This is a genomic window from Acinetobacter calcoaceticus ANC 3811, assembly GCF_000399665.1.
In the GTDB taxonomy this organism is placed as follows: Bacteria; Pseudomonadota; Gammaproteobacteria; order Pseudomonadales; family Moraxellaceae; genus Acinetobacter; species Acinetobacter calcoaceticus_B.
On sequence record NZ_KB976986.1, the window covers coordinates 1 to 230,686 of the forward strand.

A 230,686-nucleotide genomic window follows, 5' to 3' on the forward strand; every position below is an offset into this window, starting at 1 on the left:
TATACTGACCTTGCAGGTAACTTGGGAACTGGCGCTAACCTTGCTGGCTTGACTTCAGATGTGGTAGCACCGACGCTTGCGATCAGTGCAACTGACCTGAATCTAGGTCTGGGTGAAAGCACCACAGTCACCTTCACGTTCAGTGAAGCAGTGACTGGCTTTGATGCAACAGATGTGACTTTGGCAGGCGGTACTTTAGCGGGCTTGAGCACAGCAGATGGTGGATTAACCTGGACAGCGACTTTCACTCAAGATGGCAGTGCGACAGCACCAAGCATCAGTGTGGCGGATAACACCTATACTGACCTTGCAGGTAACCTGGGTACTGGTGCGGCATTGGCTGGTTTAGTGGCAGATATTGTTGCACCGACGCTTGCGATCAGTGCAACTGACCTTAACCTGTCTGTAGGTGAAAGCACCACAGTGACCTTCACGTTCAGTGAAGCAGTGACTGGCTTTGATGCAACAGATGTGACCTTGGCAGGTGGTACGCTTACTGGCTTGGCTACAGCAGATGGTGGTGTGACCTGGACAGCGACCTTCACTCAAGATGGCAGTGCAACAGCACCGAGCTTGAGTGTTGCAAATAACACCTATACTGACCTTGCAGGTAACCTGGGTACTGGCGCTAACCTTGCTGGTCTTGTTCTTGTGCCAACAATTACTGCACATGACAATGTAGATAGTGTGGCAATTGATATTGTTCCATTAACTACAACGGGTATTAATGCTGGTTCTGCAACCTATCTAGCATTGATAGGCGTAACTGAGGGTCTTAACGTATCGCTTCTAGGTACCCCGAGTGTGAGCTTCAGTATTGCTGCTGGACATACTTCAGATGCAACGATTAGCTATGGCGCTTTACTAAGTTTGTCTTTGCTTAACGACTATAAAATAGTGTTACAAAAACAAGCACCAGATGGTTCATGGCAGAATGTTGCAGGTGATGCTAGTACCGGATTAATTAACGTCGGAATACTCGGTGGTAATGGATTCGGTGCGACTATCACAGACTTGGCAAGTGGTTCTTATAGAGCGTTTATGGTCTATACCGGTGTGGGTGTAGGATTGTTAGGTACAATGAGTGTGGTTCGCGATGATTATAATCACACAGTAGTTCCTACATATAGTGCAGCAACAGTAAGCGGCAATGTGCTCACAGATGATGATTCGACTATATATGGTTCTTCATATGTGCCAGATACAATCACTGGAACTACAGTGGTGTCTGCGGTGATTGGTGAACAAGTAGGTGCGATATCAACACCTATCGGTTCTTCAACCCCAGTCATTGGAGCTTATGGAACACTTACTATCTCTGCAAATGGTTCATATAGCTATACACCAACTGCTAATGCTGCAAACATTGGTAAAGTAGATAGCTTTACTTACACCATTACTGATCCTGTGTCAGGTGGAACTAGCACAGCAGTCTTGCACATACAGATTGGATCACCTGATGTCAGCATTACTTGGAATACTGCTAGTCCTGGAACGGATGGTACGACTCAAATCGTTGCCAATGCTGACCAAGCAGTTGCAACGGTTGACTTTAGTAACTCAACTGATACACCTGTAGATGTTGCAAGTCCGAACATAACAATTAACTTGATTGGTTCGACTTCTGTACTTTCTAATAGCTTTGTGGTTGCAGCAGGAACGCTAGTAGATGTTCAGGTGGCAGCTACTTACGCTAACCAGCCATTATTAAGTGCCTTACCAACAGTGAGCTATGTTGTTCAACAATTTGTAGGTGGAGTATGGGTTGATACTACTTACACTGGTTCGGCGACAGCGCTTGCGAGTGTGGGTGGTATTAGTCTCGGAACAGTAGCTTTCCAAGATTCTGTTCTACACTTGGAAGCAGGTACATACCGTGTTCAATATACGTTGTCAGCAATAACACTTGGTGTAACCACATTGGATACCCAAGTAACGACCACTACAACGCACTTGAACAATTATTCATCTGACTGGATTCATGGAAACATTGTCCATGGTGACACAATAGGTGGAGTTGCAGACAGTGGTATCTTTACTGCTGATGGTGTCAAACTCTATGTTGAAACGAGCCCTGGTGTATATGTTGAGGCTACTGGACAATCTATCACTACTGCGAATGGTACATTTGTGATCAATTCAAATGGTGACTATGATTACCGTGCCAATACTTCATCTTTAACATTAGCGAATCCAACCGATACCATTAACTATAAGTTAGTGGCAGCGAATGGCGCCGAGTCTTTATCATCATTGACGGTTAACCTGACTACTTCTGATTACAATACTCATGTAATTAGTACATCAGGAAATGACACGTTCAATACGGATACTGGCACGATTGGGGCTGGTTCAGATACTCTCATTTACCATGTATTAAACAATGTTGCTATAGGCAATGGTGGTAATACCGGTGGCAATGGCGTAGATACTTGGACTAACTTCCATGTGGGTAATGTCGCTACAGACCAGCAAGCCGATCTGATTGATATCAGAGGGTTACTCGATGGAGCCCAAACAGATGCTACTATTGGGCAATATCTAAATGTCACTGTAAGTGGTGGTAATACAACAATTCAGATTGACCGTGATGGGTTAACTGGGGTGATTTTACCTTCAAATAACTTTACGAATCTGTTGGTTTTACAAGGTGTTTCTACTACTGAGGCAGAGTTACTTGCCAATGGTCAAATTATCTATTAATAGATAATTAACCAAATAAAAAAAGAGCCTTCGGGCTCTTTTTTTATTTTTAAACAATACGTTAATCTAGCTTTTAGCTTGTCCGTGCTATGATGTATTGAAAATTTTATAGAACAACAAATAACGAATAGGGACTGAATTCGAGTGACGGCATTTTTAAACTTCCAAAGACAACTGAACCTTTGGTTAGAGCAAGTTGTTCAGCATGTTCCGAGTCTTAAACAGGATATTATTTTATTTTTATCTTATGGCCCCAAAGACCAAAGATGTAACGTATGGCACAGTGAGAAAACAAATTTAGAGCAGGCTAAAAAACAATTATTAGATTTTATTGATGACCAATTTGCACAAGAACAATTGGCTGATTATATAAAAATAGATATCGCATATAATTTAATGCAACAGATGTGGAAAGAAGTAGAACAACAGGTCCACCATCAATTTCACAATAACCATTACCGTAAAGGCATTGGCTTTGATGAACAATGTTCAGTGGCTTTTCTCGAACAAGAGATTTATGGAAAAGCATTTATTCGGGGGTTAAGTTATGACAAACCGAACTTCTTTGATGAAACCAATCTGAATTATGCAATTAAGCAAAAATATAACGCTACAAAACCACAGATTAAACTACAAGAGCTACAAGAAATTTGGACTTTTGATACCTACGCAGCATTTTATGAAAATGGGCAATTCATTAATTTAGCGAGTCGCAATGACGTAAATGGTATTAGAGGAATTTCAAACAATAAGAAACAGCATTTTAAGCTGTTAATTGAACAAAACTCGGCATTTTTGCATGACCAGATTCAAGGAAATGGCAAATTTATTTATGGTTATTTTTCTGCCTATGATCGAGACATTCGTAACTACAATACGGTACGCCACTGTACCTCGGTGTATGCCTTACTAGAAACATTTGAGGTGCAAAATAAGCCGGAATATTGGCCTAAAATTCATGCCGCGATTCACTATGCACTGACTAACTTTTATAAAGAAAAAGATTCATCAACCGCCTTTATGATTGATGGAAAAGAAGGGGAATTAGAAATTAAACTAGGTGCCAATGCGGCAGCTATTTTAATGCTGACAAAATATCAAGAAATTACCCAAAAAACTGATTATCAAAAATATGCAGAGAAACTCGCAAATGGTATTTTAAAGCTAGTAGATTCAAATGGATCAACGACTCATGTATTAAATTATCCAGATTATGATTTAAAAGAAAAATTCAGAATTATTTATTATGACGGTGAAGCTGCTTTAGCTTTATTACGTTTATACCAATTTAACCAAGATTCTAAATTATTAGAAACGGTTAAGTTAATGTTTGAATATTTTATTAAAAATAGATATGAGAAATATCATGATCATTGGTTAAGTTATTGTACCAATGAACTCACTAAAATATGTCCTGAAGAAAAATATTTTATTTTTGGTTTAAATAATTATTTAAAACATTTTATTTTTATTCGAAATCGAAAAACGACATATGCAACTTTGTTAGAGATGTTAATGGCTGCTTATAAAATGGTGAGCCGTTTAAAAGAGCAGGGGCGTACAGCGCTTTTTGAGCAAGCTTATATGTCTGAGCTTCAAAAGCTAATTGAGTTTAGAGCTGATTTTCAAACCACAGGATTTTTTTATCCAGAAATGGCTATGTATATGGCGCGACCAGATAAAATCTTGCATGCGTTTTATATTCGACATGACCGTTTTCGCGTACGGATTGATGACCAAGAACATAACTTATCGGGTTACATCGCCTACGTTAAAGATTACAAGGGTGATGAGCCATGAAGTATCAGCCTGTTGAAATCAAATTATTAGCACATGTCGATACTACAAGTTTTGATGAACCTTTATGGCAATTCGAATTTGACGATGATGTTTCAACGCTACTGCTAATCGACTATGCACTAGAACAATTTCAGCAAAAAAACATACAGGCTCAAGATGTCTATGTCATGCCTGAACAGCTATCTGAGCAACTAGGTCAGCAAAATCTAGGTTTAAAGCCTTCTGAAAATTACACCTTTACCGAGCTATTACAGTTTTTAATTTTTACCCAAGCAGCAGATGTAAAAGCTGCGTTAAGCAATATGCTTTTTGGTACAAATGAGCAAGTATCTTTAATTTTATCCGAAAAAGCTGCTACCTATAACTTAACCATAAAAAATGAAGGTATCCAAAATCAGTTAAAACATTTGTTTTTATTAGTCAAAAATATTTATACCTATCCAACTGAAATCAGAAAAGTTTTCTTTATTAAAGAACTTATTTTTAAGGGAAAGCCTTATCTTCCCCAGACGCCATTAATGGCTCAGTCAGTCGTAACGGTCTTATACCTATCTAATTCATTGAGAACAATTTATCTGACGTTCTTTGAAGAAAACCAGACCATCGGTTTCTTTTCATTTTTAGATGATATTCATCGAATTGAACATTTGATTCCTTATTATCACTGTTTTCAATCGCAAGATGTTAAACCTAAAGTTTGCTCCACTCAAAGTGGCATGATCAACATTCTGGGAGATACTTATTTTGGGGAGATCTATACAGAAAAGCGCAAGTCTAAGGGGCAAAAAGATGCTCTACAACAATATGGATACAGCTATTCATTCGAAAAAATAAAAGCTTTTTTAGGCGAAAATGACTTAAATATCGCTAACTTTGAAGCAGTATTTTCTTTAGAAGATCAATCACCATTAGCGCATAAAAAGTCGTTTATTCTTAAAGCTGAGGCTGAAAAAACATTAGCAGAATTTAATAATATTCACCTTAACCATGTTGTGCTGGCTAATAATCATCTAAAAGATTATGGGAATCGCGGATTAGCTTATACATTACAACAATTTGATCAGGCCAATATTTCTTATATCGGTGCAGGATTAAACCAAAAAGATGCCCATAGTTACTTTGAAATTGCATTTAATAACAAGCATTACGCTATTTTTAATGGCTATTGGCACAGAGATACAGCGTATCTAGATTATGATTTTTACGCTTTAGGGCACAAGAATGGAATCGCGTGTTTAAATGGAGTCTTAATTGAACAAATAAGCCGTTATAAGTTGGCTCATTCTCACCATAAAGTCATCGTTATTTGTCATTGGGGCATCGATTTTAAGCCTATTACCAAGGAACAGACCAAGCTTGCTGATATTTTAACTCAAGCTGGCGCTGACCTTATCATTGGTCATGGCGCGCACACTGTTCAGCCTGTTCAATTCATTCATCAAAAGCCTGTGGTATTTGGTATTGGCAATTCTGTTTTTAATAGTAACGGTGAATATGCTGAGCACAACGCTTTACCGTATGGATGTATAGCACGACTAGATTTGTCAAAAGATCGACTGCGTTTATATCCAATCTATACCAATAATTTGAAAACATTTTGGCAGCCGTATCCAGTCAATGAGCAAGATTTCTCAAAGGTCAGCAATTATATGACTTCATTACTGACCCAAGAAAATTATAGTTTGGCTCAAGATAAATTAGGTTTTTATGTAGAGCTTGGTTTCTAAAATATTTTAAGGATAACTTTGATAATTCGATAAAATTGTTTGAAGTTGCACAGGTGTAAAACCTAAATTCCTAAGTCCACCGCTACCGCGTTTACATTCAGCACTTGCCATAATATTTGTTGGCGTACGTTTTGTAGCATTCGGTGCACAAACATGCTTTAGTCCAAACACATGTCCCATTTCGTGTACGCTGCCAGCCTGAATATTATAATTTAGGCGGTTCCAGTCTAACAAAACAAAGGGTTCACCATTGTTGCGAAAAGCTCTACTCGTTACATCTGCAAATTTCCATTTGGTCGAATACGCATCATAAATGAAAACGATGACTTCCTTACTAGCAGTCCGTTTAGGAAAACAGGTATTTACACTTGCAGGAATTGTTTCGAGGGAAATAGGATAGGGCTGATTAATTTGCTGCTTAAGGTCACATCGTAACTGAATGAACTGTTCATATGGGATATAACGGTTTAATTTGAACTTAAAGATTTTATTGTTTTTATCATCTACATAATATTTATTTAATATTTTAATTTCTTTCCGCATTTGTTGATAATTATCAAACTTTGTAGCTTCTGGAGAATTAGTGGTAAAAACGAAAGTGACAGGAACGATAGGACGACCATCTGTAGATACTTTAGATACCTCTCCTGAAGGAATAGGGAGGCGAGTAGTACAAGAAACGCACAGTAATGACCCAGTAATCACCAATAATATTTTTTTCATGCAGATTTCCCTCAAGCCCACCTTGGATTGCATTTAGTTTTAGTCAAAATTTTTTATATGATATGAATTATGTCAATTTTTATGGAGTCCATTTTGACAACTCAGTATGAACTACATCGGCAGATTTTAGAAGTCATTGCTTTGATTCCTTACGGAAAAGTTGCAACTTATGGACAAGTCGCTCGTATGGCAGGTTTACCTAAACATGCGAGATTAGTTGGCTATGTCCTTAAGCATCTTGAAGCAGATCATCAAGTTCCTTGGTATCGGGTTATTAATTCTCAAGGCAAAATTAGCCTAAGTAAATTTAATGAAAAGGGTGAAAATGTTCAACAATTAAAGCTAGAAGCTGAAGGAGTTTACTTATTAAATAGTAAAGTCAATTTAAAGCAATTTGCTTGGCAGCCTTAAATTGACTTAAAGGTTGTTGATTAAAAATAATTGCCTAATCATTATGATTAACAAGATAAGTAATATGGAAGTTATCGAACAATTAAAACAGGAATATGGCTTTCGCCTAACACTTTTTGTGCAACGCTACCCAGTACAAGTTTTCGGACTCCTGTACGGCCATGAGAACCCATAACAATCAGATCTGCCTTTAAGTCTTGAGCAGCTTGAATAATTTCTTCATGTACGACAAAACCTTCAAGTAGTTTAGTTTCGACAGTAATGCCTTCATTGGCAAATTTTTGTTTTGCCTGCTCTAATACATCCAGTAAATAAGTTCTTGTGCGTTCAATTAATTCGTTAGTTTGCCCAGTTTTTACGTAGGCATCGGCAATATATGGGTCAAGAGCCATAACTTGCACTACGGTAATTTTGCTATTTAGAGCTTTTGCGAGTTTAATCGCTTCATCCATCGCGACCACAGAAGTTTCAGAACCGTCAATTGGTACAAGAATATGTTGATATAACATGAGTCTTTTCCTTATTGTAATGATGCTTATTTATTCAATACTTTATACTTATTTTTTGACGATTTAAATTCAAGCACGTAATCATTTGTGTTTTATAACATTCAATTTTATAGCCCTATTTTTATAAAGTCCGCAAATTTTCTATATGGCTAGATAAAGCATCTATATCATCAGTTTGTAAATATTCACGTATTTTCAGAATTTGCTTCTCATCTAAATCATAAAGTTTTAAAGCAAGCAGTTTGTCTATTTGTTCTTGAGGAAAGCGATATTTAATAATTTTCGCAGGCACGCCACCTACAATTGCATAGGGCGGAACATCTTTAGTTACTACAGCTCCAGTTGCAATGACTGCACCTTCACCAAGTTTGACACCTTGCATAATCATTGCGCGACTGCCAATCCAACACCCATCGGCAATTACAGTATCACCAGCAGCTAAGAAGCTACGCGTATCAAAAGGGAAAGTCGAAATCCAGTCTGGTCTGTGAAGTTGGTTACCACCCATCATAATGACGCATTCAGCGCCAAAACAAACAAAATTACCAATATGAAGTTGATCAATCGGTTTGTCAGGTGTCGAGGCTTTATCATGTAAATAACGTACGACACAACGTTCAAAACCTTGATCCCAATAGGCGGAGTAATATGAGTAATTACCTTTAATATGGATATTCGGGTTTTTAACAGTTTTATGGATAAATTCAAATTCACACCAATGACGAACTGGAGTGTTAATTAAAGCGTTATCCATGTGTGACTTCCCAAAAATATATCAATGGTATTGAATAAAAACCCCTCATAAAGAGGGGCTAGTTGTGCATTATCTTAGAGATATTCTACACTTACGACTTCATATTCGACTTCGCCCTGTGGAGTCACGATTTTCACTTCATCGCCTTCACTCTTACTTAAAAGACCACGTGCGATTGGTGAGTTCACCGAGATTTTATTAATTTTAAAATCTGCTTCGTCATCGCCAACAATCTTATAAGTTTTGCGTTCTTCAGTATCCAGATTTTCAATCGTTACTGTCACACCAAAAACAACACGGCCATTTTGCTCAAGTGTTTTAACATCAATTTCTTGAGCAGCGCCTAATTTACCTTCGATATCCTGAATACGACCTTCACAGAAACCTTGCTGTTCACGCGCAGCATGATATTCAGCATTTTCCTTTAAGTCACCATGTTCACGTGCTTCTGCAATGGCTTGAATAATACGTGGACGTTCAACAGATTTTAAATGTTGTAATTCTTTCTCTAAGGCAATTTTACCTTCAGGGGTCATTGGATAGCGTTGCATTTTGGTCCCTCTTAATTTGAGAAAACACAGTTAAAAAAAATGAAAAAATCCCGCCACCGATAAGGTGACGGGACTTATCGGTAACAAATTAACCTACAGTTAAATCTTGCAAGCGGTATACATCCATTGGCAATTTCACATCAAAAGCTTGGCAAACAGCTTCTGCACCATTGATAGTCGTTGTGTAATACACTTTGCCTTGTAGGGCAGCACGACGGATCATTGCAGAGTCATATTGAGCCTGTTTACCTTCAGTTGTATTGACAATAAGGTGTATTTCACCATTTTTCAAGCGGTCAACAATATGTGGACGACCTTCAGTTACTTTATTCACAGATTCACACTCTAAACCTGCTTCTTTAAGAACTTTGTATGTACCACCTGTTGCAAGAAGCTTGAAGCCATATGCAGCTAATTTCTTAGCGATATCAGCAATATATTTCTTGTCAGATTCACGTACTGATAAGAAAGCATTTTTGACTTCGCCTTCGGTTGGTAAACCAGGTAAGCGATCATTTGAGCCTAAAACAGCTTTATAGAATGCTTCACCAAATGTTTTACCAACGCCCATTACTTCACCTGTAGATTTCATCTCAGGTCCAAGCATTGGATCTACGCCTTGGAATTTAGCGAATGGGAAAACAGCTTCTTTCACAGCAAAGTGTTTTGGAATGATTTCTTTAGTAAATCCTTGAGATTCAAGTGATTGACCAGCCATACAACGTGCAGCTACTTTTGCTAAAGAATCACCAATACATTTCGATACGAATGGAACTGTACGTGAAGCACGTGGGTTAACTTCAAGAACGTAAACATCTTCGCCTTTAACTGCGAACTGAACGTTCATCAAACCAACCACACCAAGTTCTTTTGCCATCGCAACAGTTTGACGACGCATTTCATCCTGAATTTCTTTAGATAAAGAATAAGGAGGAATTGAACATGCAGAGTCACCTGAGTGAATACCTGCTTGTTCGATGTGCTGCATGATACCGCCGATCACAACGTCTTTACCGTCAGATACACAGTCAACATCAACTTCAGTTGCATCATCAAGGAAGCGGTCAAGAAGAACAGGGGCTTCGTTAGATGCCTGAACTGCTTCACGAAGGTAACGTTTAAGTTCTTCTTCGTTATACACGATTTCCATTGCGCGACCACCTAATACATAAGATGGACGAACAACTAACGGATAACCTACTTTCGCAGCTTCAGAGATACCTTCTTCAGCAGATTTTACAATGCTGTTGTTTGGTTGACGAAGCTGTAAACGTTGGATCATTTGCTGGAAACGTTCACGGTCTTCTGCACGGTCAATTGCATCTGGTGATGTACCAATAATTGGTGTACCAGCTTCTTCTAAAGCACGTGCCAATTTAAGAGGTGTTTGACCACCGTACTGTACGATCACGCCTTTTGGCTTCTCAGTACGTACAATTTCAAGCACATCTTCAAGTGTTACAGGTTCGAAATACAAACGATCTGATGTATCGTAGTCAGTAGAAACAGTTTCAGGGTTACAGTTAACCATGATTGTTTCATAACCGTCTTCACGCATTGCTAATGCAGCGTGTACACAGCAGTAGTCAAATTCAATACCTTGACCAATACGGTTTGGACCACCACCAATAACCATGATCTTGTCACGATTTGATGGATTTGCTTCACACTCTTCATCGTAAGTTGAATACATGTATGCAGTACCAGATTCAAACTCGGCAGCACATGTATCAACACGTTTGTAAACTGGGTAAACACCCAAATTCCAACGTTGTTTACGGAATTGCTTTTGTGAAATACCCATGAGGTCAGCAATACGTAGGTCAGATAAACCTTTGCGTTTGAAAGCACGGATATTGTCAGCGTTTAAGTCACCAAAACCTAAAGATTTTACTTCAGCTTCAGTTTTAACGATGTCTTGAATTTGAATAAGGAACCAACGGTCAATTTTGGTTGCTTCAAACACTTCATCTAAAGAGAAACCATGACGGAAAGCATCGGCTACATACCAGATACGCTCAGGGCCTGGAACTTTAAGCTCTTTTAAAATGGTTTCTTTTGCATTTGTTGCACCAGCTTCGATTTTTTCATCAAAACCGCTTACACCAACTTCAAGGCCACGTAATGCTTTTTGTACAGATTCCTGGAAGTTACGGCCAATAGCCATGACTTCACCAACAGATTTCATCTGAGTGGTTAATACAGGTTCTGCTTGTGGGAATTTCTCGAAGTTAAAACGAGGAATCTTCGTTACAACATAGTCAATCGATGGTTCAAAGCTTGCAGGAGTCACGCCACCAGTGATGTCATTTTTCAATTCATCAAGAGTATAACCAACAGCAAGTTTTGCTGCGATTTTTGCGATTGGGAAACCTGTTGCTTTAGAAGCAAGAGCAGATGAACGTGATACACGAGGGTTCATCTCAATAACAACCATACGTCCATCTTTCGGGTTAATACCGAACTGAACGTTAGAACCACCTGTTTCAACACCAATTTCACGAAGAACTGCAACCGAAGCATTACGCATCAATTGATATTCTTTGTCTGTTAATGTCTGAGCAGGAGCAACAGTAATTGAGTCACCGGTGTGAACGCCCATTGGATCGAAGTTTTCGATCGCACATACGATAATACAGTTGTCGTTTTTGTCACGAACAACTTCCATTTCGTATTCTTTCCAGCCAATTAAAGATTCATCAATCAATAACTGGTGAGTAGGAGAGAGGTCAAAACCACGTTCACAAATCTCAAGGAATTCTTCGCGGTTGTATGCAATACCACCGCCAGAACCCCCCATTGTAAATGATGGACGGATAATTACTGGAAAACCAAAGCCTGACTGGATTGTTAAAGCTTCTTCCATTGTTTCAGCAATGGCAGCTTTTGGACATTCCAAGCCAATTTTACGCATAGCGATATCGAAGAGTTTACGATCTTCGGCTTTCTCAATCGCTTCTTTGCTCGCGCCAATAAGTTCAACATTATATTTAGCAAGAACACCGTGCTCATCAAGTGCGAGGGCACAGTTCAATGCAGTTTGACCACCCATAGTTGGCAATACTGCATCTGGACGTTCTTTTTCAATAATCTGTGCAACTGTTTGCCAAGTAATCGGCTCAATATAAGTTGCATCAGCCATTGAAGGATCTGTCATGATAGTTGCTGGATTAGAGTTAACCAAAATAACACGATAGCCTTCTTCACGAAGTGCTTTACACGCTTGAGCACCTGAGTAGTCAAACTCACATGCCTGTCCAATCACAATCGGGCCAGCACCAATAATTAAGATGCTTTTAATATCCGTACGTTTAGGCATTATTCGCTCCGTAATTACTGTTTAGATGCTTCGATAAGTTCGATGAAATGATCGAACAAAGGTGCACAATCATGTGGACCAGGGCTTGCTTCAGGGTGACCTTGGAAGCTGAAAGCTGGTTTGTCTGTACGGTGAATACCTTGTAAGGTGCCATCGAACAATGATTTATGCGTTGCTTTTAAGTTAGCCGGTAAAGTTTCTGCATCTACAGCAAAACCATGGTTCTGTGAAGTAATCATCACTGTACCATCTTCAAGATCTTGTACAGGATGGTTAGCGCCGTGGTGACCATGGTTCATTTTTACAGTTTTTGCACCAGAAGCGAGTGCCAGAATTTGGTGACCTAAGCAGATACCAAATACAGGTAATGTTGTGGTTTCAACAATAGTTTTTACAGCTTCGATCGCATAATCACAAGCAGCTGGATCGCCAGGACCATTTGAAAGGAATACGCCATCCGGATTAAGTGCCAATACTTTTTCAGCCGGAGTTTCTGCAGGAACAACGGTTAGTTTACAACCGCGGTCTGCAAGCATACGCAAGATGTTGGTTTTGACACCGTAATCGTATGCAACTACATGGTATTTTAATTCAGGTTTAGAGAAGCCTTGGCCTAAGGTCCATGAACCTTCAGACCATTCAAAACCTGTTGGATCACAACATTCTTTTGCCAGGTCTAAACCGTTTAAGCCACCAAAAGCACGTGCTTTTGCAATAGCTTCTTCTTCCGTAATATTTTCGCCAGCAAGGATACATCCGTTTTGAGCGCCAGTCTGACGTAAAATACGAGTCAGTTTACGAGTATCGATATCTGCAATAGCAACAACATTATGCGCTTGCAAATATTCACTCAACGACTGCTCAGCACGGAAATTACTGTGTAGTAGGGGAAGGTCACGAATAATTAAACCATTTGCCCATACTTTATGGATACGACCAGATTCAACGTCTTCCGCGTTGCAACCAGTGTTACCAATATGAGGGTAAGTTAATGTCACAATTTGTTGTGCATAACTTGGGTCAGTCAAAATTTCTTGATAGCCTGTCATGGCTGTGTTAAAAACGACTTCTCCAGTCGTACTTCCCGATGCGCCGATTGACGTTCCTTTAAAGATCGTTCCATCTGCGAGGGCTAAAATGGCGGGGATGCTCAAACCAAAGCTCCTGAATTTCGGCTGTAAAAAAGCGAGTAGACCCAAAAAAGATCGGCGATGTTTGGATAAAACATGCCCTCCCTATCGGTCTGCCCGCTTGTAACTTAACAGCGCATTATACGCATGGAACCCCTCAAAGTCTATTTCTTTTCTGCTAAAAAATATAATTCATTGCTTGCTTTTTATAAAAAAATTATCCACTCATCTGAATCCGATACTTTTGATAAATTGTCTGACAATTTGCAAGGCGAATTCTTGAAACTGGATTTATTGTATTGCTAGTTAAAAAATAAACAATATGAGGAAATAGTATGAGCAATAATGAAGTTTCAAAAGAGGTGAGTGAAAAAACTCAAGCAGTAGTTGAATCAGTAAAAGCTGAGGTTAATGAAGTGAAAGAAACCCTAGCTGCGACTACAACTAAGGCTAAAAAAACAGTAACCGCTAAAACTGCACAGGTAAAAGAAACTGTTGCTGAAAAAACTGAGCAAGTTAAAGAAGTTGCTACGGAAGCAAAAGCTCAGGTAAAAGAAGCTATTACTGAAACTCAAGAGCAAGTCAAAGAAGTTTTAAGCGAGACTCAAGAGAAAATTGAAGCTGAAACTCACGAATTAAATAAGAATATTCAAAATCAAATTGGTCAAATTAAACAAGATATTTTACAACGTCTTGATGTAATTAAAGCTCAGTTTAGCACTTCACAAGAAGGGTTGTCTGACCTTAAAAATGCTTTGAAAGCAGAAATTAATGCCCTTATTGAAGATTTAACAAAAGTGAGCAAAGAGCTTAAGGGTGATATTAGCCAGATTTCTTTGAAGCACAAAGATTCTTTAAGTGAAAGTATTAAGCGCACTAAAAATAATGCAGTCGAAGCTTGGAATAAAGCAAGAGATAATTAATGATCTCTGCTTTGGTCCAGCTATAAAAAAGCGAGAATTAATTTCTCGCTTTTTTATTTTTAGAACTGATGTAACCAGTCACGTTTATTATGGAAATCTGCACTTTTTCCACTATGCTGCATTGCATAGTACTGCATACCATCTTTAGTCTTTAAAACTGTAGTTAAACCTAAATAAAGGTTTGACCATTTCAAGCGATGCTGTTGCATAAATTGCCCTAAATCGAGACTAACATTTAAGCCATAGTGAGTGCGCTTGAGGTGGTTCAGTTCAATATCGTAAGCAGCAAGGGGAGGTATGCTTTCCGGATAGCGATATTCTTCAAACTGATATGACTGCCATGCTTGAGAAGGGGAAAGATTAATTTCCCGATAATAATCTTCATCATGCACGCCAACAAAAATCTCGAAACAAGTTTCTTCCCACAAAAAATCTTGACGTGGATGACCCACGACTTCTTGAGGCCAGATAATAAGTTGATTTGGATCACGAATCCAAAAACCGATATTTAAGGAGGATGCTTGCTGTTCAATTGCGCCAACAACAGAAACAGCATAAAAACGATCAAAAGCTGAAAGTTCGTAACTTGCCATAGTTTGTCAAATTAAATTAGTTTGCTAGGTGAGCGTGACGAACAAGATTAGACAAATGTTGGTTTTGTTTAGCTGCCTTTTTGTAAAGCAAAACAATTTTACCAATTTTTTGCACAGCTTGAGCACCTGTTGCTTCAACAATTGCGTCAATTGTTGCGGTACGCGCTTCACGGTCTTCACCAGCAATCTTAACTTTAATAAGTTCGTGGTCATTTAAAGCACGAAGCGTTTCTTCGATTACCGCGTCTGTTAAGCCTTGTCCACCAATCATGACAACTGGATTAAGCACATGACCAATTTGACGTAAACGTTTACGTTCATGGATAGATAAAGCGGCCATTAAAAATACCTGATTTTAAAAACGGCTTAGTATAGCAAAAAACTTAAATCCAGATGTACGAAAAACTGTATAAATAATCGATCAACATTATTGGAAAAAAACTGTAAAACTTAGTGAGTTTACGCTACATCCGTACTGTAATGAGAGTAATTTTCACGTACAATGAACGATCAGAAGTTTTTTTGATATTTAGTGAGTTATGGCAACACGCATTACAAACCAGAAACTGTCGAAAAGTAGTCGTGTATGGATGAGGGAACATCTGGACGATCCTTTTGTAAAAAAAGCACAAAAGGAAGGATATCGCGCTCGAGCAGCTTATAAACTTCTTGAAATTCAAGAAAAATATAAGTTGATTAAGCCAGGCATGACTGTAGTAGATTTAGGCGCGGCTCCTGGTAGTTGGTCTCAAATCGCTGGGAAACTTGTTGGTAGCAAAGGTTTAGTCATTGCTTCCGATATTTTACCTATGGATGCTTTGCCTGATGTCACTTTCTTACAAGGAGACTTTAGAGAAGAAGATGTATTTGAAAATTTGTTAAATATTTTAAATGGGCGACAAGTAGACATTGTAATTTCTGATATGGCCCCCAATACATCTGGTAATAGGGCTGTTGATCAACCTAGACAGATTTACTTATGTGAACTGGCTTTAGATTTTGCTCAAAAGGTTCTTGGTCCTAATGGACAACTTGTGGTTAAAGTGTTCCAAGGCACAGGATTTGATGAGTTTCGTAAACAAGTAGTTGATAGTTTTGATGTGTTAAAAACAGTAAAACCAGCAGCTTCTCGTGCACGATCTAAAGAAGTTTTTTTGGTTGGACAAGGGCGTAAGAAAGCATTGCGATAAAGTTTACTTGCCAAGCTCCTAAAAATTGTGCATTTTGTACTTTTAGGTTATCCGCAAGCAATACAGTTGCTGCTTTTATGACGATCGGCCAAGTTTGGGCATGATCAAATTAGATCGATATGGGAATAAAGCTTTGAGCGATTACTTCAAGAATGCCGTATTGTGGCTAATAATACTTGGTGTTCTGATTTTAATTTTCAGTAATATCAGTGACCGCAACAAGCCTACTGCGATGAAATATTCAGATTTCGTTGCAGCGGTGAATAGTGGCCAAATTAAGCAAGTCACAATTGACGGTTTAAATATTAATGGTGAAAAAACTAACGGATCACAGTTTGAAACTGTTCGTCCGCAAGTTGAAGACACTGAGCTTATGCCAAGCTTAAATAAACAAAATGTTGTTGTTGAGGGAACAGCTCCACAACGTCAAGGCATTTTGATGCAACTTCTCATTGCTAGTTTCCCTGTACTGTTAATCATTTTGTTATTCATGTTCTTTATGCGTAACATGGGTGGTGGTGCAGGCGGAAAGAATGGACCGATGAGTTTTGGTAAGTCGAAGGCGAAAATGCTTTCTGAAGACCAGATCAAAGTCAATTTTTCTGACGTCGCCGGCTGTGATGAAGCAAAACAAGAAGTTGTTGAAATTGTAGATTTCTTAAAAGACCCTGCAAAATTCAAACGTTTGGGCGCTACTATTCCTCGTGGCGTACTTATGGTTGGTCCTCCGGGTACTGGTAAAACGTTATTAGCTAAAGCAATTGCTGGTGAAGCGAAAGTTCCTTTCTTCAGCATTTCAGGTTCTGACTTTGTAGAAATGTTCGTGGGTGTGGGTGCGTCCCGTGTCCGTGATATGTTTGAGCAAGCGAAGCGTCACGCGCCATGTATCATCTTTATTGATGAGATTGATGCAGTTGGTCGTCACCGTGGTTCAGGTACAGGCGGTGGTCATGATGAGCGTGAACAAACCTTAAACCAGATGCTTGTGGAAATGGATGGTTTTGAAGGCAATGAAGGCGTAATCGTTATTGCTGCAACTAACCGTTCTGATGTGCTTGATAAAGCATTATTACGTCCAGGTCGTTTTGACCGTCAAGTAATGGTTGGTTTACCGGATATTCGTGGTCGTGAACAAATTCTGAATGTACATTTGAAAAAGTTACCTTCAGTTACAGGTGTTGACATGAAAGTGTTAGCACGTGGTACACCAGGTTTCTCTGGCGCACAATTGGCAAACCTTGTTAACGAAGCTGCATTATTTGCTGCACGTCGTAATAAGAATACTGTCGACATGCATGACTTTGAAGATGCGAAAGACAAAATCTACATGGGTCCAGAGCGTAAGTCGATGGTTCTACGTGAAGAAGAGCGTCGTGCAACTGCTTATCATGAAGCTGGTCATGCAATTGTTGCAGAAATTTTGCCAGGTACAGATCCTGTTCATAAAGTAACGATCATGCCACGTGGTTGGGCTTTGGGCGTAACTTGGCAGTTACCTGAGCAAGACCAGATTAGCCATTATAAAGACAAGATGCTAAATGAAATTGCGATTTTGTTTGGTGGTCGTATTGCTGAGGAAGTATTTATTCAACAGCAATCTACTGGTGCTTCAAATGACTTTGAGCGAGCTACTAAAATGGCGCGTGCAATGGTTACTAAGTACGGTATGTCTGACAAAATGGGTGTAATGGTTTACGAAGACGAAAACCAAAATGGCTTCTTTGGAAATGTAGGTAGCCGTACGATTTCTGAAGCAACTCAACAGTTAGTTGACGAAGAAGTACGCCGTATTCTTGATGAGCAATATAAAGTTGCGCGTAATATCTTGGAAGGTAATAAAGATATTGCACATGCAATGGTAAAAGCTTTGATGGAGTGGGAAACCGTTGATCGTGATCAAATTCGTGACATTATGGAAGGTCGTGAACCCCAACCACCTAAAGTCTATGTTGCTGAAAATCCAGTGGCTGCATTTGAACCACCAAAAGATGGTCCATCTACACCACCACCATTACCAGCAATGAACTAAATTAGTTAAGCAAAAGAGCCACAGTCATGTGGCTCTTTTTTTTGTGCATGTATTTCAGACAAAGCTAAAAAGAAATCAGCAGTATATCGAGCACAGACTTGTTAAAATGTTGTCGAATATTAAATTGGAGCTTGTCATGCAGCTAATGCCTTTACCTCAGCAAATTCTACAATGTGGACAGCTTCAGTTAGATTTATCACAGCCTCACGTTATGGGCATTTTAAATGTCACACCAGATTCTTTTAGTGATGGTGGAAAGCATAATCAAGTGGATCAAGCTATTGCGCATGCGCTAATCATGATAGAGCAGGGTGCTACCGTTATCGATATTGGTGGGGAATCTACGCGTCCAGGGGCATCTGAAGTAAGTGTAGAAGAAGAAATCGGAAGAGTTGTACCTGTGGTTGAGGCTTTAGCTAAACATAATGTGGTTCTTTCGATTGATACAAGTCAGCCTGATGTTATCCGTGCAGCGAAAGAAGCAGGTGCGCATATTTGGAATGACGTGCGTGCGCTTACTCGACCAAACGCTTTAAAAACTGCGGTAGAGTTAGATATCCCTGTAGTGATCATGCATATGCGTGGTGAGCCCACAACAATGAATCAGCTAGACCAATATGCGGATGTAACGTTAGATGTAATACAAGAGCTTCAGCAGCGCGTGGAAGAGGCTTTAACTGCAGGTGTAAAAAAACAGAATATTATTATTGATCCGGGGTTTGGTTTTGCAAAAAATGCACAGCAAAATTTAAAATTATTAAATGAATTTTGGAAGCTCCATGAAATGGGTTATCCAATTTTATCTGGTCTTTCTCGTAAACGTTTTATTGGCGAAGCTTTAAAGGGTGTAGCAGCAGAACAGCGTGCGGTGGGGAGTGTTACGGGTCATTTGCTCAGTATTCAGCAAGGGGCATCCATTGTTCGTGCACATGATGTAAAAGCAATGACTGATGCAATTCTTGTTTGGAAAGCGATGGAAAAAGCTTGAAAAATAGGCTTTTATAATCTGATTGTGATTAATTGATTTCATAGATTAGATGGTTAAGTCAGGTAAAATTGTCGTTATTATTTTGAAAATATGTTATAAGCGGCAGGTTTCTGCTGCTGTGTAAACTTTTGTATGTTCGAAGACTTACTTCTCCCAATGTTTGATGATGAGTATTATCCAGATATTTTAGTCGCTGAACTCAAGCAGTTAATTGAACAATTTGCCAAAAAAGTTCAAAAGTCTGCTTTAGCTGATCAGGATATCTATCGCTATGCTCATCAAACTGTTATTGAAATTAATGAAATGAAACCACAGTTTGAAGATCTGGATTCTTCGCTAGATGATAGTGCTGCTGACTATATTGCTGAAGCAATGATGATGGTGGCACAAGGTGCGGGATATTTAGATCTTGAGATGGAAGAGCTGGTGATGAATCGAGAGTGGTGATTACTCTCGATTCTCAATACCTTCAAATGCATCTAACAAATGACAAGATGCCTTTAAATGAATTTCATCTATTTCTTTAGTTTTTAACACTAAAACACCATTCTCTTGGTGTTCGGCATCTGCTAATAAACTGATCCAATAAATTTCTCGTTTTTGTTCTAATGCTTTGAATTTATCTATTATCTGTTTAGGTGCTTTAATTAAATAATCATCTTTGGTGATAGAGCAGCGAGAAAAGTGCCAGTTGTCATCTTTAAAAGAAATAGTGCCAGAAAAAAGATCTGTAGCGTAAACCCTGGATATAGAAAGGATGCTACACAGAAGTAATAATATTCTTATCATAAAATTCATTTTTAATTAGGCATAAAAAAACCAGCTTACGCTGGATTCTTTGTAACACCAAATTCAATATTTGAAAATGGTGCCCGGGGCCGGACTCGAACCGGCACGCTTTGTGGGCGGGGGATTTTAAATCCCCTGTGTCTACCTATTTCACCACCCGGGCATGTGCGCAATAATAGATGACAAGAAGCAGATTGGCAAGAGAAAATCAGATAGTTTGCTTTATTTTCAATCAGTTCGTACATCTATTTAAAGATAAGATCTATTTAAGTCATAATTTCTTCATCAAATTGATATCAGTTGTTCATCTTCTGTACCTAAGTTTAAAGCACTCATTGCTTAAAACTTAGGTAGTTGTATGTCAGAGAAAATTTCACGCCGAGAATTAATTCAAAAAAGTCTATTCGGTTTTGGGGCGCTGTCTTTGCCTGTAGCTTTTACAGGTTGTAATGATGGTTCAGACGATGAAAATACAGAGGCACAAGCAGATTTTTTACATGGAGTTGCGAGTGGCGACCCTTTACAAGATAAAGTGATTTTATGGACAAGATTAACACCACTAGACCTTAGTGCGCGTCTTAAAGTAACTTGGGAAATTGCTACTGATAATCAGTTTAAACAGAATTTGAAGACGGGAGTGGTTGAAACGACCAAGACTGACGATTTCACCGTAAAGGTAGATGCATCAGGACTACAGGCAAATACTGTTTATTATTATCGTTTCCGTTTTGGTAATAAAGTTTCCGCTGTTGGTCAAACTAAAACACTACCAATAAGCACTAATAAAGTTAGTTTTGCAGTATGTTCTTGTTCTAACTATCCTGCGGGTTACTTTTATATTTACCGTGAGATGGCAAAGCAAAATATCGATGTAGTTATTCATTTGGGTGATTATATTTATGAATATGGGGCAGATGGCTATGCGACGGAAGATGCCGCAAAACTTGGTCGAACCTTACCATCCGATAATAATAAAGAAATTATTAAACTAGAAGATTATCGCAAACGTTATGCGCTATATCGTCAGGATAAAGACTTGCAGGCAGCTCACCAGCGTCATCCTTTTATTGTGATTTGGGATGATCATGAGTTAGCAAATGATGCTTGGCAAGATGGGGCAGAAAATCATCAAGATAATGAAGGGTCTTTTTCTGATCGTAAGTTAGCTGCTCTACAAGCTTATTTCGAATGGATGCCTATTCGACCCGTTTCTAGTGCAGATCATCTAAATATTTACCGACAGTTTAATTTTGGCTCACTTGTACAGCTAACAATGCTAGATACACGCATTATTGCGCGAGATAAACAGCTTGAATATGCTGATTACATGACAGCTGCTGGTTTGAATGCTCAAAAGTTTCAGACTGACTTAATGAGTGTAAAGCGTACTTTAATGGGTTATACACAAAGGGATTGGTTGGTTGATAAATTAAAGCAATCTACAGCAACATGGAATGTGATTGGTCAGCAAGTCTTAATGAGTAAGATGTGGATTCCTGCTGAATTGTTGGTCTCTCTGGGACAAATTACTTCAGGTGGAGCTTCTGATGAAACCTTGGCTAAAATGAATGCTCAAGTTGCAGAATTAGTCACTTTGAAATTACGTTTAGAGCAAGGTGATCCAACTTTAACCGCTCAAGAAAAGGCGAGAGTCACAACAGTGGTGCCATATAACCTTGATGCTTGGGATGGTTATTATGCGGAACGTGAAAACGTGTATGAAAACTTAGTAAATTTAAATAAGAAAGTTATTGTTCTGGCTGGCGATACTCATAATGCATGGGCATCTTATTTGCATAGCCAAAAAGGTCAGTATGTTGGGGTTGAACTGGCGACAAGTTCAGTTTCTTCACCGGGTCTTGAAAAGTATTTGAGTATTCCAATTGCTCAATTACAACAATTTGAATTTGCCTTTACTACGCTTATTGATGAATTGGCTTATTGTAATTTAAATCAGCGAGGTTATTTGGTGGTTACTCTAGATGATAAGCAGGTGCAGTCAGACTGGATTTTTGTAGATTCAATTAAAAGTGCAGAATATAAAGTAGATTCAAGTCGAAGCTTTCAATTGGTGTTGGATAAGAATTTAACACCTGAAAAAGATAAGCAAAAAACTGCTTAAATAGATCGAGTGGAGAAGGGTGCTAATAGGCATCCTTTTTTATAGGCATAAAAAAACCAGCTTACGCTGGATTTTTTATTGCACCATTTTCTATACTAGAAAATGGTGCCCGGGGCCGGACTCGAACCGGCACGCTTTGTGGGCGGGGGATTTTAAATCCCCTGTGTCTACCTATTTCACCACCCGGGCTTTACCAAATTTGGAGGCGGAGGTCGGAATCGAACCGGCGTCCACGGAGTTGCAGTCCGCTGCATGACCACTCTGCCACCCCGCCTACATTTGGTGATGCACATATTAGCAACCTTTAGAAAAAAAACAATACTGTTTTTAGTGAAGATGAACATAAAAGCAACATCTAGAATAAAATTGTCCAAATAATCATGTATTATTGGCATATTAAATTCATGTCTACCTTGGAGATGTGCTGTGGCATTGGTTTTAGACGGTCGTGCATTAGCAAAGCAAATTGAAGAAAATTTGTCGGTACGTGTTGAGGCTTTAAAAGCTAAAACAGGTCGTACCCCAATTTTGGCGACTATTTTAGTTGGGGATGATGGCGCATCTGCAACTTATGTACGCATGAAAGGAAATGCTTGCCGTCGAGTAGGTATGGACTCTTTAAAAATTGAATTATCAGAAGAAACTACAACAGAACAATTATTAGCAGAAATCGAAAAGCTTAATGCCAATCCAGATGTTCACGGTATTCTTTTACAACATCCAGTACCTGCACAGATTGATGAGCGTGCATGTTTTGATGCGATATCGTTAGCTAAAGATGTCGATGGCGTAACTTGTCTTGGTTTTGGCCGTATGGCAATGGGTGAAGCTGCATATGGTTCAGCAACACCTGCTGGCATTATGACCATTTTAAAAGAAAACAATATCGAAATTGCGGGCAAACATGCAGTTGTTGTTGGCCGTTCTGCAATTTTAGGTAAACCAATGGCAATGATGTTGTTGCAAGCCAATGCAACAGTAACGATTTGCCATTCACGTACTCAAAATTTAGCTGAACTCGTTAAACAGGCTGATATTATTGTTGGTGCTGTAGGTAAAGCCGAACTCATCCAAAAAGATTGGATTAAACAAGGTGCAGTGGTGGTCGATGCTGGTTTTCATCCACGCGATGGCGGTGGTGTAGGCGATATTCAGCTACAAGGTATTGAAGAAATTGCTTCTGCTTACACACCAGTACCGGGTGGTGTTGGTCCAATGACAATTACAACTTTGATTCGTCAAACTGTAGAAGCAGCTGAAAAAGCTTTAGGTTAATTTAATTTATTCACGACGGCGTCCTACCGTTTAACGCAAATGTTAGGAGCTCGTATGTTACTTTTCTTTCGGGATGAGTAGCGAAGCTACGCAAGACCAAAACGGTTGCTGTAATTAAAGCAGTGGAATTGAAGTAACTAGCCACTATCATGCTTTAAGCTACTGTTTTAGTCTTGCTCGCGATGCAGATGATCAAATAGTAATTATAAATTGTTGAGCTTATTTATGAGCTGCACCTTTCAACTTACCAAAGCCCCTGAACATTTACTTCAAGCCTTGCATGAAGTCATTCCTCATTGTGAGTTGATGGTACAACAGTTACCAGAAACACCTATTTCTTTATGGTTGATTCCACCCCTTTTCCCAACTGATCGCTTAGATGATGAGGTTATTCGCCGCATCTGGAATGACACGCCATATTGGATTTTTTGCTGGGCATCTGGTTTAGCAATGGCGCAGTGGCTACTTGCAGAACCACATCATGTTAAAGATAAAGTTGTTCTCGATTTTGGTGCAGGTTCGGGTGTTGTTGCCATTGCAGCTAAAATGGCGGGTGCTAAAAGAGTAATTTGTTGTGATATTGATCGAGTTAGTCTTGCGGCCTGCCGTGAAAATGCTGTGTTAAATGATGTTGAGCTGGAATATCTAGATGATTTATATAAAGCAGAGCAAGTTGATGTTTTATTGGCTGCTGATGTGTTGTATGACCAGTGCAACCGTTTCTTTTTAGATGAATTTTTGAAATTTGCGCCCGAAGTTTGGGTCGCAGATAGCCGCGTTAAAAACTTTAGTCATCCAAAATATCAAAAAATTGATGAAAGAAGTGCATCAACATGGCCAGATCTTGATGAAGCTAAAGAATTTAGAAATGTAAGTTTTTATAAGACGCTGTAAAAGAACAGCGTCTTAATTTAAATTATGAGCAAGTATAACGAACTACTTTTAACGTACTTGGACGTGCTTCAAGTGCTTGGCGAGTCGCATAGTCTTCGCCATTGTTTAAGCTAGGCGTATTCGATAAACCAAATGAGGCACGAGTTTCGCCCAATTGAACGCCATAATGTTCTTGTTGAGCTGGGTTTGAAATCTCATTAATGCTTAGAACTGATAATTTATAAACTTTTTGAGCACCTAATACATTTTGACAAGCGCGTTGCAATTTACGTTCGTCTAACTGCTGATTAGTACGGCTAGCCAATGTATAAGCTAAAGTTGCCGAAGTTTTTGTTTGGTTTTCAATTTGATAGCCAGTTGAGCCATTATATTGTCGAGGGGTGGTCTGACAAGCAGTTAAAATAAACATACTGCTTAATGCCAAACATAAAATACTTCTATTCATCAGTATCATCCTTATATTCTTATCTCTAGTATCTCATAAAACACAACGATTGTTGGGGCTTAATCGCACGATTTAAGCTAACATCAGCTGGCGATATTAACTCTTATTGGTAAAATATTAATGTTCTTTAATTTTTGAATGATGCTTAGTATCTTTCATAAAAATATAAATAATAAGTGAAATGAAGATCATAATACTTACATAAATAAAGTACCAAGATTCATGTCCAGCTTCTTTAAAACTTAAAGCAAAGAACTCGGCCGTACCGCCAAACAATGTATTGGCAATCGCGTAGGGTAAAGCTACCCCTAAAGCCCGAATATGCGCAGGAAAGAGTTCTGCTTTAACCACGGCATTAATTGAAGTGTAGCCAGTTACCATGACTAGGCCTGCCAAGCACAACCAAAAAGCAGTCCAATAATTCTGTGTGGTTGCAAGGGCATTAAATAAAATATAAGTAAATAAAACCCCAGTTACACCAAAGGCAATCATAAGTGGTTTACGCCCGATTCGGTCTGACAAAGCACCGGCTACAGGTTGTAAGCACATGAAAATAAATAGCGCTAAAGTGGTAATTTGAGTGGCTTCGGGTTTTGTAAATCCGGAAGTATTCACTAAATATTTTTGTAGGTACGTGGTGTAGGTATAAAAAGCTAAAGTTCCGCCAGCTGTTAAAAATAATACTGTAAAAGCTTCTTTAGGGTAGTGCTTGAATAAAGCAAACATGCCTGATTCTGGTTGGTCTTTTTCAGCTTGAGCATTTTTAAAAGATTGTGTTTCTAATAAACCACGACGAATACGGAACACAACAATTGCAAGTAAAGCGCCAATAAAGAATGGAATGCGCCATCCCCAATCATGCAACTGTTGTTCGGTTAATACCACTTGTAAGATTAAAAGAACACATAGGGCTGTCAGCTGACCTGCAATTAAAGTTACATATTGGAAGCTTGAGAAAAAACCACGCCGATTTTTTTCAGCCATTTCACTTAAATAAGTGGCACTGGCACCATATTCACCGCCTACGCTTAAGCCTTGAATTAAACGAGCGACGACTAATAAGAGAGGGGCAAATCACCAATACTTTCATAACTTGGCGTCACAGCAATAAGAAGTGAGCCTACACACATTAAAGTAACGGAAAGTGTGAGACCTGCTTTACGTCCTTTGCGGTCTGAATAGATTCCCATAATCCATGCACCGATCGGGCGCATTAAAAAACCTACAGCAAAAATTGCAGCAGCTTGAAGAAGTTGAGCTGTTTGACTTCCTTTTGGGAAAAATGCATGAGCAAAATAGAGTGTAAATGCGGCATATACGTACCAGTCGTACCATTCGACAAGGTTGCCCGCAGAACCACCTAAAATTGATTTTAGGCGAGTTTTTGTATCTAAATTAGAGTGTGGAGTTGTTGCTGTAGAAGGTTGATCAACCATGGGTCGCTCCATGTTTCGCTTGGGTTTAATGCTAAAAAAAGAGAGAAATTATTCTGTTTTTACATATTATCTAGAGGAGTATTTCACTTTATTTTTTTTATGTCTGTAAAACAATGTTTGTTATTTTGAGCAAAGGAATAAGTTAAATCTTTATGTGATTTCAAATTAGTTAATCAGCATATTTTCATAATCTAACTCTAAAATTTCGTATATTATTTTTTCCAAGTAGTCAGAAATTGATAAAGAATGAGCAATGTTTAGGTGATGAAGTCCTGTATATCTTTAAAATAATGATATATTCCAAAGAAAATTTTTGAATAAATACAGTTAGACATGATGTTTTGGCATTGTGAACTAGATGTGTGTGGATAATGAAAGGGACATTCAGATGTCAAATTGCCCAAAAAAATATATTGTTGCTTTTGATCAGGGAACAACAAGCTCAAGAGCAATTGTTTTAGATCATGATGCTAACGTTGTAAGTATTGCTCAAAAAGAATTTACTCAGATTTATCCGCAGCCAGGTTGGGTTGAGCATGATCCTATGGAAATTTGGGCGACGCAAAGTGCTGTTTGGGTAGAAGCTCTAGCTCAAGCTGGTATCAAGAGCGAACAAGTTGCAGCAATTGGGATTACAAATCAGCGGGAAACCACAATTGTATGGGATAAGAAAACAGGAAAGCCTATTTACAATGCAATTGTTTGGCAAAGCCGTCAAACCACAGAAATATGCAATCAATTACAAAAGGCAGGGTGGCAAGAATATATTCGTAAAACAACAGGCTTAGTCATTGATCCTTATTTTTCTGCCACCAAAATAAAATGGATTTTGGACCATGTAGAAGGAAGCCGTGAACGTGCCGAACGAGGGGAGCTGTTGTTTGGTACGGTCGACACGTGGTTAATCTGGAAGTTAACTAATGGCGCAGCCCATGTCACCGATTTTACCAATGCTTCGCGAACAATGCTTTTTGATATTGAAAAGCTCGCATGGGATGAAAAACTTTTACAAGCTTTAGATATTCCCAAAGCAATGCTACCCGAAGTTCGTAGTTCATCTGAGGTGTATGGTTATACCCATACCATTAGTGGACAAGAAGTGGGGATTCCGATTGCAGGTATAGCTGGGGATCAACAAGCTGCACTTTTCGGGCAAATGTGTGTAGAACCCGGACAAGCAAAAAATACCTATGGCACAGGCTGTTTTCTACTCATGAACACAGGTAAAAAGATTGTTCGTTCAGAGCATGGTTTACTAACAACAATTGCGTGTGGTGCAAATGGTGAAGTGAACTATGCCTTAGAGGGCGCCGTGTTTAATGGCGGCTCTTGCGTACAGTGGCTGCGTGATGAGCTAAAAGTAATTAAGAATGCTAAAGACTCTGAGCTTTATGCGACACGTGTAAAAGACAGCAATGGGGTATATGTTGTACCTGCCTTTACAGGTTTAGGTGCTCCCTATTGGGACCCGACAGCGCGCGGGGCGATTTTTGGACTCACTCGTGGAGCGAGCATAGAACATATTATTCGTGCAACTTTAGAGTCAATTGCTTACCAGACAAGAGACGTGCTTGATGCGATGCAGCAAGACGCAGAAGAAGAGCTTCGCACACTTCGAGTGGATGGTGGGGTAACTGCTAATAATTTCTTAATGCAATTTCAGGCTGATATTTTAGCCACTCCAGTTGAAAGACCAACTATGAAAGAAACAACAGCCCTAGGCGCTGCTTTCCTTGCTGGTTTGGCAACAGATTTCTGGCAAGATTTGAATGAATTAAGAAATAAGTCTGCAATAGAAAAAGTTTTCGAACCACGTACTAGCCTTGAAGAAACTGAAGTCATGTATAAGGGGTGGTTGAAGGCAGTTCAGCGTAGTCAAAATTGGGCTGAGGATTGATTTTTTCTTAAATTAATTAAATTGCAGAGTAATCAATGTAGAGTTAATCCAATAGGTATTTAAAATTGATTATTCTGCTTTTTTGATTGTTGTTTTATCAATTTGATGTTTTAATTTTTATAAGATCAACAATAAAAAGAAAATGAGAAATGACAGTACAAACTAATGATTATTCAAAAATATATGATATTGCCGTGGTTGGTGGTGGTATTAATGGCGTGGGTATTGCTAATGATGCAGCAGGCCGAGGATTATCGGTATTTTTATGTGAAAAAGACGATTTGGCTAGTCATACCTCATCTGCAAGCAGTAAATTAATTCATGGTGGTTTACGCTATTTAGAACATAAAGAATTTCGGTTGGTTAGAGAAGCTTTAGCAGAGCGTGAAGTCTTGTTGGCTAAAGCCCCCCATATTATTAAACCAATGCGGTTTATCATGCCTCATCGACCACATTTGCGTCCTGCGTGGTTAATTCGTGCTGGTTTGTTTTTTTATGATCATTTAGGAAAGCGAGAAAAATTATTAGGATCAAATCTTATTTATTTCAAAGAAGATAGCCCCCTAAAACCTGCTATAACGCGTGGCTTTGAATATTCTGACTGTACTGTAGATGATGCACGTCTTGTTGTGTTAAATGCACTACAAGCCAAAGAGAATGGTGCCCAAGTTGTAACACGGACAAGATGTGTTAAGGCTTATAGACAACAAGAACTATGGCATTTGGAACTACAAAGCGGGGCTGAGTTTTATCAAATACGTGCAAAAGCCTTAGTGAATGCAGCAGGCCCTTGGGTTGAAGAAATTATTAGTGAAAACCTACAATTAAAATCGCCATATCAAATTCGCCTGATTCAAGGAAGTCATATTGTTGTGCCTAAACTCTATGATTGCCATAAAGCTTTTATCATGCAAAATGAAGACCGACGTATTGTGTTCGCGATTCCTTATTTAGAACAATACACATTAATAGGTACGACAGATCAGGAATATTTAGATGATCCACAAAAGGTAGAGATTACAGAAGTAGAAATTGATTACCTTTTAACAGTGACAAATTCACATTTTAAAAAGCAGCTTAGTCGAGCCGATATCGTTAGTCAGTTTTCTGGAGTCCGAGCGTTATGTGATGATGAGTCAGATAATCCTTCGGCAGTTACACGTGACTATACTGTGGCACTGCAAGTGGAAGACAAAACAACTCCCTTACTGTCCGTATTTGGTGGAAAAATTACAACCTATCGGAAATTAGCGGAATCTGCCCTAGAGGAACTTAGTCCGTTTTTTCCAGATATGGGGGAGGAGTGGACTGCAAATGAAGTATTACCTGGAGCTGAGAATTGGACCACACTTGAAGATTTAGTTCTAAAGATTCAAAACCAAGTGGAAGGAGTAACCGAGCAACTTGCTACGCGCTGGGCAAATGCCTATGGCTCTAGAATTTGGAATATTTTGCATGAACGAAAAGCTCTTGAGCCGTTAGGACAAGATTTTGGTCATGGTTTATTTGAATCTGAAGTTCAGTATTTATGTGAGAATGAATGGGCAAGTACGGCAGAAGATATATTGTGGCGTAGAACTAAGTTAGGTTTGGCATTTGATGAAAAACAAGTAAAAAATTTGGAAAGCTATTTGGCTGGACGCCGACAAAAAGATGATGCTGCATAATAAAAAAGGCCGCACATGGCGACCTTTTTTATATTTAGCAATTAGAAGCCAGTTTTTACAGCTTCGAGTAAAGCTGTTTGACGTTCTTTTAATGCTTTTGGTAAGCGTTCACCAAGTTTGTTGAATAACTCAGTGTGGCTTTCAATTTCAGTAACCCACTGATCTTTATTTTGAGCTGTGATAAGGTCAAATTCTTCTTTAGAGAAATCAGTACCTTCCCAGTTCAAGTCATCGTAAGTTGGAACTAGACCAATTGGTGTTTCAACAGCATTTGCACGACTTTCACAACGGTCAATGATCCACTCAAGAACACGCATGTTTTGACCGAAACCAGGCCATACGAAGTTACCTTCAGCATCACGGCGGAACCAGTTTACATTGAAGATTTTTGGTAATTTATTACCAGCAGCTTCAGCTTTTGTACTTACTTCTTCACCAAGGCTTAACCAGTGATCGAAGTAGTCAGCCATGTTGTAGCCAGCAAATGGAAGCATTGCAAATGGGTCACGACGAACGATACCTTGTTGACCAACAGCAGCAGCAGTAGTTTCAGAACCCATAGTTGCAGCTTTGTAAACGCCATCAACCCAATCAAAAGCTTCAGAAACTAAAGGAACCGTATCTGCACGGCGACCACCGAAGATAAATGCAGAAATTGGAACACCTGCTGGATTTTCCCAGTCAGCATCGATAGAAGGGCATTGACCAGCAGCAACAGTGAAGCGCGCATTTGGATGAGCAGCTTTTTCACCATTTACATGAGGTTGACCTTTCCAGTTAGTTAAGTCAGTTGGAATTTCTTTAGAAAGACCTTCCCACCATACTTGACCGTCGTTAGTTACCGCAACGTTTGTATAGATAACATCTTTGTGAAGAGTTGCCATACAGTTAGGGTTAGTTTTGGTATTTGTACCAGGTGCAACACCAAAGAAGCCAGCTTCTGGATTGATTGCGTATAGACGACCATCTTCACCTGGTTTGATCCAAGCAATATCGTCACCTACAGTCTCAATTTTCCAGCCTTCATAGCCTGCTGGTGGAATTAACATTGCAAAGTTTGTTTTACCACATGCAGACGGGAATGCTGCAGCGATATAGTGTTTTTCACCTTGTGGGTTAGTCACACCAAGAATAAGCATATGTTCAGCTAACCAACCTTGTTCGCGTCCCATAACAGAAGCGATACGAAGTGCTAAACATTTTTTACCAAGTAATGCGTTACCGCCATAACCAGAACCGTAAGACCAGATTTCACGAGTTTCTGGGTAATGAACGATGTATTTTTCAGGGTTACAAGGCCATGCAACGTCTTTTTGCCCTTCAGCAAGTGGAGCACCTACGGTATGAATACAAGGAATAAATTCGCCGTCTGTACCTAACACGTCATAAACTGCTTTACCCATACGTGCCATTTTGCGCATGCTAACAGCAACGTAAGGAGAGTCAGTTAATTCAATACCGATATGAGCAATATGGCTTCCAAGTGGACCCATAGAGAAAGGTACAACGTACATTGTACGACCTTCCATTGATCCCTCGAACAAACCATTTAACTTTTCACGCATAACAGCTGGTTCTTCCCAGTTGTTTGTCGCACCAGCATCTTCTTTCTTTTGAGAGCAAATGTAAGTACGATCTTCAACACGCGCAACATCAGATGGATCAGAATTTGCAAGATAAGAACCAGGATGTTTTTCTTGGTTTAATTTCTGCATGGTGCCGTTAGCGATCATCAAGTCGATTAGACGTTGATACTCTTCTTCGCTTCCGTCACACCATTCGATTTTTGCTGGTTTGGTTAAGTTTGCAATTTCTTCAACCCATGCGATAAGCTTAGGATGACGAACGAATTCTGGTGCGTTCACTGTGGTCATGGTGAGGCCTATTCAAAATATGTACAACGTACAAGTCATTCATTGAGGTACAATGAAAGATCAAATAAAAAAGTGGCTGTATTAAAGCACAAAATCATAAAAAAAATAAGACTAAAGAATAAGAAATAGATATTTTGGTTTTTAATTTTTTTTGATTCAAATCATATATTTATTGTTTTTTGGTGTATTTTATTCCTTACATTTTTATGTTGTATGTGTGTTATTTATATTATTTATTTTTTTTAAAATCAATAACTTGATGTTTAAATTTTTCTTGAGAATTATTATTGATTAAACAAATGATCATCATTCGAAATTTACATAAAGAGACTTTTATTAGGCGATTTTCTATACAAAATACAAGGTAAATCCTCTTTAAGATAATAAAAATGCGGACTTTAAAACCTCTCTCTATCATCTATAACCAGAAATCGGGTTTTCATGCTTCGAAGCATGAAGATATGTATGAACAATTAATGACTGTACTCACCGATTTTGGTTTTGAAATACAAGTTTTTGAATTATCAGAGGATGTCACCTTTGATGAGTTGATGAACAAAGTCATCCATCGGCATAGTCAAAGTGCAAATTTAGGTGTTGTTGTGGCAGCTGGTGGGGATGGAACGTTAAATGCAGTCGCTTCAAAACTTCGACATACCAATATTCCTATGGGAATTTTACCTTTGGGGACTTTTAACTACGTCGCTAAAGTTTTAGATATTCCTTTAGATTTGTTAGAGGCGGCTGAAGTCATTGCTACAGGTACACCGCGTTCTGTACATATTGCGACTATTAACGATCATATTTATTTGAATAATGCGAGCCTAGGCCTTTATCCTTTATTTATAAAAAAACGTGAGCTCTACAATAAATACTTAGGACGTTTGCCTTTACATGCCTATACCTCGGCTTTGGATGTTTTATTAAGAGAAAATAAATCAATGAAGCTCTCCGTCACGGTTGATGGAAAAAAATATCCAGTTAAAACCCCACTAATTTTCTTTGGTAATAATCAACTGCAACTATGTGATATGAAATTAAGAATTGCTGATTGTGCTGCACAGGGGAGAGTTGCTGGAGTGGTCATTACAAAAAGTGATAGGCTTAGTTTATTACATATGCTTTGGCAATGGATTCAGGGAAAGGTTGAAGAGACAAAAGATGTCTATAGTTTCTGTGCTGATCATGTCATCGTTGAATGTGCCAAAAAATCAAAACTTACTGTAGCTTTAGATGGTGAAATATTAGAAATGAAAACACCATTAAATTTCACTGTAGAAAAGAATGCTCTAAATATTATGGTGCCAAATGTTATTACATCTGTCTGATTTGCATTTTGGAACAGAAATCGAGGCCTGTTTAGATGCGATTCGGCTTTTTTGTAGCCAACATAAACCTGAAGTTATTGTAGTGAGTGGAGATATCACTCAGCGAGCCCGATATAAACAGTTTTATAATTGTCGTCAATTTTTAGATAGTCTTAATATTCCCTATCTTATTGTACCGGGGAATCACGATATTCCTTTGTATCATGTCTGGAATCGTTTTTTTTCTCCATTTACTCGCTATCAATATTTCTTTGGTCAACTTGAGCCTACATTAGAAACTGAGCATTTTTATATCGTTGGCGTAAATAGTATACGCCGCCGTTATCATACTCGTGGACATATTTCGATTGAGCAAATTCAAACGACATATGAGCGATTACAGCAAGGGCCAGCGAATAAAATCAAATTAGTGGTTTTTCATCAGCCTTTTTATACTCCGCCTGATGATGAGCATGGTATTAAAGATTGTCCTGTATTGGGAAAAATGGCTCTTGAGAAATGGAGTAGGACAGGGCTATTTGGTATGTTACATGGGCATTTACATAAAACGGCTGTATATGATTTAACGCAGATTTATCAATTAGCAATAGATCATCCTATTTATGATATTCATGCAGGCACAGCGACATCTAGCCGTTTGCATTATCATGTTCCAAATAGTTTTAATGTCATTTCTAATGAAGGGAAAATTAATCATTATTGGTTTAATTACGATTTAAAGATTTTTCAATTAATTTAACTTATAAAAATTATATAAGACATTTAACTTAAGAGTAGATTGATAAAATTTTATCCATTACAATGCCTAAGCTTTAAATTCTATATATAGGGAATAGGAAAACATTCTAAATGTTTTATCATTTTAAAAATAATATTAATGGATACATAAAAATTTTAACTATATAAAAAGCCGCAATTTTCAAGCAGCTATAATAATGGTTTTAGTATTTTATGGAATTTAATAATATTTTATAAAATGAGTATCTATTTGACTTAATATTTTAGAAGAACTTAATAATTATTTAAAACTTCATGGTGGAAAAATGGTACAAGTATCATTAATGGCAAATAATGCTTCAAAAAATAATATAGTTGATATTGATGTAGGCCAGACAAAAAATATTGTAATAGATCCTAAAACAATCGCAAAACTTGATATAAATCCAGACAAAATTGCTTCAATAACAAGAGATGGAAATAATGCAATTATTCATCTAAAAGATGGAACTGAAATTGTTTTAGAAAACTTTTTTATTAGCGAAAACCCGCAAATTCTTTTAAATGAAGGGCAGAGTTATTGGACTGCCAATTTGGGTGAAGATGCCACCGGACAGACCACCGTTAATTATTTAGAATTAAAAGATGCACCAAAGTTTATAGATTCTTCCTCTTCTGTACCTATCTGGTCTGGAGTAGTCAGTGCGTTAGCGGGCGCAGGAACGATTGCTTTATTGTCACGGGAAGATCCTAAAGATACGACACCCCCTGAGCCAGGTAATTTAATTCTCAAAAATCTTTTAGATTCAGGGGCATCAACAACGGATCAGATTACGCAAGATAAAAACTTCAATTTAAAGCTTGAAGGTCAGGAAAGTGGCAGCCGAGTAACGTATTTGATCTCTACCGATGATGGTAAGACGTGGCAAGAAACAACAGTAGCTCAAAAAGATTTAGTTGACGGAAGTTATCTTTACAAAGCTGTAGTAACAGACCGGGCTGGAAATGCATCGGAAACCACTATACAAAAAATCGTTGTGGATGCCACCGCGCCAAAAGCAGGTGAACTAACTTTATCTGATTTGAGCGATACAGGTGTTTCAGCAACAGATCAGATTACGCAAGATAATAATTTTACTTTGAAGCTAGCTCAACCGGTTGTGATCGGAGAACAAGCTGCGTTACTAGACCATTATGAAATTTCTAAAGATGAAGGAAAAACTTGGCAGGAAACAACAGCTGAACAAAAAGATTTAGCTGATGGTGTTTATCAATATAAAGCTGTGGTGACAGATGTTGCAGGTAATACATCAGAAACTAATGTAAAAAAAGTCGTTGTAGATAATTCTTTAAATATTGAATCAACTACAGTAATTGTAAAGCCGATTACCGAAGACAATACAATAAGCCTAGTTGAAAAAGATCAAGTTATTCCTATAAGACTTGAAGTCGATAATCTACCAACAGATTTAAATAGCTCACTGACTTCAGTAAATACGACATTAAACGATGTTGTTTATAACTTTCATTTCGATGAAGTGACCCAAGAATGGGTTGCTGAAATTCCAGCAGAGTTTCTGTGGTCAGAAGAGTCGCAAACCAATATATCAATTGATATCAGTCTTACTGATCAAGCTGGTAATACAGCGATTATTAAACAGACCCAAACTTATAATGTAGATCATACTCCGAATTCACCAATCCTAGATTCACTAACTGTTAACAATATAGATGGAGCTATCATTTCAGGTAGTGCATATAAAGGAAGCAAGGTCGATATCTACAATAAAAATGGTGATTGGCTTGCAAGTACAATAACTAATGATGAGGGTAAATTTACCTTACAAAACCTTTCAATTAGCTCAAATGATGAGGTTTATGCAGTTGCTACGCATAATGGATACAGCAGTGAAAATTCATCAATTGGACTAGTTGCTGAAGTTCCAGCTCTTAGTATTTTACGAATTAGTCCAGAAGGTGTAATCAGCGGCTATGCTACTGAAGGTAGTCATTTTATTGTAAAAGATCAGAATGGAAATATTCTACAAGAGTTTAACTCTATTGTATTTGATGAGTCAGGTATTACGCCTTTTAGTGTAATGGCATTAGGTGAAGTTAGACCATTTACTTTGTCCCTTGATCAGCCTTTAGAGGAAGGGACTCAAATTATTATCTCTACAGATAAAGATAATGTTTCAGGCCATCCACAATATATTACCGCAGACTATACACCCGCAGTATTTTTAGAAAATCCACAATTTGATATCAGTGGCGAAACTTTATCAGTACATGTCAATGAGCCGAACAGCTTTATTCGTGCATTTTCTGGAGACGGCAATTTAATTGCTACAGGGGTTACAGATGAGCAAGGTTTTGCAAGTTTACCTGTGTTCCAGTTTTTAAAAGAAGGTGAATCGGTTACCGTACAAGTAGTAGATAAAAATCAAAATACGAGTGAAGCCCTAATCGAAGTTCCAAACTTTGCTTATATTCCATATGTTGAACGTATTACACAAGAAGGCTTAATTTCTGGATTTGCTGAAAATAATAGTACAGTAATCGTGCGTGATGCTGACGGTAATGAATTAGGAAAAGTTACAATAGGTGATGACAATAGTTGGAATGAATTTAGTCATTTTAGCTTGAGTGTAAACCGTCCTTTAATTGATGGAGAGCAGATTTCTGTTCAAATTATTGATAATAAAGGTTTGATGAGCCCTGAGCAGAATATTGTTGTAGATCTGACTCCTCCACCTGTTCCAACAGATTTAAATTTCAATGATGCTGGTGATTTAGTTTATGGTCATGCAGAACCTTTCTCTGAAATTTTGGTTAAAGATGGACAAGGAAACATTCTTAATAAATGGTTTTGGAATAACTGGACCGACGAGAGTGGAAGTTTCTCGATAGAACTAGGTATGTTTTTAACTAATGCTGAGACAATTTATGTTACGGCTACAGATGTAAATGGAAATATAAGTTTAGCTGCTCAGATACAGGCGCCTAACTATGCTTTTGCCCCATATGTAGATAGCTTTACTTCGGACGGAGTGATAAGTGGGCAAGCTGAAAATAATAGTACTCTCGTTGTTAAAGATGCCAAAGGTGAAGTCGTAGCTGAAATTAAAGTCGGTGAAGATAACGGCTGGAATGGATCAAGTTATTTTAAACTCCAGCTTGATCGTCCTCTTGTTGATGGTGAGCAGTTGTTCTTATCAATTAAGGATGCCCGTGGACAAGTAAGCACCGATACTGTAATTACCGCTGATACAGTTGCTCCTACACCAGCCAGTAATTTAGTTTTCTCAGAAGATGGTTCATATCTTACGGGTGTAGCAGAACTGAATACTACGATTCAGGTTTTTGATCATAATGGTCAGCCATTGAATATATGGAATAATACCGTCAACTCGGACGGTACATTTACTGTTTTCTTAGGTAGCAATAATTTACATGGAGAGGCATTCACAGTCACTGTTAAAGACCAAGCAGGAAATGTGAGTGAAGCTGTTTCAATTAAAGCTCCACTTGATGATATTGCGCCAAATCCAATTAAAAATATGTTACTTGATGCAAACGGTCAAAACTTTACAGCGCAAGCAGAAGCAAATAGTCAGATTGAAGTTTTTGATTCATTGGGTAATCAGACGGGTTGGGGCTCTACAGATAGTGCTGGTAATGTCTCAGGCTCTTTCAATCAAACCTATTTACATGGTGAAGAACTCACTTTTATTGTTATAGATCGAGTGGGTAACCGCAGTGTCGAATTTAAGCAAAATGCTTTAATTGATACCATTGCACCAAATGCGATTGAAAATATCATCTTTAACGAAAATGGCCAAAGCTTTACAGCTCAGGCAGAAGCTGGAAGCTCTATTGATGTATTAGATCAGGCTGGAAATAAGATTGGTTTTGGCTATACCGATAGCTCAGGTAATGTATCTGGTTATTTTCAGCAAGTTTACTTACATGGTGAGGAACTTACTTTTGTCGTGATTGATCGAGCTGGTAACCGTAGTGCAGAGATCAAGCAGAATGCTTTGAATGACGATGCCGCGCCAAATCCCATTGAAAATATTGTATTAGATATCAATGGTCAGAACTTTACAGCTCAGGCTGAAGCAAATAGCCAGATTGAAATTAAAAATGCCAATGGTGATGTCATCGGCTATGGTTCCGCAGATAGCTCCGGCAATGTTTCTGGTTACTTGTATCAGGTCTATTTACATGGCGAAGAGCTCACTTTTGTTGTCGTTGACCGAGCAGGTAACCGTAGTGCAGAGGTCAAGCAGAATGCTTTGATTGATGATATTGCACCAAATGCGATTGAAAATATTGTACTCGACTCAAATGGACAGAACTTTACGGCACAAGCAGAAGCAAACACTCAAGTTGAAGTTAGAAATGCTGCGGGTGAGGTCATCGGTTCTGGTTATGTAGATGGTGCTGGTAATGTCTCAGGTTATTTGAATCAGATTTATTTAAAAGGTGAGGAACTCACTTTTATTGTAATTGACCGAGCGGGTAATCGTAGTGCTGAAGTCAAGCAAAATGCTTTAACAGATGATGTTGTACCAAATCCGATTGAAAATATTGTATTTGATATCAATGGACACAACTTTACAGCTCAGGCAGAAGCAAACACTCAGATTGAAATCAAAAATTCTGTTGGTGAAGTCATAGGATATGGTTCAACCGATAGCATGGGTAATGTTTCAGGTTACTTATATCAGGTTCATTTACATGGAGAAGAGCTCACTTTTGTTGTAGTTGACCGAGCTGGTAACCGAAGTGCAGAGGTCAAACAAAATGCCTTGATTGATGATATTGCACCAAATGCGATTGAAAACATCATCTTCAATGAAAACGGTCAAAACTTTACAGCGCAAGCTGAAGCAAATACTCAAGTTGAAGTTAAAAATGCTGTGGGTGAGGTTGTAGGTTTAGGTTATGTAGATAGTGCTGGTAATGTCTCAGGATACTTGAATCAAATTTACTTAAAAGGTGAGGAACTTACTTTTGTTGTGATTGATCAAGCCGGTAATCGCAGCGTTGAAGTAAAACAAACAGCCTTTCTTGATAATACTGCACCGGAAAATGCAACTAATTTAATATTTAGTGAAGATGGTTCATTTCTAACTGGTATGGCTGAGCCAAATGCTACGATTCAGATATTTGATCAGAATGGTCAATTAGTAAATCTTTGGAATAATAATGTTAATTGGGATGGAACATTTAGCGTCTCATTAGATACTAATTACTTGCATGGCGAAGAATTTAAGGTAGTTGTAGTAGATCGGGCTGGTAATTTGAGTAGCGCGGTTACTGTAAAAGCGCCACTTGATGATATTGCTCCCATGGCTGCAAGTAATCTCACGTTCAGTGAAGATGGTTCCTCTCTTTCTGGTGTAGCTGAGTTAAATACCTTTATCCAGATTTTTGATCAGAATGATCAACAGGTGAATACGTGGAGTCAGAGTGTAAATGCTGATGGTACATTCAACATTTCTCTAGGTAACTACAATTTACATGGTGAAGAATTTACAGTCATTGTTAAAGACCGAGCTGGAAATATGAGTGAAGCTGTTTCAGTTAAGGCTCCACTTGATGATGTTGCACCAAACCAAATTAAAAATATTGTATTTGATACGAATGGTCAAAATTTTACAGCACAGGCAGAAGCCAATACTCAGGTCGAAGTTAAAAATGCTGCAGGTGAGATTATCGGTTCTGGTTATGTGGATGATGCTGGTAATGTGACAGGTTACTTGTATCAAGTCTATTTACATGGAGAAGAATTAACTTTCGTTGTCATAGATAGAGTGGGTAACCGTAGTGATGAAGTGAAGTTAAATGCTTTGATGGATACCATTGGACCAAATCCGATTGAAAATATTACCTTTAATGAAAATGGTCAAAGCTTTACGGCACAAGCAGAAGCAAATAGTTTTATTGGGGTCAAAAATGCTGCGGGTGAGTTTGTCGGTTATGGTTATGTCGATAGCACTGGTAATGTGATAGGTCACTTTAGCCAAGTTTATTTAAAAGGTGAGGAACTCACTTTTATCGTTATAGATAAAGCAGGCAATCAAAGTATTGAATTTAAGCAAAGTGCTTTGATTGATAATGTTGCACCAAATCCGATTGAAAACATCGTCTTGAATGAAAATGGTCAAAACTTTACAGCGCAAGCGGAAGCAGATAGTCGAATCGAAGTTAAAAATGCTGTTGGTGAGGTGGTGGGATCTGGTTCAACCGATAGCATGGGTAATGTTTCTGGTTACTTGTATCAGGTCTATTTACATGGCGAAGAGCTCACTTTTGTTGTCGTTGACCGAGCGGGGAACCTTAGTACAGAGGTCAAGCAGAATGCTTTGATTGATGATACCGCACCAAATCAGATTGAGAATATTGTGCTCGACTCTCACGGTCAAAACTTTACGGCGCAAGCAGAAGTAAATACTCGGATTGAAGTCAAAAATGCTGCGGGTGAGGTGATAGGTTCTGGTTATGTAGATGGTGCGGGTAATGTGTCAGGTTATTTTAATCAAGTCTATTTACATGGAGAGGAATTAACTTTCATCGTTGTAGATATAGCAGGTAACCGAAGTATTGAGGTTAAACAAAATGCTTTAATTGATGATGTCGCACCGCCAGCTGCTGCAAATATTACATTAGCCTCAGACGGATTGCTTTTTGGTGAGGCTGAACCAAATACAACTGTTGAAATTATTGATCAATATGGTGCAGTTATCACAACAATGTATGTTGGATATGATGGAAAATTTTATCAATGGATCAATCTGAGTCAATATCAGACACAAAATTTGAGTATTGTTGTCAAAGATATTGCTGGCAACCGAAGTGAAGTTGTTCATCAGTTAGTACCTGTATTTACGAACTCACCAATTGCTGCAACAGAGCTAAAATTGGATGTTGATGGCCATATTCTTACAGGTAAGGCGACAGTAGGAATGACGATTGTTGTTACATCCGCGGATGGTCAAAGCATTAATTGGGGGTGGAACAGTGTCGTGAACGAAGATGGTAGTTTTGCTATTGAGTTAAATGACTATTATCTAAAGGGACAGATATTACAAGTTCGAGTTTATGACCAAAATACCAATCAATATAGCCCAATCTCTGAAATTATTGCGCCTTTAGACAATATTGCTCCAGTGATTGACGATGTGGTGATTAACAATGATGGTCAGGGAATTTCAGGCCACACTGATTCAAAAGCAATCATTCAGGTAATGGATGCGGATGGGAATTTACGAGCAGAATCTCAATCGGATGAATTAGGATATTTCAATGCTAATATTTATCCACCTATATTACGTGGAGAGCAATTATTTATCACGGTAATAGATTTAGCCAAAAATATAAGTACACCATTGAATATTACTTTTAATGCAGATACTAATGCACCTCCATCAGCAGAGCATATTGTTGTTTCTGAAAATGGTTTGTTTATTGAGGGGACTGCTTTAGCAAGTAGTTATGTATATATTTTTGATGTGTATACTAATCATATTGGTGGTGGTTCTGTAGATGAAACAGGACACTTTAATATCCAGTTGTACTCACCTCAGGTGAGTGGACAGACCTTACGCATTGTTGTGGAACAAAATGGCTATCTAAGCACTTACACCGAAATTACCGCACCTATAGATATCGTCGCACCAAATGCAGCAACTCAGCTTGTCTTAGAAGATGGAAATGTACTTTCAGGACAAGCGGAAGCATATTCAACTGTTAATATTTTTGATGATAATAATTTAGTTGGTCAAACTACTGTCAGAAATGATGGAAGTTTCACAACATACTTATGGTCACAATATTGGCATGGTGAAACATTGACGGTAAAAGTAGTTGATGCCAATCAAAATGAGAGTGAGGGTACAACGGTTGTTGCTATAAATGATACAACAGCACCGAATGTAGCCACACAGCTTGCTATGAAGGGATGGGATGAGCTCACGGGGCATGCAGAAAGTAAGGCTACTCTTGAAGTTACATATCATTTTGCTGATCAAGAACCTTTTGTAACAAATACTATGGTCATGGCAGATGGAACTTTCTCTACTTATATGTATGAGAATGCGACATCATTTGATATTACTGTTATTGATCGTGCAGGAAATCGTAGTGAAACTATCAGCAAAGCGATTAATGATTTACCTAAGATCACGGTTGATCAGTTTATAGGTGATGCTACAGATAATACTTATATCATTGATACTATAGGTGATTTTGTTCAAGAATATATTGTTGAGCCGTATGCAACATATAAAGATGTTTGGATTGATGATAGCTATACATATCCAGAATGGGTCACTGAAGGTCATTATGAACAGATATGGTTTGTTGATGGTTATTATGATTCACAATGGGTCACAAGCGGTTATTCAACTGTACAAAAAATATATATAAATCAGGATAATATAACTTATATAGATAATGGAACATCAGAGAGCGACTATAGTCGATATGAACAACAATATTATGATTTTGCGAATGGACAATGGCAAGAAGGTTATGAATTGACCTATATACGTTCAGACGAAGGCTGGGTTGATACTAGTCATTATGAAGACGTTTATGTTGATCTGAGTCGTTATGAAGATGTTTGGGTAGATACTAGCCACTATCAAGATGTTTTCGTAGAAAGCGGTTATTGGCAGAGTCAACTTGTTGAATCTGGCTACAGAGATGTTGATTTTGGTGGACACGATAAAATAATTAGCTCTGTTAGTTATAGTTTGGTTGGATATTCTGATTGGTCGACAGGTCTAGAAAGCGGGCGTTATGTAGAAGACTTGGAGTTGGTTGGTTCTGCTCATCTGAATGCAACAGGTAATGCTTTAGATAATCTTTTAACAGGTAACTCTGGTAATAACGTTTTGAATGGGCGTGAAGGTAACGATACCTATATGACTAATGACGGTGCTGATACCATTTTGTTCCAATTGCTAAATAGCCAAGATGCGACTGGCGGGAATGGACACGACACGGTGTTAGATTTTACTTTAGGTGATGTAAGAACTGACCTCCAAGCTGACAAAATTAATTTAAGTGAACTATTAATTGACTATTCTAGAGATCCGAGCACATTAGCTAAATTTATTACTGTAGAACAAGATGCTGGAAATACGACTATTAGTCTTGACCGAGATGGTGAGGGTACAATATTTAGTAGTATTTCATTGATTACTTTAAATCATGTAAATACAACCTTGGATGAACTGTTGAATAATCAGCAAATCATTGTTTAATATTATTATTTTTATTAATAAAAGAGGCTATGAAAATAGCCTCTTTTATTTTGTGCTTTAATTTTAATAAAAACTCTTCACAACTTGTTAAAAAATGACCAAAAAAGATAAGTTTTTTTTCATTTTCCCCTTGAAGCCTTTTTTTTCATCCCCACAAAAGTGACATCTAAATATTTTGTTATTGCTCTGGATTAAGGCAATAGCAATTAATCAAAAAGACTAAGTCTGGTGGAGTTAATTATGAGCAACATTCGTCCATTACATGATCGCGTTGTAATTCGTCGCGTAGAAGAAGAAACCAAAACTGCTGGTGGTATTTTACTTCCAGGTTCTGCTGCTGAAAAACCATCTCAAGGTGAAGTAATTGCAGTAGGTAATGGTCAAATCACTGAGAATGGCGTACGTGCTTTGGATGTTAAAGTTGGTGACAAAGTATTGTTTGGTACTTATGCAGGTACAACAGTGAAAGTAAGTGGTGAAGAACTCTTAATCATGAAAGAGTCAGATATTTTAGCTGTGTTGGAAGGCTAATCAATCCATAACTCAATCCATTATCAGATTCAGTATTTAAAAAGATTCGGAGTTTAATATGTCAGCTAAAGACGTAAAATTTGGTGATTCAGCTCGCTCAAAAATGATTGCAGGCGTAAATGTACTTGCAGATGCTGTTAAAGTGACTTTAGGCCCTAAAGGTCGTAACGTTGTTATTGACCGTTCTTTCGGCGCTCCGCACATCACTAAAGATGGTGTAACTGTTGCTAAAGAAATTTCATTAAAAGACAAGTTTGAAAACATGGGTGCTCAACTTGTTCGTGAAGTTTCTAGCAAAACTAACGACATCGCTGGTGACGGTACAACAACGGCAACTGTACTTGCTCAAGCAATTTTAAATGAAGGGATCAAATCTGTAACTGCAGGTATGAACCCAATGGATTTAAAACGTGGTATCGATATCGCAGTAAGAACTGTAGTTGAAAATATCCGTTCAAATGCAAAACCTGCTGATGATTTTAAAGCGATCGAACAAGTTGGTTCTATCTCTGCTAACTCTGATACTACTGTTGGTAAACTTATCGCTCAAGCGATGGAAAAAGTAGGTAAAGAAGGCGTAATCACTGTAGAAGAAGGTTCTGGCTTCGAAGACGCATTAGACGTTGTAGAAGGTATGCAGTTTGACCGTGGTTATATCTCTCCGTATTTTGCAAACAAGCAAGATACTTTAACTGCTGAGCTTGAAAACCCGTTCATCCTTCTTGTTGACAAGAAAATCGGTAACATTCGTGAATTGATTTCTGTTTTAGAAGCAGTTGCGAAAACTGGTAAACCACTTCTTATTATTGCTGAAGATGTTGAAGGCGAAGCGCTTGCTACGCTTGTTGTAAACAACATGCGCGGTATTATCAAAGTATGTGCTGTTAAAGCTCCTGGCTTTGGTGACCGTCGTAAAGCAATGCTTCAAGACATCGCGATCTTGACTGGCGCAACTGTTATTTCTGAAGAAGTTGGTATGTCTTTAGAGCAAGCGACTCTTCAAGATTTAGGTACTGCACACAAGATCACTGTTTCTAAAGAAAACACTGTGATTGTTGATGGTGCTGGCGATGCAGCTGCTATTGCTGAACGTGTTCAACAAATCCGTGCTCAAATTGAAGAATCTTCTTCAGAATATGACCGTGAAAAATTACAAGAACGTGTTGCTAAATTAGCAGGCGGTGTTGCTGTAATTAAAATCGGTGCGGCAACTGAAGTTGAAATGAAAGAGAAGAAAGACCGCGTAGACGACGCACTTCATGCAACTCGTGCAGCAGTTGAAGAAGGTGTGGTTGCTGGTGGTGGTGTTGCGCTAGTACGTGCTGTAAATGTATTAGACAACCTAAAAGGCGCTAACGAAGATCAAACTGCGGGTATCAATATTTTACGCCGTGCGATCGAAGCTCCACTTCGTCAAATCGTTTCAAATGCTGGTGATGAGCCATCTGTAGTGATTAATGCAGTTAAAGCTGGTGAAGGTAACTTCGGTTATAACGCTGCAACTGGCGAATATGGCGATATGTTAGAAATGGGTATTCTTGACCCTGCTAAAGTAACTCGTTCTGCACTTGAACACGCTGCTTCTGTAGCTGGTTTAATGTTAACTACAGAATGTATGATTACTGACCTTCCAGAAGATAAAGCAGCTGTTCCAGATATGGGCGGTATGGGTGGTATGGGCGGCATGATGTAATAACGCATCAACCCCTTAACCAAAAAAATCCCTGTTTTATACAGGGATTTTTTATTTTTACGTGATTTTAAGAAATAGTTAAGTTCAATCACTTATATTAAAAAACAGGAACAGCAGCTAGAAGTTCCTCTTTGTTACAACCATGCTTATTTACTTATAAGCATGGTTTTTTTTATCCTAATAAAATGAACAACCATGTAATGGCAATGATAGAAAGTGCGACAAATTGAGCAGCGCTTCCCATATCTTTTGCATTTTTAGAAAGCTGATGTTTTTCAAGAGAAACTCGATCAACGACTGCTTCAATAGCTGAATTGAACAGTTCAACGATCATTGCAAATAAACATACAATAATGAGTAATACGTGTTCACTGCGGGTTACATCAAGAAAAAAACTGACTGGAATTAAAATAAGATTAATTAAAACAATTTGTCGGAAAGCGGCTTCATTTTTATAAGCTGCTTTAAATCCGGAAATCGAGTAGCCCGTTGCATTTAATATACGCTTAAGGCCTGTTTTGCCCTTATAAGGAGAATAGCTATTCATTTACTTATATTTCTGACACATTTCATGCATTATACAATTTGGGTCTTAAAAAATTATTAAATCTTTTTTAAAGATTTTGACTTTATAACTGAATAGAGAAGAAGAGATGAAAAAATTATGTGTAGCTTTGGGTCTTGCATTTTGTAGCATGCATGCTGCGTATGCCGAGCAAGCGCCTACTCAACAAGTACCTGGATATTATAAGCATCAATTCGGCAAATACCGTGTGACTTCTTTACTTGATGGTACGATTTATCTAAATCCTGACTTGTTTAAAAATTTAAATCAGACTCAGAAAACTAAAATATTAACTAAATATGCTGCTGTGAATGAGAAGGGTATTCAAACTTCGGTCAATGCATTTTTAGTTGATGATGGCAAAAGTTTGACGCTTGTCGACAGTGGTGCAGCAAGTTGCTTTGGTCCACAACTTGGTTCGATTGCAAAAAATATTGAATTGGCAGGGTATCAACTGGCAAATGTAAAAACAGTGTTGCTCACACATTTACATCCAGACCATGTGTGCGGAATTGCTCAAAATGGGAAAGCTGTTTTTCCAAATGCAACCGTTTATGCACATGAACGCGAGGCTGATTATTGGTTAAATCCAGCTTCTGAAAAAACAGTGCCAGCGAATCAAAAAGCAAATTATTTAGGTACTGTTAAAAATGTAAAAGCAGCACTTGCTCCATATCAAGCAACAAAAGCATTCAAGACATTTAAAGATGGTGATGTCATTCAAGGCTTTGAAGTGATCGATACGCGTGGTCATACACCTGGTCATCATAGCTTTCGCTTAAAGAGTAATGATCAACAAATCATTTTTGTCGGAGACATCGTTCACTCACATTCTTTGCAGTTTGATGCTCCAAAAACAGGTGTGGATTTTGATGTGAATTCTGAGCAGGCGATTAATACCCGTTTAAAAATGTTCGCTGAAATTTCAAATAAACAGCAGTGGGTCGCAGCACCACATTTACCATTCCCAGGCATTGGCCATGTTTATAAAGTAAACGCTGAGCAATATCAGTGGATTCCTCTCTATTTTGATAATGTTGTAGAGAAATAAAAAAACAGGGCATTTATTGCCCTGTTTTTTCATTAAAAACTTTAATTATTTTGCGGCTTTTTCATAATTAATAACAGCTTCACGGCCAAGTGCTGGGTCATCTGTAAAGACCCCATCAACACCCGCTTTGAAATAGGCTTCAAACTCTTTTAAAGCACCAGTTGGGCAGCGCTCAGCTGGTTTATCTTGACTGCATTTTAAAGGCTTTGGTAAGAAATTATTTTCTGGACGGAAAGTATAAGGATGTACTTTTAAACCAGCTGCATGCGCATCAGAAATAAACGAAGTCGTTTGAACTGAGCCATTGTCATTAAAGTTCAGAATATAGCCTTTACTTGGACCTACCCCGTTTGCATATTTAGCTACGTCTTTTAAGCTTTGTGCTGTGGCTAAATCAGCATAAGTTCTAGTTTCACCAGATTCAACGAAGTCGGCTGGTTGAGAAGTTTTAGCGTCATATAATTGAATAATTTGTGCATGTTTAATGGTTTTATGAAGGTCGAGCTGATCTTTCAAATATTTTAAATTACTCACTTCAAAAGACTGTAAATAGACAGGTGCAATATCACGTGTATATTTATATTTGGCTAATGTTTTTAGAAGGGTATCTTCCATTGCCAGATTATGATTTTTAAAGTAACTCGGATGTTTGGTTTCAATATATAAACCAATAATTTTTCCCGTTTTTTTATAATTTGCTTCAGCCAGCTCAATCACTTGTTCTAGAGTCGGGACAGGGTAAAGGTCATTATAGGCTGTGTTTGCAGGTCGGAACTCTGGAATACGTTCACGTGCTTTAAGTTGCTGTAATTCACTTAAAGTGAAGTCCTCTGTAAACCAACCCGTTAAGTCTTTGCCGTCAATATTTTTTGTTTTTTTACGGTCTGCAAACTGAGTTAAAGTACTTACGTTGGTTGTTCCACCAATCTCATTTTCATGACGAGTAACTAACACGCCGTCTTGTGTAGAGACTAAATCTGGTTCAATAAAATCTGCACCATCATCAATGGCTTTTTGATACGAAGCTAAAGTGTGTTCAGGGCGTAAAGCACTAGCGCCACGGTGCCCAATTACTAAAATCTTAGGTAGTTGATACTCTGGTGTAGTTGGTGTGTTTTCAGTTTTATCATCGTCATTACAGCCAACCAAGCTAATTAAACTTAAGCATAAAATTGCTCTTTTAAACATAATTTTACTCATATTGTTTTAATTGAAACGGCTCTAGTTTGCTCATTGAACTTGACGTGATCATGAAGAATTCATGAATTTTCAGTGACACTTGTTAAAACCTTCTTTATGGCTTTGTAGGAAATGCCTATTCCTGCTTTGTTTTTGTCCTAATTGCATTTATTGTGTTAATTCTACTTGTCTTTTATATATCGCTCGTTGATGATCATGATGCCGAATTCGGTATTGCCACCTGTTAATTGACGACTTAATTTTGAGCAGCCATGCTATCTAAATTTTTTATTCAGCGCCCTATTTTTGCCAGCGTACTCGCAATTATTGTTATGGCATTTGGTATTTTCTCGGTTATGAATTTGCCAGTAGAACGCTATCCCGATATTGCACCACCAAAAATTACAGTATCGGCAAGTTATAGTGGGGCAGATGCACAGACGGTTGAGCAAAGTGTTACTCAGATTTTAGAACAGCAAATACAAGGTATTGATCACTTACTTTATTTCAGCTCTACAAGTGATTCGTCGGGACGTAGCCGAATTACGATTAGTTTTGATAATGGAACAAATCCAGATACGGCACAGGTGCAAGTACAAAATAGCATTAGTGGCGTGATAAGACGTTTACCAGATGAAGTACAACGCCAAGGGGTGACGGTAAGTAAGTCTCTGGGCGATACTTTTATGGTGGTAGGTTTATATGACTCGACTGGTAAAGCGGGGAATATTGAGCTATCAGACTATTTAACGACGCATGTGGTAGATAACCTGAACCGTATTGAAGGGGTGGGTGAGTCCGATGTTTTTGGTTCGCAATATGCAATGCGAATCTGGTTAAATCCTGATAAATTAAAACAATATAATTTAATGCCAAGTGATGTTGCCAGTGCAATTACCGCTCAAAATACCCAAGTGGCTGCGGGTGCAATTGGCGATTTACCTGTTATTGATGGGCAATATTTAAATACTAAAGTTACAGCTGGTTCTCGACTAAAAACAGTCGAAGATTTTAAAAATATTGTAGTAAAATCAAATCAAACAGCGAGTTATGTCTATTTAAAAGATATTGCTAGAGTTGAGTTAGGTGCAGAAAACTATCAGTCATTTAACACCATTAATGGTTATCCTGCCGCAGGTTTAGGTATTTCACTGTCTTCGGGTGCAAATGCCATTCAGACCTCTAAACTCATCCATCAAACTCTAGATCAGCTTACAACTAAATTACCTGCGGGTTATAAAATTGTTTATCCACGTGATAACACGCCGTTTGTTCAAGAGTCGATTAAGGAAGTTGTAAAGACCCTTATTGAAGCGATTATTTTAGTTATTTTAGTGATGTTCCTGTTTTTGCAAAGCTGGCGCGCGACACTCATTCCGAGTATTACCGTTCCGGTTGTTATTTTAGGAACTTTTGCTGTCTTATATGTGCTTGGTTTTAGTATTAACACCTTAACGTTATTTGCGCTGGTACTCGCTATTGGTTTGTTAGTCGATGATGCAATTGTCGTGGTGGAAAACGTTGAACGGCTCATGCATGAACAGCACTTAACACCGAAAGAGGCAGCCATTGAGTCAATGGGCGAAATTAGTGGTGCTTTAATTGGGATTACATTGGTATTAACTGCTGTTTTTATTCCAATGTCTTTTTTAGGTGGCTCAATTGGGGTAATTTACCGCCAGTTTTCCATTACCTTAGTTGCGGCTATGGCTTTATCGCTTGTTGTTGCATTAGTCCTAACACCAGCATTGTGTGCCTTAATTTTAAAGCCTAATCCTCAGCCTATGCGTTGGGCAGTTTGGTTTAATCAAAAGATTGATCAACTGAAAAATCAATATATCAAGATTGTTCAAACAAGCATTCGTTATAGTAAATCGGTTGTCGTGATTTTTGTGGCTTTGATTGCTGTTTTTATGCTGTTCTATAGCGGTTTAAAAAGTGGATTTATTCCTAAAGAAGATCAAGGGATTTTAAGCGTTCAAATTAAGCTTGTTGATAGTGCTCCAATTTCTCAAAGTCAGAAAATTGGTGAACAAGTTCGTCAATATTTCTTGACTCAAGAAGATAAAAATGTCGATTTAGTTTTAATCCGCTATGGTCGAAACAATTCGGGTACAGGGCAGAACTTGGCGCAAGGGTTCATTGCTTTAAAACCGTGGGATGTGCGTACTGGAAAAGAAAACTCAGCGGATGCTATACAAAAGCGGGCAATGAAATATTTTAGTCAATTAAATAATGCTCAAATTAATGTGACTTTACCCCCTTCGGTAAATGGTTTAGGTCAAACCGATGGTATGGATTTATGGATTCAAGATTTAAATGGGCAGGGACAAGATTTTCTAGATAGCACTTTCCGTCAGTTGCAAACTCAAAGTAAAAATTATTCAACTTTTGAAAACTTTGATAAGCAATCAACCAATAGTAAAGCAAATCTCAATATCAAAATTGATCAGAAACAAGCGTTAGCAAATGGTTTAGAACTTCCTGCAATTAACAACACTTTGTCGAGTGCGTGGGGCGGAACATATGTAAATGACTTTATTGACCGTGGTCGTATTAAGCGTGTCATGATTCAAGGGGATGCCGAGTTCAGATCAAAACCTGAAGATTTATATAACTGGTCTGTGCGTAACAACCAAAATGAAATGGTGCCTTTTAGTTCATTTGCTAACTTTAGCTGGGGCGGTGCTCCTGAAATCGTAAAACGTTATATGGGTTATAGTGCCTTGCAGTTACAGGCGGATGTTGCGAGTGGCAGCAGTTCAGGTCAGGCAATGAAAGATGTTGAGCAACTTGTAAATCAGCAAAAAGATGTTGGTTTAGCTTGGACAGGTTTATCTTTTGAAGAACAGAAGTCGACAAATCAGGCTGTCTGGTTATATTTAATTTCGGCCGGCTTTATTTTCTTATGTTTAGCCGCTCTATATGAAAGCTTGAGCATTCCAGCCGCTGTGATGACCTCTATTCCGCTAGGTGTCGGAGGAAGTGTCATATTCTCATATATTTTCGGACTACCAAATGATGTGTATTTCCAGATTGCACTGTTAACCACAATTGGTCTGTCATGTAAAAACGCAATTTTAATTGTTGAGTTTGCAGCGTTGGCTCAAGAAAAGGGTAGGAATGCCATTCAGGCGGCTTTAGAGGGCGCTAGCTTGCGTCTAAGACCGATTTTAATGACATCTTTAGCTTTTGGTGCAGGTGTGATTCCTCTCGTTTTTGCTCAAGGTGCTGGGGCTGTGAGCCGTCAAGAAATCGGTATTAGTATTTTAGGTGGAGTGATGTTTGGTACGGTGCTGGTTTTATTCTTTATTCCAGTTATGTATGTGTTATTGCGTTCATTATTTAGATCGAAAGCGTCTAGTTAAAAGTAAACAATTTAAAAAGAGGCATCAAATCAAGTATATTAAGTTTAACTTCTCTTCATATATTTGATTTAGATGCCTCAAGAAAAAAAATTAACAGAGCAACAGGTCATCGCATTAGAACGAGACCTAGCCAAGTTTGCCACCATGATGGATAGCGCAGTACGCATTCCTTTTACAAAGCAGGGCATTGGGGCCGATGCTGCACTGAGCACGATTCCAATTGCCGGTGATGTCGCTGGTTTTGTGCTGACGTGTTATGCGATTTATAAAGCTAAACAGATTGGTGTACCACAACACAAGTTAACTCCAGTCATAAAACTCGCTGTCGTAGATGCTGTAGTAGGTTTTGTTCCTGTTGCTGGGACTATTTTCGATATATTTATACGGCCTAGTAGAAAAGCCTTAGATGTGGTTCATACCCACATACGCGAAGAATATGCGATTCAAAGTGATATTCATGTTGTTCATCCATATTTGCATGAAAAGCTCGAAAAGAAGCAGCAGCACTCAGCCTTCTGGCGTAATCCTGTGGTGAGTTGGTTATGGTTGCATATACCCGATTTATTAGGCGCGTTTGTACTGTTTTTAATTGGCTTCGCTGTTTGGTGGGGTGCAAGTTATCTTTGGGGTCTCTATCAAACCATGTAATAAAAATAAAGCCTCCAGTTGGAGGCTTTATTTCTTCACGTTAAACGTTTTATGGGCAATCTAATTGATGTAAAGCTGCCACACGTTGTTCAATTGTTGGGTGGGTTTGGAACAAAGCAGCTAAGCTAAAGCCTTGTTCTTTACCTTCCGCAATCGCGAAAGCTTTCATTTCTTTTGGCATTTGATCTGGCAATTCTGTCTCAGCTTGGAGACGTAATAATGCAGAAATCATTGCTTGTTTACCGGCTAAACGTGCACCTGCTTCATCAGCACGGTATTCACGATAACGAGAGAACCACATCACAATGGCAGAAGCGAGAATACCAAAGACGATATCTAATACCATGGTAATGAGGAAATAACCCATACCTGGGGCTTGATCATCTTGACGACCAAAAACATTACGGTCGATAAAATCACCGACTACACGAGCAAAGAACATAACAAAGGCGTTCACGACACCTTGGATGAGTGCTAGGGTAACCATGTCACCATTCGCAACGTGACCAATTTCGTGCGCAAGCACAGCACGTAGCTCATCCTTGTTCATACGCTCAAGGAGACCAGATGAAACGGCAACTAAGGCATCATTCTTATTCCAGCCTGTTGCAAAGGCATTGGATTGATATGATGGAAAAATACCAACCTCTGGCATGTTAATACCAGAACGTTGAGAAAGTTCAGCGACTGTTTGCAATAACCAGCTTTCAGCTTGGTTACGAGGAGCATTCGGGTCGATCAGTTCTGTACCGGTCGTTTTCTTAGCCATCCATTTTGACATGAATAACGAGATTAAAGATCCCACCATACCAAACACAAAACAGATCACTAAAAGGTTGCCTAGATTTAAGCCACCCGCGCCATGGTAACTACCGACACCGAAGAGTGACAAAATAATGCCAGCTACAACCAGTACCGCGAGGTTGGTAAGCAAAAACAAACCAATCCGCATCATTGAGAAAATCCTCTTATAAATAAAATGTTATCTGATTTACAAATTCTAAATCATGCAGCTAATATGCGGGGCTTAGGGGAAAAATTCAAGAAAAAAATAAGGAATTGATACATTCTTTCATTTAGCAGAATGTACCTAAATTTAAAGAATAATTGGCTAAAATCGCCTAAATGGTAAGGATCAGGTAATAGATCATTACAATTTAAAGCACAGAAACTTGACGGAATAAACCGTCAGTAAACGTTCTTATTCTATTCGAATATGTGCAGTTGCCGTGGCGTTGTTTGTGACATAAGTACCGGTAGGCGCATCAGTAAATGTGCCATTTGATAAAGTCACAATTTGACGAGAGGAAGAATATTTAGGAGCTGGTGGTGCTATTTGAGCTGTTGTGTTTTCCACTAAATTAGAAGGTTGAGAGGGGACTTGTGCTGAAGTATTAGAACTATTGGAAAAAGATGAAAAACCTGAACCAGATGAATATAAGTTTTGATATCGGCTCGTTACACGGCGCACGTAATCTTGGGTTTCACGAAAAGGTGGAATGCCGCCGTATTTATCAACGTTTCCTTCACCAGCATTGTAAGCAGCAAGTGCCATTTGCGTATTGCCACGAAAACGCTTGAGCAACCAGCTTAAATATTTTGCACCTGCAAAGATATTTTGCTGAGCATCAAAGGCATTGGTCACGTTAAATCGACGTGCAGTCGCCGGCATAAGTTGCATAAGACCTTGCGCTCCCACAGGAGAACGGGCATTTGCATTAAATCCTGACTCGGTATGCATGACAGCCTTAATTAAGCCTTCAGATACACCATGCTGTAGAGCAGCTTGTTTAATAATATGGTCAAAAGCATTTTTATTTTTATTGTAGCTTGGCAGAACAGAAGCTTCTGATGCTCCCCAATTTGTATAACTATGAATATTACTGTCAGGGTAATACGTCATTTTTACTTTTTTAAGTGACTGATCATAACTTTTTCGGTTAGTCAGCAATGTACTACCATTTTTATCTTGGTAGACATACATTTGACCTGCTGAGCTCGACGTTATGCCGACCGAAAAAGTAGTCATCCCCAGTAAACAAGAAAAAAGAAATTGAACCGGTTTTTTCATTTTATGTTATTCACAATTTTAAGATATTCAAAACTTGTCGAAGAGTTTATCAAAAAATATTACAGAAAGAACTTTTGTGTAATTTTTTTTATTTCGACTCTTTCAAAAAATCAAGCTGTTTTGTTCGAATGCTCATCAAAAAAAATTAAAAATTATTTTTAAAATGATTCTATTGACTTGAATAACATGTTGATATTCAATGATAAAAAACATTGGCTAAAAAATGATCAATTTAAATAAAACCCTTAACAGAAGGTCTAAACAGTTTGTCAAGTACGAAGAAATCCACAATTTTATCCACAGGTTTTGTGGAAAACTGTGGAAAAGTCCAAAAAGTAAGCACTTTGCACAATTTTTGAACGCTTCAGTCAAAATAGAGCACGACTTTTGCATCATGCATGAGCAATGTGACGACTTCAAGAATTGAAACTATTCTTTTGGTGCGATTCTCTTCCGAATCATATAAAATTGCGCGGTATTTTTATTTATGGGTATATCTCGTCTATGTACGCGCCAGTTGAGTCCAATCAGGGATTTAATTTTAAGCCTGAACTTCCAACAAGCTCGGCCTATTACCGTTTGCTCAAGAAGCTTCGCCGTCAAGTTGGACATGCTATTCGTGACTTCAATATGCTTGAAGAGGGCGATAAGGTCATGGTGTGTGTGTCTGGTGGTAAAGACAGTTATACCTTGCTCGATATCATGTTGCAGTTTAAACGTATTGCACCAATCAATTTTGATGTTGTTGCGGTTAACCTTGACCAAAAGCAACCCGGCTTTCCTGAAGATGTCTTACCTCGTTATATGGAAGAAAATAACATTCCATATTACATTTTAGAAAAAGACACCTACACCATTACCAAACGTTTAACGCCAGAAGGTAAAACCTACTGTGCAGTATGTTCGCGTTTACGCCGTGGTTCTTTATATGGCTTTGCACAAGAAATTGGAGCGACTAAAGTTGCTTTAGGACATCACCGCGATGACATCCTTGCAACGTTCTTCTTAAATCTGTTTCATGGTGGTAGCTTAAAGGCGATGCCTCCAAAGCTTTTATCATCAGATAAGAAGAATATTCTGATTCGTCCATTGGCATATGTTGAAGAAAAAGACATCATCAAATATGCCGAGTTACGTCAGTTCCCAATCATTCCATGTAACCTTTGTGGTTCGCAGGAAAACTTACAGCGTGCCATGCTTAATGAAATGCTACGTGACTGGGATAAACAATATCCGAAACGCTTACACAGTATTTTCGGTGCGTTACAAAACGTATCACCGTCTCAGTTAGCAGACCGTGAATTGTTCGATTTCGAAGCTTTAGATTCTCAGCGCGAGCTAGATTTTAAAGATCCGGAAGAGCTCAAAAACCGTTTAGATGTCGTGAACTTAAGCTTTGCTGCTGAATAAACGCTAGACATAGACAATGTTAAAGGCACTTTATAAACAAGTGCCTTTAATGTATCAAAATACTAAAAAATGAATGTTGCGTACAAAAAGTCATAGCCCTAAATTTAAATTACATGCTATAACAACGCTCAAGCAGAATTGCTTCACATGATGTTGTCTGGATAGACAACTAGAGAAATTGAACAAATAAATTTGAGGAAGAATCATGCCTGCATTTTTAACTGAAGATTGGTTTGCTACTGTCGAAAAATTAACTGCTGAAGCAGGGGATCTTAATTTGCCACCTGCTCTTGCGAATTTGGCAATTAATTTAGTAGTTACAGATGCTTCTGGAAATACCGAATTAGCTTTAGATGGGGGTAAAATCCAAAAAGGTTTGTCTTCAAATGCCAAAACAACTTTAAATATGGATGCTGAAACTTTACGTAAAGTATTCTTAGAGTTTGATATGGCTGCTGCTATGCAGGCATTCATGACTGGTAAAATTAAAGTTCAAGGCGATATGTCTCAATTAATGGCTTTACAAACAGCTAAGCCAAGCCAAGAACAAAAAGATTTATTTAAGAAAGTATTAGAGCATACAGCTTAAATCTAAAAGAATTCATATAAAAAGCTTACCCCAAGAGGTAAGCTTTTTATTCACACAAACAAAGAATTTATCAACTTTTAAACAATAAAAATTAGATATTGATTCGTGTTTGCGCTGTTTTGATATGTTCAAGATAAGCACGAATACGAGTGACATATTGAACCGCTTGCTTATATCGACCATTACGCGTTTTATTACTTTGCAAATAATCGTAGAGATTAACCCATTGGTTCGGATCTTTCCCTTGTGCTTGCAAGCGCTTCTGAATCTGGTTTACCGCACCTGGTCCCATATTATAGGCCACCAGCGCATACCAGTTCCGATCAGGGAAAGGAATATCATCATATTCACTTAACATCTGGTCGTAATACTTCGCGCCACCTTGAATGCTTTGAGCTGGATCACTACGATTGCTTACACCCATTGCTCGAGCAGTGCTATTGGTCAGCATCATTAAGCCACGAACACCTGTGGGAGAAACAGATTCTGGCTTTAAATATGATTCTTGATAACCAATTGCGGCAAGTAAATGCCAGTCGAGATCGTATTTAGCTGCACTTTGTTTAAAGCTCGCTTTATAAATCGGTAAACGCGTCGTTAAGTCACGTTGGATGGTTGACCAAGACTCTGGTTTCACCACATTGCGGTTATAGAAAGAAGCGAGTTGCTGAGTCACACCATTTTGCTTACTTTGGCATACATAGCCACTAGCGGTCTGGGTGAGCGGGTCATCAGCTTGTTTAAACACCCAGCTTAACTCAGGATTTAAACCATTTTTTTGCAAATCGACTGTGTCACCACAACTTGCAGAAAAAGATATTAAACCTTTGTTCTCGATGGTACTTAAACCAGCGGTCGTCATCGCAAAGTTTGCTTTACCTTGCTGAACCCATCTAAGTGCAGTGGCATTGTCTGCCACGATTTTAAAGTCCAGCTTTACATTAAGAGTTTGTGCATAGTTACGGGCTAAGTCGTAACCAAAACCATGTAAAAACTGATCTTCTTTGAAAACGGTTGTCGGGCTTTCTACCGCAACAACAGTTAGAGTGTTTGTGTTTACTACAGTATTGTACTGTAGGGTTTTTCCTGCATTAATACTAAATGGAAAAAGCATAGTACTGAGTGCAAGTGCTTTTAACGGGAGAGAAGAAAATAAAGAGTTAAGGCAAAGCCTCGACCCTGAATTTGAATTACTGTGCATGTTGTCTCCGCTACAGATAATTTATGCCCAAAAAGTCAGACAATAAGCTGCCATAACTTCTAAAAGTTGATAAATTCAATAAGGGGTGGGCAGTCATGACGTCATTCAAAATGACATGAAATGAAAAAAACAAACTGTGTAGAAAATCTACATAGTTGTCTAAAAGGTTAAAAAATGCTCAACATTTAATCTGCGCGCATCATAGTATTGAAAAAAAGTATTGTCAAATTTCGTACAATTAAATATTCGATATATCATCATAAACACATGAATTTCTTAAGGAAGAAAATTTATACACTTCTGATATGAGAAAATAGGGTATAAAATGCTACATCTTGTAAGCGATATGTTGTTGAACAGTGGTTTTTAATCATGAAATCTAACTTAATTACTCGGTCAGGGCATGACAAATTAGTTGCTGAATTAAAACAACTTTGGCATGAAGAACGACCGGAAATCACTAAGAAAGTGAATTGGGCTGCAAGCTTAGGTGACCGCAGTGAAAATGCCGATTATCAATACAATAAGCAGCTCCTTAGAAAAATTGATCGACGAGTACGCTATTTAGGAAAACGTTTAGAAGAATTAAAAATTATTGATTACGCACCTGAGCAAGACGGAAAGGTTTACTTCGGAGCTTGGGTAGAGATTGAAAACGAAGAAGGCGAGCAAAAAACTTTACGTATTGTGGGAATCGATGAAATTTATGATCATCACCCGCAACATATCTCAATTGAATCGCCGATGGCTCGCGCACTGCTTGGCAAAGAAGTAGATGATGAGATTGAAGTACACACACCATCTGGAAAAAAGCTTTGGTATATCAATACAATTCGTTATGAAAAGAACGGAAACCCAGAAAACTAAATTAATTTGTATTTATTTTGAGCGTTTGAATTAAAAGTTAAATAAAAGGTTTGCCAACTTGAGTTTTTATTTATATTATAGCGCTCGTTGGAAGCGTGGCAGAGCGGTTTAATGCACCGGTCTTGAAAACCGACGAGGGTGTGAGTCCTCCGTGAGTTCGAATCTCACCGCTTCCGCCAAATTCTTAAAAAGCCCTTGTTAATGACGAGGGCTTTTTTTTATGCCTGTTTTTTTATTTTCTCTGCTTATATCAATTTTGAATAACGCTATTTAATTTTTATAAAAATATGTGCCTATATTTTTCCTTATTGTCATCTTAGTTTGATTTATAAGTAATAAAAATCGATTGTTCTTCTCATTTAATAACTCACAATCCACTCTTAAAATAAAAACTTTAATCTTCATTTAAGTTCAACTCTTTAATTTATTACATAGCAATTGATTTCTTTAATAGGTCAGAAAAACTCAAACATGACTTTATTTTAGCTAAATCAAAAAATTAAAGTGAGTTATAAAAAATGAACCAATTCGTAACAAGTTCGAAGAATATTATTCGTGGTAAATTTCACCCCGAATTTTTGCAAGATGAAGTACTCGCCGATATTTTTATTCAAACTGCTCAAAATCTCTCAGATAAAACAGCTTTAATTGAAGCAAATAAAACGTTGACGTATGGGGAGTTATATCAGCAAGCCTTAATTATGGCTCAACATTTGACAATAAGAGGGGTAAAACCAGGTCATATTGTTGGGTTATGGGTACCTCGTGGCATCGAGCTTTTAAAAGCCCAATTGGCGATTTGTTTGAGTGGCGCAGCGTGGCTTCCTTTTGATATGGATACGCCAGCCGACCGTATTGCGGTTTGTCTTGAAGATGCCGAAGCTGTCGGGATGATCACTACCGATGAATGGTATGAACACTTAGCTGAAGTGCCACAAACAAAATGGACAAATACTGAACTTCAAAAGCCACTCAGTGAAAATATTCCTTTAGCTAGAACGACCTCCGATCAACCTGCGTATATTATTTATACGTCAGGCTCAACGGGTAAGCCGAAAGGGATTGTAATTACTCAAAAAAATATTTGTCACTTTCTGCGTAGTGAAAATAATATTTTAGATATTCAAGAGCAAGATAAAGTCTATCAAGGCTTTTCTGTCGCTTTTGATATGTCGTTTGAAGAAATTTGGCTTTCTTATTTGGTTGGTGCAACTTTGTGGATTGCACCTAAGTCGCTTGTCAGTGACCCTGAACGTTTATGCCAAACATTAAAGCAGGAACAAATTACAGTATTACATGCTGTTCCAACATTACTGGCTTTATTCCCTGAAGATGTACCTAACTTAAGAATTATTAACTTAGGTGGGGAAATGTGCCCAGACTCACTTGTTGACCGTTGGGCATTACCTCACCATCAAATGTTTAACACTTATGGTCCAACTGAGACTACGGTTACCGCAAGCCTTGAGTCGTTAGAACGTGGTAAACCCGTCACAATTGGGAAACCATTACCAAACTACGGTATGTTGGTGATTAACGCAGAACGAGAATTATTGGCTCAAGGTGAAACAGGTGAGCTCTGTATTTTCGGTCCGAGTGTAGCACCGGGCTATTTAGGCAGACCTGACTTAACGGCTGATAAGTTTATTGAAAACCCTTGGGCAATGAGTGCGGATGAAGAGTTGCTTTACCGTACTGGTGATTTGGCAAAAATTGATGAATTTGGTCAAGTACATTGCTTAGGTCGTGCTGATGATCAGGTAAAAATTCGTGGTTTCCGTGTTGAACTCGGGGAAATTGAAGCAGCACTTTGTGATATTGATGGTATTGGAACCGCAGCAGTAATTCTACGTCAAGAAGACGGAATTGATCAGCTCATTGCCTTTATTGCAGCTGAGCTTGATGCAAAACAGCCCATAGAAATTAAGCAGCTTCGTCATACTCTAGCTCAACGTTTACCACCTTATATGGTGCCGAATCGTTTTGAGATTATTGAAGAAGTCCCGCGTTTATTATCTGGAAAAATTGACCGTAAGGCTTTAAAAGCAAGACCGCTTACGAGTGTGATTGACCGCAGTGAATCTGACCAGCCACAAAATCCAGCCGAAGAAATTTTATTTGAAATTTTGAATCGCCTGTTTCCTAACATGCCGATTAAACTAGATTCAGATTTCTTTGATGATTTAGGTGGGCATTCGCTTTTAGCCGCTGTTTTAGTTTCAAATTTGCGTGAACATCCTCAATATAGCCATCTTACAATTCAAAGCTTATATCAAGCGAGAAGAGTGGGGGCAATTGCAGCTTTAATGTTGGAGCAACCAGAGCCAACATTATTTGATAGCCAAATTGGGCAAGATAACCCGCGTAATCAAACTTATAAATGGTTATGTGGTATTGCACAGCTTGCAACCATTCCAGTTTTAATTTCGATTAATATTTTGCAGTGGTTAGCGCCATTCTTTACCTATCACTATTTTACAGGTGGAACCCGAGACAGTATTCCATATGCAATCGCGTTGTCTCTATTGGTTTATATTAGCGTTATTATTACCAGTTTCGTCGTTTCAATTGCCGTCAAACGATTATTAATGTTAGGCGTTGGTGCAGGGCGTTATCCACTTTGGGGAATGACGTATTTCCGTTGGTGGTTAGCAGACCGTATTAGCAATATTTCACCAGTTTATTTATTGTCAGGTTCAACTTTACTTAACCTCTATTTAAAAGCACTGGGCGCAAAAATTGGACATGATGTCACCATTAGTTCAGTTCATATTCGCATGCCATCTTTATTAACTGTTGAAGATGGCGTGAGTATTGGCTCTCAAGTGAATTTAGAAAATGCCAAAGTCGAACATGGTCATTTGGTGTTGGGTTCAATTCATCTTAAAGAAGATAGTTATGTAGGGTCGTATGCTGTATTAGAAGAAAATACAGTGTTAGAAAAACAAGCTCATGTAAATGCCTTAACTTCAATTGAATATGACACGGTTGTGCCAGCCGGAGAAATTTGGGATGGTACGCCAGCTAAAAAAATAGGGCATGTAGATGAACACGCTAAAATGCCAGAACGACCTAAATTATCGTTCATTCGTAAGATTGCTGAATATGGATATTATGGTGTTAGCGCGTTAATTATTGCTTGTCTGTTCTTTATTCCAATTTTCCCAAGTTTCCTTTTGGTCGATTGGTTAGATGTAAACGTATTTAATATTAATCCGAATAACCACCTGCAAATCGCACTTTATTATTTTGCTTTAGCGATTCCAGCTAGTGCCATGATGATGATGATTACTGCTGTCATTTCTTCAGCAATACGCAAAATTGCATTGCCTCGTCTTGAGACTGGAACGTACGCTGTTCATGGCAGCACCTATTATCGTAAATGGTTTGCATCTCAAATTTTAGAAACAAGCTTACAAACATTGCACGGCCTGTTTGCTACGATTTATGCGCCTACATGGTTCCGTATGTTAGGGGCGAAAGTAGGTAAAAATACTGAAATTTCTACCGCAAATGGTGTTATTCCTGAAATGCTGACTTTGGGTGAAGAAAGCTTTATTGCCGATGCGGTAATGTTGGGCGATGAAGAAATCAAAGGCGGTTGGATGACATTAAAATCGACCAAAATCGGTAATCGTAGCTTTGTCGGAAATAGTGCTTATATTGCTGATGGAACTGTTTTACCAGATAACGTTTTAATTGGCGTACAGTCAAAAACACCAGATAACCTTGAAATGTATGATGGTCAAACTTGGTTTGGTTCGCCGCCATTATTATTGCCTGCACGTGAAGCTGCCGAAAAATATCCTGACCACTTAACGTTTAAACCAAGCTTCAAGCGCCGTTTCATGCGTGGTTTTATTGAAGGCCTTCGTGTTGTATTACCAGCCGCACTCGCAATTGGTGTCGGTTATATGATCGTGCTTGAGATTATTGATGTTATTAATAAATATAACATCCTAACTGGTTTGTTGGCTTTAACGCTTGCTGGTTTGCTGTATGGTGTTGGCTGTTTCATTATTGTTGCATTGATGAAGTGGACTTTAATTGGTCGTTATCAACCGCGTTCTGCTCCAATGTGGACAATGTTTGTATGGTTGAGCGAAGGGATTACCAGCTTATATGAATCAGTTGCGATTCCAAACTTCTTAAATTACTTAAGAGGAACGCCAATGTTGCCATTCTTCTTGCGTATTTTGGGTGTTCAAATTGGTAAAGATGTTTACATGGATACGGCCGATATCACTGAGTTTGACTGTGTAACTATTGGTGACCGTGCTGAGTTTAATAGCTTCTCAGGCCCACAAACCCACTTGTTTGAAGATCGTATTATGAAAATTGGACAAGTAAATATTGGAAATGATGTGGTTGTAAATTCACGTAGTATTATTTTATATAACGCCAACGTTAGCCACCATGCAGTGTTAGGGCCATTAACGTTGGTTATGAAAGGTGAAAATATTCCTGCCAAATCTGCGTGGATTGGTTCACCAGCCGTGCCTTGGGTTCATAAGTAATTAAAACTGAGTTTAACTAACTAATTTAAAAGCCTTTGTGAAAACAGGGGCTTTTTTTATACATAGGACATAAATTACAGTCATAGTTAGCTTAAATATTGCTAACAAATCCTGAAAATTTCATATAAATCAAATAAGTACATATTTTAATCAAAACTGTTTTATTTATATAATATGTTTTTTATTATCAGTGCCTTACCAAGAGCACGTCTATATATCAGAATTGAACAAGTTATTTGTAGAATATTCACTTATTGATATATGATGATCCAATATTTAGAAACTGATTCAAAACATAATTCTGTTGTTCAGCGAGCAAGATCAAGGAAGAAATAAGGCTGAATTCAGGCTTCTAAACCCTTATATATCTGGAAATTACTTCCAGCCAAATATTGCATTTCGACCCAATGGTTGGGAATGCCACGCTCTTTTGTAGAGTAGGCGTTTCCTATTTTAGGATGTATCTATGAAAAAATTATTTAGTGTCCTGTTCAGCGCATCTGTACTCACACTGACTGCATGTAATAAACAACCTGCACAAACTGAAAATACAGCACCCGCTAAAGACAAAACTGAGTCAGTACGCACAATTAAACTTGTTTCAACAGGTTCAGACACTGACGTATGGAAATATGTTGCAACGCTTCCTGAAACTAAAGAAGCAGGCATTAAACTCGAAGTGACTAACTTGACTGACTACGTTGTGTTGAACACATCTGTAGCAAGTGGCGAACAAGACGTAAATGCGTTCCAGTCATTTAACTATTTAGCAGCTTACAACGCTTCTAATACAGCTAAAGTTGCTGCTGTTGCGACAACTTACTTGGAACCAATGGGTCTTTATGCAAATAAAGTTAAAACTGTTGATGAGTTCCCACAAGGCGCTACAATCGCGATTCCAAACGATACTGCTAACGAAGCGCGTGCATTAACATTATTACAGTCTGCTAAACTTATTAAGCTTAAACCAGACTTTGACCCTGTAAAAGGGACAACCAATGACATCGCTGAAAACCCTAAAGGTTTAAAATTAAAACCAATTCAAATGACAACAGCAGTCCGTGTTAAAAACGACGTTGATGCAATTGTATTGGGTAATACATTGGCACTTGAAGGCGGTTTAAACGTACTGAAAGATTCTATCTTCCGTGAACCTGTTGACCAGTCTACAAAGCTTTATGTGAACTTATTAGGTGTGGCTGAAGCGAATAAAAATGACCCGATCTATACGAAGTTAGGTGAACTTTACCACTTACCTAAAGTACAAAAGTTTGTGAGCGAAAAATTTGCAGGTACAAAAGTTGAAGTTAACAAACCTGTTTCTGAGTTTACAGACATCAAATAAGTAATTTTTTTTAATTAAAATTATTTTTCAAAGCTAAGCCTCGGTAATCGGGGCTTAGCTTTTTTTTATATTTCATATAACGCTCATTATTTTAAATTGAGAAAAACTATGAGTTTTACTACTTTAATGCGTAAGTGTAAACGCAGTCATTTCCCGTGCTTTTAGTTTCTCTAAAGCGATATTGCGGATACATTCGTTTTCATCATTCAGATAGTATTGTGCCATTTCAGGATGCTCAACCAAAATCTTCATTCGCACATCATTATCAGCATCATCTTTGAGCAGCTCTACCAAAGCCGTGTCTTTATGAAAGCATAATTTCCTGATTGTAGGCGAAGGATCATAAATAAAGCATTTCGCGAGGTGTGGGTGACGACAGATAGAATGCCACCTCACTGCCTCACATGTATCTTCGACATAATTTTTTGCACACGCTTCCCACTTGGTACAGTATTCTCGTACAAGATCATCAGTATCATGCATTAACGCCAAGCCTAGAGATTCGCTTTGCAAAGCGCAGGCTGCACGGACAAAACGGTGTTCATCATGCATGAGCTCATTAGCAATATTAGTTGATCGACTAACACAAGCTGCTCGAACATTAGGGTTACTGTCATGTTTAAGCTGATGGGCAATCAATTTACTTGCATCAACTGCTCTGATCCGTACAGGATAATACTCACTCATTGCCATCAGTGTGATACAGCTTTGCCATTTCATACAGCCTTCATCAAAAAATTGCCAATAATCTTCATTTTCTTCTAGGAATTGAATAAATGCTGCATGGGTATTGGTGATAATGACAAACTTCTTGGCGATGTCTTCATCCTCACGTAGAGCCTGATACAAGCGTTCTTGTGGTGGTTCCTCAGAACATGGATCAAACTCGGCACCTTCAGCCATGAAATTAACATAGTGACCAACTTCATCTAATTCCATATTCAATCCTTTAAATTATAAGGTAAATTTTTAAATTTCCTAAAATCAACGTAATATGCTTTAAGTGATTTAAAAAATGGGAGCAATTAGCTCCCATTTTTTATTTTTGTTTATGTTCTTTGTAATACTGGTGTGATCTCTTAGAATTATGCTTCCAACTTTTAACAACTTTGTGGAAATATGTTGGAAGATCATCCCATGCATCAACTAAACTGGGACCACGTGCTACACGAAGCTTAAGAGGGTAATCTTTATATTCAAAAAATGCATTGAATAAAAGCTTTTCTCTTGCTTAGTACTGAATTTTTTATAATACACACTTCTCATATTAGGAAAGTGGTTCAGAAAAAACTCATTAGAATGTGGTATTTTTACAGATTGTTGATACTGATATTTCAGTTTTTTCATTGCTCCTCCTAGGTAACATTACCTAGAAGGGGTCCTCTGCAAAGTAGTACATTTTCTTTAATCCTACATATTGAATATTTTGTCATATACGAACTGTATTGTTGATTTTAAAAGCTAAACTACGATTATCCTGCTTAGCTTAAATCTATTTAAAACAGTATGCTTAAATTCACATATATTGTACGTGAGTCAATTTTATATAATTTTCATGTGCTAAGTACATTGTAAAATATCAAAATTAAAAGGTATAGGAAGAATTTTAGGAATGTATTTAGTTCATATTTGGACCATTAACTCTATCGATGAAGGTGAGTCTCTTTTCGCCTATCAAATTCAAAAAGAATTTGCAGATATTTTAGTTTCAATTTTTGATGAGAAGTCACTTCCACTTATTTCAGATCTTTCATATGTGGATTATGATTTATATAGTGATAAACAGCTTAATCAATTAATTAGCGAATTTAAAAAACTCATTGAAATTTATACGGCTTTTATAGATGAAATTTCTAAAATAATAAGCTTTTTAGAAAAAGCTATTGAGCGTAATGAAAAAATTCTTTTTGACCCCTTTAGGGAATCAATCTTGGGCTTAAATATTTAAATTTTTCCTAAAACACTAAATACAGTTTATATGAAATAAATTAAGTATCTATAGAATTGAGTGGATATAAAATATATGAAGTTAAAGATTTAAAAATTATGATACCCATACAGCCATTCTCCTTTTTTGCAATTTTTCTATTGTTTATTGTCCCATTGATTGGTGTTGTACTAACACTAGGTTTATTGGTGAAAGTACTATTCTTTTGGCGAAAGAAGGCTCAAAAGCCTGTAATGTTCTTTTCTCAAAAGACATTATTCATTCTGCTATTGGCTTTGATATGTGACCTGTGGGCAGGTTATTTATTTTATATGATGGCATCGGTAAAGTATGAGTTCGCACTTGAGCAGCATTACAAGGAAAGTCGCCGTCATTTCGTTTTATCTCAAGATGCACAATATGGCGAACTATTGATTCCCAAAGGGAGCTTAATTAGTCGCTATGATGCTTTTGACAATGGTGAGCCACAATTACCCTTAAGTTTACGGGGATTACAGGCTGTACGTTTCCCTCATCCTGTAAAAGTCGCAGGGATGTGGGTAACTGCGATGGAGCCTCCTCGAATGGAGTTGGCGTGGGATCAGCAAATAGGTTCAGTTATGCGCTTTGATCCTAATGAGGAAAATGGTTATGGTAAATGGGTTGACGACACAAAGCATCCTACAATCGCTTGTTCTCGTGGAGACATCGTACTACTTGAAATTCCATTAATTGATCATGATATTCAAAAAGAATTTGGTAAACCTGAACCCGATGGATCTAATGCGCGTTTTCGCCCTAGTGAGTGGGGTGTTCAAGAATGCGAAAAAGATCAAGGGCCAATTAAAGTTAGCCCTGCATATATTGGAAATAAGCCAAAAAAGCCTTGGTTTCAACTATCAGACTGACAATATCTCATGTTAAAAACATCTTTATTTAGCCTAATCATTTCAGCTGTAGTATTACTGTCAATTTTATTTTTAGAATTTAAAAGAGTTAATGGTTGTTCAAATTTTGGTCGTTAAAGGTGAAAATATTCCGGCTAAATCCGCTTGGATTGGTTCATCGGCTGTGCCTTGGGTTCATAAATAATTAAGTGTTGAATTGAAAAAAGCCTCTGTAGAAACAAGGGGGGTAAAAGATAGATATCTTGATATTTAAATCTTAAATAAAATCAAAACTTTTAATGTATTTTGATACATGATCTCAACTCTTAATTATCATATAAGTTAAAATTTTCATGCCTTTTATATAAATCTCTTCCTTAAAATTGATATAAATACAGTTTAATAGGTAAATTTTTTATTTGACGAATACTAAAATTAAATAGTTAGAAAAATGATTAGCTTCTAATGCGGATGCTTATAAATCTATCTAAATTTTCAAATTGGTATTCTTTATTAACTTGCAGATAATTTAGCTCAGTATCACTGTTTAACATTTGAAGATGAAATAAAGGCTGTAAAGTAGATAGATACCAGTACCATTGAGTGGTAAATTCACTAGAATTTTTATACCAGTTATTATCCATATCAGAGAGTTCTTCAATTTTTTGTTCAATCAGAATGTTAATTTCTTTATCAGAAAATGTATTTTTATAATATTTTATAATTGCGAAATCTAATAAGCTAAATTTTATATCAAATAAATAACCATCTTGGGGGATGTTAAATGCCCATTCTGACCAAAATCGAAACGCGGTTTTATATAATCCGATTTTAAGCTCATCAGCTGCTAATTTCTCAAACTCTTCAAGACATAATTGTATATGCTCCCTACCTTTATCATTAGAAGGAATTGGGGTTAAGGATAGGGAATTGATATAAAGGTTAATATATGTCTCATCATTTGAGTCACCTAAGGCTTTACCTAATGAACGTTGTAATGTTGGATAACGTATAGGATAAGTATTAAATATCTTAAGAATTTCCATTAAAAAACTTTTTTCATATTCTGGTTTATATAAAAGTGAAGCTATTAATTGCTCCTCGCTATCTGTTAGCGAGATGGAATTTAAATGTTCAAATGGGAATAAAGCAGATAATACACAGAATATTACATGATGATCATGAGAGTCATATGTAAGATCTAAAACTAATGAGGGAGGGAGATTTGCGAAGAAACCCCATAAATAAGGTATATCACGAACTCCTAGGATTAGTTTATATAATTGTGACTTATCCTTTAATTGTGTAAGCATGTAAAAAGCATGAATAGAAGAAAAATTTATATAATATTTAAGTTCTGTATGGGCTAAATGAAGTGAGGAATAAACTTTTTCCCAAGCACCCATCTCAATGAAATTATTGATATTTTTTAAATTGTTTTGCAATCTAAAAGTATATTGTCTGTCTGTCATTGAATTTTTAAATATATCCTCAATAAGAGTAATATTTTGTGGGTGTATTTTAAAATGATAGGGTTCTAGTTTTTTTAGGATATCTTCTTGCTTTATTTTGTAAAATATATTTAAAACTTTTTTTATTTTATCTTCATTAACTGGACTAATAAGTGTTGATATAATCCAAGAGATTAATAAAGAATCAACTTTTTTATTAGGTAGTTTAAGATTTAGTTCGTGAATAATATTATCTAGAGATTCGTGACCACAAAAATCTTCCAATATTCTTATCTCATCTTCTGAAATATTATATTGAAGAACATCTTCTATAAATTCATTATTAATTTTCATCTTCATTACGCCATATTAGATATTCTTCATTTTGAAGTGATTGCCAAAATTCATCAAAAGCATCAGCAATCATTTGTCCATCGGTTACTTTTTGTAAAATATGATGGCTTTTACCAAAACCGTTTACTGATGTGCCTAAAGACCAAGCTAAAGTCCCTTCTTGCGTATGAGGAAAAATTATAAATCGATCGTGAAATTTACCATTATTTGCATTTCTTGTAGTACGAAACTCTAAATTTATAGAGGCCTTAAATACTGTATCATATTGATTAAAATTTTCTTTAATTTGACTTAAATCTTCTGCGTATTCTATAGAAAATTGCCTTTTACATTCAGTACATAAAATCTCATAACATTCATTACATATTGATTTTGATGGACTATATAACGCTGTAATTGCTCTCATTTGACTATTTAAATAAGGATTTCGGAATAGAGTTTCTTTTAAGTCTTCATGTGATAGGTATGGATCCCATAACCAGACAGCTAGTTGACCATATTTCTTTATTAGCCAGTGAATATCTGTCAGAGCTTTTTTATGAGCTTCATTTTTACTAATTGTAGGTAAGGTCTTATATTGAACGAACTCTCTGTTAACCTTGGATCTTTCAATGTCATTTTTATAAATCCTTTCCTCAGTCCAGTCCAAAATTGGTGTTTCATATTCAGATGATTGTAAAAATATTTCTATTTCTGAGCCATCTGGTTCAATATATTTTCTGATATGAGTAGAGTTATAATTTTTTACATGAGTATTAAAGTGTATGGTATTAATAAAACTAGTTGGCTTTGTACTACTTAGAATTAGATTTTCATTATAATCAATAATACTTGCAATAAGTGGAAGATCAGAATGAAATGGAATTATGAAATCATTTAAATCTGAGGATGTTAAAATTACATTTTTTTGTTCTAATAGTTCATCATCCTGAGGATTTTCACAAATAATTGCTAATGGGCGTGGAGTAGTGCTAGGATGCCATGCTATTTCACAATGTAATTCTCTAGTACTCTTATCTCTATAGAATTTACTACTAAAAATATTAATAGGAATTTGGAAAATATAGTTTCCAATTTTATCTGAAAGTTCAGATATTTGTATAGGAAGATTATTCTGTTGAATTTTACTCGATAAATCTTGAAGAACAGAAGGGTTTTCTAGTAAAAATTTTAATTCATCTTTTGTAGTATTAATCCATTCATAAATATAAGAGCCATTAAAAAAATTATTTTTAAGTAAACTATTAATAGGTACTTCATTAAAATTATTTGGAGCAACAAACTTTTTATTTTTAAATTTTAAATTGGATAGAGTGGAGTGGTTTTTTTCATCATTAGACATCGTCCATATGTTTTTATCAGTTAAATTTCTAATGTTTAGTAGAAATGATCCAATACTTTTATAGTATTTTTTAATGCCAAACTTATAGTTTTTATAGTTGATTTTAACTAGTCCAGCAGTAAGATATTGATCAGTGTCCAGTTTTACATTTTTTTTGTCAGCGGCAATAGCAATTGTTAAAACATTTACAATGGATTTATCTATTAATAATCCTATTTCAATAATTTCTATACAATTAAAAAAACCTAAAATATGAGGTTGTAGTAGATGTTCCATATCTTTGTAATAAAGATCAAACTTATCCTTTTCAGATAGCTGGGGTTCTACACTTATTGACGATTTCATTGTAAGCAAAATATTATATTAATTAAATAATTTTAACCTAAATTTAGAGTTTTGTATTATAACTTTCGTCTAAATAATAAAAAATCAGTTCCCATTTTTAATTTTTGTTTGTGTGCTTTGATGTGCCCTCCTAGGATTATGTTTCCAAGTTTTAGTAACTTTGTGAAAATATATTGGAAGATCATCCCATGCATCAACTAAACTAAGACGGGCTACATAAAGCTTAAAAGGATAATCTTTATATTCAATAAAATGCATTGAATAAAAGCTCTTATCTTGCTTAGTATTGAATTCTTATAATACACTTTTTTCATATTAGGAATGTACTTCAGAAAAGACATTAGAATGTGGTATTTTTATAAATTTTTGATACTGATATTTCAGTTTTTCCATTGTTCCTCCTAGGTAACATTACCTAGAAGGGATCCTCTGTAAAGTAGTACATTTTCTTGAATCCTAACTATTGAATATTTTTTCAATACGGGCTACTTTATTTATTTTTCAAAGCTAAGTCATGATGATCGGGCTTAACTTTTTTATATTTAATATAATGCCCATTATATTAAATATACTCAAAATTAGATAATTTTACATACCGACTTTTATAAAATTATATTTAGGATGAAGTTTTGAAATTAGGTATATTTCTAATGAGTTGGCTATATAAGCATGTTCTGGTTCAAAACCAATAGTCATAATTGCGTCAGCTTCTTTTAACCTTTCATCCACTGGACCATAGGTATTTTTGTCGATGTATCGACAATATTTCATTACTCTTGCACTCAGCCCATTACCTTTATAACGGCCAGATCCTCGAGATGTTCCAACTCCGATGTAAGTAACCTCATCTCCTTTTATGAAAGCATAAACACCTTGCTTATCATAGCTCGGAATAGATTTACTGAAATCGGTATGAAGTTCTGACCATTGAGGCGCATCACCTAGTAAGTCCTTACTCCAATGTAATAAAAAGAAATTATTAGTTTGATTTTTTAAATTTCCAATAAATGATTGATACATATTTTTACTTTATTAATTAAGAATTTCTAAAATCAACATATTATCTTATTAAGTTCTCAAAACAGCCTCCTAAGATTATTTTTCTCTCATTTATAAACCCCACTTTAACAATAACTCACTCATTATTTATCCTTACTTTTTAATGATCTAATTTAAAACAAATGTCATTTTGTGTGCTTGACTGAAAAAGGGTAGAGCACTATCCTTTGCCTGCTGGCCTACATTGCCAGTCGGTTTTAGCAGACCGTACTCAAGAGCATTGAAAAAACTCGTTTTTTTAATGTGAACTCGTTCGTCTCCCTTTTGTTGCGGTAGGACGGAAGGGGGACACCTTCGGGTGTGCTGGGTCTTGAGCCAGTCTGCTAACCCCCTTTCGTTCTGCCACCATAATTCTATAAATGTCTGGCAGAACTCCCAATAAAAAGGAGTTGGCTTTGCACATTCTTAATTTCTTGGCAGCCTTTGCCAAAGTCTATATCGACACGACTTAAACTTTTAAAGCAGTTTGATGGCAATTGCGCTTTTCAAGCTTTAAATCATTACGACCAAAAAACTTAATCAACAATAAAACTTGAGATGTGCCACGCACAGTCTTTACGGCTTTGCTATGCCTTTTTTCTCCTAAAAAAGTATCTCGCTTATCTACAACAAGAATTTTATAACGGTAAAACTATGCCACATTTAGATCTGCCATTTCGTGCTTTAAGCGTACTGCATACTTCTCGCTATCTTTTTAATAAATATGGCTTTCATAATGTTGGAGTAGACCGCATTATTGAGTCGGCGAAAATCCCAAAAGCGACTTTTTATAATTACTTTCACTCAAAAGAAAGACTAATTGAAATGAGTTTAACCTTTCAAAATGATGGACTTAAACAAGAGGTAATTTCCATCATCTATGTTCAAAAAGAATTAACCTTAGTTGAAAAACTGCGCAAAATTTACTTTTTACATGCCGACTTAGACGGACTCTACCATTTACCTTTCAAAGCTATTTTTGAGATTTCGAAAACACATCCAAAGGCATATCAAGTAGTTGTTGAATATCGAAACTGGTTCATTAATGAAATCCACAATTTGTTTTTAACAACCAATCAAGATGCTTCAAAACAAGATGCACACATGTTCTTATTTGTGATTGATGGGGCGATGGTTCAACTTTTAGACCCCAATAAGGCAGGGGAAAGGGAGAGATTACTAGATTATTTTCTGATCCAGTTTAAACATGGCTCAAAATCAGATTTATGATGAATACAAAATTAAAGGCTTCCAACGATTCATATTAAAAAATAACATCGTAGGGAAGCCTAAAATTTTAAAAACTTAGAATGTATTTTGAATAATCACATCATCGTAAGGAAGTTTGCCCACACGTGGGTAAGGCTGAGATGCCGACTTACCAACAGCAATCATTAAGCACACCACATGATCTTCAGGTAAGTTAATGAGCTTCGCCATCGCATCAAAGTCAAAACCATCCATTGGGCAACTGTCTAAACCATGCTCTTGAGCCAGAAGCATCAAGGTTTGAGCAAAAATACCCGCACTACGCATAACTTCATCACGTTGGGTTTGTGGGCGGTCACGGTAATATTGGTCAATTGCACCTACCATAATATTTTGCACTTCTGGAGTCGCGCCATCCCACACGCGTTTAGCATCGGCTTCCCACGAGCTTACTTTTGCGCATAACACAATCAGTAAAGAAGCCTCAGTCACTTGTGGTTGATCCCAAGCAATGGTGCGAATCTTTTGTCTAAGTTCAGCGTCTTCAATTACAACAGGGCGCCAGTGCTGTAAATTAAATGCACTTGGCGCATTTGCTAAAACTTCTTGTAATAACTGTTGTTTATTTTCTTCAGAGATTTGAAATGAAGGATCGAAGCGTTTAATAGCGCGACGTTGCTGAATGGCATCAATAACGTTCATAAGATATTCCTATTTGTTGGTTTAACCGTTTTAAAAATAATAAAGTAATGTTTAGTGGTGGTTCTGATTAAACTTAATTAATCTAGCAATATCAATGGTTCTATCGAAAATGAGTTCTGCTGCATGTTCGCAGGCTTGTTCTAATGTGATGGGACCATTAGTCAGCGAAAATGCAGCTGTAACGCCGTGCTCATAAAGCGCTTGATAGCCTTCGCCTAAAGTTCCTGCAATTACAATAACAGGTATATTTTGCATTTTCGCGACTCGGCTCACCCCAAAAACTGTTTTGCCATTTAAAGTTTGTCGGTCAAATTTACCTTCACCTGTAATCACCCAGTCAGCGTTAGTGATTTTACTGGCAAGCTGATTGAGTTCAGCCACAACTTCAACTCCAGCTTTAAAGTCTGCGTTTAAATAACTTTTGGCTGCAAAACCTAAACCTCCCGCAGCGCCAGAACCAGCTTCATCTCGTTTGTCGCAACCTAAAAGCTCCGCAGAGACATCGGCAAAATGGGCAAGTGCTTGGTCAAGTAACTCTACTTGAACAGGGGAAGCACCTTTTTGTGGACCAAAAATATGAGATGCCCCGTTTGGGCCACAGAGTGGATTGGTGACATCGGCAGCCAATAAAAACCGTGTTTGCTGAATACGTGGGTCAAAATGCGTTAAATCAATTTTTGATAGGTTTTTGAGCGCGAGTCCACCGAGGTGTAAAACCTGTTGGTTCGTGTCGAGCAAAACCGCGCCCAAAGCACTGAGTAATCCTGTACCGCCATCATTGGTTGCACTACCACCCACAGTTAAAATAATGTCTTTTGCACCAGCGTCTAAAGCATCCAAAATGAGTTGGCCTGTTCCAAAAGTTGTGCTATGGCAGGCATCACGCTCAGACGTTGGAACTAACTGTATGCCACTCGCTTGAGCCATTTCAATGATGGCGATTTTTTGTTTTTCTAACCATCCCCATCTTGCTTGAACAGAATGACCTAATGGCCCTAATACGGTTTTTTCACGCCATTCACCTTCACAGACTTCCAACACAGCTGCTATGGTTCCTTCACCACCGTCTGCCATTGGACATAACAGCGTTTCAGCATCTGGAAAAACCTCTTGCCATCCTTGAGCAATGGCTTGAGCGACACCCAAAGCCGATAGGCTGTCTTTAAAAGAGTCTGGCGCAATCACAACCTTCATAAGTTCTCTGAATCTGTTTTTTCAATTAATTTATACTGCTTAAACCAATAAAAACCTACTTAAAATGACGTAAATCTCAGCTCATCACATCATTTCTATTTTTTTTAAATATAAAGTGAATTATGTTTTTATCTGTAAAAAATAAGTCTTTATATTTTTAAGATATTGTTATTTTTGAATTTAAATGAAGTTTTGGTTTTGGCTGAATGATTGTAATTATAAAAAATATGGCACATATTATAACGAGCGTTGAGGCTGCCTCTAAATATCATGAGTAAGATAAAAGTGGACTTTTACTTATTAAGATAAACAGCAAATAGCGTAGATATAACCATAATTAACTTGTGAATTTATTGCACCTATAGAATGTGTAAAAAGTAATAAGAGGATGACAAAGTGGATAATTCAGAAGAACAAAAGCATATTCAGGAAAATAACGGCTTTGCACGAATTGAACCCTATACTCATCCTGCGGGCGGATGGGGAGCACTACTCAGTGTCGCTCGAAACTTAAAGCGGCAAGATATTTTAAAAAAAGGTTCGATTACCTTACTCAATATTAACCAGCCTACCGGGTTCGACTGTCCCGGTTGTGCATGGCCAGAAAAGAAAAATGCTCACGCCTTTAACTTCTGTGAAAACGGTGCAAAAGCAGTTGCATTTGAAGCAACCAGTAAAACAGTGACTCCCGAATATTTTGCAGGCCATACCGTCAGTTGGTTATCAGAACAAAGTGATTTCTTTCTAGAAGACTTAGGTCGTTTAACTGACCCAGTTCGCTACGATGCTGCAACCGATAAATATGTCGCAATTTCATGGGATGAAGCATTTCAGATTATTGCTAAGCATTTACACGCGTTAGACAACCCAGACCAAGCTGCGTTTTATACCTCTGGCCGTGCAAGTAATGAAGCAGCATTTTTATATCAATTGTTTGTGCGAAGCTTTGGAACAAATAACTTCCCAGACTGTTCGAACATGTGCCATGAAACCACAAGCGTTGGGTTACTTGATTCGATTGGTTTAGGAAAGGGCACAGTCACCCTAGAAGACTTTGATTTAGCCGATGCAATTTTTAGTTTTGGGCATAACCCCGGAACCAATCACCCGCGTATGTTAGGAACTTTGCGTGAAGTGTCTAAACGTGGCGGTAACATTATTGCGATTAACCCGATTAAAGAGCGAGGCTTAGAGCGTTTCCAAGACCCACAAGCACCACTTGAAATGATGACTAACGGCAGTACCCCAATTAGTCGTTATTATTTCCAACCTAAAATTGGTGGTGACTATGCACTGATGCTAGGGATTTTAAAGCACCTAAATGAGTGGGATAAAAAGGCGCTCGCTTCAGGTAAACCAAGCATTTTTGACCGAAATTTTATTGCGGTGAATACAATCGGTTTCGACGAGATGATTGCTGAGGTGGAGCGAACTGAGTGGGAAGATATTTATAAACACTCGGGATTATCACCAGAACATTTAGAAAAGTTAGCCAAGCTCTTTTTAGAGTCTGAGCGTTCAATTTTCTGTTGGGGGATGGGCATTACTCAACATCGCCACGGAACAGCCAATGTACACATGTTAGCGAATTTATTATTGGCTCGTGGGCAAATTGGTCGTCCGGGTGCAGGGCTCTGTCCAGTTCGTGGGCACAGTAATGTGCAAGGCGACCGAACCATGGGCATTAATGAGTTACCTAGCCCGAAATTACTCGACAACATTGACCGCGTGTTCGGGATTAAATCTCCAAGAAAAAATGGGCATGGTGTCGTTGAAACGATTAAAGCGATGGCTGAAGGTGAGGTCAAAGTCTTTATTGGTTTAGGTGGCAACTTTGCAGTTGCGACGCCAGATACGCCGTATACCCAAGAAGCGCTTAGAAAATGTAATTTAACCGTTCATGTTGCAACCAAGTTAAACCGTAGCCATTTGGTGTGTGGTAAAGAGGCGCTGATTTTACCTTGTTTGGGTCGTACCGAAATTGATGAGCAGCTTCATGGCCCGCAGGCCATTTCAGTCGAAGATTCGATGAGTAATATTCATTTGTCGGCTGGGCGTAATATCCCAATTTCTGAAAATATTTTATCTGAACCAGACATCGTGGCAAGAATGGCTGAAGCGGTGCTGCCAGACAGCAAGATTAAATGGAAATGGTACATTGAAAGTTATGACCGTATTCGTGACTCAATTGCTGAGGTTTTTGATGAGTTCCATGATTTTAATTTGCGAGTCTATAACCCGGGTGGATTCCATCTAGAGCATCCAGCTAATCAGCACATCTGGAACACAAAAAGTGGTAAAGCGCAGTTTATGATTACACCACTCAATGAAGTTTATGGCGATAAAGAAAATCAATATGCTGCCGCCTATACCGAGAGCAAAGTTTATACCTTAATGACCACTCGCTCTCATGACCAATACAACACGACGCTATATGGTCTCGACGACCGTTACCGTGGGGTCTTTGGGCAGCGCCGTGTTTTGTTTATGAATCAAGCAGATATTGATGAAGCGGGCTTTGAAGCAAATCAGTGGGTTGATATTGAAAGTGTTTTCTCAGATGGTGTTAAACGTATTGTGCATAGTTTCCGCATTGTGCCGTACAACATTCCGCGGGGCAGCTTAGCTGCGTACTATCCAGAGACCAATCCTTTGGTGGCGTTAAGCAGTCATGATAAATACGCCAAGATTCCAGCTTCAAAAAGTGTTCCGGTGATATTGCATGCTGGTGATTCACCTGCACACTTTAATTTGGCAACGGCAGTTGACCCTGAAGATGCAGATAAGAAAGTAAGCAACCTTTAATCAAAAGCGATATTAAAAATGTAATTCAAACAAATGGCGCTCTAAACAAGCGCCATTTCAAGATAAAGGAAATTATTTTGACACCACATTCTTATGGGGTTGAAACATTACAAGTAAAGCGGTTTAAGAAAACCGAATCTGAAAGTGTTTTAGATAATATTGTTCAAGAGCATCCGATTGCTTTGGTATATAACGGCATTTCTCATGCAGTGATGATGGCAACGCCTACCGATGTGAGTGTGTTCGCTAAAGGCTTTAGTCTGTCCGAAGGAATTTTAACGAGCTTAAAAGAGTTATATGCCATTGAGGTTCATGAAAGTGAATTGGGAATTGAAGTGAATATGACCATTTCATCCAGAGCATTTGCTGCATTAAAAGAAAGACGGCGTATGTTGGTGGGTCGTACAGGCTGTGGTTTATGTGGCATTGAAAGTTTGGAGCAGCTTCAGCTCGATATTCCTAAAATTACCATCGAACCTTCCAAAGAGTGGCTTGAACAAATTCCAATCGCGATTTCTCATTTAAAAGATCAACAAAAAATTACTGCCTTAACGGGTGGCGCTCATGCCGCTGCTTGGGTGGTTCAAGGCAAAATCATGGCTTTGTTTGAAGATGTTGGCCGTCACAATGCCTTAGATAAATTGTTAGGTTATTTAGCTCAAGAAAACTACGACACCAGTTTGGGTTTTGTTGTTATGACCAGTCGTGCAAGCTACGAATTAATTCGTAAATGTGCGCAGCTTAATATTGGTTTATTGGCCTCAATTTCTGCTCCAACCAGTATGGCTATTCGGCTCGCAAAAATATCTGGCCTAACTTTAGCCAGCTTTTGTCGTGGAGATGATTTCGTTTTATATACATAAAGGTCATGCATCGAAATATTGAACAGAGCAGCTTAAATAAAAAGAATGATTCAACATAAGGGAAATATACATTTCTATTTTGCCTAATTTTAAGTTAAGTACGAGCTTTATACTTTATGATCAGACTTATATCGTTCAGAGTGTGTCCGAGTGGCTTGGTTACAGTCCTTAAAAGATTGGGCAAAACGTCTAAAAAAACAAATTATTATGCTTTGGTTTGCATCAAAGCATCCTCAAATGCCGATATTGCCTAAAATTTTGGCCGTAATTGCTGTTGCCTATGCTTTTAGTCCCATCGATTTAATTCCAGATTTTATTCCTATTTTAGGTTTTGTTGATGATGCTTTAATTTTGCCACTTCTTATTTGGTTAGCTGTTCGCTTTACGCCTAAGCAAGTCATTTTAGATGCAGAACAACAAGCTGATGAATGGCTAGAACAGCAGGAGCGACGACCTCAAAATTATTTGGTAGCTGTGTTAATTATTTTAGTTTGGGTAACGCTAGCGGTAATGGCCTATTTCTATTTTGGCGGCGGTTTGTAAGCACTTAAAAGTGCAAGATAGAGAATCGTGAATTTAAAGGCATTAACATTGTGCTTTGCTACAACTCAAAGGATAATAAAGTTTTTATAAGCTTTGAGTTGCAGATAATGAAAATCGTCGCAGATGAAAATTTGGCATTTACCGACTACTTTTTTTCAGAGTTTGGCGATATTCAACACCATGCGGGACGCACCTTAACTCATGCAGATGTAAAAGATGCAGAAGCATTATTGGTTCGCTCAGTGACTGCGGTGAATGCAAGCTTAATTGAAAATACAGCATTAAAATATGTGGGTAGTGCCACAATCGGGACCGATCATTTAGATATTCCTGCTTTAGAAAAACAAGGCATTACATGGGCAAATGCAGCAGGTTGTAATGCGCAGGCCGTTGCTGAATATGTCATTACTGCTTTACTTCATTTAGATGCGAACCTTTTAGAACAACAAGAAAAATTTACCCTAGGAATAGTGGGGCTTGGAAACGTCGGTAAGCGTTTGGCATATATGGCCCAGTTGCTTGGTTGGAACGTAATTGGCTTTGATCCATTTGTGCAGTTAGATTCAATTAAAAATGTGAATTTAGAAACGCTTTTGCAACAAGCCAATGCAATTTCAATTCACGTGCCTTTAACCAAAAATGGTGAACATGCGACGTATCATCTGTTTGATGAGCAAGCGTTTGCAGCACTTCAACCTGACACAATTTTAATTAATAGTGCGCGTGGTCCAGTCGTTAAAGAAGCTGCTCTAATCGAAGATATTCAGCGTACCCAGCGTAAAGTTGTGCTCGATGTATTTGAGCATGAACCCGTCATATCTGAAGAACTTATCGATATGTTGGCTTTAGCAACACCGCATATTGCTGGTTATAGCTTGGAAGGTAAGGCACGCGGTACCCAAATGATTTATGAAGCATTCTGCCAAAAGTTCGGTTTTGATGTAAATAAACGTTTTGAAACACAGTTGCCTGCATGTGACGACTATTTTTCAGGAAATGATTTAAAAGCGGTGTTAAAGCAAAAATTAGCTCAGATTTATGATATTGCTCAAGATGATGCCAACATCCGTGCCTGTATTAAAGAGGGCAAAGTTGAGCAAAAAGCATTTGATTTATTACGTAAGAATTACCCGCTGCGCCGTGAATGGGCAGCACATGGAGGACCGCAGGCATGAGCTTAAGTTATCAACCTACTTGTTCAATTGATGCCTTAAAAGCACGTGCCAAGCTCTATAACCAGATTCGTCAGTTTTTTGCTGAACGTGATGTCATGGAAGTGGAAACACCGATTGTTTCGCAAGCAGGTGTCACCGATGTTCATTTAGCTTCTGTTCAGGCTTTGCGTCACATTAATGGCAAATTACAGACTCAATATTTACAGACTTCGCCTGAGTTTGCCATGAAACGATTATTGGCAAGCGGTAGTGGACCGATTTATCAAATCTGTAAGGTTTTCCGAGACGATGAACACGGACGTAAACACAATAGTGAATTTACCATGCTCGAATGGTACCGTCCGGGTCTAGACTTAAAAGCTTTAATGCATGAAACCGCCGATTTATTGCAGACTTGTTTGCAGCATCGCTTTGGTGAAGTTCGTCCGTTTATTTTAAGTTATAAACATGCTTTTCAAGATCGTCTCGATATCAACCCTTTACAAGCAACATTGAAGCAACTCAAAGATACGGCAAATCGTGTGGGATTAAATCTTGATTTAGGCGATGACCGTTTAGCTTATATCGATTTGTTATTTTCGCATTTTGTTGAACCAAGTTTAGGGTTTGATGCGCCTGTCTTTTTAACTGACTTTCCACCAGAAATGGCGTCTTTGGCAAAAGTGAAAGTAGATGAAGATGGGGAAGAGGTTGCTGCACGTTTTGAGGTTTATATTGAAGGTTTAGAGCTTGCCAATGCTTACGATGAATTGCTCGATGCAGCCGTGTTACGCTCACGCTTTGAAGCAGATAATGCAGAGCGGGCTAAGCAAGGTCTTCATGTTATGCCTTTAGATGAACATTTGTTAGCAGCTTTACCTCATATGCCAGAATGCTCAGGAATTGCTTTAGGTGTAGATCGTTTACTTATGGTTGCCATGGATCAGGTTAAAATTGAAAAAGTCATTACCTTTCCAGCAGAAATTGCTTAAAAACTGACAAATAAAAAAGCCACAATATTGTGGCTTTTTTATTTAGGGTTTATTCAGCTTAGGCTTGTTGAATACCTGCAACAACCCAGTCTTGCTGAGAGCCAGCAGGCTTAACAAAGTGCCAGATTTCAGTAAATGGTTGTGGCAAGCTGTTTAAATCTTCACTCACGGTACCTGTGAAGCGTACGCTTACAACGTATTGACCATTTTCAGTCGCACTGTCTACAACCATCGCATTCAGATTGCTAAATTCAGCAACGTCTTGATCTTGGTTTTCCATGATGTCGTTATACATAGAACTATAAAGTTCTGGTGTTAAGTAACGGCGAATTTCTTCAATGTTACTTGCAGTATTCATCGACTGGATATGATTAAAACGTTGACGTGCAATACGTAAGAAAGCAGCAGGTTCACTACCATCTGGAAGTTGATTGCCATTGCTCGTTGTTGCACTACCAAAAGGAGCTTGGGTTGCTGCACCGCCACCAACAGATTGACCAAAGATATTTGTATTATCTCCAGCATTACGTGGTGTCGCTTGTGGTGCAGCAGAACGGCCAAATGGGTTTTGACCATCATTATTTGGTGCGTAAGGATTATTACCCGCTAATTTTTTTTTTGCGCCCAATTTGCGGAAAACAAAAAAGGCTAAAGCTGCTGCAAGTAATACCCAAAGCCAGCTAGGAATTCCACCTTTTTTCTCTTCTTGTTGCGCTTGAGCAGCTTGTTCTGTTCCAGCTTGAGTTGCTTGATGTTCAGTTGATGTTGGTTTGTCATCAGCTAAAGCATTTGCTGCAACAGCACCTACGGCAGCACCAGCCACACCAGCTGCAACCATTGAACCAACACCCGGACCTGATCGTTGAGGTGCAGTAGTAGGTTGTTGAGCAGGAGTCACTTGACGAGGTTGTTGATAAGACTGGCTTGAAGTAGTAGAGCGTGCCATACCGTGGCTTTTACCACCACCTGCACGTTTAGCTTCAGCAAGAGGCGAAATTGCTAAAGCAGCCATTAAAATACCGGTAATCAAGCCACGCTGGTGTACTTCCATAGGAAATTCCTGTCTAAAATTAAATTGTAATAGTATTTATGAAGGTATTTACGCTAAATTTCAACCATAAAAGTATGTTTTTTTATGTCAATTCATCACTCAGTTGCATTGCTTCAGTCAATGCTTCATGCAGACGGGCAACAGCAATCACTTGTACGCCTGGAATTGCTTTTTGCGGCGCATTACCTCTTGGCAAAATCACATACTTAAAGCCATGTTTTGCAGCTTCTTTTAAACGCTCTTGACCATTTGGTACAGGACGAATTTCGCCAGAAAGGCCAACTTCTCCAAAAACTGCAAGTTGTTGAGGTAAAGCTTTAGTCCGTAAACTTGAAGCACATGCTAACAAAACTGCTAAGTCTGAACCTGTTTCGGTAATCTTTAAGCCACCTACAATGTTCACATAGACGTCTTGACCTGTGGTTTGGACACCGCCATGACGATGCATTACAGCAAGCAGCATGTTTAAACGGTTTTGGTCAAGACCTAATGCTACGCGACGTGGTTGTCCTTGAGCATCATCAACTAAGGCTTGGACTTCGACCAAAAGAGGACGAGTTCCTTCACGGCTAATCATGACAATTGAACCGGGAATCGCTTCATCATAACGACTCAAGAAAATGGCAGAAGGGTTAGCAACTTCACGTAAGCCCTTATCTGTCATGGCAAATACACCCAGTTCATTCACCGCACCAAAACGGTTTTTAACTGCACGAATCATTCGATAGCGCGAATCTGACTGACCTTCAAAGTAAAGTACACAATCCACCATGTGTTCTAAAACACGTGGACCTGCCAGTGCACCTTCTTTGGTCACATGACCAACAAGAAATAGCGCTGTGCCACTATTTTTTGCATAACGCGTCAGTAAAGCAGCAGATTCACGAATTTGTGAAACACCGCCCGGTGCCGATTGGAGCGTTTCCGTATAAAGCGTTTGGATCGAATCTAAGATAGCCACGACAGGTTTTTCTTGTTCTAAGACTTCGCAAATTCGTTCTACGCAGGTTTCGGCCATGACTTTTAACTGGTCGGTAGGCAAGTCAAGTCGTTGAGCACGAAGTGCAACCTGAGATAAAGACTCTTCGCCAGTAATATAAAGTGCAGAGCTTTTTGCACTTGCCATATGGGTTGCTGTTTGCAAAAGAATGGTCGATTTACCAATACCGGGGTCACCACCAATCAAGACAACAGAACCTGTAACTAAGCCTCCGCCAAGTACGCGGTCAAATTCGCTGATGCCAGTCTGTAAGCGGGTTTCATGCGAAAAAGTGACTTTATTTAACGTTGTAATATTTGCAGCTTGGCCTGCATAGCCGCCATTTTTTGGTCGTGCTCGGTGAGCAGTGGTAGGCTCAAGTTTGACTTCAGTCAAAGAATTCCATTCACCACACTCTGAACATTGACCTGCCCATTTAAGGTGGTCAGCACCACATTGTTCGCAACGGTAAACAGTTTTGACTTTGCTCATATTCGACTTCAGTTAAAAACTTCTAAATTAATAGTAGAAACAGAGTATATCAAAACCAAAATAGAGAATCAGTTTTGAAGTGGAATACATTTTGCTTAATTTAAAACAACGAAAATATTAGGTCATTGTCATGTGTTAGATAATTTAAAAGATTAAGGTCGAGAAGGGGTATTTTTTAATAAACAGATGAAGGACTGAAATTGAACATTAGAAAACGGGCAATCGAGTCGTCTTTTTAATTTAAAAATCAGACAAGTTCAAGTCATGTTTGTAGACCGTAAAGTGCGTTGTATTGCTATGGGCTTGTGCGTATTATCGGATTTAATTGTATGTAGCTTGAAATCATCAGCAATACAGATAAAAATCAGTTAGCTGAAAAATTGTCAAAAAATATACATTTAAAAGATACCTGCAAATGGTGCGATATCGTCTTTTTGATTTTAGCTAACGGACTAAAAAAAATTACTGGAGTGTATTGATAAGATGTCGAATCAAAATCTGAGTGAGTCTCATGAACAAGGTGAGCTCCATCGTAGCCTCTCAAATCGGCATTTACAGCTGATCGCGATTGGCGGTGCAATTGGTACAGGATTGTTTATGGGATCAGGCAAAACGATTAGTCTTGCAGGGCCCTCAATCTTATTTATTTACCTGATCATTGGTGTGATGGTGTTTTTTGTCATGCGTGCGCTTGGCGAATTACTTCTTTCAAATCTTGCCTATAAATCATTTATTGATTTCACAACAGATTTAATTGGCCCATGGGCAGGTTATTTTGTCGGTTGGACCTATTGGCTGTGTTGGATCACCATTGGTATTGCTGATCTTTCTGCAATTATCTATTACTTACAATTCTTCAATAATGGTCTACCTTTCTCACCTGTCGAAGGTGCCATGATCAGTGTTGCAGCCATCGTATTCATTATGGGTTTGAACTTGTTAACAGTTCGCCTGTTTGGTGAATTAGAGTTTTGGTTTGCGCTTATCAAAATCCTAGCAATCATTATTTTAATTGCTGTGGGTTTATGGATGATCTTTACGGGCTTTACTTCGACTACAGGTGAAGTTGCTTCATTTACTCATTTGTGGGCAAATGGCGGGTTCTTCCCGACGGGTGTACATGGCTTCTTGGCAGGTTTCCAGATTGCGATTTTTGCTTTCGTTGGTGTAGAACTTGTCGGAACAACGGCTGCGGAAACTAAAGATCCTGAACGTAATTTGCCTAAAGCAATTAACTCAATTCCAATTCGTATCATTATTTTCTATGTGCTCGCATTAGTTATTGTAATGTCTGTAACACCATGGAATCGAATTGATCCAGCGATCAGCCCATTTGTAAACTTGTTTAGTCAAGCAGGTGTTGCAGCAGCAGCAATCTTAATGAATTTGGTTGTGTTGTCATCTGTAATGTCATCAATGAACAGTGGTGTGTTTTCAACAAGCCGTATGTTGTTTGGTCTATCTCGTGAAGATCAGGGACCAAAAGCTTTTGGTAAATTGAACAGACGTGCAGTACCTGCAAATGCATTGTATTTCTCTGCTGCGTGTTTATTGTTAGGTGCAGCATTACAATATTTTGTACCAAATACCGTTGAGGCATTTACGCTTGCAACAACACTTTCAACGATTCTGTTCATTTGCGTGTGGTTACTCATTATCTGGAGTTATATCCGTTATTACACTACGCGTCCTGAGCTGCATGCAAAATCAACATTTAAATTACCGGGCGGCCTATTTACATGTTGGATCACGATTATTTTCTTTATTGGTATGATTTACGTGTTGTCTTTAGAGCCTGATACATTTAAAGCGCTTAAAGTCAGCCCAATTTGGTTTGTTATCTTGATCATTGGTTATTTCTTCTTCTATAAACCGCGTCATAAAAAATAATTAAATTTATTTAGTTATGATGAAACGCCAGCTTTAAAGCTGGCGTTTTTTATGCATATTGTTTTTCTCTTTAAGTTTACTCTTTAGCCGCTTGCATGATCACGGTATACTGCATCGAATTGTTTAAATCAGGTGCTCAGATGCGTCGTGTCATTTGCCTCATCAGTTTATTAAGCAGCAGTGTTTTGCTTAGTGCTTGTGGTCAGTCAGGAGTATTACAACTACCTTCTGATCCAAATTATGACAAACGTGCAAAATACTTGCTCTATCGTAATAAAGAACCAAAACAAGCTGTGCAACAGGATGAACAAGCTGATCAGTCAGTTGAATCATCATCAGTTCCAACCCAAACAACATCACCTTAAGCTTTGAAATAAGGACACATTCATGAGTTTCACTCGCATTAATGGAGTATTGCATGCAGAGCAATGTTCTCTGGAGCAGCTTGCGCAGCAATTTGGCACACCGTTGTATGTTTATTCAAAAGCAGCTTTTGAAAAACATTACTTAGATATGGATCGTGCTTTTGACTTTATTGATCATCAAATCTGTTTTGCGGTGAAATCTAACTCAAATTTAGCTGTTCTTAATGTATTGGCAAAACTTGGTGCTGGTTTTGATATCGTATCAGGTGGTGAGCTTGCACGTGTTTTAAAAGCGGGTGGAGATGCATCTAAAGTCGTTTTTTCGGGTTTAGGTAAAACCGAAGTCGATATCGAAACATCTTTAAATGTAGGCATTGCTTGCTTTAACGTAGAGTCTTATGCAGAACTAGATCGACTTCAAAAAGTTGCAGCTCGTCTAGGCAAAAAAGCGCCGATTTCTTTACGTGTCAATCCAGACGTAGATGCAAAAACACATCCTTATATTTCAACAGGCCTTAAAGAAAATAAATTTGGTATTCCAAGTGATACCGTTTATGAAACCTATCAATATGCTGCATCTTTACCAAACCTTGAGATTATTGGAATCGACTGCCACATTGGTTCGCAATTAACCGAGACTAAACCATTCGTTGATGCTTTAGATCGTGTCATGTTGATGATCGAAGAATTAAAAAAACTTGGTATCAATCTTAAACACATTGATATCGGTGGTGGTTTAGGTGTTTGTTATAAAGATGAAACGCCGCCAAGTGTTGAAGAATATGCGAACTCAATGAAACCTGCTTTAGAAAAGTTAGGTCTTAAAGTGTATATGGAACCGGGCCGTAGCATTAGTGCAAATGCAGGTGTGCTTTTAACCAAAGTTGATTTGCTCAAGCCAACGACTCACCGCAACTTTGCTATTATTGATGCTGCAATGAATGATTTGATCCGCCCTGCATTATATGAAGCGTGGATGGATATCCAACCTGTGGTACCAAGTTCAGATACTGAAGAAAAAACTTGGGATCTTGTTGGCGCAATCTGTGAGACAGGTGACTTCATTGGTAAAGATCGTTCATTAGCGTTAAAAGAAAATGACTTGTTAGCTGTTCTCGGTGCTGGTGCTTATGGTTTTGTAATGAGTTCAAATTACAATACACGTGGACGTGCTGCAGAAGTGATGGTGTCTGGCGATAAAGCACATTTGATTCGTGAGCGTGAAACAGTTGAATCCCTTTGGGAAAAAGAAAGTTTATTGCCTGAGGAGTAAATGTAATGTTGTTAGAATTTACTAAAATGCATGGCCTAGGCAATGACTTTATGGTGGTTGATCTGATCAGCCAACGTGCCTATTTAGATACAGAAACAATTCAACGCTTAGCCGATCGCCATTTTGGCATCGGTTTTGATCAGCTTTTAATTGTTGAACCACCAGATTTACCAGAAGCAGATTTTAAATATCGTATTTTTAATGCTGATGGTTCTGAAGTTGAACAATGTGGTAACGGTGTACGCTGTTTTGCTCGCTTTGTACATGAGCGTCATTTAACAACAAAAACAAGTATTACTGTTCAAACCAAAGCAGGAATTGTCAAACCTGAACTAGGGCAAAACGGTTGGGTCCGCGTGAATATGGGTTACCCGAAATTTTTGCCAAATGAAATTCCATTCATTGCTGAACAACCAGAAGCTTTATATACACTTGAGTTAGCCAATGACCAAAACATTAGTATTGATGTGGTCAATATGGGCAATCCTCACGCTGTCACTATTGTTCCTGATGTACTCACAGCAGATGTTGCTGGTATTGGTCCGCAAGTTGAATCACATAAACGTTTCCCTGAACGTGTTAACGCTGGATTTATGCAAGTGATTGATGAAAACCATGTGCGCCTTCGTGTATTTGAACGTGGAGTAGGTGAAACACTTGCATGCGGTACAGGGGCTTGTGCTGCTGCGGTAAGTGGCATGCGCCGTGGCTTACTGGGTAATTCAGTGGAAGTTGAATTGGCTGGCGGTAAGCTACAAATCGAATGGCAAGAAGGTGATGTGGTCTGGATGACAGGTCCAACAACTCATGTTTATGATGGGCGTTTGGATTTACGTTATTTCCAAGGCTAAATTAGATTTGTCTTAGGGAAAAGGCCAAATAAGGCCTTTTCCCTTTATTATTTTTACAAGAATAAATATTGAGAGAAAAATGCAAAATAGAATTAGAGGAGCAATTTATGGGTTGCTGATTGGTGATGCAGTCGGTGTGCCATATGAATTTAATTCAGCTTTGCAGCTTCCACTTTACTCACATATTGATATGATTCCACCTAAAGATTTTAGGCGAACTTATCCTGATATTCCAATTGGAACATGGTCAGATGATGGAGCTCAAGCTCTATGTTTATTAGCATCACTATTGCATTGTCAGAAACTCGATAGTATCGATTTTGCTAACCGTCTTCGCAATTGGTACCGTTATGGTTATATGGCGGTTGATTATCAAGTGTTTGATATTGGAGTGCAAACTGCTCAGGCGTTACAACGTTATGAAGCTGGAGTATCTGTAGAAGAGATGGCTAATACAGATGAACATTCGAATGGTAATGGAGCGTTGATGCGTACATTACCTGTGGCATTATGGCATAGGGGATCTGATCAGCAATTAGTTGAGTTAGCCTATCAGCAGTCTCATTTGACGCATGCTCATCTTCGATCAAAAATTTGCTGTGCTTTATATTGCCTATGGGCAAAATATTTATTGAAAGGACAATCAGTTAATGATGCTTGGAAATCTAGTATTTCCATACTGATGCAACTTTATAAAAATAGTGTTAATGAACAACAAGAACTTAATCATATTATTGATTCAACACATGAGAAAGAAATATCGGGCAGTGGTTACGTAGTGGATTGTTTACATTCAGCTCGTTTCGCTCTGCAACAAGATAATTATGAAGATGTGATTAAAACAGCTATTGCCTTAGGAAAAGATACTGATACAACCGCTTGTGTTGCAGGAGGATTGGCAGGAATTGTGTTTGGATATGAAGGGATTCCACAAATATGGTTACAGCAGTTAAGAGGGAAAGAATTGCTAGAGCCGCTATTAACACGATTAGAAGAAGTATGACATGAATTTAATTTTCTTACCCGGTGCATCAGGCAGTACGACATTTTGGCATCCCTTAATTGAAAAATTACCTCAGCATTACCACACAAAAATTATTGGTTACCCCGGTTTCGGAGATACACCTGAATCCTTTGAGGTCAAAAGTTTTGAAGACCTAACAAGTTATGTGGTCAATCAAATTAATGAAGAATCTGTAATTATTGCGCAATCTATGGGTGGCATTTTTGCTGTTGCGGCAGCGTTGCAAAAACCTCAAATGGTGAAAGGGCTGGTTTTGATTGCAACTTCTGGTGGAATCAACCTTGAAAGATTTAATGTACAAGACTGGCGTGAAGCATACCGCCAAGCATTTTTAAAATATCCAGATTGGTTTGTTACCACTAATGCCAACTATGAAGAGTTTTTGTCAGATATAAACGTTGAAACTTTATTAATCTGGGGCGATAACGATCCAGTGAGCCCCGTTCAGGTGGGTCAATATTTAAATCAAAAATTTGAAAAGTCGACGTTATATATTGTGAAAAATGGAGACCATCAATTAGCAGAAAAACATGCCGATGAAGTTTCAGTTCAAATAAAAACCTACTTAGAAGAACTAAAGTAAGTTTTTAAGTCTTATTTAGCGTGCTATCTATCAGCACGCTTTTTAAAATTTATCTTTTACTCAAAGCCAATTTCAAAGCAAACAACACAAAAATACTGCCAGTAATTCGGTCCATATATTTCACAAATTTGGGTTGCTTAAGATAACGTGACAGTGGCTGCATAGCCAAAATTAATAAAATTGACCATAAGGTTCCAATCACCACATGAATCATTACAAGGCCCATAATCCAAGTGACAGCCGATGCTTGTGGTGGAATAAATTGTGGAAGAAATGAAATATAAAAAATACCGACTTTGGGATTAAGTAAGTTACCCCAAAAACCTTTAATAAACCAATTCTGTGAACAAGGGACATTTGAGTTGTTTTCTTGCATGTCTGCAAGTTGGCTACGTGGTTTTAAAATCATATTTAAACCCAGCCAGGCAAGGTAAGCAGCTCCCATCCATTTCAAAATATTAAAGGCTAGATCAGAAGCCATGAGCAAAGCCCCTAGACCACAAGCAACCACAATTCCCCATGCAATACAGCCTAGGCTAATACCTACCGCTGCTTGAAATGCTTTCGATTTACCTTCAAGAGTAGCGGTACGAATAATTAAAGTCGTATCCAGACCCGGTGTAAGCGTAAGTAAAGTAATGGCAATTAAATAAGGAATGAGTATGTTAGTCATGACAGCAGGGTTCCGACGAATACTTAAAATGAAGTGTAATATATAAGGTAGTGAGTTGTTGCGCTGTACGATCTTAAATTTCCTGAACAACTACTTTTTGATACACTGAAAAAATAAAATGAGCAAATAAATGGAGAGCAATTTGGATTTTGCATTACAGCTGCTCTCAATGTGGTTAAAAGAAAGAAAAATTCAGAACCAGTCTGAGCACACGATTACGGCTTATGAAAGAGATGTTAAAAGCTTTCTTGAGTTCTGTGAACACAAACAACTAGATTTAAGAAATATTGAAGCTTCAGATTTACGTGAATATTTGGCTCAGCGTGTTGAGCAAGACCAGTTAAGCTCAAGCAGTATGCAGCGTCATCTCACTTCAATTCGCCAGTTTATGAAATGGGCTGAACAAGGGAAATATTTAGAAATTAACCCTACTGATGATTTTAAGCTCAAACGTCAGCCTAGACCTTTGCCGGGTATGATCGACATAGAAACGGTTAATCAAATTTTAGATCAGCCTATACCTGAAAAACCAATTGATCAGCAATTGTGGTTAAGAGATAAAGCCATGCTCGAGTTACTTTACTCAAGTGGTTTGCGTCTGGCTGAACTGCAAGGCTTAACGATTAAAGATATCGATTTTAACCGACAACTGGTACGTATTACGGGTAAAGGAAACAAAACCCGTATTGTACCATTTGGGAAAAAGGCGAAAGAAAGCCTATTGAATTGGCTAAAAATTTATAAAATCTGGAAAGGCCATTTTGATCAAAATGCTTTTGTTTTTATTTCTCAAAGAGGTGGCGTGTTAACCCCGCGGCAAATCGAAAAGCGTGTAAAGCTTCAAGCGCAAAGAGCAGGTGTGAATGTAGATTTGCATCCTCATTTATTACGACATTGTTTTGCTAGCCATATGTTATCAAGTAGTGGTGATTTGCGATCAGTACAAGAAATGTTAGGCCACAGTAATTTGTCTACGACACAAATTTATACGCATATCGATTTTGATCATTTGGCACAAGTCTATGATCGAGCTCATCCGAGAGCACAAAAGAATGAACACTAAACAAGGTTTGATTTTATCACTTGATCAAGATGCATTTAGGCAATGTAGTATCTTGATTGAGACAATTTTACAGGAATATCAAACTACGATTGAGACTGATTATCAAGGATACTTAAATCACTGTAAACGTGTGGCAGCATGCTGTTTAATATTAAACCAAGAGAGTAGTGAAGAAACTATACATAAAATAGCGATTGCAGTTGCCTTTCATGATATTGGGATATGGACAAGTAAAACAATTGATTATTTAGAGCCATCTGTCAAAGTGATGTTAAGTTATTTGACTTTGCATCGATTATTAGATTGGCAAATAGAAATAACATTGATGATTACAGAACATCATAAATTAACAACGACAAAGTGTTCAGAATATCCATTGGTTGAATATTTTAGACAAGCTGACTATGCAGATTTTTCTTTAGGCTTATTACGTTCAAATATTCCAAAAAGTGAATTTAAAAAGCTAACGCATCAATATCCAAATGCTGGATTCCATAAAATGCTATTTTATTTAGGGTTGAATCGCTTTTTACAAAAGCCTTGGAGTCCTTTGCCTATGTTTAAATGGTAACTTAATATTTTGTTTTTAATAGAAATATATGCTGAGAAATTAAGTGATTAGCAGTAAATGGCTTTTTATTTTGTTCAACATTTATTTCATGGATGTTCTTACCTAATTGCCAGTTTTTCAGAGTACCTTGAGTACTTTCATTGGGTGAAGAAATGATGTTTTTGTTGTTTTTTTATTCACTAAAATTGAAGGGTTTTAATCTATCGTATTTGTTAAAATATCAAGAAATTCAAGGTTTAAAATTTGTTTGGCTTATTTGCTAAATTCATTGAGCGAATAAGCAATTTGAATTAGTGAACTGGGCATTTCATCTTTTTTATAGCAGTAGCGAAAATTGTGACTTGACCGAAATGCCAAACACATTGCAAGATAGGGTACCTAAAAAATTTTAATTGAAGAGTTAATATACTTTTCTCAACATTTACTTTTGCTAGAACAGCCGAGGATTACATGAAGGCTCTTGTTGCTGTAAAACGCGTGGTTGATGCCAACGTCAAAGTTCGTGTTAAGCCGGACAATAGTGGGGTTGACTTAACTAACGTTAAAATGTCAATTAACCCATTTTGTGAAATCGCAGTGGAAGAAGCGGTTCGCTTAAAAGAAAAAGGAACAGTATCAGAAATCGTTGTTGTTTCTGTTGGTCCTAAAGAAGCTCAAGAACAAATCCGTTCTGCAATGGCTTTGGGTGCAGACCGCGGTATTTTAGTTGAAACTACTGATGAAATTGGCGCTTTAGAAGTTGCTAAAATTTTAAAAGGTATTGTTGATGCTGAAAAACCAGAACTTATCCTTCTTGGTAAACAAGCAATTGATGATGACTCTAACCAAGTAGGTCAAATGCTTGGCGCATTATTAGGTGCGGGCCAAGGTACATTCGCTTCTGAAGTGAAAGTTGATGGCGGCAAAGTACAAGTAACTCGTGAAGTTGACGGTGGTTTACAAACTGTTGAACTGGCACTTCCAGCAATCATTACAACTGACTTGCGTTTGAATGAGCCACGTTATGCAGCATTGCCTAACATCATGAAAGCTCGTAAGAAGCCACTTGATACTAAATCTCCTGCTGATTATGGCGTTACAGCTGGTACTAAGCTTAAAACTGTTAAAGTTGAAGCTCCAGCAGAACGTAAAGCTGGCGTACAAGTGAAATCTGTAGATGAGCTTGTTGAAAAATTGAAAAATGAAGCGAAAGTGATCTAATACGGAAGGATAAAATCATGAGTATTTTAGTTATCGCTGATCACAACAACCAAGTACTTAACGGTGCTACGTTAAACGTTGTTGCTGCAGCACAAAAAATCGGTGGTGATATTACTGTATTAGTTGCTGGTTCTGGTGCTCAGGCAGTTGCTGATGCTGCTGCTAAAGTTGCTGGTGTAAGCAAGGTTTTACTTGCTGACAATGCTGCTTATGCAAACCAATTAGCTGAAAACGTTGCTGCTTTAGTTGCTGATTTGGCTAAAGGTTACAAATACGTATTAGCTGCTTCTACAACGACTGGTAAGAACATTCTTCCACGTGTTGCCGCTCTTCTTGATGTAAGCATGATCACAGACATTATTTCTGTTGAATCAGCTAACACATTCAAGCGTCCGATCTACGCAGGTAACGCGATTGCGACTGTTCAATCTGACGAAGCAATCATTGTTGGTACAGTTCGTGGTACAGCATTTGATCCAGTAGCTGCTGAAGGTGGTTCTGCTGCGGTTGAAGCAGTAAGTGAAGCGAAAGATGCAGGTATTTCTAATTTTGTATCTGAAGAAATCGTGAAACTTGACCGTCCAGAATTAACTGCGGCTCGCATCGTAGTTTCTGGTGGTCGTGGTGTAGGTTCTGGTGAGAACTACCATAAAGTACTTGATCCATTAGCTGACAAGCTTGGTGCAGCACAAGGTGCTTCACGTGCAGCAGTTGATGCGGGCTTCGTACCTAACGATTTCCAAGTTGGTCAAACTGGTAAGATCGTTGCACCTGACCTTTATGTTGCTGTAGGTATTTCTGGTGCGATCCAGCATTTAGCTGGTATGAAAGATTCTAAAGTTATTGTTGCAATCAACAAAGACGAAGAAGCGCCAATCAACAGTGTTGCTGACTACTGGTTAGTTGGTGATTTGAACACTGTAGTACCAGAGTTAGTATCTAAACTTTAATCTTCATTGATTAAAGTCGAAGAACCCTTAGTTTTTACTAAGGGTTTTTTTATTGTATGAATGAATAAGTTAAAGGCTAAATTAGATTTGTTATCTCATTTTGGGTTTGATTTTTATAGAATAAAAATCACATAGTTTTAATATGGTGAACCTATGCTCATTACAGCGATATGATAAGAATAATATGCAATTAAATTATACAAATATCACCAGATAGACCCTGTAGATTCCATACATTCCAAAGCACTTTTGTGCTATACTATACAGCTATATTTTTTTCGATTTTAGTTCAGTTTTCGGAACTAAATTTTTTGCAAGATCAAGACATATAAGCAGATGGAAATTTCTATCTGTAAGAAGGAGTATGCATGAGCGTATCGGAAATCCGACCGATTGCCATTGAGGATGAACTCAAGCATTCATATTTAGATTACGCGATGAGTGTAATCGTATCTCGTGCATTGCCGGATGTGAGAGACGGTCTGAAACCTGTTCACCGTCGTGTGCTATTTGCCATGCACGAATTGGGCAATGACTATAACAAAGCCTACAAGAAATCTGCACGTGTTGTTGGGGACGTAATCGGTAAATATCACCCTCATGGTGACTCAGCTGTTTATGAAACCATTGTACGTATGGCTCAGGACTTTAGCTTACGTTATTTATTGGTAGATGGTCAGGGTAACTTCGGTTCGATTGATGGTGATAGCGCAGCTGCAATGCGTTATACCGAAGTCCGTATGACTAAGTTAGCGCACGAACTTCTTGCAGATCTAGAAAAAGACACTGTTGACTGGGAAGATAACTACGACGGATCTGAGCGTATTCCTCAGGTGGTTCCGACACGTGTTCCAAACTTGTTAATTAATGGTGCTGCTGGTATTGCTGTTGGTATGGCAACCAACATGGCACCACACAACATGACAGAAGTTGTGAACGCATGTTTAGCCTATGCCGACAATCCGAATATCTCGATTGAAGGATTGATGGAATATATTACTGGTCCTGATTTCCCTACAGGCGGTATTATTTATGGTAAATCAGGTATTGTTGACGCTTACCGTACAGGTAAAGGCCGACTACACATTCGTGGTAAATACCATTTCGAAGAAGATGAAAAGACAGGTCGTATAACCATCGTCTTTACTGAAATTCCATATCAAGTTAACAAAGCAAGAGTTATTGAACGTATTGCCGAGTTAGTTAAAGAGAAAAAACTTGAAGGTATTTCAGAGCTTCGTGATGAGTCTGACAAAGACGGTATGCGCATTGCGATTGACTTGAAACGTGGTGAAAACGCAGAAGTCATTGTAAATAATTTATTCTTAAATACACAGCTTGAAAACTCTTTCAGCATCAACATGGTTTGTCTTGATAACGGACAACCAAAATTGATGAATTTGAAAGATATTATTGCGGCATTTATTCGTCACCGCCAAGAAGTGGTAACACGCCGTACCATGTTCGAATTGCGTAAAGCACGTGAACGTGGTCATATCTTGGAAGGCTTAACTGTAGCCTTAGCCAATATTGATGAAATTATCGAAACAATTAAAACTTCTGCTAACCCAGCTGAAGCTCGCGAGCGTTTACTTGCAGGTGAGTGGGCTGGCGGAGGTGTTGTTTCTTTACTTGAAAATGCTGGTGCTATTTCTGTTCGTCCAGATGAGATCGAAGGTGAAAACCCAGATCGTCCATTTGGTTTAACTGAATCAATTTACCGTTTATCACCAACGCAAGTGGGTGCAATTTTAGAATTGCGTTTACATCGTTTAACGGGTCTTGAGCAAGACAAATTACATGCAGAATATACTGAAATTTTAGGTCAAATTGCTGAACTTACAGCAATTCTTAATGATTTCAATTTGTTGATGGCTGTAATTCGTGAAGAGTTAGCACAAGTACTGCAACAGTATGGTGATGGACGTCGTACAGAAATTATTGAATCGCGTATTGATTTCAGTCGTGAAGATCTAATTCCTGAAGAGCAAGTCGTATTAACAGTTTCGCAAACAGGTTATGCAAAAACTCAACCACTTTCTGACTATCAGGCTCAGCGCCGTGGTGGACGTGGTAAGTCTGCAACTTCAATGAAGAGTGATGACTTTATTCAACATCTCATTGTAGCTTCAAACCATGCGACTGTGCTGTGCTTTACTAATGTAGGTAAAGTCTATCGTCTTCGCGTATTTGAAGTGCCTCAAGCATCACGTGGTGCAAAAGGCCGCCCGATTATTAACTTGTTACCTTTAGATGCGAACGAAACTGTAACTGCTATCTTGCCGTTAACCGAGTTCCCAGAAAACCATTACGTATTTATGGCGACAGCTTCTGGTACGGTTAAACGTGTTGATTTAGAGCAGTTCGCCAACATTCGTTCAAATGGCTTACGTGCAATTGAACTGAATGAAGAAGATACCTTAATTGGTGTTGCGATTACTGATGGTAATCAGCAAATCATGTTGTTCTCAAATGAAGGTAAAGCAATTCGTTTTGCAGAAACCGACGTGCGTTCAATGGGCCGTACTGCTAAAGGCGTCCGTGGTATGCGCGTTAGCATTGCAAGCAGCATTTTAAGCGAAGAAGATGCAGAAGTTGAAAATGATGAATCTGATGATAACGACGATTCAGCGGATTTAGCTGTAGTAAGTCGCATCGTATCGCTTGTTGTTGTGCCTGAAACGGGTGAAGTGTTGTGTGCGAGTGCCAATGGTTACGGTAAACGTACTCCTGTAAATGACTTCCCAACCAAAAAACGTGGTGGTAAGGGCGTTATTGCGATTAAGACAAGTGAACGTAATGGTGAGCTTGTAGGTGCAGTATCTATTGATGAAAGCAAAGAACTGTTGCTTATTTCTGACGGTGGTACATTAGTTCGTACTCGTGCCGCAGAAGTTGCAATGACTGGTCGTAATGCACAAGGTGTTCGTCTGATTCGTTTAAGCGAAGAAGAAACTCTAGTGGGCGTTGTGTCTATTGACGCTGTTGAAGATGAAGAAGAATTTCTCGAAGGAGAAGTGGATACTTCAGAAGTAGATGGTGAAGATGCAGTTTCTACGAATGACGATGTGTCAGAAGAGTAAGTTTTAATTAAATAAAAAAGGAAGCGTAAGCTTCCTTTTTTATTGGCAATTTATTTTGATTTATGAAAGATAAACACGTCATAATTTCGATAATGTAGTGTTTTAACAGATGGATCTTTAGTCGCAAAATTATGAGGTTGACTGACGACAATCAAATCTTGCTTTTGCGTTAAAGCATCTTGAAGCTGTTGCTCACTCCATAAGTATTGTTTGCGTTGTGGTTCAAACAACAAACCATCTTTAATTTCTAAAGATGCACTATCAGAATGTACGGTATCCCATTGATTAACAATATATATGGGCTGTTTTAACTGTAAAAGAAATGGAACATCATAGAAATAGTAATTGTAGAAAACTATTTTTGTTGATGGTGTCATATATTCAGAAAAATTCGTTTGTCCCATATTATTTTTGGTATCTAAAATACGAACGGCAAAAGGAACTGAACTACACAGAACAATTAAACTGATAAAAATATAGTTCAAATAGTTTAATTTTTGATTTTTATATAACCAGATTAAAGTCAGCGGAAGCACAATTAAGAGAGCGCCAATGGTATAAATAAATACGGCTTGGTTTTGGAAAAAGGGTTGATGTGCACCCATGAAATGCGGTGTAGCAGTAAGACCTATTCCGACAAGCATAATAAATATAGGTAAACCCCAAACCTGTAATTTGGTTTTATAGTCACTTTCAAGTACTTGGTTGATAACAAGAGCCAAGAAAACAGCGAGCGGGGGCACAGCAGGTAAAATATAGCCAGCTAGTTTAGACGGAGGGATAGAGAAGAAAACTGTGACAGAAATAAACCACCATACAAGTAGGGCAAGTAAAGCGGATTGCTTGTAATTCTGAAATACGGCTTTAATAGATTGAAATCTACTCGCAAAAATCCATGGTAAAAAACTGATAAATAAAATAAGCAGATAGAAACACCATGGTTGCTTATTATTAAACTCTTTTGAGCTAAAGCGACTAAATTGTTGGTCTATAAAGAAATAATGTAAAAATTGAGGGTATTTAAGTTGAACTGCATAGAGCCATGGACTAACCAGTAATATAAATAGCAAAATCCCCAAAGGGTTAAGCAATGAAGGGATTTTTTTCCATTGTTTGGTGTAGAGCAACCACGGTAAAAGAATCATACCGGGAATTAATACTCCAATCAGGCCTTTACTTAAAAATGCAGCAGCGCCTGCAAAATATCCTAAAAATAAAATAGATTTACGTGCTGAAATTGTGAAATCAGCAAAACATAAAACACTGACGGTAATCCATGAAGCAAGCAGTAGGTCATGGTTAATATATTCACTACTACCAAAAAACAGTAAATTGGTGCCTAAAATCATTGCAGTAAGTTGTGCTACACGTTCAGAAAAGTGCTTTCTAACGAATAAGAATAGGCTGACGAGCATGAGTGTAGCTGCTAGCACAGGAACTAATCTCAACACCCAAATATGCATACCGAAAAGTTCCATAAATATAGAACTTAACCAATGTAATAGAGGGGGCTTATGCATAAATGGCAAGCTATTGATGCGGGGAATCAACCAATCTCCCGACTCAAACATAGATCGACTAATATCGCCGTAGCGTCCTTCATCTGGTACAGAAAGAGGTCTTATCCAAGACAAAACAAACAACCAAATCGGCAAAAATATTAATAAAAATTTGGAACTACGAAGCCATTGCTGCATACATAATCCTTAATGTTGAAATGCAAAAAAGCGGTTAAGCAAGAAAGTCACAATTGAAGTCAGCACAATAGCCACACAAACCAAAGTTGAAACAGGGACGCTGAAATACAGATTAGAAAGCAAGAGAAAACTCTCATTGAATAAAAAACCTAATCCAGCGACTAACGTAAATTTGGGTAATGTTTGTCGATGAGAAATATGCTGGGCTTTAAAAGTAAAAATACGATGCCCAAAATAGCTCACCCAATAGGCAAGTAGAAAGGCGACTAAATTGGCGTAATGCAATGCAATGTTTCGTTTAAACAAGATCATGACAATACTGTAGTGCGTAAGTGCTGCTGCGGCCCCAGTCGTGGTAAACCGCGCGAGCTGAAAAATATGTGCAAACATTAGAAACTAGAGAACGTATTTTCAGAGTGAGTGATTGGGTGTTCTTGCTTAATACGAGAATGTTCGGTTGAAACAATATATTTTGGTCGATTTTTAACTTCTGCATAAATTCGGCCAACATATTCCCCCACGATACCAATAAACAGTAACTGAATACCGCCCAGTAGAGTCATACCTGCCGCAAGCGTTGCCCAACCAGGTACAGAAATTCCTTCAATCAGCGTTTTAATAATGATCCAGACACCGTAACTCATAGCGCCTAAAGCCAATAGGGCACCTAGATAAATACAAATTCGTAAAGGTAAATCTGAAAATCCAGTTAAACCAGACATCGCTAGATTAAATAAGGCTTTCACGTTAAAACTAGAACGGCCATGTTGACGATCTTGTTCTGAGAAATTGATTCCGATACTTTTAAAACCGACCCATGCATAGAGGCCTTTCATATAGCGATTTTTTTCTGGTAGTTGTTTAATCGCTTCAACAACTTTTGCGTCCAGAAGTCTGAAATCACCAGCATTTTCGGGAATATCAATTGGTGAGCTTAAGTTTAAAATACGATAGTAACCTTGGGTTAAGGTCCGTTTTAGCCATGATTCAGTGGTACGATTACGAATGCCATAGACCATGTCATAACCATTTTTCCACAGGTTAATCATGGTCGGAATTGCTTCAAAAGGGTGTTGAAAGTCCGCATCAATGAGCAGTGCAACTTCACCATTTACATGGTCTAAACCTGCGCTTAAAGCAGCTTCCTTACCAAAATTTCGTGATAATTCCAGTACAACTAAAGGATAATCTTCGATCATCGTTTGCAAGATCGGAATAGTATCGTCCATGCTGCCATCATCGACCACAATAATTTCATAGCTAAGATTTTGTTGCTTTAAGCTGTTTGCCAAAGCTGGAATAAATGTCTTTAAATTCTCTGCTTCGTTATAGGCTGGAACAACGCAGGATAAAAAAGGTTTTGTGCTCATTGCATTGCCCCTAGTCTGGTAAGTTGGACGCCATTTTTTTGGCAATCCAGAGGGAACTGATCAGACGAAAAATATTGGTATTCTTGGATACGTGCATGCTGGATTGGATCTTGTTCACTTGGTGTAGAAAGTGAGGGATGGCACATAATCAGTAAGTGATCTTTTGCTTGAGCAAGCCAATATTGGTTCAGTTCGGCATAATCAGTTTGTTTAAAGTCATAGATACCAGCGAAATATTCATTTTGGCTAAACTGGTAGGTTTGGCATGCTTTTGCTAAGGCATTTGATCCAAGTGCAGAAAGCATGTGAGTTTTAAAACGATAATGGGGTAGATAAATTGGATGTTGTAAATTACGTATCCAACCAGTAAATTTTTTCTCTTTTAAAAGTTGCAGCAAAATATCCCGTATAAACGGAAATTGATGAATATGTTGGTGCCCGTCAATAAAATCGGGTTGTTTTCCCATGACTGAAACAAATGCATCCCATTGTTCTTCAATACACTGGGTAATTAATTCACGATTAAGATTTGATGACCATGCGCGCAACATAAGTGCAGGCAATGAGAAAACTGTATTACCTGAAGTAAAAGCATGGGTAAAATTTAAGTGTAAACCAATGTCAATTTGATTCGAGAAAGGTTTAAGTTTGGCAGCAGCAGTTTCCCAGAGTTCAGATTGGGTCATACATGAGGTCGCTTGAAGAGCTCCTCTTTCAATTAACTCAATAATCGCATTAGATATCTCTGCATTCATTGCAAAGTCATCTGCGCAATAACATACCTTTGCCATATCAAATTCCGTCATAGAGCAGGGTAGCAGAGTTACCCTTTTAGGCTGCTGAAAAACTAAACAGTTTTACTATGGGGAAATTTCCTTAATTTCAACTTAAAGTTTTTTTAAGGTTTTATGACAATTGTTACTAATTAATAATTTGAATTTATTCGTTTTTTTATGTTTTTATGGTCAATGGTTTTTTAAGAAATGACTTTTAACTATCAGATTTTATAGTAAATAAAAATATAATTTATGCTCCAAGTGCAGTCGATTCTTCACTTGGAGGCTTTTAAACGTGAATATGCCCAGATTAAAAAAATAAGACCGATTGTCGCAAGAAATATCAGTTTTGGTACAACCGTGGCTAAAGGAACACCCATCTGGTTAAGTTGCACAAACATTTGTACACCATGTGTCGATGGTAAACACCACGCAAACCATTGTAACCATTCAGGCATTGCTTGATGTGGCCACGCAGCGCCAGTTAGTAAGAATAAAGGCACAGAGCTAAATACAATAATATGTCCAGCACGTTCTGGCATATCTAAAAGTGAACCGATCAACATGCCCAATCCAATCACACAACTAATAAAAATAGGAACGGCAATGAGTAAACCTGTGAAGTTTCCACCGTGTGGATAGTCGTTGAACCACAAGGTAAAACCGAAAAGATAAAAACATCCTAAACAACCAATGGTAAATATACTTGCAAAAATTCCAGCGAAGCGAACAGCTGTAATTTTTTGGTGTTGCTCACGGTAGCTTGCAATCAACATTGCTAAACCTAACACAATGGTTTGATGGATAATTAAAGCTGCAACAGCCGGAAAAATATAACTTCCATAGCCTGAAAGGGGGTTAAACAGAGGTACTTGATGAATAGAAAGGGCTGGTTGAAAGTGTGTTCGCTCTCCAAATTTTTCGACATATTCTTTTAATGTAGCTTCAATGGATGTAGCTAGGCCTAAACCAATTTCTTTAGTTTTTAAAAAGTTGGTTGTGCTCAAATATAAGCCAATACCACCTGTTTCTCCACGACGTAGGCTTTGCGTTAGGTTGTTGGGTAAAAGTAAAATACCATCGGCTTTTTGTTCACGAACCATTTGTTCTGCTTGTAAGAAATTGCTTGTAACAGTAACAATATGAACATGGGGACTATTTGCACTTTGACCGATTAATTGAGAACTTAAGAGGCTTTGCTCTTCATCAACAATGACAATAGGAATTGATTCTGCTCGCTCAGCTTTATAGGCGGTAGGGTAAAAAAAACTATAAAGAATGACCGATAAAATCAAAGTCGTGAAAACTGAACTATTACCTACAATATCTTTAAAAGTCTGCAAATATGCCTTTAAAAATTCTTTCATTGTACTGCTCCCCGAATTAATTTTTTAAGCAGTAGAGAACTTAAAAAGAAGTAAAAAAGGCAGTAGCCAATGAGTATTAAAAAAGGAATCATTGAAATGAAAACTGGACTTCCAATCACCCATTGTTCAGTTTGCAGCTTGGCATAAGGGGTATAGGGAATAATAAGTGACCAAAACTTGGTAAAAATAGGGGCATTATTTAAAGGAAGAGTAACGCCTGCGAAACTTAAAGATGACCCACCATAGACAGCAATAAAGCCAAAAGTTTTACTTAAATTTTTGGTTGCTAAAATAACTGTGCTGCTAATCAAAGCGTAGGCGAAATAAAGTAGAAACTGTGCGCATAGCAATAAGCCAAGAGAACCCGCTACAAACCAGCCACGGATTTCAACCAGCCAAAACATCCATAACCATGTCCAGAAACAGAAAATAAGGCTATAGAGCAAATTTTTAGCCAATAAGCCTTGAATAAAACTTTCTCGGTTAACCCACTGGGTTAATGTGCCACGTTTAAGTTCTTGTCCAATGGCAAAGGCAACACAGCAGCATAGCAACAGATGCAATACGGCTGGAACCATGAAGGGTTCTAAATAAAACTCATAGCTCATGCTTGGGTTATAAAGCGTTGAGATTTTGACATGAGCGGTAGGAACATCTAAATAGGGGATATTATTTGCTAAATAACTCTGGCCTGCATAGTCTGCTAAAGCATTGAGGGTACTGACCAACATTGCGGAGGAAATGGTATTCCCGACACTAAAAAATGACTGGTTAAATGCAATGCTAATTTGAGCATCTTGAGCTTTTACAAAGCGTTTTTCAGCGCCGTCTGGAATGAAAACATAGCCCCATATTTTGGTTTCATTGAGTAGTTGTTCCGCTTCTGTGGAGCTTGCCGTAATTGTTTTAATCTCTACCGTATGATTCAACGAAAGATACTTTTCAATATTGCGGCTGAGTTCACTTTGGTCCTGATCAATAATCGCAATGGGTAAATGTTCAGCTTTACCTGCGTAAAACATGCTGCTAAACATAAAAATGATAAAAGCGGGGATGAGTGTCACCATACACAAATCCCATTTATTGCTTTTTAGATAGTTTAGTTCACGTAATATACTGGCAAACATGCTTTATTTTTCTTCTTTAATTTTAAATAGAACACTCATACCCACTTTTAAATCTTGCACTGGACGCTCTGGCACAAGATGCAGTTTAAAGCTACGAATATCATAGCCTCCAGTCTGGCGAGTCGTTTTTATGGTGGCAAATTCACCTTCAGCATCTATATTCTTAATTTTAAAATTCACATTCTGATTAAGCGCTGGAATGAATCCTTCAAGGGTTTTATTTTTATAAACAGAGGCATATTGATTTTCACCCACGTTTAAACTTACCCATAAATCATCATCTTCTAAAATGCTGACAACAGGTACACCCATAGCAACTAGCTCAGAAGGTTTACCATAAGTTTTTGAAACTGTACCTGAAATAGGAGAGAGTAAACGTGTTTCTTCCTCTAGCGCTTTTGCTTCGCCTACAGCTGCTTTTGCAATTTCAACCTGTGCATCTGCTGTAGATTTTTGTTGGCTTGTACTGCCACGTTTTGCACGAGCATATTGTTGATAAGAGGCCTCGCTTAATTCTTGAGCAGAGGTTTGTGCTGCGAGCATTTCATCTCGTCTTTGACGCGAAATGACCCCTTGTCTATATAAATTTTCACCACGCTGGTAAGTTGTTTTTGCAAGGTTTGCTTGTGCTTTCGTGCTTTGCCAGTTGGCATAAAGAGTATCGATATTTTCTTGTTGAGAACCACGATCTACCGTAGATTGAAGTGCTAAAGCAGATTGTAAGGTAGCCAAAGCCTGTTGCTTTTTAGCTTCTATTTCCGGGCTAACCAAACGAACAAGTGGCTGGCCTTTGGAAATTTTCTGGCCTTCTTGTACATAAATTTCTTCAATACGACTCGGAACTTTTGTACTTACGTGAATAGTTTCGGCTTCAACTCGACCTTGTAGTTCAATAGGCTTTGGCTGATAACTTTTCCACAAACCAAAAATAATTAAACCTAGTAGAGCAATAATGACTACACCAATAATCAGTTTAATTTTTGAATTTTTAGGTGGTTTGGAGTCACTTTTATTTGTGCTTGATTCTTGCTGATCACTAGCTTGATCATCTTTTTGAGCGTGATTGGTTTCTGCTGTATTCGCAACAGGAGCATCTTGTTCTGAATGAGCTGAGTCTTGATTCATTTTATACTCCCCCTTAACGAATATAGTCGGTATGTGGTTGATTAACGTAAGCTTTAAACTGGTCAATTGAGCCGTGACTTTGCAGTAAAGTTGCGAGTGACATGACATATTTATAAGCATTTAAAGCCATTTCAGTTTTTAACGCACTTAATGCATTTTGTGCATCAATCACTTGGGTTGTTGTACCCATTCCTTCGCGGAAAGAAAGCTCTTGGATACGTAGGTTTTCTTGAGCGGCATTTACGTTTCTTTGTAAGAGCTGATGACTTTGCTGAGCAGAGTTGAGTTCGTTATATGACTTATTCAAAAGACCTTCGATCTCTTGTTTAGTGCGTTCAGTCATGAGTTCAGAGGCATAGCGCTTCAATTCGGCAGCGTGAATATTCTTATTTTTATCTACACCTGAAAATAGGTTGTATTTTGCCATTACACCGACAATCCAGTTTTCATTTTTATCAAGAGCATATTCACCAAAGGCAAAAAGACTTGGTTTATTTGCGGCTTGTTGAGCTTGAATATTTACATTAGCCAGTTGAGTATCCATCTGCATTTTTTGTACAAGGCTAGATTTTTGCGAATAACTGGTTAAAAGTGATTCTAGAGACTGGCTTGGGGTGTTATTTACAAATAATGGTGTACTTAAATCTATATTGTTTTGTTGATGTAAAAGATTATTAAGACTAAAGCGACTGGCATTTAAGTTGGCTTGAGTATTTTGTAAAGTACGTTCTGCATTATTACGCGCGACTTCAAATTGCATGCGTTGCCCTTTACTAATAAATCCTTGCTGTTCGAGCTTTAGGGCATTGCTGTAATGTTTTTGCATCGCATTAAAGTTAAATAAACTACTTGCTACCAACTGCTGCTGTAATTGAACATTAAAATAGCTTTGTACCACTTCAAATCGCTGTATATCTTGTTGTTGCTGGCTTGAAAGCTCCGAGCGCTGTGCTTGAATATTTGCTAGTTTTTTTGCACTGCTGGTTAAGCCACCTGTATAGAGTGGCATAACGACCGAAATAGAAGGGCGTACAACCTGATCTTCAATAGTCAGATTCGCATAATCTGGAAATCGGTTTATACCGTCATGGATAGTTTGATTTGCGCCTTCTTGAACTTGCCCAAGCACATCCGATGGAATGACATTGTTCCACTGTGAAAGTTTGTCATTCAGCCCTTGGCTTAAATCATTCTCAAGTTTTTGTTTAAAAGAACCAAGAGGTACATCGGTTTCACTATGAAAAGCATATGCTCTGACATTTAAATCAACTCGAGGTAATCCGAGGCCCTTTACTGCTTCAGCTTCTAATTGAGATGCTTGCTGTAACGCTTGATTGGCTTGAGTACTATAGGAACTTTTTAAAGCTTGTTGTTCTGCTTCAGCATAACTTAAACTTTGAGCATATAAATGATCAGTAAAAAAAAGGCCTAAAGCCAAAGCAAGATGTTTTGGTTTAAATGAAAACGGAAAAATAGACTGTTTGTATCGATGTACTGGCATTTTAAATAACAATTTTTTGGCATCCCTTATAGTTTAAATTTCTTGTTATTAAATTCAATTATCATATTGTTTATTATACATTTGTATAAAAACCTTTTGATTTTAGCTCCTTTAATTATTGAATATTACTAAGCCAATATTTTTGTAATACCTCTCAAGGTATGTGAAATTATAATCACAAGTCAAGTTGATCTTTTTGCTTAAAAATCTTTTTAAATTTGAAAGACGGTCATTAAAAGTATGGAAATAACAACAACAGTAATTGAAAAAATAAACCTAAATACAGTCCAGCATTGAAATATTTACTTGAGAAGCTGCTGCAAGCTTAAGCAATCTGTGGTTAAATGCCATTTTTATTGTGTTTGACTTTATACAAGGGAAAAATCATGCGCGCGTACAATTTCTGTGCTGGTCCTGCTGCATTACCTACTGCCGTTTTAGAAAAAGCTCAACAAGAATTGTTGGATTGGCAAGGTAAAGGTCTATCCATCATGGAAATGAGTCACCGTAGTGCTGACTATGTTGCTGTAGCTGAAAAAGCTGAAGCAGATTTACGTAAGTTAATGAATATTCCAGAAAACTATAAAGTACTGTTTTTACAAGGCGGTGCGTCATTACAATTTTCTGCGATTCCTTTAAACCTTTTGGGTAAGAACAGTAAAGCTGATTATATTGATACTGGCATCTGGTCTGAAAAAGCGTTAAAAGAAGCAAAGCGTTATGGCGACATTAATGTTGTAAATGCTGGTATTAAAATCGATGGCAAGTTCGCAATTTCTGAGCAAAGCGAATGGAATTTATCTGATGATGCAGCCTATGTACATTATGCAGATAATGAAACGATTGGTGGTTTACAGTTCGCAGGAATTCCTGATGTAAAAGCTCCACTCGTTTGTGACTATTCATCAAGTATTTTATCTGCTCCATTAGATGTGACCAAGTTTGGTTTGATCTATGCTGGCGCACAAAAAAATATTGGTCCTGCTGGTTTAACAATTGTCATTATTCGTGATGACTTACTTGATCAAGCTAAACCAGAAATTCCAAGCATTTTAAAATATGGTGACCAAGCCAAAAATGGTTCTATGGTTAATACACCATCGACTTACGCTTGGTACTTGTCTGGTTTGGTATTTGAGTGGTTACTAGAGCAGGGTGGGGTAGATGCTATCCATAAAGTTAACCTTGAAAAAGCTCAATCATTATATGGTTATATCGATTCAAGCGATTTCTACAATAACCCGATTGCAATTCCGAACCGTTCAATTATGAATGTACCGTTTACCTTGGCAGATGAAGCTTTAGACAAGCAATTCTTAAAAGAAGCGGAAGCAAACCATTTGTTGAATTTAGCTGGGCATCGTTCTGTAGGTGGTATGCGTGCAAGTATTTATAATGCTGTGCCATTAGAAGGCGTACAGGCTTTAATTAGCTTTATGGATGATTTTGCAAAACGTAATGGTTAAGCAAATCAAATAAATAAATAAAGCCCTCAAATGAGGGCTTTATTTTTGAATAAATTTTATAAACTAAAAAGGCACTAAACCAAGTTGGTGCATGAATATGGCAGCTAAAAACATACCCAATACAAAAAAACAAAACGCACCAGTATCGACCTTTACGCGCAGGCTACTAGATTGAATGAGGCTGGTAGTTTGTTCGGGTATAATCTTCATTCAATAACCTAATTATTAAAATATTAGTGAAATTCAATTAGTTTCACTCCTTTTTAGCACAAATAGTCGCCTGAATCCAGATATTACCGCGAATATATTCGCCAATATTAAAGTTTTTATACAAATCGTTTTTGGTTGCAATGCGCACTAATATGGCAGGAAGATCATCTTCTAAAACCAAAGTAACATCATAAAGGGTATATTCTGCCCCCATAAATGTCATAGAAGTTTTGCCAACAATATTACCTTGGAACCATGCTTCATCTTCTTGACCAAGATTTTCGCCATATAAATAAGCAACCATTTTAGAAAAATCAACAGTTACAGGTTCTTGATCTTCTGAGGTTTTTGGCTGCCATTCATTAATGAGTTCCTGTAAGTTTTCAGGAGCGATACCATTATGTTCAGTCAAAATCGCATTTAATGCACGGTGATGTTTAATTGAGGCTGGGTCATCAACAACAATTTTTTCGCCCGCTGGAACTGGTTCTAATTCATAAGCCCATGCATTAAATTGAACTTGATAGTCTTTAGTTTTGTCATATTGACAAGCGTTAACGCTAAATAAATTATCAAATGCATAAACCGTTGTATCTTTATTTAGTTTTAAACTTAAAACAGCTTGTGTCGCAGAGTCACAAGTAATGATACGTTCAATTTTCGCATTATATTGATATGGGCTTTCAAAACTTGGAAAGGCTGTTTTGAGTGCGCGAGGTTTCTGATTTTCAACCGCAATAATCTGGTTGATTGTAACTTTTTGGTTTTGTGGGCCTTGAATCAACCAAAAAGATTGATCCATATCTTCTTCATGTTCGCATAAGCCCATTGGCATTACGGGTGCATCAAGTGCTAGTCCTAACCATTTTGGTACATCTGTCTCAGGATGGGACGTCAATAGATTCCAATGTTCGCCATGACTACCAAAATTTTGGTCATTTACTTTAATTACTTCTGGACTGTTTTGATTTTTCATAAGCACGATGCTGTTGGGTTCACATTACTTGTTATATTAAATCGAGGGTGTTTACTGTTTTTCAAGTCACCATATGTAAATTCTCTTGTAAAAGCACATATTTAGTCATTTAAACATAGATATTGCTTCTATTTATAAAAGAAAAGGTAGATCTGACTCTTAAGAAAACTTAAATACCAAATTAAAAATAAGTTTAATGTTTATTACTATTCACCTTAGAAATGCATCTGTTAGACTTATATTTTTAGTGGAAATAGAGAATAACGTGCTGCCATTTAAATTATGGGTAGACGCAGACGCCTTACCAAGAATATTACGTGAAGTGATTTTGCGCGCATCAGATCGTTATCAGTTAGAAGTTATTTTTGTTGCTAATCAAAATGTTGGTATTACGCCTTCTGTTCGCATCAAGTCAATACAGGTTTTAAGTGGTGCCGATCAGGCTGATAAAGAAATAGTCGATCGCATGATTGAAAATGACATTGTCATTACGCAAGATATTCCACTAGCCGCTCAAGTGATTGAGAAAGGCGGAGTTGCTATTCATCCCCGAGGCGAAGTCTATACAACTGCGAATGTTAAAGCGCGGTTACATCTGCGTGATTTCATGGATACGCTTCGTGGTGCGGGTGTTCAAACTGGTGGGCCGCCACCTATTTCCGAGCGAGATAAGCGTGAATTTTCGAGTGCATTAGATCAAACAATTTTAAAGCAAAAACGTAAAGCAGCTAAGTGAGCATCGCATGCCATCGCAAACCAATTTGGCTTTAACCTATGCCTTGTTAGTGTTCATTTGGGCAACCACTCCATTGGCCATTGTTTGGAGTGTGTCTGATTTACATCTGATGTGGGCATTGTTGTTACGCTTTTTTATTGCATTGCCTTTGGCCGTGACCATATTACTGATTTTAAGAACACCTTTTCCGACTCATCGACAAGCAATTCATAGCTATATTGCTGGATCTTTTAGTTTAATTGGTTCTCAAATTTTTACCTATGCGGCTACCCAATATTTAAGTTCAGGCATGATTGCGCTTATGTTTGGTTTGGCGCCTATTATGGCTGGACTTATTGGCCGATTTGCATTTGGTCAGCAACTTTATAAGCTGCAATGGCTAGGTATGGCGATTGCAGTTAGCGGTTTAGCCATCATTTGTTTTAATGGCGCAAATCAGCATGTGCATCCGTTTGGTATCGTCCTTATGCTGATCAGTGTGTTTGTCTATTCTTTTTCAATTTTTTGGGTCAAGAAAGTTAATGCACAGATTCAGCCTATGGCTCAGGCAACTGGTTCTATTTTAGTTTCTTCAATTTTGGCAAGTTGTCTTATTCCATTTATTTGGCAATATGCACCGACACATTTTCCAGAAGCTAAGTCTTTATTTGCTTTAATTTATACGGTACTGATGGCTTCATTAGTCGCCATGTTCTGTTATTTCAAGCTTATACAAAATATTCAGGCAACGACTTTATCTTTAACAACGGTAATTACGCCAATGTTAGCCATGATGATTGGAGCTGCTTTAAATCACGAACAATTGTCGATTATGGTTTTTGTGGGGGCTTTAATTATCCTGTTTGGACTATTTTTATATTTCTATAAAGACATTCAAGCAAATCGAAATTTTGTACGACATATTAAGTCTAAATAGGAGAAGATTTGGGTAATTTGTTGAGCTTATTCATTAAATTGTTCTAATTCGTAGCGAAATGCATGATCAAATTGATCTCCCAACTTAAGTAGTAGAAAATAGCGCAGCAATATAATATTAGGATTGTTAAGGAAAGGTCAGAACTTACTGATTTTTAAACCTTAATACAGCATCTAACGATATGGCCAAATAGTAGATGTCGATGTAATTTGACATTAGCATCTGCTATTTCCCATCAATCACCTTGGATTTAGAAGGTATGTTTAAACCAATCTCACTGTATATAGGGTTGAGATATACTCGCGCAAGACGCAGTAATCATTTTATTTCTTTTATTGCATTGGTTTCGATGATCGGTTTGACACTAGGTGTCGCTGTGCTGATTACGGTACTTTCTGTGATGAACGGTTTCGATCGCGAATTGAAAAACCGTGTTTTGGGAATGGTGCCGCAAGCGACAGTTTCATCTACACAAATCCTTACGGATTGGCCTGAACTGGTGAAGCGAGTTGAACATCATCCACATGTAACTGGGGTTGCACCTTTTACCCAATTGCAAGGTATGTTAACCGCGCAAGGGCAAGTCGCTGGTATTATGGTGACGGGTATTGACCCAAAATATGAAAAGAATGTGTCTATTATTCAAAATCATATTGTTGCTGGTAGCTTAGACTCACTTAAAAAAGGGGAGTTTGGTATTGTCCTTGGTAAAGATATGGCTGATTCATTAGGCTTGCGTCTAAATGATAGTGTGACATTGGTTTTACCTGAAGCAACGCCATCTCCAGCGGGTGTAGTACCTCGTTTCAAGCGTTTTAAAGTAGTGGGGATTTTTAGTGTAGGTGCCGAAGTTGACTCTATGGTGGGCTATATCGCTCTCTATGATGCGTCAACACTATTACGCTTACCAGATGGTGCCCAAGGTGTTCGTTTAAAACTAGATGATATTTTTGCAGCGCCACAAGTTGCAGATGACTTGGTAAAAAGTTTACCAAGCAATTTCTACGCAACGAACTGGACCTATACGCATGGCAATCTGTTTAATGCCATTCAAATGGAAAAAACACTCGTTGGTTTGTTACTTGTACTTATCATTGTTGTTGCAGCATTTAATATCGTTTCGTCATTGGTTATGGTTGTAACAGATAAAAAATCAGATATTGCGATTTTGCGTACATTAGGCGCTTCGCCATCAATGATTACTAAAATATTTATGGTGCAAGGTACTGTCATTGGTGTGATTGGTACAGTTGCTGGTACAGTTTTAGGTGTAATTTTGGCTTTAACCATTAGTGATATCATTTCATGGTTTAACAATGTGTTAGGTTTAAATCTATTTGATGCTTACTTTGTGCATTACCTACCTTCTTATTTAAGATGGCAAGATGTGACGATTATTGTGACTGTGTCTTTACTTCTCAGCTTCTTGGCAACGATTTATCCGGCACTTCGTGCGGCCAAAGTTCAACCTGCCGAGGCACTGCGTTATGAGTAAAATTGTTTTAGAAGCAAAAGATATCTACAAACATTTTGATGATGGTAAATCTAAGGTTGAAGTCATTAAAGGTCTTTCTTTACAAGTTGAAGCTGGGCAGTTTGTTTCGATTGTTGGTGCGAGTGGTTCAGGTAAAAGTACTTTACTTCATGCGCTAGGCGGCCTAGAGCAACCAACGCAAGGGCAAGTATTTTTAAATGGTCAGCGTTTTGATAATTTAGGTGAAGCCGAGCGTGGTTTTCAACGTAACAAATACCTTGGTTTTGTTTATCAATTTCACCATTTGTTACCTGAGTTTACTGCGCTTGAAAATGTGGCAATGCCGCTTATGCTTCGACCAGATAGCCAATACAAATCGGTAAAAGCACAAGCTGAATATTTACTAGACCGAGTGGGATTATCTCATCGTATGGATCACCAGCCAGGTGAGCTTTCGGGCGGTGAGCGCCAACGTGTTGCTTTGGCTCGTGCTTTGGTCACTCAACCTGCGGTTGTTTTAGCCGATGAACCTACAGGAAACCTTGATCGTAAAACAGCTCTAGGTATTTTTGAATTACTGACTGATCTTAAGAAAGAACTCAACATGGCTATGCTGATTGTGACTCATGATGAACAGTTGGCTCAGGCAGCAGATTCAATCTTACATATGGAAGATGGTCTTTGGGTCAGCGGTTCTTAAAAAATTGTCATTAAATCACATTGTTAAAGCCCACACAGTTGGGCTTTAATTTTGCCCCTAAAAAGATAACGATATGACTTTAAATGTTAAAACTTATTTTAGTGGGGTGGGTTGTAGGTATTGCATTCATGGGAATAGAGCTTCCTTTAATAATGCAATATGGTTGGATTGGTAAAGTTCTACTCTTTATCAGCTTTATTTTTTATATTTTTAAGCGGCATATTTTTGTAAATCGTCCCATATTAAAAGCAGTTTATTGTTTAATCTGTGGCCTAAATCTTTTTGTTATAGGTCATCAGTATGCTCAGTATGTCTTAAATGAAAGATTACAACTACGGGAGAGGCAACCTCAGTCTCTAGACATTGTTGTTTATATAGACCGACTAAGTGAAGAAAAAGATAATAAGACACAGCAAGTCGGTCAGGTTCTAGGGCGGTCATCCCATGTGGTGAATTGGTTGTTATATTTAAAAAATGAAAATGCTTTGATAGAAGGGCCAAAATTACAATTAGGCCACTACTATCGAATTTCGGGTAAAACCAGACCAGCTCATAGTTATGCAGTAGTAGGTGCTTTTGATCAAGAAAAATGGTTCATTCAACGAAACATAATGTCAGGTTTCAGTGTGCAGCATCTAGAGCCTTTAAGCTCAAATGAAATTTATCGATTGGGTTATCAAAATCACTTAAAACAGCAACAAAAGTTTTTTACTAGGCAACAATTAAATATAGAAAAACTCCGTCTAAAGTTTAGATTAATGCTAAAAAAATCTCCCTTTCAGAATAAAGGATTGTTATTAGCACTTCTGACAGGGGACGAAAGTCTTTTAAATGAAGACACTAAAAATCAATTTAAACAGTTAGGAATCTCTCATTTGTTGGCTATTTCGGGGCCTCATGTCCTCATTTTTGCCATTATGTTGTCTTGGGGGTTACATCAATTAGTACGACGTTATTATCCCCAGCTTTATTTGTGGCAACCCAAGCAAATATTGGCAATGATTCCATTATGTTTTGGGGTTTTGATTTATACAGCTTTTGTAGGTTTTGAAATTCCAGCTTTAAGAACTTTACTTTCAGTATTCTTATTTGCCTTTTTATTGTTAGTCAAACTGCCTGTTAAGCCATTTTCACTCTTGGTTTACAGCGCAAGTCTACTTTTACTTTTCGACCCATTTAGTGTTTTATCGGCAGGTTTTTGGCTCTCTTATGGTTCTTGCTTTATTTTATTACGCATTTATCAAACCATAGTACAGACTCCAAACCTTGCTTCAGTGAGTCTGCTATCTAAAATAATTCTTTTAACTAAAACCCTAATTGAATCTCAGGGCAAAATATTTATTGCCTTATGTCCTTTAATGCTGATTTTCTTTCAACAGATTTCATGGGTTGCACCTCTCACAAATATTATCGCTGTTCCTCTGTTAGGAGGAGTTATTGTTCCTTTGAATATTTTTGCTGCTTGTGTGTGGCTTATTTTTAATTCACTTGGAAATGCACTCTTTCAGATTAATGATATTTTGCTCAGTATAGTGCTGACATGTTTTAGTCTTTTAGAGAAATTATCTCTACCGTTGCAAGGTTTTAGTCTGACACCACTGGCTTTGTTAGGCTTAAGCTGTGCCATTATTATCTTATTTTTACCACGTGGTGTTTTACCGAAATTTTGGGGACTTATCTGTTGTTTACCCTTAGTTATTCCGAATAAAACCTCTCAGCAAATCCAATTAAATATTATAGATGTAGGCCAAGGACAAGCGATTTTTCTACAACACCCAGAGCAGACGTGGTTAATTGATACGGGTGGTTCTTATGACGAGAAAGCCTTTAGTATTGGTCAAAATGTAGTGATTCCATATTTACGTCAGAAAGGTATTAAACAACTAGATCATGTGGTGTTATCTCATCTTGACCAAGATCATAGTGGAGCATTTCCTTTTATCGCTCAGGCTTTTCCTATCAAACAAGTTATATCAAATGAGTTATGGACACAGCAGGTGAAAGAACCATTTACCTATTGTCATCAAGGGCAAAAATGGCAATACCCACAGTTAGATATTGAGATACTTTGGCCCAAAGCAAATGATTTAAATTTAGTTTCTTCTAACCAAAATGAATATTCTTGTGTCGTTTATATTCATTTAAAACAGGTAAAAGGTTATCAAAATTATTTAATTATGGGGGATGCGGGATGGGAAGCAGAATATCAACTGATAAAAGAATATCCTGATTTAAAAGTAGATGTTTTGGTATTAGGTCATCATGGTAGTAAACATAGTTCAGCCTATGATTTTTTAGCGACTTTAAATCCCAAGCTGGTTGTTGCCTCTGCCGGTTTTAATAACCGATATGGTCATCCAAGCAAAGAAGTTTTAGCGAGAATACAAGAACTTAATATTCCGTTTAAAAGTACCGTTGAGCAAGGAACATTAAGTTTTGTATCTCAGCATCATCAAATGGTTTTATACACTCGACGTTTCGAGCGTACTTGGCTTCACAGAGCTTTGTGAAGCTTCTGCTTTCAGCTTAGCCACAATTTGAAGAGCTTCAACTGGATCAATATTATAAATATTATCTAAAGCAGGGTTGGCTTTAAAACGCTTATAACTCCAGTGGTAATGTTCTGGATAGCGTTGGATGAGTTGTTCAATAGCTTGGTGAATAACAAATGTTCCGTTATCTGCACTACCTTCGTAAATTTTCTCGTCCATAGGTTCAATGTGCATCGTAAAGCCATCATTTTCGTTACGAATTGCATACATGAATAAAGCTTTTGCTTTAGTTTTTTGGATGAGCTTGGCGCTTAAATTACTTGAAGCAAGTGGAACACCAAAATAATTGATCATACTACCGCCGGCGTTGGGCGTATGGTCAGGTAAAATTGCGGTAGTTTGACCTTGTTTTAAAGCTTTAAAAATTTGTCTTACACCACTTTCATCAGTAGGAACCAAGTTGGCTTGTTCACGACTACGTGCATCTCGAACAAAACGGTTCGCATCTTCATTTTTTACAGGCTTGTATAAAATTGTCATTGAAGTGAATTGTGAACACCAGGCATTGATGATTTCCCACGTACCAAAATGTGGAATGATCATGACAAGCCCTTTTTTTTCTGCAAGTGCTTCGTGATAGTAATGTTCACCTTCAATATGGTGAATTCTTTCGATATTCTTACTATTTGATGATCCCCAAATACTTAAAAATTCAAAGTATGAGGTGATTTCATTACGAATAGCTTGTTCCGTAATCTCTATGCGCTGCTGTGGCGTTAAATATGGAAGGGCGATTTGTAGGTTTAGTTCTATACTTTTTGATGTTTTAGTAATTTTTAAAGTATTGATTAACCCTGCCAACATACGAGCAAGAAAACGTCCAAATTTAATTGGCTGGCGGCTAAAAATTTTGAGTAGGTAATAGTTCATGCTTTTTATATCTAATTTGGTCATCTATCGCGGGAAAAAGGAAGCAATAATTAAAAAAAGATATAATTATTATAAATGAAATCATATTATTTAGACAGTTTTTATCAAATCAACGTATATAATGACATCATTTTAGATTAATTTGGATTGGAATTTTATGTCCGATTGGCCACCAAAACCACAAAATGAACCTATAACCCCTAAACAAAATGGACCAGAATGGCAAATTCTCGAGAAGGCTGTACTTGCTTCAGTCGAGGAACAGCGTCGTAGTCGCCGTTGGGGTATCTTCTTTAAAACATTAACTTTTATTTATTTATTATTCATTGTTGTACTCATGGGTAAAGGCTGTTCAACCAGCAAAGAAGGCTCTGCTGTAAATAGCAGTAGCGCTCATTTGGCAGTAGTAGATATTATTGGGACTATTGATGCTTCGAGTAATCAAGCGGTCAATAGTGAAGATACGAATAAAGCGCTTAAGCGTGCTTTTGAAGCCTCAAACAGTAAAGCTGTTGCACTTAATATTAACTCACCTGGCGGTTCTCCAGTTCAGTCTGATGAAATCTGGCAGGAAATTCGTTATTTGAAAAAACAGCATCCAGATAAAAAGGTTTACGCTGTGATTGGTGATATGGGCGCATCAGGTGCGTACTATATCGCTTCTGCTGCAGATGAGATTATTGTCAATCCATCAAGTTTGGTGGGCTCAATTGGTGTGATCATGCCGAACTATGGGATTACTGGTTTAGCTCAGAAACTTGGTATTGAAGATCGCACGTTAACCGCAGGAACGAATAAAGACATTTTAAGTATGACAAAACCGATTGATCCTGTTCAAAAGCAACATATTCAATCTGTTCTTGATAATGTTCATACTCACTTTATCACTGCTGTTAAAGAAGGGCGTGGAAAGCGTTTAAAATCAAATGATCCAGCTATTTTTTCTGGTTTATTCTGGACTGGTGAACAAGCCATTCAGTTAGGCGTTGCTGACCGTTCAGGTAACATTACGAGCTTGATGCGTGAACTAAACCTTGATAATAAAGTTGACTACACAATTGAGCGTAACCCATTACAATCCATTTTAGGTCGTATGGGGGCACAAATCGGGCAAGGGGTAAGTGAATCTATTGCTCAAGAAGTGCAGACTCGTCAAAGCGCAAAATTACAATAAAATCTGTTTTAGGATAGCAGTATGTCAATGAAACCAGTTATACACTTTGCTCATGCAAATGGCGTACCCTCAAAAGTGTATCAAAAACTGTTTGACCAGTTGAAAGGGGAATATGACATTATTTATGTTCCCTTGATTGGTCCTGATAAACGTTATCCTGTAACGAATCATTGGCTTGCTTTGGTTGATCAGGTGATTGACAGCATTGTGCGGCAGGCGAAAGGACGTAAAGTTATTGGACTTGGGCATTCTCTTGGCTCAGTTTTAACGTTAATGGCATCTTTTCAGCGTCCTGAACTCTTTTCTCAAGTGATTATGTTAGACCCGCCTCTTATTTTGGGGCGATATTCATTTGCTTTTCATATGGCAAAACTATTTCGTCCTAAATTAGTTGATGCGATGACCCCTGCAGGCTTATCTGCACGACGTCGTGAACATTGGGAATCGAGAGAGCAGGCTGCTGAGTTACTACGTCCTAAAGGATTTTATAAAGATTTTGATGAAGATTGTTTTCAAGCCTACATCGACTATGCTTTGAAAGAAGATTCGGTTCGCGGTGGAGTAACTTTAACGATTTCTCGTGAAGATGAAGTTGCAATTTTCCGTAAAAATCCTTCTTGGTGGTGGCTGCCTATGCCAAAATCTAAGATGCCTGTGCATTTAGTTGTGGGTAAAGGAAGTGATTTCTTAAAAAGAGGCTTTCCTCAAATGGCAAAGCGAAAAATGGGAATTCCGTTTACTGTGGTTGAGGGAGGGCACATGTTTCCTCTAGAACATCCTACTGATACAGTGAATTCTATAAAGAAATTGATTCATCATGAGCAAAATTAGTTTTTAGATTTATAAAAAAAAGGACATGCCAGCATGTCCTTTTTTATTTTTGCTTTTAAGTAAAAAAGTTTTACCAATTTGCAAAACGAATAGGGTGTTCAAGAACTTGATCACGGAAATAAGCTTGACCATTTTTCCATGTAAGTTGACCGTTACATAACCACTCTGCTACTTGTGGGTAGATAAAGTGTTCAAGTGTATGTACTCGATTTGCTAATGAAGCGGTAGTATCATGTTCTTTAACTGAAATAGCGGATTGGGCAATTGATTGACCAGAATCCAATTCTGCAGTTACAAAGTGTACGGTACAACCATGTAAACGATCACCTGTGTTTAAAACACGTTGATGAGTATTCACACCTTTATAAGCTGGAAGAAGTGAGGGGTGTATGTTCAGCATTTTCCCTTGCCATTTGTTGACAAAGGTGGGAGTTAAAATGCGCATGAAACCGGCTAAAATGACCACATCTACTTGCCAAGCCAAGAGTTGTTGATGCATTGCTTCATCAAATACTTCACGAGTTGGAAAGTCTTTATGGGAAATAACAGCCGTAGCAATATTGGCTTTTTGAGCACGCTCTAGGGCATAAGCATCTGCTTTATTAGACAGTACACCTACAATTTGCCCTGATAGATTTGCATCTATCAAGGCTTGTAAATTACTGCCGTTCCCAGAGACTAGAACAGCAATTTTTATCATGCAAAGATCACACGAATTTTTTCGTCTGCACCTTCCACTGATTCAGCATTTTCTTGGATATGTCCAATTTTCCAAGCTTTTTCACCTTGAGCATTAAGCACTTCAATCGCTTTTTCTGCATCATTTGCATCAACAGCAATGACCATGCCTACGCCACAGTTAAACGTACGGTACATTTCAAAGCGTTCTACATTGCCTTCGCGTTGTAGAAGTTGGAATAATTCCGACCATTCCCACGAAGCTTCATCAATGACTGCTTGAGCACCATTTGGTAATACACGTGGTAAGTTACCTGGTAAACCGCCACCAGTGATGTGTGCCATAGCATGTACATCAACTTGTTTGCAAAGCTCAAGAACTGGTTTTACATAAATACGTGTTGGTTCCATTGCAACGTCTGCAAGAGGACGACCATCAATTACTTGAGTTAAATCAACGTTTTTAACGTCTAAAATTTTACGTAGTAATGAATAACCATTTGAGTGAGCACCACTTGATGCAACACCAATAAGTACGTCACCAGACTTTACTTTAGTGCCATCAATAATTTTACTGTGCTCAACAACACCAACTGCAAAACCAGCAAGATCGTAATCTTCGCCTTCATACATGCCTGGCATTTCTGCGGTTTCACCACCTACAAGTGCGCAACCTGCAAGCTCACAACCTTTACCAATACCAGTAACAACATTTGCAGCAACCTCAACATTTAAGTGACCAGTTGCATAATAATCAAGGAAGAATAATGGCTCTGCACCACAAACTAAAAGGTCATTTACACACATAGCCACAAGATCTTGGCCGATTGTGTCATGACGATTAAGATTAAGTGCTAAACGTAATTTAGTTCCTACACCATCGGTTCCAGAAACTAAAACAGGCTCTTCATAACCTTTAGGAATTTTGCATAGTGCACCAAAGCCACCAAGACCGCCCATTACTTCAGGACGACTTGTACGTTTAGCGACTGACTTGATACGATCGACCAGTGCGTCGCCCGCTTCAATGTCGACACCCGCATCTTTGTAGCTTAAACCGGTATTTGGGGTAGAAGTTGAGTTGCTCATAAATGAAGTCTCCGCATTGGCGGCAGATTATAACCTGAATATACGAAACTCTTATGTTATTTATGCTCGAAAATGCTATCTTTAATAAAAATATTTTTTCATTTATAACGATTAAATCAAAAAAGGCTAGATTTTATGCAAGATCGTATACTGCGCCGTATTCTTTTACTCGCAGGTATTGTATTGCTGGTATGGGTATTGTACTTACTCAAGCCTGTAGTCATTCCTTTTATCGGTGCTTTTTTCCTGGCTTATTTATTCAGTCCACTTGTTGATGTTCTGGTAAAAATCAAATTACCTCGCTGGTTAGCAATTAGCGTGGTGTTTATAGGAATCGGTGTAACCTTAACTATTGCATTATGGTATTTGGTTCCTCTAATCTGGAAACAATTGGTTTACGCCCGAGATAGCATTCCAGCAGGTATTCACTGGATTAATGCAGAACTATTACCATGGGTTTCTTCGACATTTAATGTTCAGCAAATGGAAATTGATACCGATCAAATGTCCAAAGCTGTCATGGATTATGTTCAGACAAATTACAGTGCCGATAGTATTCAAGCTGTCCTATTAAAGCTTGCACAATCAGGTCTTAATTTTATTCAGATCGGTGGAACAGTTGTTTTAATTCCAATTATTGCTTTTTATTTTTTACTAGACTGGGACCGTATGCTACAAAACTTACGTCGTCTCATTCCACGTCAATATGAAGCATCTACCTTACAGATCGTTAGTGAATGCCATAGTGTTTTAGGAGCGTTTGTTAAAGGTCAGTTTCTCGTCATGCTATTGCTCGGCGTAGTATACGCAGTTGGTTTGCAGCTCATTGGTTTGGAAGTTGGTCTTATTATTGGTATGGTGGCTGGTCTTGCCAGTATTATTCCTTATTTAGGATTTGCAGTAGGTATTATTGCAGCAGTTATTGCGAGTTTATTCCAGTTTGGGTTGGACTGGACGCACTTGCTACTGGTTGGTGTAGTTTTTATGATTGGCCAAGCGGTAGAAGGTTATATTCTACAGCCATTCCTACTGGGCGATAAAATTGGTCTATCTCCTGTAGCAGTTGTCTTTGCTGTATTGGCAGGTGCACAGCTTGCCGGTTTCTTGGGAATGTTGATTGCATTGCCTGTTGCGGCTGTTATTGTGGTGTTGTTGAAGCATTTAAGAGAGAATTATGAAAGAAGCTCACTTTATGCTCCACCTTCTACTTTATTGATACAAGAAGGCGGCAATATTGAGCAAATTCATGTAGAAACTGAAAGCACTAAGCTTGATCTTGAGGTTAAAACACAGCAAGATACAGATGAACTGAAATCCCCTAACCAGAAATAATTTCAAGGTTAATTCAATATATGCGTCAACTCCAACTGGATATAGAACCTCAACTTGATGCCCGAATTAGTGATTTTTCGGGACCGAGTTGGGGGAATGTAGTCGATGCTGTGCGTCAACTACATGCTGGTCTGGTGAGTAGGTTTTACATCTACGGTGGAGCAGGGACAGGGAAGAGTCACTTACTTTCCGCAATTTGTGATTCTTATTTAGAAATAGGCAAATCTGCAATTAAAGTTTCTTTGCTTGAACTCCTTGATGCACCTATCGAAGCAATTACTTCTTTAGAGCATTATGACCTTGTTGCTTTGGATGATATTGAATCGATTAGTGGTGTGCCTCATTGGCAAAAAGCTGTCTTTCATTTAATGAATAATCACGAAGGGCAGTTAGTATTTTCTTCGCGTGTAGCGCCTATAGAATTAAAGTTGGAATTACCAGACTTACAGTCACGACTTACGCAAGCTGTCAGTGTTAAAGTGCCGAGTGGAAGTTTATATGCGGACCGCTATGCCTTGGTTACATCTGTAATGTCTAGGCGTGGTATTCATTTTGATCAGCAAATTGTTGACTATTTACTGTTACATGGCCCTCATCAGGCTTCACTTTTGCTACAGACAGTTGCCCAATTAGAAAAACTTCTTAAAGGCGAAAAAACAAAACTTTCGAATGCAACTTTAAGACAAATTTATGCTTTGATTGATGAATATCAACAATAGATATCTTTTAATCTTGTCTTATTGCCTCACCTGCGCACATAAAAAACTATTAAAAATAGAGTGTATGGCACAAAATTTCTAATTTCAGAACACTGGCCTTTATATCTTTTTAAATTTCCTTCTAATTAGTAAATATTCACATTTTTGTATTTAAAAAAGTTTTTTAAATGTATGAAGCTTTTTGTAATCTGGTTCAAAAATGACTCTACAGACCGACTAAAATGTCTTGAGAAATTCTACTTGCTGTGACAAAGTACGCACAAAGGATGCGATTGCAAAAGCGGAAATTTTGCAATATTGACAAAAAAAATGAAAAAGATGTAAGGAGATGGGTATGCTCAAACGGAGCATTGCTTTTGCTTTATTGGCTGCTGCTGGACACGCTTATTCTGCCGATATTCAAGTCACAAGCTTAATTGATGAAGATAAAGACGATACGTTATGTACGTTGCGTGAGGCTGTACAATTTCTTAATTATCGAGCATCTTCCAATGCTGCTGATGTCGAAAAATATGCAACTGGTTATCACGGATGCGGAGGTAAAGACGCCTCTTCAAACATTATTTTAAAGCGTGATAAAGAATATGCATTGAATGAAAGTATAACAATTACAGGTGCTTTAAATATTCTTACAGAGAGTGACTCAAGTTTTATTGATAACGATGCTCCGGGGACTCATAACGCTAGCATTAAAATGGCGGGTACAGACCGCCTGTTTAAAATTGATGATAATAATGTTGAAAAAGCCTCGTTCTCTGTCTCTTTGAGTGATCTAAATTTACAAGGTGCAGGCCCTAACACTTCGGCATTAGATGGAGGATTAATTTATAACCATGAACAATTAATTATTAAAAATTCACGTTTGCTTAATGGTTATGCTACCCGTGGTGGTGCAATTTATAATGCTGGTAATTTATCTAATACGACAAGAACAGCTGGTACAGTTACCCTTACCAATAATTTAATACAGAATAATAAAGCGAGTCAGGGAGCAGTTTTATATAGTGAAATGCCTCTTTATTATATTACTCAATCTGTTTTACGTGATAATCAAGTTACATCCGCAGATAATGCCTTATTGTATGTTCAAACTAAGTTTGCAGATGAAAGTACTGGAGGTTATTTAACTTCACGTGCTATTGGATTAAGTAATAGTACAATTTTTCATAATAAAGGTGGTTTTATTGCAAATATCCGAGATGGGATGTTTGTGAATAACATTACTATGATTAAAAATGACAAAGGACTATTTCTTGATGCTCCTCAAGGAAATGCTTCTGTTTCAAACAGTATATTAGTAGGGAATACTCTAAATTGTCAGGTAGCTACAACCGATAAAGCAATTATACAAAGTAATTTGGTTACTGCTGAATGTAACCGAAATGCGACCTCAAAGCTTCCTAATATTCTTTATCCTGCTAATGAAAAATTAATTGCGGGAGATACAGATGAAGGTGTGTGCGATGTAACTGCTCAAAATGGATTGTTATGCCCTTATAACACACCAAAAAATAGCTTTCTGGGTTTCTTTAGACCGCGATTACTTGAGAGTTATAAAACTTTAGCTGAATCATTAATTATTAATAAAGGACGTCTTTATAGTGATGGCTCTTCAATTGGGTTGGTGCGTTGTGAAAGCTACGATCAACGTGGTAAGAGTCGGAGTGGATATGATGAACTCTGTGATTTGGGTGCAATCGAATATATTGTAGATAGTGAAGTCTCTTCGGTTGGTCAAGATATTAAATATGGCCAAGTTGCAAAAATCGGTATTTTAGGTTCTTTAAGTGAAGCTGATTTAGTTACGCCTGCTACGTGTAAGCGATTGTTTGGTGAGCGTGCAGATGGTAAAGACTGGCAACCAGGATGTCTTAAAGTTAGACAAAGTACAGATACACCAGTTTCAAAAGGCACTATAACCTTAGATCAAAATGGTAATATAATTTATACGCCAAACGGAAATTGGCATGGTGCAGATATTTTTAGTATTCAAGTAGTTACTAGTGTATCTCGTTTTAATGAGGGTGAAGATTTTCAATATATTACTATCCCAACAAGAATTGTTCAGGAACCTTTATCTGGAATTGAAGATAAATCGGTGAGTACTGGCGGTGGGGGAAGTGTAGGCGGTGGTTTAATTTTAGGGTTATTGGGATTAATTGCATTACGCCGTTTCAAGTCATAAACAGGGATGTGGGCTATGAAAAATTATCAAAAAGCACTGGGTGTAATTACTGTTATCGCAGCAATGCCTTTAATGGCGCAAACAACAATAAAAGTTACAACATTTGCTGATGAGGATAATGAGAACATGAATGCATGTTCTCTACGTGAAGCTATTACAGCAGCAGAAATGCGTAAATCTTATGGGGGATGTGAGGTTTCTGCAATTGATGCAAACTACACAATTCAACTCGAAGGTGGTACTTACACATTAAATAAAGAATTAACCCCTAAAATCGGTCTGAATATTATTGGGAAAGAAGCGACGGATTGGGAGCGAAAAGGAGTTCTAACTAATGACTATCCAGCCCAAAAAGCGCTTGAAACTCGTATAAACGCTGGGGGAAAATCACGTATCTTTAATACGGCTGTTTACCAGCAACCTTTAACATTAACTAATATTATTTTAGAAAATGGTAAAAGTACTGAGTTTGGTGGTGCAATTTATGCTGGCGCCGATGTAACTTTAAAAAATAGTCAGATATTAAACTCACAAGCATCTAAAGGTGGAGCGATTTACCTTGGAGGTAATACTGCCAGTTTAACGATGAGTCATTCTTTAATTCAAAACAATGGCCTGACTTCAACTGAAGGTAGTATTCTCGCAATGAGTTGTATGTTTAATACTTCATATAGCGCTCGTACTATATCATTGGATTCAAATAGTTTTGTTAATAATGGATCGACTAATTCAATAAGTGCTTTTAATTTTTGTGGTAGCCCTACAGCCTCCTTTACAAATAACACAATCGCACAAAATATTGCGAGTCCGACTAACGGTAGTATTCTTAAATTTACAGGAGATGCTGATCCAGCAAAAAATCAAACCAGTAATTTAAGTTCGGATAGTAGTTTAATACTGCAAAATAATACGATTGTTGAGAACTCTGCAAACACAACTTTTTTATATGATAAATTAGGTGATAAAAATTTAAATTTTAATGTATTAGCTTTTAATAACGGGTCTTATGCTTGCCGATATTTACTTGGGGCAGCAGCTGAGGAAAAAGATACTGGACTAGATTTGAAGTTTAATGCGTTAAATTTAACAGGCAATGCACCAAAATGTGATGTACCCAAAGAAGTAGTTCCTACAGGTAATACTAATATTGATGTAATAAATAATCCTTTAAATACTTTATTAGAGCCTTTATTAAAAGGACCTAATGAAAATAATGGTTTTTTACCAATTTACTATCCTAAAAATAATTTTTCAGCGTCAGATTTAATTGATGTAGATTCAGGAAATAAAGTTACTTGCCAGACTCAAGATCAGCGTGGGTTAGCTAGGTTGGTCAGTAATACATACTATTATCAAACTTTAAATAAAAATAGTTGTGATATTGGTTCGGTTGAGTTGATGAAACTTGCGGCAGGTGATCTAGAAGGTTTAGGTAATATTTCATTTACGACCTTAATAGATACATATCAAAAAAGCTATGATTTGTATGATAGCCTGCTCAAAGATCCAACTACGCCATCAAACTTTATTGTTTACTATAAAGTTCGTTTAGGTGAATTTAAGGATTTACTGGATAAGTTTAAAAATGATACGGCTCATGTAAATACAAAATATCGAGCAATTTATATAGATTTAAAAAATTATGGTTTTCCTCTACCAACTGAAGACAGTAACCATGTGTTAAAGTTTTTTAATACGGGTGATTATAATGTTACAGCAGAACCTTTGGGTGTGGCACAAAAAGTAGAAGATTTAACTCCTAAAACAGAGACTAAGAAAAATCAGAGATGTGTGTGGAATCCAACCGTACAGCAAATTCTTTTTTATCGTGTCGATGATGATCCTACTTCAAGTACAACTAATGAATTTTGTAAATATACAATTACAACTAAAGCTGGTGTGGAACTTAGTAGTGGATTAATTAAAGCAAAATTTGCAAATATTGCTCCTGTTTCTGGAGATGGCACAATAACATTTAAGTATTTAGCAAATGAAATGATTCCTTTGAATTTACTCAAATATGCGAATGATGATGGAGATGGACCAGTTAGTACACTTAGTACAAATTCTGATAAGTCTCAATTTGCGGACTTACCAATTTATTTACCAAGCAAAGCTTCAAAAGATGGAATTTTTACGGTCGTTAAGGCAGATCGAGAAGGACCGTGTCCTGGTAAAGACAGTAAAAATACATGTTACGGTGGTAATATTTACATTCAAGCAAAAAATGTCTTTAACACTTTTAACGATACACTATCTTATAATGTCTATGATGCTAATGGATTAATTTCAGCGAAACCTGGGACAATTAATCTAATAAGTACCGCAACTACTACAGATGATTCTCGAAGTGGTGGCGGTGGTGGGGGAAGTTTAGGAATTTTTTCTATTGCATCCTTACTTGGTTTAGCGATCTATAGACGCTACCGTAAATAAACGATATAAAATAAAAAAGCCTCCAGTTGGAGGCTTTTTTATAGAAACTAGAATCTATATAAGTTATGAAACTTGCAGTGTGAGCTTCACATACTTAGATTAATGTTCTAAATACTTGTTCATATACTCTTCACGAATAGCTGTTCTTTCTTCGCCATTCGCTTTAAGCATACGTTGGCGTAAATCATTACGCTCTTGCGTACTCATTTTTTGCCATGCTTCACGCATTTTTTCTTTTTCAGCATCGGGGAGCTGAGTAAACCAGTCCATACGTTGCTGTAGGTTCGTACTTTGATTTGCTGGTAACTCTTTTAAGCTCTGGTAGCGTTTAATAACTGCACGTTGTTCTTCTTCAGAAAGAGCATTCCATGTGTCATCAACTTGTGTATTGGCATCCTTAGAAAAAATCCAAAATCGTTCAAAACCTGCAAAACTCGTTTGCAAGAAACTTAATGAACAAAGGATAAGTGCTAATTTTTTAGCTGCCATGTTGTACTTTATCCTCACCCAAGACCATTAGCATTTCTAAATCTTCCACCATTTGTGGGGATAATTTAGGATTTACAATTACTTGATTTTGTGGCTTATCAACAATATCTGCTGAATTAGGTAAAATTACAAAACCTGTGATCGCAGCTGCAAGTGCAAAACCAGACATTTTCCAGACACTATAAAAAGAGGCTGGTTTTTGTTGAATATGGTCAAGCACATGATTCATGACCACTGTTTTATTTTTATGGTGATGTGCCAAACTATCAAGTTTAGACGTCACCTTTTTAGTGAAATCATCATGATTCATCAGAACCTCCCAAGGGATTTAAGTGGGCTAAGTACTCTCTAAGTCCCTGAATTGCTCGGTGATAATGGGTTTTTACACTACCTTCGGTACAGTTCATGATCTGAGCTGTTGTGTGTGTGTCAAAACCTTCCCACGCACGTAACATAAATGCCTGTTGTTGACGAACAGGTAGCTTTGAAATTGCTTCTCGAATTTCTTCGATAGTCACTGCTTGATCGAGGAAATCCGCAGGATTGATGGCTTTTTCATCAACTACATCAATAACTTCATCGTCGTCACTGTCCAGACTAACTTTTTTGAAGAATGAAAATGGGTTTGCTCTACGAGATTCTTTGCGGCGCCAATCCTGAAGTTTGTTGTTTAAAATTGTATAAAACAGGGGATACCATTCTTCAGTATTTTTATCGGCATAAGATTTGTGCAAAGCAATAAATGCTTCTTGAACCAAATCCATTGCAATACCTTGTTGACCTTGGGTAGCACTCTCCATCATCACCAAAGCACGACCAGTTACATCTTGCATGAAAACTTTCAGGCGTTGCTCAGCCGTGCTTGCATGAGCACTAGATGTTTCCGATCGAGACTTTTTCGGTGCTAAATCCATGGAGATGGAAAATCCTGTCATTGGACATACCCACCTTATTTTCAATATATCTCTTATATAACGTTGAAAAGAGGTGGGAGGTTGACAACAATCGGCTATTTTTTACTAGTGTAATTGATTTTTTTCACAAATATGTGAGATGTAAAATAAATTAACGTTTTATTGGCGTTGACGAACCATCTCAAAGAAACAAATAGATCCTGCAATTGCTACGTTTAATGACTCTTGTCCACCTGGTTGTGGAATAGTCACTGATTGTGCATGCTCTAAGGCGTAATCACTTGCACCTTGGCCTTCATTTCCTAAAATCCAGACACAAGGTTGAGAAAGATCTTGTGAATAGAGGCTTGTCGAGTGATGAGAGCTTGTAACAAAAACTGGGATTCTAAATTTCGGAAGAATATCTGTGAGCTGGAAGTTTTCAAAACAATGTAAGCTAAAATGAGCGCCCATGCCTGCTCTTAAAACTCGTGGAGACCAAAGTGATGCAGAACCTTGTGTGCAAATGATTTGCTTAATATTTGCTGCTGCTGCTGAACGTAGCAATGTGCCTACGTTACCTGGATCTTGTATATTCTCCAGAATTAAAGTATCTACTTTATAGTCAATTGTTGATGCAGTTTTAGGCAAATCAATAATAGCTAAACAAGGTAAGCTTGTGCCTAATGTGCTCAAATCTCTATATAAGACTTCACTAATAACAAAGATATGGCCTTGATGCAGTTCTATTATTTTTTTTAGATCAGCGTGTTCTAATGCTTGTTCTGTAGTAAATAAAGAAAAAATCTTTTTTTGCTGTTGTAACCACGTTAAACAGAGATGGGTTCCTTCAAGGACTGTTTGTTGGTGCTTTTTTCGAGCGCTATTAAGTTCAATTAATCCACGCAAATGTTTAATTTTTGCATTGTCTTTTGATTCTAAAAAAATAACCGCCATGAGAAAATATCCAACAAAAGGGCACCATCATACTATGATGCCCTAAATAATTAAAATTATTAATGATAGCTTGTTACACGCTCAACTTCATTTTTAGAACCAATAATTACAGGAACACGTTGGTGAAGCTCTGTTGGTTCAATGTCTAAAATGCGAACACGTCCAGTAGTTGATGTACCACCTGCTTGTTCAATGAGCATACTCATTGGGTTTGCTTCATACATTAAACGTAAGCGACCCGCTTTTTTCGGATCTTTTAAGTCGTATGGATAAAGGAAAATACCGCCGCGGCATAAAATACGGTGAATATCACCCACCATACATGCTACCCAACGCATGTTGAAATCTTTTTCACGAACAGATGTTTTACCAGCAAGTAATTCATCAATATATTGTTTTACAGGTTCTTCCCAATGACGCTGGTTAGACGCGTTAATTGCAAACTCTTGAGTATCTGCTGAAACTTGAACATTGTCAGTAGTAAGTAAGAATGTTTGAGTTTCTGGGTCTAGAGTAAAGAATACTACGCCATTTCCTACAGTTAAGGCCATCATGGTTGATGGACCATAGAGTACGTAACCAGCAGCAACTTGCTGTGTACCCGCTTGCATGAAATCGTCTGCTTGGGTTACCGCATTTTTTGCAGGCAGGATAGAGAAAATTGTGCCTACACACATATTGATATCGATATTGCTTGAGCCGTCTAATGGATCAAATAAAACGAGATATTTACCATTTTCTTGTGCAGGTGTGAATTCATCAAGCTCTTCTGAAGCGAGGCCACCCACTTGTGGGTGAACTTTTAAAGCATCAATTAAATAGTCATTAGAAATCACATCAAGTTTTTTCTGTGTTTCACCTTGAACATTTTCATTACCAGCACTACCCAAAATACCAGCGAGTGCACCTTTTTGTAAGGCTTGGTCGATAGTTTTACAAGTGGTCGCAATAGTGTCGATGACTTGAGCCAACTCAGGTGTCAGATTCCCTTTTTGTTGTTGTAAAAATTGGGACAATGTGAGGTTGGACATATAAAATAGCTCCTGTGCTTCAAGCATCAAAATGAGTCAGATAAATACGAGGCATATTCTAGATGAGAATGTCACAAAATAAAAATTATCTTACTTTATTTGTGTTGGATTTATGCTTACAACCCCCATTTTAAATGGTATGTTCATTATATAACAACGGACTGTATATTTTTAGGAGAATCGAAATGACTACAAAGAAGTTTGATGCGACCCCAACAGCAGGTGAACCAATCAATCTAGATGAAATTTCGAAAGAGAATGTTCAGGAAGCTTGGAAAGATTATGAGGCAAAACCTGAATATAAAGATTTTAATAAGCATGATTTGATTGAATCTATGCAACATTCTGAAGAAGAAAAGAAATCTTCTTAAGTTTTGTTGTTATAAAAAAACGCTCATATTTTATGAGCGTTTTTTTATGCATATGCCTTATTTTAATAAAGGAGGCACTGCTTCGTAATTAATTTCAACGCGGCGATTTTCTTTCCACGCAGATTCATCATGCCCTGCATTTACAGGCGCTTCTTTACCATAGCTTACAGCTTCAAGTTGCTGTGGGTTTACACCATTGGTAATTAAGTAGCTTTGTACAGCTTTAGCACGACGCTCGCCTAAAGCCATATTGTACTCACGTGTACCACGTTCATCTGTATGGCCAGTTAATGCAACTTTTGAATTTGCATTTGCCATAAGGAATTGAGCGTGAGCTTGAAGCGTTTGATAGTCTTCAGTAGATAAATCACTGCTGTCATAATCAAAATGAACAACGCGTTTTGCCAAAGCAGCTTTATTTGCTTCAGTCACACCTTTTGATGAAGCACCAGCCAAATTTTGGGCATTCAATGCCGCATCTTCACTTAAACCAGAAGTATTAACCGTACTTGGATTTGTGCCAGTCGCGGTAGTCGCTGCCGGTTTGCGGCTAGCACAACCTGTCATCACAAGTGCTACGCTAAGAAAGGGTAAAGCTAAATATTTGATTGATTTCATGATCATCTCCATCAATGGAATTAAAAGTTATTTTGGTGCCCAAGCTGGTTCACGTACTTCACCTTGTTCACTTGGTAAATTCATACGGAAACGTCCATCAGTAGACATGATAGATAACAAGCCGCGGTTACCTTCACGAGTCGCGTAGACCACCATTTGCCCATTCGGTGAGAAACTTGGTGATTCATCTAAACTGGTTGGAGTAAGAATATTGGTGATGCCAGTATTAATGTCTTGAATTGCAACTTTATAACTGCTGCCACTTGGGCGATGAACAAGAGCAATCTTTTTGCCATCTGCGCTCAAAGTTCCGCGTGCATTAAATGACCCTTTAAAGGTTAGACGTTTTACTGAGCCATCAGCAAAGGTATAACGATAGATTTGGGCAGAACCACCACGGTCAGAAGTGAAAATAAACGATTTTCCATCTGGTGTATAACGTGCTTCTGTATCAATTGCTGAGTCATTTGTCATACGTTTGACTTGGCGAGTTGATAAGTCCATTTGATAGATTTCTGGATTGCCATTCATAGATGCTGTAAATAGCATTGATTGGCCATCAGGTGAAAAACTCGGTGCGCCATTTAGGCCTTTAAAGCTAGTGAGTACTTCACGTGTTCCAGTAGATAAATCTTGTAGATAAATTGCTGGACGTTTGGTTTCAAAAGAAACATAAGCAATTTTCTTGGCATCTGGTGTCCATGCCGGAGATAGAATTGGGTCACGAGATGACAAAACAGTTTTTGGCTGTTCACCATCTGTATCTGCAATTTGTAAAGTATAACGCTCTGCGGGAGTTGCTGGATTTCTGAGTACATATGCTATACGGCCACTAAAATCACCTGGAATGCCAGTAAGTGCCTGATAAATAGCATCACTTACCATATGGCCAGCTTGACGTATGCGTGAAGCGGGTACATTTAAAAGTTCATTTAAAATGTATTGCTGCTTTTGTACATCATAAAGTTGGTAATGAACTTCAAAACCTGTAGCTGTTTGTTTAATTTGTCCAGTAACTACATATGGAATTCCGGCAGCTTGCCAGTCAGAAGCTTGAATCTGATTGATTGCAGCATTGGCAGGCAAATTTTTAGATGAGCTTGTAAAGCGTCCAGAACGGTTTAAGTCAGTTTCAACAATAGGAGAGAGCCCATTGTCATTGTTAAACGGGACAATAGCAATTTTGGGTGCCTGATCTGGTGCTTTAGCAATTTCCAGATATAACTGGGCAAAAGCAGTTGTAGAAGCAATAGGGCTTAAGGCGGTGATCAATGCTAAAGATAGCAGGTGTTTGCGGCTCGTATTCATAAGTTTAAAGTCATAGCTGGTATTTTTGTGACTGTTGATTTTGTAGCATAGTTACATGCCTTAAACTATTTAAAGCATGTAACTCTTTCAAAATTATTGCGCTCTAAATGTAGAGTTAACACTTCTTGCTTCGCGCCTTGCATCAGGGTCTGATGGCATAGGATATGGCGCAGAGGCTTGAATTGCGGCCTTAATACTTGCATCTAAAGCATCATCGCCACTTGAACGCGTGATCACGATAGAATTAACGCTACCTGAGTCTGAAAGGGTAAAACGAACACCAACTGTTTTACCACTACTGCCAGTCGGGACATCCCAAGAGCGTCGAATTTTTTGTTCAAAATCGCGTCTAGCTGAGGAAGCAATTTTTTTAGCTTCGGCTTTCTTCTGAGCTGCTTCTTCTTGAGCTTTTTGAGCAGATGCAGCTTTTGCTTCAGCCTCTGCTTCAGCTTTGCGTTTAGCATCATCAGCAGCTTTTTGTTGCTTGGCTTTTGAGTCAGCTTCAGCTTTACGTTTAGCGTCTTCAGCGGCTTTTTGCTGCTTGGCTTTTGCATCGGCTTCAACTTTACGTTTAGCATCTTCATTGGTTTTTTGCTGCTTAGCTTTAGCATCTGCTTCAGCTTTACGCTTAGCATCATCATTGGCTTTTTGTTGTTTAGCTTTCGAGTCTGCTTCGGCTTTACGCTTAGCATCATCATTGGCTTTTTGCTGTCTAGCTTTAGCATCGGCCTCAGCTTTACGTTTAGCATCGTCATTAGTCTTTTGCTGTTTAGCTTTAGCATCTGCTTCAGCTTTACGCTTAGCATCATCATTGGCTTTTTGTTGTTTAGCTTTAGCATCGGCCTCAGCTTTACGCTTAGCGTCTTCATTAGCTTTTTGCTGTTTAGCTTTAGCGTCTGCTTCAGCTTTACGTTTAGCATTAGCATCTTGTTGTGCTTGAAGTTTAGCATTTTCGGCTTTTTGAGCCTCACGTTTCAGCTTTGCCTCTGTCTCTGCTTTTCGCTTAGCCTCTTCAGCAACTTTTTGTCTGGCCTTAGCTTCTGCTTCGGCTTTTGCACTTTGGTCGGCTTTGCGTTTTTGTTCAGCTTCCGCTCTTGCTTTAGCTTCAGTTTGACGTTTAGCTTCAGTTTGCTGCTTTTGTGCTTCCTCTATACGTTGCTGTTCAGCCGCTTGTTTAGCTTTTGCTGCTTCTTCAGCTTTACGTTTTTGTTCAGCCAATTTTGCTTGCTGTGCCTGTTCGGCCTTTTGCTTTTGAGCAGCAAGTTGTTGAGCTGTTGGAGGAGGGGGCGTAGCCGGAAGATTTTCAGGAAGCGTTTCATCCACAATAGGGGTTAACACCTCTTTTGCTTCATTTGTAGCTGTAGTCTGTTGTTCAACTTCTTTGGCTAACGGAGGCGGTAAATCTTCTGGCTTAACTAAAATAGTTGTTAGCTTTTTTGGCTGTTCAGGTGGTTTACTCAAGCCTAAAAAAAGCAAGCCAACAATGGCAATTGCATGAACTCCTAGTGTAAAGCTCAATGCAATCGCATTTTGTTTAAAGTGTGGCTTTTGATTTTTATTCATAGCTTATTTTAAAGGCTCTGTCAGAAGGCCAACTTGAGTTAAACCTGCTTCTTGTAAACTTGCCATCAATGATACGACTTCTCCATAAGGACGAGACTTATCACCATTGACTAAAACTGTGAGTTGTTTATTTTCTTGTTCAGCTTGTTTTTGAGCATTGCTTAAAACTTCTTCAAGTTTTTCACGAGACAATGGTTCACTATCTTTGTAATCTTCATATTGAAGATAAATATTGCCATCTTTACCAATCGTTACCATGGCTGGCATATCTTTTGATTCGATTGGATGGTTATGTGCTTGAGGTAAATCGACTTTAATACCACTGGTAATCATGGGTGCAGTCACCATGAAAATAACCAAAAGTACAAGCATAACGTCAATATAAGGTACGACGTTCATATCACTTTTCAGTGGTTTTTTTATGCGCTCAAAGCGCCCTGAACGCTGAATTGCCATTATGCATCTTCCTGTGATGAACCCACAGACTGACGTTGCAATAAAGCAATCATCTCTTCAGCAAATAAAGCACGATCAGAGTAAACACTTTCGCTTTTAGAAGTGAAATGGTTAAAAGCCAATACAGCAGGAATTGCAGCAAATAAACCAATTGCGGTTGCAATAAGTGCTTCGGCAATACCTGGTGCAACAGTTGCTAGAGTAACTTGATCAACAGCAGCTAAACCGATAAAGGCATTCATAATCCCCCAAACGGTACCGAATAGACCGATGTAAGGAGCTACAGAGCCGATACTTGCTAAACTACCTAAGCCATATTCCAGATGGCTTTGATCACGGCTCAAACCTACACGTAAAATACGTTCAGTCCCTTCAATTGTCTGTGAAACAGGGGCTTGACGTTTTTTAAGTTTAAAAAACTCACTCAATCCTTGATAAAAAATATCTTCAAGACCTGAGCGTTTTGAGTTGAGCTGAGCATTGTTGTAAAGCGTATTGAGTTCAGCACCAGACCAAAACATTTTCTGGAAATGTTCATCTTCTTGATGTGCTTTTTTATAACTCATATGTAACTTGGCAATCAGATACCAACTAAAGATTGATGCTAACAATAAAATTAGCATGACCAACTGAACGACTGGACTTGCCTGTAAAATAAGGTCAGAAATATGCAGGGTTGATTCAATGTTTGTTGCCATAGTTACATATGCCGGTTGTTTTTTTAGTCTTGTTCCAATTCTTTACGAATAAGATCACGTATTTCTTCTGGAAGACGACGAGCTACAAGTTCTTTACTTAAACATGCCAACTCAACCTCGCCAGAAGCAAGCAAGATTTCACCACGATAAATATTTTGTTGCAACACAAATGACGCAGCTTTACATGAAACTACACGTGCTGTAACAGTAATTAAATCATCCATTAAAATAGGACGCATGTATTTTACGTCAATTTTGTGTACGACAAAGTTGTAGTCTTTTTGATGCCAGTAATGATCAACGCCAGAAGCACGGAGCCATTCAGTACGGGTACGTTCCATATAGCGAATGTGGTTGGCATGGTAAACAATACCGCCTGCGTCCGTATCTTCAATATAAACACGAATGTTGAATTCAAAATGATTCGCCATGAGAGGATTCCGTTTTAGTTCACTATAGAGCTTTGTATCTAAAATATGACTGCTGAATAAAACATCAATTTTATTCGGAGCCACGTATATGCTTTAAATACGGGGCAGTTTAGCAGATTGCATACTAAGTCCTATGGCACAACCTTTCAATTGCGATTGCTGTATTTTTGGTCTAAAAACGTTACATCTCATGGCTAGCATGCTTTTAAATTATAACGGTTTCCATGTCGTTTGAACTTGTTTTGACATATTCGGATAATCTAATACGAATCTTACATGTAACTCAGTCCCTGTTTTTAAAGCTTTGTCATCCACAATAAAATAAGGATTATGATTCGGTGCAGCCTGACTTGGGTCTTGATTTTCTGGTGTCGCTCCTAAGAAGACAAAGAATGAAGGCATCAGTTTGCCATAATAGGCAAAATCTTCACTAGCGCTTGCATTGTGGTCAAGCACATGCAGTTTTGAAGCTCCTGCAACTTTGGCTAATGTTGGCTGAATAAGTTGAGTGAGGGTTTTATCATTCATGGTTACTGGCGCATAAGGTGCAATTTCAACTTTAGCAGTTACATCATTGGCTTGAGCATTATGCTCTATCATGACTGGTAAACTTTTTAAGATGTTATTTCTTATTTCTTCGTTATTAGAGCGAATGGTGCCGATCATATTGACCTGTTCGGGAATCACATTTCCTGCTGTACCACCTTGAATATTACCAATACTGACCACGCCCATACCTTGAGTTAGATCTGTTCTTCGGCTAATCAGGCTTTGCAGATTATTAATCATTTGTGCCGATGCATAAATTGGATCTCTGCCTAACCACGGCGTTGAACCATGAACCTGTTTACCATTGACCTGAATACGTAAGTGGTCTGCACTATTTAAAATGGCGCCGTCTTTATAGTAAAGGTGCCCACTTTTCATGCCTGCCATGACATGCATTCCAAAAATAGCTTCAGGTTTATAGTCTTTAAAGGCACCACCTGCGATCATTTTTCGTGAACCGATTTGATCACCTTGGGTAAAGTTATCTATATCTGCACCACCTTCTTCAGCAGGTTGAAAAACAAAAATAACGGTGCCCGATATTTTATCTTTATTCGTAGCTAAAATTTTTGCTGCGCCTAATAACATTGCAGTGTGTGCATCATGTCCACATGCATGCATCACATAAGTTTCCTTGCCTTGATAAATTGCTTTTTGTTTACTGGCAAAGGGAACACCGCTTTTTTCTTCCATGGGTAAAGCGTCCATATCGGCTCGAAGTGCGATAATAGGACCGGGTTTACTGCCTTTTAAGATGCCAATTACACCTGTTTTTGCATAACCTGTTTTGACTTGAATGCCATAAGACTTTAATTCTTTTTGAACAAGGGCAGAGGTTTTAAATTCCATATTGCCGAGTTCAGGGTGTTGGTGAATGTTTTGTCTTAGCTGAATGACTTGATTTTCATTTTGTCGAGCAGCATCGTTTACCCAATCTGCTAGGCTCAGTTGACTCATTAAGGCGAATGGTAAAAATAAAGCGGCTTTCTTATACATGTCCTTATCCTAAAAATATTATTGTTCATAAGATTTAATATCTAGATTTCTTATAATTCAGTTTTTGAAAATATTAAAAAATCAATAAGGTATAAAGAAAGACTTAAAAGGTATCGAGTGGCTAATCTATTGATAAAACAATTGTTATTTAAGTTGGAAGAATAGGGGGAATTAAAAAAGGAAGAGAAAAACTCTCTTCCTTTGATTAGTTTTTAGGCTCAGGTGGTGTCAGGCCAAACTGTAAATAAGACTGGTTGGTTGCAATGCGACCTCGCGCAGTCCGCATCACATAACCTTGTTGAATTAAATACGGTTCAATCACATCTTCAAGTGTGCCGCTATCTTCAGCCATTGCTGCTGCAAGTGCTTCAACTCCAGCAGGACCACCATCAAAACGCTCTAACAGCATGCTCAAATAACGACGGTCCAGGGTGTCTAAGCCTGCTTTATCAACTTTGAGCATATCAAGCGCACGCTGTGCCATTTCGTGAGTGACCTCACCGTTACCTTTAACTTGAGCATAGTCACGAACTCGACGTAATAAACGATTGGCAATACGAGGTGTTCCACGGGCACGGCGTGCAACTTCTTCTGCGCCCTCAACTGTGATGGGCACATTCATCAAGTTTGCAGAGCGTGACACAATGTGAGTAAGGTCTTCTACAGAGTAAAACTCAAGACGTTGCACAATACCGAAACGGTCACGTAGAGGAGAGGTAAGCAAACCCGCACGTGTTGTAGCCGCGACAAGTGTAAACGGGGGTAAATCAAGTTTAATTGAACGAGCAGCAGGGCCTTCACCAATCATGATATCTAATTGGTAATCTTCCATCGCTGGATAAAGAATTTCTTCAATCACTGGAGAAAGGCGGTGAATTTCATCAATGAACAAGACATCGCCTTCTTCAAGGTTGGTCAGCATTGCAGCTAAGTCGCCGGCACGCTCCAAAACTGGCCCCGAAGTAGATTTAAGATTACCGCCCATTTCACGCGCAATAATGTTGGCAAGGGTGGTTTTACCTAAGCCCGGTGGACCAAAAATCAGCGTGTGGTCGAGTGCTTCACCACGACCGCGAGCTGCGCCAATGAAAATTTCCATTTGCTCGCGTACTACAGGTTGTCCGATGTAGTCGGCAAGAGAAGTTGGTCGAGTAGCCCGATCAAAATGATCTTCAGGTTTTTCCGCGCCACTGATTAGACGGTCTTGCATAAGTGTTTTACTTCATCATTGATTTAAGAGCAGCACGAATAATATCGGCTGATTCTGTGTAATCGGCTTTAACCGCAGCAACAGCTTTTTGTGCTTCAAGTGGCTTATAACCTAAAGATTGCAAAGCGGCTTCTGCTTCTGCTACAGGCGAGTTTGCAGCAAATTGAATTTGAGGCAGGGTAGCTGAAGTAGAGGTTCCTTGAGCTAATGTTTTGAAGCGGTCACGAAGCTCAATCATTAAACGTTCAGCTGTTTTTTTGCCAACGCCTGGAACTTTTACTAAGGTATTGATGTCGTCATGCTCAATCGTATGCACGAGTAACTCAACGCTTAACGTTGATAAAATACCTAAAGCCATTTTCGGACCGACACCATTTACTTTTAATAAGGTGCGGAAAATTGTTTTCTCTTGAGCATCACTAAAACCGTAGAGCTGTTGAGCATCTTCACGGACAACCAAATGCGTCCATAACGTAACTTTTTGGCCTTTTTGTAATTGGCAAAATGTTGAAAGTGGCGTATCAATTTCATATCCCACACCATTTACATTCAGTAAGACAGTAGGGGCTTCTAGGGCAAACACTTCGCCAATTAAACATCCGATCATAGAGTAATTTCACTTATTCATAACTGTAAATCTGGTCGTTTTAACAAGAATTGAAAACGACACTGGTTTTATTTCTTTCTATATCAAGCCAGCTTAAAACAAACCTATTTTATTACCTTGCAACTCTTGCGCCAAGCTATAAGCCTGATGATCTGAGAACTTACTGATAATATCGAGTACTTGCATAATATTGCTGTAGTGATTATTGCTAAAGTTAGCACCATACTGATTAAGGATAGACATTAAACGCTGTTCTTTAAAGCTTAAAGATTTATGTGGTGTGGTCAGCGGTACAAATGCATCTAAAATCGTTTGCAAACTTTGATGCGCAATAATTTCTAAGCCAGACTTTTGTGGGTGCTCAAAAATTTTATCACGCGCCAGATTTTTGGCTGTTTCGATACCAATTGCAATATCGGGTGAGCAATATTGTAAAAGGTTACCTTTAAGCTGACCGGTAATGATTTCATAATGATGTTTAGCAAAGGCTGTAGTGACTTCATCCACAAGCCGTTTCATAACACGTCCACGTAATGCTGAAATCTTTTGTTGCCACGTGCTATTTGGGTGTGACAATTCTTCAGGCTGACCATAGTCCGCAATAAGGTTTAAGAAAATTGGTTCAACTTCTTGGTAACTGAGCATATTTAAGATAATGCCATCTTCTAAGTCAATTAAGGCATAGCAAATGTCATCAGCAGCTTCTAATAAGTAGGTCAGTGGGTGACGGCAATAATGATATTCACCTAACTGTATTAACCCAAGCTGTTCAGCAATCTGTTTTAAAATTTCTTTTTCAGACTGATAACAACCAAACTTTGCTCGTTGATGCGAAGGGCGGTCGCCTTGCGATGCAATGGTTTTTGAAAGCCACGGATACTTTAAATAAGCACCTAATGTTGCATAGGTTAAGCGCATACCTCCATCATTTGGATGATAGTCAATGCGACTTAGTAAACGTAATCCTTGAGCATTACCTTCAAACTGGCGAACATCGGCTTCTTCTTCGGGGCTTAGTTTTTTTAAAAAGTCATTATGTGATGCGTCGTCAAACCACTCACGAATCGCATATTCACCCGCATGTCCGAAAGGTGGGTTGCCAATGTCGTGGGCAAGACAAGCTGCTTGAATAATTGCACCGACATCGGCAGGAGAAATCCAAACGGGTAATTCATCTTTTATTTTTTCTGCTGCTAACATGCCCATTGAGCGGCCAATACAGGAAACTTCAAGTGAGTGAGTTAAGCGAGTATGAATGCCATCATGCTGTGCGAGTGGGTGAACTTGTGTCTTACGGTTTAGCTGACGAAAACTTTGAGAAAATATAATACGGTCATAATCTTTATGGAATGGGCTGCGAGCCAGTTCTGTACTGCTTTTTTTACTACCTAAACGAACTGCAGAAAGCAGCTCTAACCAACGCATTTGTTCCATTTATCATTATTCAAAACTGTAAAACCTGATCATGCCAAAAAAAAGTTAAAAGCACTAGCTTGGTGCGACATAGTTTGTCTTAGTTCAGGTTTTATTATGTTATTGAACAAACATGAAACAATTTATTTTTAGCTAGAATGCCTAAAAAAATGATTTTGAACAAAAAACTACTCACTTCTTGCAGAATTAGGTTACAGAATACTGATTCTACATCTAGCTGATTTTAGCAAGAAGCAGTAGAATATGCGCTCTCTCTAAAGTCACATTGCGGTAAGGTTCACAAGACCTGCCCGTGGAGCCAAAATCAACATGTTTATCGTGGCCGGTGCAGCAGCACATTCTTCTTTTAAGAAAGCTCAACTATTAACACGTTTATCGTCAATTAGTTCTGTTCAATCTTTTGACAGCCAATGGGTCTATTTGTTTGATCAAGCGCTCAACGAGCAGCAACATCAATCTGCTTTGCAATTATTGAATGACGGTGAGTCTTTTGAACTTCGTCAATCTGCAAGTGATGAGATTCAGATTTTAGTGACACCACGTGTGGGTACTATTTCACCTTGGTCTTCTAAAGCAACTGATATTTTCAAAAACTGTAATACAGCAGTACACCGTTTAGAACGTGGTCTTTTATTCACGTTAAAAGGTGTTACTGAAATTACGAATGAAGTTAAACAAGTACTTCATGACCGTATGACAGAAACAGTTTTTGCTCAAATTGATGATGCAAAAGCATTATTTTCAGAAACTGCTCCAAAACCATTAAATTCAATTGATATCTTGGGCCAAGGCAAAGAAGCTTTGGTTAAAGCTAACAATGAGTTTGGTTTTGCGTTATCTGAACAAGAAATTGATTACCTGACTGAAGCATTCGGTAAGCTTGGTCGTAATCCAAATGACATCGAGTTAATGATGTTTGCACAAGCAAACTCTGAGCACTGTCGTCATAAAATCTTTGGATCTGAATGGACAATTGATGGTGAAAAACAACCATTATCATTGTTCCAGATGATTAAAAACACTTATAAAGAATCTCCAACTGATGTGTTATCTGCATATAAAGATAATGCTTCAGTGATTGTGGGTTATGACACGATGCGTTTTTATCCGAAAGCGGATGAAAATGGTCACTTTATTTATAAATATAAGAGCCAAGCTGCTCATATTTTAATGAAGGTTGAAACTCATAACCACCCAACAGCAATTTCTCCATTTGCTGGTGCTGCAACTGGTTCAGGTGGTGAAATCCGTGATGAAGGTGCTACAGGTCGTGGTGGTAAACCAAAAGCTGGTTTAACAGGTTTCACAGTTTCGAACTTAAATATTCCAGGTTTTGAACAACCTTGGGAAGAAAACTACGGTAAACCTTCACGTATGGCATCGCCATTACAAATCATGATTGAAGGTCCATTAGGCGGCGCGGCATTTAACAATGAATTCGGTCGTCCTGCATTAAATGGTTATTTCCGTACTTTCGAACAAAATGTAAATGGTGAAGTGAAAGGCTTCCACAAGCCAATCATGATCGCTGGTGGTTACGGTAATATCCGTCCTGACCATGTAGAAAAAGATGCGATTCAACCAGGTGACTTACTCATTGTATTGGGTGGCCCTGCGATGTTAATCGGTCTTGGTGGTGGTGCAGCATCTTCTGTAGATAGCGGTACAATGGGTGAAAGCCTTGATTTCGCATCTGTACAACGTGAAAACCCAGAAATGGAACGCCGTTGTCAAGAAGTGATCGATACTTGCTGGCGTTTAGAAGACTTCAACCCAATCGTTTCTGTACATGACGTTGGCGCGGGCGGCCTATCAAATGCTATGCCTGAACTTGTGAATGATCATGAGTTAGGTGCAGTTCTTGACCTTCGTAAGATTCCTTCATTAGAACCGGGCATGAGCCCAATGGAAATCTGGTCAAATGAAGCACAAGAGCGTTATGTTCTTGCTATTCGTCCAGAATCTTTAGAGCAGTTCGAAGCAATCTGTGCACGTGAACGTTGTCCGTTTGCTGTGTTGGGTGAAGCAACTGAAGCACGTCACTTAACAGTTGAAGATCCATTGTTCCAAAATGATGCTGTTGATATGCCAATGCAGGTAATGCTTGGTGGTACGCCACGCATGCAACGTTCTTATGAAACTACTGAACGTAGTGGCGATGATTTTGACGCTTCAAAAGTTGATTTGAAAGATGCGATTTTCCGCGTATTGAAAAATCCTACAGTTGCATCTAAGTCATTCTTGATCACAATTGGTGACCGTTCAATTACAGGTATGGTTGCTCGTGATCAAATGGTTGGTCGTTGGCAGGTTCCTGTTGCAGATGCAGCAGTAACGACAACAAGTTTGCAAGGTTTCACTGGTGAAGCAATGGCAATGGGCGAACGTCCACCAGTTGCATTATTAAATCCAGCAGCATCTGCTCGTTTGGCAGTTGCTGAAGCAATTACCAATATTGCATGTGCAAACATTGAACAAATTAGCGATATCAAACTTTCTGCAAACTGGATGGCTGCTGCTGGTCAAAAAGGTGAAGATCAAGCATTGTTTGAAGGCGTGAAAGCAATTGGTATGGAAATGTGTCCTGCTTTAGGAATTGCGATTCCAGTAGGTAAAGACTCACTTTCAATGCGTACGACTTGGAATGACAACGGTGAAGATAAAGCCGTAACTTCTCCAATGACGGGTGTAATTACTGCATTTGCTCCAGTAACTGATGTTCGTAAGACCTTAACACCTGAACTTAAGAATTTAGAAGACTCAGTACTTGTACGTATTGATTTATCTAAAGGTCAGTTCCGTTTAGGTGGTTCGATTCTTGCTCAAGTATATAAAGCAATCGGTTCAATCACTCCAGATGTTGATAGTTTTGATGATTTCAAAGCGTTCTTCGCTTTAATCCAAGACTGGAACAACCGTGGTTTGATTCAGGCTTACCATGACATCGGTGATGGTGGTTTATTAGCTTCTGTAGCTGAAATGATGTTTGCTGCACGTTTAGGTGTTGCGTTAGAAAACCAGACTACTGCGGGCTTATTTGCAGAAGAAATTGGTGCAGTACTTCAAATCAAAGCAACTGATTGGGACGCTTTACAAGCAGAAATCGCAGCTTCTAGCTTAAAAGATGCAATTGCTGTAGTTGGTCGTGTAAATAACTCAGATCAATTATCTGTAAATGGTTTAACTTTAGATCGTGCTGAATTACAACAAGCTTGGTCTGAGGTGTCTCATCAGATCCAACGTCTACGTGATAACGTAGAAACTGCTGATCAGGAATTTTCATTAATTACTGACAATGCACACCAAGGTTTGATTGCTAAACCAACATTTGACTTGAATGAACCTGTTGAAGCACCGTTCATTAATACACGCCGTCCTAATATGGCAATCTTGCGTGAGCAAGGTGTAAACGGTCATATTGAAATGGCAGCAGCTTTTGACAAAGTTGGTTTTAATACGATTGACGTACACATGAGCGATTTACTTGCTGGTCGTGTAAGCCTAAGTGATTTCGAAGGTTTAGTGACTTGTGGTGGTTTCTCTTACGGCGACGTAATGGGCGCTGGTGGTGGTTGGGCAAAATCAGTATTGTTCAATGCTAAATTACGTGATCAGTTTGAACAGTTCTTCCATCGTGAAGAAACATTCAGCTTAGGTATCTGTAATGGTTGCCAAATGTTGTCACAATTAGCACCGCTTATTCCAGGTGCTGAACACTGGCCTCGTTTCCACCGCAATATGTCAGAAGTTTTTGAAGCTCGTAGCGTAAACGTTCGTGTTGAAAAATCTGTTTCTGTATTACTTGATGGTATGGAAGGTTCGATTTTGCCGATTGCTGTTGCACATGGTGAAGGTCGTGCTGTTGCAAGTGAAGCTAACATTGCAAGCTTGAACGCAGCTAACCAAGTTGCATTGCGTTATGTTGATAGCCACGGTAACCCGACTCAGCATTATCCATTGAACCCGAATGGCTCACCTGAAGCAATTACTGGTGTAACTTCTAAAGATGGTCGCGCAACGATTATGATGCCACACCCTGAGCGTACTTTCCGTGCGCTTCAGCATTCTTGGAAACCAGAAGAGTGGACAGAAGACGGTGCATGGTTACGTATGTTCCGTAATGCTCGTAAGTTTATTGGTTAATATAAAAATTGAAATAAGCCACCGTAAGGTGGCTTATTTGTATGTAGTACAATCTAAATAGAATAAATAGTAGAGAAAAAAAATGAAATCAAAAATCCATTTCCGTGAATTTACATTACTCATGGCATTGCTCATGTCGATTGTTTCTTTTTCGATAGATGCAGTTTTACCTGCTTTAGGCGAGATTGGACGTATTTTTGAATTAAAAAATAATAATCAGTCACAGTGGGTCATCATTGGTATCTTTTCTGGCATGACCATTGGGCAGCTCATTGCGGGGCCTCTATCCGATGCGATTGGGCGTAAACGCATTTTATTCACAGGAATTATTATTTATTTTCTGGGAAGTTTATTGTGCTTTTCTACACAAAGTTTTGAGTGGTTTTTAATTGGGCGCTTTATTCAAGGTATTGGAGTTTCAGGGCCTTACGTTGCTACTATTTCAATTGTTAGAGATAAATACAGCGGAGCTCAAATGGCTCGCATCATGTCTTTAATCATGATGGTATTTATGGTGGCTCCAGCAGTTGCACCGAGTATAGGGCAACTCATTATTCATTTCTTTGGTTGGCGTGAGATTTTTGTTTTATATATGGTCTATGCCACAGTGATTGGAGCATGGGTTGCTTTACGATTAGAAGAAACATTGCTTCCTGAAAATCGTTTACCTATGCGTTTACAAGCATTTCAAGAGGGCTTTAAAGAAGTTGTAAGTAATAAAACCACCATGAGCTATTTGCTATGTGCCGGTTTTTGTTTTGGTGGATTCATTGGTTATTTGGGAACTTCCCAGCAAATTTTTATGCAGCAGTTTGGTAAAACAGGACAAGAGTTTAGTGCATATTTTGCCGTGCTTGCTGGTGTGATGGGAATCGCTTCATTTACAAACTCAAAAATTGTTATGAAGTTTGGTATGCGTCCAATCTGTATTTATGGCTTTTTAGGCTTGTGCTTAATTTCTTTGATTTTCTTGGGAATTCAGCTTTTAGGCGTGGCTGTATCATTCTGGATGTTTATGCTTTATGCCTGCGTTTTGTTTTTGTTATTTGGAACACTATTTGGTAATTTAAACGCGATTGCGATGGAACCGATGGGGCATGTCGCTGGAATGGCATCGGCTATTATTGGTGCAGCCTCTTCTATATTGTCACTTATTCTTGCATCTATTATTGGGCAGTTATATAACGGTACATTAATTCCAATGACCTGTGGTTTTGCCATTTTGTGTGGTTTGGCTTTTGCGATGACAATATATGAGAACAGACATTTAAAAAAATTGAGTGCTTAAGAATATAGGTGTGAAGATAGTTCTATGATTTTTAAATTTTTCTTCACATTCTGAATTATATATTGATGAGGAAGCTCTTTAAGAGTTTCTAAAAACGTATCGGAGTATAGACAACTTACTATTTAATCACTTATGCTCTATTCGGTGTTGGTTCAATTTTTGCTTTCTCTGTAACAACGATAAAAATCGGAGATCAAAATGATGAAAAATGAAAATCATATAAAAACGTTTTATAAAAAAGATAAGGGCTGGCAATTGTTCGGTTTAGCGCTTGCCATTCAAATACTATTTATTGGAGTAAATTATTTAGTAATGATGAGCTGATTTTGCTTGTTGGGCTTTTAAAACGGTATGATTTAAACCCCACTCGTAAAACCTTGAGTCATTCTTGTTATGTTAAAGCTGATTTATTACGTACCCGAGTCACATCTTGAGTCGACTAAACAAGCCATTTTCTCTGCTGGTGCAGGTGGTATCGGTAATTATGAACACTGCGCATGGCAAGTGAAAGGAATAGGGCAGTTTAAGCCAGTCAAAGGCGCAGATCCTTATATCGGAGAGTTAGGTGAACTCGAACAAGTCGAAGAATGGCGTGTGGAAACTATTGTGATTGAAGAAAGCGCAAGGGCTGTCGCGAAAGCATTAAAGGCAAGCCATCCTTATGAAGAGCCTGCCTTTGAGTTTATTCAAATCATAGAAATTGATTTTAATTAAACTGAGAGAAATCGGGTTTACGCTTTTGCATAAATGCTTGTACTGCTTCTAGCATTTCAGGTGAGTGAACGCGCTGCATAAAGATTTCAGCTTCATTATCAATACATTCAATAATCTGTTCTAAATTATGCTTCATGAGTGCTTTAGTTTGCTTTAATGATGCAAGTGGTAAGGCTGCTAAATGCTGAGCTGTTGCCTGAGCTGTTGCGTAAGAATCTTCAACCACTTCATTAACTAAGCCTGCTTGCACTGCGGTTTCAGCATTGAACTTTTTTGCAGTAAGCAGAAGTTCGGCTGCTTTGTGATAACCAGCTTGTTGAATGAGTAATTGACTTGCACCGCCTTCAGGAGAAAGACCAAGACTTACAAATGGAATTTGGAATAGGGCCGTGTTGTCAGCAAAAACTAAATCTGCATGTAATAAAATCGTAACGCCAATTCCAATTGCCACACCTTTTACTGCAGTAATAAGTGGTTTTGAGAATTTCGCAGCCGCTTTAAGTAGAACGAATGGTGGAACTTCTCCGGCTGGACCCATGTTAGGATTTTGTACAAAACCCATAAAATCTTTCATGTCATTGCCAGCGGTAAAATCTTGCTCTACACCACGTAGAATGACTACTCGAACATCTTTATTAAGGTCGGCTTCATTCAGTGCTTTGGCAATCCATAAATAAAGTTCGCCATAGAGTGCATTTTTTGCATCTGGGCGATTTATGGCTAAGGTGAGTACGCCACCTTCTAAATTTGCATTTAAATGTTGATGAGGTTGTTGAATACAGCTAAGTGTCATCGTACTATCCTTGCTTTAAACCACGTTGTTAATTTTTAGGTTCTCATTATGGCGCATATTTTTTGTAATGAGCGTTACTGATGAGTTCATAAAAAGTGAAAATCTAATTATGTATAAATTTGACTATCTCGTTTTTATAGGGCGTTTTCAACCATTCCATTTGGCTCATATGCAGACCATTGAAATTGCCTTACAACAAAGCCGCTATGTGGTTTTGGCGCTAGGCTCTGCTCAAATGGAACGTAATATTAAAAATCCGTTCTTAGCAGTAGAACGTGAGCAAATGATCTTGTCAAATTTTTCTCTAGAAGAACAAAAACGCATTCTTTTTGTGCATGTAGTAGATGTTTATAATGACGAAAAGTGGGTAAAACAAGTCAAAACTTTAGTGAATGGTGTGATTGAACCGAATTCAATCGTTGGCTTGATTGGGCATTTTAAAGATGAGTCTTCCTATTATTTGAGACTATTCCCTGAATGGATTATGGTTGAGCTTGATAGCTTAAAAGATTCAATTTCTGCAACGCCAATGCGTGAAGCTTATTATCGTGGTGAAATCCAAACGGAATTCTTCCCTGTAGGAACCATTCGATTTTTAGATGAATTTAAAAATACTGAAGTTTATGCTGAACTCCAGCGCAAATATCTTATAGATGATAAAACCAATTTAAATTAACTCAGCATGTGGTTCGTGTGCTTGATAAAGATCTTGCCACTACATTTGTAGTCATTGATGAAGTTGAAACTGATAATTGGTGTGTTGTAGGGGAAACTGTTTCTGCAATACGAAAAAGACAAATTTTGAGTACTTAAAATGAAAAATAATCCTATTACTGAGATTCAGAAACAACTAGAGCAATATTTTGATGGTTTGTATTTTTGTGATGTGCAAATTCTAAATAATGTTTTTCATCCTGATGCTATATATATCAATGTAACGGAGCAGCCCATACTAAGACTTAGTAAGGCTGAATATTTTCCGATTGTTGCGAGTCGGATTTCTCCAGCTTCAAAGCAACAATCGCGACAGGATAAAATCAGTTCAATCAATTTGATTCATGAACGATTAGCGTTAGTACATGTTGAATGCGTTATCCACCCTAAATATTTTTATGATGCACTTACATTTGTGTTTGAAGATGATAAATGGAAGATTATATCGAAAGTATTCCATTATCAAATTTTAGCAGACTGAATAATTAAGCATCTGCCCAAAAGATAATTCGGTTGGAAAAAGGATCGGTGATACTGAGTTCTAGAGTTTCCCAATCCGTTTTTTCAACCTGAGGTTTAGAAAATTTATAATCTTTTTGGCTTAGTTCACTGTGTAGTTCATAAATATATTCCCAATAAATACGAATTGCACTATGTGGGCTTGCATCACCAAAATGCTCAGATAAATGAATAACACAATCATCTTTAGAAATTTGTAAATATAACGGGAAGTTATCTTCAAATTGATGTTGCCAATCAAGCTGAAAACCTAAGAAATCAAGATAAAATGATTGAGCTAAATCAACATCAAAAATTCTTAAAATTGGGGTGATTGAACCTGATTGCATCATTTTTCCTTTTAACGTGTACCAAATTGTTGAGTCCAATAACTCTTTTGCTTTACAGACTGATCAGAAGCACACGCGATTGCGTAAGTTGTGAATTTTGGATTCATTAGATTACTACAATGTAGGGGGCTTGTTAGCCATTTAGACATAACTTGCCCTAAAGTTTTTTGGCCACTGGCGACATTTTCTCCATTGGCTTTACCAAGTGTATTGTAAAGTTTCAAACGTGATTTTAAGTCCAGACCCGTTGAGCCAACATGCCCGAGAAAGTTGTGTGCAGCCATATCTTCACTATGAGAAAGTGCACCTTTATATAAATTATTACTCCAGCTCAATGGTTTGGTTGCTGGGAAATACTGCTGACCACATTGGCGTGATTGCTGCCGGATCTGATTAATTGTGTTCAGTACAGCTTGTTGATAGGCTGGGTTTTGTAAATCTTGGCAGCTTATTTCATTGGAATTTTTTTGAATTTGAGCAATGGATGGGGTGGTGTCAGTGGGGATTGCTAATGTATTTGTACCACATGCACCGATCAAAAGAGTAGCAGGCAGCAAAGAGTAAGTTTTGAGTAGACCCATATCCATTGCCTTAAAATAATTATTCTAATATTTTTATGATACGCCAAAGTCAAATTGTTGGGTAATGCTTTGCAATAAAAAAAGCGAGTGTGAAACTCGCTTTTTTTATTGCAAAATTATTAAGCTGTCTGAAGAGCTTTTAAGTCTTCTAGAACTTGTTCTGCATGCCCCGCAGCTTTAACTTTACGGTAGCTTTTAACTAAAGTTTTGTTATGGAAAATGAAAGTAGAGCGTTCAATACCCATTACTTTTTTACCGTACATATTTTTTTCTTTAATCACATCGAAGTGCTTACACAGTACTTCTTCTTTATCACTAATCAGATCAATAGTCAGTGCCTGCTTTTCAGTAAAGTTTTGATGTGCTTTTACTGAGTCACGCGAAACACCGTAAATACGAGTACCTAAAGCTTCAAACTGATCTTTTAGACAAGAAAAACCAACAGCTTGTGTTGTACATCCTGGAGTTGAATCTTTAGGGTAGAAGTAAATGATTAACCATTCATTTTCGACCTCAGTCAAGTTCACTTCACCTTGCGTTGTTGGGAACACCTGATTTGGTAATTGGATATTGTCAGTCATTTCTCATCCTTCAAAAAGCTAAATTTGATCTAATTCAAGTGGTAAAAAAGCATATTCCTCATGATAAACAATATCGAGCTTTCTTACAGGAATTGGTTTGTTAAAAATTGGTCCGTCAATCACGGTTGTATGAAATTCACCGCCTTCACCACATGGATCAATACCACGGTTTTCAAGTTCTTTTATATATTCTAAGGTTAAAGTTTTTCCTAAATCTTCAATTGTCATTCCTAATTTTAAGTTCACTGTCACAAGTACACTACGGAAACCAAGATTAATAAACTCTTCAACAACTTCACGATGTGGACGAAGCCACAGAGGCATTCCTAATTTGAGTCCTACCTGTTGAGTTATTCGATCATGCCAACACCCATGTTCAGGCATATCTAGGTCACCTGTAACCAGTACCTCAGCACCTTGTTGTTTTGCTTGAATGAGTAATTCAATAAATTTGGCTTCATAGTCATTCCAGCTTGAAGAAGCCATGAATACTGGTAGACCAATTGCTTCTGCTTGAGCTTGAATAATATCAAGTGGCATAGCATGTGAACGAGAGCGCTGGCCTTGTTCTTCTAGCATGACAATGAGTCCACTCACCGTACCAGTTTTCATTGCATGGTAGAGTGCAAGAGAGCTGTCTTTGCCACCACTGAATGAGACAATAGAGGTCTTATTTATTGCGTTGGTTTTCCATTGTTCTTGCATGGTTTATTTCAGGTGAATTGTTCAAGTTCGATAAGATCATTTTAACAGAGCTACAAAAAAGCCTGCATAAATGCAGGCTTTTTTGGAAAAAATAAAATCTTATTTTTTAGGAGCTTGTTGTTGAGCAGCTTTCATTGCATCTTCAGTTAACTTTTCAAGTTTAGTTGTTAACTGAGGGCCGAAACATGCTTTAAGATCACGGTTTTGTTGTTGTACAAATCCTAGAGAGCTTGGGCTTTTCTTCGCATTGATTGCACTTTGGATTTCCCATTTTTGTGCTTCAGTCACTTTACCTTGTGCTTCAACTTGGCAGCTACAGAATTTGCTAACTTCAGATGAACTTAGTTTGCCGCCTTTAGCTGTTTGATCTTTACAAACGTTAACTAATGCACCTTTAACGTTAGTACTTTTATATGCTGCTTGAACTGGGTTTTCGGCAGCATGTGCTGCACCAGCCATAAGAGCAACTGTTGAAAACAAAGATGAAAGAATAAGATTTGATTTTAACAACTTCATAAATTTTACCTACTTATTACGGTATATAGCGTGTTGGGTCGGCAACACCGGCCTCGATAAAGCCTTCTTTACGCAAACGGCAACTGTCACATTTGCCACACGCACGTCCTTGAGCATCTGCTTGGTAGCAAGATACCGTTTGACTATAGTCTACGCCATGTTCAATCCCTAAACGTATAATATTCGCTTTGGATAAATGTAACAGTGGTGTTTCAAACTTAAGTGGTTTTCCTTCTACGCCAGCTTTAGTTGCTAAGCGTGCCATATTGGCAAAAGCCTCAATAAATTCAGGACGACAATCAGGATATCCTGAATAATCAACAGCATTGATGCCAATAACAATCGCTTCAGCATTAAATACTTCGGCTGCAGCTAGAGCATAAGAGAGGAAAATAGTGTTACGCGCTGGTACATAAGTTACAGGAATACCTTCTTGTAACTGTTCTGGTACGGCAATGTTGTGGTCTGTTAATGCAGAGCCACCTAAATTAGCCAAATCAATATTAATTACACGATGTTCAACACCTGTACGTTGAGCTAATGCTTTTGCTGCATCGAGTTCAGTCGTTGAGCGTTGACCATACATAAAACTAATAGCAATACATTCATAGCGTGCTTGTGCCCAAGCTAGGCAAGTGGTTGAGTCTAAGCCGCCTGAAAGCAAAACAATGGCACGAGGGCGCATATTTTTCTCCATATTCGGAATGATTTATTTTATTGAGTGATTAACGACCTGATTCATCATTCCAGAGCAGTTTATGTAACTGAAGTTGGAAGCGAACAAGGAGTTTATCATCAAGTATCCACTGTGCCAGATCACGTGCTAGACGTGGCAGGCCAACAGCACCTTTTTCAACTGCAAAGGCAGGGGAGAACCAAACGGTACTGACTTTTTTATGCAGTTGATATTTTTCAACTTGCTGCTTTGACCATTCATAATCTTCGCGGTTACAAATGACGAATTTAATTTGGTCATGTGCAGTCAAATGGTCAAGATTGCTGATGAGGTTACGATGTTCCTCACCAGAAGTTGGAGTTTTTAAATCAAGAACTTTAGAAACACGCGAATCTACTTTTGAGACATCGAGCGCGCCACTAGTTTCTAAAGAAACATCAAAGCCAGCTTCACATAGACGTTGTAATAAAATCAAACAGTTTGGCTGTGCAAGTGGTTCACCACCAGTTACACAAATATAAGGTGTTTGAAATTGGGTAGCTGTTTCAATGATATGTTCAAGTGAAAAACGTTCACCACCTTCAAAAGAATAAGTGGTATCACAATAGCTACAACGTAATGGACAGCCTGTTAGACGAATAAATACAGTCGGTAGGCCAGAGGCGTTTGCTTCACCCTGCAACGAGTAAAAAATCTCGGTAATGCGTAAACCGGACGCAGGGTCTGAGACAGGAATTGCAGAGGAACGTAAGGAAGCCATTCTAGAAATACCACACTATATAAAAAATAAAATCTCTACGATCAGTGTTGACCGTAGAGATGTTTGATCAAACTGAAATTAGTCAGCGCGTAACAAATCGTTCAAACTTGTTTTTGCACGTGTTTGCGCATCAACTTTTTTCACAATAATTGCAGCATATAAGCTGTATTTACCATCAGCAGACGGCAGGCTACCTGCTACAACAACTGAACCTGCTGGAACGCGACCATAATGGATTTCGCCAGTTGCGCGGTCATAAATTTTAGTTGATTGACCAATGAAAACGCCCATTGAAATGACTGAGCCTTCTTCAACAATAACGCCTTCAACGATTTCTGAACGCGCACCGATAAAGCAGTTGTCTTCAATAATGGTTGGGTTAGCTTGTAATGGTTCTAAAACACCACCGATACCTACACCACCAGACAAGTGAACATTTTTACCGATTTGAGCACATGAACCTACAGTCGCCCATGTATCAACCATTGTGCCTTCATCTACATAAGCACCAATGTTTACATAAGAAGGCATTAACACTACGTTTTTAGCTTGGAAGCTACCACGACGTGCTACAGCAGGAGGAACAACGCGAACGCCTGCTGCTTTAAATTGCTCTTCAGTCCAACCAGAGAATTTAGTTTCAACTTTATCGTAGAAACGAAGATCACATGACTCGATTGGTTTATTGTCATTAAGTTTAAATGATAATAAAACAGCTTTTTTTAACCATTGGTGAACAACCCATTCACCATTGATCTTTTCAGCAACTCGAAGTGTACCGTTATCTAAACCAGCAATTGCTTCTTCAACAGCTTGGCGGATTTCGCTTGAGCAATCTGCTGCAGTAAAATTTGCGCGGTCTTCAAATGCTTGCTCAATGATCGTAGAAAGCTGAGACATGATCTTCCTTCCTTAAAAAATTTTAAAGATTTTACACTAATTTGTGACAAGAATCTTTGAAAAAACGTGTTACGTTTAATCAAGGACATAAATGAGGTAAATGAAATTAAGCTTATTAGATAATCAAGTGTTTTTTACACAAAAATGATTTGAAAATAAAAATTTAACTCAATTTGTATCAAAAAATAACAGAAATCTAGCATTTTTTGTATAAAAAAGATTCTATTCTCTCTTTATTATGATTTCAGTCACAAGATGAATAAATTAAAAACAGAGCCTTTTGAGGAGAAAACTATGAAAGCATTACGTGTTTTAGTAACAACAACAGCTTTATTCGCTGCTGGTGCTGCAATGGCAGATGAAGCCGTTGTTCATGACAGCTACGCATTTGACAAAAACCAATTAATTCCTGTGGGAGTGCGTGCTGAAGTAGGTACTACTGGTTACGGCGGTGCTTTATTGTGGCAAGCAAACCCATATGTAGGTTTGGCACTTGGTTACAATGGTGGTGATATCTCTTGGCGTGATGACGTATCTGTAAATGGTACGAAATATGACGTTGACATGGATAATAACAACGTTTATTTAAACGCTGAAATTCGTCCTTGGGGTGCAAGTACTAACCGTTGGGCTCAAGGCTTATATGTAGCAGCTGGTGCAGCATACCTTGATAATGATTATGACTTAAGCAAACGTTCACAAGACGGTACTATTAAAGTAAATGGTAATAATTATAACTTTAATGGTTCAGTTGACGGTAAATTAAGTTATAAAAATGATATTGCCCCTTATGTAGGTTTGGGTTTTGCACCTAAGATCAATAAGAACTGGGGTGTATTTGGTGAGGTTGGTGCATATTACACAGGTAACCCAAGTGTAAATCTTAAATCAAATGGTACATTTGTTAATGTTAACGGTGCTGACTTTGATAAAGACTTACGTGCAGAAGAAAATAAAATTGCGAATGACGATAAATACCAATGGTTACCAGTTGGTAAAGTTGGTGTGAACTTCTTCTGGTAATAAATACAAAAAAAACGAGCTTCGGCTCGTTTTTTTGCTTCTAATAAAATAAAAGAGCTAAAAAGCTCTTTTATTTATTTTTGAATCTTTATTCATCTGGGTAAGCAATTTTCTTAAGTGCTTTAATATCGGCATCAGGTGAGCATAAAGAAATAAACTCATAACCATAACCGCGTAGTAGATGGCCTTTACGAACTGCAATCCATGTCGTATTGACACCAAAAATATCAGTTTTAGTTTGTTTTAAACGATGATCACGTTCTGTGTCATAGGCCACAGCATTGACAATCCCGACTCCCATGCCTAATTCGACGTAAGTCTTGATAACGTCTGCATCAAGAGCTGACATTACGATATCTGCATCGAGATGGGCTTCTTCGAAAGCTTTGTCAATTTTAGATCGACCTGTAAAACCACCATGATAAGTAATGAGTGGATAGTCCGCTAAAAGTTCAAGCGTAATCTTATCTGCCTTCACTAAAGGATGATTTTGCGGTGTGATAATGCTGTGTTGCCATTGGTAGTAAGGAATACTCGCTAGATTGTCTTCAGTCGTTAAAGACTCTGTGGCAATCCCAATGTCAGCTTCACCCTGTAAGAGCATTTCTGAAATTTCAACAGGGCTAGCTTGTTGTAAAATCAAATGAACTTTAGGAAATAACTTCTTAAATTGATTAACGATCGGAGGTAGCACATAACGTGCCTGAGTATGAGTAGTCGCGATCGTTAATGTGCCTTCATCAACTTTATTAAAGTCGTCTGCAAGGCGTTTAATATTTTCAGCATCAACCAACATGCGTTCAACGATACCAAGAAGAGATTGTCCTGGTTCTGTTAAACCTAAAAGACGTTTACCTTTACGTATAAAAAGCTGTACACCTAGCTCATCTTCTAAATCTTTAATATGTTTACTTACACCCGATTGAGACGTGTAGAGTGCAGCCGATGCTTCGGTTAAGTTAAAGTTTTGGCGTACTGTTTCTCGGATAATTCTTAATTGTTGAAAGTTCATTCACACTTTTCCTTACCAAATATATTTCTTAAGCAACTTGATCTGCAAATAAGTGCAGTTGAGAGGCACTTACCCAAACGGTTTGATTTGGTTTAAACGCATGTAATTTTGCAGCTTCATTGCTTAGAGCAATCTCAATTAAACGTCCATTACGGTCTTGTAATTCCGCCACAACTTTTCCAGCAATCCAGATTTCACGTACAAAAGTGGCTTCAATGCTATTCGCCTGAGGTTGCGAGTGAATATGTAACTCATCTGGACGGGCAAAAGCAATCACTTTTCCTTGAGGTGCTTCAACTAACGTTGGTAATTGAATACGGTCATTGCCAATACGGATAATACCGCCTGCGTTTTCGCCTTCAAAGCGATTTGCCTGACCTAAGAAATCAAATACAAATGGCGTTGATGGTTTTTCATAAACTTCACGAGGCGAACCGATCTGCTCAACATTACCTTTATTCATTACAATAATCTGATCTGCAACTTCAAGTGCTTCTTCCTGATCGTGGGTCACGAAAATTGAAGTGATATGCAATTCGTCATGCAAGTTGCGTAACCAGCGGCGTAACTCCTTACGGACTTTAGCATCTAGCGCACCAAATGGTTCATCAAGTAATAATACGCGTGGCTCGACGGCCAAGGCACGGGCCAAAGCAATACGCTGACGTTGTCCGCCCGAAAGCTGAGCAGGGTAGCGGTCTGCCAAAAATCCAAGTTGAACTAGATCGAGTAAACGAGTAACACGTTTTTTAATTTCAGCTTCTGAGGGACGTGTTGCACGAGGGCGAACACGTAAACCAAAGGCAATATTGTCAAATACAGTCATATGACGAAATAAAGCATAGTGCTGAAATACAAAGCCGACCTGACGCTCACGCACGTGTACATTTGTTGCATCTTCACCTTCAAGTAGCACTTGACCACCATCAGCTGATTCTAGACCTGCAATAATTCGAAGTAGAGTTGTTTTACCGCAACCAGATGGGCCGAGTAGTGCAACCAGTTCACCTTCTGGAAAATCTAGCGAAATATTTTTAAGCGCATGGAATGCACCAAAGTGTTTTTCAATATTTTTAACTTGAATACTCATGATTTCATTCCTTACGAATCAGTTGAATGTGGTTCTGGTTTGTCTTGATGTAGTTCTAACCACGTTTTCAATACCAGCGTTAATAGGGCTAAAAAAGCAAGTAATGAGGACACTGCAAACGCTGCGCTAAAGGTGTACTCGTTATATAAAATTTCGACATGAAGTGGCAGGGTATTGGTTTCACCACGGATGTGACCAGAAACCACCGATACTGCACCAAACTCACCCATTGCGCGGGCATTACACAGAATAACGCCGTAAATCAAACCCCATTTAATGTTAGGCAGTGTCACTTTCCAAAATGTTTGCCAGCCTGAAGCACCCAATACAATCGCTGCTTCTTCTTCCTCTGTTCCTTGAGCTTCCATCAGTGGAATTAACTCACGTGCTACAAAAGGGACGGTAATAAAGATGGTTGCTAAAACAATTCCAGGTACGGCATATAAAACCTTAATATCATGATCCATTAACCAGCCACCAAACCAACCTTGTGCACCAAAAATCAATACGATCATTAAACCCGCAATAACAGGTGAAACCGAAAAAGGCATATCGATGATGGTCGTTAAAATTGCTTTACCTCTAAACTGGAACTTAGAAACAGCCCATGCTGCGGCAACACCAAATACCACATTAATTGGAACAGCAATTGCTGCGGTTAATAAAGTTAATTTCACTGCTGATAAAGTATCTGGATCAATCAAAGCCTGAACATAGACTTCAAGTCCTTGTTTAAATGCTTCTACAAATACCAGAATAAGTGGCAACATTAGGCAGCTTAAGAAGAAAATCAGAGCCACGGTAATGAGTGTGTAACGTACCCAAGTCGGTTCACGTGTTGCATCTCGAGATTGCAATTTAAGCGCGAGTGCATTGCTGTCAGTATGTAGGTTCATGTGATATTTCTCCCTGTACGACGGTTTGCCCACGCTTGAAGTAAATTAATCGCAAATAAAATAATGAAAGAGAGAACTAACATGACCGCAGCAATTGTTGTTGCACCTGCATAATCATATTCTTCAAGACGTGAAATGATCATGAGCGGAGCAATTTCTGTTTTAAACGGCTGGTTACCTGCAATAAAAATAACTGAACCATATTCACCGACACCGCGAGCAAATGCTAAAGCAAAGCCTGTGAATAGAGCTGGGAGTAATATCGGTAAAATAATTTTAGTAATTGTCTGCCAGCGATTTGCGCCAAGTGCGGAAGCTGCTTCTTCAAGTTCATTTTCGATATCACTGAGTACAGGCTGAACTGTTCTTACAATGAATGGAATACCAATGAAAACCAATGCTAACGTAATACCGATTGGACTATATGCGACCTGAATGCCTAGGGGCTCTAAATATTGACCAATCCAGCCAGTAGGTGCATAGAGTGAGGTTAGTGCAATACCAGCAACTGCGGTTGGAAGAGCAAAAGGTAGATCGACTAATGCATCAACCAGACGTTTTCCGGGAAAGTTGTAACGTACAAGGCACCAAGCCAGAAGTAAGCCAAACACAACATTAATAAAGGCTGCTATTAAAGCTGAACTGAAACTGAGTTGAAGTGATTTTAAAATACGTTCAGAGGTTAAAATTTCCCATAATCCGTCCCATCCAATTCCAAATGATTTGATAAAGACTGCGGCTAATGGAATAAGCACAATAAAAGACACATATGCGAGGGTGAAGCCCAAAGATAGACCAAACCCAGGCAGCACTCGGGATCGCTGCGACATGATATTTCCTCAAAGAGAAAAGCCTGCTGAAACCAGTAAGCGAATAAATAAAGATAAACGGTGCGATATAAAGCTGAGTATTAAGCAAATTTCAAAGAGAAATGAGTTTTTACCGGGTCGATAGATGAGTGACTACACATCGAATCTTCTGGAATCAAATAATTTAGCAAATCTGGAAACGGGCCAAACCCTGAGGCAACATTAATATGACCAACTTCACCAAGGTTAACTGGATTTAACTTCCATGATTTCGCAAGTTGCAAAGCATCAAAAAAGCCGAGCCACGGGTCATTTTCACTAATGAGAAGAGATGTTGGCACATCAATTTTTAATTGATGAAAATACGCTTTGAAGTCGGTCAAGCTATGACGAGCAAACCCTGCTTCCCCAAAGCGTGCTGGATTTGCTGGAGCGACCAAAATAAGTTTCTTAACTCGGTTTTTTAACTCTGGATGTTCAGCTAGAGCAGCAACACTTGTTAAGCAACCAAAGCTATGCGCAACAATTTGTACAGGAGCTGGGGCTGCTTGAACCGTTTTAACGAATTGCTCGATCCATTCACTTAGTACAGGTCTATCCCAGTTTTTTTGCTCAACACGAGAACTAGACACGAGTTTACGCTGCAACCAAGATTGCCAATGCTGATGTTCACTTCCACCTACACCAGGAACAATTACAGTATGAATCATGTCTGTTCTCCTTATCTTTAGTACAAAGAATTACTTCTCTGTACTATTGATTTTCACGATTTGATCGAAAACACCACCGTTATCGAAGTGTTTCTTTTGTACTTTCGTCCAACCACCAAACTCTTTATCAATAGTCACGAGTTTCAACGGCTTAAATACGTTGCTGTATTTCTTAAGAACGGCTGCATTGCGTGGACGGTAGAAGTTGCGTGCTGCAATTTCTTGGCCAGCTGGTGAATACAAGTAATTGAGATAACCTTTAGCAATGGTTAAATTGCCTTTTTTCGCAGCATTTTTCTCAACAACAGCAACTGGAGGTTCAGCTAAAATTGAAAGAGACGGGGTAATAATTTCAAATTTGCCCGGTTGTTCGCGAACAGCTAAATGAGCTTCATTTTCCCAAGCCAGTAACACATCACCAATGCCACGTTCAGCAAAAGTCGTGGTTGCACCGCGTGCACCCGAATCTAGAACTTTAGTGTGTTTATAAATTTGGCGAACATACTCTTGTGCTTTAGCATCGTTACCGCCTGGTTGATGTTTTGCCCAAGCCCAAGCTGCAAGATAATTCCAACGAGCACCACCTGAAGTTTTCGGGTTTGGCGTAATAATTTCTACGCCTGGTTTGATTAAATCACCCCAGTCTTTAATTTGTTTTGGATTACCTTTACGCACTAAAAAAACAATTGTTGAAGTGTATGGGGTAGAGTTCTGCGGTAACTTTTTCTGCCAGTCAGCTGGAAGTAATTTTGCTTTTTCAGCAATTTCATCAATATCTGCCGCAAGTGCTAATGTCACTACATCTGCATTTAAGCCATCAATTACCGCACGAGCCTGTTTACCAGAACCGCCGTGCGATTGTTTGAACTCAATATCTTGACCAGTACGTTGTTTCCAGTAAGTACCGAACTGTTTATTGAAATCTGTATATAACTCACGAGTCGGATCGTAAGAGACATTTAAAAATTCTTGCGCTGCAAATGATGAAACAGACAGAAGTGCAGCGATAACCCCGACCTTTAATTGTGAAAAACGCATGAGATAAGTCCTCAAAAAATATGAAATGTTCAAAACATGAACGAAGAATAGCGCTAGTCTTTATTCTAAAAAAATAATAAAAAACGAATTTAATATGAAAAAAATAGAAATAGTAAAATGAGATAAACTAATCTTAAAACTTGATATATAACAAGTTTCAAAAGTAGATACGAAATCGGTATAATTTTTTAAAATCAGTCATTTATTATTTAAATGAAAGGTGTTGTATTGTTGGGTCGTTTTAATCAGAGGGTGGATTAAACATGTGGTGTTTTAAAAATGGGCAACCTGTTGAAACCATTCCTTTACTGGATCGAGCATTTCATTATGGAGATGGGTGCTTTAGCACAATTCGTGTTTTTCAAAACAAAATTGAGCTTAAAGAAAGACATTGGGAACGCCTAAAGCTTGCATGTCAAAAACTGTCTTTAACTGCGGATTTTGAACTCATAGAACAGAGCTTACAGCAATTACAAAAGCAGAATCTTGTGCTCAATGGCACTTTAAAAATTGTGATTAGTCGTGGGATAGGCGACCGTGGTTATAGCTTGCCAAAGCATGACGCCGATATTTATATCTGGTTTTATCCGAAAGCTTTAGAGCCATTTCAGCCCGACTCTATTCAGTGTGGTGTTTTAAATCAGGCATTAGGTTTAACCATGCCGAGCTTGGTTGGGCTTAAATCTTTAAACCGTCTTGAACAAGTATTGCTAAAAAAAGAAGCAGATCAACTAGGGTGGGCTGAAGCATTAGTTACTGATGTACAAGGTTATATTGTTGAAGGGGTCAGTAGTAATTGTTTTATTCGTTTAAATGATAGATGGATTACTCCTGAACTTCGCTATAATGGCGTCCACGGTGTAATGCGGGCAGAAATTCTGGCGCGTATGCAGCACCATGGTATTGTCTGTGAAGTGCGTGTAATTGAGCTAGATGAAGTATCTGAAATACAAAGTCTATTCTTTTGTAATGCTTTAAACCCTATGCGAGTAGTTACTCATTTAGGGGAGAAAACGCTAGAAACACAGGCATGCATAGATTTATTTCATATCCTTAACTTGAATCAGATTCATTAATATGCCGAAGCCACCTGTGAATGCGAAAGCAAAAAACGCCAAGAAAAATAACAAGAAACAAGCTCCAAAATTTTCTAAGCGACTGGTTTTAATTGGCCTGTTTATTGTCTTAATTTCTGCTTTTGCCATTTTATGGTCGAGTCTATTTAAAGCTTATCCTATTGAAGGCAAAAAACAGATGTTATCCATTACATCTGGTGAAACCTATTCTGGTTTTATTGATCGTTTGGCGAAAGAAGGCAAAATTAGCTTCCCAGTGGTATTGAAGCTTTATCAGAAGTTTATGATTCATGACAGCATGAAAGCTGGTGTGTATGAAATTGAACAGGGAATGAGTGTAAGAGAAGTATTAGAGATGTTATCTGATGCAGATAATGCTCAGATGAACCGTGTTTTGGTCATTGAAGGTACAACTTTTAAACAGCTTATTACTGCACTCAAAAATGATAAAAACGTAAAAAATACAATATTAGATTTACCAGATGATCAGCTGATGAAAGCGCTTGGGATTCCTTATGGGCATCCTGAAGGTTTGTTTGCACCTAATACATATTTCTTTGCTAAAGGTGAGACAGATAAGAAAATTCTGACCGATTTATATCATCGCCAAAGGAAAGCTTTAGACGCAGCTTGGGCAAATCGTGCACCGAATTTACCTTATAAAGATAAATATGAAGCATTAATTATGGCTTCTATTGTTGAGAAAGAAACAAGTTTAGACAGTGAACTTACACAAGTTTCAGGCGTTTTTGTTCGCCGTTTAAAAATTGGTATGCGTTTACAAACGGATCCAACTGTTATTTACGGTATGGGTAATAACTATAAAGGCAATATTACCCGAGAAGACCTCCGCACCCCAACAGCATATAATACTTATACTATTAATGGTTTACCGCCAACACCAATTGCTTTACCAAGCCAAAAAGCAATTGAAGCTGCATTGCATCCAGATGATTCAAATAACATCTATTTTGTAGCGACTGGCAATGGTGGGCATAAATTTACGGCAAGCTTGCAAGCGCATAATCAAGCGGTGCAAGACTATTTATCCGTGTTGAGATCGAAGAAATAAGGAAAAGAGATGTTTATTAGCTTTGAAGGCACGGAAGGTGTAGGTAAAACTACACTCATTCGAAAAATTCATCAGCATTTTGAAGAACAAGGTAAACAAGTTGTTTTAACACGTGAACCGGGTGGTACACCATTAGCAGAACAAATACGTTCTATGCTTTTGGCGGTGAATCATGATGAAAATATGAGCCATGATACTGAGCTGCTCTTAATTTACGCGGCACGTGCTCAACACTTACAACAAGTCATTTTGCCGGCTCTAGAGTCTAATAAAATTGTTTTAAGTGATCGTTTTACCGATGCAAGCTTTGCTTATCAATGTTCTGGTCGTGGTTTAAGCCAAGATAAATTACAGCTTTTAAATCAGAACTTTGTTTCACGCATGCCTGAGGTGACTTTCTGGTTAGATGCACCGATTGAATTGGGCATGAATCGAGCACGCGAACGCGGAGCTTTAGACCGTTTTGAACAAGAAAAGTTAAGCTTCTTTACTAAAGTTCGTGAAGGCTATGAAACCTTATGGAAAGCTGAACCGCAACGTATTAAGCGAATAGATGCAACCCAAAGTCCTGATCAGGTGTTTGAGCAAGCTTTGCAATATTTAGGATAAGCAATTGGATGAGCCACTCTTATAAAATATGAGAGTGGTGAAAAATGACGTTAATTCTGATTTAAAACGTCATAGAAAATATATGCTATTTTCTTATGCTATCTTACATATGATTTATAGATTGAAGAATAACAAGGATGAAAAGCTCAAAAGAAGAAATCGTGGCATTTCTTGAAAAGGAATTTCCACCAAGTCTTGAACATTGCACGATTGAATCAGTCACGCCTAAAGCAGCGGTTGTTTATTATCATGTCGATCAAAGGCATCAACGGCCCGGTGGTACCATATCTGGTCCAACCATGATGACTTTGGCAGACTTTGCTTTATATATTGCAATATTAGGTGAAATCGGCATTGTTGGTTTAGCTGTAACGACCAATTTTAATATTAATTTTCTAAGAAAACCCGCAGGGGATCAAGACTTACGCAGTGAGTGTAAGCTCATGAAAGTCGGAAAGAGCTTGGTGGTTGGTGAGGTCTGGATTTATTCGGTCGGTTTGGATGAACCTGTTGCACATGTGACTGCGACTTATTCAATTCCACCTAAATCATAAATAGTAAACCAAATAAAAAAAGCACAGTCTGAACTGTGCTTTTTTTTGTAGAAAAAAAGCTTAAATATCAGTATTAACCAGTGGCTGTTCTACTGCAAAATTTGGCGGTGTTAGAACTGTTTTACGAATCTCACTCGAAGTTTCTGGATAATCAAGCGTGTAATGTAGACCACGTGATTCTTTGCGTTGCATAGCACAGCGCACAATCATCTCAGATACTAAAACAAGATTACGCAGCTCAATTAGGTTTTTGCTAACACGATAGTCTTGATAATATTCAGTGATTTCACGCTTTAACATTTCAATACGGTGTAAAGCACGTTCTAAACGTTTTGTAGTTCTTACAATACCCACGTAGTTCCACATGGTCGAACGTAACTCATCCCAGTTTTGTAAAATCACCACATCTTCATCTGGATTAGTTACTTGTGAGTCATCCCAAGTGGGTACTTCTGGAAGTTTGAAGCTTTCATCAAATTTATTTTCGATGTCTTTTGCTGCACTCATGCCGTAAACGAAGCACTCAAGTAATGAGTTGCTTGCCATACGATTTGCGCCATGTAAACCCGTATAAGACGTTTCACCAATCGCATATAAACCTTCAATATCGGTCTGACTATTTGAGTCAACCACAACACCACCACACGTATAGTGAGCTGCTGGCACCACTGGAATCATGTCTTTGGTAATGTCGATCCCTAGCTCAAGCAATCGTGCATAAAGTGTAGGGAAGTGCTCTTTGATAAACTCAGGTGATTTGTGGGTAATATCCAACCACACATGACGAATACCGAGGCGTTTAATTTCGTGGTCGATGGTACGTGCCACAATATCACGAGGAGCCAGTTCTGCACGATCATCAAAACGTAGCATAAAACGTTCACCATCAGGTAAGCGCAAATAAGCACCTTCACCGCGCATGGCTTCAGTAATTAAAAATGAGCGAGCTTGAGGGTGATACAGACAAGTTGGGTGGAATTGGTTAAATTCCATGTTGGCTACACGGCAACCTGCACGGAAGGCCATTGCAATACCATCACCTGTAGCAATATCTGGATTAGATGTGTAGAGGTAAGCTTTCATCGCACCGCCGCAAGCCAGTGCGGTAAATGGTGCAAGGAAGGTATGAACTTTTTCTGTATTTTCATCTAAAGCATACAAACCAATAGCGCGATTCGCTTGATCGGTATGACCTAATTTATGCGATGTAATTAAATCAATCGCAATGTAGTTTTCAAAAATAGTAATATTTTTACGTTCTTGAGCACGCTCAACCAAGGTGGTTGAAATAGCTTTACCAGTTGCATCAGCTGAATGGATAATACGGCGTTGTGAATGACCGCCTTCGCGCGTTAAATGAAGTTGTTCATCTTCATCTAAAGTAAATTGCACGCCTTGCTTTAAAAGAAAATCAACAGAAGGACGACCGCCTTCTACGGTATGTTGTACCGCATCCATTTCACATAAATGAGCACCTGCAATCATAGTGTCATTAATGTGCTGTTGAATCGAGTCGGTCTCATCAAGAACAGCAGCAACACCACCTTGAGCATAGAAGGTACTTGCTTCAGTTAAAGCAGCTTTGGCTAAAACTGCAATATTAAAATGATTTGGTAACGATAAAGCCAGACTTAAACCAGCACCGCCGCTGCCCACAATAATCACGTCAAAGTGGTGAATTGTCTGTAAATTAGGCATGTCCATTCGCAACAATTTTAAACGTCCGCTAATGACACCCCTTTTTATATAAAAAGGCAAGAGCTTAAGCGCTCTAACTCAGAGAAAAATTGCAATTGGCTTAAAAAGTTGCAATGCGTAAAATAATGATTGTAAGGATGTCTTACAAATAAACATATTGTTACGCACAACCCCAAAGCGTTGTGATACAACAGTTTTATTCTTATTCTCGTAGACCAATTGTGGGTGAGCACCGAATGAAATCTCGCTATTTACAACAAGGAATGTATGCAGCGGTATTTACAGTTGCTGCTGTTCAGGCAAATGCTGCTGTTGATTTTTCAAACCTCGTTGAACAAGTTAGTCCAGCAGTGGTGAGTGTAAACGTCGTAAAAAAAATGACTCAGGATGAACTATTGCAGCAGCAAGTCCCTGAAATTTTGAAACGTTTCTTTGGAAATCAGGTCATCATTCCACAGCAACAGGGTCCACAAGAAAAAACTGCTTATGGTAGTGCATTCTTTATTAGTAAAGATGGTTACCTACTCACCAACCACCATGTGATTGAAAATGCCTCACGCATTAGTATTACTTTAAATGACCGCCGTGAAATTGATGCAACTGTGGTCGGTAGTGATGAGCGTACAGACGTTGCATTGTTAAAGGTGACTGGAAATAGCTATCCAGCTTTACGAGTAGGGAACGTTGACCGCTTACGAGTGGGTGAGCCAGTTTTAGCAATTGGTTCGCCATTTGGTTTTGACTACTCAGCTTCGGCAGGTATTGTCAGTGCTAAATCACGAAATATGAGTGGTGAAACTTCGGTACCATTTATTCAAACTGACGTTGCGCTAAACCCAGGTAACTCTGGTGGTCCATTGTTTAACCAAAATGGTGAAGTAGTCGGGGTAAACTCTCGAATATTTAGTGGTACTGGCGGTTACATGGGCTTGTCTTTTTCTATCCCGATTGATGTAGCGATGGATGTAGCCGAACAGCTTAAAACTAAAGGTAAGGTCACACGCTCTTATCTTGGTGTAATGATGCAAGACATTGACCGAAACCTTGCCGATGCTTACAAGTTACCAAAACCTGAAGGTGCTTTAATTACTCAAATTTCTCCGAACTCACCTGCACAAAAAGCAGGTCTTAGAGCCGGTGATGTGATTTTGAAATATAACGGTAATCCAGTACCGCGTACTAGTGAATTGCTCTATGCATTAAACAAAGTACAGCCAAATCAAACTGTTCAGTTTGAAGTATTGCGTGACGATAAAACCCGTAATATTTCAGCAACTTTAACGACTGCCCCAGATGAAACACCTGCTACAGGTGCACAAAGTGCTGTATCTAAAGGCCCAGTTTTAGGCATAAGCATTCGTGATTTGGCTGAACCAGAAAAAAGTGCTTTAAGTGTGAAAGGTGGTATCTATGTACAAGATGTTCGCCGTGGTGGCTTAGCATCATTGTCAAATATCATTCCGGGTGATGTGATTATTCAAGTCAACAATAACCAGATTTTAAATAGTCAGGATTTTTCAAAAGTTGTTTCTAACTTGCAAAAAAATACGGTAGCACGTGTTGCAATTATCCGTCAGGGACAACGCGCTATGCTTGGCTTACGTATCCAGTAAACTTAAAAATAGACAATGAGCCACCCTAAATATGGGTGGTTTTTTGTTATTTATCTTGAGCGTATAGTGATATCTACCTACACTTATTTTAGTTTAAAAGTTAATAAATAAGAGTGAATCTTTGTGAGTAGTATTTTTGATTTACATATTCAGGTGCAGCCACATCATATTGATGCTTTAGGGCATGTGAACAATGTGATGTATGTTCAGTGGATGCAAGATGTCGCTGCTGCTCATGTTGAAACCTTAGGAGTAGGGGTAACTAAATATCTTGAGCTAAAACATGCAATGGTCGCGGTTGAGCATCATGTGCAATATCGTAAAGCTGCATTTGAAAGCGAACAAATTGTATTACGCACATGGTTAGATGATATTAATGCTCTTTATTCGTTTCGCCAGTACGTATTTTTCCGTCCATCAGATCAGGCCGTATTATTTGTTGGAAATACCAAATGGGCATGTATTGAAATTGCTACAGGACGTCCAAAGCGAATGTCTCCAACTTTTACCCATGCGTACAAGCCGCTTGATTCAAGCATAAACCCTTATGATTTTACTGTTTCATATGCTCGATAGTCCGAAGCAATAGGCTCACTTCGAGTGTCCCTTTTTAAACATAAGTACAAAGCTCATGATTATTTTGGATACTTTAAAATATCCATCTGTTATAATCGCACGCAATTAATTTAACTGCTTTGGCTGTGTATTAAAACAAGCTACATAGCACTCTATATTTTCTCAAGGTAACCCATGGCGCAAGCTAAAAAATCCGTCGATATCAAAAATATACGAAATTTCTCGATTATTGCTCACATTGACCATGGTAAGTCTACATTGGCTGACCGTTTTATTCAGATGTGTGGTGGTCTACAAGATCGTGAAATGCAAGCTCAAGTCTTAGACTCAATGGAGCTTGAGCGCGAACGTGGGATTACCATTAAAGCCGCTTCTGTAACGTTATATTATACTCATCCTAATGGCCAGGAATATCAACTTAACTTTATTGATACTCCTGGACACGTAGACTTCTCGTATGAAGTTTCTCGTTCATTAGCTGCATGTGAAGGTGCGCTATTGGTTGTAGATGCTGCACAAGGTGTAGAAGCACAATCAGTTGCAAACTGTTATACCGCGATTGAACAAGGTCTCGAAGTTCTTCCTATTTTAAATAAAATTGATTTACCGCAGGCTGAACCTGAACGTGTAATTCATGAAATTGAAGAAATTATCGGGATTGAAGCAACTGATGCACCAACCTGTTCAGCAAAAACTGGTTTGGGTGTTGAGGGCGTTTTAGAACGTTTAGTCGATGTTATTCCATCACCTGAAGGCGATCGTGATGCTCCATTGCAAGCATTAATTATCGACTCATGGTTTGATAACTACTTAGGCGTAGTTTCTCTTGTACGTATTAAACAAGGTCGTATCCGTAAGGGCGACAAAATGTTGGTTAAATCGACAGGACAAACTCATCCGGTAACTTCAGTAGGTGTATTTAATCCTAAGCATACTGAAACAGATATCCTTGAAGCTGGTGAAGTAGGTTTTGTAATTGCGGGTATTAAAGATATTTTTGGTGCGCCAGTAGGTGACACTATTACTCTTGCGGCTACACCTGATGTTTCAATTTTACCGGGTTTCAAAAAGGTTAAACCACAGGTTTATGCTGGTCTTTTCCCGATTGATGCGAGCGATTTTGAGCCATTCCGTGAAGCGTTACAAAAATTACAAATCAATGACTCGGCTTTATTCTTTGAACCAGAAAGCTCAGATGCATTAGGTTTTGGTTTCCGTTGTGGCTTCTTAGGAATGTTACACATGGAGATTGTACAAGAGCGTTTAGAGCGTGAGTATGATCTGGATCTCATCAGTTCTGCACCTACCGTAATTTATGAAGCATTAACCAAGAAGGGTGAAACGATTTATATCGATAGTCCATCAAAAATGCCAGATGGATCTACTGTAGAAGATTTGCGTGAACCGATTGCAGAGTGTCATATCCTTGTTCCGCAAGAGTACCTAGGGAATGTAATGACCCTATGTATCGAACGCCGTGGTGTTCAAAAAGATATGAAATTCTTGGGTAATCAAGTTTCTATTACCTTTGAAATCCCGATGGCAGAAGTCGTTATGGATTTCTTTGATAAATTAAAATCATGCTCTCGTGGTTTTGCATCGCTAGACTATAACTTTGTGCGTTTCGAAAGTTCAGCTTTAGTTAAGGTTGATGTATTAATTAATAGTGACAAGGTTGATGCCTTGGCTATGATTTGTCACCGTAATGACGCGCGTCATCGTGGTATTGCATTGGTTGAGAAAATGAAAGATTTGATTCCTCGCCAAATGTACGACGTTGCTATTCAAGCGGCTATCGGTGCACAAATTATTGCTCGTTCTACTGTAAAAGCGATGCGTAAAAACGTATTAGCAAAATGTTATGGTGGTGACGTTTCACGTAAGAAAAAACTACTTTCTAAGCAAAAAGAAGGTAAGAAACGTATGAAACAAGTGGGAAGTGTTGAAATTCCACAAGAAGCGTTCTTGGCTGTATTGAAAGTAGAAAGATAAGAAATGAAGGTAGGGGGAAGTAAGATATTGCTTTTCCCTACTTTAAGAAAAGCAGCTAGGCTGCGAGTGAGGTCATGTGGATTTTGATTTTAATTTAATTCTTGTTCCAGTTACGCTGATTCTATTTGCAGTGTGGTTGTTAGATAAACTTGTATTCAAACAGCGTGCAGATAAAGGGCGCGGGAACGAAAATTTTGTTATTACATGGGCCTATGACTTTTGGCCAGTTTTAGCTGTAGTACTTGTACTTCGTTCATTTCTTTATGAACCATTTAATATTCCATCAGACTCTATGGTACCTACTTTAGAAACTGGTGATTTTATTTTGGTTAATAAATTTGATTATGGCGTGCGTTTGCCTATCGTCAATAAGAAAATTATTGATGTTGGAGAACCAAAGCGTGGTGATGTGATTGTATTCCGTTATCCACCTCAACCTACCATCAGCTATATTAAACGTGTAATCGGTTTACCAGGCGATCATCTTGTTTATGATCATGGACAATTGATTATTAACGGACAAAAAGTACCGAAAGTATTAACACAGTTTAGCCGTGAAAAAGATGTATTAGATACACCAACGTCTATTTATCATAAAGAGACGATTGGTGAGCACACCTTTACAATGCGTGAACTTGAAGGCGTAAATGTGGCGCGTCAAGCACCGTTTATCAACTATGTTGAAAATGGTAAATATGCAAACCAGGACGGTTTATATTGGGAAGTGACTGTTCCAAAAGGACATTACTTTGCAATGGGGGATAACCGTGATCAAAGTGCAGACAGTCGTTTCTGGGGCTTCGTTCCTGAAGAAAATTTAACAGGGCGAGCATTCTACGTATGGATGCATAAAGAACCGGGCTTACATCTTCCTAACTTTGGCCGAAATGGAAAAATAGATTAAAAACAACCATTAGGAAAAAAAGAAATGCGTAAGGCACAACAAGGTACTTCGTATTTAGCAATTTTATTTGGGGTGGTTATATTTGCAATTGCAGTAAAAGCTGTACTTGCAGTTTGGCCAGCATATTGGGATGATCGATTGATTAACAATCAAATAGAAGAGCTTTTACAAGAAAGCTCTTCTGACATCACCCCGCAGAAGTTTATGACACAAATGGATCAGCGACTGGAAATGAACAATATTCGTGATCTTCATTTTAAAGAGATTGCGCAAGTGTTTAATGAGTCTGGTCTAAAAGTCCAAAAGAAATATGAGGTAAGAAAACCTTTCTTATCAAATATTGATTTAGTTTTAACATTTGAGAAGAGTTTTGATAAAACATCAGTTCAAACTAAGTGATCCTCGCTTATTGAGTCGAATCGGGTATCAATTCAAGCAGCTTGAATTGTTACAGTTAGCTTTGACTCATCGTTCGGTGAGTCATAAATACAATTACGAGCGCTTGGAATTTTTAGGTGATTCACTATTAGGCATGATTGTTGCCAATTATCTATATCATGCCTATCCAAATGAAAATGAAGGTCGCTTAACGCGTATGCGAGCGACTTTAGTTCGTCAGGAAGCTTTAGGTAAGATTGCAACCGATTTGCAACTTAGTCGGTGTTTAATATTAAGTACGGGTGAATTGAAATCTGGTGGTCATCATCGTGAGTCAATATTGGCTGATACGGTAGAAGCGATTATTGGTGCAATTTATATTGATAGTGGTGATCTCAACTTACTTACCGATATTGTGCTAAAATGGTATGTACCCTATTTAGACCATATTGAACCTACGGATCAACTTAAAGACCCGAAATCACGTTTACAAGAGTATCTACAAGCACGTAAAAAACCTCTCCCTGTTTACGAGGTTGTAGATATTCAGGGTGATGCACCTCACCAGCACTTTAAAGTTGAATGTTTGATAGATGGTTTATCAAGGATTTATGGTGAGGGTTCAAGTCGTCGTTTTGCCGAGCAGGCAGCAGCGGCGGAAATTTTAAAGTTATTGGAGCAATAACCTGCATGTCGATGCATTCTGATCAAATCAATCCAGATTCAAATGATAACCAAGATCCTAATAATCTGATTGATCAATTTTTTAGTTCCAAAGGCGTAACAATTCCTTCGGATTTTAAGAGCGGATTTGTGGCGATTGTAGGACGTCCAAATGTGGGTAAATCTACCCTCATGAACCATTTGCTAGGTCAAAAGCTCTCTATTACTTCGCGTAAACCTCAAACAACACGTCATAAAATTATTGGTATTGATTCGCGTGAAAAAATGCAGGCGGTATATGTAGATACCCCAGGTATGCATAAAAAAGAAGTGCGCGCTATTAATAAAATGATGAACCGTGCAGCTCATTCTGCTTTACGCGACGTTAATTTGGTCTTATTTGTTATTGATGCTTATAAGTGGACTCCAAATGACGACTTAGTGCTTGAAAAGCTTAAGAATGCTGAAATGCCAGTAATTTTGGTGATTAACAAGGTTGATACTTTTGAAGAGAAAAGAGATATTCTTCCTTTAATTCAAGAGCGTGCCAAGCTTATGAATTTTGCCGAGATCGTTCCTGTATCTGCTTTACGCGGAGCAAATCTGGAACACTTGAGCGAAACGATTGAGAAGTATCTTCCTTATCAAGCACCTTTGTATTCATTTGATCAGATTACTGACCGTTCTGAACGCTTTTTAGCTAGCGAAATTATTCGTGAAAAAATTATGCGTCAGTTAGGTGAAGAACTACCTTATGATTTAACAGTACAAATTGAATCTTTCAAAACGGAAGAAGAGGCTGTTAATGAAAAAACGGGTCGTTTAAAACCAGCTTGTACTTATATTGATGCAACGATTTTTGTAGATCGTGCGGGCCAAAAAGCGATTGTGATTGGTGAAAAAGGTGCCAAGCTTAAAACAATCGGTATGGATGCCCGAAAAGATATGGAAAGAATGTTTGAGCAAAAAATTATGCTCACACTTTGGGTAAAAGTGAAGGGTGGCTGGTCTGATGATGAGCGTGCTTTAAAAAGCTTAGGATATAGTGATATCTAAAGGATAAGGATACTGGTATGAAAACAATTACATCATTCGTCGCTATAATTGGATGTACATTGATGTTACAAGGTTGTATATATAAGCTTGTAACCGTACCAGTAGGTATCGCCTACAAAACTACAAAAGGTGTTGTTAAAGGTACAGCAGCTGTTGTAGGGGCGGTAATTCCTGACGGTGATGATGAGGATGACAAAAAAGAAAAAGAATCTGAGGAATAGTTTCTTTTTATGATGCGCAATGAAGTCCTCCACGGATATATGATTCATCACCGTAAGTATCGTGAAAAAAGTCATATTGTGCATCTTTTTACTCAGGAGTATGGGCGAGTCGATGGTATTTTAAGACAGACTCCGCCCCCTCAGTATCAGCCTATCCGCTTGCAAGCCACGGGTAAAAGTGAACTAAAAAACTTTACAAAGCTTGAAATTTTAAATCAGCCTGTTTTCTTTTTTGGTGATGCTTTTTTTGCCGGATTTTATTTAAATGAAGTTGTTCTTAGACTTTGTCCGTTAGAAGAGGCAATGCCACAAACATTTGAGCAATATCAGTTAACGTTACTTCAATTACAACAATTATCTTCCCATGAAAACCCTGACCTTTTTCTTAGGCAGATTTTGCGCCAGTTCGAACATGTTTTACTTCCTGAACTTGGATACGCGATTGATTTCTCAGTCGATACCCAGCAACAGCCGATTCAGGCTCATCAGTTTTATCAATTTCAAGTGACAGAAGGCTTTGCTCCTGTTGTACAGGCGGGACGTTCTTCTTTGTCAGGGAAAGCAATTTTGTCTATGTTGGATTATGAGCAAGGGCAGGATTTTTCTCTCGAACAATTGCAATTATTAGGTAAACTATACCGTCAAATGATTACATCGCTTTTAGGGGATCGTTCCCTAAAAAGTCGACAATTGTGGATTCAAAACACTCAAACTCAATCGTAATTAGGATTTATTTATGGCTGCATTGCTTGGTGTAAACATAGACCATGTTGCTACTTTAAGACAGGCGCGCGGTACTACTTATCCCGACCCTGTAGAAGCTGCTCTCATTTGTGAACAAGCTGGTGCAGAAGGGATTACCTTGCATTTGCGTGAAGACCGCAGACATATTCAAGATGATGACGTACGCCGCATGCGTCCATTACTAAAAACACGCATGAATCTTGAGTTGGCTGTTACTGATGAAATGGTTGAGTTTGCAAAAGAAATTCAGCCACAGCATGTATGCTTTGTTCCTGAAAGACGCCAAGAAGTAACAACTGAAGGTGGTTTAGATGTAGTAGGTAACTTTGAAAAAGTTAAAGCTGCAACTCAGACTTTAGCTGCTATTGGTTGCGACGTATCATTATTTATTGATGCCGATTTAGCTCAAATTGATGCAGCAGTTGCATGTGGCGCACCTACGATTGAGTTGCACACAGGTGCATATGCAGATGCTGCAACAGAGCAAGATCAACAGGCTGAGTTGGCACGTATTATCAAAGGTGTTGAATACGCAGCTTCAAAAGGTTTGGTTGTAAATGCTGGTCATGGTCTTAACCTTAAAAATATTGCTCCAATTGCTGCTATTTCACAAATTCACGAGTTAAATATTGGACACTCAATTATTGCTGATAGCATTTTTGTAGGTCTGGTCCAAGCGGTTAAAGATATGAAAGCAGCAATTCAGGTGGCAGGTTAATTGGTTATGTCGAGTATCAATTACGATGAATTAATGCAACCTGTCTTGGCTTTTTTAGGATGTCAAACGCCAAAAGCATGGTTAGATGAGGCAATCAATAATTTAGATATCTTGATGCAAGATCATGCTAATTGTGAAAAAAAAGCAGCTAGTACAGCAATGAACTTAATGTTCCGTTATAGCTTTTTCCCTGATTTGCAAGTAAAGCTTGCACAACTGGTACGGGAAGAAATGCTCCATTATGAACAAGTGCTTGAGCTTATGGCCAAGCGTGGTCAGAAATGGGATGGATTAAGTGCGGGGCGCTATGCTGGTGGGTTGCGTAAAGAAATTCGTACTTATGAACCTGAAGCTTTAATTGATGTACTTGTAGTAGGTGCTTTTGTTGAGGCTCGCTCATGTGAACGTTTTCATGCACTTGCTCCACGTGTAGATGATGAGTTAGGACGCTATTATCGTTATTTGCTTAAGTCAGAGTCTCGTCATTTTGAAGACTATTTGGCACTTGCACTTGATGTTGCAAAAACTGCAAAAATGAAAAATCCTAAAGAGGATATTCAGCAGCGCATTGAGCATATTCGTGAGGTTGAAAAGAATCTGATTTTAACGCCTGATGATACCTTCCGTTTTCACAGCGGCGTGCCTGCATAATATTAGAAGTTTTAAATAAAAGTTTATCTTTCGAGATAAACTTTTTTATTTTAACTCTATAATTTTAAATTAATTTTTATAAGCAGTTAGCATGAAATTGCAGTTTTTATTACCGCATAATCTTGATAAAATCACATTTATATATTTTTAGTTTCATAAACTCTATTCTCTCTAATTAATTTTAAAAAATTCTTTTATTTTTTAAAGTAATCACGAATATTGTATAAATATACAGATACGTTTGTTCATAATCGGTTCAACCAAATTAGTCGAATATTTCAAGGATATAAGAATGTTAGCATTAGTTACAGGCGCCTCTGCGGGTTTTGGTTATAGTATTTCAAAAAAACTGATTGAGTTGGGTTACAAAGTTATTGGCTGTGGAAGACGGGCAGAAAAGCTAAAAGAATTACAACAAGAGCTTGGTGAAAAGTTCTATCCCTTAGTATTTGACATGACAGATACCGTAGAAAATATAAATAAAGCCTTAGTTGATTTACCAGCTGAATTTCAAATTAGTCAAATTGATTTATTGGTGAATAATGCTGGTCTAGCATTAGGCCTAGAGTCAGCAGATAAATCAGATTTAGATGATTGGTACACTATGATTGATACCAATGTTAAGGGGCTTATTACTGTTACCCGACTAATTTTACCGAATATGGTAAATAAAAAGTCTGGCTTAATTATCAATATGGGGTCAATTGCAGGTACATATCCATATCCGGGTGGTAACGTTTATGGTGCAACTAAAGCATTCGTGGAGCAATTTAGTTTAAATCTGCGAGCTGATTTGTCTGGTACAGGCATTCGAGTAACTAATATTGAGCCGGGGCTTTGCGGGGGGACAGAATTTTCTTTAGTGCGTTTTAAAGGTGATCAGGAGAAAGTGAACAATCTGTATGATAAAAAGAACCCAATTTTGCCTGAAGATATTGCAAATACGGTAGCTTGGGTTGCTTCACAACCTCCGCACATTAATATTAACCGTATTGAAATGATGCCGACCACCCAGTCTTTTAATCCTTTAAAAGTAGTTGAAATGGAATAATGATTTAAGAAGGGAATATATTCTTTAAACTTAGATTAGATCATTAAATCAAGTAGGTCGTTTAAGAATGAAAATTAAATCCTCTATGGGTTGATAGGGGATTTTTTATAGATATTGATAAATTTAAGCCAAAAAAAAGCCCGCTTTAATGCTGCGGGCTTTTTAGTATTTGGCTCTCCCACCTGGGCTCGAACCAGGGACCTGCGGATTAACAGTCCGTCGCTCTACCGACTGAGCTATGGGAGAATCTGCATGCGATTATAAGGAGATTTTGAGAAGGGTCAAGTGTAAATTGTCATGTTGACTACATTTTTGTGCTGTATGGCTTTTATTTGATCAGTTGGGCGGTGAGCTAAGAAATTACTTGCGCTTTAAAAGTTCAATTGCTAGATTCAAAACAGAATAAGCGTTTGAAGAAATTCAAACAGTGTGGATTTAAACCAACTTGCCAGCACTAAAATGGCTAAATCGGAGATAAGTATGAAAACACTTACTGTTGCGTCTATTTTTTCTAATTTTGATTTTTATCAACATCATTATCTCAATATTTTAAGTCAACCAGAATCCTATTACACACTTGTAGAAAGTGCTTGGACTAATGCTTATCCTTTTAAAAAGCAAAATTTGTACTTAGGTGATTTATTGCAGCTTTGGTTTAGTTCCAAATGGAATGTGCATGGTTCACTTAAAATTTTAAAAAGCTCGAAAGTATTAAACCCTTCTAAAGCTTTATATCTTTTTCAGTTAGAAGGGGAGTTGTTATTAGGCAAAAACAAAGTTTTAGCTTGGTCTACCGAGCATCAAGAAATTATAGAGTTTCAACTTAAAAATATTTGGGCACCCTATGTGATTGCACAAACTTGTGAACGTCCAGATCATTCAGATTCTCCAATAAAAAAGGCAGCGGTCTAAGGCTGCCTTTAATGATTATGGACGAATAATCATGCAGGTTGCTGTAGCATAGGCATACAGTTTACCTTCCTCATCAATAATCTTTCCTTCAGAAATACCTAAATTTTTACTTAAGTTAATGACTTTGCCTATCGCAATTAAAGGATGATTCTTTGGAATAGGGCGGCACATTTTTACGTTAAGATCGATTGTGCCGTATCCTACACCTGCTGGTAACATCGTATGTATTGCACAGCCAGTTACAGAGTCTAAAACTGTAGCAGCAAAGCCACCATGTACGCCACCGAGTGGATTTAGATGGTTATGATCTGCTTGAGCTTTAAAAGTAACTGATCCTTCTGAAATTTCACTAGGTTGCATAGGTATAGTTTTAGTAATACTTGCTGCTGGAATATGGCCTTCTATCATGGCTTGTAAAAATTCAAGACCAGTCATTTCCATCGGATTTTTCATTTTTTAAGTCCTTTAATTCTTTAAGTTCTAAAATGGAACTTGATGTTAAATTAGGCGTTAAAATGTATATTGTCAAGTACAAGAAATATAGACCACTTTATAGTTTATAAACTTGTAAATTTTGGTTGAGCAGAATATTTTATAACTCTAAAAATATAAACTTAGTGTGGAAGATAATAATGAACGGTCAGTGTTTATGTGGTGAAACAACTTTTGAAGTTGAATTAAAAAATCATGATGTACATGCTTGCCATTGTTCGATGTGTCGTAGACAAACCAGTGGTGTCATTATGACAGTTGATGTAGTCAAAGGTAGTTTAAAGTTTATTCAGCAAAAGCATCTCAGCATATTTAACTCTTCTGAATGGGGTGAAAGAGGTTTTTGTAATGTTTGTGGAACAACAATTTTTTGGAGAACTAAAGATCATAGTCATTGCAATATCAATGCATTTTCTTTAAATGAACCAGTAGAAGACTTGACATTGGATATGGAAATTTTTATTGATTCAAAACCCGATTTTTATAATTTTCAAAATGATACAAAGAAATTGACTGAGGCTCAGGTAGCTGCATTATTTAATCCACAATAATTTTAATTATAAAAAAGGACCTCAATTTTGAGGCCCTTTTAATTTTTACAGATTATTTCGCAGCTTTTTCAGCTTCAATTGAAGCGATAGCAGCATCTACACCTTCAATTGAGTCAGCAGCTTTTTTGATACGTGCTAACGCATCAACGAGTACTTCGTCAGCAGTGGCATATGAAATACGCATAAAACCGCCTAAACCAAATGCGTCACCAGGTACTACTGCTACACCAGTTTCTTCAAGTAACCATTCAGAGAATTCTGTGCAAGATTTTAAGCCTTTTGCACGAATAAGAGGGCGAATGTTTGCATAAGCATAGAAAGCGCCATCAGCAGGTAAGCAAGAGATACCTTTGATGTCATTTAAGCCGTTTACAACTAAGTCATGACGACGTTTGAACGCTTCAATCATTGGCTCTAAAACGTCTTGTGGACCATTCAATGCAGCTTCAGCAGCAACTTGCGAAATAGAAGTTGGGTTAGAAGTTGACTGTGATTGGATCTTTTTCATTGCACCAATGATTTTTGCTGGACCGGCTGCATAGCCAATACGCCAACCAGTCATCGCATATGCTTTAGAAACACCATTTAAAACAATCGTACGATCATATAAATCTGGAGCAACAGTTGCGATGTTGTAGAACTCATCTTCCCAACGAATTGGTTCATACATATCGTCAGATGCAACAAATACTTGTGGGTGACGACGTAATACTTCAGCTAAAGCTTCTAATTCAGCTTTGCTATAAATCATACCTGTTGGGTTAGATGGGCTGTTTAATACAACTAAACGAGTGTTAGGTGTAATAGCCGCTTCTAATTGTTCAGGAGTGATTTTGAAACGTTGGTCTTCACCACATTTCACAATGACTGGAGTACCTTCAGCAATAATGACCATATCTGGATAGCTTACCCAGAAAGGTGCTGGAATGATAACTTCATCGCCTTTGTTTAATAGAGCAAGTGCCAAGTTAAAGAAGCTTTGCTTACCACCACATGAAACCAAAATCTGATTCGCTTGATAATCAAGATTATTATCGCGCTTAAATTTAGCAATAATTGCTTTTTTTAACCCAGGAGTACCATCTACAGCCGTATATTTGGTGAAACCATTATTAATCGCTTCAATTGCAGCATCTTTGATGTGTTGAGGGGTATCAAAGTCTGGTTCGCCAGCACCTAAACCAATCACATTCTTGCCAGCAGCTTTAAGTTCAGCAGCTTTGTTGGTTACAGCAAGTGTAGGGGACGGTTTGATAGCATTGACACGATCAGAAAGACGTACGTCCACGGCAATATTCCTCTTATGGGATTAAAAAATAAAAAGCATACTATCTTATCGCAAAAATTAAGCAATTTGCGGATGTGGCTATTTTTAGATGTAAAAAAGTTTGATTTAAGAAAGATATTGTTGCAGTTTTATTCAATTGAAGCTTTTTTGAAAAGAAATGACAAAAATCATTTATAATAAGCCGCAATCGAAATTTCGAGAATGAATCATGACTGAGCAGCAGCCAAAACAGAAAAAGGCTTTGGTGAAATTGCCATTCCCAATGCCGAATGATAGCAATGAAGCCGACGATGCGGTACACAACCAAGTGCGTCCGAAACCAGAGCAATACGCAGATAAAACATGGATGCCTCCACGTGGCACTCGTCGTTCTATGGGAAAACGTTAAGCTCAAAAACAGGCAATATGCCTGTTTTTTTATTGATTAAATAAAATTTCCTGATAGTAATTTTTTTTCTTTTGATACATGTGATGGTCAGCTCGCTTTAACATGTCCTCAATTTGTTCATTTGCTTGAGTTGTCGCATGTCCAATTGCAATGCTAATGGGGTGGCTTGAATAATATTGATTGTCGATATTAAAAAGCTCCTGAATGGTTTGAAGCATAATAAGAACATTCGCCTCATCTGCCCCCGGCATTAAAATCACGAATTCATCGCCACCTATTCTAGAAGCCGTATAGGGCGTATTTAAAATGGCCTGAGTTAAAATATTTCCAACGCGACGCAATAAACCATCCCCAATATCGTGACCAAACTGATCATTTGTTTCTTTTAATCCATTCATATCTAAGAAAACTGAAGAAACAGGTCGAATAATGCTTCGGTTTAAACGGTTAAGTTCTTCTGTAAAAAAAGCACGGTTATATAGTTTGGTCAGCACATCGTGTTGCCCCAAATATTCAAGATAGTTTTCCGCTTTTTTTCGCGCGGTAATATCTGTAAGTGCAACCTGTACCAGTCCCCAAGTCTCTTCGTATCCGGGAAAAACGGTAAATTGAAGCAAGACATTTCTCATTTGACCATCTAAAGCGTAGTTAATGGCTTCACGTTTATGATGAATATTACCTTGCCATAATTCGATGAGTTGCTCCCGAAATGTTTCAATCATTTCTTCAGCAAAAATTTTATGGGTATTTCTGAGAAGGGTAGACTTATCAGGAGCCTTAAATAAATCAAGAGTTGCCTGATTAACATCTAAAATTAGAATATCTTCTACACACTGACGGACAAATTCAGGATGAACATCTAGAAAAGTTCTAAAATCTTCAATACCTAATAATCTGAGTTGATCAATTCTATTTTTTATACGGCTGAAATCTTCCACCCACAGAGACGTAGGTGAATAGATAAACATCGACTCAGCCAAGCGACGATTTTTTTCTTCTTCACGAAGCGCATTTTGATAAGGCGTAATGTCTTCAGTGGTAATTAATACACGCTCAAAGGTAGATTCAGAACCGGGTAAAATTGAGCCTCTTAACTGAACATCAATACGTTTGCCCGATAAAGTGTAATTTACAGTCGTACTTGAAAAATGGGTTTTACCATTCCATAGTTCTTCAAGTTCATGAATATGTGATTCGAACATTTCTTTTTTAAAAATAAGATTTAAACTCGAATATAGCTCTTCGTGAGTTTTTGCTTCAAAAAGTTCTAATGTTTTTTGATTCACACGAACAATTTTAATTTTATGGGCACATTCAATAATTAAATTTTTATTTTGGCTTAAAAATTCATGGAGGTTTTCAATACCTTGATTTCTCCATAAATCAAATTGTTGTTTAACTTCACTGAAATCCTCAATCCACATTGGAATTGGGCTAAGGTCAAAAATTGAAGAATCTAAAGTTTCCATATGTTTCTTTAAGTATTCAGTTTGCCTTAAAGTATAATGAGAAAAATTAAGATTTGGGAATATAAAGAACTTAAATTTATTAGAATAATTAAAAATAAGAAAATTAAATGTAAGTAAAAATAGAATAATGAGAAAGCAGATATTATCTGCTTAGCTCATAAACTTATAAGAAAACTTAACGATTAATAGGGTGATCAATATTCTTTTCACCACGCCATAGCTTGATAAAGTCTTGCTCGTCAAAATCGTAAAGTTCCATGAGTGCAACGACTGCGCTCACAAAAATCATGGCACCCTCAGAGTTTCCATGCAGGTCAAAAATTTTACCATTGAGCTTACCTAAAATATCACTAAGCTCATGATCACGGCCTCGGCCATAACGATCCCGAGGGTATAGCTCTTCATTTAAAACAATAAGAGCAATCGCTTTTTCGGCAGCCGATAAATCTGTTTTATCTAAAGCTTCTTCAAAAGATTCACTTCCATGATTGAAGTAAAAAATTACGTCATCATTAATGAAACTTTTTACCATTTTTTGAGTTAATGTTGGAAATTGTGAAACTGCATTATCTTCAACATAGGGTTTAAACGATTCTGGAAAGATAACGTTGTGATCAATATCTTTAAAGAGTGGTGCTATTTCAGAAACTTTATATCCTGCAATGCCACAACCTAAAGCAGTGACAAAATATTTCATTTTAGGATGATTTTTTGCATATATTTTAAAATCTTCAACATAATGCTCAATTTGTGAAAGCGGCATTTGTTGGATATGTTCATTTAAAGTTGGAATTGCAAAGCTTTGACCAGCCCAGCCGCGACCTACACCTTCAACTGCACCAAAGTGTTGACTGGCAACGCGTGCTGCGCCGCTGCCGTGCTGTCCAGCAAGGTTACTACCAAATACAAAAACTGTATCTTCTGGAAGTTCGGTTACAATACTTTCATCATGATATTGATAGGTCATGGTTATGCTTTTTATTTAATGGATAGCTTCATGTTGCAACTGATTATGGTATTGGTCAAGTGTTAAGATGCTTAATCTTTTACATTGAATTTCCAACTCAATTTGCACTTTAAATTAAGATAAAAATCCCCATTAAAGGGGAGACGTTAAATTCAATTTTTTCATAAAGAGAGATAACTTTGAACGAAAATCAACCTTTCGAATTGGTCACTCATTATCAGCCAGCAGGTGATCAGCCACAGGCAATTGAAAAGCTGGTCAATGGTATCGAACATGGTTTTCGTAATCAGTTATTGCTAGGGGTAACAGGCTCAGGTAAGACCTATACCATGGCAAATGTGATCGCTCAAACACAGCGCCCTACAATTGTGATGGCCCATAACAAAACTTTGGCTGCCCAACTTTATGGTGAGTTTAAATCTTTCTTTCCTAATAATGCGGTTGAATATTTTGTAAGTTATTACGATTACTACCAACCAGAGGCTTACGTTCCATCTTCGGATACGTTTATTGAAAAAGATTCTGCTATTAATGACCACATTGACCAGATGCGATTATCTGCAACACGGGCTTTATTAGAACGTCGTGATGCAATTATTGTGGCATCGGTGTCTGCAATTTATGGTTTGGGTGATCCGAATGCTTATATGCAAATGTTACTGCATGTGGTTGAGGGTGACCGAGTAAGCCGTGATGAAATCATCCGCCGATTGGTTGAAATGCAATACACGCGTAATGAACTTGAATTCTTACGTGGTACATATCGAATTCGCGGCGAAATTATTGACATTTTCCCAGCAGAATCAGATCAACATGCCATTCGTATTGAACTATTTGATGATGAGGTCGACTCAATCCGTTGGTTTGACCCACTAACAGGCAAAATGGTTCGTAAAGTTTCTCGGGTAACGATCTATCCGAAAAGCCACTATGTGACACCAAAAGATCATTTGACTCGTGCCATCGATACAATTAAAGATGAGTTACAAGATCAGCTCAAATTCTTCCGTGAACATGACAAATTGCTCGAAGCACAGCGTATTGAGCAACGAACGCGCTATGATCTGGAAATGATGCAACAGTTGGGTTATACCAATGGTATCGAAAACTACTCACGTCATTTGTCTGGACGTCCATCTGGTGAAGCTCCGCCGACTTTGTTTGACTATATTCCAGAAGATGCTTTGCTGATTATTGATGAATCACACGTTACGGTTCCGCAAATTGGAGCAATGTATAAAGGTGACCGGTCACGTAAAGAAAACTTAGTAAACTACGGATTCCGTTTGCCAAGTGCGCTTGATAATCGCCCTATGAAATTTGAAGAGTGGGAGCGTATTGTACCGACCACTATTTTTGTAAGTGCAACACCTGCTAAATATGAATTAGAAAAGTCAGATCAAATTGTTGAACAGGTTGTACGTCCAACAGGTCTCATCGACCCTGAAATTGAGATTCGTCCTGTCTTAACCCAAGTAGATGATGTTCTTTCTGAAATCAATATTCGTAAAAACTTGAATGAAAGGGTATTAATTACCACTTTAACGAAGCGTATGGCAGAAGACCTGACTTCATATTTAAAAGAATATGGCGTTAAGGTGGCTTATCTGCACTCAGATATTGATACGGTTGAACGTGTCAAAATTATTCATGAATTACGTACGGGTGTATTTGATGTTTTAGTCGGTATTAACCTGCTACGTGAAGGTTTGGATATGCCAGAAGTTTCTTTGGTTGCTATTTTAGATGCAGATAAAGAAGGCTTTTTACGTTCGGAACGTTCACTTATTCAGACAATTGGTCGTGCTGCACGTAACGTAAAAGGTAAAGCAATTTTATATGCTGACCGAATTACCGATTCTATGCAAAGAGCAATAGATGAAACTGATCGCCGTAGAGCCAAGCAAATTGAATTTAATGAGTTGCATGGTATTACGCCACGTAGTGCGGTTCGTCAGGTTGTTAAAGAAATTGATTCGGGTGAAGTACTTTCAGACGACGAGATTGATGAAAAAGTGCTTGAACAAGCTCAAGCATTGAGTGCCGACGAAAGACATATTCTTTCGGACCCTAAATTGTTCAGTAAACATATTACTAAGCTTGAAAAAGACATGTTAAAGGCCTCGAAAGATTTACAGTTCGAGCAAGCTGCGCAGATACGTGATCAAATTCTTCGATTAAAAGCGCAGATGTTGCAATAAACGAATACATAACGCTACATAATGTGTTTAAAAAACAAGCTACTGTAGATGTTTGAGTTCTTTTGTATTCACAACTAATCGTTGAGGGCAACAATGGCATTTCGAAATAATGTTCCGCAAGCCAGTTGGCGTTTGGCTAAAATTGCGTTGGGCGGTGTCGTTTTGGCTGGTTTAGCTGTTGGAACCTATGTCTATGCTCAGCCGAAACCCTTGCAAACTGTTTATAAAGTTGAACTGGACCGATATTTAGGTGTCTGGTATGAAGTCGCCCGTAAGCCAGCATTTTTCCAAAAAAAATGTGCTTACAACGTATCTGCAACTTACACCTTAAATGAAAATGGGAATGTGGTTGTAGATAATCGCTGCTATGACAGTAGAAAACAATTACAACAATCTATTGGTGAAGCCTTTGTGGTAAATCCGCCATATAACACGAAATTGAAGGTGAGTTTCTTACCTGAAGCTGTGAGATGGATTCCCGTTATTCGTGGGGATTACTGGATTTTAAAAATAGATGAAGACTATCAAACTGTTTTAGTGGGAGAGCCTTCTCGTAAATATCTTTGGGTATTATCAAGAACACCTCATCCTGAACAAGAAGTGGTTGACGAATATCTAAATTATGCAAAAACATTAGGTTTTGATATTCGCGATGTTATCCGTACAGAACATAAAGAATAACTGTCGAAGTGTGATTAATAAAAAACCATGTTTTTACATGGTTTTTTCTTTTTTATAGTGGATAAATCAAGTATTGTGGTGAGCTGTTTTTACTAAAGTCTAAGAGGGTGATGATGTTTAAGGGCGTGAGCTTGTCTGTCATGGCATCTATCACTTTTGGCGTACTTTATTTTTATACTCAATTGTTAAGTCAGCTTGATAGCCAACAGACTTTCGGATGGCGGATTATTGCAACAATCCCATTTCTCACCTTATTTATGTGGTGGAGTGGTGATTTAGCGTATATCAAAAATATCTATCAGCGTATTTTGGCTAAGCCGTCTTTATTACTGTTGTTAATCACAACCTCCGTTTTAACTTCAGTCCAACTTTGGCTGTTTTTATGGGGGCCTATGCATGGGCGAGGTCTACAAGTATCTTTAGGATATTTTCTATTGCCACTTGTTCTTGTTTTGGCTGGCAGTGTGCTTTATGGCGAGAAAATATCAAAATTTCAATGGGTCGCAATTATTCTTGCTGTCATTGGTGTGGGTCATGAAATCTGGCGTTTAGGAAGCATTGCTTGGGAAACTGCATTGGTTGCGGTTGGCTATTCTGCATACTTTTTATTACGTAAAATAATTAAAACAGACAATTTAGGCGGCTTCTGGTGGGATTTAGTCATTATTTTGCCAGTTGCGATTTATTTGACCCATACAGGTTTACTTCCGTATAGCAAATTTATAGACCAACCGAGTCTTTCTTTAATCATTGTTGGGCTTGGAATTTTAAGCGCTATTGGTTTAGGAAGTTATATTCTGGCAAGTCGCTTTTTACCCTTAGTGGTGTTTGGGCTTTTAGGATATTTGGAGCCTGTGTTGCTTGCTTTAGCCTCTTTGGTTTTAGGGGAGAGTATTGGCCAAGAAGAATGGTTCACCTATATTCCGATTTGGTGTGCAGTATTTGTGTTAGTTTTAGAGGGGGCAGTTCACCTTTATCAGCAACATCAAAAAGCCAAAAATTTGCAGCTAAACATCGCGAAATATCAAAAAAGATTAAAAAATGATGAGTTGGAATAGATGATCAGAATCTAAAAAGTAAGAAAAAGCAAAAATTTAGCTGCTTTAAACAATAAGATAATAAAAAATAATTATAGGTATTTTATGAATTTATGATGAATTTTGGGAAAATCTAATCACTAACGTCAGCTTTTGATTCATTCTTGCCAATAATTCCATTACAATTACGGGGTTTAAAAAATCACGCCTAGATATAATTAATTAGAGGACGTATCTGTGAGCAAAGACACTATCATCGCCCTGCATGCTGAACACCAAGGCCGTTGGAAAAACCGTGAAGAAATCGCGGAACGTATGATTGCATTAATCGGACAATTATACCGTGAAAAAAATATTGTCGTATCTGTTTACGGTCGCTCTTTAATTAACCGTTCTGTTATCCAAATTTTGAAAACTCACCGCCGTACACGTGTTGTAGACGTTGAGCTTTCTGTTGTAAACACATTCCCAATTTTAGAAGCTTTAGCTCAGCTTGAGAATATTGGTTCTGCAGAAGTTGATATCGGTAAACTTGCTGTTGAATATAAAGAAAAAGGCGGTGATGTTAACGCTTTTGTTGCTCAAGCAGTTGAATCAATCAAAGGTAGCGCAACTTCTGAACAACCTAAAGATGTCGTTCTTTATGGTTTCGGTCGTATTGGTCGTATCTTGGCTCGTTTAATCATTAGCCAATCAGGTTTAGGTCGTGGTTTAAGTCTTAAAGCAATTGTTGTGCGTAAATCTTCTGATGGTGATTTAGCAAAACGTGCTTCTTTACTTCGTCGTGACTCTATTCACGGTACTTTCGCTGGTACAATCGCTGTTGATGAAGAAAACGAAGCAATCATTGCGAATGGTAACTTCATTAAAGTGATTTATGCATCTAGCCCAAGTGAAGTTGACTATACTGAATACGGTATTTCAAACGCACTTGTAATCGATAACACTGGTAAATGGCGTGATGCTGAAGGTCTAAGCCAACACTTGAAATGCCCAGGCGTTGCACGTGTTGTATTGACTGCACCAAGTAAAGGCGAAATGAAAAACGTTGTATTTGGCGTAAACAACACAGACATCTTAGATGAAGACAAAATCATCTCTGCTGCAAGTTGTACAACAAATGCAATTACTCCAATTCTTAAAGTATTGGATGACAAATATAAAGTTCTTAACGGTCATGTTGAAACTGTTCACTCATTTACAAATGACCAGAACTTAATCGACAACTACCATAAAGCCGATCGTCGTGGCCGTGCTGCTACTTTGAACATGGTAATTACAGAAACTGGTGCAGCGAAAGCAGTTGCTAAAGCATTACCTGCATTGAAAGGTAAGTTAACTGGTAACTCTGTACGTGTTCCTACACCAAACGTATCTCTTGCTATCTTAAACTTAACGCTTGATAAAGAAGTTGATCGTGAAGAAGTGAACGAATACATTCGTCAAATTTCGATTAACTCTAGCCTTCAAGGTCAAATTGGTTATACCAACTCGACTGAAGTAGTATCGAGTGACTTTATTGGTTCTCGTACTGCTGGTGTATATGACGCTCAAGCAACGATTACTTCTGGTAACCGTTTAACTGCTTATGTTTGGTACGATAACGAAGTTGGTTATAGCTGTCAGGTATTACGTATTGCTGAACAAATGTGCGGCGTAAGCTACAAAAAAATTCCAGCAGAATCGAATGCTTAAGATCATTTAACGATCTATAAAAGATTTTCACAAAAAAACCCAGTTTAGACTGGGTTTTTTTACAACCGTACAAAATATATGCTGACTATTTTTTGTAAATAAATAAGAATAGGAATTAAGGAAAAAAAGAAAATAGTAAGGGATAGGAATTGTCGCAGTTTAAACGTTTGTTGGTCGTTTTTATATTCATCATTATTGCCAATTTATGTGGTGTACTCATTGCAATATGGGTGTTTAAGCATTTTAATATTTATATTCCATTGAAGAATCAGGCAGTTGCGATTGACTTGCAAGAACCTCTACAAGTTAAGGTTAAAGTACAAGATGCTTTAAACGTTGATGTGAAAGGGCGGGTAAATGCCAGCATTCCAATTGATGAGAAATTGAATATTCCATTAACACAAACGCTAACGCCGCGCGTTTATTTCGATAATATGGTACCCATTAGCACAACAATTCCAGTAAAAGAAACATTAAAAGTTGAGCAAAATTTACCAATCGATACGAAGGTTCAAGTCAGAGTTTTGGGACGTGATATTACCTTACCGTTAAAGGGATCAATTCCATTAAAACTTGATGTTCCGATTGATATTAATGTTCCGCTTGAGCAAAAGGTTCATTTGAAATTCGATGCACAAGTGCGGACAGTATTAAAAGAAAATTTACATATTCCTCTAAAAGCAAGATTGGATACTAATATTCCAATTGAGGGTAATTTGAATGTCCCTGTTAAAACAGCTCTAAATGCTTCGGTCGATGTGAAAAACACATTGCCTGTGAAGATTGCAAATGGTGAGTTAAAAATTCCTCTGTCCAGTATGCGATTAAATCGGGTAGTAGGTTCAGAAACATCGCAGACGACAGCTAATCAATAGGGTGGATGCTAATGTTTCGTTCACTCAAGAGTATGCTCATCAGTTTCATTTTAATGACGATACTTGCCGCGGTTATGTTTTGGGTATACCTCAACATCCAAGCTAATTTAGTCGTTTCGGCTCATAATGCAGATATCACTTTACCTGACTCTTTAGAAACAAAGATTCAGGTTGGCAATACTTTGCAAGTTCAGTCTATTGGTAAGCTTGATACAACCTTAGATATAGATCGACAACTGACTCTACCGCTGAAAGGGAAGTATCTGGCAGATTTAAATTTTGCTGTAGAGACACCAATTACAGTAAGTGTTGACTACTCAACAACGCTAAAGATTGATCAGGTTATGCCGCTCGAAACAACGACCGATTTGATCTATCAAAATAAATTTTTGCCCAAATTTCCGCTTAAATTGGATATTCCCATCAAGTTGGATGTTCCTTTTAATTTAAAACGTAGTTATACCATTCCAGTTAAAATTATTTTTGATGGTCCTGTTTATTTTGAATTTGATGAGCCAGTAAAATTATCGGTTAAACATCAGTTTAAACCAAGTCTACAAGTGAATGACCCTATGGAAATGGGGAATGTCTCTTCATTTAATGCCATTATGTATAATTCAGTTCCAAAAACAAAAGCAAATCTTGATATGCAAATGACCTTGCCTCTACGTAATGTTCATCCTTAAAAATTAAATAGTCATCCTGCATTTTATTTTGATTAAAGCTCGTATTTGTGAATCTAAAATGCTTTTGATGACTTAAAGATGAAAACAGACCGTTATAAATAGGAATTGTCCCATTTTCTATTCGAGAATTTTATGAAAATATGGCAGAATAGGCGGTTTTAAAGTTTTTAGAGGATTGGCAGATGCGCTTTGTTGATGAAGCAGTCATTACCGTAGAGGCTGGCGACGGTGGCAATGGCGTAGCCAGTTTTCGCCGTGAAAAATTTGTACCATTTGGTGGCCCAGATGGTGGTGATGGCGGACGTGGTGGAAGTATCTACATTCAAGCTGATGATGATACAAGTACGCTAGTCGATTACCGTTACACACGTAAGTTCCGTGCTGAGCGCGGGAAGAATGGTGCAGGCGCTAACTGTACCGGACGTGGTGGTGAAGATGTGGTTTTAAAAGTACCCGTTGGTACAACAATTGTTGATACAGATTCAGGCGATATTATTGGCGATTTGGTTGAAGACGGCCAAAGAATTCTGGTTGCAGGTGGTGGTGATGGTGGTTTGGGGAATACCCACTTTAAATCATCAACTAACCGTGCTCCGCGTAAATGTACGACAGGCATCAAAGGTGAATTCCGTGAAATTCGCCTTGAATTAAAAGTGTTGGCAGATGTTGGTCTACTGGGCATGCCAAATGCTGGTAAATCAACCTTTATTCGTGCTGTAAGTGCTGCAAAACCAAAAGTAGCAGACTATCCATTTACAACTATGGTTCCAAACCTTGGTGTTGTAGATGCTGACCGTCATCGTTCATTTGTAATGGCCGATATTCCAGGGTTGATTGAAGGTGCAGCAGAAGGCGCTGGTTTAGGAATTCGTTTCCTTAAACATTTGGCACGTTCGCGTATCCTTTTACACATTATTGATGTGCAACCAATTGATGGTTCAGATCCGGCGCATAATGCAAAAGCAATTATGAACGAGTTAGCTAAGTTTTCTCCTACTTTAGCTAAACTACCGATTGTTTTAGTACTGAACAAACTTGATCAGATTGCTGAAGAAAGTCGTGAAGAGTGGTGTCAGCATATTCTAGGTGAACTAGAGTGGACTGGACCTGTCTTTAAGACCTCAGGCTTATTAAGCGAAGGAACGAAAGAAGTTGTTTATTACTTAATGGATCAGCTTGAACAACAACGTGAACGCGAAGTTGAAGATCCTGAATTTGCAGCAGAAGTAAGAGCCTTCCGTGAACAACTAGAAATTGAAACACGTGAACAAACCATTGCGGCAAAAGAAGCATATCGCGCTATGCGTCGAGCACAACGTCTTGAAGGCATGTTGGGCGATGATGATGATTTTGACGATGATGAAGACGACACTGATGTAGAAAGCATCTACGTTCGTGACTAGAAAACCGAGGAAAACATGATAGAAGTGGTCGATGGGCAACGTCAGCTCAGTGAGTGTAAACGAATCGTTGTTAAAATCGGATCATCTTTACTCACAGCCAATGGGCAAGGTTTAGATTTGAATGCTATTTCGCATTGGGCGAAACAGATTGCTGATCTACACAATGCCGGACACGAAATTATTTTAGTGTCTTCTGGAGCTGTGGCTGAAGGTATGGTTCGTATGAAGCTTGCGAGTCGACCCACCGATCTACCCAGTCTGCAAGCCTGTGCTGCGATTGGGCAGATGGGTTTAATTCATACTTGGTCTAGTGTGCTTGAAGAACATGGCATTCGTACTGCTCAGGTTTTATTGACACATGATGATCTAGCAGACCGCCGTCGTTATTTAAACTCATGTGATGCTTTGCAAAACTTGATTGATTGGCGTGTGATTCCGGTTATTAATGAAAATGACACGGTATCTACCGACGAGATTCGCTTTGGTGATAACGATACTTTAGCTGCGATGGTTGCAGGTCAGGTGCATGCAGAATTGCTGATCATTTTAACGGATCAGCAGGGCATGTTTGACTCAGATCCACGTCACAACCCAGATGCTAAATTACTCTCTACTGTTCGTGCCATGGACGATGTTTTATTCGAAATGGCTGGCGGTGGCGGTGTACTCGGCAGAGGTGGTATGGTGACTAAGGTTCGTGCCGCACGTTTAGCTGCTAAGTCGGGTTGTCCAACGCTCATTGCGAGTGGCGAAAGTGATAATGTTTTGTCACGTGCTATGGCAGGTGAAATGCTAGGTACGCTGTTTACTACAGATAAAGACCGTATGACTGCTCATCAACAGTGGCTCGCTGCTCATTTACAGACAGCAGGTCGTCTTGTAATTGATGATGGCGCCATTGAGGCGATTAAATTGAAACATCGCAGTTTACTCCCAGTTGGGGTTAAAACTGTTGAAGGACATTTTGATCGTGGTGATGTAGTTGAATGTGTCGATAAACAAGGTAAACGTATTGCAGTGGGTCGAGTGAATTTTAGTTCGCGATCTGCTGAAATTATTAAAGGCTTAGCCTCAGATAAGGTTTATCAAGTACTTGGTGAAGCCCGTTCACTTGAAATGATTCATCGTGATCATATGGCGATTTACTAGATTATTGTAAAATTAAAAAAGCTCGCTTTATGCGAGCTTTTTTTCTGGCGTTAAACGAGGTAGAACACGGTCTTCACCCACCATATATGGATGTGTCGCGAGACTCAACATATCTAGATCTTCTGAGCTATTACCATACGCATAAATTTGATGATAATGCTGTAGCGTATATTGCTGATGTATTCTTAATTTCTTTTGTTCACTACTACAATCTGGCGTGGAATAGTAACCCGTCATTATGCCGTTTTTAATTTGAGTTTCGGTACAAATTAATTCGATATCTAGTAACTTGCAAAGTGGGGCAAGGTAGACATCAATTGAAGCCGAAACCAGTACCACCCGATCACCACGTAACTGATGATGCTGTAACTGTGCGAAAAGTTCAGGTGAGAGCCCAGAGACCAACTGTTGTGCGTATTCTTCACCTAATCTTTGCAGTTCAATTGCGGGAGTATCTTTGAACATGCTACGGAATAACTTGGCACGCATGGCATTAGCGGGATAAAAGTTAAGATAGTAGGCTTGAATCCATGGCAGGATTTTTAAGCTTTGTTTAACAATGTGGCGCTTAGACAAAGCATAAAAGATAAACCCTGTAAAACTGTCTTTGCTACACAGGGTTCCATCAAAATCGAACAGGGCGAGACTTTTTATAGTCTTATTCGTTTCGCTCGTTGCATACATGATTCATATCGTCCGTTTACGCGGGTTGCATACCAGTTGGTATTATAGTCACGACTTAATTTTGGTCCAGAAATAACCACTTGTGGCATCATTGCATAGATAGGTTCTTTACCTGTCTTTGCTTTATAAAGTTTCGTCAGAGCAATATAGGTTTGAGTACTTTCAAACTTTTTCTCTTTTTCTAATTTGAGATCATCACGAATTTGTCGTGGGGTAACCAATACATTATTCTTTGCAAATACCGTAATAAGTTCTTTTTCTGACTGGCTTTGAGTCGGACGCGGATCCCCATCTTTTGTGTAAAGAAGTAGATCACCATCTAAAGTGAGCTTAGCATCAGTAAGAGCATCCAGCATATTTTGAAAAGCAGCATTACGGCTAGAATACATACCTGAGTTATAGTCTGCAAATCGATAAATGGCTTTGTCATAGTCAGCTGGATAAACCATTAAACGATGAATACCATAATATAAACCGCCATATTCAGTATATAAATCATCACGAAGTGCGGCAGTATTCATGCTTGAACGTTTATTGGCTTTCGCATAGTTAATATGAACTTGCATAGAACCCAAGGTCGTAATAGGGTTCATTTTCTCGCCAATATCTTGTCCAACTAATTTGGCTGCACCTGTTAAGGCACTCACATGATAATGCTTAGCCATAAAATCGAAGATTTCTCGATATAGTAAATCGAGGTCTTTTTCAGTTTTAACCTTACGCATTTGGCTCATATAGTTGTTATCAGGAGAAGGCTGAGTTTTTAGCACTTCTTCAAAGTAACCAGCCATTGTTCCACCAATGGTTTTGCCAAGCTTATCTTCAAACTTTTCATTTAAACGTGTGCTAACTTCTTCAACTGCTTTTTGGCCTAATCCAGGCACTTGAGGGTTGGCAACAAAGTTAGATTCTTGATCGACAATAGCGACAATACTACATACATTTTTTTTAGTTTTAGGAATTTTTAATTCCTGCATAATATCATCAATATCTTTTGCCCATGACTCACGATCATGCACACGTGATGGAATTAACTTTTTAATGTGCTGGCTTTCTAGTTCAGGCTCATCATTTTTTGACCACCAACCTTTATCACCACAAGCAGCTAAACTCATGCACACGGCGACCATACCGAATGATTTTAATAAAAAACGGGAAGATAACGGTTTGTTCATGGCGAGGAAAGCACCTGCATAAAAAGATGAGCCGATTAAGCGGATGAAGTATACTATGTTGATCATCAATTGTATGAATATATATGTATATTGGTCCCTATCAACTGTCAAATAATTTAATCGTTGCTCCTATGGCTGGGGTTACTGACCGTCCATTTAGAACGCTCTGTAAGTATTTTGGCGCAGGCCATGCAGTCAGTGAAATGATGACTGCCGATAAGACTTTGCAGATGAGCAAGAAAAGCCTCTACCGTGCAAATTTTGATGGCGAACTTGCCCCAATCTCTGCACAAATTGCTGGCTCTGATCCTGAGCAGTTAGCTGAGGCTGCACGTCATCAAGTGGCAAATGGCGCACAAATTGTTGATATCAATATGGGATGTCCTGCTAAAAAAGTATGTAATAAACTCGCAGGTTCAGCATTATTACAAGATGAAGATTTAGTGGCACGAATTCTTGATACGGTTGTCGCTGCTGTTGATGTTCCTGTTACATTAAAAACCCGTTTGGGCTTTTTAAATGGTCAAGAAAATATTTTAAGAGTTGCAAAAAGGGCAGAAGAAGCGGGAATTGCTGCACTAGCTTTGCATGGCCGTACTCGTGAAGACATGTATTTAAATACAGCGCGCTATGACTTGATTAAACATGTTAAAGAATTAATCAATATTCCACTTATTGCGAACGGTGATATTGATAGTCCTGAAAAGGCTAAATATGTGCTCGACTATACAGGTGCTGATGCAATCATGATTGGTCGTGCTGCTCAAGGTCGACCATGGATTTTCCGTGAAATTGCTCATTATTTAAAAACTGGAGAGCACTTAGCTGCACCTAATATTGAAGAGGTGAAGCAGGTGCTACTTGGGCATTTATCAGAACTTTATCAATTCTATGGTGAATATTCTGGATGCCGTATTGCCCGTAAACACATTGCTTGGTACACGAAAGGATTACGCTCAAGTAACGAATTCCGCCAAAATATGTATAAAGTTGAAAGTACAGCTGAGCAAGCATTAGTGGTCGAAAACTATTTTAATCAACTATTGGCTGAAGGAAATTTGATGAGTGATGTACAAGTTGAGCAGATTAATTTATTGCAGACTCATTAAATAAAAAAGCCAGTATATATTTACTGGCTTTTTTTAAGATTTACTCATCTTCTAGCATTTCTACCACTAACTGATTAACTAAATCAGCAGCAGCTAATTCACGTATTTGTGAGACATTACTACCTGCCCAAAAAGCACCGAAGCCATAGTCTTTATTCTTACTGGCAATTGCATTTAATTGCTTGGCCAAATCATAGGTGTATGGATATTCTGGTTGAGGCGGTCGATTGGGTAAATCAATTTGTGTGTGCCAATGGTTGAGCAGGCCACGGGCTGGACGTCCAGAAAGACTGGCACTGATTTGTGTCACAGGCTCATTAAATAAAGCTTTACGATATTCGACAGATGCATTTGAAGATGGACATTGAACGAAAGCAGTTCCGAGTTGAACAGCCGTAGCTCCTAAGCTCAACATATGTCGGGCTTGTGCACCGTTCATAATGCCACCAGCGGCTACCACAGGTCGTTTGCAATGTTTGACAATAAGGTTTACTAAATCGCTCGTTTTAATTGCTGCATCAAAAGTCTTATTAAAGATTCCACGGTGTCCGCCTGCTTCAATCCCTTGAGCAATAATAATATCAATGCCAGCCGCTTCAATGGCTTGTGCTTCAACTAAATTGGTAGCAGAAACCATCGTTATAATTCCGGCATCTTTTAATGCCTGAATTTGATGGGGATGGGGAATGCCAAAATGAAAACTGACAGCTTTAGGTTTAGTTTCTAATACGACATTTAGAAAATCATCGTTATCAAGAAAACTTGGATAAATACAGTTTAAGTTTTGAGGAGGTTGTTCTCCGAACTTTTCAAACTGTGGCCGTAAATATTCAATCCATTGTGCTGAGGTTTGAGGATTAAGTTGTTCGGGCTGATGGCAGAAAAAATTAACCTGAAACGATTTCTCTGTAAGTGTTTGGGCTTTTAAAATCTGTTCGCGCGCACTTTGTGCCGTATTTGCTCCTAGCCCTAATGACCCAAGACCACCCTGATTAGAAACTTCTGCGGCAAGTTCAGGTGTAGACACACCCGCCATAGGAGCAAGAAAAATTGGATGTTTAATTTCAAGTTGTTGTAACAGGGTCATTTTATTCACCTCATTTCTTTCTCTTCACCATAACGTGAAATTAGAACCAAGAGCAAATAATATTGGGCATTTAGTTTTTAAATATTTATTTCTTAAATAGTTAAAAGTTCTGGTTTTTTAAAGTGGAGTAACATGAAATAAAGATCCGATCCAGCTTGAAAAAGCCATCGCTAAAATTCCCCACAAGGTAATGCGTAAACTTCCTTTCAGCTTAGAAGTACCTGCGAAATGACTTGATAGTGCCCCTAAAAAAGCTAATGAAATAATGCCAAATATTAAAACTGTTTTTTCGATCCATATATCAGGACTGAGTAAAATAGCGAGCATCGGAAACAATGCCCCAAATGAAAATGAGCCAGCTGAAGCTAATGCGGCTTGAACAGGATTTGCAGTAGTATTTTCATGAATACCAATTTCATCACGAGCGTGAGCACCCAAGGCATCATGATTTGTAAGTTCAATCGCAACTTGTCGAGCTAAATCCGGTGCTAAGCCTCTAGCTATATAAATTTGGGTGAGCTCATCCAATTCACGTTGCGGATGCTTTTTGAGTTCTTGTGCCTCAAATTTTAAGTCTGCTTTTTCAATATCTTCTTGTGATTTTACAGAAATATACTCTCCGGCAGCCATAGAAGTTGCACCAGAAATTAAACCAGCAATACAGGTAATAAGAAGCGTATGACCAGTGGCTCCACTTGCAGCCATTCCCATGATTAGACTAGTAACAGAAATAATTCCGTCATTAGCACCTAAAACGGCTGCCCTTAACCAACCTGAGCGGTGAATAAAATGATGTTCTGGGTGTTGGGAAAAGGACATGACTTTACCTTTTTTAGTTATAAATTTTTATCTTATCCTATAAGATTATTTACAATAATACGATTAAAAAATGTGTCATTATAGGAAAAACAATCAGATAACTACTTTTCAAAACATAATATAAAAGGAGATAAAATGAACGACTTATGGAACCTAGCCTACATACCCAAACAGTGTAATTTATGAGTTTAATTATAATATTTATTGATTAAATTTTTAATCTTACTTCTGCACAAACATTCTATCCACTTTCCTTTAGAGGTCTCAATGAATAACAAAACAATAAAATCTCTAACCCATTCCTTCATCGTTATTGGTTCGATCTGTCCAGCTTTAGGCCTCTTAAGCATGGAGACTACATTTGCCCAAGAGATTGTTAATCAAGAATATAAACCTGGTAATCCGATTTATGATAAATGGGACCAATTTTATAAAATTGAGAAGACTCAACCTGAAAATGCCGAGAAGTTATTATTAGAACTTGGCGAAATGACACCTCAAGATATTAAAGTATGGAAAAGTTTAACTTATTTGCAGATTAGAATAGGCAAGCAAGAAGCCGCTTTGCAAAGTTTAAGAAAAGCAGAGGCATTAGACCCCGCAGACGGTAATTTAAAACTTCAAGAAGCTTATCTGCTTAACTCTCAAAAAAATAATAAAGAAGCTTTGGTGGTTTTTAAGGAGCTTACGCAATCTAAAGATGCTGATATTGCCAATAAAGCGACACAGGCCGTAAAGAATTTAAGTGGAGGGGAAGTCAAAACTTATTTCCGCGATGTGTATTTTGCACCTTCATATGAGTCACGTTACGACGATGTAATTTTTCCACTCAAAGCCCGTTATGGTAAGAATCTTGATAATGGTCGAGCGCAGGTTTATGGATTTTTAAACCTAAACCGCGATACTCAATCTCAGGGTGGTGTACGACCTGAAATTATTGATGAAAATGCAGTCACTCTAGGTGTGGGTGCTAATTATCAACCGTGGACATCTATACCTGTGCGCATGTATCTGGAAGTTGGCGGAAGTTACGATCTGATTGATCGAAATAGAGATAAATTTCGTGAAAGTGTTGTCGGTGGCGTGACGGGCTATCAAGAGTGGTATTCTCAAAATAATTGTAATACTTCACTTTGCTTTAATGATTACTTCACTGATTTATATGGCAATGCAGCAACTTATTCTAGAGAAGATTATAACGTTATTGGTGATTTACGCTTACGTACTGGCTTAAATGTCTATAAAGGCGAGAATGGAACTGTACAAGCTTATTTGAAATTACATGGCTTAGCTGATAGTAAAGAGGAGTATTACAATAATTTATTTGAATATGGCCCCGGCATTTCATGGCAGCCTTTTAATTATCAACCTATAAAACTACGTGTTGAACGACTATATGGCAATTACTTTAAAGATGTGCCAGTAAATACAAAAGATCATTACAACAATACTCGAGTAGAACTCGTCTTTTATAAGGATTTCTAAAAATGAAGAAAATTTTTATATCTATTGTATTTGGAACTCGTCCTGAATTAATCAAACTTGCCCCTGTTATTTTATTGGCAAAGCAAGATCCTCGTTTTCAAGTTGAGGTAATTTTTACTGGACAACACGATGAATTGGTAAGAGATGCAATAGATTTCTTTGGGGTTGAAATTGACCATCGTCTTAAAATTATGAATGCTGGACAAAGTTTAAATCAGCTACTAATACACGGTTTGAGCCAAATCGAGAATGTATACACTGATGGGCAAAAAAGAGATGCTATCGTTATTCAGGGAGACACAACAACTGTTTTAGCAGCTGGCTTAGTCGCTTTTTCAATGAAAGTTCCTGTTGCACATGTCGAAGCTGGTTTACGTTCTTATGATTTGGATCATCCTTTTCCAGAAGAGGGAAATCGTCAGTTAGTTTCACGTATTACCAAATGGCATTTTGCTCCGACAGAACAATCAAAAAGAAATTTACTCAATGAACAAATTCAACCAGAACTTATTACGGTTACAGGCAATACTGTTGTTGATGCGGTGTATTTAGGACGTAAATTAATTTCTGAAAAATCTGATTTGAAGAACCAGCTTGAACCTTATGGAATTCAATTAAAGCAAGATGATAAAGTTGTGCTTATTACTGCGCATCGTCGTGAAAACTTCGGTGATGGAATTCAAAATATTTGTAATGCCGTTGAGCACTTAGCCCAAGACCATCCTGATTTACATTTTATTTGGCCAGTTCATTTAAACCCAGCTGTACATGATGTCGTCCATAATAAGTTTCAAAATCATTCACAGATTCATCTTGTTAAACCATTAGACTACCCTAGTTTATTGGCAGTCATAGACAGATCTACTTTTATCTTGACGGACTCAGGTGGTTTACAAGAAGAGAGTCCATCATTTAATAAGCCAGTTTTAATCTTGCGAGATACTACAGAACGACCTGAAGTTGTTGAGGTGGGAGCAGGCGTTCTGGTGGGGACAAACCAACAAAAAATTATTGAAGAAGCTGAAAAACTACTCACCGACCAACAGCATTATGAAAAAATGGCACATGTAGAAAATCCATTTGGTGACGGGCAAGCAGCTCAGCGTATTCTTGACCAAATTGCTAAATCTTATGAATTGGCACCGTGATGTGTTAAAGACTTATTCTCACTTATGGGGGTGTTATTACCACCATAAGTGAAGCGATACCACAAACTCACAATATTGACGCACCAGCGGCTCATGTAATGGGGACCATCAAAAATATAGACGGTTTTTCCTTCATATGCTTTCAGTTGAGAAATAATTTCCCAAGGATATGCAGCTCTAAATTGCCCATTCTTTTTAACTCTAAAGGCTTCTAGTACTATAATTACTTTATCTTTTCCAAGCTTTTGTTCTAGTTGATCTAAAATATGTTTGGCTTGCTGAGGAGACCGTACACCTACGCCAACTCCGTCTTGGAAGAAAACGCCGTTATGTTCTGGTAACCAGCTTTTAACCCATAAATCATAATGTTCGGGTTCGCGTTCACCACTATAAATACTCACCCAAACTGGTACTGGAAGTTTAGTTAAAACTTGACCTAAAGCACTTACTCTTAACCAAGTCGGATCTGCTTCCACTGGAAAATAATAACCTTTAGGTGCAGTTTTTTGCTCTTTTATAATTTCAGCAGATTTTTCCCCTAATTCAGTGACATTTGCCCGAGCTTTAGGTTCATTATATTCGCCAGCCAAGCCTAATATTAGATTTTTAGCCCAAGGCTCTTGTTTAATTTTTTCTAAATTAATTGCTTTTTCCCATTGAGGAAAATTTGATTCTTTCCACCATGATTTAGACTCGACAACAGACCATTGGGGAACAAATGTATCAACACCTAAATAGTGCCAGTTTCCCTCTGGTGGAGTAGTGTTATTGTCGGGCTGCCAGAAAATTCCTTCAATATGCGGGGCTTGTCTTTGATGTTTGAACAACCCCGCATAAGCTATAACACTACAAATAATTAAAATAATAAAAGCAGCTATTTTAATTGGTATCTGTTTTTTCATTATTTCGTCTTAACCAGTACCACAAGAAGATAATTATTATCATGATTGCAGAGATAATCACAACTAATAAGAAGAAAGAAGATTGTTGAACTAAAGGTGCTTTTTGATTTCCAACAATAAGTTTTTGTAAAACATAAATATTTCCATTTTCTGAAACCAACATTTTTGTCACGTTATTTGGAATTTTATGTTGTATTTTTTCCCAAAGGTGCATGAAAGCTTGTGCGCCGCCTTGTGAGTCGGTAATCACGTCAAAGCGATTATTGTTATAACTCACAATAAAACCATTAACAGCAGCAGGCGCATAAATAGTATCTTGATGCATTAATACCTGTTGTTGATAAATATCTTTATTCACACGAACATTTATTGCTTGTGGAGCACTTGGCGAATAACGGACTAGGTTAAGTGGCATTGGTCCTTGTGTTAAAAGCATTTTTTTCGCAGTTTGGCCTAATACAATCGCGATATTTAACGCACCAGATTGATCATCAATTGCAATAGTCGGAGTCGTTGCTAAAGTCATTGAAATCGCGGCTACGCCATTTTTGAGTTTATGGGGTAGCTTTAAGGTAGATTTAGCTGTATCAATCCAGAGCGAACCATGTGCAGTAGGTAAACACTGTGAATTAGCAATAACTGAGTTTTCTAGCTTTAAACTAAAATTGGTCGTATTAGAAATAGCTTTTGCAAAAATGTTGAATTGTCGGTTAACGGGGTCAGAAGTAAGGTCGGCTGTTTTCATGCTACCTGCAAGTCCGCCATCAAGCCAAGCCGTAATATTTGAACCTTGCAATAAACCACTTTGAATACGAAGTGCAATTTGTCCTTGCAAGATATCGGTTGGTTGCCATACTGCTGGGAAATCAAGGAATAAGTTCTTTTCAGCGTGATTTAATCTGAAGTCTTCAATGCCTAGGTCTGCAAGTGTATTGATTTTTTTAAATTGTGCCCAAGTAGGATTAGAGATCGTGGTGGGAAAAGTTGCACTTGCTGTATCAAGTTGCTGTACATAAGAGGGGTTAATTAATCCATTTATGGCAGCAGTGAGTTCCTGTGGTGTGTGGTAAGTAATTGAAAGAGTAGCTACGCCATCTGCTGGTTTTGCAATTTGTACGAATGCTCCACCTTTGAGCGGCGTTGCTGAGCGAATCACTTCAATAATGAAATTTGTTTCAGGGTTTAAATTAGTTTGTCCTGAATCGACCCATTCAATTGGCGTGATTGAACTCCACGAGCTTGCCAACCTCGCGAGCATGGAAGCTTCTGTAATTTCTTTGCGATTATATTTTAAGATACCAACAAACGGTGTAGGTCGTCTCGCCTGTGGGTTAAATAAGGCATCAGGTAAGTACCTAAGTCGATAGTTATTTCTGATGGATGTAAAGTCGATTTGAGAATTGCTTAAATAAGTTAAATGATCAATATCTTCTGTACAGAATGTTTCTTTGGTTTGATTCAAAGAGGTAGGCTTAGAATATTGCTGAATAATAAAATCTAAGCGATGGAAGCCACTTTGACTTGGTGGAATATCAAATTTGAATTGACCGTCCCCACTCAGTGTTGCGTTGTAGATGAGTTTATCATCATATTTTACGAGTAAAGTTGTATCACTTTCAGTAGAATAATCACTTGAAAATTGAATGTTTTGCCATTGAGCACCTTTTCCAATATAGAAAAAATGTGGCTCAACCGTATATTTGGTTGAGGTACTTATATCATCCAGCTGCCATGTATTTGCATAACTAGAAGCCATGAACATAAAACTGGTGCTGGCAAGGAGCACTTGAGCTATTTTGTAGAGATCAAAAGTCTTTTTCATTTATTTTTTCTCCTTGCTACGTTCCGTTTTGTACCATTGAAGGGAGTTGCCCTGTATTTTATTTTTAAGCATGTCATATGCGGCTTTAAAAACAATAAATAGAAATATTTGTGAGTAACTTACATAAGATAAAACAGAGTAAAAATAGAGTTCTGGTTTAACTTTTTCCAGTGAAAGGGTAAACCACATTTGTGCAACGTATAGGCAAAAGGAGAGGCCCCACAGTAATGTGAAGGGACCAGGAACTGAAATGCCTGCAATACCCAGTAACCCGAGCGTCAGGGTAATATGACTCCAGATTAAAGCGGGTACGAAAAGTATGTAGCACATAATGTTATTTAGAATTTCAATTCCAATTGGAAAAGGTGTTCTTAATGCTACTGGTAAATATTTACGAGTCACATAAAAATTACCTTGAGTCCAACGTGAGCGCTGTTTAATAAATACACTCAAAGATGGTGGATCTTGCTGCCAGCCAATTGCGTAGGGCACCCATTTAATTCGTTTTTGGCCGATAAAAATCCGGAAGCTCATTTCAGTGTCATCGACCAATGACTTCTCATCAAAACCACCCAAGGTTTCTAATGCATCACGCCAAATAACATAGTTAGTACCCATGAGTGTGGATAGTTGGAAACGTTGCCAACGTCCGCCTTGAAAAATCCATTGGAAAAAGATGAACTCAATGGCAATAAAGCGAGTCAAAATACTATCTTGCCAATTACGGGTTCTTACTTTGCCATTTACAGCCACTAATTTTTTATCTGCAAGTAGCGTTTGTGCTAATAACCTTACGCAATCGGGTTCAGGTGTACTGTCAGCATCATAAACAACAATGAGTTCACCTTTGGCATGGGGTAGGCCATTATTGAGTGTTCTAGATTTACCTTTGCCTCCCATTCCTTTTGGAACGTTGACAATTTTTATGCACGGATAAATCTTTGCTAGATTTTCGCCAATTTCTAGGGTGTTATCTTTAGAACCATCATTAATCAACAAAACTTCATATGCTTCGGCTGGATAATCCTGTTGCGCGATTGCATGTAAAGTATCTTCAATGACTACGCCTTCGTTATAAGCAGGAATCAAAACACTCAAAACGGGCCATCTATCTGGCACAGGTAGGTTCTGTAATTCTTTCTCTGCTGTTTTTGAGTATTTCCAAGCCTGATAACTTAGCCATGCCCAAAATGCTTGAGGAATCCAGATGCCTAAAAAACCAAATAGGAAGAGAATATCAATGGGAGCCATTTGATTTAACCCTCCTAATAATAGACGAGATCAGCAATAACAATAAAATCACCCCGATGACCAACGAGACCCATGAAATATAGCTGCCGAAGGTACCAAGAAGGTCAGGATAGGTCGTGGTTAAAATAAGATCGAGAGGAACTACGACTGTGCTTAAACCAATAAAAATATATCCAAGAAAACTAGTGCTCACATGTTCAGGCGTACTTATGTATTTAATATTATTAAATTTCCATGAAATGCCGAGTTGAGGATATCGAATATTTGTGGTCGGTAGATCAGCAGGTGGGTTAATAATAATTTCATACCCGGAAACATGACCATTAAAACTTTTAGCTGAATAAAATAAGTGCTGCTTTTGTTTAATTTCTCTAGAGGGCAGAGGAAGTTCCAGTGGATTAAACTGAATAATATAGCTGCCAGCGGTTTGTGAAATTAAGTTTTCATCCCAACCTGTTGAAACAAAAGCAGCCATAGGCCGTAAACCAATTGCAGTCGAAAATGTAGCTTTGGCGGCAAAATATTGCGGTTGTTCCGATTTAAAAAGTGCAATCGGAATAGCACCTTGGCTCACCGCTTCTTTTAATAAGAAATAGTGAGAAAAGCTAAAAACCTCATCTGGTAATATGATGCCCGGCTTAATTCCTTTATGAATCAACCCTTGAAAGCTATCGGAACTGATTTGGTCAATTGTAAAAATAGGCCACCATGTGTCCTGTGATGGGAAAAACATGGAAAGGTCATTAATACTTTGAACTTCGGTTTTTGTTTGTTCAGCTTTAATTTCACAATGATAATATTGACGATAGAATTGCTGCAAAGTGCCATCTGGATATTGACTAGAGGCAATAATAATTCCACAAATATTAAGAAGATTAGACATTAAGAAATCTCCTCTTCAGGTGGAATCTGAATAATTTTATATTCGACTTCAATTCGTAAAGTCATAATTTCTTTTAGCTTTTTAATAAACTCAGGTTCTTCTTCTGTTTTTTGTTTACGAATAACAATACTGTATATCGTTTCTAGATCATCATCGGCAAACTGGAAAACAATTTCTTGTGGATGATGCTGGCTCAAAATTTTAATCATGTCATTTTGAGTGGTTTTCCATACATCATCACCTAACATTTCTTTAATTAAGCTTCTGTTGAGGACCCTAATTTCAAAGACTTCATAGTCTTGTATGTGGTGATGATCAAGAAGTTTAAAGAAACTACGTTGAAAATATTTGAGTGCGCTAAGCGGGAAAATGTCACGACGGTAATTTCGATCATAACTTTGTATATCACGGTATTTTTGGACGTTAATTTCAATATTGTGGCGTACAGCACTCAGAAAAAGAGGAATGAGAGGGATAATAAAAAGTAAAAGGAGCTGACGTTCAATATGTGTTTGTGCCCCAAGGTCGAGTAAAAAATATACTGCAACGCCTACGAAAGCGATTAAACCCACAATTAAAGATGCACCGACTTCTAAAAAAGCACCAGAAATTAACAGAATAAGAATGAAAATCCAGCTTCCTCTAAAACTTACAGGCAACCATTCATATGCCACCATCCCCATAAATAGATGAGCTGCGATAATCCATAAGACGAGTGTTCTTCCTGGGTTCTTTTGTTGCATGCAAGCTCTCGCTACCTTTTTGTAATATTAATTTTTATACTTTTATAATGAGCTGTGATGATTTTTGAATTTATTGTCGTGTTTGTCCTTTTATAAATCCCTTTAATATTATTTTTAGAGTAAAGTCACACTATAGTCAAATATTGTTATTATTTTTAATTAAAAAGAAACAGATAAGACGCAACTCTTATCTAAATACTCTTGAAAGTTTCAATTGCTTTAATACGAGTTTCCTTTAAGTCAACAATCGGTTTGGGGTAATTCAACTGAAGATTAGTTTTAGCTGAGTAGGGTTCATGAATCACTTTATTATCTAGATGAGCTAACTCATCCACCCATTGACGAATGTAGTCTCCGTTTGGATCAAATTTCTTAGATTGAGCAATAGGATTAAAAATTCGGAAATAGGGTACAGCATCAGTTCCAGTTGATGCACACCATTGCCAACCACCATTATTTGCTGCTAAATCACCATCGATTAAGTGCTCCATAAACCATTGTTCACCAACTCGCCAATCAATGAGTAAGTTTTTACACAAAAACATAGCGGTAATCATGCGGACTCGATTATGCATCCATCCTGTTTTTTGTAACTGACGCATGCCCGCATCAATAATCGGTATACCTGTTTGGCCATTTTGCCATGCGGTTAGGTGCTCTGGATTATGATTCCACTTAATTTTTTGAGTATCTTTTTTAAACGGAATGTGTTTAGAAACATGTGGAAAATCAAGTAAAATATGCTGATAGAATTCTCGCCAAAGAAGCTCATCTAACCATGTTTGCTGCCATTCGTTTGCCAGATGGAAGTTGCCATGTTCAGCTCGAAAAAGGACTTGTAAACATTGGCGAATAGATAAAATTCCAAGATTTAAGTAGGGAGAAAGTTGGCTGGTTCCTTTTACATTTGGAAAGTCACGTTCTAATTTATAATGAGATAAATGATCTTCAATAAATACATCGAGCTGATCGAGAGCAAAATCTTCTCCAGTAGGCCATAAGTCTTGCAGCTCTTTAGAAATAGATGAGTCAAAAAAAGCTTCGATATCATCTAGACTTAAGCTTTTTATATTTGGAAAAGAGTCTGGATTGGCTTTTTGCTTTTTAGGAATTGGATAGCACTGAGGCAAACCGCTTATATCTAGTTTCGAATAGCATGCTTTTTTGAATGCACCGAAAACCTGATAGGGCTGCTGTGACTGATTACGAATAGAGCGTAAAGGAAAAATCGTACGATCATGAAATAAAAAAAGTTCTTTACTCTGCTGATTTAAAGCTTGTTGTACGGTTTTATCTCTTTTCAACTCATTCACGCCTACTTCTATATTTGAGTAAACATTTTCGATATGAAGTTGATGTGTGAGTTCGCAAATATAATCTGCAATATCTTTCCAGTAGGGAATCACTTGAATGATCAGTGGGATATTAAGCTGTTCTAATTCTTTTTTAAGTTGTTGAAGCTGACGTAAATAGAAATTAATTTTTATAGGTGCATCGTGATGTATTTTCCATTGCTCAGGCGACAAAATAACTAACCCAATTGAAGGTCCTTGTTGGCAAGCATGCCATAACGCAGCATGATCCCGAACTCTCAAATCCTGACGAAACCAAATCAGCTGATTTACGTTTGACATGAAAGATACCCTTATAAAGTTGAGTGAGTTAGAGGATTATTATCAAGATATTATATAAAAATAAATACATAAAAAAAGCAAAGCCGAAGCTTTGCTCTTATCATCTTTAAAGATGAATTAGTGGTGGTGACCACCTGCACCGTGTACGTGACCGTGATCTAATTCTTCTTCAGAAGCTTCACGGATTTCTACGATTTCAACTTCAAAAGTTAAATCTTGACCAGCAAGTGGGAAGTTAGCATCCACAACAATGTTGTCGCCTTCAACAGCTTTAACAGTTACGATCTGAACGCCGTCATCTGTTTGAGCTTGGAATTGCATACCAGGTTGAATGTTTTCAACACCTTGGAACATTTGAGCTGGAACTTCTTGTACTAGGTCTGGGTTGTATTCGCCATAACCTTCAGCTGCTGGTACATTAACAGTGAATTTTTCACCAACAGTTTTACCTGCTAATGCATTTTCTAGACCAGGAATGATATTGCCTGCACCGTGCAAATAGGCAAGTGGTTCGCCTTGAGATTGATCAAGTGTTTCACCCTCAGCGTTTGTTAATTTGTAGTGGAATGAAACCACGTGGTTATTTGCAATAGCAGTCATGTTTTTGATCCATTCAATCAATTAAAGCGTACATCATAAAGTGAAAAATAAATTTTGTAGACTACAAAATCTTAATCTTTGTCACTTTTTCTGATGCGTTTTTATATAAATAGGGATGAACTTAAAAAATTCAACTTAATACAGCTTAATTTTTGGACGTACGCGTCTTGTAAGTAAATCTTTCATTGTGAGTAGTCCAGCTTGAGTGTATCCATGAATCGTTGCTTGATGTAAACGATAGAGTGATACGTACATAGTTTTTGCTATATAGCCTTGTACACTCACATCACCAAGTAATTCTCCAACGGCTTTATTACGACTTAAAGACACGAGAGAACCTTTGTCGTTAAACGTGAACATTGGTTGTGAACGATTGTTTAATCGGGCAGCGATAGCATCGACTAAAAAGCTCGCTTGCTGGCTTGCAACTTGAGCACGCGGGCCAAGTGGCGGGTGTCTTGCATCAAGTTGGCAACGGGCGCAATCACCAAAAGCAAATACATTTGGGTCAGAATAGGTTTGTAATGTTGCGTAGACCATCAGGCGGTTAATATTATCGCGTTCAAAATCATTGAAACTTTCTAAAACTTTAGGTGCTTTTACACCAGCAGCCCAGACGGTAATATCACTTTTTAATTGATCACCATTACTAAAATAGATGGAATGCTCATCAATTTTTTCAACGCGATGTTTTGTTAAAACTTCAATGCCCATTTTTTTGAGCTGTTTTGCACTATGCTCAGCCGTTTTTTCACTTAGAGCAGGTAAAATGCGCTCAGAAGCCTCAATTAGGGTAATTTTAACTTGGTTGGGATGAATCTTCTTTAAACCATATCGATAAAAGTTTTTAGTCGTTTCAATGAGTTCGGCAGCAAGTTCTACACCTGTTGCACCAGCACCCACAATCCCAATATTTAAAGTCCGCTGATTTGGTTGATTTTGAGCTTCAATATAAAGATGTAATAAATCTTGCTGGAAAATATCGGCTTGTTTTCTACTGTCGAGGAAATGACAGTTTTCACGTACGCCCGCTGTATTAAAGTCATTTGACACAGAACCAAGCGCTAAAATAAGCGTGTCATAACTCAGCTCTTGTAGATGAGTTTGTTGATCCTTAGAAACTTGAGGGGGAACTAACTCAATTATTTTTTTATCTTTATTAACTCCAACTAATGTTCCAAGCACAAATTCATAGTGATGCTTTTCTGCATGGGCAAAATAGTTAGTTTGTTCTTCGTGTGGATTTAAAGATCCGGCAGCAATTTCATGAAGTAAAGGTTTCCAGATATGCGTCAGGTTTTGGTCAATTAACGTAATCTTCGCTTTATGAGTTTTCCCAAAAGTTTCACCGAGTTGTGTCGCAAGCTCTAAGCCTCCAGCACCACCACCAACAATTACAATATGATGTAAATTTTGGGTCATTTTTATCACCTAATTATTTTTCTATAAAAAAAAGATGGCTGAATTATGCCATCTTTTTTTTATAAAATTTATTGTGCATCTGTGCACAATTTGATGTTTTTAGTGCGAATCTAAAGGGTAGAGTTTTGCAGCACTATGTTCACTCGATGAAAAAATAGAGAAGAGGCTAGAAAACCACATCATGATTCTTTGGAAAATATTGGCTTCTTCAATATGTACGTTATCTTCAATTTGAAGACTACGGATCAGCTGGTTGTTTTGATAAATAGATACTGTTGCCAAACTCATGACTTTCATTAATGGTGCAGTTAATTGTTTTTCATTTAGTTCAATGTTTACATGTGTTTGAGTCTTTTCGAGTGGAGCAATCACTTTTGGCTGTAAATTGCTATCAAGTACTTGAATGCGTTGAGTCACATTGTCAAAAGTATTTAAGTCAATTGGTGCTGGGTCTGCATATAGCGACGTCGTTACAATCGTCGGTTGCTTTGTTGCGACCTTAAACATTTTTAAAGTCGATTTTACAACAGGCAGTTCGGCAATTAATTTCTGCTCAGGAATAATGACTTCATCGCGTGTGTAAGCATAAGCAAGGTTTATTAACTTATCTGCAATCTCAGCTCGTTTTACCGCACTCGGTGTACCTAAAACGATGACTAATAAACGTCTTTGAGCTAAGTCAGATGAGAATGAAGGACGTGAAGCTGTTAAAGCCAAATTATAACCAGCTGCTTTAGTATAACCAGTTTTTAGACCGTCAACAGATGGGTCATATTTCAGTGCAAGGTTTGTTGCATGATGGAAGCGTTGGTTGTAGCTAAAGCTTGGCATTTTTGAATAATGTAAATATTCAGGAGTTTGTTTAATTAAAGCCTGACCTAATAAGCTTAAATCATGAGCCGTAGTGTAATGATCAGGCATCGTAATTCCAGGAGGATTACTAAAATGAGTATCTTTCATACCCAAAGCTTGAGCTTCCTGATTCATACGTTGTACAAAGTGAGGCACATCACCAGAAATTTTTTCAGCTAAAGTCACGGCTGCATCATTCGCAGACATCACAATTAAACCTGCCAATAACTGATCAACTGAAATTTGTTCACCCGCTTTAAGATACATTTGTGATTCATCCCACTGCACGACACTTACTACCGGTGTTGCAGTAATGATTTCTTCTTTTTTCAGCTTTCCAGCTTTAATCTCTTTTAAAGCAATATAAGCAACCATCATTTTGGTTAAAGATGCTGGTGCGCGCTGCACATGGCTATTGTGCTCAGCAATAATTTGACCCGATTGAGTATCTACAATGGTCCATGCGGCGGCCTCAACACTTTCAGGTGCAATATTGAGTAACGCAGCATTGGTTAGGGTAGTGCAGAAAATACTGAAGAGGGTAAAAAGAGATAGAAAAAATTTCACGGATGACCTTAACTTTTACTGGCAAATACGGGACACAGATGCACAGCATGCTATGCCTTTTTTTAATTGAAGGCTAGTGGAAATTGTTGCCAAAAAATACATGTACGCAAGACGATACAAAAAAGTGATAATCTAATGTGAAGCCGTTCTTATTTTTAAATTGAAGAATTTATGTTGCATTATCAAATTGAGTTCGATGATTACAAACAGCACCTTGTTCACGTAACAATTCGTTTTTTAGCCAATCCGAATCAGGAACTTTGGCTGCCAACGTGGATTCCGGGTAGTTATCTAATTCGAGAGTTCTCAAAACATATTGAATCCGTTAAAGCTTACGATGAAGCTGGACGTATGTTGGATATTAAAAAAACGAGCAAGAATCGTTGGCGTTTATTTAATACAGATCACGAATTAATGACGATTGAATATGATGTTTATGCATATGATTTGTCTGTACGTGGTGCATATGTTGACCAGACACGCCTCTATATTAATCCAGCATGCGTATGTTTGGCTTTAGAAGGGCAGGAACAGTCTGCTTGTGAAGTCGAAGTTTTCTTGCCAGATGAATTAAAGCATTTTCAGTTAGCAACGGGCTTAGCTTCAAAAAGTCTAGTCAAAGGGCGCTTTACTTTAAAAGCCGATCATTATGATCAACTGATTGATAGTCCATTTGAACTGGCTGATCAAACGCGCTTTGGTTTTGAAACACATGGCATTGAACATGAGTTTGTAATTTCTGGCCCTCATAATGCCAATACCGATCGCTTAAAAGCCGACATTGAAAAGATTTGTACAGCCGAAATAAATATGTTCGGTTCCGCGCCATTTAAAAACTATACCTTCATGACGATGGCAACAGGGAATAGTTATGGTGGGTTAGAGCATTGCAATAGCACAAGTTTGATTACACCGCGTGAAGATTTGCCAAAATCGAATGAACCAACTGAACCTTCTAAAGACTATCAACGCTTTTTAGGCTTATGTAGTCATGAATATTTTCATTCATGGTTAGTCAAGTTTATCCGCCCAGAAAACTTTGCAAATTATAATTTGCATCAGGAAGGCTATACCTCTTTACTTTGGATATTTGAAGGCTTTACTTCATATTATGACGACCTGATTTTATTACGTAGTGGTGTAATTTCTCAGAAGTCTTATCTTGATTTACTCAAAGCACAAATTGATCGCTATTTACAAAACCCAGGCCGTTTTGTTCAAACAGTTGCTGAATCAAGTTTTGATGCTTGGATTAAATTTTATCGTCAAGATGAAAACTCGAATAACGCTGGCACCAGTTACTACAATAAGGGTGCTTTAGTTGCGTTGTGCCTAGATTTAGGTTTACGTCTACGTGGTTCTAGTCTTGATGCTTTAATGCGTCGATTATATGAAAATACTCAAAATGGTATGCAAGTAAACGAAAGAACCATTTTTGATTTATGTAAAGAACTGACGGGTGATAGTTGGATTGAACAAATTAATCATTTGATTAATACGACTGATGAATTACCGCTTGATCAATTGCTTCCTGAGTTTGGTTTAAGCTATCGAGTTAAAACCGATAAATCTTTGCCATTAGGCTTAAAACTTGCCGATAAGCCAGAAGGTGTGCTTGTACAAAGTGCTCGCCGTGAAAGCGTTGGAGCTAAAGCAGGTATTTCTGCCAATGATGTGATTATTGCAATTGATGGTTTAAAAGCATCCACTAAGCTTATCGAGAAGTATGCAAAACAGGGTGGCACTTATACTGTCTTTGCTTTCCGTCGTGATGAGTTAATATCTTTTGAAGTTGAGTTTGCTACATCTGATTTAACTGAAGTTGAACTTATAGTTGAAGATCAGGCTAAAACTGAAAAGTGGTTAAAAGCTTAGATTAAAGCTAAATAGTTTATAAAAAACCGATGTTTTGCACATCGGTTTTTATTTTTAAGTACGTCCAAATGGTGAAATCCGTTTTACCTTTGAGTTTATTTTGAATGAAAAGTATAATAATTGTCAGAACACTGAAAGATATCTCATGTAATTTAATGATGTTTAATGCCTGAAAAGTAATCTGAATGTGCGTATTACAATGACTTAGATATCAGAAAATTATCTATATATTTGAATTATGTATTATTTCGCTACGAAATGTCGTTATCACTGGATATTTCGTTGACTGGAAGGCGATGAGAGCCGATACTCTCAGGGTTTTATTTAAGCATATCGGTTCGTAGGCACTGGGCCAAAAGCTCGGTCCTCAACACTCAATCAAACGGAAGGGGCTATATATGGCTGGTGAAAAGTCAACTATTATTTACACACTGACTGACGAGGCGCCACTATTGGCGACCTATTCGCTACTGCCGATCATTGAGACCTTTACTAAGCCAGCTGGCATCGAGATTATTAAAAGTGACATCTCTGTAGCTGCACGTGTGCTCGCAGAATTCGCTGAATACCTAAGTGAAGAGCAAAAGGTATCCGACAACCTTGCAGAGCTAGGTCGTCTTACACAAGATCCAGATACTAACATTATCAAACTCCCGAATATCAGTGCGTCTGTTGCGCAATTAACTGCATGTATCAAAGAGCTTCAATCAAAAGGTTATGCAATTCCTGATTATCCGGAAAATCCTGCAACCGAAGAAGAAAAATCAATCAAAGCTCGTTATGGCAAGTGCCTTGGTTCAGCAGTAAACCCTGTCCTTCGTGAAGGTAACTCTGACCGTCGTGCTCCAGCAGCAGTTAAAAATTACGCAAAAAAACACCCTCATTCAATGAGCGAGTGGAAACAGTGGTCACAAACTCATGTTTCACATATGGAAGAAGGTGACTTCTACCATGGTGAAAAATCAATGACACTTGATCGCGCACGTAACGTGAAAATGGAACTTATCACGAACAGTGGTAAGAGCATTGTTCTTAAGCCAAAAGTTGCGCTACAAGACGGCGAAATCATTGATTCAATGTTCATGAGCAAGAAAGCACTTTGTGATTTCTATGAAAAAGAACTTGATGATTGTAAAGAAGCGGGTATTTTGTTCTCGCTACACGTAAAAGCGACAATGATGAAAGTTTCACACCCGATCGTTTTCGGTCACTGTGTGAAAATCTATTACAAAGAAGCTTTCGAAAAACACGGTAAGTTATTTGACGAATTAGGTATTAACGTCAATAACGGTATGGCTGGGTTATACGAGAAAATCGAAACTCTTCCAACGTCATTACGTGAAGAAATCATTGAAGACTTACATGCTTGTCAAGAACACCGTCCTGCGCTCGCAATGGTTGACTCAGCAAAAGGCATCACTAACTTCCATTCACCAAACGACATCATCGTTGACGCTTCTATGCCAGCTATGATCCGTGCTGGTGGTAAAATGTGGGGTGCTGACGGTAAGCAATATGATGCTAAAGCTGTTATGCCAGAATCAACATTTGCTCGTATTTACCAAGAAATGATCAACTTCTGTAAGTGGCATGGTAACTTCGATCCGAAGACTATGGGTACTGTACCGAACGTTGGTTTGATGGCTCAAAAAGCTGAAGAATACGGTTCTCACGACAAGACTTTTGAAATTTCAGAAGCTGGTATTGCAAACATTACCGATCTTGACACTGGTGAAGTGTTATTGACTCAAAATGTTGAAGAAGGCGATATCTGGCGTATGTGTCAGGTTAAAGACGCTCCGATTCGTGACTGGGTAAAACTTGCAGTAACTCGTGCACGTAACTCAGGCATGCCTGCGATCTTCTGGCTTGACCCGTACCGTCCACACGAAAATGAATTGATCAAGAAAGTACAAATGTATCTAAAAGATTATGATACGAATGGCCTTGATATTGAGATCATGTCTCAAGTTCGTGCAATGCGTTACACACTTGAGCGTGTAGTACGTGGTCTAGATACGATTTCTGTGACTGGTAACATTTTACGTGACTACTTAACAGACTTGTTCCCAATTATGGAACTTGGTACTTCTGCGAAAATGTTATCTATCGTTCCGCTTATGGCGGGCGGTGGTATGTACGAAACTGGTGCAGGTGGTTCAGCGCCAAAACACGTACAACAGCTTGTTGAAGAAAACCACTTGCGTTGGGATTCGCTAGGTGAGTTCCTTGCTCTAGCTGCTTCTTTGGAAGAGATGGGTATTAAAGAAAATAATGCTCGCGCTAAGTTACTTGCGAAGACTCTTGATGAAGCGACTGACAAGTTACTTGATAATGATAAGTCTCCATCACGCCGTACAGGTGAGATTGACAACCGTGGTAGCCATTTCTACTTGTCACTTTACTGGGCAGAAGCACTTGCTGCACAGGACGAAGATGCTGAGTTAAAAGCTAAATTTGCTTCACTTGCAAAAACTTTAGCTCAAGAAGAACCGAAAATTGTTGCTGAACTTGCTCAAGTACAAGGTAAACCAGCTGACATCGGTGGTTACTATGCAATTGATAAAGCAAAAGTAGATGCTGTAATGCGTCCAAGCGCTACATTTAATTCAGTGCTTGCAACTGTTAATGCTTAATTACTAACTCGTTAGTAAATAGCTCAAAAGCCGGTGCATATGCGCCGGCTTTTTTATATTTATAAAAATAAAAGTCGTAAAAAAAGCCCACCTAGGTGAGCTTTGAAAATTTACATCTTATCGATCATTGCGGCCACGACCACGTGGTGCTTTAGCACTTGGACGAGTTGTACCATTCGTTTTACGACGTGGTTTTTCACCTTCATCCATCTGCCAGATACGTTTTGTACCAGACTTCTTCGTAGAACCGTCTTTATTCTTACGAACCATTGGTTTACCGCCAGTACCACCTGGTTTTTTCACATATGAACGTGAACGATAAGGTTCTTCAGCAGGCACATCTTTAAAGTCAGGGTAAAGCAAAGGCTCAATTTCTTTAACATCCCCAGGTTTTAAGCCGAGTTGAACTAAATCAATTGAACCAATTTTAGTACGAATTAAACGTAAAGTTGGAAAACCTACCGCAGAAGTCATACGACGAACTTGACGGTTACGGCCTTCGCAAATTGAAATTTCAATCCAAGATGTTGGAATATTTGCACGAAAACGTACAGGTGGGTTACGTTCCCATAACCATTCTGGTTCACTTACTTTAATGGCGGTTGCAGGAAGCGTCATACCATCATTCAGTTCTACACCTTTACGAAGCTGCTCAAGCGCTTCTTCAGTGACATCACCATCAACTTGAACTAAATACGTTTTGTATTTTTTATTCGCAGGGTTGGTAATGAACTGATTTAGACCACCATGATCGGTTAAAAAAACTAAACCCTCAGAGTCCATATCAAGACGGCCTGCCAAACGCAAAGTCGGGTCATCAACAAAGTCAGAGACGGTCATATGCGCTTCGTCTTTACGAAACTGGGAGAGAACGTCATAAGGCTTGTTGAGAATGACAATTTTCATAAAAAATGGCTTCTTCTTTCAAATAACTAGAGAAAACATTGAGGTTTATTTAAGTGAGAAATTTTATTATTTCTCATATAAATCCCAAAAATGATTAAATTCAATTAAGCTATTATGCGTTAAGAAGAGTTGAAAGTATTGTGTATCGATAATTATTTTTAGTTAATTAAGTATTATAAAAGGGAGAATTCACACAATGGGTTATAAGAAGATTGTGGTTCCTGCAGATGGCGACAAAATTAAAGTAAATGCAGACCTGTCACTGAACGTACCAAATCATCCAATTATTCCTTTTATTGAGGGTGATGGTATTGGTGTAGATATTACGCCAACCATGAAAGCAGTCGTGGATGCTGCTATTTTAAAAGCTTATGGTGGCAAGCGTTCGATCGAATGGATGGAAGTGTATTGCGGTGAAAAAGCCAATAAAATTTATGGCAGCTACATGCCAGAAGAAACGTTCGAAGCACTTCGCGAGTTCGTTGTATCCATTAAAGGTCCTTTAACCACACCAGTTGGTGGTGGCATTCGTTCACTCAACGTTGCCTTACGCCAAGAATTAGATTTATATGTTTGCGTACGTCCAGTGCGTTGGTTTGAAGGCGTTCCTTCACCTGTTCAGCACCCAGAATTAACAGATATGGTGATTTTCCGTGAGAACTCGGAAGATATCTATGCAGGTATTGAATGGAAGGCCGATTCTGAAGAAGCTAAAAAAGTGATTAAGTTTCTTCAAGAAGAAATGGGTGTCACAAAAATCCGTTTCCCTGAAGGATGCGGTATTGGAATTAAACCTGTATCGAAAGAAGGTTCACAGCGTTTAGTTCGTAAAGCCATTCAGTTCGCAATTGAAAATGACAAGCCTTCTGTGACCCTTGTTCACAAGGGCAATATCATGAAATACACCGAAGGGGCATTTAAAGAGTGGGGCTATGAATTGGCTCTAGATCGTTTCGGTGGAGAACTAATTGATGGCGGTCCATGGGTTAAAATTAAAAATCCTAGAACTGGTAAAGACATCATTATTAAAGATGTGATTGCCGATGCGTTCTTACAACAGATCCTCATGCGTCCAGCAGATTACTCTGTTATTGCTACTCTAAATTTAAATGGTGATTATATTTCTGATGCTTTGGCAGCAGAAGTAGGCGGCATTGGTATTGCACCAGGTGCAAATATTGGTGGTGCAATTGCAGTTTATGAAGCAACTCATGGCACTGCGCCTAAATATGCAGGTCAGGATAAAGTAAACCCGGGTTCTATTATTCTTTCTGCGGAAATGATGCTACGTGATATGGGCTGGATAGAAGCTGCTGACCTGATCATTAAAGGAATTGCTGGAGCGATTGCAGCTAAAACCGTAACTTACGATTTTGAGCGTTTAATGCCGGGTGCAACCTTGTTACGTTGTTCTGAATTTGGTGGTGCGATTATCAAACACATGGAAGATTAAATAAATTTTGCTTAAGAAAGCCCTCGGTTGAGGGCTTTCTTTATTGCATAAATTCGGGATGTTTCGGAGTCTTAATAAAACCAGTTTTCTTTTGATAACTTTGGTCTAGAGCTTGAATAAAAAGAACAAAGGCAACTAGAAATAAAGGAAAGAGCAGAGTTTTCACGATTTGGTTTCTCCGAGAGTTGAGGTGAAAGAAGGGCGTACAGGTAGTAAAAGGCAAACTGCAAAGAGAAGAACGATTCCACCTAAAAGAAAGAGGTGGGCATAAGACCAATGCAAATGATGCAAAGTACTAATGACAACACCACCTAAAAGCTGAGTGCTAGCAAACCCAATAGTGGCAAGGCTCCAAAGCCTTTGATAACGTTGCTCATAAATCTGTAGAAGACTATAAGAACTAATAAATACGGTTGCGGGAGTGAGTAAGCCGGTCAGAAGCGAAGATAAGGCCAGTAAAGAAGTGGCATGTGAAAAGAAAGGTAAAACAACGGCTAGGCAGTAAATGCCATAGAGCCATTTAATGGCCTGTATATATCCCACTATTCGGCTTAAGCAATAAGCGACAAATGCACCAATGCAGCTTCCCACTCCATAGAGAACCCAAAATAAATTCCTTTGCTGTAATGGAAAATGCAGAGTTCCAGATAAATAATCCATCCAGAACAAAGAATGTGGAATATAGGCAAAGGCACTACACATATAGGCAATAATAATGACAAGGCCTAAACGTGATTTTTGTGAGGTTGCTAGAGTTGTCGATTGCGGTTTAATAATCTGGGCCGTATTACCTCTTAATAAGCGATAAAGAGTTAAGCTTCCTAATAAAGAAATACTTGCAAAAATATCCCAAACATAATGCACGGGCATATTTTTAAGTAAGGGAATAATGATGGTGGCAGATAACACACCCACACCAATTCCGCTAAATCCTAAAAAGTTAACTTTTAATCTTTGCGTGGTGAGGATGTATTTCATTGCAAAGCTAGGCGCTAAAATCATAAGTAAGCCGCCAGCAATACCTGAAATTGTGCGCCAAAAAATGAACCACACTATAGGCATATCCATGAATGAACAGCATAGTAGGCTGAGGCTGCCAGCTATAGTCGAAAGTACGATCATGGATGGAAAGAACTTTTCTTTAATACTCAATAGCGCTAATAAGGCACCTATGAGATAACCCAATAAATTTGCGCTGCCTAAGTAACTGGCAAAATCATGGGTCCAGTGGTACTGCTCGATCATGATGGGCATCAGGGCAGTATAGGAAAATCTAAAAATGCCAATTCCCAAGCAAGTTGCCAAAAAGACAACTAAGCTCATTCGATAAAACGTAGACATGAGAAGACGCTCAATTTTTTTATTATTAAAAGCGAGTTTATCAATCATTAAAAATGATTTAATATGATGGAGGTTATCTTGTTTTGAGATAGTGGTATGTTGCTTAAGTCTCTAGAGTTTTTTTTAGCTGTTGCAGAGAGTGGAAGTTTTTCATTGGCTGCACAAAAAATGTATACGGTTCAATCGAATATCACGAGCCATATAAAAAAACTTGAAGAAGAGTTAGGGGTTATTTTATTTAATCGTAATAACCCTGTGACTTTAACGAATGCTGGACAACAGCTACATAGTTACGCTGTTCAAATGATTGCACTGCATGACAAAGCTAAGAAAATCTTTCAAGAAGGTGATATTGACCCGAATGAAACTATTCGTTTGGGTAGTATGGAAACGACCGCAGCAATACGTTTGCCACAGTTGCTCAATCAATCTATGCAGCAATATCCTACTTTGCCTATTGAGCTTCAAACTCATCCGACCCGTTATTTATTAAATGCTGTACATCAGGGGGAATTGGACTGTGCTTTTGTGGCATCTAAACATTCGATTCCAGAGTTATATAGTTTTCCTGTGTGGCATGAAGAGTTGGTTTTGGTTTGCCCTAAGCAACAACAGAGTTTTCCAGACAAGGCAACCCTTGCAAAGACCAGATTTATTGCATTTCGGCAAGGTTGTTCATATCGACATGCCATAGAGCTTTTCTTGAATGACTTTAATATTCCGCCTTCGCAAATTATGGAAATGGGAAGCCTTGACGGAATCGTGAGCTGTGTAGAGTTGGGTGTAGGTTTTGCTTTATTACCGAAATCATATCTCACAAAAGTTGCAGATAAAGTTTCAGTCAATTGCTTTGGACTAAATACAGAATCTGCTTTTTTCACTACATATTTAGTTGCCCAGTTACCAGAAACATGGGGAACCAATTTAAAGCAATTTATTCATTTTATTGAGCAACAATTTGAATTAAAGGTTGCTTAAGTAGAGGCTGATTTTTATACATAAATATCTCACTTAATTTATAAATTAAAAGTGATATATATGTATTTAAAAGTCATTTTATATTCTCACGCAAGTTTGTAATCATCTTGATGCTATAAAATTGTTGAAAAGGGTAGTTTATATAGGCCGGCTATGGTCAAATATGCCCCCTTGAAAGATGACACAAGCAATAATTTGGAGTTTGGGAATGAATATACCCTTAATCATCAATATTGTGGTTTTTGTCGGGTTAATATTTTTACTCGCCCAAACACGTAAAACAGACTGGAGCTTATCGAAAAAAGTTCTGGCTGGCTTAGTTCTAGGTGTGGTGTTTGGTTTAGGACTACATTTGATTTATGGCGGTGGCCATCCGATTCTTGCTGAATCTATTAGCTGGTTTAATATCGTTGGAAACGGCTATGTAAAACTTTTACAAATGGTCGTTATGCCTTTGGTATTTGTGTCTATTTTGGGAGCGGTTGCAAAATTAAACCAAGCCTCATCTTTAGGCAAAATCAGTTTTTATACGATCGGTACTTTACTCTTTACAACACTGATTGCTGCACTGGTAGGGGTATTTGTTACTAACCTGTTTGGCTTAACGGCGAAGGGTTTAGTGCAAGGCGCTGCTGAAACTGCACGCTTAACTGCCATTAATACAGATTATGTTGGCAAAGTTACTGATTTAAGTGTACCGCAATTTATTCTTTCCTTTATTCCGAGTAACCCTTTTGCTGAATTAACTGGTGCCAACCCAACTTCAATTATTAGTGTGGTTATTTTTGCTGTCTTTTTAGGGATAGCAGCGCTTAACCTAATGAAAGATGATGCAGAGAAAGGCCAGCGTATTCTGACTGCAATTCAGACGTTACAGTCTTGGGTCATGAAGCTTGTTCGTTTAGTGATGACACTTACACCGTATGGTGTTTTTGCACTCATGACTAAGGTTGTGGCAAGTTCGAATGTTGCAGATATCTTAAATTTAGGTGGTTTCTTGGTGGCATCTTATTTAGGTTTAGCCATCATGTTTGTCGTGCATGCCATTATTTTGACTCTTACAGGTGTTTCTCCTGTTAAGTTCTTCAAAAAAGTTGCTCCTGTTCTGACTTTCGCATTTACCAGCCGTTCAAGTGCTGCAAGTATTCCACTGAGCATTGAAGCGCAAACTCGCCGTTTAGGTATTCCTGAATCTATTGCAAGTTTCTCTGCTTCTTTTGGTGCGACCATTGGTCAAAATGGTTGTGCGGGTTTATATCCAGCAATGTTGGCAGTCATGGTTGCACCAACCATGGGAATTAACACGCTAGACCCAATGTGGATTGCATCGTTAGTGGGTATTGTGACTTTAAGTTCAATTGGGGTTGCCGGAGTAGGCGGTGGTGCGACTTTCGCTGCGCTGATTGTTCTTCCAGCTATGGGCTTACCTGTGACTTTAGTTGCACTTCTTATTTCAATTGAACCACTCATTGATATGGGACGTACCGCGTTAAACGTAAATGGTTCAATGACTGCGGGTGTAGTTACCAGCCAATTTATGGGTCAGACCGATAAAGAAATATTAAACAGTGAAGATGAAGTTGAACTAACTCATCACTAATAAGCTGTAAGAGACGACTCAATCTAATTAGGTTGGGTCGTTTTTTTATGGGTAAATGATGGCTGTGATGCTAATTTAAAAAAAACTGTATCTGTTTTTCTTTTAAATAATTTTCGAAAATGAACCTATTACAAAAGAGAGCACTATCATGAAAATGTATCAAGTCGATGCTTTTACAAAAGAATTATTTCGTGGCAATCCTGCGGCTGTGATTGTTGAAAAAGAATGGTTGGATGCAGATTTAATGCAAAAGATAGCATTTGAAAATAACTTGTCTGAAACTGCTTTTGTAAAAATTATAGACTCTGAAAACTATGAAATCCGTTGGTTTACTCCAGCGGTTGAAGCAGATTTTTGTGGTCATGCCACCCTTGCGAGTGCTTTTGTATTATTTAAAGATTTTACTGACAAAAAGATTATTAATTTTCATGTACGAAATTTAGGGCTTTTTATCGTTCATCAAGATGATGATGGCAAAATCAGAATGAATTTTCCAATTCGCAAAGCTCAACAAGTTGAAGATTATCCGGCTACTTTACGTCAAGCATTAACCAAACCCTTTAAAGCGGTTTATCAAAACGTTCAAGCCTACATTGTCGAATATGAATCTGTGCAAGATGTGTTGGATGAGAAGCCTGACATGAATTTGCTCAAAACCCTAGGTAAACGGACTGCAATTACAACTACAGGAATGGAGGTTGCAATAACCTCAAAAGCAGACCAGCAATATGATTGTGTATCGCGTTATTTTGCAGCTGTCGCGGGCATTGATGAAGATCCTGTTACAGGTTCAATTCATACCGCAATAGCGCCGTTATGGGCAGAAAAACTGGGGAAAAATAATATTTTGGCTTATCAGGCTTCTAGTCGTGGAGGTGTTTTATATTGCAATATTCTCTCTGAAGAGCGTATTGAAATTTCAGGATATGGAAAGCTTTATATGCAAGCTGAAATTTTTCCTTAAAATATAAGGCCGTTTAAATAAACGGCTTTTTTTTCAAATCTTTACTATTAATGTCAGCTTAAATTTCCTACTATAGTGCCACAACTATTGATTTTTTATTATTCAAATTAATTGGTATTTATATGTTTATGCAGTTTAAACAACTGACTCTCTCCCTATGTATTCTTGGTTTAAGTGCTGCGTCTTTTGCACAAACCACACTAGTAAAAAGCAAGCAAAATATTGAGGAATATAAATTAGATAATGGTTTTCGGATTGTACTTGCACCGAATGACAAAGAAAATAAAATCTTTATTAATACCATTTATTTAACTGGTTCATTAAATGACCCGCAAGGTAAAAGTGGTTTAGCTCATTTGCTTGAACACTTGGCTTTTAAGGGGACAAAAAATGTTAAAGGGGAAGAATTCCAGCGTCGTTTAGATCAATATACATTGATGACGAACGCTAGCACCGATTATTACTCGACCAAATATACCAATATCGTTCGTCCGGAAAAGACTGCGCTCAATGAAGTGTTATATCTTGAATCGGAACGTATGGATAAATTAGTTCTACAAGAAAAATTTGTTCCTTCTGAAATTGAAATCGTAAAACGCGAACGTGAAGTCCGTATGGATCAGCCTTTTGCTGTCCTGATGGATCAAATGTGGAAGTCAGCTTATGGCAATCAATATTTAGGTCGTTTACCGATAGGTGATTTGCCTGAGCTTAAATCGATTAAAATGCCTGAGCTAGACCGATTTTATCGTAGTTGGTATGCACCCAATAATGCAGTCATGGTGATTTCAGGCAAGTTTGATAAAACAGATGTTTTAAAAACAGTTGATCAATACTTTAGTCCAATCGCGGCGCGTGATGTTCCGAAGCCTGTACAGATTCCTGTGCTCGACTCTACAAAAATAAAAAATCGTCAGTTCGTGGTGAAAAAGGGAAGTGATCTCGCTAAATTCCATATCTATATGAATGGTAAAAACACCAAAATTCAGCCGACACTCGCTTTAGCGCCTTTGTTATATACCATGCAACCAAGTGGTCACCTATACCAGAACATGGTTGAAACAGGTATTACCACAAATGTTGATGCGAGCACGTGGTTAGACCAAGATTTTAATGTGGTGTTTCTGGGTGCCATTTATGCACCAAGTAATGACCCTAAAAAAGTTGAAAGCTCTTTGTTAGCTGGTATTGAAAAGGGTAAGCCTTTTACTGAAGTTGAATTAAATCGTGTTAAGAGCTTAATGAAAACCCAAGGCGACTTGATTACTAAAGATGCGGTAGCACTTGGGTCACGTTTAAGTGATTACACTGTCGCTGGCGGTCAATGGGATCAATATTTTAAAGATTTAGATTCAGTAGAAAACGTTAAGTTAGACCAAGTGAATCAAACTTTAAAACAATTCCTTGTGTCTGAGCATCGTATTGACGGTGATATTTTACCAACTCCTGAAGATCAGAAAAAAGCTCAACAGCTAAATGCAAAAGAGGCACCTAAAACTCTAGATCAGGTAGAAGCAAAGGCAGAGCCTTTAAAAGATCCAAAGGTGTATCAACAAGAAGTCGCGGAGTTTTTAAAAGCTTCTAAGCAATATGTTGAAAGCAATGAGAAAAAGATTATCCGTGGAAAACTAAAAAATGGAATGAAGTACGCTTTATTCCCAGTTGAAACACGTGATGATCGTACTTATGCCACGATTACGATGGACTTCGGAACAGAAAAATCTTTATTTAATAAGGGTACGGTCGTTGATTTAACCTCATACTTATTGCTTCGTGGTTCTGATAAATACAGTTTGCAAGATATTGCCGATAAATCAATTGATGCGGGCGGTGCGGCTTATGCAAGTGCTGACGGCAATGGCATGACCATTAACATTCAGTCTAAATCAGAAAAATTTGATGAATTTTTCGAGTTTGTTCTTGATGTGATGAAAAATCCAAAATTTGAGCAATCTCAATTTGATTTAATTAAATCGCAAAGTTTATCAAGCCTTGATCGTCCTTATACCGAGCCAGATGTCGTGGCTGGTTTAACACTTTCACGTTTGCTTGAAGAATATCAACCGGGCGATTTGCGTTATCACTTTGAACCTGAACTGGCAAAACAGCAATTGAAAAACGCAACTCAAGAACAAGTGAAAGAGTTGTACGAACATTTCTTTGCAATGAACCATGCTCAAATTGCCATTACGGGTAAATTTGATGCGAAAAAAATGCAGAAATTACTTAATCAGGAATTTGGTCGTTGGAATGGTAAACAGCCTTATCAAAAAATCTTGATTAATCATGTTGATTTTCCAGCACAGCAAGTGCATGTTTTGTCTGAGCAGCGCGAATTTGGTAGCTACCAGAGTGTGCTTTCAATTCCAGTTGGGAAAAACCATCCAGATGCATCTGCATTAATTTTACTTAACTATATTTTAGGTGAGTCTCAAATTTCATCACGTTTGGCTCAAGAGCTTCGTGAGAAAAATGCGCTAGTCTATGGTTTTGGAAGTGGGCTGCAACTTGACCGTGACACGAATGTAGGGGCATTAAGCATTAGTGCAAATTATACTTCGGGTCGCTCAGCACAAGTGTCTGCATCAATACATAAAGTGTTGAATGACTTGTTAAAAAATGGTGTGACTGAGCAAGAGCTTGCAGCAGCTAAAGCAGATATCATGAAGAAACGCGTTACGGCATTAGAAGATGAACGTAATATTCATGGAATGTTAAATCTACAGCTTGAAACAGATAAAACATTACAAGACCGTGTTCGACATGATCAGAACTTGACTAAATTGACTGTTGCAGACGTAAATGCAGTAATTAAAAAGTATATTAAACCTGAACATTTAGTCGAGGTGATGGCTGATCAATATGGTCAGGCAGCAAAAAAATAAAGTCTTATCACAAATAAAAAGCCACTAAATTGTGGCTTTTTATTTGCGTATTTAAAACATATTAATGATCATGTTTATGCGCATGAAAATCTTCATTTTTACGGAAACGTAAATAATTTTCGAACTGTTCACAGTACTCATCAAAATTATCTTCAAGCATCATTTGAAATTGTTGCACAAGATAAGACATAACTTGATCTTTAGCAGCGCGCATTTCATTGCCATCTTTAAAATTATTTGCTGCTACCCACGTGTTAAAACGGGCACTAGCAAACAACATTGCTGCGCTTACTTGACCACGCAGTTCGGCTGGATCTGGTTTTTCACCTTTTGGCGGGCGACAAAAATCATTGGCTTGTTTAATGAATTCATCCGCACGCTCAAAGAAAACAGCATTTAAAGCTTCTTCTTCAGTAACATCTGTTGCATTGATCTTTTGAGACATGACTTATTCCCGCAAAAATAGAGCTGCTTATTATAGGCAAACCCTTGCGGAAACAAAACCTTTCACTTAGTCTGTAAATAGCCTAAGTAAAGGGGAATCTAATATGCAAGATGCAATTGCTATTCAAACTTTAAAAACAGATATTGCTTTATTACGCCAGCATGTTTTTCCACCTCAATATTTAGAGCATGTCGAAGGGCTGCCGATTTATTATGGCTTGCAAGAAGAAGTCGAAAATTATTATCACCAATGGCAAGGTCTAATCGAAAGGGCACAAGAGCTTTTTCAGCCATTTATGGAAGATGAATTACCAGATGCCATTCATTTGCCAAGTCATTTAAATTTACCGCTATTCTTTTTTCATGTAGATCGAATTCGGATTAATAAAACACGCGCAAAAGAATCTAAAACTTTCCGTGGTGTTGCGAGTCTTATTGAAAAATGCGGGCAGTTCGAAACTGATCAGATTTTTACGATGCAAGAATGGTTGCAGAGCGACGATACCGCGGCTCTAGTTGCTCACCGTGAATTCATTGATTTAAGAACCTATGTATTCCAGCATGGGCAAAGTGAATATACCCGTTCACGGTTTTATACCAATGGTATTGTGTTAGGGGTTGAACCGCATTTTAAATTGGTCGATGCCCGTGATAAGCCAAGAAAGCAACGTAGTGATAGCTATAATGACCCGTTAGCAGATAACGGCGTGTGGAAAGTATTTGGTAAATACAGATAAAAGTCGCTGCACGTTTACAGCGACTTTTCATAAATTACCAGAAAGTTTCAGCTTGACTAAAAGTTTGTAAAGCTTTGGCAGACCGTTTTTGTAGGTGAGGTTGTTTGGCTTTTACCCAGCCTAATGCAAACCAGAAAGACGAGTCATTTTCGACAACCTTATTGAAAATACCTTCCGCAATAAATAAGTCGTTATATTGACCTAAGGTGTTTTGTACAGGTTGTAGCTGTTTTAAATATTGCTGTACTTTTTTGTCAGGATAAAGGCTTGAAATAAACTCAACACAATAACGTAACTGCTTAGCTATCTTTCGTATTTTGTGCTGTTCAGTAACTTCAAGCTCAGTGAAATGTTCAGCATTGCTAATCACTTTATGATGTAATTTATCTAAACTCTTTTTAATATGTTTTTTTAACCCAGCTGTTTTGTTCTTTGAATCTTCTTCTGAATACGCAAATGCTAATAAATCGAGTAATAGCTTAATCGTATCCGCAGAGGTAAAGAGTGTTGAGAGTTCTTTTGAAGGCTGCGCTGAAACGGGTAGTAAAAGTTCTGGTGAGCCATGTTGTTGAATGACAGGTAACACCTCGGTCCGAATAGCATCTTCATCACGAGTGTCTCCAAGCTTACGAAAAAGCTCGGCAATTTGTTCTTCCCAAACAGGATTTAGCTCGCCTGACCAGCTAGAGAAATGTTTTAGTGCACTGCGTAAACGACGTAAACTTACACGTGCCTGATGAATATGCTCAGCTTCGGCAACTCCATCGGCAACTCCATCGGCAATTGCAGCCATATTTGGTAAGAATTGTCCTAAACAGTTTTCGATAATTTTTTTGAGGGCTTGTTCGGCTGTAGTATCTTTATTTAAAGTGAGAGCTTTGGCGTGAACAGCGGGTGAGACTGCTTGTCCTAGTGCTAATAAATTACCACGCTCGGCTTTGCTTCTTACATCGAGCCATAATTCATAACGATCAATCCATTGATGTGCAAACTGAATTAGTGTTTTAACTGCACCTTGTTTAAGCTCAAATTCGACTTCACAAATTATACTTTGCGTATCTGCTGTTTTTACGACCCCATCATCTAAGCAAACTTCAATAGCCGTATTATCTGCTTCAAACACATGATAGGTGCGCTGTACATCAGTCTCAAACTGCAAACTTAGTTTTTCAGCTTGCGTTCCTAAAACTGCGTTAATTAAATCAGTTACGACTTTATTATCTTGATATAACGCAAGGTTTAAGTCAGGTTCTTGGTCACACGCACCTAAATGAATTTCTTCTTCAACACGGTGCAGGTGGCTTTGCCCTGCGGCTTTAAATGTTTGTACCCATTGATCATCTTCTTTACGTAAACGTAAGGCCATGCCATTTTTTGCGAGTAATCGATCTGGGGTGTCGTAATACTTTGCCTGTAAGTGAATATTTTTTGCTTTATGTTTTTTTAAGTATTGCTGAACAGTTTTTTTCTTCGATTCAGGTAACTGAAACTTTAGTTCGACTTCGACCATAATATATCTCCCTGAATCAGGTATTTAAACTATCTTGAATAAGTATAATAGCTTAGTACTAAAAGTAATGGTTTTGATAGAGAAAGTTACAATCAAACATATGACGCTTGGCTTTTATTTGGGTGTACAATCAGGTGACGTTTTGATCAAATAAAAATCAGGAAGATGATCGTGAATGCACCAGTAAACTTTAGCCATGAAGCTCCGCCAGAGTTTGAATTGCCGATTAAAAACTATCAGGAATTTTATCGTTTTTATTTAACTGAACACCGTAACATCATGAGCAGACGCTTACATGTGGTGGGTAGCAGTATTGGCATATACTTTTTTTCAAAAGCAATTCGTAAGAAACAAGTAAAATATGCACTCTATGGTTTGGTAGCTGGTTATGCAAATGCGTGGGTTGGACATTTTGTGTTTGAAAAAAATAAGCCTGCCAGTTTTAAACAACCTTTCTATAGCTTTATTTCTGATTGGCGAATGTTGTCTGATGTTGCACGTGGTCGTTTGAGTTTGACGGATCGTAAGTATGACAAAATACCAAGTTAATTTTTACTTTCTATTCTTAATATACCGATTGGTACTGGTAAGCCTATAGCAATCGGTACTTATGATGTCTTATAAATCCGTTATACTAGCGAAGTTTTTTAAAGCGAGAGTAGAGTATGCGCGGTTTATATCTCATTACCAATGATGACCCAATCCAATTATTATTAGAAAAACTAGATGCCGCGCTCGCAACTCGTCAGGTTGCAATTTTACAGTACCGCCGTAAGAAAGTAGAAAAAGCCGACCAGCCTGCTGAAGTTGAACAGATCAAACTTTTATGTGAAAAATATCAAGTTCCTTTTGTGATTAATGATGACCTAAAACTGGCCGCTCAGTTTGGATTAGGTGTGCATTTAGGGCAAAGTGACGGTGAAATTACCGATGCAAAATCACAGTTACCAGAAAATGTCATTATTGGCCGTACTTGCCTGAACTCGCTAGAGCTTGCACAAAAAGCAATTGCAGATGGCGCGACTTATATTGCATTTGGTGCAGTCTACGCGACCTCTACAAAACCTGAAGCAGGTAATGTGGGCATCGAAGTGATTAATCAGGCAGCAGCTCAATATGATTTACCCATTTGTGCGATTGGTGGTTTAACTGTTGAAAACTCAAAACCTGTGATTGAGGCTGGGGCTGACCTGTGTGCAGTCATTAGTGATATATTAGGCCGATCAACTGCTGAAATTCCTGCCCGTGTACAGGCGTGGGCACAATTATTTTCTTAAGCTTTCAAAATTATTTTTTAGATATTTAAGACGAGCATTTCCATGAGTTTATCTCCAAAGCAAGAACAGTTATTTAAACAAGCCAGTAAACACATTCCAGGTGGTGTGAACTCTCCGGTACGTGCCTTTAATGGCGTTGGAGGAACACCTGTTTTCATCGAGAAAGCAAAAGGTGCTTATTTGTGGGATGTGGATGGTAAGCGTTATGTTGACTATGTTGGTTCTTGGGGACCAATGATTTTGGGTCATGCTCATCCAGAAATTATTAAAGCAGTACAAACAGCCGCAGAAGATGGTTTAAGTTTTGGTGCGCCAACCGTACATGAAACAACGTTGGCAGATATTATTTGTGAAATCATGCCATCAATTGAAATGGTACGTATGACGAACTCTGGTACAGAAGCGACCATGACCGCTATTCGTTTAGCACGTGGTTACACTGGCCGTGACAAAATTGTGAAGTTTGAAGGTTGCTACCACGGACACTCTGACTCACTTTTAGTAAAAGCAGGTTCGGGCTTACTCACTTTGGGTGAGGGTGAGCCGACTTCAAAAGGTGTTCCTGTTGATTTTGCTAAACACACTTTAACGCTGCCTTACAACGATATTGCTGCATTAAAAGAATGTTTTGTGAAATTCGGTCATGAAATTGCTGGTGTCATTATTGAGCCTGTCGCAGGTAACATGAACATGGTGAAACCAATCGACGGTTTCTTACAAGCCATTCGTGATGTATGTGATGAATATAAATCTGTATTTATTATTGATGAAGTGATGACGGGTTTCCGTGTTGCTTTAGGCGGCGCTCAATCGGTTTATAACGTTAAGCCCGACTTAACGACTTTAGGTAAAATTATTGGTGCAGGCTTACCCGTTGGTGCATTTGGCGGTAAACGTGAAATCATGGAATGTATCGCTCCTTTAGGTGGTGTATACCAAGCAGGTACATTATCTGGAAATCCACTTGCTATGCGTGCGGGTATCGAGATGTTCAAACATTTACGTCAACCAGACTTTTACAGCAATTTATCTGCTCAACTTGAAAAGTTACTTGTAGGTTTACAAGCCGCAGCTGATGAAGCGGGTATTCTATTTAAAACTCAGCAAGCTGGCGCAATGTTTGGTCTTTACTTTACCGATCAAGAAGACATTACAAGCTTTGACTCTATGTTGGCATGTGATATTGAAGCTTTCAAAAAGTTCTTCCATGGCATGTTAAAGCGCGGTGTAAACTTGGCACCTTCAGCATTTGAAGCAGGTTTTATTTCATCTGCTCACTCTGATGAAGATATTGAATATACGATTCAAGCTGCCAAAGAAACTTTCGCTGAAATGAAGTAAGCAAAAAGCCCGTGTTAAACGGGCTTTTTAATTTGAGCTATTTTTTATTTGTAGAGAACAATGTTTTATCCTTTACCTCGAAAAATCCAATTAGCAGCAAATACTTCAAATTGGCCGATTGAGTCTACACAAAGTATTTTGCTCATGGTTGGGCTAAATGAGCTTGAAAATACACCTGACTGGGCGCACCAGCCATTAGCCGATCATTTAGAATTACTAAGTAAAAGAGCACAGGCACTCGAAATTCCAGTTATTTTTATTGATGCATCTCAGCTTCAACAAACCCTGTTGCAGTTGGGGCAGCGACTGTCATCAAATAGCAAAGCCCAAGTTGTGATGGCTGGTGATTTGTCACCTTTGTTTAAACAGGTCATGCAGCTTGTTTTATCTATTACCGATTATGTAGCTATTGTAAATGATGCGATCTTGGCAGCTAATTTAGAGCAGCACATCCAATGGGTTGAAAAGATCAGTTTTGACCATATAAAACACTTAAATACGCAGAGCTTAATGCGCTTATGGTCTTTAAGTGCGCCGTCTGAATATATCTTGTCAGATAAAGGAATTTTATTGGCAATTGCTGAACAGATAGGGCGACACCCTATGGAGATTCACCCTGAAATTGATTTAAGAAACTATGGATTAGATCAGTCTGCCGTAAATTATCTGGTTGACCTGTGGCGTGCGAACGGTGCCAGCCTAAGCGCTGAAGAGTTAATGCAAGCACCGACATTGCAGCATATTATGCAGTTATTGAAGCCTTGACTAACTATAGACTCTAAGTGATCCATAATATTTGCAAATTATGCTGTTAATTTACCCGAACGGCATTGTAATTCGGACGTAAGCTTTTTATTATTGCCGGCTTGTTTTTCATCTTACCTTGGGAATAGAACTTTGAGTGATTTTCTAAGTGAACATCTGATCTATCGTGATGATGATTTTATGGTGATTCATAAACCTTCGGACATCTTGAGTGTTCCTGGTAAAGGTGATTTACATGATAGCGTTTTGACAAGGTTGGTTGCGATTGAACCTAAAACTTTGCTCATTCACCGTCTAGATCGAGACACTTCAGGTATTTTGGTATTTGGTTTATCTAAACGTGGTCAAAGTGCGATTGCGCGTCAATTTCAAGACCGTCAGACTTCAAAAATATATGAAGCACTTGTCGCAGGTCATTTAGAGGGTGAGGGGACTGTAGATATTCCTGTCATCTATGATCCAAGCCGACCACCTTTACATATTGTAGACGCTTCTCACAACAAACCTGCTTTAACACATTGGCAGGTTCTAGAACATTTTCAGATTCAGGGGCAACCTGTAACTCGTGTGAAATTAACACCAATTACAGGTCGATCCCATCAACTCCGTGTACACATGCAATATCTTGGGCATCCAATTGTAGGTGACACGCTGTATGCAACACCAGAGCAGCAACTTGTGCCGCGTTTGTGTTTGCATGCCAAACAGTTAAGTTTTAATCATCCTGTCACAGCAGAAACATTAA

199 protein-coding genes, 5 tRNA genes and 6 pseudogenes (1 of these 210 cut by a window edge) are annotated in these 230,686 nt (G+C 38.2%); 113 read left to right on the forward strand and 97 right to left on the reverse strand.

Going from position 1 to position 230,686, the window contains the following annotated elements; translation table 11 throughout:
* From F935_RS01305 to F935_RS01315, 3 genes are all read left to right on the forward strand, one after another.
* Positions 1-2,703, forward strand: a 2,703-nt coding sequence (locus F935_RS01305) for a BapA/Bap/LapF family large adhesin (protein ID WP_016137249.1), incomplete at its 5' end; no start/stop codon positions are given.
* 144 nt (positions 2,704-2,847) lie between these two features.
* Entirely contained in the window at positions 2,848-4,503 is a 1,656-nt protein-coding gene (locus F935_RS01310) for a glycoside hydrolase family protein (RefSeq protein WP_016137250.1), read from the forward strand.
* Entirely contained in the window at positions 4,500-6,230 is a 1,731-nt protein-coding gene (locus F935_RS01315) for a CapA family protein (RefSeq protein WP_016137251.1), read from the forward strand. The genes F935_RS01310 and F935_RS01315 overlap by 4 nt, the downstream gene beginning before the upstream one ends.
* Positions 6,231-6,236: 6 nt before the next feature.
* Here the strand turns inward: F935_RS01315 and F935_RS01320 are convergent, their stop codons facing one another.
* Positions 6,237-6,953: a zinc metalloprotease gene (locus tag F935_RS01320; protein ID WP_016137252.1), complete on the reverse strand. Its 717-nt coding sequence runs from the start codon at positions 6,951-6,953 to the stop codon at positions 6,237-6,239.
* An 81-nt stretch (positions 6,954-7,034) separates the two neighbouring features.
* Between F935_RS01320 and F935_RS01325 the strand changes: the two genes are divergently transcribed.
* On the forward strand, positions 7,035-7,364 hold the full coding sequence (locus tag F935_RS01325) for an MGMT family protein (RefSeq protein WP_080645654.1): 330 nt from the start codon (positions 7,035-7,037) through the stop codon (positions 7,362-7,364).
* A gap of 71 nt (positions 7,365-7,435) precedes the next feature.
* On the opposite strand, the gene F935_RS01330 is transcribed toward F935_RS01325, so the two are convergent.
* The 5 genes from F935_RS01330 to carA form a co-directional block, all read right to left on the reverse strand.
* Entirely contained in the window at positions 7,436-7,873 is a 438-nt protein-coding gene (locus tag F935_RS01330; protein WP_016137254.1) for a universal stress protein, read from the reverse strand.
* A gap of 121 nt (positions 7,874-7,994) precedes the next feature.
* Entirely contained in the window at positions 7,995-8,627 is a 633-nt protein-coding gene (locus tag F935_RS01335) for a CatB-related O-acetyltransferase (protein ID WP_016137255.1), read from the reverse strand.
* A 74-nt stretch (positions 8,628-8,701) separates the two neighbouring features.
* Positions 8,702-9,178: a transcription elongation factor GreA gene (gene greA, locus F935_RS01340; protein ID WP_016137256.1), complete on the reverse strand. Its 477-nt coding sequence runs from the start codon at positions 9,176-9,178 to the stop codon at positions 8,702-8,704.
* A gap of 88 nt (positions 9,179-9,266) precedes the next feature.
* Positions 9,267-12,497, reverse strand: a complete 3,231-nt coding sequence (gene carB, locus F935_RS01345; RefSeq protein ID WP_016137257.1) for a carbamoyl-phosphate synthase large subunit — start codon at positions 12,495-12,497, stop codon at positions 9,267-9,269.
* Positions 12,498-12,511: 14 nt separating this feature from the next.
* Positions 12,512-13,651 carry a glutamine-hydrolyzing carbamoyl-phosphate synthase small subunit gene (gene carA / locus F935_RS01350; RefSeq protein ID WP_016137258.1) on the reverse strand — a complete coding sequence of 380 codons (1,140 nt, stop codon included), beginning with the start codon at positions 13,649-13,651 and terminating at the stop codon, positions 12,512-12,514.
* Positions 13,652-13,774: 123 nt separating this feature from the next.
* Between carA and F935_RS18120 the strand changes: the two genes are divergently transcribed.
* Positions 13,775-13,933: a hypothetical protein gene (locus F935_RS18120; protein ID WP_080645505.1), complete on the forward strand. Its 159-nt coding sequence runs from the start codon at positions 13,775-13,777 to the stop codon at positions 13,931-13,933.
* Positions 13,934-13,962: 29 nt separating this feature from the next.
* A complete protein-coding gene (locus tag F935_RS01355; RefSeq protein WP_016137259.1) occupies positions 13,963-14,550 on the forward strand; it encodes a hypothetical protein in 588 nt (195 codons plus the stop codon).
* Between the two features lie 59 nt (positions 14,551-14,609).
* Here F935_RS01355 and F935_RS01360 read toward each other — a convergent pair whose 3' ends face one another.
* Entirely contained in the window at positions 14,610-15,143 is a 534-nt protein-coding gene (locus F935_RS01360; protein ID WP_016137260.1) for a DOMON-like domain-containing protein, read from the reverse strand.
* Positions 15,144-15,159: 16 nt separating this feature from the next.
* Positions 15,160-15,483, reverse strand: a complete 324-nt coding sequence (yhbY, locus tag F935_RS01365; protein ID WP_003650075.1) for a ribosome assembly RNA-binding protein YhbY — start codon at positions 15,481-15,483, stop codon at positions 15,160-15,162.
* Between the two features lie 199 nt (positions 15,484-15,682).
* Here yhbY and rlmE point away from each other — a divergent pair, with 199 nt between their 5' ends.
* The 4 genes from rlmE (at position 15,683) to F935_RS01385 (ending at position 19,797) form a co-directional block, all read left to right on the forward strand.
* Complete coding sequence (gene rlmE, locus F935_RS01370) at positions 15,683-16,333, forward strand: 23S rRNA (uridine(2552)-2'-O)-methyltransferase RlmE (protein WP_016137261.1); 651 nt, start codon at positions 15,683-15,685, stop codon at positions 16,331-16,333.
* 133 nt (positions 16,334-16,466) lie between these two features.
* Positions 16,467-18,362: an ATP-dependent zinc metalloprotease FtsH gene (gene ftsH, locus F935_RS01375; protein WP_035366433.1), complete on the forward strand. Its 1,896-nt coding sequence runs from the start codon at positions 16,467-16,469 to the stop codon at positions 18,360-18,362.
* 136 nt (positions 18,363-18,498) lie between these two features.
* A complete protein-coding gene (gene folP / locus F935_RS01380; RefSeq protein ID WP_016137263.1) occupies positions 18,499-19,350 on the forward strand; it encodes a dihydropteroate synthase in 852 nt (283 codons plus the stop codon).
* Positions 19,351-19,482: 132 nt separating this feature from the next.
* Positions 19,483-19,797 (forward strand): DUF5713 family protein, encoded by a 315-nt coding sequence (locus F935_RS01385; RefSeq protein ID WP_005038721.1) that lies wholly within the window; start codon positions 19,483-19,485, stop codon positions 19,795-19,797.
* Here F935_RS01385 and F935_RS18685 read toward each other — a convergent pair whose 3' ends face one another.
* Entirely contained in the window at positions 19,798-20,139 is a 342-nt protein-coding gene (locus F935_RS18685) for a hypothetical protein (RefSeq protein ID WP_212749573.1), read from the reverse strand. It lies immediately after the preceding gene.
* Between the two features lie 77 nt (positions 20,140-20,216).
* Positions 20,217-20,302: transfer RNA gene (locus F935_RS01395), tRNA-Leu, on the reverse strand.
* A gap of 195 nt (positions 20,303-20,497) precedes the next feature.
* Between F935_RS01395 and F935_RS01400 the strand changes: the two genes are divergently transcribed.
* Positions 20,498-22,261, forward strand: coding sequence for an alkaline phosphatase D family protein (locus F935_RS01400; RefSeq protein WP_016137265.1), 1,764 nt, complete (start codon positions 20,498-20,500; stop codon positions 22,259-22,261).
* Positions 22,262-22,364: 103 nt separating this feature from the next.
* Here F935_RS01400 and F935_RS01405 read toward each other — a convergent pair.
* Both F935_RS01405 and F935_RS01410 read right to left on the reverse strand, forming a co-directional pair.
* Positions 22,365-22,450: transfer RNA gene (locus F935_RS01405), tRNA-Leu, on the reverse strand.
* A gap of 11 nt (positions 22,451-22,461) precedes the next feature.
* A tRNA-Cys gene (locus F935_RS01410) sits at positions 22,462-22,535 on the reverse strand.
* 152 nt (positions 22,536-22,687) lie between these two features.
* Here F935_RS01410 and folD point away from each other — a divergent pair.
* Both folD and F935_RS01420 read left to right on the forward strand, forming a co-directional pair.
* Positions 22,688-23,536 carry a bifunctional methylenetetrahydrofolate dehydrogenase/methenyltetrahydrofolate cyclohydrolase FolD gene (folD, locus tag F935_RS01415; RefSeq protein WP_016137266.1) on the forward strand — a complete coding sequence of 283 codons (849 nt, stop codon included), beginning with the start codon at positions 22,688-22,690 and terminating at the stop codon, positions 23,534-23,536.
* 225 nt (positions 23,537-23,761) lie between these two features.
* Positions 23,762-24,430: a class I SAM-dependent methyltransferase gene (locus F935_RS01420; RefSeq protein WP_016137267.1), complete on the forward strand. Its 669-nt coding sequence runs from the start codon at positions 23,762-23,764 to the stop codon at positions 24,428-24,430.
* Between the two features lie 22 nt (positions 24,431-24,452).
* Here the strand turns inward: F935_RS01420 and F935_RS01425 are convergent, their stop codons facing one another.
* The gene (locus tag F935_RS01425; RefSeq protein WP_003650088.1) at positions 24,453-24,875 is read right to left on the reverse strand and encodes a hypothetical protein; all 423 of its coding nucleotides are present in this window, start codon (positions 24,873-24,875) and stop codon (positions 24,453-24,455) included.
* A 117-nt stretch (positions 24,876-24,992) separates the two neighbouring features.
* A pseudogene (locus tag F935_RS01430) lies at positions 24,993-26,323 on the reverse strand (MFS transporter).
* 376 nt (positions 26,324-26,699) lie between these two features.
* Here F935_RS01430 and glpK point away from each other — a divergent pair.
* Positions 26,700-28,208 carry a glycerol kinase GlpK gene (glpK, locus tag F935_RS01435; protein ID WP_016137270.1) on the forward strand — a complete coding sequence of 503 codons (1,509 nt, stop codon included), beginning with the start codon at positions 26,700-26,702 and terminating at the stop codon, positions 28,206-28,208.
* Between the two features lie 149 nt (positions 28,209-28,357).
* Positions 28,358-29,875, forward strand: coding sequence for a glycerol-3-phosphate dehydrogenase (glpD, locus tag F935_RS01440; RefSeq protein ID WP_016137271.1), 1,518 nt, complete (start codon positions 28,358-28,360; stop codon positions 29,873-29,875).
* A gap of 41 nt (positions 29,876-29,916) precedes the next feature.
* Here glpD and F935_RS01445 read toward each other — a convergent pair whose 3' ends face one another.
* Positions 29,917-31,749 carry a phosphoenolpyruvate carboxykinase (GTP) gene (locus F935_RS01445; protein WP_016137272.1) on the reverse strand — a complete coding sequence of 611 codons (1,833 nt, stop codon included), beginning with the start codon at positions 31,747-31,749 and terminating at the stop codon, positions 29,917-29,919.
* Between the two features lie 389 nt (positions 31,750-32,138).
* Between F935_RS01445 and F935_RS01450 the strand changes: the two genes are divergently transcribed.
* From F935_RS01450 to groL, 5 genes are all read left to right on the forward strand, one after another.
* Positions 32,139-33,077, forward strand: coding sequence for a diacylglycerol/lipid kinase family protein (locus tag F935_RS01450; protein ID WP_016137273.1), 939 nt, complete (start codon positions 32,139-32,141; stop codon positions 33,075-33,077).
* Positions 33,058-33,816 carry a metallophosphoesterase family protein gene (locus F935_RS01455; RefSeq protein ID WP_016137274.1) on the forward strand — a complete coding sequence of 253 codons (759 nt, stop codon included), beginning with the start codon at positions 33,058-33,060 and terminating at the stop codon, positions 33,814-33,816. The genes F935_RS01450 and F935_RS01455 overlap by 20 nt, the downstream gene beginning before the upstream one ends.
* A gap of 304 nt (positions 33,817-34,120) precedes the next feature.
* A complete protein-coding gene (locus F935_RS01460) occupies positions 34,121-43,072 on the forward strand; it encodes an Ig-like domain-containing protein (protein WP_016137275.1) in 8,952 nt (2,983 codons plus the stop codon).
* 240 nt (positions 43,073-43,312) lie between these two features.
* Positions 43,313-43,603, forward strand: coding sequence for a co-chaperone GroES (locus tag F935_RS01465; protein ID WP_002120604.1), 291 nt, complete (start codon positions 43,313-43,315; stop codon positions 43,601-43,603).
* Positions 43,604-43,661: 58 nt separating this feature from the next.
* On the forward strand, positions 43,662-45,296 hold the full coding sequence (groL, locus tag F935_RS01470) for a chaperonin GroEL (RefSeq protein WP_016137276.1): 1,635 nt from the start codon (positions 43,662-43,664) through the stop codon (positions 45,294-45,296).
* A gap of 172 nt (positions 45,297-45,468) precedes the next feature.
* Here the strand turns inward: groL and F935_RS01475 are convergent, their stop codons facing one another.
* Entirely contained in the window at positions 45,469-45,843 is a 375-nt protein-coding gene (locus tag F935_RS01475) for a diacylglycerol kinase (protein WP_016137277.1), read from the reverse strand.
* 106 nt (positions 45,844-45,949) lie between these two features.
* Between F935_RS01475 and F935_RS01480 the strand changes: the two genes are divergently transcribed.
* Positions 45,950-46,912: an MBL fold metallo-hydrolase gene (locus F935_RS01480; protein WP_016137278.1), complete on the forward strand. Its 963-nt coding sequence runs from the start codon at positions 45,950-45,952 to the stop codon at positions 46,910-46,912.
* Between the two features lie 45 nt (positions 46,913-46,957).
* Here F935_RS01480 and F935_RS01485 read toward each other — a convergent pair whose 3' ends face one another.
* Positions 46,958-48,100: a glycerophosphodiester phosphodiesterase gene (locus F935_RS01485; RefSeq protein ID WP_016137279.1), complete on the reverse strand. Its 1,143-nt coding sequence runs from the start codon at positions 48,098-48,100 to the stop codon at positions 46,958-46,960.
* 263 nt (positions 48,101-48,363) lie between these two features.
* Here F935_RS01485 and F935_RS01490 point away from each other — a divergent pair, with 263 nt between their 5' ends.
* Positions 48,364-51,459, forward strand: coding sequence for a multidrug efflux RND transporter permease subunit (locus F935_RS01490; protein WP_016137280.1), 3,096 nt, complete (start codon positions 48,364-48,366; stop codon positions 51,457-51,459).
* A gap of 72 nt (positions 51,460-51,531) precedes the next feature.
* Positions 51,532-52,107, forward strand: coding sequence for a DUF4112 domain-containing protein (locus F935_RS01495; protein WP_016137281.1), 576 nt, complete (start codon positions 51,532-51,534; stop codon positions 52,105-52,107).
* A 49-nt stretch (positions 52,108-52,156) separates the two neighbouring features.
* Here the strand turns inward: F935_RS01495 and htpX are convergent, their stop codons facing one another.
* Together htpX and F935_RS01505 are read right to left on the reverse strand one after the other, a co-directional pair.
* Complete coding sequence (htpX, locus tag F935_RS01500) at positions 52,157-53,062, reverse strand: protease HtpX (protein WP_005307880.1); 906 nt, start codon at positions 53,060-53,062, stop codon at positions 52,157-52,159.
* A 246-nt stretch (positions 53,063-53,308) separates the two neighbouring features.
* Positions 53,309-54,178: a lytic transglycosylase domain-containing protein gene (locus tag F935_RS01505; RefSeq protein WP_035365987.1), complete on the reverse strand. Its 870-nt coding sequence runs from the start codon at positions 54,176-54,178 to the stop codon at positions 53,309-53,311.
* A gap of 504 nt (positions 54,179-54,682) precedes the next feature.
* Here F935_RS01505 and ttcA point away from each other — a divergent pair.
* Complete coding sequence (gene ttcA / locus F935_RS01510; RefSeq protein ID WP_003650120.1) at positions 54,683-55,588, forward strand: tRNA 2-thiocytidine(32) synthetase TtcA; 906 nt, start codon at positions 54,683-54,685, stop codon at positions 55,586-55,588.
* Positions 55,589-55,793: 205 nt separating this feature from the next.
* Positions 55,794-56,177, forward strand: coding sequence for an SCP2 sterol-binding domain-containing protein (locus F935_RS01515; protein ID WP_002118641.1), 384 nt, complete (start codon positions 55,794-55,796; stop codon positions 56,175-56,177).
* A 91-nt stretch (positions 56,178-56,268) separates the two neighbouring features.
* Here F935_RS01515 and F935_RS01520 read toward each other — a convergent pair whose 3' ends face one another.
* A complete protein-coding gene (locus tag F935_RS01520) occupies positions 56,269-57,378 on the reverse strand; it encodes an MltF family protein (protein ID WP_016137283.1) in 1,110 nt (369 codons plus the stop codon).
* Between the two features lie 372 nt (positions 57,379-57,750).
* Between F935_RS01520 and greB the strand changes: the two genes are divergently transcribed.
* The 4 genes from greB (at position 57,751) to F935_RS01540 (ending at position 64,107) form a co-directional block, all read left to right on the forward strand.
* Positions 57,751-58,245 carry a transcription elongation factor GreB gene (gene greB / locus F935_RS01525; RefSeq protein WP_016137284.1) on the forward strand — a complete coding sequence of 165 codons (495 nt, stop codon included), beginning with the start codon at positions 57,751-57,753 and terminating at the stop codon, positions 58,243-58,245.
* A gap of 89 nt (positions 58,246-58,334) precedes the next feature.
* A tRNA-Ser gene (locus F935_RS01530) sits at positions 58,335-58,424 on the forward strand.
* Between the two features lie 339 nt (positions 58,425-58,763).
* On the forward strand, positions 58,764-62,762 hold the full coding sequence (gene posA / locus F935_RS01535; RefSeq protein WP_016137285.1) for a delta-poly-L-ornithine synthetase PosA: 3,999 nt from the start codon (positions 58,764-58,766) through the stop codon (positions 62,760-62,762).
* A 466-nt stretch (positions 62,763-63,228) separates the two neighbouring features.
* A complete protein-coding gene (locus F935_RS01540; RefSeq protein ID WP_016137286.1) occupies positions 63,229-64,107 on the forward strand; it encodes a MetQ/NlpA family ABC transporter substrate-binding protein in 879 nt (292 codons plus the stop codon).
* Positions 64,108-64,230: 123 nt separating this feature from the next.
* Here the strand turns inward: F935_RS01540 and F935_RS01545 are convergent, their stop codons facing one another.
* Both F935_RS01545 and F935_RS18945 read right to left on the reverse strand, forming a co-directional pair.
* Positions 64,231-65,046, reverse strand: a complete 816-nt coding sequence (locus F935_RS01545) for a hypothetical protein (protein WP_016137287.1) — start codon at positions 65,044-65,046, stop codon at positions 64,231-64,233.
* Between the two features lie 100 nt (positions 65,047-65,146).
* A pseudogene (locus F935_RS18945) lies at positions 65,147-65,454 on the reverse strand (hypothetical protein).
* 265 nt (positions 65,455-65,719) lie between these two features.
* On the opposite strand from F935_RS18945, the gene F935_RS01555 reads away from it, so the two are divergent.
* The gene (locus F935_RS01555; RefSeq protein ID WP_016137288.1) at positions 65,720-66,055 is read left to right on the forward strand and encodes a hypothetical protein; all 336 of its coding nucleotides are present in this window, start codon (positions 65,720-65,722) and stop codon (positions 66,053-66,055) included.
* A gap of 140 nt (positions 66,056-66,195) precedes the next feature.
* Positions 66,196-66,942, forward strand: a complete 747-nt coding sequence (locus F935_RS01560) for a hypothetical protein (protein WP_080645658.1) — start codon at positions 66,196-66,198, stop codon at positions 66,940-66,942.
* 434 nt (positions 66,943-67,376) lie between these two features.
* Here F935_RS01560 and F935_RS01565 read toward each other — a convergent pair whose 3' ends face one another.
* The 3 genes from F935_RS01565 to F935_RS01580 all read right to left on the reverse strand — a co-directional run bounded on the left by F935_RS01565 (position 67,377) and on the right by F935_RS01580 (position 71,433).
* On the reverse strand, positions 67,377-68,726 hold the full coding sequence (locus tag F935_RS01565) for a hypothetical protein (protein ID WP_016137290.1): 1,350 nt from the start codon (positions 68,724-68,726) through the stop codon (positions 67,377-67,379).
* Positions 68,716-70,413 carry a VPA1262 family N-terminal domain-containing protein gene (locus F935_RS01570; protein ID WP_016137291.1) on the reverse strand — a complete coding sequence of 566 codons (1,698 nt, stop codon included), beginning with the start codon at positions 70,411-70,413 and terminating at the stop codon, positions 68,716-68,718. Before F935_RS01570 ends, F935_RS01565 begins: the two co-directional genes overlap by 11 nt.
* A 588-nt stretch (positions 70,414-71,001) precedes the next feature.
* Positions 71,002-71,433: a GIY-YIG nuclease family protein gene (locus F935_RS01580; protein WP_016137293.1), complete on the reverse strand. Its 432-nt coding sequence runs from the start codon at positions 71,431-71,433 to the stop codon at positions 71,002-71,004.
* 672 nt (positions 71,434-72,105) lie between these two features.
* Here F935_RS01580 and F935_RS01585 point away from each other — a divergent pair.
* Positions 72,106-72,681 carry a TetR/AcrR family transcriptional regulator gene (locus F935_RS01585; protein ID WP_035365992.1) on the forward strand — a complete coding sequence of 192 codons (576 nt, stop codon included), beginning with the start codon at positions 72,106-72,108 and terminating at the stop codon, positions 72,679-72,681.
* A gap of 75 nt (positions 72,682-72,756) precedes the next feature.
* Here F935_RS01585 and F935_RS01590 read toward each other — a convergent pair whose 3' ends face one another.
* Both F935_RS01590 and F935_RS01595 read right to left on the reverse strand, forming a co-directional pair.
* Entirely contained in the window at positions 72,757-73,362 is a 606-nt protein-coding gene (locus F935_RS01590; RefSeq protein WP_016137295.1) for a nitroreductase family protein, read from the reverse strand.
* 51 nt (positions 73,363-73,413) lie between these two features.
* Positions 73,414-74,556, reverse strand: coding sequence for a glycerate kinase (locus tag F935_RS01595; protein ID WP_016137296.1), 1,143 nt, complete (start codon positions 74,554-74,556; stop codon positions 73,414-73,416).
* A gap of 396 nt (positions 74,557-74,952) precedes the next feature.
* Here F935_RS01595 and F935_RS01600 point away from each other — a divergent pair, with 396 nt between their 5' ends.
* The 5 genes from F935_RS01600 to epmA all read left to right on the forward strand — a co-directional run bounded on the left by F935_RS01600 (position 74,953) and on the right by epmA (position 80,913).
* Positions 74,953-77,361, forward strand: a complete 2,409-nt coding sequence (locus F935_RS01600) for an FdhF/YdeP family oxidoreductase (RefSeq protein ID WP_016137297.1) — start codon at positions 74,953-74,955, stop codon at positions 77,359-77,361.
* Positions 77,362-77,438: 77 nt separating this feature from the next.
* On the forward strand, positions 77,439-78,224 hold the full coding sequence (gene fdhD / locus F935_RS01605; RefSeq protein ID WP_016137298.1) for a formate dehydrogenase accessory sulfurtransferase FdhD: 786 nt from the start codon (positions 77,439-77,441) through the stop codon (positions 78,222-78,224).
* 150 nt (positions 78,225-78,374) lie between these two features.
* Entirely contained in the window at positions 78,375-78,767 is a 393-nt protein-coding gene (locus F935_RS01610) for a YkvA family protein (protein ID WP_016137299.1), read from the forward strand.
* Between the two features lie 107 nt (positions 78,768-78,874).
* Entirely contained in the window at positions 78,875-79,942 is a 1,068-nt protein-coding gene (locus F935_RS01615) for a 4-phosphoerythronate dehydrogenase (RefSeq protein WP_016137300.1), read from the forward strand.
* Complete coding sequence (gene epmA / locus F935_RS01620) at positions 79,939-80,913, forward strand: EF-P lysine aminoacylase EpmA (RefSeq protein WP_016137301.1); 975 nt, start codon at positions 79,939-79,941, stop codon at positions 80,911-80,913. Before F935_RS01615 ends, epmA begins: the two co-directional genes overlap by 4 nt.
* Before the next feature lie 58 nt (positions 80,914-80,971).
* Here epmA and F935_RS01625 read toward each other — a convergent pair whose 3' ends face one another.
* Both F935_RS01625 and radA read right to left on the reverse strand, forming a co-directional pair.
* Entirely contained in the window at positions 80,972-81,964 is a 993-nt protein-coding gene (locus tag F935_RS01625; protein WP_016137302.1) for a Tim44 domain-containing protein, read from the reverse strand.
* Positions 81,965-82,046: 82 nt separating this feature from the next.
* A complete protein-coding gene (gene radA / locus F935_RS01630) occupies positions 82,047-83,435 on the reverse strand; it encodes a DNA repair protein RadA (protein ID WP_016137303.1) in 1,389 nt (462 codons plus the stop codon).
* A gap of 483 nt (positions 83,436-83,918) precedes the next feature.
* Here radA and F935_RS01635 point away from each other — a divergent pair, with 483 nt between their 5' ends.
* From F935_RS01635 to F935_RS01660, 6 genes are all read left to right on the forward strand, one after another.
* Entirely contained in the window at positions 83,919-85,325 is a 1,407-nt protein-coding gene (locus F935_RS01635; RefSeq protein ID WP_016137304.1) for an amino acid permease, read from the forward strand.
* 140 nt (positions 85,326-85,465) lie between these two features.
* Positions 85,466-85,690 carry an LPS translocon maturation chaperone LptM gene (gene lptM / locus F935_RS01640; protein ID WP_016137305.1) on the forward strand — a complete coding sequence of 75 codons (225 nt, stop codon included), beginning with the start codon at positions 85,466-85,468 and terminating at the stop codon, positions 85,688-85,690.
* A gap of 22 nt (positions 85,691-85,712) precedes the next feature.
* Positions 85,713-86,963: a diaminopimelate decarboxylase gene (gene lysA, locus F935_RS01645; RefSeq protein WP_016137306.1), complete on the forward strand. Its 1,251-nt coding sequence runs from the start codon at positions 85,713-85,715 to the stop codon at positions 86,961-86,963.
* A gap of 5 nt (positions 86,964-86,968) precedes the next feature.
* Positions 86,969-87,814, forward strand: a complete 846-nt coding sequence (gene dapF, locus F935_RS01650) for a diaminopimelate epimerase (protein ID WP_016137307.1) — start codon at positions 86,969-86,971, stop codon at positions 87,812-87,814.
* A 79-nt stretch (positions 87,815-87,893) separates the two neighbouring features.
* Complete coding sequence (locus F935_RS01655) at positions 87,894-88,817, forward strand: ADP-ribosylglycohydrolase family protein (protein ID WP_016137308.1); 924 nt, start codon at positions 87,894-87,896, stop codon at positions 88,815-88,817.
* A gap of 1 nt (position 88,818) precedes the next feature.
* The gene (locus tag F935_RS01660; protein WP_016137309.1) at positions 88,819-89,421 is read left to right on the forward strand and encodes an alpha/beta fold hydrolase; all 603 of its coding nucleotides are present in this window, start codon (positions 88,819-88,821) and stop codon (positions 89,419-89,421) included.
* 49 nt (positions 89,422-89,470) lie between these two features.
* Here the strand turns inward: F935_RS01660 and F935_RS01665 are convergent, their stop codons facing one another.
* Complete coding sequence (locus F935_RS01665) at positions 89,471-90,094, reverse strand: LysE family translocator (RefSeq protein ID WP_016137310.1); 624 nt, start codon at positions 90,092-90,094, stop codon at positions 89,471-89,473.
* A 169-nt stretch (positions 90,095-90,263) separates the two neighbouring features.
* Here F935_RS01665 and xerA point away from each other — a divergent pair, with 169 nt between their 5' ends.
* From xerA to gyrA, 5 genes are all read left to right on the forward strand, one after another.
* Positions 90,264-91,157, forward strand: a complete 894-nt coding sequence (xerA, locus tag F935_RS01670; protein ID WP_080645659.1) for a site-specific tyrosine recombinase/integron integrase — start codon at positions 90,264-90,266, stop codon at positions 91,155-91,157.
* A complete protein-coding gene (locus F935_RS01675) occupies positions 91,147-91,728 on the forward strand; it encodes an HD domain-containing protein (protein ID WP_016137312.1) in 582 nt (193 codons plus the stop codon). Before xerA ends, F935_RS01675 begins: the two co-directional genes overlap by 11 nt.
* Before the next feature lie 450 nt (positions 91,729-92,178).
* Complete coding sequence (locus F935_RS01680) at positions 92,179-92,928, forward strand: electron transfer flavoprotein subunit beta/FixA family protein (RefSeq protein ID WP_004643793.1); 750 nt, start codon at positions 92,179-92,181, stop codon at positions 92,926-92,928.
* A gap of 17 nt (positions 92,929-92,945) precedes the next feature.
* Complete coding sequence (locus tag F935_RS01685; protein WP_016137313.1) at positions 92,946-93,878, forward strand: electron transfer flavoprotein subunit alpha/FixB family protein; 933 nt, start codon at positions 92,946-92,948, stop codon at positions 93,876-93,878.
* A 368-nt stretch (positions 93,879-94,246) separates the two neighbouring features.
* On the forward strand, positions 94,247-96,961 hold the full coding sequence (gene gyrA, locus F935_RS01690) for a DNA gyrase subunit A (protein ID WP_016137314.1): 2,715 nt from the start codon (positions 94,247-94,249) through the stop codon (positions 96,959-96,961).
* Between the two features lie 50 nt (positions 96,962-97,011).
* On the opposite strand, the gene F935_RS01695 is transcribed toward gyrA, so the two are convergent.
* The 8 genes from F935_RS01695 to F935_RS01730 form a co-directional block, all read right to left on the reverse strand.
* On the reverse strand, positions 97,012-98,658 hold the full coding sequence (locus F935_RS01695) for an ArnT family glycosyltransferase (protein WP_016137315.1): 1,647 nt from the start codon (positions 98,656-98,658) through the stop codon (positions 97,012-97,014).
* Between the two features lie 9 nt (positions 98,659-98,667).
* Complete coding sequence (locus F935_RS01700; protein WP_016137316.1) at positions 98,668-99,048, reverse strand: GtrA family protein; 381 nt, start codon at positions 99,046-99,048, stop codon at positions 98,668-98,670.
* The gene (locus F935_RS01705; protein WP_016137317.1) at positions 99,048-100,028 is read right to left on the reverse strand and encodes a glycosyltransferase family 2 protein; all 981 of its coding nucleotides are present in this window, start codon (positions 100,026-100,028) and stop codon (positions 99,048-99,050) included. Before F935_RS01705 ends, F935_RS01700 begins: the two co-directional genes overlap by 1 nt.
* Entirely contained in the window at positions 100,025-100,819 is a 795-nt protein-coding gene (locus tag F935_RS01710; protein ID WP_016137318.1) for a ChbG/HpnK family deacetylase, read from the reverse strand. Before F935_RS01710 ends, F935_RS01705 begins: the two co-directional genes overlap by 4 nt.
* A gap of 260 nt (positions 100,820-101,079) precedes the next feature.
* Complete coding sequence (locus F935_RS01715; protein ID WP_016137319.1) at positions 101,080-102,171, reverse strand: A1S_2622 family ABC transporter permease subunit; 1,092 nt, start codon at positions 102,169-102,171, stop codon at positions 101,080-101,082.
* Positions 102,168-103,298: an ABC transporter permease gene (locus F935_RS01720; RefSeq protein WP_212749574.1), complete on the reverse strand. Its 1,131-nt coding sequence runs from the start codon at positions 103,296-103,298 to the stop codon at positions 102,168-102,170. The genes F935_RS01715 and F935_RS01720 overlap by 4 nt, the downstream gene beginning before the upstream one ends.
* A gap of 3 nt (positions 103,299-103,301) precedes the next feature.
* A complete protein-coding gene (locus F935_RS01725; RefSeq protein WP_016137321.1) occupies positions 103,302-104,423 on the reverse strand; it encodes an HlyD family secretion protein in 1,122 nt (373 codons plus the stop codon).
* 13 nt (positions 104,424-104,436) lie between these two features.
* Positions 104,437-105,924 carry a TolC family protein gene (locus tag F935_RS01730; RefSeq protein WP_016137322.1) on the reverse strand — a complete coding sequence of 496 codons (1,488 nt, stop codon included), beginning with the start codon at positions 105,922-105,924 and terminating at the stop codon, positions 104,437-104,439.
* Between the two features lie 386 nt (positions 105,925-106,310).
* Between F935_RS01730 and serC the strand changes: the two genes are divergently transcribed.
* Entirely contained in the window at positions 106,311-107,390 is a 1,080-nt protein-coding gene (serC, locus tag F935_RS01735) for a 3-phosphoserine/phosphohydroxythreonine transaminase (RefSeq protein ID WP_016137323.1), read from the forward strand.
* Between the two features lie 253 nt (positions 107,391-107,643).
* On the opposite strand, the gene F935_RS01740 is transcribed toward serC, so the two are convergent.
* The gene (locus tag F935_RS01740; protein WP_016137324.1) at positions 107,644-108,576 is read right to left on the reverse strand and encodes a hypothetical protein; all 933 of its coding nucleotides are present in this window, start codon (positions 108,574-108,576) and stop codon (positions 107,644-107,646) included.
* Between the two features lie 247 nt (positions 108,577-108,823).
* Here F935_RS01740 and F935_RS01745 point away from each other — a divergent pair, with 247 nt between their 5' ends.
* Together F935_RS01745 and F935_RS01750 are read left to right on the forward strand one after the other, a co-directional pair.
* Complete coding sequence (locus F935_RS01745) at positions 108,824-109,312, forward strand: YaiI/YqxD family protein (RefSeq protein WP_080645660.1); 489 nt, start codon at positions 108,824-108,826, stop codon at positions 109,310-109,312.
* Positions 109,313-109,319: 7 nt separating this feature from the next.
* A complete protein-coding gene (locus F935_RS01750) occupies positions 109,320-110,228 on the forward strand; it encodes a DMT family transporter (RefSeq protein ID WP_016137326.1) in 909 nt (302 codons plus the stop codon).
* Positions 110,229-110,257: 29 nt separating this feature from the next.
* Here F935_RS01750 and F935_RS18950 read toward each other — a convergent pair.
* A pseudogene (locus tag F935_RS18950) lies at positions 110,258-110,338 on the reverse strand (PilZ domain-containing protein); the annotation flags it as partial.
* A 149-nt stretch (positions 110,339-110,487) separates the two neighbouring features.
* On the opposite strand from F935_RS18950, the gene F935_RS01755 reads away from it, so the two are divergent.
* The 3 genes from F935_RS01755 (at position 110,488) to F935_RS01765 (ending at position 114,912) form a co-directional block, all read left to right on the forward strand.
* The gene (locus F935_RS01755) at positions 110,488-111,723 is read left to right on the forward strand and encodes a lipoprotein-releasing ABC transporter permease subunit (protein ID WP_016137327.1); all 1,236 of its coding nucleotides are present in this window, start codon (positions 110,488-110,490) and stop codon (positions 111,721-111,723) included.
* Entirely contained in the window at positions 111,716-112,402 is a 687-nt protein-coding gene (locus F935_RS01760; protein ID WP_004643715.1) for an ABC transporter ATP-binding protein, read from the forward strand. The genes F935_RS01755 and F935_RS01760 overlap by 8 nt, the downstream gene beginning before the upstream one ends.
* A gap of 83 nt (positions 112,403-112,485) precedes the next feature.
* Entirely contained in the window at positions 112,486-114,912 is a 2,427-nt protein-coding gene (locus F935_RS01765; RefSeq protein WP_016137328.1) for a DNA internalization-related competence protein ComEC/Rec2, read from the forward strand.
* Here F935_RS01765 and F935_RS01770 read toward each other — a convergent pair.
* The gene (locus tag F935_RS01770; protein WP_016137329.1) at positions 114,865-115,848 is read right to left on the reverse strand and encodes a lysophospholipid acyltransferase family protein; all 984 of its coding nucleotides are present in this window, start codon (positions 115,846-115,848) and stop codon (positions 114,865-114,867) included. The two genes, F935_RS01765 and F935_RS01770, sit on opposite strands and share 48 nt — an antisense overlap.
* Before the next feature lie 133 nt (positions 115,849-115,981).
* On the opposite strand from F935_RS01770, the gene sppA reads away from it, so the two are divergent.
* Complete coding sequence (gene sppA, locus F935_RS01775; protein ID WP_016137330.1) at positions 115,982-116,998, forward strand: signal peptide peptidase SppA; 1,017 nt, start codon at positions 115,982-115,984, stop codon at positions 116,996-116,998.
* 21 nt (positions 116,999-117,019) lie between these two features.
* The gene (locus tag F935_RS01780) at positions 117,020-117,829 is read left to right on the forward strand and encodes an alpha/beta fold hydrolase (protein WP_016137331.1); all 810 of its coding nucleotides are present in this window, start codon (positions 117,020-117,022) and stop codon (positions 117,827-117,829) included.
* Between the two features lie 70 nt (positions 117,830-117,899).
* On the opposite strand, the gene purN is transcribed toward F935_RS01780, so the two are convergent.
* Complete coding sequence (gene purN / locus F935_RS01785) at positions 117,900-118,529, reverse strand: phosphoribosylglycinamide formyltransferase (protein WP_016137332.1); 630 nt, start codon at positions 118,527-118,529, stop codon at positions 117,900-117,902.
* Complete coding sequence (purM, locus tag F935_RS01790; protein WP_016137333.1) at positions 118,526-119,596, reverse strand: phosphoribosylformylglycinamidine cyclo-ligase; 1,071 nt, start codon at positions 119,594-119,596, stop codon at positions 118,526-118,528. The genes purN and purM overlap by 4 nt, the downstream gene beginning before the upstream one ends.
* A gap of 135 nt (positions 119,597-119,731) precedes the next feature.
* Here purM and cxpE point away from each other — a divergent pair, with 135 nt between their 5' ends.
* The 4 genes from cxpE to F935_RS01810 all read left to right on the forward strand — a co-directional run bounded on the left by cxpE (position 119,732) and on the right by F935_RS01810 (position 126,268).
* Complete coding sequence (gene cxpE / locus F935_RS01795; protein ID WP_016137334.1) at positions 119,732-120,928, forward strand: chloramphenicol efflux transporter CxpE; 1,197 nt, start codon at positions 119,732-119,734, stop codon at positions 120,926-120,928.
* A 20-nt stretch (positions 120,929-120,948) separates the two neighbouring features.
* A complete protein-coding gene (gene hda, locus F935_RS01800; protein ID WP_003650214.1) occupies positions 120,949-121,647 on the forward strand; it encodes a DnaA regulatory inactivator Hda in 699 nt (232 codons plus the stop codon).
* 334 nt (positions 121,648-121,981) lie between these two features.
* Positions 121,982-123,832 (forward strand): rhombotarget A, encoded by a 1,851-nt coding sequence (rbtA, locus tag F935_RS01805; RefSeq protein WP_016137335.1) that lies wholly within the window; start codon positions 121,982-121,984, stop codon positions 123,830-123,832.
* Between the two features lie 15 nt (positions 123,833-123,847).
* The gene (locus tag F935_RS01810) at positions 123,848-126,268 is read left to right on the forward strand and encodes a CSLREA domain-containing protein (protein ID WP_016137336.1); all 2,421 of its coding nucleotides are present in this window, start codon (positions 123,848-123,850) and stop codon (positions 126,266-126,268) included.
* A 99-nt stretch (positions 126,269-126,367) separates the two neighbouring features.
* Here the strand turns inward: F935_RS01810 and F935_RS01815 are convergent, their stop codons facing one another.
* The 5 genes from F935_RS01815 to F935_RS01835 form a co-directional block, all read right to left on the reverse strand.
* Positions 126,368-126,757, reverse strand: a complete 390-nt coding sequence (locus F935_RS01815; protein ID WP_004790640.1) for a DUF3106 domain-containing protein — start codon at positions 126,755-126,757, stop codon at positions 126,368-126,370.
* Positions 126,747-127,067, reverse strand: a complete 321-nt coding sequence (locus F935_RS01820) for a hypothetical protein (RefSeq protein ID WP_004643705.1) — start codon at positions 127,065-127,067, stop codon at positions 126,747-126,749. The genes F935_RS01815 and F935_RS01820 overlap by 11 nt, the downstream gene beginning before the upstream one ends.
* Positions 127,057-127,671 carry an RNA polymerase sigma factor gene (locus F935_RS01825; protein WP_016137337.1) on the reverse strand — a complete coding sequence of 205 codons (615 nt, stop codon included), beginning with the start codon at positions 127,669-127,671 and terminating at the stop codon, positions 127,057-127,059. Before F935_RS01825 ends, F935_RS01820 begins: the two co-directional genes overlap by 11 nt.
* Before the next feature lie 159 nt (positions 127,672-127,830).
* Positions 127,831-128,607 (reverse strand): TrmH family RNA methyltransferase, encoded by a 777-nt coding sequence (locus F935_RS01830; protein WP_016137338.1) that lies wholly within the window; start codon positions 128,605-128,607, stop codon positions 127,831-127,833.
* A gap of 59 nt (positions 128,608-128,666) precedes the next feature.
* Positions 128,667-129,638: a class 1 fructose-bisphosphatase gene (locus tag F935_RS01835; protein WP_016137339.1), complete on the reverse strand. Its 972-nt coding sequence runs from the start codon at positions 129,636-129,638 to the stop codon at positions 128,667-128,669.
* 185 nt (positions 129,639-129,823) lie between these two features.
* Between F935_RS01835 and F935_RS01840 the strand changes: the two genes are divergently transcribed.
* Positions 129,824-130,009 carry an NF038105 family protein gene (locus tag F935_RS01840; RefSeq protein ID WP_004790651.1) on the forward strand — a complete coding sequence of 62 codons (186 nt, stop codon included), beginning with the start codon at positions 129,824-129,826 and terminating at the stop codon, positions 130,007-130,009.
* Between the two features lie 57 nt (positions 130,010-130,066).
* Here the strand turns inward: F935_RS01840 and pal are convergent, their stop codons facing one another.
* The 10 genes from pal to F935_RS01890 all read right to left on the reverse strand — a co-directional run bounded on the left by pal (position 130,067) and on the right by F935_RS01890 (position 139,879).
* Positions 130,067-130,627, reverse strand: a complete 561-nt coding sequence (pal, locus tag F935_RS01845) for a peptidoglycan-associated lipoprotein Pal (protein ID WP_004643699.1) — start codon at positions 130,625-130,627, stop codon at positions 130,067-130,069.
* A 27-nt stretch (positions 130,628-130,654) separates the two neighbouring features.
* Entirely contained in the window at positions 130,655-131,935 is a 1,281-nt protein-coding gene (gene tolB, locus F935_RS01850; RefSeq protein WP_016137340.1) for a Tol-Pal system beta propeller repeat protein TolB, read from the reverse strand.
* Between the two features lie 93 nt (positions 131,936-132,028).
* On the reverse strand, positions 132,029-133,498 hold the full coding sequence (gene tolA / locus F935_RS01855; protein WP_016137341.1) for a cell envelope integrity protein TolA: 1,470 nt from the start codon (positions 133,496-133,498) through the stop codon (positions 132,029-132,031).
* Positions 133,499-133,501: 3 nt separating this feature from the next.
* A complete protein-coding gene (gene tolR / locus F935_RS01860; RefSeq protein WP_016137342.1) occupies positions 133,502-133,954 on the reverse strand; it encodes a protein TolR in 453 nt (150 codons plus the stop codon).
* A complete protein-coding gene (gene tolQ / locus F935_RS01865; RefSeq protein ID WP_003650232.1) occupies positions 133,954-134,652 on the reverse strand; it encodes a protein TolQ in 699 nt (232 codons plus the stop codon). The genes tolR and tolQ overlap by 1 nt, the downstream gene beginning before the upstream one ends.
* Before the next feature lie 23 nt (positions 134,653-134,675).
* A complete protein-coding gene (ybgC, locus tag F935_RS01870; RefSeq protein ID WP_004699892.1) occupies positions 134,676-135,083 on the reverse strand; it encodes a tol-pal system-associated acyl-CoA thioesterase in 408 nt (135 codons plus the stop codon).
* Positions 135,084-135,293: 210 nt separating this feature from the next.
* A complete protein-coding gene (locus tag F935_RS01875; protein ID WP_016137343.1) occupies positions 135,294-136,628 on the reverse strand; it encodes a M20 family metallopeptidase in 1,335 nt (444 codons plus the stop codon).
* A 205-nt stretch (positions 136,629-136,833) separates the two neighbouring features.
* Positions 136,834-137,838 carry a Holliday junction branch migration DNA helicase RuvB gene (ruvB, locus tag F935_RS01880; protein WP_016137344.1) on the reverse strand — a complete coding sequence of 335 codons (1,005 nt, stop codon included), beginning with the start codon at positions 137,836-137,838 and terminating at the stop codon, positions 136,834-136,836.
* Positions 137,839-137,845: 7 nt separating this feature from the next.
* Positions 137,846-138,445, reverse strand: coding sequence for a Holliday junction branch migration protein RuvA (gene ruvA / locus F935_RS01885; RefSeq protein ID WP_016137345.1), 600 nt, complete (start codon positions 138,443-138,445; stop codon positions 137,846-137,848).
* Between the two features lie 93 nt (positions 138,446-138,538).
* Entirely contained in the window at positions 138,539-139,879 is a 1,341-nt protein-coding gene (locus tag F935_RS01890) for a deoxyguanosinetriphosphate triphosphohydrolase (protein WP_016137346.1), read from the reverse strand.
* 309 nt (positions 139,880-140,188) lie between these two features.
* Here F935_RS01890 and purL point away from each other — a divergent pair, with 309 nt between their 5' ends.
* The 4 genes from purL (at position 140,189) to F935_RS01905 (ending at position 146,024) form a co-directional block, all read left to right on the forward strand.
* On the forward strand, positions 140,189-144,022 hold the full coding sequence (purL, locus tag F935_RS01895; protein WP_016137347.1) for a phosphoribosylformylglycinamidine synthase: 3,834 nt from the start codon (positions 140,189-140,191) through the stop codon (positions 144,020-144,022).
* A gap of 82 nt (positions 144,023-144,104) precedes the next feature.
* Positions 144,105-145,310 (forward strand): multidrug effflux MFS transporter, encoded by a 1,206-nt coding sequence (locus tag F935_RS01900; RefSeq protein WP_016137348.1) that lies wholly within the window; start codon positions 144,105-144,107, stop codon positions 145,308-145,310.
* A 198-nt stretch (positions 145,311-145,508) separates the two neighbouring features.
* Positions 145,509-145,634, forward strand: a complete 126-nt coding sequence (locus F935_RS19130) for a KGW motif small protein (protein ID WP_016137349.1) — start codon at positions 145,509-145,511, stop codon at positions 145,632-145,634.
* A 69-nt stretch (positions 145,635-145,703) separates the two neighbouring features.
* Positions 145,704-146,024 (forward strand): YqfO family protein, encoded by a 321-nt coding sequence (locus tag F935_RS01905; protein WP_016137350.1) that lies wholly within the window; start codon positions 145,704-145,706, stop codon positions 146,022-146,024.
* On the opposite strand, the gene F935_RS01910 is transcribed toward F935_RS01905, so the two are convergent.
* Positions 146,017-146,817 carry an enoyl-CoA hydratase-related protein gene (locus F935_RS01910; RefSeq protein WP_016137351.1) on the reverse strand — a complete coding sequence of 267 codons (801 nt, stop codon included), beginning with the start codon at positions 146,815-146,817 and terminating at the stop codon, positions 146,017-146,019. The two genes, F935_RS01905 and F935_RS01910, sit on opposite strands and share 8 nt — an antisense overlap.
* Before the next feature lie 109 nt (positions 146,818-146,926).
* On the opposite strand from F935_RS01910, the gene F935_RS01915 reads away from it, so the two are divergent.
* The 3 genes and pseudogenes from F935_RS01915 (at position 146,927) to F935_RS01920 (ending at position 148,012) form a co-directional block, all read left to right on the forward strand.
* Positions 146,927-147,493 carry a nicotinate-nicotinamide nucleotide adenylyltransferase gene (locus tag F935_RS01915; RefSeq protein ID WP_080645662.1) on the forward strand — a complete coding sequence of 189 codons (567 nt, stop codon included), beginning with the start codon at positions 146,927-146,929 and terminating at the stop codon, positions 147,491-147,493.
* Positions 147,493-147,630: pseudogene (locus F935_RS18150) on the forward strand (tautomerase family protein); the annotation flags it as partial. The gene F935_RS01915 and the pseudogene F935_RS18150, both read left to right, overlap by 1 nt.
* A gap of 1 nt (position 147,631) precedes the next feature.
* Positions 147,632-148,012 (forward strand): nuclear transport factor 2 family protein, encoded by a 381-nt coding sequence (locus F935_RS01920; RefSeq protein WP_016137353.1) that lies wholly within the window; start codon positions 147,632-147,634, stop codon positions 148,010-148,012.
* 4 nt (positions 148,013-148,016) lie between these two features.
* Here F935_RS01920 and F935_RS01925 read toward each other — a convergent pair whose 3' ends face one another.
* The 8 genes from F935_RS01925 to dapD form a co-directional block, all read right to left on the reverse strand.
* Positions 148,017-148,379 carry a glyoxalase superfamily protein gene (locus tag F935_RS01925; RefSeq protein WP_016137354.1) on the reverse strand — a complete coding sequence of 121 codons (363 nt, stop codon included), beginning with the start codon at positions 148,377-148,379 and terminating at the stop codon, positions 148,017-148,019.
* 11 nt (positions 148,380-148,390) lie between these two features.
* Positions 148,391-148,960, reverse strand: a complete 570-nt coding sequence (locus tag F935_RS01930; RefSeq protein ID WP_016137355.1) for a CAP domain-containing protein — start codon at positions 148,958-148,960, stop codon at positions 148,391-148,393.
* Positions 148,961-149,079: 119 nt separating this feature from the next.
* Positions 149,080-149,541: a peroxiredoxin gene (locus F935_RS01935; protein WP_016137356.1), complete on the reverse strand. Its 462-nt coding sequence runs from the start codon at positions 149,539-149,541 to the stop codon at positions 149,080-149,082.
* A gap of 18 nt (positions 149,542-149,559) precedes the next feature.
* Positions 149,560-150,246: a Dph6-related ATP pyrophosphatase gene (locus F935_RS01940; protein WP_016137357.1), complete on the reverse strand. Its 687-nt coding sequence runs from the start codon at positions 150,244-150,246 to the stop codon at positions 149,560-149,562.
* Positions 150,247-150,345: 99 nt separating this feature from the next.
* On the reverse strand, positions 150,346-150,762 hold the full coding sequence (locus F935_RS01945) for a hypothetical protein (protein WP_003650267.1): 417 nt from the start codon (positions 150,760-150,762) through the stop codon (positions 150,346-150,348).
* A gap of 16 nt (positions 150,763-150,778) precedes the next feature.
* A complete protein-coding gene (gene queC / locus F935_RS01950; RefSeq protein WP_016137358.1) occupies positions 150,779-151,447 on the reverse strand; it encodes a 7-cyano-7-deazaguanine synthase QueC in 669 nt (222 codons plus the stop codon).
* Between the two features lie 40 nt (positions 151,448-151,487).
* The gene (queE, locus tag F935_RS01955) at positions 151,488-152,198 is read right to left on the reverse strand and encodes a 7-carboxy-7-deazaguanine synthase QueE (protein ID WP_016137359.1); all 711 of its coding nucleotides are present in this window, start codon (positions 152,196-152,198) and stop codon (positions 151,488-151,490) included.
* Positions 152,199-152,276: 78 nt separating this feature from the next.
* A complete protein-coding gene (dapD, locus tag F935_RS01960; protein ID WP_016137360.1) occupies positions 152,277-153,098 on the reverse strand; it encodes a 2,3,4,5-tetrahydropyridine-2,6-dicarboxylate N-succinyltransferase in 822 nt (273 codons plus the stop codon).
* A gap of 294 nt (positions 153,099-153,392) precedes the next feature.
* Here dapD and carO point away from each other — a divergent pair, with 294 nt between their 5' ends.
* Entirely contained in the window at positions 153,393-154,121 is a 729-nt protein-coding gene (gene carO, locus F935_RS01965; protein ID WP_016137361.1) for an ornithine uptake porin CarO type 4, read from the forward strand.
* Between the two features lie 88 nt (positions 154,122-154,209).
* Here carO and F935_RS01970 read toward each other — a convergent pair whose 3' ends face one another.
* From F935_RS01970 to F935_RS01995, 6 genes are all read right to left on the reverse strand, one after another.
* Positions 154,210-155,133, reverse strand: coding sequence for a CysB family HTH-type transcriptional regulator (locus F935_RS01970; RefSeq protein WP_016137362.1), 924 nt, complete (start codon positions 155,131-155,133; stop codon positions 154,210-154,212).
* A 28-nt stretch (positions 155,134-155,161) separates the two neighbouring features.
* Positions 155,162-156,223 (reverse strand): sulfate/molybdate ABC transporter ATP-binding protein, encoded by a 1,062-nt coding sequence (locus F935_RS01975; RefSeq protein WP_016137363.1) that lies wholly within the window; start codon positions 156,221-156,223, stop codon positions 155,162-155,164.
* 11 nt (positions 156,224-156,234) lie between these two features.
* Positions 156,235-157,119 carry a sulfate ABC transporter permease subunit CysW gene (gene cysW, locus F935_RS01980; RefSeq protein WP_016137364.1) on the reverse strand — a complete coding sequence of 295 codons (885 nt, stop codon included), beginning with the start codon at positions 157,117-157,119 and terminating at the stop codon, positions 156,235-156,237.
* On the reverse strand, positions 157,116-157,949 hold the full coding sequence (cysT, locus tag F935_RS01985) for a sulfate ABC transporter permease subunit CysT (RefSeq protein ID WP_016137365.1): 834 nt from the start codon (positions 157,947-157,949) through the stop codon (positions 157,116-157,118). Before cysT ends, cysW begins: the two co-directional genes overlap by 4 nt.
* Before the next feature lie 80 nt (positions 157,950-158,029).
* The gene (locus F935_RS01990) at positions 158,030-158,638 is read right to left on the reverse strand and encodes an alpha/beta hydrolase (RefSeq protein WP_016137366.1); all 609 of its coding nucleotides are present in this window, start codon (positions 158,636-158,638) and stop codon (positions 158,030-158,032) included.
* 30 nt (positions 158,639-158,668) lie between these two features.
* A complete protein-coding gene (locus F935_RS01995; protein WP_016137367.1) occupies positions 158,669-159,676 on the reverse strand; it encodes a sulfate ABC transporter substrate-binding protein in 1,008 nt (335 codons plus the stop codon).
* A 263-nt stretch (positions 159,677-159,939) separates the two neighbouring features.
* On the opposite strand from F935_RS01995, the gene pabC reads away from it, so the two are divergent.
* From pabC to F935_RS02015, 4 genes are all read left to right on the forward strand, one after another.
* Complete coding sequence (gene pabC / locus F935_RS02000) at positions 159,940-160,752, forward strand: aminodeoxychorismate lyase (RefSeq protein WP_016137368.1); 813 nt, start codon at positions 159,940-159,942, stop codon at positions 160,750-160,752.
* Position 160,753: 1 nt separating this feature from the next.
* Positions 160,754-161,824 (forward strand): endolytic transglycosylase MltG, encoded by a 1,071-nt coding sequence (gene mltG / locus F935_RS02005; protein WP_016137369.1) that lies wholly within the window; start codon positions 160,754-160,756, stop codon positions 161,822-161,824.
* A 9-nt stretch (positions 161,825-161,833) separates the two neighbouring features.
* Entirely contained in the window at positions 161,834-162,433 is a 600-nt protein-coding gene (gene tmk, locus F935_RS02010; protein WP_016137370.1) for a dTMP kinase, read from the forward strand.
* Positions 162,434-162,570: 137 nt separating this feature from the next.
* Positions 162,571-162,987, forward strand: coding sequence for a PaaI family thioesterase (locus F935_RS02015; protein ID WP_016137371.1), 417 nt, complete (start codon positions 162,571-162,573; stop codon positions 162,985-162,987).
* A gap of 60 nt (positions 162,988-163,047) precedes the next feature.
* On the opposite strand, the gene nadB is transcribed toward F935_RS02015, so the two are convergent.
* A complete protein-coding gene (nadB, locus tag F935_RS02020) occupies positions 163,048-164,691 on the reverse strand; it encodes an L-aspartate oxidase (protein ID WP_035366007.1) in 1,644 nt (547 codons plus the stop codon).
* A gap of 230 nt (positions 164,692-164,921) precedes the next feature.
* On the opposite strand from nadB, the gene F935_RS02025 reads away from it, so the two are divergent.
* The 12 genes from F935_RS02025 (at position 164,922) to F935_RS02080 (ending at position 175,252) form a co-directional block, all read left to right on the forward strand.
* Positions 164,922-166,298, forward strand: coding sequence for a Do family serine endopeptidase (locus tag F935_RS02025; RefSeq protein ID WP_016137373.1), 1,377 nt, complete (start codon positions 164,922-164,924; stop codon positions 166,296-166,298).
* Positions 166,299-166,421: 123 nt separating this feature from the next.
* On the forward strand, positions 166,422-166,874 hold the full coding sequence (locus tag F935_RS02030) for an acyl-CoA thioesterase (RefSeq protein WP_016137374.1): 453 nt from the start codon (positions 166,422-166,424) through the stop codon (positions 166,872-166,874).
* A gap of 174 nt (positions 166,875-167,048) precedes the next feature.
* Entirely contained in the window at positions 167,049-168,866 is a 1,818-nt protein-coding gene (gene lepA, locus F935_RS02035) for a translation elongation factor 4 (protein WP_016137375.1), read from the forward strand.
* Positions 168,867-168,942: 76 nt separating this feature from the next.
* On the forward strand, positions 168,943-169,770 hold the full coding sequence (lepB, locus tag F935_RS02040) for a signal peptidase I (RefSeq protein WP_016137376.1): 828 nt from the start codon (positions 168,943-168,945) through the stop codon (positions 169,768-169,770).
* A gap of 24 nt (positions 169,771-169,794) precedes the next feature.
* Complete coding sequence (locus tag F935_RS02045; protein ID WP_016137377.1) at positions 169,795-170,169, forward strand: DUF4845 domain-containing protein; 375 nt, start codon at positions 169,795-169,797, stop codon at positions 170,167-170,169.
* Entirely contained in the window at positions 170,141-170,833 is a 693-nt protein-coding gene (gene rnc / locus F935_RS02050) for a ribonuclease III (RefSeq protein ID WP_016137378.1), read from the forward strand. The genes F935_RS02045 and rnc overlap by 29 nt, the downstream gene beginning before the upstream one ends.
* Before the next feature lie 11 nt (positions 170,834-170,844).
* Positions 170,845-171,867, forward strand: coding sequence for a GTPase Era (gene era, locus F935_RS02055; RefSeq protein ID WP_080645664.1), 1,023 nt, complete (start codon positions 170,845-170,847; stop codon positions 171,865-171,867).
* A 17-nt stretch (positions 171,868-171,884) separates the two neighbouring features.
* On the forward strand, positions 171,885-172,088 hold the full coding sequence (locus tag F935_RS02060) for an NF038104 family lipoprotein (protein WP_016137380.1): 204 nt from the start codon (positions 171,885-171,887) through the stop codon (positions 172,086-172,088).
* A gap of 9 nt (positions 172,089-172,097) precedes the next feature.
* On the forward strand, positions 172,098-172,811 hold the full coding sequence (gene recO, locus F935_RS02065) for a DNA repair protein RecO (RefSeq protein ID WP_016137381.1): 714 nt from the start codon (positions 172,098-172,100) through the stop codon (positions 172,809-172,811).
* A gap of 13 nt (positions 172,812-172,824) precedes the next feature.
* A complete protein-coding gene (pdxJ, locus tag F935_RS02070; RefSeq protein ID WP_016137382.1) occupies positions 172,825-173,550 on the forward strand; it encodes a pyridoxine 5'-phosphate synthase in 726 nt (241 codons plus the stop codon).
* 6 nt (positions 173,551-173,556) lie between these two features.
* Positions 173,557-174,201: a MiaE family protein gene (locus F935_RS02075; protein WP_013197099.1), complete on the forward strand. Its 645-nt coding sequence runs from the start codon at positions 173,557-173,559 to the stop codon at positions 174,199-174,201.
* Between the two features lie 292 nt (positions 174,202-174,493).
* Positions 174,494-175,252: an SDR family oxidoreductase gene (locus F935_RS02080; RefSeq protein WP_016137383.1), complete on the forward strand. Its 759-nt coding sequence runs from the start codon at positions 174,494-174,496 to the stop codon at positions 175,250-175,252.
* A 170-nt stretch (positions 175,253-175,422) separates the two neighbouring features.
* Here F935_RS02080 and F935_RS02085 read toward each other — a convergent pair.
* A tRNA-Asn gene (locus F935_RS02085) sits at positions 175,423-175,498 on the reverse strand.
* A 58-nt stretch (positions 175,499-175,556) separates the two neighbouring features.
* Between F935_RS02085 and F935_RS18155 the strand changes: the two are divergent.
* Positions 175,557-175,658 (forward strand): annotated as a pseudogene (locus F935_RS18155) (hypothetical protein); the annotation flags it as partial.
* A 74-nt stretch (positions 175,659-175,732) separates the two neighbouring features.
* A complete protein-coding gene (locus F935_RS02090) occupies positions 175,733-176,164 on the forward strand; it encodes a hypothetical protein (RefSeq protein ID WP_016137384.1) in 432 nt (143 codons plus the stop codon).
* Positions 176,165-176,179: 15 nt separating this feature from the next.
* Here F935_RS02090 and F935_RS02095 read toward each other — a convergent pair whose 3' ends face one another.
* Positions 176,180-176,617, reverse strand: a complete 438-nt coding sequence (locus tag F935_RS02095) for a PaaI family thioesterase (protein WP_016137385.1) — start codon at positions 176,615-176,617, stop codon at positions 176,180-176,182.
* Between the two features lie 179 nt (positions 176,618-176,796).
* Here F935_RS02095 and F935_RS02100 point away from each other — a divergent pair, with 179 nt between their 5' ends.
* Positions 176,797-177,207, forward strand: coding sequence for a GFA family protein (locus tag F935_RS02100; protein ID WP_016137386.1), 411 nt, complete (start codon positions 176,797-176,799; stop codon positions 177,205-177,207).
* A gap of 52 nt (positions 177,208-177,259) precedes the next feature.
* On the opposite strand, the gene F935_RS02105 is transcribed toward F935_RS02100, so the two are convergent.
* Entirely contained in the window at positions 177,260-178,495 is a 1,236-nt protein-coding gene (locus tag F935_RS02105; RefSeq protein ID WP_004790755.1) for a pyridoxal phosphate-dependent aminotransferase, read from the reverse strand.
* Positions 178,496-178,703: 208 nt separating this feature from the next.
* Here F935_RS02105 and F935_RS02110 point away from each other — a divergent pair, with 208 nt between their 5' ends.
* Positions 178,704-178,883 carry a hypothetical protein gene (locus F935_RS02110; RefSeq protein ID WP_003650328.1) on the forward strand — a complete coding sequence of 60 codons (180 nt, stop codon included), beginning with the start codon at positions 178,704-178,706 and terminating at the stop codon, positions 178,881-178,883.
* A 32-nt stretch (positions 178,884-178,915) separates the two neighbouring features.
* Here the strand turns inward: F935_RS02110 and F935_RS02115 are convergent.
* Positions 178,916-180,352 (reverse strand): annotated as a pseudogene (locus F935_RS02115) (diguanylate cyclase domain-containing protein); the annotation flags it as partial.
* A gap of 175 nt (positions 180,353-180,527) precedes the next feature.
* Positions 180,528-181,319, reverse strand: a complete 792-nt coding sequence (locus F935_RS02120; RefSeq protein WP_016137388.1) for an A1S_2505 family phage non-structural protein — start codon at positions 181,317-181,319, stop codon at positions 180,528-180,530.
* A gap of 179 nt (positions 181,320-181,498) precedes the next feature.
* Here F935_RS02120 and uvrB point away from each other — a divergent pair, with 179 nt between their 5' ends.
* The 8 genes from uvrB (at position 181,499) to proB (ending at position 191,046) form a co-directional block, all read left to right on the forward strand.
* Positions 181,499-183,520 (forward strand): excinuclease ABC subunit UvrB, encoded by a 2,022-nt coding sequence (gene uvrB / locus F935_RS02125; protein ID WP_016137389.1) that lies wholly within the window; start codon positions 181,499-181,501, stop codon positions 183,518-183,520.
* Positions 183,521-183,613: 93 nt separating this feature from the next.
* Positions 183,614-184,201: a lipocalin family protein gene (locus tag F935_RS02130; RefSeq protein ID WP_016137390.1), complete on the forward strand. Its 588-nt coding sequence runs from the start codon at positions 183,614-183,616 to the stop codon at positions 184,199-184,201.
* Between the two features lie 110 nt (positions 184,202-184,311).
* Positions 184,312-185,259, forward strand: coding sequence for an EamA family transporter RarD (rarD, locus tag F935_RS02135; RefSeq protein ID WP_080645510.1), 948 nt, complete (start codon positions 184,312-184,314; stop codon positions 185,257-185,259).
* Positions 185,260-185,475: 216 nt separating this feature from the next.
* Positions 185,476-186,933, forward strand: coding sequence for a glyceraldehyde-3-phosphate dehydrogenase (locus tag F935_RS02140; protein ID WP_016137392.1), 1,458 nt, complete (start codon positions 185,476-185,478; stop codon positions 186,931-186,933).
* A gap of 149 nt (positions 186,934-187,082) precedes the next feature.
* Positions 187,083-187,808 carry a hypothetical protein gene (locus tag F935_RS02145; protein WP_016137393.1) on the forward strand — a complete coding sequence of 242 codons (726 nt, stop codon included), beginning with the start codon at positions 187,083-187,085 and terminating at the stop codon, positions 187,806-187,808.
* A gap of 11 nt (positions 187,809-187,819) precedes the next feature.
* Positions 187,820-188,494 (forward strand): hypothetical protein, encoded by a 675-nt coding sequence (locus F935_RS02150; protein WP_016137394.1) that lies wholly within the window; start codon positions 187,820-187,822, stop codon positions 188,492-188,494.
* A gap of 182 nt (positions 188,495-188,676) precedes the next feature.
* Positions 188,677-189,897 carry an Obg family GTPase CgtA gene (cgtA, locus tag F935_RS02155; protein ID WP_016137395.1) on the forward strand — a complete coding sequence of 407 codons (1,221 nt, stop codon included), beginning with the start codon at positions 188,677-188,679 and terminating at the stop codon, positions 189,895-189,897.
* Positions 189,898-189,912: 15 nt separating this feature from the next.
* Positions 189,913-191,046 (forward strand): glutamate 5-kinase, encoded by a 1,134-nt coding sequence (gene proB, locus F935_RS02160; RefSeq protein ID WP_016137396.1) that lies wholly within the window; start codon positions 189,913-189,915, stop codon positions 191,044-191,046.
* Positions 191,047-191,073: 27 nt separating this feature from the next.
* On the opposite strand, the gene F935_RS02165 is transcribed toward proB, so the two are convergent.
* On the reverse strand, positions 191,074-191,730 hold the full coding sequence (locus F935_RS02165) for an HAD-IB family hydrolase (RefSeq protein WP_016137397.1): 657 nt from the start codon (positions 191,728-191,730) through the stop codon (positions 191,074-191,076).
* The gene (locus F935_RS02170) at positions 191,697-192,905 is read right to left on the reverse strand and encodes a DUF1615 domain-containing protein (protein WP_035366435.1); all 1,209 of its coding nucleotides are present in this window, start codon (positions 192,903-192,905) and stop codon (positions 191,697-191,699) included. The genes F935_RS02165 and F935_RS02170 overlap by 34 nt, the downstream gene beginning before the upstream one ends.
* Positions 192,906-192,988: 83 nt before the next feature.
* Here F935_RS02170 and dusB point away from each other — a divergent pair, with 83 nt between their 5' ends.
* Positions 192,989-194,014 carry a tRNA dihydrouridine synthase DusB gene (gene dusB, locus F935_RS02175; protein ID WP_016137399.1) on the forward strand — a complete coding sequence of 342 codons (1,026 nt, stop codon included), beginning with the start codon at positions 192,989-192,991 and terminating at the stop codon, positions 194,012-194,014.
* Between the two features lie 40 nt (positions 194,015-194,054).
* Here dusB and F935_RS02180 read toward each other — a convergent pair whose 3' ends face one another.
* Together F935_RS02180 and F935_RS02185 are read right to left on the reverse strand one after the other, a co-directional pair.
* Positions 194,055-195,101, reverse strand: coding sequence for an NAD(P)H-dependent flavin oxidoreductase (locus F935_RS02180; protein ID WP_016137400.1), 1,047 nt, complete (start codon positions 195,099-195,101; stop codon positions 194,055-194,057).
* A gap of 117 nt (positions 195,102-195,218) precedes the next feature.
* On the reverse strand, positions 195,219-195,920 hold the full coding sequence (locus F935_RS02185) for a VIT1/CCC1 transporter family protein (RefSeq protein ID WP_016137401.1): 702 nt from the start codon (positions 195,918-195,920) through the stop codon (positions 195,219-195,221).
* 267 nt (positions 195,921-196,187) lie between these two features.
* Between F935_RS02185 and F935_RS02190 the strand changes: the two genes are divergently transcribed.
* Together F935_RS02190 and wecB are read left to right on the forward strand one after the other, a co-directional pair.
* The gene (locus F935_RS02190) at positions 196,188-197,405 is read left to right on the forward strand and encodes a tetratricopeptide repeat protein (RefSeq protein ID WP_016137402.1); all 1,218 of its coding nucleotides are present in this window, start codon (positions 196,188-196,190) and stop codon (positions 197,403-197,405) included.
* A gap of 2 nt (positions 197,406-197,407) precedes the next feature.
* Positions 197,408-198,553: a non-hydrolyzing UDP-N-acetylglucosamine 2-epimerase gene (wecB, locus tag F935_RS02195; protein WP_016137403.1), complete on the forward strand. Its 1,146-nt coding sequence runs from the start codon at positions 197,408-197,410 to the stop codon at positions 198,551-198,553.
* Here wecB and F935_RS02200 read toward each other — a convergent pair.
* From F935_RS02200 to F935_RS02240, 9 genes are all read right to left on the reverse strand, one after another.
* A complete protein-coding gene (locus F935_RS02200) occupies positions 198,535-199,455 on the reverse strand; it encodes an alpha-amylase family protein (protein WP_016137404.1) in 921 nt (306 codons plus the stop codon). The two genes, wecB and F935_RS02200, sit on opposite strands and share 19 nt — an antisense overlap.
* Positions 199,433-201,277, reverse strand: a complete 1,845-nt coding sequence (locus F935_RS02205; RefSeq protein ID WP_016137405.1) for a hypothetical protein — start codon at positions 201,275-201,277, stop codon at positions 199,433-199,435. Before F935_RS02205 ends, F935_RS02200 begins: the two co-directional genes overlap by 23 nt.
* Positions 201,278-202,528: a glycosyltransferase family 2 protein gene (locus F935_RS02210; protein WP_016137406.1), complete on the reverse strand. Its 1,251-nt coding sequence runs from the start codon at positions 202,526-202,528 to the stop codon at positions 201,278-201,280.
* Positions 202,515-203,411, reverse strand: a complete 897-nt coding sequence (locus F935_RS02215) for a hypothetical protein (protein WP_016137407.1) — start codon at positions 203,409-203,411, stop codon at positions 202,515-202,517. The genes F935_RS02210 and F935_RS02215 overlap by 14 nt, the downstream gene beginning before the upstream one ends.
* Positions 203,411-204,154: a hypothetical protein gene (locus F935_RS02220; protein WP_016137408.1), complete on the reverse strand. Its 744-nt coding sequence runs from the start codon at positions 204,152-204,154 to the stop codon at positions 203,411-203,413. The genes F935_RS02215 and F935_RS02220 overlap by 1 nt, the downstream gene beginning before the upstream one ends.
* A 191-nt stretch (positions 204,155-204,345) precedes the next feature.
* Positions 204,346-205,788, reverse strand: a complete 1,443-nt coding sequence (locus F935_RS02225) for a cryptochrome/photolyase family protein (RefSeq protein WP_016137409.1) — start codon at positions 205,786-205,788, stop codon at positions 204,346-204,348.
* Between the two features lie 117 nt (positions 205,789-205,905).
* Complete coding sequence (locus tag F935_RS02230; protein ID WP_016137410.1) at positions 205,906-206,388, reverse strand: FKBP-type peptidyl-prolyl cis-trans isomerase; 483 nt, start codon at positions 206,386-206,388, stop codon at positions 205,906-205,908.
* Positions 206,389-206,523: 135 nt separating this feature from the next.
* Entirely contained in the window at positions 206,524-207,810 is a 1,287-nt protein-coding gene (locus tag F935_RS02235) for an NAD(P)/FAD-dependent oxidoreductase (RefSeq protein WP_016137411.1), read from the reverse strand.
* Positions 207,811-207,909: 99 nt separating this feature from the next.
* On the reverse strand, positions 207,910-209,229 hold the full coding sequence (locus F935_RS02240) for a D-alanyl-D-alanine carboxypeptidase PBP6B (protein WP_016137412.1): 1,320 nt from the start codon (positions 209,227-209,229) through the stop codon (positions 207,910-207,912).
* 171 nt (positions 209,230-209,400) lie between these two features.
* Here F935_RS02240 and F935_RS02245 point away from each other — a divergent pair, with 171 nt between their 5' ends.
* Positions 209,401-211,104 carry a M61 family metallopeptidase gene (locus F935_RS02245; RefSeq protein ID WP_016137413.1) on the forward strand — a complete coding sequence of 568 codons (1,704 nt, stop codon included), beginning with the start codon at positions 209,401-209,403 and terminating at the stop codon, positions 211,102-211,104.
* 398 nt (positions 211,105-211,502) lie between these two features.
* Complete coding sequence (locus F935_RS02250; RefSeq protein WP_016137414.1) at positions 211,503-213,740, forward strand: NADP-dependent isocitrate dehydrogenase; 2,238 nt, start codon at positions 211,503-211,505, stop codon at positions 213,738-213,740.
* 117 nt (positions 213,741-213,857) lie between these two features.
* Here F935_RS02250 and F935_RS02255 read toward each other — a convergent pair whose 3' ends face one another.
* Entirely contained in the window at positions 213,858-214,646 is a 789-nt protein-coding gene (locus tag F935_RS02255) for an rRNA large subunit pseudouridine synthase E (protein ID WP_016137415.1), read from the reverse strand.
* A gap of 196 nt (positions 214,647-214,842) precedes the next feature.
* Between F935_RS02255 and icd the strand changes: the two genes are divergently transcribed.
* Positions 214,843-216,099 carry an NADP-dependent isocitrate dehydrogenase gene (gene icd, locus F935_RS02260; RefSeq protein WP_016137416.1) on the forward strand — a complete coding sequence of 419 codons (1,257 nt, stop codon included), beginning with the start codon at positions 214,843-214,845 and terminating at the stop codon, positions 216,097-216,099.
* A 40-nt stretch (positions 216,100-216,139) separates the two neighbouring features.
* On the opposite strand, the gene F935_RS18160 is transcribed toward icd, so the two are convergent.
* Both F935_RS18160 and F935_RS02265 read right to left on the reverse strand, forming a co-directional pair.
* A complete protein-coding gene (locus tag F935_RS18160; protein ID WP_080645512.1) occupies positions 216,140-216,265 on the reverse strand; it encodes a hypothetical protein in 126 nt (41 codons plus the stop codon).
* Positions 216,262-217,488, reverse strand: coding sequence for a YbfB/YjiJ family MFS transporter (locus F935_RS02265; RefSeq protein WP_016137417.1), 1,227 nt, complete (start codon positions 217,486-217,488; stop codon positions 216,262-216,264). Before F935_RS02265 ends, F935_RS18160 begins: the two co-directional genes overlap by 4 nt.
* A 48-nt stretch (positions 217,489-217,536) precedes the next feature.
* Here F935_RS02265 and F935_RS02270 point away from each other — a divergent pair, with 48 nt between their 5' ends.
* The 4 genes from F935_RS02270 to F935_RS02285 all read left to right on the forward strand — a co-directional run bounded on the left by F935_RS02270 (position 217,537) and on the right by F935_RS02285 (position 223,867).
* On the forward strand, positions 217,537-218,418 hold the full coding sequence (locus tag F935_RS02270; protein WP_016137418.1) for a LysR family transcriptional regulator: 882 nt from the start codon (positions 217,537-217,539) through the stop codon (positions 218,416-218,418).
* 208 nt (positions 218,419-218,626) lie between these two features.
* Positions 218,627-220,018: an L-cystine transporter gene (locus tag F935_RS02275; RefSeq protein ID WP_016137419.1), complete on the forward strand. Its 1,392-nt coding sequence runs from the start codon at positions 218,627-218,629 to the stop codon at positions 220,016-220,018.
* Between the two features lie 148 nt (positions 220,019-220,166).
* The gene (locus tag F935_RS02280) at positions 220,167-220,982 is read left to right on the forward strand and encodes a PhzF family phenazine biosynthesis protein (RefSeq protein ID WP_016137420.1); all 816 of its coding nucleotides are present in this window, start codon (positions 220,167-220,169) and stop codon (positions 220,980-220,982) included.
* 122 nt (positions 220,983-221,104) lie between these two features.
* Positions 221,105-223,867: a M16 family metallopeptidase gene (locus F935_RS02285; RefSeq protein WP_016137421.1), complete on the forward strand. Its 2,763-nt coding sequence runs from the start codon at positions 221,105-221,107 to the stop codon at positions 223,865-223,867.
* Between the two features lie 61 nt (positions 223,868-223,928).
* Here the strand turns inward: F935_RS02285 and F935_RS02290 are convergent, their stop codons facing one another.
* Positions 223,929-224,312, reverse strand: a complete 384-nt coding sequence (locus F935_RS02290) for a DUF3144 domain-containing protein (protein ID WP_016137422.1) — start codon at positions 224,310-224,312, stop codon at positions 223,929-223,931.
* A 103-nt stretch (positions 224,313-224,415) separates the two neighbouring features.
* On the opposite strand from F935_RS02290, the gene F935_RS02295 reads away from it, so the two are divergent.
* Positions 224,416-225,048 (forward strand): hypothetical protein, encoded by a 633-nt coding sequence (locus F935_RS02295; RefSeq protein WP_016137423.1) that lies wholly within the window; start codon positions 224,416-224,418, stop codon positions 225,046-225,048.
* Between the two features lie 34 nt (positions 225,049-225,082).
* On the opposite strand, the gene F935_RS02300 is transcribed toward F935_RS02295, so the two are convergent.
* On the reverse strand, positions 225,083-226,558 hold the full coding sequence (locus F935_RS02300; protein WP_016137424.1) for a CYTH and CHAD domain-containing protein: 1,476 nt from the start codon (positions 226,556-226,558) through the stop codon (positions 225,083-225,085).
* 165 nt (positions 226,559-226,723) lie between these two features.
* Here F935_RS02300 and F935_RS02305 point away from each other — a divergent pair, with 165 nt between their 5' ends.
* From F935_RS02305 to F935_RS02325, 5 genes are all read left to right on the forward strand, one after another.
* Entirely contained in the window at positions 226,724-227,107 is a 384-nt protein-coding gene (locus tag F935_RS02305; RefSeq protein WP_080645514.1) for an Mpo1-like protein, read from the forward strand.
* A gap of 116 nt (positions 227,108-227,223) precedes the next feature.
* Positions 227,224-227,835: a thiamine phosphate synthase gene (gene thiE, locus F935_RS02310; RefSeq protein ID WP_016137426.1), complete on the forward strand. Its 612-nt coding sequence runs from the start codon at positions 227,224-227,226 to the stop codon at positions 227,833-227,835.
* Positions 227,836-227,877: 42 nt separating this feature from the next.
* Positions 227,878-229,176, forward strand: a complete 1,299-nt coding sequence (gene hemL / locus F935_RS02315) for a glutamate-1-semialdehyde 2,1-aminomutase (protein WP_016137427.1) — start codon at positions 227,878-227,880, stop codon at positions 229,174-229,176.
* A 60-nt stretch (positions 229,177-229,236) separates the two neighbouring features.
* Entirely contained in the window at positions 229,237-229,941 is a 705-nt protein-coding gene (locus F935_RS02320) for a phosphopantetheine-binding protein (RefSeq protein ID WP_016137428.1), read from the forward strand.
* Between the two features lie 132 nt (positions 229,942-230,073).
* Positions 230,074-230,686: the 5' portion of an RluA family pseudouridine synthase gene (locus F935_RS02325; protein ID WP_009393487.1), read on the forward strand. It continues 26 nt past the right edge of the window; the window shows 613 of its 639 coding nt (coding positions 1-613); it begins with the start codon at positions 230,074-230,076; the stop codon falls past the right edge of the window.

What these genes read in the sequence shown, in the direction of transcription:
- F935_RS01315 (WP_016137251.1), top strand. Translation starts at nt 4,500, where the DNA reads ATGAAGTATCAGCCTGTTGAAATCAAATTATTAGCACATGTCGATACT.
- F935_RS01320 (WP_016137252.1), bottom strand. Translation starts at nt 6,953, where the DNA reads ATGAAAAAAATATTATTGGTGATTACTGGGTCATTACTGTGCGTTTCT.
- F935_RS01325 (WP_080645654.1), top strand. Translation starts at nt 7,035, where the DNA reads ATGGAGTCCATTTTGACAACTCAGTATGAACTACATCGGCAGATTTTA.
- F935_RS01330 (WP_016137254.1), bottom strand. Translation starts at nt 7,873, where the DNA reads ATGTTATATCAACATATTCTTGTACCAATTGACGGTTCTGAAACTTCT.
- F935_RS01335 (WP_016137255.1), bottom strand. Translation starts at nt 8,627, where the DNA reads ATGGATAACGCTTTAATTAACACTCCAGTTCGTCATTGGTGTGAATTT.
- greA (WP_016137256.1), bottom strand. Translation starts at nt 9,178, where the DNA reads ATGCAACGCTATCCAATGACCCCTGAAGGTAAAATTGCCTTAGAGAAA.
- carB (WP_016137257.1), bottom strand. Translation starts at nt 12,497, where the DNA reads ATGCCTAAACGTACGGATATTAAAAGCATCTTAATTATTGGTGCTGGC.
- F935_RS18120 (WP_080645505.1), top strand. Translation starts at nt 13,775, where the DNA reads ATGGAACCCCTCAAAGTCTATTTCTTTTCTGCTAAAAAATATAATTCA.
- F935_RS01355 (WP_016137259.1), top strand. Translation starts at nt 13,963, where the DNA reads ATGAGCAATAATGAAGTTTCAAAAGAGGTGAGTGAAAAAACTCAAGCA.
- F935_RS01360 (WP_016137260.1), bottom strand. Translation starts at nt 15,143, where the DNA reads ATGGCAAGTTACGAACTTTCAGCTTTTGATCGTTTTTATGCTGTTTCT.
- yhbY (WP_003650075.1), bottom strand. Translation starts at nt 15,483, where the DNA reads ATGGCCGCTTTATCTATCCATGAACGTAAACGTTTACGTCAAATTGGT.
- rlmE (WP_016137261.1), top strand. Translation starts at nt 15,683, where the DNA reads ATGGCAACACGCATTACAAACCAGAAACTGTCGAAAAGTAGTCGTGTA.
- folP (WP_016137263.1), top strand. Translation starts at nt 18,499, where the DNA reads ATGCAGCTAATGCCTTTACCTCAGCAAATTCTACAATGTGGACAGCTT.
- F935_RS01385 (WP_005038721.1), top strand. Translation starts at nt 19,483, where the DNA reads ATGTTCGAAGACTTACTTCTCCCAATGTTTGATGATGAGTATTATCCA.
- F935_RS18685 (WP_212749573.1), bottom strand. Translation starts at nt 20,139, where the DNA reads ATGATAAGAATATTATTACTTCTGTGTAGCATCCTTTCTATATCCAGG.
- F935_RS01400 (WP_016137265.1), top strand. Translation starts at nt 20,498, where the DNA reads ATGTCAGAGAAAATTTCACGCCGAGAATTAATTCAAAAAAGTCTATTC.
- F935_RS01420 (WP_016137267.1), top strand. Translation starts at nt 23,762, where the DNA reads ATGAGCTGCACCTTTCAACTTACCAAAGCCCCTGAACATTTACTTCAA.
- F935_RS01425 (WP_003650088.1), bottom strand. Translation starts at nt 24,875, where the DNA reads ATGAATAGAAGTATTTTATGTTTGGCATTAAGCAGTATGTTTATTTTA.
- glpK (WP_016137270.1), top strand. Translation starts at nt 26,700, where the DNA reads ATGTCAAATTGCCCAAAAAAATATATTGTTGCTTTTGATCAGGGAACA.
- glpD (WP_016137271.1), top strand. Translation starts at nt 28,358, where the DNA reads ATGACAGTACAAACTAATGATTATTCAAAAATATATGATATTGCCGTG.
- F935_RS01445 (WP_016137272.1), bottom strand. Translation starts at nt 31,749, where the DNA reads ATGACCACAGTGAACGCACCAGAATTCGTTCGTCATCCTAAGCTTATC.
- F935_RS01450 (WP_016137273.1), top strand. Translation starts at nt 32,139, where the DNA reads ATGCGGACTTTAAAACCTCTCTCTATCATCTATAACCAGAAATCGGGT.
- F935_RS01455 (WP_016137274.1), top strand. Translation starts at nt 33,058, where the DNA reads ATGTTATTACATCTGTCTGATTTGCATTTTGGAACAGAAATCGAGGCC.
- F935_RS01460 (WP_016137275.1), top strand. Translation starts at nt 34,121, where the DNA reads ATGGTACAAGTATCATTAATGGCAAATAATGCTTCAAAAAATAATATA.
- F935_RS01465 (WP_002120604.1), top strand. Translation starts at nt 43,313, where the DNA reads ATGAGCAACATTCGTCCATTACATGATCGCGTTGTAATTCGTCGCGTA.
- groL (WP_016137276.1), top strand. Translation starts at nt 43,662, where the DNA reads ATGTCAGCTAAAGACGTAAAATTTGGTGATTCAGCTCGCTCAAAAATG.
- F935_RS01475 (WP_016137277.1), bottom strand. Translation starts at nt 45,843, where the DNA reads ATGAATAGCTATTCTCCTTATAAGGGCAAAACAGGCCTTAAGCGTATA.
- F935_RS01480 (WP_016137278.1), top strand. Translation starts at nt 45,950, where the DNA reads ATGAAAAAATTATGTGTAGCTTTGGGTCTTGCATTTTGTAGCATGCAT.
- F935_RS01485 (WP_016137279.1), bottom strand. Translation starts at nt 48,100, where the DNA reads ATGTTTAAAAGAGCAATTTTATGCTTAAGTTTAATTAGCTTGGTTGGC.
- F935_RS01490 (WP_016137280.1), top strand. Translation starts at nt 48,364, where the DNA reads ATGCTATCTAAATTTTTTATTCAGCGCCCTATTTTTGCCAGCGTACTC.
- F935_RS01495 (WP_016137281.1), top strand. Translation starts at nt 51,532, where the DNA reads ATGCCTCAAGAAAAAAAATTAACAGAGCAACAGGTCATCGCATTAGAA.
- htpX (WP_005307880.1), bottom strand. Translation starts at nt 53,062, where the DNA reads ATGATGCGGATTGGTTTGTTTTTGCTTACCAACCTCGCGGTACTGGTT.
- F935_RS01505 (WP_035365987.1), bottom strand. Translation starts at nt 54,178, where the DNA reads ATGAAAAAACCGGTTCAATTTCTTTTTTCTTGTTTACTGGGGATGACT.
- ttcA (WP_003650120.1), top strand. Translation starts at nt 54,683, where the DNA reads ATGTACGCGCCAGTTGAGTCCAATCAGGGATTTAATTTTAAGCCTGAA.
- F935_RS01515 (WP_002118641.1), top strand. Translation starts at nt 55,794, where the DNA reads ATGCCTGCATTTTTAACTGAAGATTGGTTTGCTACTGTCGAAAAATTA.
- F935_RS01520 (WP_016137283.1), bottom strand. Translation starts at nt 57,378, where the DNA reads ATGCACAGTAATTCAAATTCAGGGTCGAGGCTTTGCCTTAACTCTTTA.
- greB (WP_016137284.1), top strand. Translation starts at nt 57,751, where the DNA reads ATGAAATCTAACTTAATTACTCGGTCAGGGCATGACAAATTAGTTGCT.
- posA (WP_016137285.1), top strand. Translation starts at nt 58,764, where the DNA reads ATGAACCAATTCGTAACAAGTTCGAAGAATATTATTCGTGGTAAATTT.
- F935_RS01540 (WP_016137286.1), top strand. Translation starts at nt 63,229, where the DNA reads ATGAAAAAATTATTTAGTGTCCTGTTCAGCGCATCTGTACTCACACTG.
- F935_RS01545 (WP_016137287.1), bottom strand. Translation starts at nt 65,046, where the DNA reads ATGGAATTAGATGAAGTTGGTCACTATGTTAATTTCATGGCTGAAGGT.
- F935_RS01555 (WP_016137288.1), top strand. Translation starts at nt 65,720, where the DNA reads ATGTATTTAGTTCATATTTGGACCATTAACTCTATCGATGAAGGTGAG.
- F935_RS01565 (WP_016137290.1), bottom strand. Translation starts at nt 68,726, where the DNA reads ATGAAAATTAATAATGAATTTATAGAAGATGTTCTTCAATATAATATT.
- F935_RS01570 (WP_016137291.1), bottom strand. Translation starts at nt 70,413, where the DNA reads ATGAAATCGTCAATAAGTGTAGAACCCCAGCTATCTGAAAAGGATAAG.
- F935_RS01580 (WP_016137293.1), bottom strand. Translation starts at nt 71,433, where the DNA reads ATGTATCAATCATTTATTGGAAATTTAAAAAATCAAACTAATAATTTC.
- F935_RS01585 (WP_035365992.1), top strand. Translation starts at nt 72,106, where the DNA reads ATGCCACATTTAGATCTGCCATTTCGTGCTTTAAGCGTACTGCATACT.
- F935_RS01590 (WP_016137295.1), bottom strand. Translation starts at nt 73,362, where the DNA reads ATGAACGTTATTGATGCCATTCAGCAACGTCGCGCTATTAAACGCTTC.
- F935_RS01595 (WP_016137296.1), bottom strand. Translation starts at nt 74,556, where the DNA reads ATGAAGGTTGTGATTGCGCCAGACTCTTTTAAAGACAGCCTATCGGCT.
- F935_RS01615 (WP_016137300.1), top strand. Translation starts at nt 78,875, where the DNA reads ATGAAAATCGTCGCAGATGAAAATTTGGCATTTACCGACTACTTTTTT.
- epmA (WP_016137301.1), top strand. Translation starts at nt 79,939, where the DNA reads ATGAGCTTAAGTTATCAACCTACTTGTTCAATTGATGCCTTAAAAGCA.
- F935_RS01625 (WP_016137302.1), bottom strand. Translation starts at nt 81,964, where the DNA reads ATGGAAGTACACCAGCGTGGCTTGATTACCGGTATTTTAATGGCTGCT.
- radA (WP_016137303.1), bottom strand. Translation starts at nt 83,435, where the DNA reads ATGAGCAAAGTCAAAACTGTTTACCGTTGCGAACAATGTGGTGCTGAC.
- F935_RS01635 (WP_016137304.1), top strand. Translation starts at nt 83,919, where the DNA reads ATGTCGAATCAAAATCTGAGTGAGTCTCATGAACAAGGTGAGCTCCAT.
- lptM (WP_016137305.1), top strand. Translation starts at nt 85,466, where the DNA reads ATGCGTCGTGTCATTTGCCTCATCAGTTTATTAAGCAGCAGTGTTTTG.
- lysA (WP_016137306.1), top strand. Translation starts at nt 85,713, where the DNA reads ATGAGTTTCACTCGCATTAATGGAGTATTGCATGCAGAGCAATGTTCT.
- dapF (WP_016137307.1), top strand. Translation starts at nt 86,969, where the DNA reads ATGTTGTTAGAATTTACTAAAATGCATGGCCTAGGCAATGACTTTATG.
- F935_RS01655 (WP_016137308.1), top strand. Translation starts at nt 87,894, where the DNA reads ATGCAAAATAGAATTAGAGGAGCAATTTATGGGTTGCTGATTGGTGAT.
- F935_RS01660 (WP_016137309.1), top strand. Translation starts at nt 88,819, where the DNA reads ATGAATTTAATTTTCTTACCCGGTGCATCAGGCAGTACGACATTTTGG.
- F935_RS01665 (WP_016137310.1), bottom strand. Translation starts at nt 90,094, where the DNA reads ATGACTAACATACTCATTCCTTATTTAATTGCCATTACTTTACTTACG.
- xerA (WP_080645659.1), top strand. Translation starts at nt 90,264, where the DNA reads ATGTGGTTAAAAGAAAGAAAAATTCAGAACCAGTCTGAGCACACGATT.
- F935_RS01675 (WP_016137312.1), top strand. Translation starts at nt 91,147, where the DNA reads ATGAACACTAAACAAGGTTTGATTTTATCACTTGATCAAGATGCATTT.
- F935_RS01680 (WP_004643793.1), top strand. Translation starts at nt 92,179, where the DNA reads ATGAAGGCTCTTGTTGCTGTAAAACGCGTGGTTGATGCCAACGTCAAA.
- F935_RS01685 (WP_016137313.1), top strand. Translation starts at nt 92,946, where the DNA reads ATGAGTATTTTAGTTATCGCTGATCACAACAACCAAGTACTTAACGGT.
- gyrA (WP_016137314.1), top strand. Translation starts at nt 94,247, where the DNA reads ATGAGCGTATCGGAAATCCGACCGATTGCCATTGAGGATGAACTCAAG.
- F935_RS01695 (WP_016137315.1), bottom strand. Translation starts at nt 98,658, where the DNA reads ATGCAGCAATGGCTTCGTAGTTCCAAATTTTTATTAATATTTTTGCCG.
- F935_RS01700 (WP_016137316.1), bottom strand. Translation starts at nt 99,048, where the DNA reads ATGTTTGCACATATTTTTCAGCTCGCGCGGTTTACCACGACTGGGGCC.
- F935_RS01705 (WP_016137317.1), bottom strand. Translation starts at nt 100,028, where the DNA reads ATGAGCACAAAACCTTTTTTATCCTGCGTTGTTCCAGCCTATAACGAA.
- F935_RS01710 (WP_016137318.1), bottom strand. Translation starts at nt 100,819, where the DNA reads ATGGCAAAGGTATGTTATTGCGCAGATGACTTTGCAATGAATGCAGAG.
- F935_RS01715 (WP_016137319.1), bottom strand. Translation starts at nt 102,171, where the DNA reads ATGAAAGAATTTTTAAAGGCATATTTGCAGACTTTTAAAGATATTGTA.
- F935_RS01720 (WP_212749574.1), bottom strand. Translation starts at nt 103,298, where the DNA reads ATGTTTGCCAGTATATTACGTGAACTAAACTATCTAAAAAGCAATAAA.
- F935_RS01725 (WP_016137321.1), bottom strand. Translation starts at nt 104,423, where the DNA reads ATGAATCAAGACTCAGCTCATTCAGAACAAGATGCTCCTGTTGCGAAT.
- F935_RS01730 (WP_016137322.1), bottom strand. Translation starts at nt 105,924, where the DNA reads ATGCCAGTACATCGATACAAACAGTCTATTTTTCCGTTTTCATTTAAA.
- serC (WP_016137323.1), top strand. Translation starts at nt 106,311, where the DNA reads ATGCGCGCGTACAATTTCTGTGCTGGTCCTGCTGCATTACCTACTGCC.
- F935_RS01740 (WP_016137324.1), bottom strand. Translation starts at nt 108,576, where the DNA reads ATGAAAAATCAAAACAGTCCAGAAGTAATTAAAGTAAATGACCAAAAT.
- F935_RS01750 (WP_016137326.1), top strand. Translation starts at nt 109,320, where the DNA reads ATGCCATCGCAAACCAATTTGGCTTTAACCTATGCCTTGTTAGTGTTC.
- F935_RS01755 (WP_016137327.1), top strand. Translation starts at nt 110,488, where the DNA reads ATGTTTAAACCAATCTCACTGTATATAGGGTTGAGATATACTCGCGCA.
- F935_RS01760 (WP_004643715.1), top strand. Translation starts at nt 111,716, where the DNA reads ATGAGTAAAATTGTTTTAGAAGCAAAAGATATCTACAAACATTTTGAT.
- F935_RS01765 (WP_016137328.1), top strand. Translation starts at nt 112,486, where the DNA reads ATGTTAAAACTTATTTTAGTGGGGTGGGTTGTAGGTATTGCATTCATG.
- F935_RS01770 (WP_016137329.1), bottom strand. Translation starts at nt 115,848, where the DNA reads ATGACCAAATTAGATATAAAAAGCATGAACTATTACCTACTCAAAATT.
- sppA (WP_016137330.1), top strand. Translation starts at nt 115,982, where the DNA reads ATGTCCGATTGGCCACCAAAACCACAAAATGAACCTATAACCCCTAAA.
- F935_RS01780 (WP_016137331.1), top strand. Translation starts at nt 117,020, where the DNA reads ATGTCAATGAAACCAGTTATACACTTTGCTCATGCAAATGGCGTACCC.
- purN (WP_016137332.1), bottom strand. Translation starts at nt 118,529, where the DNA reads ATGATAAAAATTGCTGTTCTAGTCTCTGGGAACGGCAGTAATTTACAA.
- purM (WP_016137333.1), bottom strand. Translation starts at nt 119,596, where the DNA reads ATGAGCAACTCAACTTCTACCCCAAATACCGGTTTAAGCTACAAAGAT.
- cxpE (WP_016137334.1), top strand. Translation starts at nt 119,732, where the DNA reads ATGCAAGATCGTATACTGCGCCGTATTCTTTTACTCGCAGGTATTGTA.
- hda (WP_003650214.1), top strand. Translation starts at nt 120,949, where the DNA reads ATGCGTCAACTCCAACTGGATATAGAACCTCAACTTGATGCCCGAATT.
- rbtA (WP_016137335.1), top strand. Translation starts at nt 121,982, where the DNA reads ATGCTCAAACGGAGCATTGCTTTTGCTTTATTGGCTGCTGCTGGACAC.
- F935_RS01810 (WP_016137336.1), top strand. Translation starts at nt 123,848, where the DNA reads ATGAAAAATTATCAAAAAGCACTGGGTGTAATTACTGTTATCGCAGCA.
- F935_RS01815 (WP_004790640.1), bottom strand. Translation starts at nt 126,757, where the DNA reads ATGGCAGCTAAAAAATTAGCACTTATCCTTTGTTCATTAAGTTTCTTG.
- F935_RS01820 (WP_004643705.1), bottom strand. Translation starts at nt 127,067, where the DNA reads ATGAATCATGATGATTTCACTAAAAAGGTGACGTCTAAACTTGATAGT.
- F935_RS01825 (WP_016137337.1), bottom strand. Translation starts at nt 127,671, where the DNA reads ATGGATTTAGCACCGAAAAAGTCTCGATCGGAAACATCTAGTGCTCAT.
- F935_RS01830 (WP_016137338.1), bottom strand. Translation starts at nt 128,607, where the DNA reads ATGGCGGTTATTTTTTTAGAATCAAAAGACAATGCAAAAATTAAACAT.
- F935_RS01835 (WP_016137339.1), bottom strand. Translation starts at nt 129,638, where the DNA reads ATGTCCAACCTCACATTGTCCCAATTTTTACAACAACAAAAAGGGAAT.
- F935_RS01840 (WP_004790651.1), top strand. Translation starts at nt 129,824, where the DNA reads ATGACTACAAAGAAGTTTGATGCGACCCCAACAGCAGGTGAACCAATC.
- pal (WP_004643699.1), bottom strand. Translation starts at nt 130,627, where the DNA reads ATGAAATCAATCAAATATTTAGCTTTACCCTTTCTTAGCGTAGCACTT.
- tolB (WP_016137340.1), bottom strand. Translation starts at nt 131,935, where the DNA reads ATGAATACGAGCCGCAAACACCTGCTATCTTTAGCATTGATCACCGCC.
- tolA (WP_016137341.1), bottom strand. Translation starts at nt 133,498, where the DNA reads ATGAATAAAAATCAAAAGCCACACTTTAAACAAAATGCGATTGCATTG.
- tolR (WP_016137342.1), bottom strand. Translation starts at nt 133,954, where the DNA reads ATGGCAATTCAGCGTTCAGGGCGCTTTGAGCGCATAAAAAAACCACTG.
- tolQ (WP_003650232.1), bottom strand. Translation starts at nt 134,652, where the DNA reads ATGGCAACAAACATTGAATCAACCCTGCATATTTCTGACCTTATTTTA.
- ybgC (WP_004699892.1), bottom strand. Translation starts at nt 135,083, where the DNA reads ATGGCGAATCATTTTGAATTCAACATTCGTGTTTATATTGAAGATACG.
- F935_RS01875 (WP_016137343.1), bottom strand. Translation starts at nt 136,628, where the DNA reads ATGTATAAGAAAGCCGCTTTATTTTTACCATTCGCCTTAATGAGTCAA.
- ruvB (WP_016137344.1), bottom strand. Translation starts at nt 137,838, where the DNA reads ATGCAAGACCGTCTAATCAGTGGCGCGGAAAAACCTGAAGATCATTTT.
- ruvA (WP_016137345.1), bottom strand. Translation starts at nt 138,445, where the DNA reads ATGATCGGATGTTTAATTGGCGAAGTGTTTGCCCTAGAAGCCCCTACT.
- F935_RS01890 (WP_016137346.1), bottom strand. Translation starts at nt 139,879, where the DNA reads ATGGAACAAATGCGTTGGTTAGAGCTGCTTTCTGCAGTTCGTTTAGGT.
- purL (WP_016137347.1), top strand. Translation starts at nt 140,189, where the DNA reads ATGTTTATCGTGGCCGGTGCAGCAGCACATTCTTCTTTTAAGAAAGCT.
- F935_RS01900 (WP_016137348.1), top strand. Translation starts at nt 144,105, where the DNA reads ATGAAATCAAAAATCCATTTCCGTGAATTTACATTACTCATGGCATTG.
- F935_RS19130 (WP_016137349.1), top strand. Translation starts at nt 145,509, where the DNA reads ATGATGAAAAATGAAAATCATATAAAAACGTTTTATAAAAAAGATAAG.
- F935_RS01905 (WP_016137350.1), top strand. Translation starts at nt 145,704, where the DNA reads ATGTTAAAGCTGATTTATTACGTACCCGAGTCACATCTTGAGTCGACT.
- F935_RS01910 (WP_016137351.1), bottom strand. Translation starts at nt 146,817, where the DNA reads ATGACACTTAGCTGTATTCAACAACCTCATCAACATTTAAATGCAAAT.
- F935_RS01915 (WP_080645662.1), top strand. Translation starts at nt 146,927, where the DNA reads ATGTATAAATTTGACTATCTCGTTTTTATAGGGCGTTTTCAACCATTC.
- F935_RS01920 (WP_016137353.1), top strand. Translation starts at nt 147,632, where the DNA reads ATGAAAAATAATCCTATTACTGAGATTCAGAAACAACTAGAGCAATAT.
- F935_RS01925 (WP_016137354.1), bottom strand. Translation starts at nt 148,379, where the DNA reads ATGCAATCAGGTTCAATCACCCCAATTTTAAGAATTTTTGATGTTGAT.
- F935_RS01930 (WP_016137355.1), bottom strand. Translation starts at nt 148,960, where the DNA reads ATGGGTCTACTCAAAACTTACTCTTTGCTGCCTGCTACTCTTTTGATC.
- F935_RS01935 (WP_016137356.1), bottom strand. Translation starts at nt 149,541, where the DNA reads ATGACTGACAATATCCAATTACCAAATCAGGTGTTCCCAACAACGCAA.
- F935_RS01940 (WP_016137357.1), bottom strand. Translation starts at nt 150,246, where the DNA reads ATGCAAGAACAATGGAAAACCAACGCAATAAATAAGACCTCTATTGTC.
- F935_RS01945 (WP_003650267.1), bottom strand. Translation starts at nt 150,762, where the DNA reads ATGAAGTTGTTAAAATCAAATCTTATTCTTTCATCTTTGTTTTCAACA.
- queC (WP_016137358.1), bottom strand. Translation starts at nt 151,447, where the DNA reads ATGCGCCCTCGTGCCATTGTTTTGCTTTCAGGCGGCTTAGACTCAACC.
- queE (WP_016137359.1), bottom strand. Translation starts at nt 152,198, where the DNA reads ATGGCTTCCTTACGTTCCTCTGCAATTCCTGTCTCAGACCCTGCGTCC.
- dapD (WP_016137360.1), bottom strand. Translation starts at nt 153,098, where the DNA reads ATGTCTCAGCTTTCTACGATCATTGAGCAAGCATTTGAAGACCGCGCA.
- carO (WP_016137361.1), top strand. Translation starts at nt 153,393, where the DNA reads ATGAAAGCATTACGTGTTTTAGTAACAACAACAGCTTTATTCGCTGCT.
- F935_RS01970 (WP_016137362.1), bottom strand. Translation starts at nt 155,133, where the DNA reads ATGAACTTTCAACAATTAAGAATTATCCGAGAAACAGTACGCCAAAAC.
- F935_RS01975 (WP_016137363.1), bottom strand. Translation starts at nt 156,223, where the DNA reads ATGAGTATTCAAGTTAAAAATATTGAAAAACACTTTGGTGCATTCCAT.
- cysW (WP_016137364.1), bottom strand. Translation starts at nt 157,119, where the DNA reads ATGAACCTACATACTGACAGCAATGCACTCGCGCTTAAATTGCAATCT.
- cysT (WP_016137365.1), bottom strand. Translation starts at nt 157,949, where the DNA reads ATGTCGCAGCGATCCCGAGTGCTGCCTGGGTTTGGTCTATCTTTGGGC.
- F935_RS01990 (WP_016137366.1), bottom strand. Translation starts at nt 158,638, where the DNA reads ATGATTCATACTGTAATTGTTCCTGGTGTAGGTGGAAGTGAACATCAG.
- F935_RS01995 (WP_016137367.1), bottom strand. Translation starts at nt 159,676, where the DNA reads ATGCGTTTTTCACAATTAAAGGTCGGGGTTATCGCTGCACTTCTGTCT.
- pabC (WP_016137368.1), top strand. Translation starts at nt 159,940, where the DNA reads ATGTGGTGTTTTAAAAATGGGCAACCTGTTGAAACCATTCCTTTACTG.
- mltG (WP_016137369.1), top strand. Translation starts at nt 160,754, where the DNA reads ATGCCGAAGCCACCTGTGAATGCGAAAGCAAAAAACGCCAAGAAAAAT.
- tmk (WP_016137370.1), top strand. Translation starts at nt 161,834, where the DNA reads ATGTTTATTAGCTTTGAAGGCACGGAAGGTGTAGGTAAAACTACACTC.
- F935_RS02015 (WP_016137371.1), top strand. Translation starts at nt 162,571, where the DNA reads ATGAAAAGCTCAAAAGAAGAAATCGTGGCATTTCTTGAAAAGGAATTT.
- nadB (WP_035366007.1), bottom strand. Translation starts at nt 164,691, where the DNA reads ATGGACATGCCTAATTTACAGACAATTCACCACTTTGACGTGATTATT.
- F935_RS02025 (WP_016137373.1), top strand. Translation starts at nt 164,922, where the DNA reads ATGAAATCTCGCTATTTACAACAAGGAATGTATGCAGCGGTATTTACA.
- lepA (WP_016137375.1), top strand. Translation starts at nt 167,049, where the DNA reads ATGGCGCAAGCTAAAAAATCCGTCGATATCAAAAATATACGAAATTTC.
- F935_RS02045 (WP_016137377.1), top strand. Translation starts at nt 169,795, where the DNA reads ATGCGTAAGGCACAACAAGGTACTTCGTATTTAGCAATTTTATTTGGG.
- era (WP_080645664.1), top strand. Translation starts at nt 170,845, where the DNA reads ATGCATTCTGATCAAATCAATCCAGATTCAAATGATAACCAAGATCCT.
- F935_RS02060 (WP_016137380.1), top strand. Translation starts at nt 171,885, where the DNA reads ATGAAAACAATTACATCATTCGTCGCTATAATTGGATGTACATTGATG.
- recO (WP_016137381.1), top strand. Translation starts at nt 172,098, where the DNA reads ATGATGCGCAATGAAGTCCTCCACGGATATATGATTCATCACCGTAAG.
- pdxJ (WP_016137382.1), top strand. Translation starts at nt 172,825, where the DNA reads ATGGCTGCATTGCTTGGTGTAAACATAGACCATGTTGCTACTTTAAGA.
- F935_RS02075 (WP_013197099.1), top strand. Translation starts at nt 173,557, where the DNA reads ATGTCGAGTATCAATTACGATGAATTAATGCAACCTGTCTTGGCTTTT.
- F935_RS02080 (WP_016137383.1), top strand. Translation starts at nt 174,494, where the DNA reads ATGTTAGCATTAGTTACAGGCGCCTCTGCGGGTTTTGGTTATAGTATT.
- F935_RS02090 (WP_016137384.1), top strand. Translation starts at nt 175,733, where the DNA reads ATGAAAACACTTACTGTTGCGTCTATTTTTTCTAATTTTGATTTTTAT.
- F935_RS02095 (WP_016137385.1), bottom strand. Translation starts at nt 176,617, where the DNA reads ATGAAAAATCCGATGGAAATGACTGGTCTTGAATTTTTACAAGCCATG.
- F935_RS02100 (WP_016137386.1), top strand. Translation starts at nt 176,797, where the DNA reads ATGAACGGTCAGTGTTTATGTGGTGAAACAACTTTTGAAGTTGAATTA.
- F935_RS02110 (WP_003650328.1), top strand. Translation starts at nt 178,704, where the DNA reads ATGACTGAGCAGCAGCCAAAACAGAAAAAGGCTTTGGTGAAATTGCCA.
- F935_RS02120 (WP_016137388.1), bottom strand. Translation starts at nt 181,319, where the DNA reads ATGACCTATCAATATCATGATGAAAGTATTGTAACCGAACTTCCAGAA.
- F935_RS02130 (WP_016137390.1), top strand. Translation starts at nt 183,614, where the DNA reads ATGGCATTTCGAAATAATGTTCCGCAAGCCAGTTGGCGTTTGGCTAAA.
- rarD (WP_080645510.1), top strand. Translation starts at nt 184,312, where the DNA reads ATGATGTTTAAGGGCGTGAGCTTGTCTGTCATGGCATCTATCACTTTT.
- F935_RS02150 (WP_016137394.1), top strand. Translation starts at nt 187,820, where the DNA reads ATGTTTCGTTCACTCAAGAGTATGCTCATCAGTTTCATTTTAATGACG.
- cgtA (WP_016137395.1), top strand. Translation starts at nt 188,677, where the DNA reads ATGCGCTTTGTTGATGAAGCAGTCATTACCGTAGAGGCTGGCGACGGT.
- proB (WP_016137396.1), top strand. Translation starts at nt 189,913, where the DNA reads ATGATAGAAGTGGTCGATGGGCAACGTCAGCTCAGTGAGTGTAAACGA.
- F935_RS02165 (WP_016137397.1), bottom strand. Translation starts at nt 191,730, where the DNA reads ATGTATGCAACGAGCGAAACGAATAAGACTATAAAAAGTCTCGCCCTG.
- F935_RS02170 (WP_035366435.1), bottom strand. Translation starts at nt 192,905, where the DNA reads ATGAACAAACCGTTATCTTCCCGTTTTTTATTAAAATCATTCGGTATG.
- dusB (WP_016137399.1), top strand. Translation starts at nt 192,989, where the DNA reads ATGTATATTGGTCCCTATCAACTGTCAAATAATTTAATCGTTGCTCCT.
- F935_RS02180 (WP_016137400.1), bottom strand. Translation starts at nt 195,101, where the DNA reads ATGACCCTGTTACAACAACTTGAAATTAAACATCCAATTTTTCTTGCT.
- F935_RS02185 (WP_016137401.1), bottom strand. Translation starts at nt 195,920, where the DNA reads ATGTCCTTTTCCCAACACCCAGAACATCATTTTATTCACCGCTCAGGT.
- F935_RS02190 (WP_016137402.1), top strand. Translation starts at nt 196,188, where the DNA reads ATGAATAACAAAACAATAAAATCTCTAACCCATTCCTTCATCGTTATT.
- wecB (WP_016137403.1), top strand. Translation starts at nt 197,408, where the DNA reads ATGAAGAAAATTTTTATATCTATTGTATTTGGAACTCGTCCTGAATTA.
- F935_RS02200 (WP_016137404.1), bottom strand. Translation starts at nt 199,455, where the DNA reads ATGAAAAAACAGATACCAATTAAAATAGCTGCTTTTATTATTTTAATT.
- F935_RS02205 (WP_016137405.1), bottom strand. Translation starts at nt 201,277, where the DNA reads ATGAAAAAGACTTTTGATCTCTACAAAATAGCTCAAGTGCTCCTTGCC.
- F935_RS02210 (WP_016137406.1), bottom strand. Translation starts at nt 202,528, where the DNA reads ATGGCTCCCATTGATATTCTCTTCCTATTTGGTTTTTTAGGCATCTGG.
- F935_RS02215 (WP_016137407.1), bottom strand. Translation starts at nt 203,411, where the DNA reads ATGTCTAATCTTCTTAATATTTGTGGAATTATTATTGCCTCTAGTCAA.
- F935_RS02220 (WP_016137408.1), bottom strand. Translation starts at nt 204,154, where the DNA reads ATGCAACAAAAGAACCCAGGAAGAACACTCGTCTTATGGATTATCGCA.
- F935_RS02225 (WP_016137409.1), bottom strand. Translation starts at nt 205,788, where the DNA reads ATGTCAAACGTAAATCAGCTGATTTGGTTTCGTCAGGATTTGAGAGTT.
- F935_RS02230 (WP_016137410.1), bottom strand. Translation starts at nt 206,388, where the DNA reads ATGACTGCTATTGCAAATAACCACGTGGTTTCATTCCACTACAAATTA.
- F935_RS02235 (WP_016137411.1), bottom strand. Translation starts at nt 207,810, where the DNA reads ATGACCCAAAATTTACATCATATTGTAATTGTTGGTGGTGGTGCTGGA.
- F935_RS02245 (WP_016137413.1), top strand. Translation starts at nt 209,401, where the DNA reads ATGTTGCATTATCAAATTGAGTTCGATGATTACAAACAGCACCTTGTT.
- F935_RS02250 (WP_016137414.1), top strand. Translation starts at nt 211,503, where the DNA reads ATGGCTGGTGAAAAGTCAACTATTATTTACACACTGACTGACGAGGCG.
- F935_RS02255 (WP_016137415.1), bottom strand. Translation starts at nt 214,646, where the DNA reads ATGAAAATTGTCATTCTCAACAAGCCTTATGACGTTCTCTCCCAGTTT.
- icd (WP_016137416.1), top strand. Translation starts at nt 214,843, where the DNA reads ATGGGTTATAAGAAGATTGTGGTTCCTGCAGATGGCGACAAAATTAAA.
- F935_RS02265 (WP_016137417.1), bottom strand. Translation starts at nt 217,488, where the DNA reads ATGATTGATAAACTCGCTTTTAATAATAAAAAAATTGAGCGTCTTCTC.
- F935_RS02270 (WP_016137418.1), top strand. Translation starts at nt 217,537, where the DNA reads ATGTTGCTTAAGTCTCTAGAGTTTTTTTTAGCTGTTGCAGAGAGTGGA.
- F935_RS02275 (WP_016137419.1), top strand. Translation starts at nt 218,627, where the DNA reads ATGAATATACCCTTAATCATCAATATTGTGGTTTTTGTCGGGTTAATA.
- F935_RS02280 (WP_016137420.1), top strand. Translation starts at nt 220,167, where the DNA reads ATGAAAATGTATCAAGTCGATGCTTTTACAAAAGAATTATTTCGTGGC.
- F935_RS02285 (WP_016137421.1), top strand. Translation starts at nt 221,105, where the DNA reads ATGTTTATGCAGTTTAAACAACTGACTCTCTCCCTATGTATTCTTGGT.
- F935_RS02290 (WP_016137422.1), bottom strand. Translation starts at nt 224,312, where the DNA reads ATGTCTCAAAAGATCAATGCAACAGATGTTACTGAAGAAGAAGCTTTA.
- F935_RS02295 (WP_016137423.1), top strand. Translation starts at nt 224,416, where the DNA reads ATGCAAGATGCAATTGCTATTCAAACTTTAAAAACAGATATTGCTTTA.
- F935_RS02300 (WP_016137424.1), bottom strand. Translation starts at nt 226,558, where the DNA reads ATGGTCGAAGTCGAACTAAAGTTTCAGTTACCTGAATCGAAGAAAAAA.
- F935_RS02305 (WP_080645514.1), top strand. Translation starts at nt 226,724, where the DNA reads ATGATCGTGAATGCACCAGTAAACTTTAGCCATGAAGCTCCGCCAGAG.
- thiE (WP_016137426.1), top strand. Translation starts at nt 227,224, where the DNA reads ATGCGCGGTTTATATCTCATTACCAATGATGACCCAATCCAATTATTA.
- hemL (WP_016137427.1), top strand. Translation starts at nt 227,878, where the DNA reads ATGAGTTTATCTCCAAAGCAAGAACAGTTATTTAAACAAGCCAGTAAA.
- F935_RS02320 (WP_016137428.1), top strand. Translation starts at nt 229,237, where the DNA reads ATGTTTTATCCTTTACCTCGAAAAATCCAATTAGCAGCAAATACTTCA.